Source organism: Cupriavidus agavae (genome assembly GCF_004217045.1).
In the GTDB taxonomy this organism is placed as follows: Bacteria; Pseudomonadota; Gammaproteobacteria; order Burkholderiales; family Burkholderiaceae; genus Cupriavidus; species Cupriavidus agavae.
In genome coordinates, this window is the sequence record NZ_SGXM01000004.1 from 172,280 (window position 1) to 371,559 (window position 199,280).

General features: G+C 66.3%; 174 protein-coding genes, 1 tRNA gene and 2 pseudogenes. 112 read left to right on the forward strand and 65 right to left on the reverse strand.

All coding sequences use genetic code 11. From position 1 onward, the window contains the following. Positions 1 to 88: 88 nt before the first annotated feature. Genes EV147_RS16840 through EV147_RS16850 form a run of 3 tightly spaced genes read left to right on the forward strand, consistent with a single transcriptional unit; the run spans position 89 to position 2,722 of the window. Positions 89 to 622, forward strand: a complete 534-nt coding sequence (locus tag EV147_RS16840; RefSeq protein ID WP_130392360.1) for a thiamine pyrophosphate-binding protein — start codon at positions 89 to 91, stop codon at positions 620 to 622. Between the two features lie 2 nt (positions 623 to 624). After that, positions 625 to 1,227, forward strand: coding sequence for a thiamine pyrophosphate-dependent enzyme (locus EV147_RS16845; protein WP_130392361.1), 603 nt, complete (start codon positions 625 to 627; stop codon positions 1,225 to 1,227). A gap of 28 nt (positions 1,228 to 1,255) precedes the next feature. Then, positions 1,256 to 2,722, forward strand: coding sequence for an aldehyde dehydrogenase (locus tag EV147_RS16850; protein ID WP_130392362.1), 1,467 nt, complete (start codon positions 1,256 to 1,258; stop codon positions 2,720 to 2,722). Between the two features lie 4 nt (positions 2,723 to 2,726). Here the strand turns inward: EV147_RS16850 and EV147_RS16855 are convergent, their stop codons facing one another. Beyond that, positions 2,727 to 3,644, reverse strand: a complete 918-nt coding sequence (locus EV147_RS16855) for a LysR family transcriptional regulator (protein ID WP_130392363.1) — start codon at positions 3,642 to 3,644, stop codon at positions 2,727 to 2,729. A gap of 209 nt (positions 3,645 to 3,853) precedes the next feature. On the opposite strand from EV147_RS16855, the gene EV147_RS16860 reads away from it, so the two are divergent. Together EV147_RS16860 and EV147_RS16865 are read left to right on the forward strand one after the other, a co-directional pair. Continuing rightward, positions 3,854 to 5,032 carry a CaiB/BaiF CoA transferase family protein gene (locus tag EV147_RS16860; protein WP_130392364.1) on the forward strand — a complete coding sequence of 393 codons (1,179 nt, stop codon included), beginning with the start codon at positions 3,854 to 3,856 and terminating at the stop codon, positions 5,030 to 5,032. Further along, complete coding sequence (locus tag EV147_RS16865; protein WP_130392365.1) at positions 5,029 to 5,844, forward strand: HpcH/HpaI aldolase/citrate lyase family protein; 816 nt, start codon at positions 5,029 to 5,031, stop codon at positions 5,842 to 5,844. The genes EV147_RS16860 and EV147_RS16865 overlap by 4 nt, the downstream gene beginning before the upstream one ends. Positions 5,845 to 5,849: 5 nt before the next feature. On the opposite strand, the gene EV147_RS16870 is transcribed toward EV147_RS16865, so the two are convergent. Continuing rightward, positions 5,850 to 6,437 carry a hypothetical protein gene (locus EV147_RS16870; RefSeq protein WP_235844785.1) on the reverse strand — a complete coding sequence of 196 codons (588 nt, stop codon included), beginning with the start codon at positions 6,435 to 6,437 and terminating at the stop codon, positions 5,850 to 5,852. A gap of 208 nt (positions 6,438 to 6,645) precedes the next feature. Between EV147_RS16870 and EV147_RS16875 the strand changes: the two genes are divergently transcribed. Together EV147_RS16875 and EV147_RS16880 are read left to right on the forward strand one after the other, a co-directional pair. After that, a complete protein-coding gene (locus EV147_RS16875; protein ID WP_130392366.1) occupies positions 6,646 to 7,494 on the forward strand; it encodes an FAS1-like dehydratase domain-containing protein in 849 nt (282 codons plus the stop codon). Between the two features lie 28 nt (positions 7,495 to 7,522). Continuing rightward, positions 7,523 to 8,680 (forward strand): acyl-CoA dehydrogenase family protein, encoded by a 1,158-nt coding sequence (locus EV147_RS16880; protein WP_198680283.1) that lies wholly within the window; start codon positions 7,523 to 7,525, stop codon positions 8,678 to 8,680. 24 nt (positions 8,681 to 8,704) lie between these two features. On the opposite strand, the gene EV147_RS16885 is transcribed toward EV147_RS16880, so the two are convergent. Then, a complete protein-coding gene (locus tag EV147_RS16885) occupies positions 8,705 to 9,469 on the reverse strand; it encodes a sulfite exporter TauE/SafE family protein (RefSeq protein ID WP_130392368.1) in 765 nt (254 codons plus the stop codon). 426 nt (positions 9,470 to 9,895) lie between these two features. Between EV147_RS16885 and EV147_RS16890 the strand changes: the two genes are divergently transcribed. The 3 genes from EV147_RS16890 to EV147_RS16900 are packed head-to-tail and all read left to right on the forward strand — an operon-like array spanning position 9,896 to position 15,521. After that, positions 9,896 to 11,179: a TolC family protein gene (locus EV147_RS16890; protein WP_130392536.1), complete on the forward strand. Its 1,284-nt coding sequence runs from the start codon at positions 9,896 to 9,898 to the stop codon at positions 11,177 to 11,179. Continuing rightward, entirely contained in the window at positions 11,163 to 12,380 is a 1,218-nt protein-coding gene (locus EV147_RS16895) for an efflux RND transporter periplasmic adaptor subunit (RefSeq protein ID WP_130392369.1), read from the forward strand. Before EV147_RS16890 ends, EV147_RS16895 begins: the two co-directional genes overlap by 17 nt. Before the next feature lie 18 nt (positions 12,381 to 12,398). Then, entirely contained in the window at positions 12,399 to 15,521 is a 3,123-nt protein-coding gene (locus EV147_RS16900) for an efflux RND transporter permease subunit (RefSeq protein ID WP_130392370.1), read from the forward strand. A gap of 1 nt (position 15,522) precedes the next feature. On the opposite strand, the gene EV147_RS16905 is transcribed toward EV147_RS16900, so the two are convergent. Continuing rightward, positions 15,523 to 15,735, reverse strand: a complete 213-nt coding sequence (locus EV147_RS16905; RefSeq protein ID WP_130392371.1) for a hypothetical protein — start codon at positions 15,733 to 15,735, stop codon at positions 15,523 to 15,525. A 309-nt stretch (positions 15,736 to 16,044) separates the two neighbouring features. Between EV147_RS16905 and EV147_RS16910 the strand changes: the two genes are divergently transcribed. Next, a complete protein-coding gene (locus tag EV147_RS16910; protein ID WP_130392372.1) occupies positions 16,045 to 18,165 on the forward strand; it encodes a TonB-dependent siderophore receptor in 2,121 nt (706 codons plus the stop codon). 66 nt (positions 18,166 to 18,231) lie between these two features. On the opposite strand, the gene EV147_RS16915 is transcribed toward EV147_RS16910, so the two are convergent. Further along, positions 18,232 to 18,585, reverse strand: coding sequence for a DUF883 family protein (locus EV147_RS16915; protein WP_130392373.1), 354 nt, complete (start codon positions 18,583 to 18,585; stop codon positions 18,232 to 18,234). Between the two features lie 357 nt (positions 18,586 to 18,942). On the opposite strand from EV147_RS16915, the gene EV147_RS16920 reads away from it, so the two are divergent. From EV147_RS16920 to EV147_RS16960, 9 genes are all read left to right on the forward strand, one after another. After that, positions 18,943 to 20,229: a DUF3304 domain-containing protein gene (locus tag EV147_RS16920; protein WP_157994698.1), complete on the forward strand. Its 1,287-nt coding sequence runs from the start codon at positions 18,943 to 18,945 to the stop codon at positions 20,227 to 20,229. After that, positions 20,226 to 22,595, forward strand: a complete 2,370-nt coding sequence (locus tag EV147_RS16925; RefSeq protein ID WP_130392375.1) for a type VI secretion system Vgr family protein — start codon at positions 20,226 to 20,228, stop codon at positions 22,593 to 22,595. Before EV147_RS16920 ends, EV147_RS16925 begins: the two co-directional genes overlap by 4 nt. A gap of 1 nt (position 22,596) precedes the next feature. Continuing rightward, positions 22,597 to 23,475 carry a DUF4123 domain-containing protein gene (locus EV147_RS16930; RefSeq protein ID WP_130392376.1) on the forward strand — a complete coding sequence of 293 codons (879 nt, stop codon included), beginning with the start codon at positions 22,597 to 22,599 and terminating at the stop codon, positions 23,473 to 23,475. Positions 23,476 to 23,482: 7 nt separating this feature from the next. Next, positions 23,483 to 26,302, forward strand: a complete 2,820-nt coding sequence (locus EV147_RS16935) for a T6SS effector BTH_I2691 family protein (protein ID WP_130392377.1) — start codon at positions 23,483 to 23,485, stop codon at positions 26,300 to 26,302. Beyond that, entirely contained in the window at positions 26,303 to 27,313 is a 1,011-nt protein-coding gene (locus EV147_RS16940) for a DUF6708 domain-containing protein (protein ID WP_130392378.1), read from the forward strand. A 90-nt stretch (positions 27,314 to 27,403) separates the two neighbouring features. After that, positions 27,404 to 28,411: a DUF6708 domain-containing protein gene (locus EV147_RS26275; RefSeq protein ID WP_130392379.1), complete on the forward strand. Its 1,008-nt coding sequence runs from the start codon at positions 27,404 to 27,406 to the stop codon at positions 28,409 to 28,411. A gap of 25 nt (positions 28,412 to 28,436) precedes the next feature. After that, positions 28,437 to 28,685, forward strand: a complete 249-nt coding sequence (locus tag EV147_RS16950) for a PAAR domain-containing protein (RefSeq protein ID WP_130392380.1) — start codon at positions 28,437 to 28,439, stop codon at positions 28,683 to 28,685. Positions 28,686 to 28,827: 142 nt separating this feature from the next. Beyond that, a complete protein-coding gene (locus EV147_RS16955; protein ID WP_235844787.1) occupies positions 28,828 to 29,931 on the forward strand; it encodes a hypothetical protein in 1,104 nt (367 codons plus the stop codon). After that, positions 29,928 to 33,350 (forward strand): ImcF-related family protein, encoded by a 3,423-nt coding sequence (locus tag EV147_RS16960; protein WP_130392382.1) that lies wholly within the window; start codon positions 29,928 to 29,930, stop codon positions 33,348 to 33,350. Before EV147_RS16955 ends, EV147_RS16960 begins: the two co-directional genes overlap by 4 nt. A gap of 54 nt (positions 33,351 to 33,404) precedes the next feature. On the opposite strand, the gene EV147_RS16965 is transcribed toward EV147_RS16960, so the two are convergent. Together EV147_RS16965 and EV147_RS16970 are read right to left on the reverse strand one after the other, a co-directional pair. Continuing rightward, positions 33,405 to 34,403: a Bug family tripartite tricarboxylate transporter substrate binding protein gene (locus EV147_RS16965; protein ID WP_130392383.1), complete on the reverse strand. Its 999-nt coding sequence runs from the start codon at positions 34,401 to 34,403 to the stop codon at positions 33,405 to 33,407. Positions 34,404 to 34,416: 13 nt separating this feature from the next. After that, entirely contained in the window at positions 34,417 to 35,514 is a 1,098-nt protein-coding gene (locus EV147_RS16970) for a porin (RefSeq protein WP_130392384.1), read from the reverse strand. A 291-nt stretch (positions 35,515 to 35,805) separates the two neighbouring features. Here EV147_RS16970 and EV147_RS16975 point away from each other — a divergent pair, with 291 nt between their 5' ends. The 14 genes from EV147_RS16975 to EV147_RS17040 all read left to right on the forward strand — a co-directional run bounded on the left by EV147_RS16975 (position 35,806) and on the right by EV147_RS17040 (position 49,756). After that, positions 35,806 to 36,696 carry an alpha/beta fold hydrolase gene (locus tag EV147_RS16975; RefSeq protein WP_130392385.1) on the forward strand — a complete coding sequence of 297 codons (891 nt, stop codon included), beginning with the start codon at positions 35,806 to 35,808 and terminating at the stop codon, positions 36,694 to 36,696. Positions 36,697 to 36,918: 222 nt separating this feature from the next. Continuing rightward, positions 36,919 to 37,224, forward strand: coding sequence for a recombinase-like helix-turn-helix domain-containing protein (locus tag EV147_RS16980; protein ID WP_407923248.1), 306 nt, complete (start codon positions 36,919 to 36,921; stop codon positions 37,222 to 37,224). A gap of 30 nt (positions 37,225 to 37,254) precedes the next feature. Further along, positions 37,255 to 38,310, forward strand: coding sequence for an aromatic ring-hydroxylating dioxygenase subunit alpha (locus tag EV147_RS16985; protein WP_130392387.1), 1,056 nt, complete (start codon positions 37,255 to 37,257; stop codon positions 38,308 to 38,310). Beyond that, complete coding sequence (locus tag EV147_RS16990) at positions 38,303 to 39,085, forward strand: SDR family oxidoreductase (protein ID WP_130392388.1); 783 nt, start codon at positions 38,303 to 38,305, stop codon at positions 39,083 to 39,085. Before EV147_RS16985 ends, EV147_RS16990 begins: the two co-directional genes overlap by 8 nt. A gap of 31 nt (positions 39,086 to 39,116) precedes the next feature. Next, on the forward strand, positions 39,117 to 39,653 hold the full coding sequence (locus tag EV147_RS16995; protein ID WP_130392389.1) for a cupin domain-containing protein: 537 nt from the start codon (positions 39,117 to 39,119) through the stop codon (positions 39,651 to 39,653). Between the two features lie 27 nt (positions 39,654 to 39,680). Continuing rightward, positions 39,681 to 40,571 (forward strand): IclR family transcriptional regulator, encoded by an 891-nt coding sequence (locus EV147_RS17000; RefSeq protein ID WP_130392390.1) that lies wholly within the window; start codon positions 39,681 to 39,683, stop codon positions 40,569 to 40,571. Then, positions 40,558 to 41,361 (forward strand): SDR family oxidoreductase, encoded by an 804-nt coding sequence (locus EV147_RS17005; RefSeq protein WP_130392391.1) that lies wholly within the window; start codon positions 40,558 to 40,560, stop codon positions 41,359 to 41,361. Before EV147_RS17000 ends, EV147_RS17005 begins: the two co-directional genes overlap by 14 nt. Continuing rightward, on the forward strand, positions 41,354 to 43,060 hold the full coding sequence (locus tag EV147_RS17010) for a thiamine pyrophosphate-binding protein (protein ID WP_130392392.1): 1,707 nt from the start codon (positions 41,354 to 41,356) through the stop codon (positions 43,058 to 43,060). Before EV147_RS17005 ends, EV147_RS17010 begins: the two co-directional genes overlap by 8 nt. A gap of 12 nt (positions 43,061 to 43,072) precedes the next feature. Then, complete coding sequence (locus EV147_RS17015) at positions 43,073 to 43,879, forward strand: aspartate dehydrogenase (RefSeq protein ID WP_130392393.1); 807 nt, start codon at positions 43,073 to 43,075, stop codon at positions 43,877 to 43,879. Between the two features lie 25 nt (positions 43,880 to 43,904). Further along, positions 43,905 to 45,380, forward strand: coding sequence for an aldehyde dehydrogenase (locus EV147_RS17020; protein WP_130392394.1), 1,476 nt, complete (start codon positions 43,905 to 43,907; stop codon positions 45,378 to 45,380). 25 nt (positions 45,381 to 45,405) lie between these two features. Further along, positions 45,406 to 46,371: a VOC family protein gene (locus EV147_RS17025; protein WP_130392395.1), complete on the forward strand. Its 966-nt coding sequence runs from the start codon at positions 45,406 to 45,408 to the stop codon at positions 46,369 to 46,371. 40 nt (positions 46,372 to 46,411) lie between these two features. Next, positions 46,412 to 47,368, forward strand: coding sequence for a PDR/VanB family oxidoreductase (locus EV147_RS17030; protein WP_130392396.1), 957 nt, complete (start codon positions 46,412 to 46,414; stop codon positions 47,366 to 47,368). A 172-nt stretch (positions 47,369 to 47,540) separates the two neighbouring features. Then, on the forward strand, positions 47,541 to 48,953 hold the full coding sequence (locus EV147_RS17035; protein WP_407923258.1) for an MFS transporter: 1,413 nt from the start codon (positions 47,541 to 47,543) through the stop codon (positions 48,951 to 48,953). Positions 48,954 to 49,210: 257 nt separating this feature from the next. Beyond that, entirely contained in the window at positions 49,211 to 49,756 is a 546-nt protein-coding gene (locus EV147_RS17040) for a hypothetical protein (protein ID WP_130392397.1), read from the forward strand. Positions 49,757 to 49,775: 19 nt separating this feature from the next. Here the strand turns inward: EV147_RS17040 and EV147_RS17045 are convergent, their stop codons facing one another. Further along, positions 49,776 to 50,300, reverse strand: a complete 525-nt coding sequence (locus EV147_RS17045) for a MarR family winged helix-turn-helix transcriptional regulator (protein ID WP_130392398.1) — start codon at positions 50,298 to 50,300, stop codon at positions 49,776 to 49,778. A 322-nt stretch (positions 50,301 to 50,622) separates the two neighbouring features. Between EV147_RS17045 and EV147_RS17050 the strand changes: the two genes are divergently transcribed. The 4 genes from EV147_RS17050 (at position 50,623) to EV147_RS17065 (ending at position 55,257) form a co-directional block, all read left to right on the forward strand. Continuing rightward, positions 50,623 to 51,444, forward strand: coding sequence for an IclR family transcriptional regulator (locus tag EV147_RS17050; RefSeq protein WP_130392399.1), 822 nt, complete (start codon positions 50,623 to 50,625; stop codon positions 51,442 to 51,444). A 141-nt stretch (positions 51,445 to 51,585) separates the two neighbouring features. Beyond that, entirely contained in the window at positions 51,586 to 52,521 is a 936-nt protein-coding gene (locus EV147_RS17055) for a tripartite tricarboxylate transporter substrate binding protein (protein ID WP_130392400.1), read from the forward strand. A gap of 125 nt (positions 52,522 to 52,646) precedes the next feature. Further along, positions 52,647 to 53,087 (forward strand): (2Fe-2S)-binding protein, encoded by a 441-nt coding sequence (locus EV147_RS17060; protein WP_130392401.1) that lies wholly within the window; start codon positions 52,647 to 52,649, stop codon positions 53,085 to 53,087. Then, the gene (locus tag EV147_RS17065; protein ID WP_130392402.1) at positions 53,071 to 55,257 is read left to right on the forward strand and encodes a xanthine dehydrogenase family protein molybdopterin-binding subunit; all 2,187 of its coding nucleotides are present in this window, start codon (positions 53,071 to 53,073) and stop codon (positions 55,255 to 55,257) included. The genes EV147_RS17060 and EV147_RS17065 overlap by 17 nt, the downstream gene beginning before the upstream one ends. Before the next feature lie 70 nt (positions 55,258 to 55,327). Here the strand turns inward: EV147_RS17065 and EV147_RS17070 are convergent, their stop codons facing one another. After that, on the reverse strand, positions 55,328 to 56,068 hold the full coding sequence (locus tag EV147_RS17070; RefSeq protein ID WP_130392403.1) for an SDR family oxidoreductase: 741 nt from the start codon (positions 56,066 to 56,068) through the stop codon (positions 55,328 to 55,330). Between the two features lie 115 nt (positions 56,069 to 56,183). On the opposite strand from EV147_RS17070, the gene EV147_RS17075 reads away from it, so the two are divergent. Next, positions 56,184 to 57,107 (forward strand): LysR family transcriptional regulator, encoded by a 924-nt coding sequence (locus EV147_RS17075; protein WP_130392404.1) that lies wholly within the window; start codon positions 56,184 to 56,186, stop codon positions 57,105 to 57,107. Here EV147_RS17075 and EV147_RS17080 read toward each other — a convergent pair. Then, positions 57,104 to 58,051, reverse strand: a complete 948-nt coding sequence (locus EV147_RS17080) for a LysR substrate-binding domain-containing protein (RefSeq protein WP_130392405.1) — start codon at positions 58,049 to 58,051, stop codon at positions 57,104 to 57,106. The two genes, EV147_RS17075 and EV147_RS17080, sit on opposite strands and share 4 nt — an antisense overlap. A gap of 93 nt (positions 58,052 to 58,144) precedes the next feature. On the opposite strand from EV147_RS17080, the gene EV147_RS17085 reads away from it, so the two are divergent. The 3 genes from EV147_RS17085 to EV147_RS17095 are packed head-to-tail and all read left to right on the forward strand — an operon-like array spanning position 58,145 to position 62,063. Continuing rightward, positions 58,145 to 59,473 carry a D-serine ammonia-lyase gene (locus tag EV147_RS17085; RefSeq protein ID WP_130392406.1) on the forward strand — a complete coding sequence of 443 codons (1,329 nt, stop codon included), beginning with the start codon at positions 58,145 to 58,147 and terminating at the stop codon, positions 59,471 to 59,473. Between the two features lie 46 nt (positions 59,474 to 59,519). Beyond that, positions 59,520 to 60,509, forward strand: a complete 990-nt coding sequence (locus tag EV147_RS17090; protein ID WP_130392407.1) for a Bug family tripartite tricarboxylate transporter substrate binding protein — start codon at positions 59,520 to 59,522, stop codon at positions 60,507 to 60,509. A 27-nt stretch (positions 60,510 to 60,536) separates the two neighbouring features. Continuing rightward, on the forward strand, positions 60,537 to 62,063 hold the full coding sequence (locus EV147_RS17095; RefSeq protein WP_130392408.1) for an amidase: 1,527 nt from the start codon (positions 60,537 to 60,539) through the stop codon (positions 62,061 to 62,063). Positions 62,064 to 62,146: 83 nt separating this feature from the next. Here the strand turns inward: EV147_RS17095 and mdcH are convergent, their stop codons facing one another. The 11 genes from mdcH to EV147_RS17150 form a co-directional block, all read right to left on the reverse strand. Further along, a complete protein-coding gene (gene mdcH / locus EV147_RS17100; protein ID WP_130392409.1) occupies positions 62,147 to 63,070 on the reverse strand; it encodes a malonate decarboxylase subunit epsilon in 924 nt (307 codons plus the stop codon). Beyond that, entirely contained in the window at positions 63,055 to 63,696 is a 642-nt protein-coding gene (locus EV147_RS17105; protein WP_130392410.1) for a malonate decarboxylase holo-ACP synthase, read from the reverse strand. The genes mdcH and EV147_RS17105 overlap by 16 nt, the downstream gene beginning before the upstream one ends. Before the next feature lie 15 nt (positions 63,697 to 63,711). Continuing rightward, the gene (mdcE, locus tag EV147_RS17110; RefSeq protein WP_130392411.1) at positions 63,712 to 64,536 is read right to left on the reverse strand and encodes a biotin-independent malonate decarboxylase subunit gamma; all 825 of its coding nucleotides are present in this window, start codon (positions 64,534 to 64,536) and stop codon (positions 63,712 to 63,714) included. Next, positions 64,533 to 65,402 carry a biotin-independent malonate decarboxylase subunit beta gene (locus EV147_RS17115; protein WP_130392412.1) on the reverse strand — a complete coding sequence of 290 codons (870 nt, stop codon included), beginning with the start codon at positions 65,400 to 65,402 and terminating at the stop codon, positions 64,533 to 64,535. The genes mdcE and EV147_RS17115 overlap by 4 nt, the downstream gene beginning before the upstream one ends. Further along, positions 65,399 to 65,716: a malonate decarboxylase subunit delta gene (locus EV147_RS17120; RefSeq protein WP_130392538.1), complete on the reverse strand. Its 318-nt coding sequence runs from the start codon at positions 65,714 to 65,716 to the stop codon at positions 65,399 to 65,401. The genes EV147_RS17115 and EV147_RS17120 overlap by 4 nt, the downstream gene beginning before the upstream one ends. Continuing rightward, positions 65,716 to 66,597, reverse strand: a complete 882-nt coding sequence (locus EV147_RS17125) for a triphosphoribosyl-dephospho-CoA synthase (protein WP_130392413.1) — start codon at positions 66,595 to 66,597, stop codon at positions 65,716 to 65,718. The genes EV147_RS17120 and EV147_RS17125 overlap by 1 nt, the downstream gene beginning before the upstream one ends. Beyond that, positions 66,597 to 68,255 (reverse strand): malonate decarboxylase subunit alpha, encoded by a 1,659-nt coding sequence (gene mdcA / locus EV147_RS17130; RefSeq protein ID WP_130392414.1) that lies wholly within the window; start codon positions 68,253 to 68,255, stop codon positions 66,597 to 66,599. The genes EV147_RS17125 and mdcA overlap by 1 nt, the downstream gene beginning before the upstream one ends. A 139-nt stretch (positions 68,256 to 68,394) precedes the next feature. Next, a complete protein-coding gene (locus tag EV147_RS17135; protein ID WP_235844788.1) occupies positions 68,395 to 69,306 on the reverse strand; it encodes an oxygenase MpaB family protein in 912 nt (303 codons plus the stop codon). Between the two features lie 62 nt (positions 69,307 to 69,368). Continuing rightward, entirely contained in the window at positions 69,369 to 70,406 is a 1,038-nt protein-coding gene (locus tag EV147_RS17140; RefSeq protein ID WP_130392415.1) for a cytochrome d ubiquinol oxidase subunit II, read from the reverse strand. Next, positions 70,403 to 71,782, reverse strand: coding sequence for a cytochrome ubiquinol oxidase subunit I (locus EV147_RS17145; protein ID WP_130392416.1), 1,380 nt, complete (start codon positions 71,780 to 71,782; stop codon positions 70,403 to 70,405). The genes EV147_RS17140 and EV147_RS17145 overlap by 4 nt, the downstream gene beginning before the upstream one ends. Positions 71,783 to 71,785: 3 nt before the next feature. Continuing rightward, complete coding sequence (locus EV147_RS17150; protein ID WP_130392540.1) at positions 71,786 to 72,463, reverse strand: GbsR/MarR family transcriptional regulator; 678 nt, start codon at positions 72,461 to 72,463, stop codon at positions 71,786 to 71,788. Positions 72,464 to 72,693: 230 nt separating this feature from the next. Here EV147_RS17150 and EV147_RS17155 point away from each other — a divergent pair, with 230 nt between their 5' ends. Together EV147_RS17155 and EV147_RS17160 are read left to right on the forward strand one after the other, a co-directional pair. Next, entirely contained in the window at positions 72,694 to 73,158 is a 465-nt protein-coding gene (locus EV147_RS17155; RefSeq protein WP_130392417.1) for a hypothetical protein, read from the forward strand. Positions 73,159 to 73,261: 103 nt separating this feature from the next. Further along, positions 73,262 to 74,179 carry a LysR family transcriptional regulator gene (locus EV147_RS17160; protein WP_130392418.1) on the forward strand — a complete coding sequence of 306 codons (918 nt, stop codon included), beginning with the start codon at positions 73,262 to 73,264 and terminating at the stop codon, positions 74,177 to 74,179. Positions 74,180 to 74,282: 103 nt separating this feature from the next. Here EV147_RS17160 and EV147_RS17165 read toward each other — a convergent pair whose 3' ends face one another. Further along, positions 74,283 to 75,035 carry an SDR family NAD(P)-dependent oxidoreductase gene (locus EV147_RS17165; RefSeq protein WP_130392419.1) on the reverse strand — a complete coding sequence of 251 codons (753 nt, stop codon included), beginning with the start codon at positions 75,033 to 75,035 and terminating at the stop codon, positions 74,283 to 74,285. A gap of 119 nt (positions 75,036 to 75,154) precedes the next feature. Between EV147_RS17165 and EV147_RS17170 the strand changes: the two genes are divergently transcribed. The 7 genes from EV147_RS17170 (at position 75,155) to EV147_RS17200 (ending at position 79,774) form a co-directional block, all read left to right on the forward strand. After that, the gene (locus EV147_RS17170; RefSeq protein WP_130392541.1) at positions 75,155 to 76,117 is read left to right on the forward strand and encodes a LysR family transcriptional regulator; all 963 of its coding nucleotides are present in this window, start codon (positions 75,155 to 75,157) and stop codon (positions 76,115 to 76,117) included. A gap of 351 nt (positions 76,118 to 76,468) precedes the next feature. After that, positions 76,469 to 77,362, forward strand: a complete 894-nt coding sequence (locus tag EV147_RS17175; protein ID WP_130392420.1) for a sensor histidine kinase — start codon at positions 76,469 to 76,471, stop codon at positions 77,360 to 77,362. Positions 77,363 to 77,369: 7 nt separating this feature from the next. Then, positions 77,370 to 77,993 carry a response regulator transcription factor gene (locus EV147_RS17180; RefSeq protein ID WP_130392421.1) on the forward strand — a complete coding sequence of 208 codons (624 nt, stop codon included), beginning with the start codon at positions 77,370 to 77,372 and terminating at the stop codon, positions 77,991 to 77,993. Positions 77,994 to 78,124: 131 nt separating this feature from the next. Then, complete coding sequence (locus tag EV147_RS17185) at positions 78,125 to 78,475, forward strand: response regulator transcription factor (protein WP_407923249.1); 351 nt, start codon at positions 78,125 to 78,127, stop codon at positions 78,473 to 78,475. A 108-nt stretch (positions 78,476 to 78,583) separates the two neighbouring features. Next, the gene (locus tag EV147_RS17190; protein ID WP_235844789.1) at positions 78,584 to 78,826 is read left to right on the forward strand and encodes an RNA recognition motif domain-containing protein; all 243 of its coding nucleotides are present in this window, start codon (positions 78,584 to 78,586) and stop codon (positions 78,824 to 78,826) included. Between the two features lie 49 nt (positions 78,827 to 78,875). Next, positions 78,876 to 79,355: a glycine zipper domain-containing protein gene (locus EV147_RS17195; protein ID WP_130392424.1), complete on the forward strand. Its 480-nt coding sequence runs from the start codon at positions 78,876 to 78,878 to the stop codon at positions 79,353 to 79,355. 65 nt (positions 79,356 to 79,420) lie between these two features. Then, positions 79,421 to 79,774 carry a hypothetical protein gene (locus tag EV147_RS17200; RefSeq protein WP_130392425.1) on the forward strand — a complete coding sequence of 118 codons (354 nt, stop codon included), beginning with the start codon at positions 79,421 to 79,423 and terminating at the stop codon, positions 79,772 to 79,774. 28 nt (positions 79,775 to 79,802) lie between these two features. Here EV147_RS17200 and ppk2 read toward each other — a convergent pair whose 3' ends face one another. Continuing rightward, positions 79,803 to 80,624 (reverse strand): polyphosphate kinase 2, encoded by an 822-nt coding sequence (gene ppk2, locus EV147_RS17205; protein ID WP_130392426.1) that lies wholly within the window; start codon positions 80,622 to 80,624, stop codon positions 79,803 to 79,805. A 171-nt stretch (positions 80,625 to 80,795) separates the two neighbouring features. Between ppk2 and EV147_RS17210 the strand changes: the two genes are divergently transcribed. Genes EV147_RS17210 through EV147_RS17230 form a run of 5 tightly spaced genes read left to right on the forward strand, consistent with a single transcriptional unit; the run spans position 80,796 to position 85,929 of the window. Beyond that, positions 80,796 to 81,068: a hypothetical protein gene (locus EV147_RS17210; RefSeq protein WP_130392427.1), complete on the forward strand. Its 273-nt coding sequence runs from the start codon at positions 80,796 to 80,798 to the stop codon at positions 81,066 to 81,068. A gap of 38 nt (positions 81,069 to 81,106) precedes the next feature. Beyond that, entirely contained in the window at positions 81,107 to 82,225 is a 1,119-nt protein-coding gene (locus tag EV147_RS17215; protein WP_130392428.1) for an AI-2E family transporter, read from the forward strand. 32 nt (positions 82,226 to 82,257) lie between these two features. Then, a complete protein-coding gene (locus tag EV147_RS17220) occupies positions 82,258 to 83,766 on the forward strand; it encodes an efflux transporter outer membrane subunit (RefSeq protein WP_130392542.1) in 1,509 nt (502 codons plus the stop codon). Beyond that, positions 83,763 to 84,908 carry an HlyD family secretion protein gene (locus EV147_RS17225; protein WP_130392429.1) on the forward strand — a complete coding sequence of 382 codons (1,146 nt, stop codon included), beginning with the start codon at positions 83,763 to 83,765 and terminating at the stop codon, positions 84,906 to 84,908. The genes EV147_RS17220 and EV147_RS17225 overlap by 4 nt, the downstream gene beginning before the upstream one ends. After that, positions 84,898 to 85,929 (forward strand): DUF2955 domain-containing protein, encoded by a 1,032-nt coding sequence (locus EV147_RS17230; protein WP_130392430.1) that lies wholly within the window; start codon positions 84,898 to 84,900, stop codon positions 85,927 to 85,929. Before EV147_RS17225 ends, EV147_RS17230 begins: the two co-directional genes overlap by 11 nt. A 15-nt stretch (positions 85,930 to 85,944) precedes the next feature. Here the strand turns inward: EV147_RS17230 and EV147_RS17235 are convergent, their stop codons facing one another. Next, positions 85,945 to 86,946 carry an AraC family transcriptional regulator gene (locus tag EV147_RS17235; protein WP_198680280.1) on the reverse strand — a complete coding sequence of 334 codons (1,002 nt, stop codon included), beginning with the start codon at positions 86,944 to 86,946 and terminating at the stop codon, positions 85,945 to 85,947. A 190-nt stretch (positions 86,947 to 87,136) separates the two neighbouring features. Between EV147_RS17235 and EV147_RS17240 the strand changes: the two genes are divergently transcribed. Genes EV147_RS17240 through EV147_RS17250 form a run of 3 tightly spaced genes read left to right on the forward strand, consistent with a single transcriptional unit; the run spans position 87,137 to position 90,650 of the window. Then, positions 87,137 to 88,117, forward strand: a complete 981-nt coding sequence (locus EV147_RS17240) for a quinone oxidoreductase family protein (protein WP_130392432.1) — start codon at positions 87,137 to 87,139, stop codon at positions 88,115 to 88,117. Between the two features lie 9 nt (positions 88,118 to 88,126). Further along, positions 88,127 to 88,975, forward strand: a complete 849-nt coding sequence (locus EV147_RS17245) for a TauD/TfdA dioxygenase family protein (RefSeq protein WP_130392433.1) — start codon at positions 88,127 to 88,129, stop codon at positions 88,973 to 88,975. Between the two features lie 22 nt (positions 88,976 to 88,997). Beyond that, entirely contained in the window at positions 88,998 to 90,650 is a 1,653-nt protein-coding gene (locus tag EV147_RS17250; protein ID WP_130392434.1) for a fatty acid--CoA ligase, read from the forward strand. Between the two features lie 69 nt (positions 90,651 to 90,719). Here EV147_RS17250 and EV147_RS17255 read toward each other — a convergent pair whose 3' ends face one another. The 3 genes from EV147_RS17255 to EV147_RS17265 form a co-directional block, all read right to left on the reverse strand. Beyond that, positions 90,720 to 91,697, reverse strand: coding sequence for a tripartite tricarboxylate transporter substrate binding protein (locus EV147_RS17255; RefSeq protein ID WP_130392435.1), 978 nt, complete (start codon positions 91,695 to 91,697; stop codon positions 90,720 to 90,722). A 134-nt stretch (positions 91,698 to 91,831) separates the two neighbouring features. Then, positions 91,832 to 92,038, reverse strand: a complete 207-nt coding sequence (locus tag EV147_RS17260) for a DUF1289 domain-containing protein (RefSeq protein ID WP_130392436.1) — start codon at positions 92,036 to 92,038, stop codon at positions 91,832 to 91,834. A 26-nt stretch (positions 92,039 to 92,064) separates the two neighbouring features. After that, entirely contained in the window at positions 92,065 to 93,123 is a 1,059-nt protein-coding gene (locus EV147_RS17265; RefSeq protein WP_130392437.1) for a BKACE family enzyme, read from the reverse strand. 126 nt (positions 93,124 to 93,249) lie between these two features. Here EV147_RS17265 and EV147_RS17270 point away from each other — a divergent pair, with 126 nt between their 5' ends. Further along, positions 93,250 to 94,254: an AraC family transcriptional regulator gene (locus EV147_RS17270; protein ID WP_130392438.1), complete on the forward strand. Its 1,005-nt coding sequence runs from the start codon at positions 93,250 to 93,252 to the stop codon at positions 94,252 to 94,254. 47 nt (positions 94,255 to 94,301) lie between these two features. Here EV147_RS17270 and EV147_RS17275 read toward each other — a convergent pair whose 3' ends face one another. Together EV147_RS17275 and EV147_RS17280 are read right to left on the reverse strand one after the other, a co-directional pair. Beyond that, positions 94,302 to 95,465 (reverse strand): porin, encoded by a 1,164-nt coding sequence (locus tag EV147_RS17275; protein WP_130392439.1) that lies wholly within the window; start codon positions 95,463 to 95,465, stop codon positions 94,302 to 94,304. Between the two features lie 111 nt (positions 95,466 to 95,576). Continuing rightward, positions 95,577 to 96,173: an RBBP9/YdeN family alpha/beta hydrolase gene (locus tag EV147_RS17280; RefSeq protein ID WP_130392440.1), complete on the reverse strand. Its 597-nt coding sequence runs from the start codon at positions 96,171 to 96,173 to the stop codon at positions 95,577 to 95,579. Positions 96,174 to 96,733: 560 nt separating this feature from the next. Here EV147_RS17280 and EV147_RS17285 point away from each other — a divergent pair. The 6 genes from EV147_RS17285 to EV147_RS17310 all read left to right on the forward strand — a co-directional run bounded on the left by EV147_RS17285 (position 96,734) and on the right by EV147_RS17310 (position 106,112). Further along, positions 96,734 to 97,123 carry an EF-hand domain-containing protein gene (locus EV147_RS17285; RefSeq protein WP_130392441.1) on the forward strand — a complete coding sequence of 130 codons (390 nt, stop codon included), beginning with the start codon at positions 96,734 to 96,736 and terminating at the stop codon, positions 97,121 to 97,123. A 255-nt stretch (positions 97,124 to 97,378) separates the two neighbouring features. After that, positions 97,379 to 98,026 (forward strand): response regulator transcription factor, encoded by a 648-nt coding sequence (locus EV147_RS17290; RefSeq protein WP_130392442.1) that lies wholly within the window; start codon positions 97,379 to 97,381, stop codon positions 98,024 to 98,026. Positions 98,027 to 98,081: 55 nt separating this feature from the next. After that, a complete protein-coding gene (locus tag EV147_RS17295; protein ID WP_130392443.1) occupies positions 98,082 to 98,480 on the forward strand; it encodes a response regulator transcription factor in 399 nt (132 codons plus the stop codon). Positions 98,481 to 98,551: 71 nt separating this feature from the next. After that, positions 98,552 to 103,657, forward strand: a complete 5,106-nt coding sequence (locus EV147_RS17300; RefSeq protein WP_130392444.1) for an AAA family ATPase — start codon at positions 98,552 to 98,554, stop codon at positions 103,655 to 103,657. A gap of 3 nt (positions 103,658 to 103,660) precedes the next feature. Next, positions 103,661 to 105,196, forward strand: coding sequence for an ATP-binding response regulator (locus tag EV147_RS17305; RefSeq protein ID WP_130392445.1), 1,536 nt, complete (start codon positions 103,661 to 103,663; stop codon positions 105,194 to 105,196). A gap of 256 nt (positions 105,197 to 105,452) precedes the next feature. Beyond that, positions 105,453 to 106,112 carry a response regulator transcription factor gene (locus EV147_RS17310; RefSeq protein WP_130392446.1) on the forward strand — a complete coding sequence of 220 codons (660 nt, stop codon included), beginning with the start codon at positions 105,453 to 105,455 and terminating at the stop codon, positions 106,110 to 106,112. Between the two features lie 159 nt (positions 106,113 to 106,271). Here the strand turns inward: EV147_RS17310 and rpoD are convergent, their stop codons facing one another. The 3 genes from rpoD to EV147_RS17325 all read right to left on the reverse strand — a co-directional run bounded on the left by rpoD (position 106,272) and on the right by EV147_RS17325 (position 109,589). After that, the gene (gene rpoD / locus EV147_RS17315; RefSeq protein ID WP_407923251.1) at positions 106,272 to 108,302 is read right to left on the reverse strand and encodes an RNA polymerase sigma factor RpoD; all 2,031 of its coding nucleotides are present in this window, start codon (positions 108,300 to 108,302) and stop codon (positions 106,272 to 106,274) included. Positions 108,303 to 108,607: 305 nt separating this feature from the next. After that, positions 108,608 to 109,072, reverse strand: a complete 465-nt coding sequence (locus EV147_RS17320; protein ID WP_130392448.1) for a MarR family winged helix-turn-helix transcriptional regulator — start codon at positions 109,070 to 109,072, stop codon at positions 108,608 to 108,610. 40 nt (positions 109,073 to 109,112) lie between these two features. Continuing rightward, positions 109,113 to 109,589 carry a DUF6130 family protein gene (locus tag EV147_RS17325; RefSeq protein WP_130392449.1) on the reverse strand — a complete coding sequence of 159 codons (477 nt, stop codon included), beginning with the start codon at positions 109,587 to 109,589 and terminating at the stop codon, positions 109,113 to 109,115. A gap of 217 nt (positions 109,590 to 109,806) precedes the next feature. Between EV147_RS17325 and EV147_RS17330 the strand changes: the two genes are divergently transcribed. Continuing rightward, on the forward strand, positions 109,807 to 110,790 hold the full coding sequence (locus EV147_RS17330) for an alpha/beta fold hydrolase (RefSeq protein ID WP_235844790.1): 984 nt from the start codon (positions 109,807 to 109,809) through the stop codon (positions 110,788 to 110,790). Between the two features lie 81 nt (positions 110,791 to 110,871). After that, positions 110,872 to 111,486, forward strand: a complete 615-nt coding sequence (locus EV147_RS26280; protein WP_235844791.1) for a cupin domain-containing protein — start codon at positions 110,872 to 110,874, stop codon at positions 111,484 to 111,486. A gap of 88 nt (positions 111,487 to 111,574) precedes the next feature. Here EV147_RS26280 and EV147_RS17340 read toward each other — a convergent pair. Together EV147_RS17340 and EV147_RS17345 are read right to left on the reverse strand one after the other, a co-directional pair. Further along, a pseudogene (locus tag EV147_RS17340) lies at positions 111,575 to 111,955 on the reverse strand (YkgB family protein); the annotation flags it as partial. Between the two features lie 34 nt (positions 111,956 to 111,989). Next, positions 111,990 to 112,790 (reverse strand): SDR family NAD(P)-dependent oxidoreductase, encoded by an 801-nt coding sequence (locus tag EV147_RS17345; protein ID WP_130392451.1) that lies wholly within the window; start codon positions 112,788 to 112,790, stop codon positions 111,990 to 111,992. A 72-nt stretch (positions 112,791 to 112,862) separates the two neighbouring features. Here EV147_RS17345 and EV147_RS17350 point away from each other — a divergent pair, with 72 nt between their 5' ends. From EV147_RS17350 to EV147_RS17360, 3 genes are all read left to right on the forward strand, one after another. Next, the gene (locus EV147_RS17350) at positions 112,863 to 113,456 is read left to right on the forward strand and encodes a TetR/AcrR family transcriptional regulator (protein WP_130392452.1); all 594 of its coding nucleotides are present in this window, start codon (positions 112,863 to 112,865) and stop codon (positions 113,454 to 113,456) included. A 139-nt stretch (positions 113,457 to 113,595) separates the two neighbouring features. Beyond that, positions 113,596 to 114,909, forward strand: a complete 1,314-nt coding sequence (locus EV147_RS17355; RefSeq protein WP_130392453.1) for an MFS transporter — start codon at positions 113,596 to 113,598, stop codon at positions 114,907 to 114,909. A 277-nt stretch (positions 114,910 to 115,186) separates the two neighbouring features. Beyond that, positions 115,187 to 116,650 (forward strand): aldehyde dehydrogenase family protein, encoded by a 1,464-nt coding sequence (locus EV147_RS17360; protein ID WP_130392454.1) that lies wholly within the window; start codon positions 115,187 to 115,189, stop codon positions 116,648 to 116,650. 70 nt (positions 116,651 to 116,720) lie between these two features. Here EV147_RS17360 and EV147_RS17365 read toward each other — a convergent pair whose 3' ends face one another. Next, positions 116,721 to 117,743, reverse strand: coding sequence for an amidohydrolase family protein (locus EV147_RS17365; RefSeq protein WP_130392455.1), 1,023 nt, complete (start codon positions 117,741 to 117,743; stop codon positions 116,721 to 116,723). A 113-nt stretch (positions 117,744 to 117,856) separates the two neighbouring features. Between EV147_RS17365 and EV147_RS17370 the strand changes: the two genes are divergently transcribed. From EV147_RS17370 to EV147_RS17400, 7 genes are all read left to right on the forward strand, one after another. Beyond that, entirely contained in the window at positions 117,857 to 119,101 is a 1,245-nt protein-coding gene (locus EV147_RS17370; protein ID WP_130392456.1) for an acyl-CoA dehydrogenase family protein, read from the forward strand. Positions 119,102 to 119,111: 10 nt separating this feature from the next. After that, positions 119,112 to 120,038, forward strand: a complete 927-nt coding sequence (locus tag EV147_RS17375; protein ID WP_130392457.1) for a VOC family protein — start codon at positions 119,112 to 119,114, stop codon at positions 120,036 to 120,038. Then, positions 120,035 to 120,547, forward strand: coding sequence for a flavin reductase family protein (locus EV147_RS17380; protein ID WP_130392458.1), 513 nt, complete (start codon positions 120,035 to 120,037; stop codon positions 120,545 to 120,547). The genes EV147_RS17375 and EV147_RS17380 overlap by 4 nt, the downstream gene beginning before the upstream one ends. 74 nt (positions 120,548 to 120,621) lie before the next feature. Continuing rightward, positions 120,622 to 121,899: an MFS transporter gene (locus tag EV147_RS17385; RefSeq protein WP_235844793.1), complete on the forward strand. Its 1,278-nt coding sequence runs from the start codon at positions 120,622 to 120,624 to the stop codon at positions 121,897 to 121,899. A 46-nt stretch (positions 121,900 to 121,945) separates the two neighbouring features. Next, on the forward strand, positions 121,946 to 122,809 hold the full coding sequence (locus EV147_RS17390) for a fumarylacetoacetate hydrolase family protein (RefSeq protein WP_130392460.1): 864 nt from the start codon (positions 121,946 to 121,948) through the stop codon (positions 122,807 to 122,809). Positions 122,810 to 122,979: 170 nt separating this feature from the next. After that, positions 122,980 to 124,092, forward strand: a complete 1,113-nt coding sequence (locus tag EV147_RS17395; RefSeq protein WP_130392461.1) for an amidohydrolase family protein — start codon at positions 122,980 to 122,982, stop codon at positions 124,090 to 124,092. A gap of 48 nt (positions 124,093 to 124,140) precedes the next feature. Beyond that, positions 124,141 to 125,229 carry a porin gene (locus EV147_RS17400; protein ID WP_130392545.1) on the forward strand — a complete coding sequence of 363 codons (1,089 nt, stop codon included), beginning with the start codon at positions 124,141 to 124,143 and terminating at the stop codon, positions 125,227 to 125,229. A gap of 20 nt (positions 125,230 to 125,249) precedes the next feature. Here EV147_RS17400 and EV147_RS17405 read toward each other — a convergent pair whose 3' ends face one another. From EV147_RS17405 to EV147_RS17415, 3 genes are all read right to left on the reverse strand, one after another. Beyond that, positions 125,250 to 125,879: a MarR family winged helix-turn-helix transcriptional regulator gene (locus EV147_RS17405; protein ID WP_130392462.1), complete on the reverse strand. Its 630-nt coding sequence runs from the start codon at positions 125,877 to 125,879 to the stop codon at positions 125,250 to 125,252. A gap of 92 nt (positions 125,880 to 125,971) precedes the next feature. Continuing rightward, positions 125,972 to 127,141 (reverse strand): porin, encoded by a 1,170-nt coding sequence (locus EV147_RS17410; protein WP_130392463.1) that lies wholly within the window; start codon positions 127,139 to 127,141, stop codon positions 125,972 to 125,974. A gap of 179 nt (positions 127,142 to 127,320) precedes the next feature. Next, on the reverse strand, positions 127,321 to 128,016 hold the full coding sequence (locus tag EV147_RS17415; protein ID WP_130392464.1) for a TetR/AcrR family transcriptional regulator: 696 nt from the start codon (positions 128,014 to 128,016) through the stop codon (positions 127,321 to 127,323). 162 nt (positions 128,017 to 128,178) lie between these two features. On the opposite strand from EV147_RS17415, the gene EV147_RS17420 reads away from it, so the two are divergent. The 7 genes from EV147_RS17420 to EV147_RS17450 all read left to right on the forward strand — a co-directional run bounded on the left by EV147_RS17420 (position 128,179) and on the right by EV147_RS17450 (position 134,738). Continuing rightward, a complete protein-coding gene (locus tag EV147_RS17420) occupies positions 128,179 to 129,411 on the forward strand; it encodes an acyl-CoA dehydrogenase family protein (protein ID WP_130392465.1) in 1,233 nt (410 codons plus the stop codon). Between the two features lie 18 nt (positions 129,412 to 129,429). After that, positions 129,430 to 129,933, forward strand: coding sequence for a flavin reductase family protein (locus tag EV147_RS17425; protein ID WP_235844794.1), 504 nt, complete (start codon positions 129,430 to 129,432; stop codon positions 129,931 to 129,933). A 78-nt stretch (positions 129,934 to 130,011) separates the two neighbouring features. Further along, entirely contained in the window at positions 130,012 to 131,334 is a 1,323-nt protein-coding gene (locus EV147_RS17430) for an MFS transporter (protein ID WP_157994699.1), read from the forward strand. A 26-nt stretch (positions 131,335 to 131,360) separates the two neighbouring features. Continuing rightward, positions 131,361 to 131,969, forward strand: coding sequence for a nuclear transport factor 2 family protein (locus tag EV147_RS17435; RefSeq protein WP_130392468.1), 609 nt, complete (start codon positions 131,361 to 131,363; stop codon positions 131,967 to 131,969). Between the two features lie 30 nt (positions 131,970 to 131,999). Beyond that, positions 132,000 to 132,839, forward strand: coding sequence for a fumarylacetoacetate hydrolase family protein (locus EV147_RS17440; RefSeq protein ID WP_130392469.1), 840 nt, complete (start codon positions 132,000 to 132,002; stop codon positions 132,837 to 132,839). A gap of 14 nt (positions 132,840 to 132,853) precedes the next feature. Next, entirely contained in the window at positions 132,854 to 133,774 is a 921-nt protein-coding gene (locus EV147_RS17445; protein ID WP_130392470.1) for a VOC family protein, read from the forward strand. A gap of 31 nt (positions 133,775 to 133,805) precedes the next feature. Then, on the forward strand, positions 133,806 to 134,738 hold the full coding sequence (locus EV147_RS17450; RefSeq protein WP_130392471.1) for a BKACE family enzyme: 933 nt from the start codon (positions 133,806 to 133,808) through the stop codon (positions 134,736 to 134,738). A 65-nt stretch (positions 134,739 to 134,803) separates the two neighbouring features. Here the strand turns inward: EV147_RS17450 and EV147_RS17455 are convergent, their stop codons facing one another. The 3 genes from EV147_RS17455 to EV147_RS17465 form a co-directional block, all read right to left on the reverse strand. After that, complete coding sequence (locus EV147_RS17455) at positions 134,804 to 135,943, reverse strand: amidohydrolase family protein (RefSeq protein WP_235844795.1); 1,140 nt, start codon at positions 135,941 to 135,943, stop codon at positions 134,804 to 134,806. Positions 135,944 to 136,146: 203 nt separating this feature from the next. Further along, positions 136,147 to 136,911, reverse strand: a complete 765-nt coding sequence (locus EV147_RS17460) for a hypothetical protein (RefSeq protein ID WP_130392472.1) — start codon at positions 136,909 to 136,911, stop codon at positions 136,147 to 136,149. 184 nt (positions 136,912 to 137,095) lie between these two features. Next, positions 137,096 to 138,163 (reverse strand): porin, encoded by a 1,068-nt coding sequence (locus tag EV147_RS17465; RefSeq protein WP_130392473.1) that lies wholly within the window; start codon positions 138,161 to 138,163, stop codon positions 137,096 to 137,098. A gap of 516 nt (positions 138,164 to 138,679) precedes the next feature. Between EV147_RS17465 and EV147_RS26480 the strand changes: the two genes are divergently transcribed. After that, positions 138,680 to 139,594: a LysR family transcriptional regulator gene (locus EV147_RS26480; RefSeq protein ID WP_130392474.1), complete on the forward strand. Its 915-nt coding sequence runs from the start codon at positions 138,680 to 138,682 to the stop codon at positions 139,592 to 139,594. 42 nt (positions 139,595 to 139,636) lie between these two features. On the opposite strand, the pseudogene EV147_RS26290 reads toward EV147_RS26480, so the two are convergent. From EV147_RS26290 to EV147_RS17500, 6 genes and pseudogenes are all read right to left on the reverse strand, one after another. Continuing rightward, a pseudogene (locus tag EV147_RS26290) lies at positions 139,637 to 140,620 on the reverse strand (Bug family tripartite tricarboxylate transporter substrate binding protein); the annotation flags it as partial. Positions 140,621 to 140,647: 27 nt separating this feature from the next. Further along, a complete protein-coding gene (locus tag EV147_RS17480; protein ID WP_130392476.1) occupies positions 140,648 to 141,766 on the reverse strand; it encodes a porin in 1,119 nt (372 codons plus the stop codon). A gap of 52 nt (positions 141,767 to 141,818) precedes the next feature. Further along, positions 141,819 to 143,081 (reverse strand): serine hydrolase domain-containing protein, encoded by a 1,263-nt coding sequence (locus tag EV147_RS17485; protein WP_130392477.1) that lies wholly within the window; start codon positions 143,079 to 143,081, stop codon positions 141,819 to 141,821. 150 nt (positions 143,082 to 143,231) lie between these two features. Then, on the reverse strand, positions 143,232 to 143,876 hold the full coding sequence (gene leuD, locus EV147_RS17490) for a 3-isopropylmalate dehydratase small subunit (RefSeq protein ID WP_130392478.1): 645 nt from the start codon (positions 143,874 to 143,876) through the stop codon (positions 143,232 to 143,234). Beyond that, complete coding sequence (gene leuC / locus EV147_RS17495; protein ID WP_130392479.1) at positions 143,869 to 145,287, reverse strand: 3-isopropylmalate dehydratase large subunit; 1,419 nt, start codon at positions 145,285 to 145,287, stop codon at positions 143,869 to 143,871. The genes leuD and leuC overlap by 8 nt, the downstream gene beginning before the upstream one ends. A 33-nt stretch (positions 145,288 to 145,320) precedes the next feature. Continuing rightward, entirely contained in the window at positions 145,321 to 146,283 is a 963-nt protein-coding gene (locus tag EV147_RS17500; RefSeq protein WP_130392480.1) for a tripartite tricarboxylate transporter substrate binding protein, read from the reverse strand. A 103-nt stretch (positions 146,284 to 146,386) separates the two neighbouring features. Here EV147_RS17500 and EV147_RS17505 point away from each other — a divergent pair, with 103 nt between their 5' ends. Then, positions 146,387 to 147,310 (forward strand): LysR family transcriptional regulator, encoded by a 924-nt coding sequence (locus EV147_RS17505; protein ID WP_130392481.1) that lies wholly within the window; start codon positions 146,387 to 146,389, stop codon positions 147,308 to 147,310. A 4-nt stretch (positions 147,311 to 147,314) separates the two neighbouring features. On the opposite strand, the gene EV147_RS17510 is transcribed toward EV147_RS17505, so the two are convergent. The 6 genes from EV147_RS17510 to EV147_RS17535 form a co-directional block, all read right to left on the reverse strand. Further along, positions 147,315 to 147,893: a hypothetical protein gene (locus tag EV147_RS17510; RefSeq protein WP_235844803.1), complete on the reverse strand. Its 579-nt coding sequence runs from the start codon at positions 147,891 to 147,893 to the stop codon at positions 147,315 to 147,317. 74 nt (positions 147,894 to 147,967) lie between these two features. Then, positions 147,968 to 149,374 (reverse strand): selenium-binding protein SBP56-related protein, encoded by a 1,407-nt coding sequence (locus tag EV147_RS17515; RefSeq protein WP_130392483.1) that lies wholly within the window; start codon positions 149,372 to 149,374, stop codon positions 147,968 to 147,970. Positions 149,375 to 149,477: 103 nt separating this feature from the next. Continuing rightward, the gene (locus EV147_RS17520; RefSeq protein ID WP_130392484.1) at positions 149,478 to 151,640 is read right to left on the reverse strand and encodes a TonB-dependent siderophore receptor; all 2,163 of its coding nucleotides are present in this window, start codon (positions 151,638 to 151,640) and stop codon (positions 149,478 to 149,480) included. A gap of 159 nt (positions 151,641 to 151,799) precedes the next feature. After that, a complete protein-coding gene (locus EV147_RS17525) occupies positions 151,800 to 154,016 on the reverse strand; it encodes a TonB-dependent siderophore receptor (RefSeq protein ID WP_130392485.1) in 2,217 nt (738 codons plus the stop codon). Positions 154,017 to 154,276: 260 nt separating this feature from the next. Continuing rightward, on the reverse strand, positions 154,277 to 155,251 hold the full coding sequence (locus EV147_RS17530) for a FecR domain-containing protein (protein ID WP_130392486.1): 975 nt from the start codon (positions 155,249 to 155,251) through the stop codon (positions 154,277 to 154,279). Beyond that, positions 155,251 to 155,766, reverse strand: a complete 516-nt coding sequence (locus EV147_RS17535; protein ID WP_130392487.1) for a sigma-70 family RNA polymerase sigma factor — start codon at positions 155,764 to 155,766, stop codon at positions 155,251 to 155,253. Before EV147_RS17535 ends, EV147_RS17530 begins: the two co-directional genes overlap by 1 nt. Positions 155,767 to 155,952: 186 nt before the next feature. Here EV147_RS17535 and EV147_RS17540 point away from each other — a divergent pair, with 186 nt between their 5' ends. Beyond that, positions 155,953 to 157,692, forward strand: a complete 1,740-nt coding sequence (locus tag EV147_RS17540; RefSeq protein ID WP_130392488.1) for an ABC transporter ATP-binding protein — start codon at positions 155,953 to 155,955, stop codon at positions 157,690 to 157,692. Here the strand turns inward: EV147_RS17540 and EV147_RS17545 are convergent. The 3 genes from EV147_RS17545 to EV147_RS17555 all read right to left on the reverse strand — a co-directional run bounded on the left by EV147_RS17545 (position 157,675) and on the right by EV147_RS17555 (position 161,606). After that, entirely contained in the window at positions 157,675 to 158,772 is a 1,098-nt protein-coding gene (locus EV147_RS17545; RefSeq protein ID WP_130392489.1) for a mechanosensitive ion channel family protein, read from the reverse strand. The genes EV147_RS17540 and EV147_RS17545 overlap by 18 nt on opposite strands. A gap of 136 nt (positions 158,773 to 158,908) precedes the next feature. Next, positions 158,909 to 160,768 (reverse strand): dihydroxy-acid dehydratase, encoded by a 1,860-nt coding sequence (ilvD, locus tag EV147_RS17550; RefSeq protein ID WP_130392490.1) that lies wholly within the window; start codon positions 160,766 to 160,768, stop codon positions 158,909 to 158,911. 271 nt (positions 160,769 to 161,039) lie between these two features. Then, a complete protein-coding gene (locus EV147_RS17555; RefSeq protein ID WP_130392491.1) occupies positions 161,040 to 161,606 on the reverse strand; it encodes a lipocalin family protein in 567 nt (188 codons plus the stop codon). A 322-nt stretch (positions 161,607 to 161,928) separates the two neighbouring features. On the opposite strand from EV147_RS17555, the gene EV147_RS26295 reads away from it, so the two are divergent. Then, positions 161,929 to 163,695 (forward strand): BON domain-containing protein, encoded by a 1,767-nt coding sequence (locus EV147_RS26295; RefSeq protein WP_235844797.1) that lies wholly within the window; start codon positions 161,929 to 161,931, stop codon positions 163,693 to 163,695. Between the two features lie 217 nt (positions 163,696 to 163,912). Then, positions 163,913 to 164,737, forward strand: a complete 825-nt coding sequence (locus EV147_RS17565) for a class I SAM-dependent methyltransferase (RefSeq protein WP_130392492.1) — start codon at positions 163,913 to 163,915, stop codon at positions 164,735 to 164,737. Here the strand turns inward: EV147_RS17565 and EV147_RS17570 are convergent. Further along, positions 164,724 to 166,073, reverse strand: a complete 1,350-nt coding sequence (locus EV147_RS17570; RefSeq protein ID WP_130392493.1) for a tetratricopeptide repeat protein — start codon at positions 166,071 to 166,073, stop codon at positions 164,724 to 164,726. The genes EV147_RS17565 and EV147_RS17570 overlap by 14 nt on opposite strands. Positions 166,074 to 166,386: 313 nt before the next feature. Between EV147_RS17570 and EV147_RS17575 the strand changes: the two genes are divergently transcribed. The 9 genes from EV147_RS17575 to EV147_RS17615 all read left to right on the forward strand — a co-directional run bounded on the left by EV147_RS17575 (position 166,387) and on the right by EV147_RS17615 (position 174,280). Beyond that, positions 166,387 to 166,755 carry a hypothetical protein gene (locus tag EV147_RS17575; RefSeq protein ID WP_130392494.1) on the forward strand — a complete coding sequence of 123 codons (369 nt, stop codon included), beginning with the start codon at positions 166,387 to 166,389 and terminating at the stop codon, positions 166,753 to 166,755. 148 nt (positions 166,756 to 166,903) lie between these two features. Continuing rightward, positions 166,904 to 167,233, forward strand: coding sequence for a hypothetical protein (locus EV147_RS17580; protein WP_130392495.1), 330 nt, complete (start codon positions 166,904 to 166,906; stop codon positions 167,231 to 167,233). A gap of 325 nt (positions 167,234 to 167,558) precedes the next feature. Further along, positions 167,559 to 170,405, forward strand: coding sequence for a monovalent cation/H+ antiporter subunit A (locus EV147_RS17585; protein WP_130392496.1), 2,847 nt, complete (start codon positions 167,559 to 167,561; stop codon positions 170,403 to 170,405). After that, positions 170,405 to 170,731 carry a Na+/H+ antiporter subunit C gene (locus EV147_RS17590; RefSeq protein ID WP_130392548.1) on the forward strand — a complete coding sequence of 109 codons (327 nt, stop codon included), beginning with the start codon at positions 170,405 to 170,407 and terminating at the stop codon, positions 170,729 to 170,731. The genes EV147_RS17585 and EV147_RS17590 overlap by 1 nt, the downstream gene beginning before the upstream one ends. Next, entirely contained in the window at positions 170,728 to 172,278 is a 1,551-nt protein-coding gene (locus tag EV147_RS17595; protein ID WP_130392497.1) for a monovalent cation/H+ antiporter subunit D, read from the forward strand. Before EV147_RS17590 ends, EV147_RS17595 begins: the two co-directional genes overlap by 4 nt. Positions 172,279 to 172,281: 3 nt before the next feature. Continuing rightward, a complete protein-coding gene (locus EV147_RS17600) occupies positions 172,282 to 172,785 on the forward strand; it encodes a Na+/H+ antiporter subunit E (RefSeq protein ID WP_130392498.1) in 504 nt (167 codons plus the stop codon). Further along, entirely contained in the window at positions 172,770 to 173,045 is a 276-nt protein-coding gene (locus tag EV147_RS17605; RefSeq protein WP_130392499.1) for a K+/H+ antiporter subunit F, read from the forward strand. The genes EV147_RS17600 and EV147_RS17605 overlap by 16 nt, the downstream gene beginning before the upstream one ends. A 9-nt stretch (positions 173,046 to 173,054) precedes the next feature. Beyond that, the gene (locus tag EV147_RS17610) at positions 173,055 to 173,447 is read left to right on the forward strand and encodes a Na+/H+ antiporter subunit G (protein WP_130392500.1); all 393 of its coding nucleotides are present in this window, start codon (positions 173,055 to 173,057) and stop codon (positions 173,445 to 173,447) included. Between the two features lie 158 nt (positions 173,448 to 173,605). Next, a complete protein-coding gene (locus EV147_RS17615; RefSeq protein ID WP_130392501.1) occupies positions 173,606 to 174,280 on the forward strand; it encodes a response regulator transcription factor in 675 nt (224 codons plus the stop codon). On the opposite strand, the gene EV147_RS17620 is transcribed toward EV147_RS17615, so the two are convergent. Continuing rightward, positions 174,277 to 174,642 (reverse strand): response regulator transcription factor, encoded by a 366-nt coding sequence (locus tag EV147_RS17620; protein WP_130392502.1) that lies wholly within the window; start codon positions 174,640 to 174,642, stop codon positions 174,277 to 174,279. The two genes, EV147_RS17615 and EV147_RS17620, sit on opposite strands and share 4 nt — an antisense overlap. Positions 174,643 to 174,966: 324 nt before the next feature. Here EV147_RS17620 and EV147_RS17625 point away from each other — a divergent pair, with 324 nt between their 5' ends. The 3 genes from EV147_RS17625 (at position 174,967) to EV147_RS17635 (ending at position 182,755) form a co-directional block, all read left to right on the forward strand. Further along, positions 174,967 to 176,010 carry a LysR family transcriptional regulator gene (locus EV147_RS17625; RefSeq protein ID WP_130392503.1) on the forward strand — a complete coding sequence of 348 codons (1,044 nt, stop codon included), beginning with the start codon at positions 174,967 to 174,969 and terminating at the stop codon, positions 176,008 to 176,010. A gap of 154 nt (positions 176,011 to 176,164) precedes the next feature. Beyond that, positions 176,165 to 181,672, forward strand: coding sequence for a trifunctional serine/threonine-protein kinase/ATP-binding protein/sensor histidine kinase (locus tag EV147_RS17630; RefSeq protein ID WP_130392504.1), 5,508 nt, complete (start codon positions 176,165 to 176,167; stop codon positions 181,670 to 181,672). 165 nt (positions 181,673 to 181,837) lie between these two features. After that, complete coding sequence (locus EV147_RS17635) at positions 181,838 to 182,755, forward strand: YihY/virulence factor BrkB family protein (RefSeq protein WP_235844798.1); 918 nt, start codon at positions 181,838 to 181,840, stop codon at positions 182,753 to 182,755. Between the two features lie 53 nt (positions 182,756 to 182,808). Here EV147_RS17635 and EV147_RS25975 read toward each other — a convergent pair whose 3' ends face one another. Then, positions 182,809 to 182,955, reverse strand: coding sequence for a hypothetical protein (locus tag EV147_RS25975; protein ID WP_157994700.1), 147 nt, complete (start codon positions 182,953 to 182,955; stop codon positions 182,809 to 182,811). 111 nt (positions 182,956 to 183,066) lie between these two features. Here EV147_RS25975 and EV147_RS25980 point away from each other — a divergent pair, with 111 nt between their 5' ends. Both EV147_RS25980 and EV147_RS17645 read left to right on the forward strand, forming a co-directional pair. Continuing rightward, positions 183,067 to 183,513, forward strand: coding sequence for a host attachment protein (locus EV147_RS25980; protein WP_157994701.1), 447 nt, complete (start codon positions 183,067 to 183,069; stop codon positions 183,511 to 183,513). Between the two features lie 55 nt (positions 183,514 to 183,568). Beyond that, complete coding sequence (locus tag EV147_RS17645; RefSeq protein WP_130392507.1) at positions 183,569 to 184,129, forward strand: M23 family metallopeptidase; 561 nt, start codon at positions 183,569 to 183,571, stop codon at positions 184,127 to 184,129. Here EV147_RS17645 and EV147_RS17650 read toward each other — a convergent pair. The 3 genes from EV147_RS17650 to katG form a co-directional block, all read right to left on the reverse strand. Continuing rightward, positions 184,126 to 185,022 carry a sensor histidine kinase gene (locus EV147_RS17650; RefSeq protein ID WP_198680281.1) on the reverse strand — a complete coding sequence of 299 codons (897 nt, stop codon included), beginning with the start codon at positions 185,020 to 185,022 and terminating at the stop codon, positions 184,126 to 184,128. The genes EV147_RS17645 and EV147_RS17650 overlap by 4 nt on opposite strands. Positions 185,023 to 185,159: 137 nt before the next feature. Then, complete coding sequence (locus tag EV147_RS17655) at positions 185,160 to 186,068, reverse strand: helix-turn-helix domain-containing protein (RefSeq protein ID WP_130392509.1); 909 nt, start codon at positions 186,066 to 186,068, stop codon at positions 185,160 to 185,162. Positions 186,069 to 186,213: 145 nt separating this feature from the next. Further along, positions 186,214 to 188,469: a catalase/peroxidase HPI gene (katG, locus tag EV147_RS17660; RefSeq protein WP_130392510.1), complete on the reverse strand. Its 2,256-nt coding sequence runs from the start codon at positions 188,467 to 188,469 to the stop codon at positions 186,214 to 186,216. A 279-nt stretch (positions 188,470 to 188,748) separates the two neighbouring features. On the opposite strand from katG, the gene EV147_RS17665 reads away from it, so the two are divergent. From EV147_RS17665 to EV147_RS17695, 8 genes are all read left to right on the forward strand, one after another. Beyond that, entirely contained in the window at positions 188,749 to 189,216 is a 468-nt protein-coding gene (locus tag EV147_RS17665; protein WP_130392511.1) for an aminoacyl-tRNA deacylase, read from the forward strand. Between the two features lie 158 nt (positions 189,217 to 189,374). Further along, a complete protein-coding gene (locus EV147_RS17670; protein ID WP_130392512.1) occupies positions 189,375 to 192,515 on the forward strand; it encodes a hybrid sensor histidine kinase/response regulator in 3,141 nt (1,046 codons plus the stop codon). After that, positions 192,497 to 193,405: a CheR family methyltransferase gene (locus tag EV147_RS17675; RefSeq protein WP_130392513.1), complete on the forward strand. Its 909-nt coding sequence runs from the start codon at positions 192,497 to 192,499 to the stop codon at positions 193,403 to 193,405. Before EV147_RS17670 ends, EV147_RS17675 begins: the two co-directional genes overlap by 19 nt. A gap of 10 nt (positions 193,406 to 193,415) precedes the next feature. Further along, positions 193,416 to 194,039, forward strand: a complete 624-nt coding sequence (locus EV147_RS17680) for a chemotaxis protein CheB (RefSeq protein WP_407923253.1) — start codon at positions 193,416 to 193,418, stop codon at positions 194,037 to 194,039. Between the two features lie 8 nt (positions 194,040 to 194,047). Then, positions 194,048 to 195,184, forward strand: coding sequence for a hybrid sensor histidine kinase/response regulator (locus EV147_RS17685; RefSeq protein WP_130392550.1), 1,137 nt, complete (start codon positions 194,048 to 194,050; stop codon positions 195,182 to 195,184). A gap of 90 nt (positions 195,185 to 195,274) precedes the next feature. Beyond that, positions 195,275 to 195,412, forward strand: a complete 138-nt coding sequence (locus EV147_RS25985) for a hypothetical protein (protein WP_157994702.1) — start codon at positions 195,275 to 195,277, stop codon at positions 195,410 to 195,412. Positions 195,413 to 195,579: 167 nt separating this feature from the next. Next, on the forward strand, positions 195,580 to 197,277 hold the full coding sequence (gene aspT, locus EV147_RS17690) for an aspartate-alanine antiporter (protein ID WP_130392514.1): 1,698 nt from the start codon (positions 195,580 to 195,582) through the stop codon (positions 197,275 to 197,277). A gap of 25 nt (positions 197,278 to 197,302) precedes the next feature. Next, complete coding sequence (locus EV147_RS17695) at positions 197,303 to 198,067, forward strand: bestrophin-like domain (RefSeq protein WP_130392515.1); 765 nt, start codon at positions 197,303 to 197,305, stop codon at positions 198,065 to 198,067. Positions 198,068 to 198,084: 17 nt separating this feature from the next. On the opposite strand, the gene EV147_RS17700 is transcribed toward EV147_RS17695, so the two are convergent. From EV147_RS17700 to EV147_RS17710, 3 genes are all read right to left on the reverse strand, one after another. Beyond that, entirely contained in the window at positions 198,085 to 198,417 is a 333-nt protein-coding gene (locus EV147_RS17700; RefSeq protein ID WP_130392516.1) for a DUF2322 family protein, read from the reverse strand. A 75-nt stretch (positions 198,418 to 198,492) separates the two neighbouring features. Then, positions 198,493 to 198,569 (reverse strand) — tRNA-Val (locus tag EV147_RS17705). A gap of 204 nt (positions 198,570 to 198,773) precedes the next feature. Continuing rightward, positions 198,774 to 199,280 (reverse strand): isochorismatase family protein (locus EV147_RS17710; protein WP_130392517.1); only part of this gene is annotated, 507 nt, incomplete at its 5' end.

Here is a 199,280-nt window from a genome sequence, read left to right on the forward strand (position 1 = left end):
CTGGAATCAATTAATTGTATTTCATGTATTCAATCATTCAAAACTATGATGGCATGGTCGTTCCCCAGTCCCCAACCCACTGCCCACTATGACCCGTCCCCTGACTGAGCCGCCCTCATGGCATGAGGCCATCTTCCAGACGCTCAAGGAAAACCATGTGCAACAGATTGCGTACGTGCCCGATGCCGGCCATTCGCATGTCATCCAGCGCGCCAAGGCCGACCCGGACATCCGGGACATCGTGCTGACCACGGAGGAGGAGGGCGTCGCGGTTGTCAGCGGCGCATGGCTGGGAGGCCAGCGTGCCGTGCTGCTGATGCAGAGCAGCGGCGTGGGCAACTGCGTGAACATGTTCTCGCTGCTCGATAGCTGCCGCTTCCCGTTCTTCACGCTCGTGACGATGCGCGGCGAGTATGCCGAATTCAATCCCTGGCAGAACCCGATGGGTCTGGCCACCGAGAAAGCTCTCGAACTGATGGGCATCACGGTCTATCGCGTCAACTCGCCCGAGGAGGCCGCGGAAATCGTCGATGCCGGCCTGGCGTCGGCGTTCGATGCCGGAAACCGCGTGGCAATCCTTCTCTCACAGAGCCTGATCGGCCGCAAAAAATGGATGCGATGAACATGACTGCTTCCTTCTCCTCTCCCGCGCAAGGTATCGATCGACGCCAGTTCGTGGCGGCGTTGCTGAAGGCTTTTCCAGATGCGCTGGTCGTCTCGGGGCTGGGATCGCCCTCCTACGATGTCTTCGCCGCCGGCGACCGGCCCGGCAACTTCTACCTGTGGGGCGCGATGGGCGGTTCGACGTCGCTGGCGCTGGGTCTGGCCGTGGCGCAGCCAGACAGGACCGTGATAGCCATCACGGGCGATGGCGAGCAACTCATGGGTATCGGCAGCCTGGCCACCGCAGCGGCACAGCATCCGAATAACCTGTCGGTGGTCATTCTGGACAATGGGCACTTCGGCGAGACAGGCATGCAGCAAAGCCATACCAGCCTCGGGACGAACCTGGCGCAGGTGGCCAGGGCGGTGGGCGTGCCGACGACGCTTGAGATCTCGGATATTTGCGAACTCGATGCGCTGGTCCGCGAGATCGGGAAGGCGGACGGCATGATCGTCGCCCAGGTCCGGATTTCGACCGAGGAGCCCCAGCGCGCCCTGCCGTCGCGGGATGGCGTCTACGTCAAGAACCGTTTCCGCGAGCACCTTGGGTTTGCCCCGTTCTGAGCGTCGTCCACACAGGGAGCACAGTGCCATGAAGCAGTACCCCATGTTCATTGACGGCGCATTCGGCAATGCGGCGGACGGCCGCTGGTTCGAGACCTGCAACCCGTACACCGCGCAGCCCTGGGCCGAAGTCGCGCGCGGCGGCAGCGCCGATGTGGAGCGGGCCGTGCAGGCGGCGGACCGCGCCTTCCGGTCCGGACCGTGGGCGGAGATGACGGCGACCCAGCGGGGGGCCTTGCTGCGCAAGCTGGGAGACCTGGTCGCGCAGAATGCGGACCGGCTGGCCGAGTTCGAGGTACGTGACAACGGCAAGCTGCTGGCGGAGATGAGCGCGCAGCTGAAGTACCTGCCGCAGTGGTTCTACTACTTCGGCGGCCTTGCCGACAAGGTCGAAGGCGCGGTCATTCCGCTCGACAAGAAAGGCTATTTCAACTACACGCGCAAGGAGCCCCTCGGTGTGGTCGCGGCCATCACGCCGTGGAACTCGCCGCTGATGCTGCTGGCGTGGAAGATCGCGCCGGCGCTGGCGGCGGGCTGCACCGTGGTCGTCAAGCCTTCTGAGTTCACATCGGTCTCGGCGCTGGAACTTGCCGTGCTGTTCCAGGATGCGGGCTTTCCGCCAGGCGTTTTCAATGTGGTGACGGGGTTTGGTGCCGAGGTCGGCTCCCCGCTCGTGACCCACCCACTGGTCAGGAAGGTATCCTTTACCGGATCGGACGCCACCGGCCGGGTGATCAACCAGCAGTGCGCGGCGCAGTTCAAGCATGTGAGCCTGGAGTTGGGCGGAAAGTCGCCCAATATCGTCTTCAGCGACGCCAATCTCGACGATGCCGTCAACGGCGCCGTCTCCGGCATCTTTGCCGCCAGCGGCCAGACCTGCATCGCGGGGTCCAGGCTGCTGCTGCAGGATGACATCCACGACCAGTTCGTGGAGAGACTGCTGGCACTGGCCAAAACGGCGCGGCTGGGAAATCCGATGGAGTCGACCACCCAGGTCGGGCCGATCACGACCGCTGCCCAGTACGAGAAGGTGCTCTCGTACATCGGGATCGCCAAGGCCGAGGGCGCGACCCTGCTGTTGGGCGGCAAGCCGGCCAGCCTTGGGGGCTGGTTCGTGGAACCGACCATCTTTGCCGATGTCGGGCCGGGCATGCGGATTGCCCGGGAGGAAGTCTTTGGGCCGGTCTTGTCGATCCTGAAGTTCAAGGACGAGGACGATGCCGTGGCGCTGGCCAACGACAGCTGCTATGGGCTGGGCGCAGGGGTCTGGACGAGCGATATCGGCCGCGCCTTCCGGATGTCGGAGCGCATTCAGGCCGGCACCGTCTGGGTCAACACGTATCGGGCCGTGAGTGTCATGTCGCCGTTCGGAGGCTACAAGGATTCGGGCCTCGGCAGGGAGAACGGTATCGCTGCCATCGATGCGTATCTGCAGACCAAGAGCGTCTGGGTCAATACCGGGGCGCCGACCGGCAACCCCTTTACGATGCGCTAAGGCGTCACGGCGCCATCTGCGCGCCGCCGGCTGACTCGGCGGCCTCGATCAGCGTGTCGATGAGGGCCTTGGCGCAACTGGGCAGGCCGTCCAGTTCGCGCACGATCACGGCGCGCTCGCGGACTGCCCAGGCCTCGGGCAATTCGACGATGGCGAGTTGCATGGTCCGCTGGTGGCGCAGGGCCGCCGAGAGCGGCAGCACGCCCACCCCGACGCCGGCTTCGATCATGCGGCAGGCCGCCTCGAAGCTTCTTACCTGGATGCGGATCTGGAGCCGGCTGCGCTGGTCGCGCACGAGGTCAGTCAGGAAGGCGTGCAGTGTGCTGCCTTCGTGCAGGCTGACGTGCTCGAATTCGAGCGTGTCCTCGAAGCAGATGCCTTCCTTCTTCGTCAGCGGATGGCCGACCGGCGTGACCAGCACGAGCTTGTCAGTGCTGAAGTGGATCAGTTCCAGCCCTTCCGCCGTCATCGGGCCGGAAATGATGCCCAGGTCCGCGCTGCCGTCCAGTACGCCCCGCACGATGTCCTTGGTCAGCCGCTCCTGAAGATCGACCGTCACCGCATGGCGTTGGGCCATGAAGCGGGCCAGCACCTCAGGCATGAACTCGGTGACTGCCGTGGTGTTGGCGAAGATGCGGATGTGGCCGACGGAATCCTTCGAGAACTCCTCGAACTCGCTGCGCACGTGCTCGAACTGGCGTTCGATGACGCGGGCATGGCGTAGCAGGCGCTCCCCGGCCGGTGTCAGCGACAGGCCCTTGCTCTCCCGATAGAACAACCGCGTCCCGAGCTGGTCTTCCAGCGCCTTGAGCCGCGCGCTGGCCGCGGCGGGCGACAGAAATGCTTTTTTCGCCCCGCGGGACAGGTTTTCCTCCTCGGCAATCCGCGAGAAGAGCCGTAGATCGGCAAAATCGAAGTGCATGGGTTCTCCTTCGGCCACACTGTACCAAGCCCGAACAGGTGATGCCAGACGAAGCCGGACGCAGGCCGGACCGCATTCGCCGCAGGCGAAGGGCCGCTTCGAAAAAGCGAGATTTACGCCGCGGGCCATCGCTGCCATCCTGCCCTGTATCGGACCACTGGTGACTGCGCGGGCAGCGCCAGGCGTCATCTCTACTGAAAAAGGCTGCTATGCGACCCCTTGATGGCATTACCGTTGTATCTCTGGAACATGCGATTGCCGCGCCGTTCTGCACGCGCCAGCTGGCGGATCTGGGCGCGCGTGTCATCAAGGTCGAGCGGCCGAAGGTCGGGGATTTCGCGCGGGGCTATGACGAGCGCGTGGAGGGTATTTCCTCCCATTTCTCGTGGACCAACCGGTCGAAGGAGAGCCTTGCGCTCGATCTGAAGCACCGCGAGGCGCCCGCCATCCTGCAGAAGATCCTCGACGAGGCCGATGTCCTGGTGCAGAACCTGGCACCCGGTGCCGCCGACCGGCTGGGTTTGTCCTACGAGACCCTGTCGCAACGCTATCCGGGCATCATCGTCTGCGATATCTCCGGCTACGGCAACGACGGCCCCTACCGCGACAAGAAAGCCTATGACCTGCTGATCCAGGCGGAATCTGGCTTCATCTCGATCACCGGCACGCCGGACAGCCCGTCCAAGGCAGGCTGCTCGATTGCGGACATTGCCGCCGGCATGTATGCGTACACGAGCATCCTGGCTGCCCTGCTGCAGCGCGGCAAGACCGGCAAGGGTTCGCACATCGACGTGTCGATGCTGGAAAGCATGACCGAGTGGATGGGGTATCCGCTCTACTACGCCTTCGATGGCGCCACGCCGCCGCCGCGTGCGGGCGCCTCGCACGCGACGATTTTTCCGTACGGACCGTTCACGGCCGGCGATGGCAAGACCGTGATCCTGGGCCTGCAGAACGAGCGCGAGTGGGAAGCCTTCTGCCGCCTGGTGCTTGAACAGCCGGGTCTCGCTGCCGATGAGCGCTTCGTGACGAACTCGCTGCGCAGCAAGAACCGCGCGGCGCTGACGCAGCTGATCGTGGAAACGTTCGCGCCCCTGACCGTCGATCAGGTCATTGCCCGGCTGGAAACCGCGCAGATCGCGAACGCGCGGCTCAACGAGATGAAGGACGTCTGGGCGCATCCCCAGTTGCAGGCGCGAGACCGCTGGACGTCGGTGGATTCACCGGTCGGCAAGATCCCGGCGCTGCTGCCGCCTGGGCTGTCGAATGCGTTCGAGCCTCGGATGGACGCTATTCCGGCCCTGGGCCAGCACAGCGAAAGCATCCTGCGTGGCCTGGGCTATGCCGAGGAAGACATCGCCAGGCTGCGGGCGGAGGGCGCCGTATGAGCGGCCCGGCAACAGCGCGCTCGTACCTCTTCGTACCCGGAAACCGGCCCGAGCGCTTTCAGAAGGCCCATCAGTCAGGCGCGGACCGGGTGATTCTCGACCTGGAGGATGCCGTGGCGGAAGCCGACAAGGACGCGGCGCGCCAAAAGGTCGGCGAGTATCTGCAGGCGGGCGGCACCGGGATCGTCCGCATCAATGCCACCGAGGGGCGCTGGCTTGCGGACGTGCTGGCCTGCAACCAGCCGGGCCTGCAGGGCGTGATCCTGCCCAAGTCGGAAAGTGCCGCGGCGGTGGCGCGCGTGGTCGAACAGTTGCCTGCCACGGTCAGGGTGCTGCCGCTCATCGAGACCGCACGCGGCATGAAGCAGTTGGACGAGATTGCGATGGCGCCCGGTGTCGAGCGCCTGGTCTTCGGGACCGTCGATTTCAGGACCGAACTTGGCATCGAGGGCGACGACGAGGAACTGCTGTATTTCCGGTCGATGCTCGTGCTGGCATCGAAGGCGGCCCGCATTGCGGCACCGGTCGATGGCGTGACGGTGGCGATCCAGGATGCGGACGAGCTTCAGCGCGCGTCCGTGCGGGCGCGCCGGCTGGGCTTCGGCGCGAAGCTGTGCATTCATCCTTCGCAAGTCGAGGGCGTGAACCAGGCATTCCGTCCGTCCGCCCAGCAACTCGCCTGGGCGGAGAAGGTGGTCGGCATGGCCAGGACTTCGCCGGGGGCATTCCAGCTGGATGGCGAGATGGTGGACGCCCCGGTGATCGCACGCGCCGTCGACCTGCTCCGGCAAGCTGGCCGCCCGGCCGGCTGAAACCCCTACAACGCTGCCTCCCGCAGGCGGGCGACGGTATCGAGCGAGACGCCGAACCAGTCATGGAACGGCGCTTCAAGGTCCTTGTCGTCGGCCCATCCCACGCGCTTCTTCAGGTCGGCCACGGACACATCGAGCAGGAAGGCGTCGAACAGCGCCCGCATGAGCCGCTGCGTCCGGCACAGTTGCGTGAAGGCCACGCCCTGCGCGAACAGCGCGGTGCGCACCCTGCCCGGCGTGGTCTGCAGCATTTGCGCGACGAGGTGCGCATTCCAGGATTCCTGGGGATTCTGGAAGATCGTGCCCGAAATCACCGCGCGCAACTGCTGGAGGCCGGTGTCCATGCCGGCTGAGGCGGCGGCCTCGTCACCGAGCGAGAGAACGCAGCCGGCGGGGCGGAACAGGCCGCCCGCCAGGAGCAGATCCACCTGCTCGAATGCGGGAACGTGAATCCGCTGGCCGCCCTGCAAGACACGGGTGAAGCCCCGGCGCGTCAGCGTCAGCTCGCCGGCGGCCGCCGTGACCGTCATCGGAAAGGCGGGTACCAGGCGCTGGAGCGAAACGGTGGTACGGCATCGGATATGAACTTGCATGGGCCCGGGGTCGTGCGCGTTGACATGACGACATGCTGGCTGTTCGCCGGTATCGCGTAAATCCGCGAATTCCGAATGCTGCGTTCGGATTCCGGCCCGATTCGGGCCGCCTTCCGCCGGGCCGAACGGCATGTTCAGAACTTTCGAATTTTCCTGGTGGCCGGTCACGGGCATAGTGGAGTCCGAGCAGTTCTACCTGAGGAAAGCCATGGACGTTGAGCATTTGAAGCAGTGGGTGGGCAGGACGACCGAGTTCCAGGACGAGATCACGGCATTTCCGGTCGCCGCGCTGTCCGCGACACTCGACTACGAGGGCCCCGTGGCGCGCCGTGGCGAGGCGATCTCGCCGCTCTGGCACTGGCTGTACTTCCTCCCGCTGTATCGCCGTTCGGAAACGGGCGCCGACGGCCACGCGAGCCGTGGTGGCTTCCTGCCGCCGGTGCCGCTGCCGCGCCGCATGTGGGCGGGCGGACGCCTGACATTCCATCAGCCGCTGCGCGTCGGCAATCTGGCGACCAAGGTCTCGACCATCCTCGATGTCAACGCCAAGTCCGGGCGCAGCGGATCGCTGGCCTTCGTCACGGTCGGGCACAAGTACTACGGCCCTGCCGGGCTCGCCATTACCGAAGAGCACGACATCGTCTACCGTGAGGCGGCATTGCCGGGCGCGCCGGCGGCCGAGCCGGTGGCGGCGCCCACCGGCGAAGACTGGGTGCAGATCGTGGAGACAGATCCGGTCCTGCTGTTCCGCTTCTCGGCACTGACCTTCAACGGTCACCGCATCCACTACGACAAGCCGTATGTCAGCGATGTCGAGCACTATCCGGACCTGATCGTTCACGGACCGCTGCAGGCCATGCTGCTGCTGGAACTGGTGCGCCTGAACCTTCCCGAGGCCACGGTCGCGGCGTTCTCGTTCCGCGGCGTTCGCCCGACCTTCGTGCCGCAACGTATTGCCGTCTGCGGCAAGCGCTCGGCGGACGGCAAGACCATCGAGCTCTGGATCCGACATGAAGACGGGGCGCTGGCGATGAGCGCCACCGCCGAGCTGGCTTGAATTTTTGAAGAATCTGGAGACAACTGTGCTGAACACCGTCGATGAATACCAGGAAATCCGCGAAGCCGTCCGTGACCTCTGCGGCCAATTCCCGGCCGAATACTTTCGCAAGATCGATGAAGCGCGGGGCTACCCCGAGGAGTTCGTCAACGCCCTGACGCAGGCCGGCTGGCTCGCCGCCCTGATCCCCGAGGAATATGGCGGCTCGGGCCTTGGCCTGACGCAGGCATCCGTGATCATGGAGGAAATCAACCGCGCGGGCGGCAATTCCGGCGCCTGCCATGGGCAGATGTACAACATGGGCACGCTGCTGCGCCACGGCTCGGCCGAGCAGAAACAGTTGCACCTGCCCAAGATCGCCAGCGGCGAGCTGCGCCTGCAGTCGATGGCCGTGACCGAACCGACGACCGGCACGGATACCACCAAGATCAAGACCACGGCAGTGCGCAAGGGTGACAAGTACGTGGTGAACGGCCAGAAGGTGTGGATCTCGCGCGTCCAGCACTCGGACCTGATGATCCTGCTGGCACGCACCACGCCGCTGGACCAGGTGAAGAAGAAGTCTGAAGGCATGTCGATCTTCGTGGTCGACCTGCGCGAGGCGATCGGCAACGGCATGACCGTGCAGCCGATCCTCAACATGGTCAACCACGAAACCAACGAGCTGTTCTTCGACAACCTGGAGATTCCCGTCGAGAACCTGATCGGCGAGGAAGGCAAGGGTTTCAAGTACATCCTCGACGGACTCAACGCGGAACGGACGTTGATTGCCGCCGAATGCATCGGCGACGGCTACTGGTTCATCGACAAGGTAACCAAGTACGTCAACGAGCGAGTGGTGTTTGGCAAGCCCATCGGCCAGAACCAGGGCGTCCAGTTCCCGATCGCGCGGGCCTACGTGAACGTGGAGGCGGCCAGCCTGATGCGCTTCAAGGCCGCGCGGCTGTTCGACGCGCACCAGAATTGCGGCGCCGAGGCGAACATGGCCAAGCTGCTGGCCGCCGATGCGTCGTGGGAAGCGGCCAACGCATGCCTGCAGTACCACGGCGGCTTCGGCTTCGCTGCCGAATACGACGTCGAACGCAAGTTCCGCGAGACCCGCCTGTACCAGGTCGCGCCGATTTCGACGAACCTGATCCTGTCGTATGTCGGCGAACACATCCTCGGGATGCCGCGCTCATTCTGATCGTGCATGTGACGATGTGATGGGTCACCCCCGTACCAGCATCACCGCCGCCGTAGCGATCAGGCATACCGCGAACGCGGCGCGCAGCCGGCGTTCCGGCATGCGGTGGGCGAGGGCGACGCCCCAGGAGATCGTCAGCATGCCGCCCAGTGAGAGGGGGATGCCGCTGTACCAGTCCACGTGCCCGGCTTGGGCGTAGGTGAACAGGGCGACCACCGCGCCCGGCGTCACCAGTGCCAGTGCCAGCCCCTGCGCGGCGGCCTGCCGCATGCCGAACAGGCCGACAAGTGCGGGAGCGGCCACCACGCCGCCTCCCACGCTGAAGAAACCCGAAAATGCGCCGCCCACCACGCCGACGGCGGGAATCCAGGCGCTGGAGACGCGGGCCTGCTGCTGAGTGGTGGCGCGGCCCGGAAGCAGGCGCCAGAGAAAGTAGAGCGCCATGCCGATCATGAAGATCGCAAAGATGCGACGCAGCAGTACGGCGTCCATCGACGTGGCGAGCCTGGCGGAGAGGTAGGTGGCAAGTACCGCCGACAACCCAAGTATCAACGCGGTCTTCAGTTCGATGTTGGCGCGCTTGCGGTATTGCCAGAAGCCGATCAGCACGTTGGGGGCGATCATGACCAGCGATGTGCCCTGTGCCAGTTGCTGGTCCATGCCGTAGAGCAGACCCAGCGCGGGAATGGCGATCAGTCCGCCACCGATGCCGAACAGCCCGCCCACGCCGCCAAGCAGGCCTCCAAGTCCGAAAATGAGCAACATGGAGAGCAGCGAATGGTCAGGCATGGGGAATCGGGGCGGAGGGGCTGGACAGCAAGCCTGCGATGATACGCCGAGATCGCGCGGAGATTCGGGAGTTGATGGATAGGCTCTCGGTCGCGCGTGGCGCCAATCGGTGTTTTCCCTGACCGGCGGGTTCGCAGAAAATACGTCCGCTTGCGGGCAAATGAAAGCCGTTTGTAATCACGTTACGTTGAAATGCGCGTGGGAGATCGTGCTCAACCGCCTTCGGGGGGACGTGGCCGCCCCGGGCAGACCAGAATCATAAAAAGTGTCACGCCCGGTGCACCGTTAGGCCGGCACGGTCGTTTACTGCAGACCGCTAGTCGACATCGAGCCTGACTGATCGTGCATTTTTCTGCTGTTTATCGTGGTGCCGTGGCGACGTTGCTCGCCCTGGCGGCCAGTGCTGGCCATGCCGCCAGCGAGCCTATGCCGCCGGACGGGCCTTGCGTGCCGCCGCCCGCGAAGGCCGCCTTGACCCTCGCGCAGGCCCGGCTCGATGCGCTGCGCTGCAACCGTGACATCATTGCCGCCCGGCGCAGCGAGGAAGCCAGCCAGGCCGATATCCAGATTGCCTCGCAACGCCCCAACCCGGTGCTGAGCCTGGGCGTGGCCAACATCAATCCGCACCTCGGCGTTGGCGCTGGTAACTGGCGCAGCAAGACGGTCGATTCGACCGTGCGGGTCGACCAGGTCATCGAGACGGCCAACAAGGGCAACCTGCGCACCGACGCGGCGCGCAAGGCCAGTGCCGCGGCCGGCGAGCAGACGCAGGCCATCGTCGCCCAGCAGCTTGGCGCGGTGGATCAGGCGTGGTACGAGGCCGTGGTCAGCCAGACGCGGGTGGAAGTGTTGACCGAAATGGTTGGCCTCTACGGGCGGACGCAGCAGGCCAATGAGACCCGGCTGAAGTCCGGTGACGTGTCGCGTGCCGATGTGACCAAGCTCCAGCTGGAAACGCTGCGCGCGCAGAGCGACCTGCGCAATGCCATGGCCGACCAGGCCAGCGACAAGGCCGCGCTGGCCGCTGCCATGGGCGTGCCCGGCACGCTGATGGACAACCGCCTCGTGGCGGACTGGCCGGCGCCGGATGCTCCGATTCCACCTTTCGATCCCGAACTGCTCCAGCGCCGTCCCGACGTGACCGCCGCCGAGGCGCGGCTGGCCGCTGCAGCTTCGCAGCGCGACCTGGCCCGCGCTGGCCGGGTGCCTGACGTGACGGTGGGCGCCCAATACGAGCACTATCCGATCTCCGAAGCCAATACCACGGGCAGCGGCAACAGCTATGGCGTGTTCGTGTCGATCCCGCTGTTCGTGCGGCACAGCTACGGCGGCGAGGCCCGCCGGGCGGAAGTGGATTACTACGCGGCGCTCGACGACCGCAACCGCGTGTTGCTGGAGGCGCAGAACGACATTGGCCGGCTGCGCGCGCAGCTGGACTCCGCGCGGGCTTCGCTGCAGCAGATGCGCGAATCCGTGCTGCCGGCCGCCGAAAGCGTGGCCAACAGTGCCGAGTTTGCCTATTCGAAGGGCGCCAGCGGCGTGCTCGACCTGCTCGACGCACGGCGCGCGCTGCGCCAGACCCGCGTGGACGCGCTCGAGGCGCAAGGCAACTATGCCAAGGCGCTCTCGGCGTATCTGACCGCGCTGCAGGCCACCACTTCCGATCTCAACAAGCTTCCCCAGGTTCGTACCGATGCGTCGCGTCCTTGATATGTGTGTTTCCAGCGAATTTCGTCCGACGCATGCCGCCGCGCTGCGCAAGGCCGCGGTCGTGGCGCTGTGCGCGCTGGCCCTGGCCGCCTGCGGCAAGAAGGAAGTTGCCGACAATGACGACGATCCGAAGATCTCGGGCCAGACCATCGCCTATCCCGCCAGCGTGAAGACGCTGCCCGGCATCGTCGGCCAGCCCGTGCAAAGTGGCGGCGACCGCATGCTCAACATGCCGGGCCGGCTGGTCTGGAACGAGGACCGCACGGTGCGCATGGCGTCGCCGTTTGCGGGCCGGGTAATGGAGATCCTGGTCCAGCCGGGCGCGTCGGTGAAAGCCGGGCAGCCGCTGGCCATGCTGACGTCGCCCGATTACGGGCTGGCGCAGGCCGACGCCCGCAAGGCCGCCGCCGACAGCGCCGTGGCCGCCAAGTCACTGGCGCGCCAGCGCGAGCTGTATGACGCCGGCATCATTGCGCAGAAGGATTTCGAGCAGGCGCAGGCCGACAGCGCCCGCGCCGCGGCCGATACGCAGCGCACGCAGGCTGCGCTGCGCATGTACGGCGCCGGCGGCGGCGATGCGGTGAACCAGCGCTTCGCGCTGCGCAGCCCGATTGACGGCCTCGTGGTGGAGCGCAATATCAATCCGGGCATGGAAGTGCGCCCGGACCAGCAGCCCAATGCGCCGCTGTTCCTGATCACCGATCCCACCACGCTGTGGGCGCAGCTCGACGCCGCCGAGGCCGATCTCGGCCTGTTCAAGCCCGGCATCGACGTGGAACTCCACAGCGCCGCCTATCCCGGCGAAGCGTTCAAGGGCACCGTGGTGAAGATCGCCGACTATGTCGATCCCGCCTCGCGCAGCGTCAAGGTGCGCCTGTCGGTGCCGAACGCCGACCGCCGCCTGAAGGCCGAGATGTATGTCACGGCAAAGGTCCAGGCTGCGTCGTTCCAGGGAATCTCGGTGCCGTCCAAGGCCGTTTTCCTTGCCGACAACAAGAATTACGTGTTCGTGCGCACCTCGGCTGCGCCGATCGTGTTCGAGCGCCGCGAGGTCAGGCTCGGCGTGACGTTGCCCGGCACCACCGAGGTGGTGTCGGGCCTGTCCGCCGGCGATGTGGTGATCACCGACGGCAACCTGTACCTGCAGGACATCCTGCGCGATGCCACCGCCGTGAACGCCGCCCGCGCGTCCGCCAAGTAACGCGGGGACGACAACCACATGATTTCCCGCATCGTTCACTTTGCGCTGCACCAGAAGCTGTTCGTCTGGCTCGGCCTGATCATCTTCGTCGCCGGCGGCCTGGCCGCCTTCAAGAACCTGCCCATCGAGGCCTTCCCCGATGTCTCGGACATCCAGGTCAACGTGATTACGTTGTACCCGGGCCGCGCCGCCGAGGAGGTGGAGCGCCAGGTCACGATTCCGATCGAAACCGCGCTGGCCGGCACGCCGAACTCGGTGCGGGTGTTCTCGCACACCCAGTTCGGCCTGTCGTTCATGATGGTGACCTTCAACGACAAGGCCACCGACGTGACCGCGCGCCAGCAGATCATCGAGCGCCTGCGCGCCGTGGACCTGCCCGATGGCGTGCAGCCAGAGCTGGCGCCGCTGTCCACCGCCATCGGCGAGATCTTCCGTTTCCGGCTGGCCGGCAAAGGCTATACGCCGCAGGAGCTGCGTACGCTGCAGGACTGGGTGGTCGAGAAAAACCTGCGCCAGGTGCCCGGCGTGGCCGATGTGGTGACCATTGGCGGATCGATCCGCCAGTACGAGGTGAACCCGAATCTGGGCCGCATGCGCGATGCCCGGATCTCGCTGTCGCAACTGTTCACGGCGCTGCAGCGCGGCAACTCGAACGCCGGCGGCGGGGCGGTGGCGCACGGCCGCCAGCAGTACCTGCTGCGCTCGCTGGGCAGCTTCCGTTCATCGGCGGATATTGCCAACGTGGTGGTGGCCGAGAACAACGGCACGCCGATCCTGGTGAAGGACATCGCCGAGGTGCGGGTAGGCGCCGCGCCGCCGCAGGGGCTGATGGGGCAGGACGACGAGGACAACATCGTCTCGGGCATCGTGGTGATGCGCAAGGGCGAAAACCCGTCGGTGGTACTTGAGGCGCTCAAGCAGAAGATCGAGCTGCTCGACACGCAGATCCTGCCCAAGGGCGTGAAGATCGTGCCGTACTACGACCGCTCGACGCTGATCGACAAGACACTGCATACGGTCTTCGGCAATCTTGTGGAAGGCGCGCTGCTGGTGATGGCCGTGCTGTACCTGTTCCTGGCGAACGTGCGCGCGGCGGCCATCGTGGCGCTGGTGATCCCGCTGTCGCTGCTGTCCACCTTCATCGGGCTGACCTGGGTGGGGATTCCGGCCAACCTGCTGTCGCTGGGCGCGATGGACTTCGGCATCATCGTGGACGGCGCGGTGATCGTGGTCGAGAACATCTTCAAGCGGCTCGGCGAACTCAAGGAGCAGCAGATCAAGGACAGCCGCGCGCGGCTCGACGCGATCCTGCAGGCCACCACCGAGGTGGGCCGCCCCACCGTGTTCTCGATGGTGATCATCATCGCGGCGCACATCCCGATCTTCACGCTGCAACGCCATGAGGGGAAGATCTTTGCGCCGATGGCCTATACCGTGACCGGGGCGCTGATCGGCTCGCTGATCCTCTCGCTGACCGTGGTGCCGCTGCTGTGCCACCTGCTGCTGAAGAAGAACATCGCGCACGAAGACAACTTCGTGGTGCGCCATTGCAAGCGGCTCTACGCGCCAATGCTGGACTGGGCGCTCGACAACAAGAAGAAGGTGGTCGGCATCGCGCTGGGCCTGCTGGTGGCGACGGTGGGCGTGGGCAAGTTCCTGGGCAGCGAATTCCTGCCCGAACTCGACGAAGGTTCGATGTGGGTGAGCTTCGACCTGCCGGCATCGGTCTCGCTGAGCGAGGCCCGCGAGCAGGCGCGCATGTTGCGCACCGTGATCCGCAAGACGCCGGAGGTCAACACCACGATCTCGAAGGTTGGCCGTCCGGACGACGGTACCGACCCGAAGCTGATCAATACCGTGGAAATCCTGGTGGATCTGAAGGGCGAGAAGCAGTGGCGCAGCGGCTTCGACAAGCGCCGCATCATCGAGGAAATCAACAGGAACCTGCGCCAGTTGCCGGGCATCGAGCCAAACTTCTCGCAGCCGGTGCGCGACAACATCCTCGAAAGCATCTCGCAGATCAAGGGCCAGATCGTGATCAAGGTGCAGAGCGACAGCCTGGAGCACAACAAGGCAGTGGCCGACAAGATCCTGGCCAACGTGCAGTCGGTCAGGGGCGTGATGCGCGCCTTCATCGACCGCGATGGCGAGCTGCCGCAGTACGTGCTGGAATTCGACCGTGCGCAGGCGGCCCGCTACGGCATCAACGTGGCCGATGTGCAGGACCTGATGGAAAGCGCGCTGGCCGGCAAGGCAGCGACCGAGCTGTGGGAGGGCGAGAAGCACTTCAGCGTGGTGGTGCGCCTGAAACCGAGCGAACGCGAACTGCCGAACCTGCCGAACATCTTCATGCAGACGGCCGAGGGCGCACAGGTGCCGCTGTCGCAACTCGTGACGTTCCGCGCCGCGTCGGGCGCGATGAACATCAGCCGCGAGAACGGCCAGCGCACCACGTCTATCGGCATCTTCATCCACGACCGCGACATGGGTAGCGTGGTCAAGGACATGCAGGCGCTGGTCAAGAAGAACGTGAACGCCGAGGACGTCAAGATCAGCTGGTCCGGCGAGTTCGAGAACCAGGAACGCGCGATGTCGCGGCTGGCGATCGTGGTACCGCTGTCGGTACTGGTGATTTTCCTGCTGCTGTTCAACGCGTTCCAGTCGTTCAAGAGTGCGGCGCTGATCATCTCGAACATCCCGTTCGCGCTGATCGGCGGTGTGTTCGCGCTGTTCCTGACGGGCATTCCGCTGTCGGTATCGGCCGCGATCGGCTTTATCGCGCTGTTCGGACAGGCCGTGCTGAACGGGGTGGTGATGGTGACGTACTTCAACCAGTTGCGCGACGAAGGACTGTCGGTGCGCGAGGCTGTGGTGACCGGCTCGATGGACCGCCTGCGTACCGTGTTGATGACGGCCATGCTCGCCATGCTGGGCCTGTTCCCGATGGCCGTGTCCCGTGCCATCGGCTCCGAGACGCAACGTCCGCTGGCCATCGTCATCATCGGCGGCCTGATCACGGCCACGCTGCTGACGCTGATCGTGCTGCCAACGCTCTACGAATGGATGGTGGGCCGCAACTGGCCCGACGAGGAAGCCCAGCCCGAGAACGACAACCGCCTGACAGATTCGATGGCGGGGTAAATCAGCGCACGGGCGCCGGAAGGCGCAGGCCGCCCGGCGCGATGACCTGGGCGGCCAGCGTGCAGACCGCCAGCGTGCCAGTCAGCAGGCCAAGGGCCGAAGACGTCTGGGCGTGCGTCGAGAACCCCGCCGCGAAGGCGTAGGCGGCCATCTTCCATTGATGGGCTTTCTGCTCGTGACGCTCGTGGCGGTGTTGGCGATGGGCGCGGATCATGACGGGGGGCTCGGCGGGTTCAGCAGGTTTGAAGGTTCGGTTGTCGAAACTGGGCGCTGCTTCCCGCACTCCTGCCGGTGCTGCGCCGTCCATGTGCTGAACTATACCGAGCGGCCCCGGCTGCAGAGCGGCCTATCGGTGTCATAGTTATTCAAATTTATTAAACGCATGGCGGATGCGGTCGCTAGTGCGGCTTTGTATCGCCAATGAGACAAACAGACAGTGGTGGCTGCAAACAGTAATAATTCTCAATTACTATGCGGCCCTTTCTTCTCTCAACTGCGGGTTTTCCCGCATGCCGCTGCCGCAATGTTTCCCCGCCGCCGTCCCCTCGCCATCGCCGCCCAATCACTGTTCGTCTCCGCCTTCGCGCTTCCGTCCCTGCCGGCCTTGGGCGCCGAGGAACCCGCCGTGACGTCGCTGCCCTCCGTAACGGTCAGCGCGGCCGCCGACCAGTACGTCGACGTGGGCTTTGCCACGCGCCGTCCCGCCGGCGTCAGCAAGTCGGGCGAGGCGGTGGCGGACACACCGCAGTCGATCACCGTGATCACGCGCGATCTGATGGACGGCCAGCAGGCGCAGAGCCTGGGCGACGCCCTGCAGAATTCGGCGGGCGTGGTCACCAACGTGTATGGCCGGCGCGGCTGGGACGATTTCATCATCCGCGGCCAGCGTGCGTCGGAATCGCTGTTTGCCGATGGGCTGCTGGTGGACACCAACAACCGTGTGTCGCAGGAACTGTTCGGCGTGGAGCGCGTGGAAGTGTTCAAGGGTCCGGCCTCGGTACTGTTCGGCGCCGTGCAGCCAGGTGGCCTCGTCAACATGGTCACCAAGCGGCCGCGTCCCGAACTGTTCGGCGAACTGGGCCTGACGGTAGGCAACTACGGATTCCGGCAGGTCACGGCAGACGTCGGTACGCCGCTGAAGCCCGGCAGCAAGGCCGCCTTCCGGCTGACCGCGCTGGCCATGGACAGCGACGATCCCACCGACTACGTCTGGTACCGCAACCGCTACGTGGCGCCGTCCTTGACGCTTGATCTGGGCGAGCGCACCGATTTCACGATCCTGGCCAGCCACAATGACCGCCACTATGTGCGCCAGCAGGGCTTGCCCGTGAACGGCACGGTGGTGCCGAACATCAACGGCGTGGTGCCCAATTCGCGCTTCATCGGCGAGCCCGGCGCCACTCCGTATGACGGCGAGCAGAACCGCATCGGGTATGCGCTGACGCATCGGTTCGATTCGGGCTGGACGGTCAACCAGAACCTGCGCTACCAGACGTCGTCGCTGACCGGCATGTTCGTCACGGCCGGCGCCATGGCGCGCAACAGCCAGTTGCTGGCGCGCGGGGTGACGGACCAGAGCTTCAAGGGCGACTCGTTCGGCGTGGATACCAACGTGCAGAAGACGTTCGCATTCACCGGCCATCAGCACAGCCTGACCTTCGGCGTGGATTACCGGCATACCAAGGAAGACCGGCTGCAGAAGACGTGCCGCGTGGGCGCGCTCAACGTCTACAACCCGGTCTACGGCGCAGCCATCACCTGCCCGGCCGGCTTCAACACCGACTCCACCGATTCGCTGAATGCGCTTGGTCTCTACGTGCGCGACCAGGTGCGCGTGGCCGACCGCTGGACGCTGACCGGCGGGCTGCGCTATGAGACCGCGCGCTCGGCGTCGCGCAACCATCTCAATGCGTCGCGCGTCGATACCGACGACAATGCCGTGACCGGCAGCGCGGCGGTCATGTACGACCTCACGCACTGGGCGCGTCCGTACGTGAGCTTCGCCACGTCGTTCCTGCCGAACGCCGGCACCGATGTGGCCGGCAACCCGTTCAAGCCGGAGAAGGGCCGTCAGTACGAGATTGGCGTGAAGTTCGATACCCCGGGCAAGGCAGGTCTCGTGACGCTGGCCGCGTTCGACCTGACGCGCCGGAACGTACTCAGCAGCGATCCGGTCAACATCGGATTCAACGTGGCCGTGGGCGAGCAGCGCAGCCGCGGGTTCGAATTCGAGCTGATGCAGGACTTTGGCAATGGCTTCAGCGTAACCGGCGCCTATGCCTATATCGCAAGCGAAGTGACCGAGGACACTACCACCTCGTACGTCGGTCAGCCGCTCAACAACGTGCCACGCCACAGCTTCTCGATGTGGGGTCAGTACCGTTTCCGGGGAGCGCTGGCGGGATGGTATGTCGGCGCCGGGGTGCGTGGCGAGAGCGCCAAGCGTGGCTATAGCTACGGCTACACCGTGCCCGGCTACACGGTTGCCGATTTCGGCTTCGGTTACACGGCCACCCATTGGCGCGCCGCGTTCAATCTCAAGAACGTGTTCGACAAGCAATACTACGCCAGCGGCCTGAACAACAACGTGCTGCCCGTGGGCAACCCGCGTGTGGCAATGTTCAATGTCGTGCTGAACTACTGAGCGACGCCACCAAGGCCCCGCGCCTGTCGGTCCGGCAGGCGCGGGGTCTTGCACTACGTCTGGCGCTCAGTCGTAATGGCTGCGGCCCGGACGGCACAGCAACGCGCCGAGCAGGAAGCCGATGCCGAGCGCCATGCCTACCGCGCGCACCGGTTGCTCGTGTACGTATTCGGTCACGCACTCCTGGCCCCGCGCGTAGCTATCGGTCACGGAATGCTTGATCGACGCCAGCTTGTCCGAGCCTTGCGACGCCTTCGAGAGGAACGTCTGCTTGGCGGATTCGATGGCGTCGCCGGTCAGCGTCGGCAGCTTGGCAAGCAGGTCGTCGAGGTCCTGGGCAAGCTGGCGTGAATCGGCCCGGAGGCGCTGCTGTGCGCCGGCCGGGTTGATGTCGTTGGGATCATACGGATCATTGGGCATGAGACCTCCGGTTCTGAAACGGGTTGGCAACTTCCTGCCCTGCGCACGAACCGTACCAGCGACGCCCGCACGCCTCGACGTGGCTTCCTGCCCCGAACGCTTTCCACAGGCCGCACAAAGTTACCAACGCTTGTAACTTTCACTCCGTCTCGGATAGGCCTTCCTCGTGGCGTTTGCTGCGCTTCTGGAGCGGCCTACAACGCCTGCCCACGCGTGTACACCGGAGAAAATTGATTTCCCGGCTTTTCTGATCACGGGTGGGGAAGCCTCCAAATGGGACGTTCTCGGCAATCCGGAATCGGCGTAAGGTGCTGCCCCGCAGGTAGTCCAGTGACGCCGACAACGGAGCAGCAGCCGATGACCAAGCCCAACACCCATGTCGCCGTGGCAGGAGCACTCGTTCTGGCAACGATGCTGCTGGCCGGCTGCGAGGGGTCCTCCTCCAGCGCCGCCGATGGCGGACTGCGCCTCGCAGGTTATAACTACACGCCAAACCGGCTCAGCCGATTCGTGATCACCGACGACAACGGCAATCAGTTGGCAGCCGACGCCGACCTGCCAGCCGGCGCCGGCGCTGGCCGTCTGGGCTGCTGCCTTCCCTTGCAGGGCACGACGTTCACCGTGCAGTGGGAGGTGCACGACACTGACGAAGCCATGCGCCCGGTGGACGCCGATGCACCGGTCAGGACGATCCAGAAAACGGTCAGCGTCGAGGTGCCGCCGTCCACTAGCAGACGCCCCGGTCAACCTCGTGTCCTCGGCCTGCACTTCCATCCTGACGACCGCGTCGAGGCGGAGTTCCGGTCGGATTCGAGCGGAATGCGGCTCCACCATGCCGTCGGCGCCTGGGTGCGCAAGATCGAGGCCGTGCGGCAGTTTCGTCCCGATTTCTTCGAGGAACTGGCTGAGGCTACGCTGCCGGCCGACCATGGGGCCGCCTATGCGCTGCCCGACCTCATCGATGGATACCGCGAGGTCGTGCCACGCGAAGAGATGCCCGCCAGCCATGTGAAGAAGCACGCTTTCGTGCGCTGGCTCGCCGTTCGCTACCAGGAGCCGGACTTTCGCAGGACGGTGACGGAGCCAGCCGACGAGGCCATGCGCCTGCATCTGGAGCGTACGCAGGAAATACGGCTCGCACAGGAAGCATTCGATGCCGAACGCCGGCGTGTTCCCGCCGATCATCAGGCGCTCGGCCAGGCATCGGCCCGGCTGCGCGCCGCACGCGAGGCGCAGGACATGGCCCTGGCGTACACCGCCACCGAGGTAACGCGGTCCTCGGCCCTCGCTCAAGGCCGCGCGGGCGAGGATGACGACGAGCAGATGAGCCGCCGCGCAATTCTGGTCGGGCTGAAGGGAGCGATCCACCGCCTCCGCCAGTTGGAAAGCGAAGTCCTGGCGAGTGGCGAAGGACAGCAGTTGGATTCCGAAAGTATCGCGCTCGTCCAGGCGTGGCACGACGGCGTGGAAGGCAGGAATCCGCTGCCGGAGCCCGTCATGGCCCTTTTCGACCTGCTGGTGCGGGACGCCATGCTGGCCGTCTCGCTGGACAGCCTGGGACTGGTAGCGCCGCGCCTGCAGGCGAGGATCGGCGCCATCGCGTCGCCATTGGCCTCGGACCATACGGGGAGCGAGGGGCGATGACCGATAGCATGATTGCGCGCAGAACCATGGCCGACCGGCTCCCGAGGGCCGTGACGGGCAGGCAGGCGTATCACCTGGAGGTGGTGGGAGCGGGCCATGCTGCCGAAACTTCGGTGGTGTCGTTCGAGGCGGAGGAGCGGTTGGGCGAGCCTTATCGCGTCAAGGTGAAACTCACGTGCCCCGGCGAACTGGAACGGCACGATTATCTGAGGCACGACGCCACGTTCAGGATCGATCCCGGCGATGGTTCGGAGCCACGCGAGTTCTCGGGCTTCATCTTTCGCTTCTCCAAGACCGGGCATACGCACGACTTCTGCGCTTACGAACTGGAACTGCGGCCGAAGGTGGCGCTGCTGGCGCTGACCAAGGCCAGCCGCATCTATCAGAACCAGACGGCACCGCAAATCATCAAGGCCATCCTGCGTCGCCATAACCTCGAACCGCATCAGTTCGCCTTCAAGACGCGTCGGGAATATCCGGAGCACAAGTTCCGCCTTCAGTACCAGATGTCCGACTGGGACTATATCCGGCTGCTGATGGAACAAGAGGGGCTGTACAGCTATTTTCTTCCTGGGCAGTACGGCACGGTGTTCGGCGACGTATTCGTCATCGCCGACGACATCGATCACTACCTCTACAAGCCAGAGTTGCGCGTTCCCTACCGTGAGACCGCTGGGCTGGAAGCCGGGATCGAGACGGTGTTCGAGATCCAGACGCACGTGCACACCGTGCCCGAGTCGTTCCTCGTCGCAGATTACAACCCCGGGCATGCCTACGAACGCCTCAAGGCCGAGGCCAACGTCGCGCGCAAGGAAAAAGGCAACTACGGGCAACCCTACGTCTATGGCACCCATCATCTCGATACGGCGGGCGCCCGGTGGGAGGCGGGGTTGCGTCACGAGGCGGCCATGGCGGGGCAGATCGTCTACGAGGGGCAGACCAACATCCTGGGCCTGCGGCCTGCGCGCATTCTTCGGTCCGACATCGAACTGCCTGATGCGCCGGACGGGCAGGTCGTCACCGAGGTCATCCACACCGGCGCACGCGATCAGGCTTATCGCAACACTTACAAGGCGATTCCTTCGGGACGGCGTTATCGACTGCCTATCGACGAGGCCAAGTGGCCGCGCATGTCTGGAACACTGAGCGGGCGCGTGACCTCTCCGGGCGGCTACAAGTATGCCTACCTGACGCCTCAAGGCCACTACGTAGTCAGGCTGGACCTGGATTTCGACGAGTGGCAGAAGGGCACGGAAAGTGTGCCGTTGCGGCTGGCGAAACCGTTCGCCGGCGCGCGGCAGACCGGCTTTCATTTTCCATTGCTCGACGGGACCGAGGTAGCGGTTGCGTTCCGCGATGGTGATCCCAACAAGCCCTATATCGCGCACGCGCAGCACCACAGCCAGCACGAAGACCTGATTGTCGGCCGCGACGGCTGGATGTCCCGCAACGTCATCCGCACGCAGTCGAACAACAAGTTGCGGTTCGAGGATTGGGAGGGCCGGGAAGGGATCAAGCTGTCCACGGAGCACAGCGGCAAGACCCAACTCAACATGGGCTACCTGGTCGACCATCGGGTGAAGCAGCGGGGCGAGGGCTTCGAACTGCGGACGTCGGGGTGGGGCGCTATCCGCGCAGGCCGGGGATTGCTTGTCGCCACGGACGACCGCGAGAAGGCCAGGGGCATGCAGCTCGACATGCAAGAAGCCATGGCGCAGCTTGGTGCCGCCCAGACCCGGATGGAGCAACTCGCCAATGCCGCCAGTGCGGCGAAGGCAGACGCTGCCGATGCCAAGGCGATGAACAGGGTTCTCCAGGATCAGATCAAGGATCTCCAGCAAGCGGTCATGGTGCTGAGCGCCAATGCGTCGATTGCCTTGGCCACGCCGGAGTCCATCCAGCACTGCGCTGGTGGAAACCTGACGCTGAGCGCAGGCGACAGCGCCGACGTGGGTGTACTGCGCAAGTTCACCGTCGCAGCAGGCGAGGCTATCAGCCTCTTCGCGCAGCGACTGGGGATCAAGCTGTTCGCCAACCAGGGCAAGGTCGACATCCAGGCGCAGAACGATGCAATGAACCTTGCTGCGCTCAAGGACCTCACCATCACCAGCACCGACGGCAAGCTGGTTCTCAGTGCAAAAGACGAGGTGTGGATCGGCGCCGGGGGCTCATACATCAAGATCAACGGCAGCCGAATCGAGAATGCCACGTCAGGCGATATCCTGGAAAGGTGCGCGTCGTGGGACAAGGCATCGCCCGGATCGCAGCGTGTCACAGCGTCACTGGCCAGTCCTGCGGCAGGCTGCGCGATCCGTGGTGAACAGGCCAACGACGCGAACGCCGCGTTGATGCGCGCGGGAGTGTGACATGACGATGCATCTCCCGCCAGATACGCCAGACATCTTTGATATCCCGGCCTTTCCAGCAGTCCGCTTCGCGGTGATCAACGCAGCCCAGGTCTCCCCCAAATACTGGAGCGATCTTCCTTCCCAGCGGATTGTTCCGGAGGCTTTCCGCGATCAATCAGAATTGTTTCCCATCCTCGTGGATCTCGACGAATTGGACGAGACGCAGCGCGCCACCGTGCTGCATCGGGAAGCGGTCTGTGCCGAGACGTCTGACAAGCCCTATCAGATGGCTTTGCTCGATGCCCCCGGTACATCCACATCGGTCGTCACACATCTGTCGCGGCGCATGGTGGTCCGACAGGAGAAGGGCCAGGATGACATCCTGCGGATCCATGACCCACTCGTGTTTCGCCACCTCCGATGGCTGCTCTCCACTGACCAGCTGGATAGTTTGCTCGGACCGATTGACACCTGGCATTGGAGGGAGCCCGGCGGCATCTGGCATTCGCATTCCCGAGATGCGGATCAACCCAGCATTCGCCCTTTGCGGTTGACGCCGGTTCAGTGGTCCTCCTTGCTGCGCATGGCAGACCTGCAACTGGCGATACGCACGTTGGCGCGAGTGGACGCCAACCACGCCTATCGCATCGAGACGGCCCGGCAGCTCGATCGGTTGCTGGCCGACGCCCAGTCCATCAAGGGCCTGGACGATCGGCAGGACCATATCGTCCTTGCGCTACAGGCCCTGCGATTCGGCCGTTCGATCCATCAGCATCCGGCGCTGGTGCAGCGTCTGGCCATGGCCTGCGGTGGAACGACGACCTATGTCTCGGCCTGTGCGGACCTGGATGACACCCATCTGCAGGCATTCGCCTCCGATCTCGAACCAGCGCAATAGAACCATCATGACCAAAGCAAGCATCGACGAATCCTCATGTCCATTCTGTGACAAGAAAGGCCTGCCGATCCTACCCGTGCGCTATGCCATTGCCCGAACCGATCGGGGCAATGCACCGGGCCTGCCGCCGGGCTTCGGCGAGGGCGTAGCTGCCATCACGCTGCCGGACACTGCCCGCTACACGCTACGCCTGCTGCGCAGCGGCTTCCTGTACACCTTCGATGAACGTCGCAAGGAGTGGCGATCCTATGTCGTCAACGATCAGGGCTATCTATACGAGTTTGACGCGTATGCGAAGGCGCCACCTCTCGTGGGCGACAAGACCTTCAGTGAGGCTTGCAGGATCAAGGCAGACCCGTACAAGGCGCGCTGTTTCACCGTGAAGGATGCCGCCACGGCGACCAAGGTCTGGATGGGATTCAGTGACGTGGCCTGGACCCCCGACGTACTCGAGGAATACACGGCGGCCATCCTCGGCAGATCGACCAGGAGCGATGCAGACGAACGCAGGAAGTCCTTGCAATGCATGGATGTAGCAGCGTGGAGAGGTGGCAAGGGCGTGCCGCACATGGCGACGTTTGACGAGCTCAAGCACGTGGCGGAATTCGTGGCGGACGGCGCCGCGCTGCAGCGGGACACGCACGAGTACATCAAGCATTTCTTGCCGCCGCCGTACACGGATCCGGACGACTTGCGCAGAACGGATGAAACGAGCAGCAAGGCTGCCGATTTGTTGTCGCCTATGGTCCAGGATCTATTGTCGTCCGGCGTCGACAAGGCGCGCACCGAAGGACGGATCGACTGTGCAGCGTGGAAGTTCTCGGTGCAACCCCTCTGGCTGACTTCGAAAGAGACGCCATCGCTGATTGCCTGGGGTAAAGAGCAAGCCGGGCAACTCCGGCCCGCGATGTTTGGCGTGCTCGATCCGGCGGGGCTGGCCGCTGACCTCAATGGACTGGCCATCCAGCGTGGTATCGAGTTTACCGATTCCCGTGATCGGCGCTGGAAGTTCGAAACCGCCAAGCTGATCGGCGCTCTCAAGCAGGCCATCGGCAACGGCGCAGTCGAAGCAAGGAAAACTTCTGCAGGGTTTCTCTATCGGAGCTTGATGGAGCCATCTTTCGACAATCCCGGCGCCGCTTTCATGCCGACTTCGATGCGCAAGCGCCAGGAAGAGCTTGCTGCAGAACTGGAGCGAGACGCGCTACGCCGCATCGACAGCCGCGCCGGCCAGATTGCCGAGGAAGCATGGGCCAGCGACTACGAAACCCGCCTCAAGGCAGATAAGGCATCAGGTTTGCAGTGGAAAAGCTATCAAACGGTCTACCAGTTGGACCTGGAAGTCTTCTCCAACAACATCCTGATGCCCCTTGATCGAGCATTCGTGGACTGGCTTGGCCATCCATCCCTGGCTCGCGTCTTCAAGTTTCACTACGACACGAAGGATCTGCGTAGCGGTGAGTCCTATCTCGAGCTTGTCCATTCGCTGATCGCAGAGGCTGGAGGCCGTCAGAAGGCTGCCGCGTGGCTTTTCGAGCAGATCGAGCGCGATCCCACTGAATCCGACGCCTGGCTGGTTCGTTCGTTCGTCATGAACCAGGAACCTCTCACCCTGGCGTGGAAACAGAACGCCATCGACAGCGCGGCCCAGTCCGCAGCGTCGTGGGCTGTGGCCGCCGAGAAGTTCCATGAACAGTTGAGGAATTACCTCACATCGGGAAGAACGGCGGGTGCCGACGACAGCTACTTTGGCAAGCTCGACAGTCTGCTCTATCAGGTGGCAGGGCCCATGGTTCAAAGGCTGAGTGCTGAAATCGACAAAGGGCTGGCAGCGTCACTGCCCACCCGGATGCGAATGAGCTTGCTGGTCTCCGTCGCGAAGGCTCGCAATCCCGACCTCATGGTGGTGGATCTACGCAGCGAAATGACGCGCCAACAGCGCATCAGGATGGTGTCGGCGTTGCTTGCGTCGATCGGCGGCGGCAACGAGAACCGATACCGCAGCGGCGTGCGTGCCGTGCTCGACTTGGCAGCCGAATCGCAGGGCGTTCGTCGTCCCATTCATGCGGTGCTGTTGATCGACAAGGCAATGGCTGAGGAGTTGCTGACGGGACAGAAAGGCAGCGCGTTGAAGGTCGGAATTTCCCAAGTGGTCACACACAGCCAGTTCGACGCCGCGGTGCAAGCTGGTATCGGCAAGGTGTTCGATCTGGAGGTAAAGGCCGGGGTCGTGCAGATGATTCTGTCGGCCGTCACGCTACGTCTGGCGTACGGCGAGATGAGCCAGGCCAGTGCTGACGAGAAAAACCATAAGGTCGCGAACTTTGCCGGCGGGGTGGTCGCGCTGGTTGGGTTGATGAGTGCGGTCGTGGGTAAAGCACTGGAACAGACAGCTTGGGGGGCGAGTCCGTTGTCGAGGCCCTTTTCTTTCCTTGGAGTTGACTTTCGAAGCCGATCCGGTTGGTTCGTTGGAATTGGAAGATTGCTTGGGGCGTTAGGCGGCGCTATTGGCGGGGCGTTGGTTGTTCGTGAAGGGGCGGAATGGTTTTCTGGAAACCATCGCGTAATAGGCGGCACGCTAATTGTCGCCGGTGTCGTATCCGTGGCGATTTCAATTCTTGCCATCGCATCCGCAGCTGGTGGGCCTATCGGAATTACCGTCGGCTTAGTCATCTGCGTCGTCATGATCGTGGTGGCGTGGCTGACTCCAAACAAGATCCAAGCGTGGCTGGAGCAATCCCTGTACTTCGGAAAAGGACCCAGAAAGTTCTTTGACGGTCCCTTTTCGCAGATGAGCGCGCTCAATGAACTTTCCATAGGAGCTTAGATGTACAAGGGATGGACCATACCGTTCAAGATCAACCGCTTGCTGACACAAGAGGAACGCGACCAGGCACTACCGCGAGACGGTGCGCCGGTTGCGCGTCCGGAGCAACGGACTGCATTGATCGCCATGAACTCGACCTATCTTGACTGGATCGATCGTCGTTTTGTTTATCGAGGAACGATGCTTACTTTCGTTTCGACGTTAGCGATTCTGTTCATAGTCCCGTTTTCCATATATGCAAATATCACGGTCTATCAAATTAGAAATGAGGAGGAATACTGGTGGCTATTATTATTGATGGGGCTGCCGGTGTACATCATATATGGGTTGCTCGTAAAACTCACTTTGCGCGGTGAGTACTTTTCCTACACCTATTGGCCAATTCGGTTTAACCGCAAAACCCGGACGGTTCACGTCTTTCGCCACAATGGTTCCGGAGGCACGCTCTCAGTGCCGTGGGACGAGATTTACTTTCACATCGGCGTAGGCGGTAAGCAGTGTCCGAAGGCCACGTATATTTGCGGACATGTTCTCGATGGCGACATCGTCAAGGATACCTTCGCACTTGGTCATGACACGCCCAAGGATGAAAAACGCGTGCTGCTCGAAATGTGGGAATTCATACGTTGTTACATGGAGGAAGGTCCAGAAGCTGCTGGCCCGCATCCGCTCGATCGCTACATCAGTTTGTCCGTTACGCCATCGCTGTACAACTGCCACATCATGATGCACACGTACTACGTTGGTGGCTTCCCATTGATCGCGCGGATTCTTGCCTATCCTTTCGTCCTGCTCTATACGGCCACACGTTGGCTCGTATTGCATACGTGTCGTAGGCCGGTGTTCCCGCCGGATGTCGAAGCGGCATGCCAAGTTGAGTCGGACGATCCCAATGTCTGGCCTGTCCCTCGCCGCTGCGCGGAGTTTGCCGATTCCGTTCCGGGCCTGTGGGAGCACGCCATGGACAAGGAGCGGGCGCGCAGAAGAGAGCAACGGCCGTTTGGCAAGTAGGGGCTATCGAATCGTTTGTTTCGGCGCGACATATCGATCGACCGTAGCGATGGCATGAGTGCGCTCGAAGAACTTGGCAAAGGAGCTTAGATGTACAAGGGATGGACCATACCGTTCAAGATCAACCGCTCGCTGACACAAGAGGAACGCGACCAGGCACTACCGCGAGACGGTGCGCCGGTTGCGCGTCCGCAGCAACGGGCTGCATTGATCGCCATGAACTCTACCTATCTCGACTGGATCGACCGCCGCTTTGTTTATCGAGGAACGATGAACACATTCCTTGCGACATTGACGGTTTTGATGATGATTCCCGCTCTTATAGTATTGAACTGGATGGGTTATTCGATCCGGGATGATGAGGAATATTGGTGGACCGTGTTCTTGATGATTGTACCGATATACATAATATTTTGGTGCATTGTTAAGCTTACTCTGCGCGGCGAGTATTTCTCTTACACCTACTGGCCAGTTCGGTTTAACCGCAAGACCCGGATGATTCACGTCTTTCGCCACAATGGAGCCGGAGGCACGCTCTCAGTGTCGTGGGATCAGGTGTACTTTCACATCGGTGTGGGCGGCAAGCAATTTCCGAAGGCCACGTATATTTGCGGACATGTTCTCGATGGCGACATCGTCAAGGACACATTTGCGCTCGGCCATGATGTGGATGACAAGCGCGCGCTGCTCGAAATGTGGGAGTTCCTTCGCTGCTACATGAATGACGGCCCTGAGGCCGCCGGCCCCCATCCACTCGATCGCTATGTAGAGTTGTCAGTGATGCCGTCGCTGTGCAACTGTTACATCATGCTGCACATCTACTATTTAGGCAGCCTTCCATTGATCGGGAAGATCCTCGCCTATCCGTTCGTCCTGCTCTACACGGCGACCCGCTGGCTTGTCTGGAAAACCTGTCGTGAGCCGGTCTTTCCACCAGAAGTCGAAGCAACGTGCCAGGTCGAGCGGGATGATCCAAACGTCTGGCCTGTTCCCCACCGCTGTTTCGATTTTGCCAACTCGGTTCCCGGCTTGTACGAGTACGTCGTGAAGAAGCATCAGCGGGCACGCAAGGCAGAGCAGCAGCCACTCGGCCACTAACGACTTTCGACGAGGAAACACCAAGATGGATTTCATCCGCCTCGGAGACACGACGACCGGCGATGGCGTTGTCATCAGTGCATCGGAAGCAATGATGTACGACGGGCGCAAGCTAGCGCGCAAAGGCGACCGGGTTACCTGTATGAAGCATCCGCGGGTCAACCCCAATGTCATCATTGAAGGCGACGCATCCATGAAGGATGAAGGCATACCGCTCGCTCGGCACCTGTACCGCGTCACGTGCGGTTGCCAGGTCATTTCCAGTCTTTGCTGAAGGGGCTGCGATGCCGGTCGTACTGCCACCGACTCCGCAGGTAACTCTGCCCAGGTCACCCAATCGGTATGTGTGGACGGCCGTGTTCATTGCCGTGGTCGCTGTCGGCTCCGCGCACGCACTGTGGACCTGGCCTGCGGACATGCAGAGCCGTACCGCATGGTTCTGGGTACGAGTCCTCGTGTTCCCGACGCTAGCGGGGATGGGGCTGTTCGGTCTCCGCCTGATGTACTTCGAGCAGGAGACCGAGCGGCTGAAGGCCGAACAGGCCCAATGGCAGAAAGATCATGCCGAGGCTGTCCGCTTTGCCCAGGAGCCGCTCGCAGTGGTCGACTTCGCCTATCTCTGTGCGTTCGGCGCATACGATGCTTCTGCGCGCATTACAGGCGGCAACAAGCTACTTCAGTCGCAGATGCCGGTGACGGAGGGTGTTGCCGTTCGCCATACGGCACTGCCGACGCTGGAAGGTCCGCTGCGTGCCGATCGCTTTGCCGCTGGGTTCGTCGATCTGCTGGACCGGCTCGACGGTACGATACATACGCTTTCGCACAGCATTCCCCTGGAAGTCTACTTGCAGCTACCGGAGGACATCGACCAGAACGAATTGCTGGAGAGATGGCAGGCTTGCTGGACCAGGTTTGGTTATCGTCCCGTGCCGACCATTCTGCTCTCGCCGGAGCAGAACGTAATGGAAACGGACACATGGCTCGATGCCCACGGCGGCCCGGCGCTTGAAAAATTCGCGCTGTTTGTTTCCATTCAATTGCATGTAACACCGCCGCAAAACAGTACGGAAGCCGCCGTCGCGGTGCTGCTGGGCTGGACGCCGCTGGCGCAACGCAAGGGGGTGTCCATCCGTGCGCTATGGCACCGTCCGGCTGCAGCGCAGGAGCACATATTGCGTGACGCGATGTCGACAGCGCTGCAATGGGGCGATGCAGAAGCGAAAAAGGTGGCCGACATCTGGCAAGCGGGGCTTTCCTCAGCGGAGAAGAGCGCCGTGCTCAAGGCGTCATCGGATCTGGAACTTGCCGCATCCAAGTCTGACGGCTTGTCTGGTGTCCACGATATCGACCTGTCTTTGGGCAACGCTGGCTGCGCCACCGCATGGCTGGCGGCTGTTCTTGCGGTCGAGCGGGCCGCGCAGACCCGCATCCCTCAACTTGTGGTCACTCGGCAGCAAGGGTTACAACTCGCCGTCGTGCAACCCTTACCGGCTCCTCACGCAGTCGAGCATCGACCATGAAGCTTTCAGGTTATTGGATCATCATCAGCACGGCCACGCTGGCTGCTGCAATCGTGGCATGGTTCCAGGGTGAAGCCGTTCACGCCTCTCCTGAGGTGCGCGTCCTGATAGTCACACTGGTGGGGGTCGTGCTGCTTGCATTGCGCGCCCCCCTGTCAAGCTGCTGGCGTTGGATGGCGCGGAACGCCCGTCACAAGGATACGGGGCGCCCGAGGCGGGATGCGTTGGCCCGTGTCGGGGAGGCAAGACAATCGGATATCGCAAACCAGGCGTGGCAGAAGGGCCTGACAGAGGCGTTGAAGGATGGATTTGGCTGGCGTTACCGCCAATCCTGGCTGCTTCTCATCGGGGACAACGCCACTATTCAGCGCCTGCTCCCGGACGTTGTCGAACACGGCTGGTTGCAAACAGACAACGCCGTACTGTTGTGGAATGGCGCTGGCGAGTCTGGCCAACCCGACCCCACCTGGCTCAACCGCCTCTACAAACTTCGCCGCCGCCGTCCCATCGATGCCGTCGTGCTCGTCACCGACAGCGACAAGGACTTGCCCACGCAGCTCCGGGGTCGCGATTCCCATGGCATCCGTCTCGCGCGGATTGCCGAGTCGTTGCGATGGGCCGCGCCGACCTTTGCATTGGAAGTAGGATCGAACCATGCGTCATCCACCTTCGATGAGCCATTGATCTATTGCGAAGTGCCGCGCGGGAACGATGCGTATGCCAGCGAAGCCGCGTTGCTGAACCTGCGCGATCAACTCATGCGCCGCAGCCTTGCGCAACTCCCGCAGACGCCGCGGGAGCGGTACCTGGGCGAGCTGTCGCGGCGGCTGGACAGCCGAGGCAAGGTGCTGGCGGAGTGGTTCGCAGGGCTGGCCAAGGCAGCACGTATGCAGTTGTCGCCAAGAGGCGTGGCATTCGTGCCGGCGTTTACGGTCAGTGGTCATCAGGGGAGCCAATCGCCGGTGTGGCAACGCCTTGCCGATAGCGCACGACGTCAGCCCGGTCGTCGAACGATTTGGCATCCGCTGACGATCGGTGCGTGGTCGCTTCTGGTGGTTATCGGCCTCTGGACGACCGGCATGGTGGTCTCCGGCCTGCGCAATCATGTTGACCTGCGGACGGCACAGGATGCCGTGAGGGCCATCCAAACCGCGCCAAACGGGGCGGTGCGTCTCAAGGCGCTGGACACGCTGCAGCAGCAGATCCTGCGTTACGAGTATCGCCTGCAGAACCGCGCGCCATTGTTCACGCGATTTGGCTTGAATAGCGATGCAGAAATACTGGCTGCGTTGTGGATGCCCTATATCACGGCCAGTCGCGACATCGTGGTACGGCCTGTGGTGCAGGAACTGGAAGCCGCACTGGTCGATTTGTCGCAGTTGCAGACTACCGGAATGAACGATGAGGCCAGCAAATGGGCGCTGAAGGGGCACAGCACACTCAAGGCTTACCTGATGCTGGCGTATCCCGAGCGTGTCGAGGCAGATTTCCTCGCGCAGCGGATGGCGGAGCACTGGTCCACGGAGGCCAGGATTCCGCCCGGACAGAAGCAGGATATGGCCGAGCGCTTTGGCACGTTCTATGCGGAACATCTGAAAGCAAACACTAACTGGCGCATCAATGTGCGCGAAGAACTCGCGAGTGGCGCACGTCAAACGCTGCTGGCCGTGATCGGCGCGCGCAATGCGGTGGATACGATCTACCAGCAGGTTCTCGATGAAGCGGGAAGCAAGTACCCGGACCAGACGCTGGCGTCGCTGACACCGGGTGCGGACCCGCGCGGGCTGATCCGCTCTACCGGCGTCGTGCCAGGTAGCTTTACGCGGCAGGCGTACGAAGGCTATGTGGAAGGCGCCATCGAGAAGGCGGCAAAGCGCCAGGATGTGGCGAATGACTGGGTGCTATCCGATGGGAACCTGCAACAGGGCGAGCATTCGCGCGAATCGGCCGAGGAATTCCGTGAGGTGCTGACGGGGCGGTACTTCGCCGACTACGCCGAGCACTGGCAGCGATTCATGAACGGATTGCAGTGGCAGACAGTGCGAACGCTCCCCGAGGTCGTCGATCAACTCAAGTTGATGGCGGATGCGCGGCAGTCACCTGTCCTGGTGTTGATGAAGTCGTTTGCGTATCACGGTGGCGCCGGTGCACGCAAGGATTCGCTCGGAGAGGCGCTCGTGGCCAGGACCCAGGGCGTCTTCGGGGCAAGGAACGCTGCGCCCGAAGCGGTGCGGCCCGACCCGGCGGGACCACTGGCGGCATCGTTCGGGCCGGTGATGCGTCTTACGGGGCAGTCCGGCCAGCAGGGCGGCGGTAGCGGCGATCTGAGTTTGCAACGCTATCTGGACCGCGTTACCACCTTGCGCTTGCGGCTGCAGCAACTCACGCAGAGCACGGATGCCAATATGCAGGCCCGGCAGATGGCGCAGTCGCTGTTCCAGGGGAGAGGTTCCGATCTGGCCAACACGCACGCCTATGCGGAACTCGCGGCAGCGAGCGTTGGCGCCGAATGGGCTGGCATGGGCGAGACGCTGTTCGTGCGCCCGATCGCCCAGGCGGAGCAATCGGTCTTGCAACCGGCGCAGGCCAGCTTGAACGAGGCATGGCGCCGATCCATCGCGCTGCCATGGAACCGTGCTTTTGCGAGCCGCTATCCGTTTGCGAACACGGCCAATGATGCATCGCTCCCGGAACTGGCCCGCTACATTCGTCCACAGAGCGGGCTGATCAATGCGTTTCTGATAGCCGAACTGGCCGGCGTGCTGACGCTGCAGGGCGATCAGTGGGTGCCCCTCGGCAGTGGCAAGCAGGGGCTGCCATTCGACCCGGCTTTCCTGAAGTTCATTAATAAGCTGCAGCGCGTTGGCGCACACATGCTGGTGCAGGGCGATCCACAGTATCGATTCGAGCTCAAGCCGGTGCCCACGCCCGGTCTGACCCACACGCTACTGACGGTAGACAACCAGAAGCTGCACTACTTCAACCAGCGTGAGACGTGGCAAACCATGACCTGGCCGGCGAGTAACCTGCAGGAACCGCGTACATCGCTGCAATGGCGCACGCATACGGCGGGGACGAACAAGACGCACGAGACCGAAGGGGTGTGGGCGTGGGTGCGCATGCTTGAATACGCCCGCGTGAAACCCATCGACAGTGCTATCGTCCAGTTGACGTTCCAGGCGATGCCGGACGGGGCTAACGCAGGATCGGGCAATGATGTCAGTGCATCGGCGGAAGAAGAAAACGATCCGGGCAGTTTGCTGCCTCGCACCGCTAAGCTGCCCGGCCCTTCAAGCATGGTGTATCCCATCCGCTATCAAATGCGCTCTGCCGTTGGACGCGGTCCGCTGGAGGCACTGGAATTGCGCAACCTGAAGATGCCGGAACGGATTTTCGCATCCAAGCCCGCAGCATCATAAAAAAAGCCCGGCACATCATGCCGGGCTGCAGTACTACCAAACTTCAGGTCCGATTCAGTCGGCCTGGATGCCAAACTCCTTCACCAGCTTTGCATAGCGCGCGTAATCCGCAGCGATCAGCTTCTGCAGCACTGCGGGTTCGCCCCCGACCGGCGTGACGGCGATGGTTGCCATGCGCGCCACCACGTCCGGTTGCTTCAGGATCTCGTTCACATGTCCGTTGAGCAGGCGGACGATTTCCGGCGGCAGGTTCTTCGGGCCCAGCAGCGCCTGCCACGCGCTGATCTCCACATCCTTGTAGCCAAGTTCGGCCAGCGTCGGCACGTTGGGCGCGAACGGGGAGCGCTTGGTATCGGCCACGGCCAGCGGCAGCAGGCTGCCGTTGCCGACGTACTGGGCCACCGCGCCGTAGGTGACGTAGGTCATCGGCACCTGTCCGCCAAGTACATCGACGATGGCCGGCGCCGTGCCCCGGTAGGGCACCTGCGACAGCTTCACGTTGGCGGACTTGTTGAACAGTTCGCCCATGATGTGCATCGGCGAGCCATTGCCTGGCGTGGCGTACGTTTCCACCTTGCCGGCCTTGGCGCGTGCCACGAGGTCGCTCATCTTCGTGATGCCGCTGTTCTTGTTCACCACCACGAACAGCGACTGGGTGCCGAGTTCGGCAATCGGGGTCAGGTCGTTGAGCACGTCATAGTTGGCGCCCGTGCCGGCCTTGAGCACGAGCGGGGCGATCGACACGGTGTTCGGCGCCAGCAGCAGCGTGTAGCCGTCGGCGGCGGCGCGGGCAACGTAAGCGCTCCCGATCGTGCCGGCGGCTCCGGTGCGGTTCTCCACGACGACCGACTGCTTGAGGCGGGTGGAGAGCTTTTCGGCCAGCAGGCGGGCCAGGACGTCGGTGTCGCCGCCGGCCGGGTAGGCCACGACGATGGTGATCGGCTTGTTCGGATAGCCGTTCTGCGCCATGGCCGGCGCGGTGGCGAGCAGGGCGGCGGTGCCGACGGCCGCCCCGATGGCGGCCAGGACGATGCGGCGGAGAGTGGATGTCATGTTGCCCTCTTGCTTAGAAAACGTGCTTGACGCCAACCATCGCGCCGAACTGCTGGCCGCCCGGCTTCGTATTGGCGCCGGCCTGCGCGCCGCTGACCGAGAGCGTCAGGTTGCCGTCGTTGTTGATGTAGCCGGCCGTCGCGTACACGGCGGTGCGCTTGCTGAAGTTGTACATGCCACGCACGGCGTACAGCATCGATTTGTTGTCGCTGTTCTGGTAGTTCAGGTAGTAGACCTGGCCGGACAGCGTAAAGGCCGGCGTCAGGTCGTGCGCCACACCAATGTAGTAAAGCTCCGAAAGCGGCGTGGCGCTGGCCTGGTTCTCGCGGCGGATCACGCCGGCGCCGATCTTGGTCCGGTCGAGCAGGACATAGCCCGAGAGCGACGCGCGATCGTCGCGCAGGCTGCTGCTGGTCAGGCCACCGAATGCGCCGGGGCCCCCGCGCTGCGAATCGTAGGCGGCGTAGACGCCCCACGTTTTCGTATCCCAGCCGACCATGGCCGACCACTCGCGGCACTGGCTCTTGTCGGCCGGATTCTCGCCGGCGCAGTTGGTGCCAGCCGGGCTCGGGCCGGCGTTGGCCACGTCGCGGCCGAAGCTGTAGGTGGCGCCGACCTGCAGGCCGCCGAAGCTGCCCTTGTACGCAACGGAGTTGTCAGCCCGTGTATTGGGGATGTAGCTGTCGAGCGAGCCGGAGCCGAATGCGTTCGGACCGAGGATGTCCGGGTCGAGCACGGCCCAGAACAGCATCGTGTACTGGCGGCCGAACGACAACTGGCCGTACTTGCTGGACTGCAGGCCGACCAGTGCCTGGCGTCCGAACAGCCGGCCGCCCTGGTTGGCCGTACCCGAATCTGGCGCGAAACCGCCTTCGAGCACGAAGATGCTCTTCAGGCCGTTGCCAAGATCTTCGGATCCACGCATGCCCCAGCGCGAAGGCACGGTGCCGGTCAGGGTATTCATCCGCACCACGCTGTTGCCGGCGGCGCCTACGTTGTTGACGAACTCGACGCCGGTGTCCACCACGCCATACATGGTGACGGACGACTGGGCGGTTGCCAGCACGGGCGCGGCGGCGAGCAGGGCTGCCGCATACGTTGCGATCTTCATCTACCGTTTCCTTCTCTAGTCTTGTGGGCTCGTGGGACGCTTCCGCGCGGCAACGGTATGGGGGCCGCCACGTCTGTCGTGTTTCATTAGTAAAACAATGAACTACATAGGAAACGTTCGGACGAAATATAGGCATGCAAGGTGCGCGACGTAGATCAGTGCGAACCCTAGTGAGCAGCGGCAATGACGGTAGTGCGTGGCATCCGCGGCCTCCCTGTTTACCCTGATGCCAAGCGGCTATCGCCCGGGCCTATAGTCGAGAGGTTTTATTTGCGGACTACGATTTCATATATGGAACAGAATGTGCCCAACGCGCCAGGCGGTCCGGCCCCCGGACGGCCAGCCGACTTGTTGTCCGCGCTCGATACCCATTTCGCCGAGCGCGAAGTGGTTGTCGGTGACGGCGTGCGGGTGGCCTGCCGGGTGGGTGGGACACGCGGCCCCGTCATCGTTCTGCTGCACGGCATCAGCTCCGGCGCGGCGTCCTGGCTGCCTTGTGCAAGCCTGCTTGCTGCCAGCGCACGCGTCATTGCCTGGGATGCGCCCGGTTATGGACGTTCGACTCCGTTGCCGATGGCCGTACCGACGGCACACGACTACGCCGAACGCCTGGAACAGTTGCTGGACGCGTTACGCGTAAAGCCCGACCTGATCGTCGGCCACTCGTTGGGGGCGTTGATGGCCTCGGCCTATGCCGCGCACGCGAGCGAGGCAATGCAGCCGGACCGGTTCCTGCTGCTCAGTCCGGCACTGGGCTACGGCGCGGCGGGCAAAGAAGAGAAATCCCGGGAAGTGGCGCGGCAACGGATCGAAGCGCTGGAAACCCTGGGCGTCGACGGCCTGGCCCAGCGCGGCCCGGCCCGGCTGTTGAGTCCGGCAGCGACTGCCGACGCGCGGGCATGGGTCAGTTGGAATATGGCCCGCCTCAATGCGGACGGGTATCGCCAGGCCGTCGCCTTGCTGTGTGGCGATGACATCGGCCGCTATCTGCAGGAGCGCACGAAACCGGTAGAGATCGGCTGTGGCGCCGAAGACATCGTGACCACGCCGGCAGCTTCCGCGGGCCTCGCGCAACGCTTCAACCTGCCGTTCCACGCCATCCCCTCGGCAGGCCACGCCTGCTACATCGAACAGCCACACGCCGTTGCGCAGGTGGTGCGCGGCGCACTGCTGCCCGCCTGACCCCATCTATGCGCCTCATGCTGGCCGGCAATCGGCCAGCGGTGCGCGCTTCAGGGGTTAACCCCAGTCTATTTTTGAACCGTCGTTGTCTATAGTCGTACCTGTGTTCAATATTTAAACTCGTGTTTCATAGGTAAAACGCACGCAGCGCGGACCGACTGGAAATGCGATAGCCGATTGAGCCAGCCGTCCCACACAAAGCAAGCCATGGAGCAAAGCGCAATGGAAAGCCTCGCGTACAACCCGAACCTGGTGCCCTGGGAGCGTCCCGCACCCAACAACGTGGCCGGCAAGGGTCATATCGAGAAGCCGGGCCATGTGCCCAACATCGTCTGGCAGACGCGCGCCGCCGCACCCACCGCCTACGAGAACGCGCTCGGTGATGCGCTTGAAGCCGCCTTCGAGGGTGGCGCGAAATCCCCGGAAGACATCGTGCGTGCGTTCAACCGCGCGAACTTCCTCGGCGCCGATGGCCAGCCGTGGACCGAGGCGGGCTTCCTCGCCGAAATGCGCCGCCTCGGCGCCTGAGCTTCGGCCTTCCACACAGCGAGACAAGACATGGAATCGAACAAGCAAGCACGCGCCGAAGCGCGCCTGAACAGCGGCCTGCGCAACTACTGGTATCCGGTGGTGGCGTCGTGGCAGGTCAACGCGGCGCCGATCGGCATCACGCGGCTGAGCCAGAACATCGTGGTGTGGCGTGACAGCGCCGGCAAGGTGAACGCGCTGGAAGACCGCTGCCCGCACCGTGGCGCGCGCCTGTCGATGGGCTGGAACCTCGGTGACCGCGTGGCCTGCTGGTACCACGGCGTGGAAGTGGGCTGCGACGGCCAGGTCAAGAGCGTGCCGGCCGTGGACAACTGCCCGCTGGAAGGCCGCACCTGCGTGCGCAGCTACCCGGTGCAGGAACTGGCCGGCGCCATCTTCCTGTGGTTCGGCGACCGCGCGCCCACCGACGCCGATGCGCTGCAACTGCCCGAGGAGCTGGTCAGCGAAGAACACAGCCACTTCCTGTGCGTGGCGCAGTGGGACTGCAACTACCGCTATGCGATCGACAATGTCATGGACCCGATGCACGGTGCCTACCTGCACGCGGTGTCCCATTCGATGGCCAGCGGCGAGAAATCGGCCGTGATGCAGGTGGTGGAAACCGAACACGGACTGATCTTCGAGAAGACCGGCCAGCGTGGCGTGAACTTCGATTGGGTGGAGTTCGGCGAGACCGGCACGATGTGGCTGCGCCTGTCGATTCCCTACCGCGACAAGGCCGGCCCCGGTGGCCCGTTCGGCATCGTCGGCATCGCCACCCCGATCGACGAGGAGCACTGCATGGTGTACTTCTGGCGTACCCGCCATGTGCAGGGCTGGGAGCGCGACGTGTGGCGTTTCCTCTATCGCAACCGCCTCGAAGGGCTGCACTGGGACGTGCTCGAACAGGACCGCGTCGTGCTCGAATCGATGGCCCCGCAGGCGCGCGACCACGAAATGCTGTACGCCCACGACGCCGGTATCACGCGTGTGCGTCGCCTGCTGAAGCGTCGCGCCGACGCCGAAGTGGCCGACCAGCCGGTGGCGATGCTGCAACCGGTGTCGGGAGCCGCGACCCATGCCTGATTTCGTGTCCGACAAGCCAACCGCCGGCCTGCTGGCGGGCCGCCGCGTGCTCGTCACGGGCGCCGCACGCGGGCTGGGCCTGGCCTTCGCCACTGCGATTGCCGAAGCCGGCGGGCGCGTGGCGATGGCCGACATCCTGGCCGAGCGTGTCAACGAATCGGCCGCCGCGCTCCAGGCGCGCGGACTCGACGTGGTGCCGTTCCAGCTCGACCTGAACGACCCGGCCTCCGTACAGGCCTGCGCCGCCGCCGCGATCGAAGCGCTCGGTGGCCTCGACGGCCTCGTCAACAACGGCGCAGTCACCGATTCCGGCGGCCGTGACCTGACCGCGCTCGACGTGCCCACCTGGGACCGCGTGATGAACGTGAACGTGCGCGGCACGTGGCTGATGACGGCGGCCTGCACGCCGGCACTGCGCGCCAGCGGCCGCGGCGCGGTGATCAACCTCGCGTCGGACACCCCGCTCTGGGGCGCGCCGAACCTGCTCGCGTACGTGGCCAGCAAGGGGGCGATCATCGCCATGACCCGCTCGCTGGCGCGCGAACTTGGCGACGCCAGCGTCACGGTCAATGCCGTGGCGCCGGGACTGACCCTGGTGGAAGCCACCGAATACGTGCCGCAGCACCGGCACGACCTCTACCGCAACCAGCGCGCCATTCCGCGCGAACAGGTACCCGATGACGTCTGCGGCGCCGTGCTGTTCGCGCTGTCCGACCTCGCCCGTTTCGTGACCGGCCAGACGCTGGCGGTCAACGGCGGCTTTGTCATGCACTGAACCCTTCGATCCGACATACCGAGGAAAGCAAATGAGCGATCTGTCGCAACAGCAAAACATCAAGCGCAGCTGGGAGCAACCGGAAGGCGCCTCGTTCGACCAGTGGATGGAATCGCGCGTCGCGCGCTTCGCCACGCGCCGCTACGACTGGGACGCGCTGAAGTTCCAGGCCGACTATGACCCCAAGTATCGCCGCGCACAGATGCGCTATCTGGGCACGGGCGGCACCGGCGTGGCCGCAGACACCAATACCGTGCCGTCGGAGCACTTCACGTTCTCCACGATGATCATCCCCGCCGGGCATGAAGGCCCGTCGCACCTGCACACCGATGTGGAAGAGGTCTTCTTCATCCTGCGCGGCAAGATCAAGCTGATCCTGGAGAAGGACGGCGAGCGCTTCGAAACCATCCTCACCGACCGCGACCTCGTGTCAGTGCCGCCGGGCGTGTACCGCGAGGAGATCAACATCGGCGACGAAGACGCGCTGATGTGCGTGATGCTGGGCGCCAAGAAGCCGATCACGCCGACGTATCCGCCTGAGCACCCGCTGACCAAGGTCAAGCGCTGATCCGCGACGTCACGAGAGAAGCCCGCCATGAGCGCCAATCCCTCCGCCGTCGCCGTTGCCGTCGCCTCCGACAGCCTGGACCGCTACATCGTCCCGGGTCTGGAGCGTGGCCTGCGCCTGCTGGCCGAGTTCAGCGCGCGTGACCGCGTACTGTCGGCAGCGGACCTGTCGCGCCGGCTCGACGTGCCGCGTTCCACGGTGTTCCGCCTGCTGGCCACTTTGGAATCCACCGGTTATGTCGAGCGTGCCGACGGTGGGCGCGAGTACCGGCTCGGGCTGGCCGTGCTGCGGCTGGGCTTCGATTACCTGGCGTCGCTGGAACTGACGGAACTCGGCGCGCCGCTGCTGAACCGGTTGCGCGACGACATCGAGTATCCGTGCAACCTCGTCGTGCGCGATGGCCGCTCGGTGGTGTACGTGGCCAAGGCCGCGGCCTCGCGCCCGTTCGCCAGCAACGTCAACGTGGGCGCGCGGCTGCCGGCGCACGCCACGGTGCTGGGGCACGTGCTGCTGGAGGACCTGGGCCTCGAACAGCTGCGCGCGCTGTATCCGGAGCCGCAGCTGCAGGTGTATTCGGACAACACGCCGCGCACCGTGGACGCGCTGTTCGAACTCGTGCAGCAGGTACAGCAACGCGGCTATGTGCTGCAGGAAGGTTTCTTCGAGGCCAGCATCTCGACGATTGCCGCGCCGGTGCGTGACCGCACAGGCAAGGTGGTGGCCGCGCTGGGCGCAACGGTGCCGGCGTCGCGGCTGCCGGCAGAGGAACTGGACCACATGACGCAGAAGGTCAGGGAGACGGCGGGCGAACTGTCGCGCCTGCTGGGTTACCGGGCGCACCGCCATGCCAGGGCGGCGCAAGCCCGGGTCATATCGATGGTCCGAGATGAAAGGGAAGGGGACGATGTCCATGATTGAACTCGACGGCAAGGTAGCCGTCGTCACCGGCGGCTCGTCCGGCATCGGGCTGGCCACGGTGGAACTGCTGCTGGAGGCAGGCGCGGCCGTTGCCATGTGTGGCCGCGACGAAGTGCGCCTGCGCGGCGCAGAGACTGCCCTGCGCGAGCGCTTCGCCGGTTGCCGCCTGTATGCCGCGCCGTGCGACGTGCTGAAGCCCGAACAAGTCAACGCATTCGCCGCAGACGTGGCACGCGAACTCGGGCGCGTGGACATGCTCGTCAACAACGCCGGCCAGGGCCGCGTCTCGACGTTTGCCACTACCGAGGACGACGCTTGGCTCGAAGAGCTGCAACTCAAGTTCTTCTCGGTGATCCACCCCACGCGGGCATTCCTGCCGCAACTCGAACAATCGCCGCAGGGCGCCGTGGTCTGTGTGAACTCGCTGCTCGCCACGCAGCCCGAGCCGCATATGGTGGCCACTTCGGCGGCACGCGCCGGGGTGCATAACCTCGTGCGCTCGCTGGCCACCGAATTCGCGCCCAGGGGCGTGCGCGTGAACGGCATCCTGATCGGCCTGGTGGAATCGGGCCAGTGGCGCCGGCGCTTCGACGCGCGCCCGCCGGAAGACCAGCATCTGGACTGGGCCGCCTGGACGGCGCGCCTGGCCCGGCAGAAACATATTCAACTGGGCCGTCTCGGCCTGCCGCAGGAAGCCGCCCGCGCCATCCTGTTCCTTGCCTCGCCGTTGTCTTCGTACACCACGGGCAGCCATATCGATATTTCCGGAGGACTCTCCCGTCATGCGTAACGAGCAACAACAAGTCACCGTGGGCTGCGCCATTGCAGCCTTCCTGGAGCAGTGCGGCGTCAAGGCCGCCTTCGGCGTGATCTCGATCCACAACATGCCGATCCTCGATGCGATGGGCGAGCGCGGCAAGATCCGCTTCGTGCCGGCGCGCGGCGAAGCGGGCGGCACCAACATGGCCGATGCGTACGCTCGCACCACGGGCAGCCTTGGTGTGTGCCTGACCAGCACCGGTACCGCCGCCGGCAACGCGGCCGGCGCCATGGTAGAGGCGCTGACCGCTGGCACGCCGATGCTCCATATCACGGGCCAGATCGAAACGCCGTACCTGGACCAGAGCCTTGCCTACATCCACGAAGCGCCGGACCAGCTCACGATGCTGAAGGCCGTGTCGAAGGCGGCGTTCCGCATCCGCAGCGCCGACACCGCGATCTCCACGATCAAGTTGGCCGTGCAGACCGCACTGACCGCACCGACCGGCCCCGTCAGCGTGGAGATCCCGATCGACATCCAGGCCGCGCTGATTCCGATGCCGAGCGACCTGAAGCCGCTGCCGGTACCGGTGCACCAGCCGTCGCCCCATGCGCTCGACGCACTGGCCGAGCGACTCGCCAAGGCAAAGCGTCCGATGCTTTGGCTCGGCGGCGGTGCGCGCCACGCCACCAAGCAGGTCAAGCGCCTGATGGACATGGGCTTTGGCGTGGTCACTTCCACGCAGGGGCGCGGCATCGTGGCCGAGGACGACCCGCGCTCGCTGGGCGCCTACAACCTGCACAAGCCGGTGGAAACGTTCTACCAGACGTGCGACGCGATGGTCGTGGTCGGCTCGCGCCTGCGTGGCAACGAAACGCTGAAGTACGAACTGAAGCTGCCGCGTCCGCTGCTGCGTATCGATGCGGACCCGGCATCGGAAGGCCGCTGCTACCAGAGCGACTACTTCGTCAGCGGCGACGCGGCGTTGGCGCTCGACGGACTGGCCGATCGACTCGAAGGCCGCCTGCAGATCGACGCCGGGTTTGCCGATGACCTGCGCCGCGCGCATGACGTAGCCGTGGGCGCGCTGGTCGATGGCCTGGGCCCGTACAGCGCACTGGTGCAAGCGCTGCAGGAGGCCGTGGGCCGCAACTTCAACTGGGTGCGCGATGTCACGGTATCGAACAGCACCTGGGGCAACCGCCATCTGCAGATTTTCGATTCCCGCGCGGGCGTCCATGCGCTGGGTGGCGGCATCGGCCAGGGGCTGGCGATGGGCATCGGCGCGGCGGTTGGCGCGGCGGCCACGGCCTCGGGCAAGAAGACCTTCACGCTGGCCGGCGACGGCGGCTTCATCCTGAACCTTGGCGAACTGGCCACGGCGGTGCAGGAGCGCGCCGACATGGTCATCGTGCTGATGAACGACAAGGGCTACGGCGTGATCAAGAACATCCAGGACGCCCAGTACGGCGGCCGCCGCCACTACGTGGACCTGCACACGCCCGACTATGCGCAGCTGTGCCAGTCGCTGGCGCTGCGCCACCGCCGCGTGAGCAGCCTGGCCGACGTGGGTGCCGCGCTGGAAGAGGCCACCGTGGAGCCGGGTCCGTTCCTGCTGGAGATCGACATGCTGTCGATCGGCAGCTTCAAGACCGTGTTTGCCGGCCCGCCGGTGAACAAGCAGGCCCAGATGGCCAACACCGCCGCCGCTGCCACGGCCGCGGCCTGAGGAGAAACGTCCATGCTGCATGTGTCGATGGTGGGTTGCGGGGCGATTGGCCGCGGCGTGCTGGAACTGCTGAAGGCCGACCGCGATGTCGTGTTCGATGTGGTGATCGTGCCGGAAGGCACGATGGACGAGGCACGCGGCGCGTTGTCCGCGCTGGCGCCCAACGCACGCGTGGCGACCCGGCTCGCCGACGGCGACGCCCGCCCGGACCTGCTCGTCGAATGTGCGGGGCATCGTGCGCTCGAAGAGCACATCGTGCCGGCGCTCGAACGCGGCATCCCCTGCATGGTGGTTTCCGTGGGCGCGCTGTCGGAGCCCGGCATGGCCGAGCGGCTGGAAGCGGCGGCCCGGCGCGGCAACACGCAGGTGCAGCTGCTGTCCGGTGCCATTGGTGCCATCGACGCATTGGCCGCTGCACGTGTGGGTGGCCTGGACGAAGTGATCTACACGGGCCGCAAGCCGGCACGCGCGTGGCAGGGCACGCCGGCCGCTGACCTGTTCGATCTGGACGGGCTGACCGAGCCGACCGTGATCTTCGAAGGCACGGCACGCGACGCGGCCCGCCTGTATCCGAAGAACGCGAACGTGGCGGCCACGGTATCGCTGGCCGGACTGGGCCTGGACCGCACGTCGGTCAGGCTGCTGGCCGACCCGCATGCCGTCGAGAACGTGCATCACGTGGAAGCGCGCGGAGCGTTCGGCGGCTTCGAGCTGACGATGCGCGGGAAGCCGCTGGCGGCCAACCCGAAGACGTCCGCGCTCACAGTATTCAGCGTGGTACGTGCCCTCGGCAACCGCGCCCACGCGGTGTCGATCTGAAAACGAGACTTACCGAGTATTCCCCATGACGACGCAACAAGTGCTTCCGATCTGCATCGCCGGTGAATGGCGCCTGGGCACGGGAGACCGCTACGCCACGCGCTACCCCGCAACGGGCGAAGTGGTGGCCGAACTCAACGCCGCCAGCCTGGCCGACGTGGAAGAGGCCATCGAGGGGGCATGGCGCGCGTTCCGCCACAGCGGCTGGGCACAGCGCAAGCCGCACGAACGTGCCGCCGTGCTGTACCGCGTGGCCGAACTGATCCGCGCGAAGTCCGAGGCGCTGGCGCAGCGCCAGCGCCTGGACAACGGCAAACCGATCAGCGAAACCCGTGCGCTCGTGGCCAGCGCCGCCAGCACGTTCCAGTTCTTCGGCGCCGCGCTCGAAACGCTCGAGGAGCAGATCACGCCGCAGCGCGGCGACTGCCTGACGATGAGCGTCTACGAACCCATGGGCGTGGTGGCTGCCATCACGCCGTGGAACTCCCCAATCGCAAGCGAGGCGCAGAAGATGGCGCCCGCGCTGGCCGCCGGCAATGCGGTCATCGTCAAGCCGGCCGAGGTCACGCCACTGATGGCACTGGAACTGGCGCTGATCTGCGAGGAAGCCGGTGTGCCGAAGGGGCTGGTCAGCGTGCTGCCCGGCAAGGGATCGGTCATCGGCGATGCCATCACCAAGCATCCGCTGGTGCGCCGCGTGTCGTTCACGGGCGGCACCACCACGGGCAAGCACATCGCCCACATCGCCGCCGACAAGATGATGCCGGTGTCGCTGGAGCTGGGCGGCAAATCGCCCACGATGGTGTTCGAAGACGCCGATCTCGATCACGCTGTGAACGGGGTGCTGTACGGCATCTTCAGTTCGTCGGGCGAGTCGTGTATCGCAGGGTCGCGCCTGTTCGTGGCCCGTTCGCAGTACGAGGCGTTCATCGATCGCCTGGCAGCCGGTGCGGCAAGGCTGCGCGTGGGCGATCCGACGGACGAGCGCACCCAGATGGGGCCGCTGATCACCGACCGGCACCGCGACAGCATCGAATCGTATGTGGCGGCCGGCGTGGCCGAGGGCGGCCAGTTGCGCACCGGTGGCATGCGCCCCGATGTGGCCGGGCTGCCCGATGGCTACTTCTATCGCCCGACCATCATCGAAGGGCTCGATAACAATGCGCGCATCTGCCAGGAAGAGATCTTCGGGCCGGTGCTGGTGGCGATGCCGTTCGACGACGAGGACGACCTGATCGAACAGGCCAACGACAGCGTGTACGCGCTGGCCGCCGGCATCTGGACGCGCGACTACAAGCGCGCCTGGCGCGTGGCACGGTCCGTGCAAGCCGGTAACGTGTGGATCAACACGTACAAGCAGTTCTCGATCTCGACCCCGTTTGGCGGCTGGCGGGACAGCGGCCTGGGCCGCGAGAAGGGGCGGCTGGGCATCCTGCAGTACATGGAACAGAAGAGCGTGTACTGGGGCCTGAACGAACAACCGTTGCCGTGGGCTGGCTGAGCCGGCGGCACGACGGAGACTGGAAATGAAGGTATTGGGAATCGACGAGATCGTATATGGCGCGGATGATTTCGATGCATGCCGCGGCTTCTTCAGCGACTGGGGCCTGGCCGTCAAACGCGATGACGCGCAGGGGCTCGACTTCGAGACGCTGAACGGCTGCCGTGTGCTGGTGCGCAAGACGGGCGACGCATCACTGCCGCCCGCCATCGAGGACGGTCCGACGCTGCGTGAAGTGGTGTGGGGCGTGGACAACGAGGCGTCGCTGCGCGAGCTGCGCGAGGCCATTGCCGGCGAGGCCACGTTTGTCTCGCTGGAAGGCGGCGCGCGCATCGGCTGCACCGATCCGAACGGTCTGGCGGTGCGCTTCCAGGTCTCGCGCAAGCATGACGTCCAGGTCGATTGTGCACTGATGAACACGTGGAACGACAAGCCGCGCATGAACCAGCGCAGCCCCATCTACGAGCGCGCCGTACCGATCGAAGTGGGCCACGTGGTGTTCTTCGTCAAGGACGTCAAGGCCACCGAGCAGTTCTACGTGGACAAATTCGGCTTCTGCCCGTCAGACCGCTACCCCGACCGCGGTGCGTTCCTGCGCTGCGCGCAGGAGGGCGGCCACCATGACCTGTTCCTGCTGCAACTGCCGCAGCCCAGGAGCGGCCTGAACCATGTGGCCTTCACGGTGCGCGACATCCACGAGGTGTTCGGCGGCGGCATGCATATGTCCCGCACGGGCTGGGACACGCAGCTCGGCCCCGGCCGGCATCCGATTTCCTCGGCCTACTTCTGGTATTTCAAGAATCCGGCCGGCGGCCTGATCGAGTACTACGCCGACGAGGACCAGCTCGATGCGCACTGGGAGCCGCGCGCCTTCGAACCGGGCCCGACCATGTTCGCCGAATGGGCGATCGAAGGCGGCCTGGACGGCAACACGCGCCGGCAGAAGAACGCCGGCGGCCCGGAAGGCAAGTTCCTGACCGAGAAGCGCTGAAGCGTCGGCGCCTTGCAGTTGTAGAAAGAAGGACCTAGTGATGAGTGCCAGCCAATCCTTGACCCTGCGCGTGCAGGCCATGCGTTTCGAAGCGCGCGGCGTGGTCAGCGTCGAACTGCGCGACCCCGGAGGCGCCCAGCTTCCTGAGTTTGCGCCGGGCGCGCATATCGACCTGCATCTGGCCAATGGCCTGGTGCGCAGCTATTCGCTGTGTGGTGCACCCGAACAGCGCGACCGCTATACCGTGGGCGTGCTGCAGGACCGCAACAGCCGGGGCGGATCGCGCTACGTGCACGAGCAGTTGCGCGTGGGTGCCACGCTGACCGTGGCCGTGCCGCGCAACCACTTCGCCCTGGACGAGGACGCCGCGCATACGGTGCTGGTGGCCGGTGGTATCGGCGTGACGCCGATCGTCTGCATGGCGCGCCGCCTGGCGGAGCGTGGCAAGTCGTTCACGTTGCTGTACTGCGCACGTTCGCGTGCAGAAGCCGCCTTCACCGGGCAACTGTCAGCGTATGGCGATGCCGTGCGCTTTCACTTCGACGACGAGGCCGGCGTGCCGCCGGACCTTGCGACAATGCTGGCGGGGCAGGATCCCGGTACGCACTTCTACTGCTGCGGGCCCGGTCCGATGCTGAACGCCTTCGAGGCCGCGTGCGCGTCGCACGGCTATCCGCACGTCCATATCGAGCGCTTTGCGGCCGATCCGGCCACCGAGGCGGTGCAAGAGGGCGAGTACAGCGTCATGCTGCAGCGTAGCGGCAAGCAGGTCAGCGTGCCGTCCGGCAAATCCCTGCTCGACGCGTTGCTGGAGTCGGGCGTGGCCGTGGAGTACAGCTGCCGCGAAGGTGTGTGCGGCTCTTGTGAAACCGCCGTGCTCGAAGGCTGCCCCGACCATCGCGACAGCGTGCTCAGCAGCAGCGAGCGTGCCTCGAACCAGACCATGATGGTGTGCGTATCGGGCTGCAAGGGCCAGCGGCTGGTGCTCGACCTCTGATTTTCGCGCCGCGGCCCGCTTGCCCGCGGCACTTCGAAGACTGCCCCCGCTCATTCGAGCCGCCTCAGCGGCCGCGCGCCGGGCACCTGCCCCTCACGATTCGGGAATTCATACCTTGTTGATCGAAAGAGACGACGCCGCGATATCAGCGGCAGGCGCGCACGCGTCCGCAGTGGCCGCCCCCGGCACTGCACCCCATACCGCAGGCGCCCGACCGGGCACGCACCAACCGGGCCAGGTCACGCGCGGCCAGATCGTGGCGCGCATCGAGCGCATGCCCGGCAACATGATGCACGTACGCGCCCGGCTGCTGATCGGCCTGGCCACGTTCTTCGACGGCTTCGACGTGATTGCCATCGCTGCCACGCTGCCGCTGCTGATCGGGCACTGGTCGCTCACGCCGGGACAGATCGGGTTGCTGATCGCCGCGCCGTCGGTCGGGCAACTGGTGGGTGCGCTGTTGTTTCCGGCACTGGCGGAGCGCTTCGGACGGTTGCGTTCGATCGGCTGGAGTGCCGGCATCATCGGGCTGATGAGCGTGTTCTGCGGCTTCGCGCCATCGTTCGAGATCTTCCTGCTGCTGCGTATCGTGCAAGGGTTGGGGCTGGGCGGGGAGTTGCCGGTGGCCGCCACCTACATCAACGAAGTCACGCGCGCGCACGGCCGCGGGCGCTTCGTGCTGCTGTACGAGGTGGTGTTTCCGATCGGCCTCATGGTGTCGAACGGTCTTGGTGCGGTGCTGGTGCCGCGTTACGGGTGGGAAGTCATGTATTTCCTGGGCGGTGTGCCGCTCGTGCTGTTCTTCGTGCTGCGCAGGCTGATCCCCGAATCGCCGCGCTGGCTCGCCGAGAAGGGCCGCCTGGCCGAGGCCGACAGCGCGCTGCGCCAGTTCGAGGCGCGCGCCAGGGCGCCGCTGCCGCCGGTGGGCGACACGTCGCGCTTCGACGCGATGACGGCGCGCCATCCGCGCCGCCGCGTCCGTGACCTCGTCAGCCGCGCCTACCTGGGCCGCACCCTGGCGGTGTGGATGTTGTGGGCGACCTGCGGCTTCATTCAGTACGGTCTGTCGACCTGGCTGCCCACGGTCTACAAGACGGTCTACCATGCGCCGCTGCAACTGGCGCTCAATCTGGCGGCCGGTGCGTCGGTCCTTGGCGTGGTGGGGTCGCTCGTCTGCGCGATGATCGTGGATCGCGTGGGCCGCAAGCCCGTGATCAACGTGTCTTTCCTGTTGTGCGCGCTGTCGCTGGTGCTGGCTGGCGTCTTCCACGCCTCGTCGGTCTACGTGGTGGCTACGTTCTGCTCGCTCGCCATGGGCTTCCTGGCCTGCGGCTTCATCACCGCCTACGTCTATACCCCCGAGCTGTATCCGACCAGCATCCGCGCGATGGGCTGCGGCCTGGGCGGCGCCTGGCTCAAGATCGCGGCGATCTTCGCGCCGGGCCTGATTGGTGCCACCATCGGCACCGGCAATCTGAGCGTGGCGTTCTATGGATTGGCCGTGGTGCCGCTGCTGGCTGCGGCGACAGTCTTCTGGCTCGGTATCGAAACCAAGGGCCAGGTGCTGGAGGAACTCGAGGTCTGAGCCTGCGAGTTGGTTGTTGTTGCTGCGCCCCGCCCCGACTTTCCCGTGGCGGGGCTTTTTTCGTCTGGGCCTCGGCGTTTGAGACGAATCTCAAAATGCCCGGAATGAGACAACTACGATTTTCTTTCCTGAACAGATGCCCTAAGGTTGCCTGACGGTCACGGTTGCCAAGGAGGCAGGCGGACCGCAACAACGTACGCGAAGTACGTCACGTACGTCACGTACGTCAGAAAAAGCAACGTCACAGGGGTCGGGTCATGGCAATCAGCGTCACGGGCGAGGCATTCGCCGATGCGGACGGGAAGCAGTCTTCAGGGAAAGGAGTTCTCGGGATGAGGCGTCAGGGTGGAAGCGAAAGCAGTGGAAAGAAAGCCGATATGGGGTGGGCAACCGTCCTCGGCATGGTCGGGGGCGGGACGGCGTTCATCCTGTCGGTGTTCGTGTTTTTCAATGGACATGTGAACGAGAAGCAGCAGCCGCTCGATCAGGGCATCAGGAAACTGGACGCCAGGATGGACCGCAGCCAGCAAGCCATCACGCAACTGGGACAGGATCTGGCGCAAACGGGCGCCAAGCTGGGAGTCCTGGACTATCGCGTCGGAATATTGGAGACGCGGCTCGACAAGATGGATGCGCGTCTTGACACCATCGATACGCGACTTGATCAGGTCGACGTGCGCCTGGGCAAAGTCGAATCACGGCTGGAAACCGTTGATATCCGGCTGGCCGGCATGGACACCAAGCTTGCCGATATCAGCGAGACGATGGGCAAGGTTCTCGACGCTGTCTCCAGGCGCAGATAGCCCGCTGCAGCGGGAAACGTTACTCCTTCCCGGCTCCGGTGCAGATGCCATGCAGCTTGCGCAGTCCGGTGTAGAGGCCGTGGCGTTCCTCGGGGGTCAGGAGCCGGATCACCGACGCCTGCCCGCGTCGTGCCAGCGGGATGACCTGGGCGTGAAGCGCGGCACCCTGTTCACTGATCTTGCAGGCCAGCCGCCTGCGCGGGCTGCTGCCTTCGGATTCGAGAATCACCAGCCCGCGGTCTTCCAGCAGTCGCAGGGTCCGGCTGACCAGCGCCTTGTCCGAGGTCGACTGCTTGACCAGTTCGGCAAACGACAGCGCTTCACCGTGGGCGGCGAGCAGCGCGAGGATGCGCCATTCGGGCACGGTCAGGTCGAACTGTGTCGCATATGGCTCGGTGACGCTGTTGCGCAGGGCCGTGACCAGCTGGCTCAGCATGGTCGTCAGGAAGTCGTTGACTGTCAGCCCGGTGCCGGCCTCGTCAAGGCTGGACCAGGGATCGTCCTGCGGGATCTCGATGGGGGCGACGCGGGAGGTGCTGGACATGGGGCGTTGGCAGAAAAGTTGAGAAACGGGCCGCTGCGGCCGGCTGCGATTGTCTCACATCGATTGTTGTTCGCAACTTTGTGCCGCGTCGCCGCGCGCCGAGGCGCGCTCCGCCTGTCAATCAGGGTTTGACTTGAGTTGAGTCGTCAACAACTATTGCCTACATTGAGTTTGTTCCTGATGTGAATCTTGGTTTTACATATGAAACACATCTGCTAGTGTTCGGAATGCGGCAATGCGCCTCGCGTGCATGGCGCGACGGGGAGCATGTTATATCGATCCGTAGCCGTCATCGGCAAACCGAACCTGAGGCAGAGAGACCATGAGCAATGACACTCCCGCAGAGGAGACGCAGGACAAGTACATCGTGCCCGGCCTGGAGCGGGGGCTCCGGTTACTTGGCGAGTTCAGCAGCAAGGACCGCACGCTGTCGGCGGCGGAACTGGCGCGGCGGCTGAAGGTGCCGCGCTCCACGGTGTTCCGGCTGCTGGCCACGCTGGAAATGATGGGATTCGTCGAGCGCACCGATGGTGGCCGGGAGTTTCGTCTTGGCATGGCCGTGTTGCGGCTGGGGTTCGACTACCTGGCATCGCTGGAACTGACCGAACTGGGGCGGCCGTTGCTGGACCGCCTGCGCGACGAGATCCACTATCCGTGCAACCTCGTGGTGCGGGATGGCAGGTCGATCGTCTACGTGGCGAAGTCCGTGGCGGCGCGGCCATTCAGCAGCACGGTCAACGTCGGTACGCGCCTGCCGGCGCATGCCACGGTGCTGGGGCGGGTCTTGCTGGAGGACCTCACGCTGGGCGAGTTGCACGCGCTGTATCCCGAGCCCCAGCTCGAGGTGTTCTCGGACAGCACGCCGCGCACGGTGGAGGAGTTGTACGAGATGGTGCAGCGGGACCGCGAGCGCGGCTACGTGCTGCACGAGGGCTTCTTCGAAGCCAGCATCTCGACAATTGCGGCGCCCGTCCGCGACCGTACCGCGCGCGTGGTGGCGGCGCTGGGCGCGACGATTCCGGCAGCTCGGATCGAGACGGCACTGCTCGAACCGATGGTGGACAAGGTGCGCGGCGCGGCGGCGGAGTTGTCGCGACTGCTGGATTACCGGCCAGGCCTGGGCGGCAGGGTGGCTGGCGCATGACATAGCCGCACCCACAACAGGCAGCAAGACAAGCAGGAAGAGACCATGCATCACGGCAGCCCCCTCGCGCATCGGCGAACCGCACCATCCCTGGCACGGAGGATTCCGGCCTTCCTGGCCTTCGCCGGAGCGGTCTTCTTCATGGCCGGTGCTGGCGCCGGGGCGGCACAGGCTGCATGCGCGACGGTACGGATCGTCGTGCCATTTCCGGCGGGCGGACCGGCTGACCAGTTGGCCCGGACGCTTTCCCAAGGGCTCCAGCCGGGCAAGGACGTGCCGATCGTGGTCGACAACAAGCCAGGCGCCAACGGCAACATCGGTATCGACGCGGTGCGGCGTGCCGCCGCCGACGGCTGCACCTGGCTCGTGGTGCCGGCGGGCAACCTGACGATCAACCCGACGCTGTTTCCGGCGCTGTCGTATCAGGTGGCGCGCGACTTCCGCCCGGTGTCGCTGCTCGCCAGTTCGCCGAACGTCCTGGCCGTGCATCCCTCTGTCAAGGCCCGCACGGTGCCTGAGCTCGTGGCGCTGGCGCGTGAGGCCGACCGCAACAAGGCGCCGCTCGGGTACGCCAGCCCCGGCGTCGGCAGCGGGCTGCATCTGGCGGGCGAACTGTTCCGCCACAAGGCCGGCGTCAACATGCTCCACGTGCCATACAAGGGCACGACGCAGGCCATGACCGATGTCGCCGGCGGGCAGGTGCCCATACTGTTCGGCACGTGGCCGACCCTCGCGCCGTTCATCCAGTCCGGTGCACTGCGCGCCATCGCGGTCACGCAGTCCCGCCGCTCGCCCGCGGCCCCCGATGTACCGTCGATGGCCGAGCAGGGGATGGAGGGTATCGACGTCAGCTCGTGGTACGCGCTGCTCGTGCCGGCCGCCACACCGCAGCCGCTGGCCGACGCGCTGTCCACCGACGTCCGCGCGCTGTTCGGCACGTCAGCCGTGCGCGCCGATCTGCAGCGCCAGGGGCTGGAACCCGTGGCCAGTACGCCCGACGCACTGGCGGCACGCATCCGCGACGACACCGCCGCCTGGGCCACGCTGATCCGCACGTACCGCATCACGGCGGAATAGCGCCCGCGCCGCCCGGCGCTCCCTCTTCGAACCTCTTTCTCCGAGCTGTATCTGGCCGCACCCCGCGCCGTGCAGGGTGGCGGGCGGCCGTCTGTTTCCTGCACACCTGCACATGCGAGGCAACCATGGATTTTGTGTTGAACGGAAAGACGACGCGCTTCGACGGCGACGGCGATACGCCGCTGCTATGGGTGATCCGCGATGACGCCGGACTGACCGGTACCAAATATGGCTGCGGCATCGGTGCCTGTGGCGCATGCACCGTGCACGTGGATGGCAATGCGCAGCGTGCGTGCGTGACACCGGTCTCGACCGTCGCGGGGCGAGCCGTGACGACGATCGAGGGCCTCTCGGTCGACCGGTCGCACAAGGTCCAACAGGCATGGATTGCCAGCGATGTGCCGCAGTGCGGCTACTGCCAGTCGGGCATGGTGATGGCCGTCAGCGCTTTGCTCCGGCAGAACCCGCACCCCACCGACAAGGACATCGACGCCGCAGTCAGCAACCTGTGCCGCTGCGCCACCTATCACCGTATCCGGGAGGCCGTCCATGCCGCAGCAAAGTGAAACGCCGACCAGCCTCGCACGACGCGGCTTCCTGAAGAGCGGTGCTGCGCTGGCCGGCGCGCTGTGCGTCCCGCTGCCGGCCCTGGCCAACGGTCGTACCGTCGACAGCGGTGCGCATGGCACGCATGAGATCACCGACTGGATCTGGATCGAGCCGGACGGCGCGATCACGCTGGGTTTGTCGCAGTGCGAATGCGGGCAAGGCGTCTACACTGGCATGCCACAGATCCTGGCCGACGAACTCGACGCCGACTGGCAGCGCGTGGCCATCGTGTTCGTCACCGGCCGGGACGCCTACCGGACGGGTGCCGCCTACGAGGAGCCGCAGCAGTTCGTCGGCGCATCGATGTCGGCGACGCTGTTCTACCAGCGCCTGCGCATCGCCGGCGCCCAGGCCCGCGAGGTGCTGACGATGGCGGCGGCCAGGCGGCTGCAGGTGCGTCCCGGCCAGTGCTACAGCGAAAAGGGCCGTGTGGTCCATGGCGCCACTGGCCGGTCGTTCGGCTATGGCGAACTGGCCGCGGAGGCGGCGCAACTGCCGCTCAACCCGTCGCCGCGCCTCAAGAGCGAGGCCGAGCACAGGCTGATCGGGCAGGACCTGCGGCGCAAGGACACGCCGCCCAAGGTCGATGGCTCGGCAGAATTCGGTATCGATGTGCGTGTGCCGGGCATGCTGTACGGGGCGCTGAAAATGCCGCCGACGATCACCGGCAAGGTCATCGGGCTGCGCAACGCCGATGCCGTGAAGGCCATGCCGGGCGTGCAGGCCGTGGTGCAGGCGCCCGATGCGGCCATCGTGGTGGCCACCAGCTACTGGCTGGCGAAGAAGGGCGCCGACGCGCTGGAACTGGAAGTCGATCCGGGGGCGGCGCGCGACCTGGACAGCGATGCCATCCTGGCGGCGCGGGCGGCCGCGCTGGGCGCGCCGGAGGCGGTGGTGGCGACCCGGCTCGGGGAGCCCGATGCGGTGCTGGCCCGAGGCGGCCGGCGGGTGGAGGCGGACTACCACACGCCGTACATCGTTCACGCGACGATGGAGTCAGTCAACGCGACGGTGCATGTGCGCGACGACGCCATCGAGGTCTGGGGCCCGATCCAGGGACAGGATTTCGTGCGCAACGCGCTGGGCAAGCTGTACCAGCGCAAGCCCGAGACGGTCATCGTGCACACCACGTTCCTCGGCGGCAGCTTCGGGCGCAAGTTCCTGCCGGATTTCGTGGTGCACGCGGCGCGGGCGTCGGCGGCGGTGGGCAAGCCGGTCAAGGTGATCCGCTCGCGCGAGGACGACATCCGCCACGGTTACTACCGGCCCGGCGTGTCGGGCCGCTTCCGCGCGGTGCTTGACGAGAAAGGCATGCCGAAGGCGATGCATGCGCGGCTGACCGGCCAGTCGCTCTACGGCGTCATCAAGGCAGAGCGCATGGCGAAGCAGGGTGGCTGGGACGAGACGATGCTGGAGGCGCTCTACGATTGCGTCTACCGTGTGCCGAACCTCAAGGTCGACATGATCGACGTCAAGCAGCCGATTCCGGTCAGTTTCATGCGCAGCGTGGGGTCCACGTCGAGCGTGTTCATGCTGGAGAGCTTCGTCAACGAGATGGCCGACGCAGCGGGGATCGACCCCTATCGCTATCGGCGCGCGCTGCTGGCGCACAACCCGCTGGCGGTGCGCACGCTCGATGCCGCTGCCCGGGCTGCCAACTGGGACCGCAAGCCCGCCCCGGGGGTGACGCGCGGATTCACGTTCAACCTGTACACCGGGCGGGGCGAGGCGTTCCAGACCTATGTGGCGATGGCGCTGGAACTGCAGCGCGCCGGCAAGGGCTTCCGGGTCAGGCGCGTGGTCTGCGCCGTGGAATGCGGGCGCGCGATCAATCCGAACCTGATCCGCGCCAATATCGAAGGCGGCATCGGCTTCGCGCTGACCAACACGCTGAAGAGCGAAATCTCGTTCCAGGGCGGCGTGGTCCAGCAGAGCAATTTCCACGACTACCCGCTGCTGCAACTGGCGGAAATGCCGCGGATCGAGACCGTGATCGTGGCCAGCGACCGGCCGCCGCAGGGCTGCGGCGAGGTGTCGCTCGGCCCCACGGCGCCGGCAGTGGCACATGCGCTGTACCAGGCGACGAAGCGGCGAAGCAGGTCGATGCCGATGAAGCTGGAGGGGTAGCGTCAGGCGGGAACGACCGTAGCTTTGCTGCCCTCTCCCACATTGCGAGAGAGGGCAGCAAGTACAGGCCTCAAGCGGCAAAGCCCCCATCGATATTCAGGCTGGCCCCGGTGACGAAGCCCGCGTCCGGACCGGCCAGGTAAGCCACCATGCCGGCGATTTCCTCGGGGCGGCCATGGCGCTGCAGCGCCATCAGGCCGTGCAGCGACTTGGCGAACTCCGAATCCTCGGGGTTCATGTCGGTGTTGATCGGGCCCGGCTGGACGTTGTTCACGGTGATGCCCTTCGGTCCCAGGTCGCGGGCCATGCCCTGGACCAGGCCCTTCAGCGCGGACTTGCTCATGGCGTAGGCGGCGCCGCCGGCGAACGGCATGCGGTCGGCGTTGGTGCTGCCGATATTGATGATCCGGCCGCCTTCGCCCATGTGGGCCAGCGCGGCCTTGGAGGCCACGAAGATGGCGCGCACGTTGACCGCGAAGGTCTTGTCGAAGTCTTCGAGCGCGAATTCGTCCACAGCGCCCAGGAACAGCACGCCGGCGTTGTTGACGAGTATGTCGATCTTGCCGAAATGGGTGGCGGCGTCGTTGATGGCGCGGGTGACGGCCGAGGCGTCGGCGGCGTCGGCCTGGTAGGCCCTGGCGCGGCCGCCTTCGGCCTCGATCGCCGCGACCAGTTCCTGCGCGCCGGCGCCGGAGCTCTGGTAGGTGAAGGCGACGGCGGCGCCGTCACGGGCCAGCCGGCGCACGATGGCGGCGCCAATGCCGCGGGAGCCGCCGGTGACGAAAGCGATCTTGTTCGAGAGCGTGGTCATGATGTTTTTCCTTTGGTTCGGAAGGGTTGGTGAACCCAGTATGGTTGGCCCGATCTCCTACCGCTAGTCTCGAATCGGAATTAACTTTTTCAACCGTTGGTATAAGCTTCGCGGCATGGAAGCGCTCAACCTGCTCGAATCGTTCATCCAGACCGCCGAAACCGGCAGTTTCTCGGCCGCCGCCCGCCGGCTGGGCCTGACGCCGGCCGCGATCAGCAAGAACGTGGGGAGACTCGAAACGCACTTGGGAGTGCGCCTGTTTCAGCGCAGCACCCGGCGGCTCACGCTGACGCTGGGCGGCGAACAGTTCCTGCGGCAGGTCAGCGAGCCTTACGCCGCCCTGCAGGCTGCCTTTGCCAGCGTCGCGCAGGACGAAGGGCGGCCTGCCGGGGTACTCAAGGTCAGCATGGCGGTGGCATTCGGGCGGGAGTATCTGGTGCCGTTGCTCGGAGAGTTCCTGGCGCGTTATCCAGCCATCGTGCCTGACTGGCGCTTCGAGAACCGGACGGTCGACCTGATCGCCGACGGCATCGACGTGGCCATCGGCGGCGGCATCGAACTGACCGAAGGCGTGGTGGCGCGCGAACTGGCGCGGGTGCACGTGGTGGCCACCGCGTCGCCGGCCTACCTGAAAGGCAGGGCGCTGCCCCGGCATCCGTCGGAACTGGCGTCATTCGACGGCATTGCGCGGCGCTCGTCGTCGAGCGGCCGGGTTCGCACCTGGACGCTGCGCAACCAGATCGGCGAGCAGGCGCTGGCCGAACCGCGCATGCGGGCCATCTTCGACGATCCCGAGGCCATGGCGCACGCCGCCATGCAGGGCCTGGGCGTGGCGTTGCTGCCGATGCCGCACGCTGCGCCGTGGCTGCAGCGCGGGGCGCTGGTGCGGTTGCTGCCGGGCTGGTGCGCCGACAACGGGCCGATTGCGCTCTACTATCCGAACCGCAGGCAGCTGCCACCGCGGACGCGCGTGTTCATCGAGTTCATCGTCGAGGCGTTCCAGCGGCCGGAGCTGCTGCTGCGCTTCGACGGCCGCTAACGCGCGGCGAGCAGGCGGCGGCGCGCCGCGTCGAATGCCGCCCCTTCATGCGCCAGCCAGGCTTCCACCTCGGCCACCGGCTCGGTCTGGCCGTGCGCGCAGACGAAGTGGTACGACGCCCGGCTCGGCGCATGGATGCCCCACAAGTCCACCAGCCGGCCAGACTCGATATCCTCGAGCACCAGCGCGGTGCGTCCCATGGCCACGCCCTGTCCGGCCAGCGCGGCGTTGATCGCCAGTTGCGAGAGGTTGAAGCGCTGCCCCTCGGATTCGTCCGGCAGCGTCACGCCCGCGTGCGCGAGCCAGCATTGCCATTCCTCGAATTCGCTGGCGCCATCCCACGGGCTCACGTCGTGCAGCAGCATGCCGGCCCGCAAGCCGTCCGGCGACGCCAGCTCGGGATGCGCGGCGAGGTACGCCGGGCTGGCCACCGGTACCAGCCACTCTTCCAGGAACACGCGGGCCTTGAGGTCCGGATACCCGCCGGGGTCGAAGCGTACGGCGGCCTCGATGCCGTCGCGCATCATCCGCGAGCGGTCCAGCGCGTGGAACTCGCCGTAGACGCGCAGCCCGATTTCCGGATGTTGCCGGAAGAAATTGCCGAGCCGCGGCGTCAGCCAGACCATGGCGAACGAGGGGGAGCACGAGAGCGCGATTGGATGCTTGTCACGCTTGCGCAGCTGCGTCAGCGTGCTTTCGATGGCCTGGAACGATTCGCGCAGCACAAAGCGTAGCCGCTCGCCCTCCGGCGTGAGCACCAGCGCACGCGGCGTACGCAGGAACAGCGGGCGGTCCAGCCATTGTTCGAGCTGCTTCACCTGCTGGCTGACCGCGCCCTGCGTCACGCAGAGTTCGGCGGCGGCCTGGGTGAAGTTGCAATGCCGCGCCGCCGCCTCAAAACAGCGCAGCCAGCCCAATAATGATGCGGAGAGCGTGTTAGCCATTAGTCAAACTAATAGATGGATCAGTACAAATGGTTTGTCACATCGGCGGCGAGAGACAAGAATGAATCCATCCCACCTCCGTGTTGCAAGGTCATGACGATCGATACATCCAAGCTACCGCCTGAACTCCTCGCCGATATGCAGGCCGCGATGCCCGTTTTCTGGGGCAATCCCCAATGGACAGATGCCGCAGAAGTACAAACGGTGGTAGAAGGCCGTGGCATTAGTCTAGCTGATGTGCGTGAGGCGCAGGGCCGTTTCGAACGGTTCGCGCCCCTGCTGGCGCGCCTGTTTCCGGAATTGCAGGGCAGTGCCGGGCGGATTGAGTCAGCGCTGCTGGTGGCGCCCGGCATGCAGCGGGCCATCGGGCTGTCGCGGGAGCAGGGCGCGCTGTGGATCAAGGCCGATCACAGCCTGCCGGTGGCCGGCTCGATCAAGGCGCGGGGCGGCATCCACGAGGTACTCGAGTTCACCGAGTCGCTGGCGCTCGACAATGGGCTGGTGACGCGCGATTCGGACTATTCGGTGCTGGCCGGGGCGCCGGCACGGGCGCTGTTCGGCCGCTACCAGGTGGCCGTGGGCTCTACCGGCAACCTGGGGTTGAGCATCGGCGTGATGGCGTCGGCGCTCGGCTTCCGCGCGGCGGTGCATATGTCGTCGGACGCCAAGGAATGGAAAAAGGCGCGGCTGCGGGCGCGTGGCGTGGAAGTGGTGGAGCACACGGGCGACTACGCCGCAGCCGTTGCCGCCGGCCGCCGCGAGGCCGATGCCGACCCCCACTGCTACTTTGTCGATGACGAACGCTCGATGTCGCTGATGCTGGGCTACAGCGCGGCCGCGCTGCATCTGCGCGACCAGATCGAGGCGGCCGGGCTGCGTGTGGACGCCGCCCATCCCCTGTTCGTCTACCTGCCGTGCGGCGTGGGCGGCGCGCCGGCCGGCATCGCCTTCGGCCTGCGCCAGCTGTACGGGCCGCACGTCTATCCCTTCTTCGCCGAGCCAACGCAGTCGCCGTGCTTCCTGGTGGAAATGCTGGCGCCGGGCGCGTCGGTGTACGACATCGGCCTGACCAACCGCACCGAGGCTGATGGGCTGGCCGTGCCGCAGGCATCGGAACTCGCCGCGCAAGCCATGCGCCCGCTGCTGGGCGGCGTCTTCACGGTGGCCGACGACACACTGTTCGCGGACCTGCACCGTGTGCGAGAGAGCGAGGACCTGCGCATCGAGCCGTCGGCGGCGGCCGGATTCAGCGGTCCGCGCATGCTGACCGGCACTGCGGCCGGGCGCGCCTGGCTCAGGCAGAACAACCTGGAGGCGCGCATGCCGGACGCGACGCATCTGGTCTGGACGACGGGCGGCCTGTTCGTGCCCGCCGAGGAGTACGCGCGCTTTGCCGAACGCGGCGCAGCGCTGGCCGGCTGATCACACGTCACCGAATTTTTAGATTGCATCGTTGCGGAGTCACATCATGAACCGTTCGCCCCTGATCCTTTCCACGCTCGCCCATACCGTGCTGGCATGCAGCCTCGCCACCGGCGCCACGGCGGCCCTGGCCGATACGTTTCCGTCCAAGCCGATCCAGCTGGTGATCCCGTTCCCGCCGGGCGGCGCCACCGACGTGATCGGCCGCCTGATCGGCAAGAAGCTCGGCGACAAGCTGGGCCAGAGCGTGGTCGTCGACAACCGGCCCGGCGCTGGCACCATCGTCGGCGCCAGCGTGGTGTCGAAAGCCGCGCCCGATGGCTATACGCTGCTGGCCAGCTCGGGCACCACGTTCACGGTGAACCCGGCCATCCACGCCAAGCTGCCGTACGACCCCGTGAAGAGCTTCGAGCCGATCGGGTTTGCGGGCCGCACCGGCCTGATCCTGCTGGCCAACAAGGATGTGCCGGTCAGCAACCTCAAGCAGCTCGTGGCCGCCGCCAAGGCGCAGCCCGGCAAGTACTCGTATGGATCGTTCGGCACCGGCACCACGGCCCAGTTTGCCGGCGAGATGCTGTTCAACCTGGCCGGCGTGAAGCTGCTGCATGTGCCGTACAAAGGCAGTTCGCCGGCCATGACCGACCTGATCGGCGGCCAGATCCCGTTCAGCGTGGATACCGTGGCCGCGGCCATTCCGCAGGTGAAGTCGGGCAAGGTCAAGGCGATTGCCGTGACCACCGCCAAGCGCTCGGCGCTGCTGCCCGACGTGCCGACGGCCGCGGAAGCGGGCTTCCCCGGCATCGATGCCGATACCTGGCTGGCGCTGGTGGCGCCGCGCGGCCTGCCGGCCGATGTGAAGCAGAAGCTGGAGAAGGCGCTGAGCGAAGTGATGGCGGATCCGGACACGCGCAAGCAACTGCAGAACGCCGGCTTCGAACCGGTGGAAGGCAACGGCGCGGCGGTCTCGGCGCTGATCAACAAGGAACTGCCGCTGATGCGTGCCACGGCGCAGCGTGCGAATATCACGGCTGAGTGATTCACGCCCCGCAAGGAGACAGGCAGTATGCAGGACACAAACACACTGGTCGCCCGCCCGGCCACCGAGTTGCGCCGCATGATCGGCAGCAAGGAAATCTCGCCGGTGGAGCTGCTCGATGCGTGCATCGCGCAGATCGAGCGGGTGAACCCGTTTCTCAACGCGGTGACCGCCACCTGCTTCGACCGTGCCCGCGACGAGGCGCGCGCGGCCGAGCGCGCGGTGCTCGAAGGCAAGCCGCTGGGCCTGCTGCACGGGCTGCCGCTTGGCGTGAAGGACCTGGAGGCCACGGCTGGGCTGCTGACCACCTATGGCTCGCCGCTGTACCGCGACAACGTACCGGCCGAGGACAACGTGCTGGTGGCGCGGCTGCGTGCGGCGGGCGCCATCGTGGCTGGCAAGACCAATATCCCCGAGATGGGCGCGGGCGCCAATTCGCGCAATGACGTGTGGGGCGCCACGGGCAATCCGTTCAATCCCAACCTCAATGCCGGCGGCTCGTCGGGCGGGTCGGCGGCGGCGCTGGCGGCCGATCTGCTGCCGGTGTGCACGGGATCCGATACGGGTGGCTCGCTGCGCATCCCGGCGGCCAAGTGCGGCGTGGTCGGCTTCCGGCCGTCGCCGGGCGTGGTGCCAAGTTCGCGCAAGCTGCTCGGCTGGACGCCGATCTCGGTGGTCGGGCCGATGGGCCGCACGGTGGCCGATGCCTGCCTGCAACTGGCCGCGTCGGCGGGCGTGTCGGCGGGCGATCCGCTGACGTATCCACTGGACCCGATGTCGTTCCTGACGCCGATGCCGGTGGATCTCGGCAGCCTGCGCGTGGCCTATACCGAGGACTTCGGCTGCTGCGACGTGGACGAAGGCATCCGCCGCACGTTCCGCGAGAAGATTGCCGCCATGCGGCACCTGTTCCGCAGCTGCGATGCCATCGACGTGGATCTGGGCGAGGCGCATCGCTGCTTCGACGTGCTGCGCGCGGAGAGCTTCGTCGCCGGCATGCGCGACGCCTACGAACGCGACCCGGGCAGCCTTGGCCCGAACACGCGTGCCAATTTCGAGATGGGCGCGAAGATGTCGCTGCTCGACAGCGCCTGGGCGCAGGCCGAGCAGACCCGCGTGCTGCAACGCTTCCAGCGGCTGTACAGGGACTATGACGTGATCCTGTCGCCGACCACGCCGGTGTCGCCGTTCCCCTGGACCTCGCTCTATGCGGAGTCCATCAACGGCGTGAAGCAGGAGAACTACTACCGCTGGCTGTCGTTGACCTACGTGGTCACGCTGACCACGCATCCGGCGCTGTCGTTGCCGTGCGGACTCGACCACGCCGGCATGCCGTTCGGCCTGCAGATCGTGGGCGGGTTCCGCGCGGATCACCAGACGCTGGGCGTTTCTCACGCGATGGAACAGGCCTTCGCGGCCATCCCGACGCTGCGCCGTCCGCTACCCGACCTGGCCGCGCTCAAGCCGGCCGAGCCGTCGCTGACCTCGATCGTCACGGCCCCGCCGGTGCTGGATGCGAAAGTGAAGCAAGGCAAGGAAGCGTCGGCGGTCTGACTGCCGGCTTCTTCCCGTGGTTGTGCTCCCCTCTCCCATGAAATGAGAGAGGGGAGCAAGACCTGTGGCAGGCCTGGGCGTCGTCAAGCTTCCCCAGCCCGCCCCACCAGCACGCGCACACTATCCATCCGGCTTTCCGCCAGCGCCACGGCCTGCGGAAACAGCGGCTGGCACAGCCGCGTCAGCACGTTGCCGGGTGGCATCTCCACGGTCAGGTCCATGCCTACTGCTCGGGCCAGCAGCATCGTCTCGTGCCAGCGCACGGGCAGCGCCATGTTCTGCGCAAGGTCTTCGGCAAGGCGCGCAGGGTCGCGCAGCTCGCGTGCGGCGCTGGCGCTGAAGTAGCGCAGCCGGGGCCTGCTGAATGCCACTTTCTGGACGGCCGCATGCAACGTCGCGGCGGCTTCGTCGAGCAGCGCGCAATGCGAGGGCACGGCGATCGCCACGCGCTGCGCGGTGCGGGCGCCGGCGGCGAGCGCCAGTCCGGCGGTGCGCGCCAGGGCCGCGTCCGCGCCGGCGATGACCAGCTGGCTGTCGGCGTTGTAGTTGGCGATGTAGACCGGGGTCTCGTTGCTGTGCACCTCGGCAACCAGCGGTGCGAGCTGTCCGGCGTCGAGACCGAGGATGGCGGTCATGCCGAAGCCGTGCGGGTATGCCTCGGCCATCAGCGCGCCGCGCAACGCCACCAGCCGTACCGCGTCGGCGAACGGCAGCGCCCCGGCCATCACCGCTGCCGGATATGCGCCAATCGACAGCCCTGCCACGCCGTGCGCGGGCGGCCCTTCTTCGAGCAACGCCCGGGCACTGGCGACGCCGGCCACCAGCAGGCAAAGCTGGACCGAGACCGTCGACGCCAGGTGTTCCGCATCGTCGTGGCGCAGCACATCGGTACCGAGCACGTCGCTGGCCTCGGCCAGGGTCGCCGCCACGGCACGGTGGTCCGGCAGGGCATGGAGCATGCCGGGACGCTGCGCGCCCTGGCCGGGAAAGGTCAGCAGTGCGGGCATGAAGCGAGCCAGGGGTCATCGCAGAGCACGGGGCCGGCGTCGGTCTTCACCAGCACGCGGCCGCCGGTGCGCAGCCGCTCGCGCAGCGCGAAAGCGCCCAGCGGCGTGGCGATCTGGATATCGAGCCGGACTTCATGCGCGGCCAGCAAGGCTTCCAGCGCGGCAAGATCGCGCCCGGGCAAGGGCGCGGGCGCGTGGATGACCAGGTCGATGTCGCTGCCGGAATGCAACACATCGATGCCCGACGCCAGCGCGAAGCCCACCGCCCCGGTAATGCCCCAGCCGTAGCCGAGCAGGCCGAGCCGCGCCGCCACATGGTCGAGTGCGCGCAGCGCGGGCAGCACGTCGCGCCGTGGGTGCAGCCGCCAGAACCCGGCGCGCGCGATCTCTTCGGGCGAGACCACGCTCGCGCACTGGTCGGGGTGGAGCCACGCCGCATGCCGCTGTGCCCGCTCGCGGCCACGGATGCCCACCGGGATGCGACCCGTGGCGTCGCGGTCGCGCCGGACCACCAGCGGCGCCTGCGCGAGCCAGCCGGCATCGGCCCAGTCGGGCAGTGCGCCGGCCGCAAGGAATGCGGCCGGGTCGCGCAGCCAGACCAGATCGTGCGGTCGCAGCGGGGTCATGGCGGGTTCAGCCGGTCAGTCCTGCCACTGCGCGCGCAGCAGTTCACGTGCCCGGCGCGTGGCGCTGCGGTTCGCGCCGTCAAAGCGGCTGCGCAGGTCGCGGTGCGGATCGACGTCGATGTCAGCCAGCGCCTCCTGCAGATGACGCACGAGCGTGGCGCGGTCCTCCTCGGTGGGCGCGGCGGCGTCCTGCACGGCGACCGTGCGCCACAGCAGCCCCAGCGACGTGTAGTTGCCGAGGTCATAGGCCATCGGCGGCACCGTGGCGGCGAAGGCTTCCAGATCCTCGACGCTGCGCAGCGTGATGCGCGCGGCGGCGTCCTTGCCCATCGCGTGCACCTGCACGCCGGCGTCGTCGAGCGCCACGATGCGGTTGGCCTGGTAGCCATGGGCGAGGAACGCGCCCGACATGGCCTTGCCGACCAGCAGCGCCACCACGGGATGCCCCTGCAGGCGCGCCGTGGCATAGGCGGCGGCCGCGCCGGCCAGCGCCTGATGGATGCCGAAGGCTTCCTCGCGGCGGCCGTAGGCCTGGCTCGGCGTATCGACAATGGCGACGATGGCGCGCTTGTGCGGCGCGTCGCGGTCGGCGTCGATCACCTCGTGGACCGCACGCGCCAGCGCCCAGCCTTCGAGCAGGCCAACTTCGCCCTGGCGGGCGCGCGGCAGCGGGCTGGCCGCATCGGGTACCACGGCGATCAGGCGCGCCGCGCGGCCTGACCATTCGATGTCCGCGATCTGGACTGACGGCGGGTAGCCCGCCACGCGCGGCACCTTGCCGGCCAGCGCGGTCAGCCAGGCGTCGCCACGGCTCACGGATTGCTCGGTGCTGGCGGTCATTTGCGTTCTCCCAGATAGCGGCGGACCATGGCGGGGTCCGGCTGGTGTGCGGCATCGCCGGCCACGTAGGCGGCGATGCACTGCTGATAGTGCACGTACTGCTCGCTGCGCGGGCCATCGGCGGCGGGGGTGGGGGTGGGGGGCTGGGCAACGAGGTCGGCCACGACGTTGCGGACTTCCGCCGTGTCGTCGTCGACGAAGCGGTCCGCCAGCCCGGTGGCAAAGCGCTGCTCGCCGCCGGTCAGGCCCCAGATGAAGGGGCGGTCGCGCGAATCGTATTCGCCGATGCCGGCCTCCTGCTCGATCACGGCCGGGCCGTTCAGGCCGAGGCGCGCCTCGCGCGTGACCACCAGGGCCGAGCACAGCGCCGCCGCGATCGACATGCCGCCGAAACAGCCCACCTGCCCGGCAATCACGCCGATCACGGGCTGGTAGCGCCGCAGGTCGACGATGCCGGCGTGGATCTCGGCAATCGAGGCCAGTCCGAGGTTGGCTTCCTGCAGCCGCACGCCGCCGGTCTCGAACAGGATCACCGCGCGCGTGGGCACACCGTTGCGGTTGTCGTCGGCGGCCAGTTCCAGCGCGCCGGAGATCTTGGCGCCGCCAACCTCCCCGAGGCTGCCGCCCTGGAAGGCACCTTCGATGGCCATGACCACGGCGGGTTGGCCGTCGATGCGGCCCTTGGCCACCACCACGCCGTCATCGCCCTGCGGGACGACGCCCTGGCGGGCCAGCCACGGCGACGTCAGTCCATCGAATGGCCCGGCCAGTTCGCGGAACGTGCCGGGATCGAGCAGGGCCTGCGCCCGGGCGCGTGCGGTGAGTTCGACAAAGCTCTCGCGCGAGAGCAGGGTGGCGCGATTCATGTCGGCTCCTTGCCGCCGGCCTGCGCCAGCGCTTCGAACGCTTCGGCCAGGCGCATGCCGACCACGCCGGGCGTGGCGCCGAAGTCGTGGATACGGATGTTCATCGCGGCGCGCGGCTCGGCGCTGAAGACGCGCGTGAGCTGGGCGTCCCAGACGCGGCCGTAGCCGTTCACGGACGTGGTCACGTCGATTGACGTCTTGCCCGTGGCGCCCGGCTCGATGATGACTTCGAGATCGCCGGAGCCCACCACGCCCACGAGCACGCGGCGCGCGGCAGGCGCTCCGGCGGCAAATTCGAAACGGTGCTGTTCCATCATTGGTCTCCCACGGCATGCAGCCGGTCGAGGAAAAGGGTGGCGGCCAGCAGGTCTGCCGCGCCGCCGGGCGAAGCGCGCTGCGCGAGCATCGCGGCTTCCAGTTCGTGAAGACGCCGCCGGCCGGCCAGCGTGCCAATGCCGCCAGCGTCGAGCACGGCCTCCGCGCCTGCCTGCACATCGTGGAGTCCCGCACGGCCGGCGCGCGCCAGCACGCAGGTATCGTCGAGCCGCGCCATGATGGCGAGCAGCGCGTTGACCTGCGCGGTGGGTTCGGCGTCGCCGCGCGCGCGGCACTCGCGCAGCGCTGGCAGGCCGACGGCGGTCACGTGCGGAAAGCCGGCCTCGGCCTGCTCGCGGGCGCCGCCCACGCCGTAGACGGCGCGCGTCAGTTCGCCCTTGTTGCCGGTGTGCACAGGGCGATGGCGGTCTGGCAGCCGCGCAATCACGGCGGCCATCTGCGCGATGGCGCTCGCGCTGCGGGTCTTGCCGAGCCAGCCCGCGGCGCCGGCCAGCAGGCCAAGCGCCCAGATTGCGCCGCGGTGGGTGTTGATGCCGCCGGTGGCCTGCAGCATCGCCGTCTCGGCCTCGCGCCCCAGCGCGCCGAGCCGTTCGCGCAGCGCCACGTCCAGGCGGGTGGCGCGCTGGCCGGCCTGCGCCATGGCGACGAAGCTGCCGCGCAGGCTGTGCGCGGAATCGAGCATCGTGCGCAGCGTCATGTCGCCATGGGCGCCGCTGCCGCGCGCATCGACCAGCCCCGGCTTGGGCGCCAGCATGGCTTCGTCGACCAGTACGGCCACGGCCAGGTCGCCGATCCGGGCGGCCAGGCTGGTATCGCCGGCGCCGTCCGTGCGCAGCGGGAGGGAGGCAACGGCAGTCATTACCAGCTCCTGAACCGTGCCGGCGGGTTGTAGAGGCCGCCAGACCACTCCACGATGTCGGCCATGCTCTTGGCCGCCAGCAGCGAGCGCGTGGCCTGCGAGCGCTGCACGCCCAGATCCTCGGGCAGTGCGATCAGGCCGTCGCTGCGCATCTGGCGCGTGGTGGCCGGGTCGTGCTTCATGCCGATCGGCGTGACGCCCGCCACGGCGGCGATCATGCGGCGGCGCTCTTCGAGCGAGCGCGCCTTGTAGAGATAGGCGATGCCTTCCTCGGTCAGCACGTGGGTCACGTCGTCGCCGTAGATCATCACGGGCGCCAGCGGCATGCCGCTGTCCTTCGCCACCTGCACGGCATCCATCGATTCGACGAAGGTCGGCTTGCCGCCGGCCTGGAACGTTTCCACCATCTGCACCACGAGCTTGCGCCCGCGCGCCAGCGGATCGTCGGTCTCGATCAGGTCGAGCCAGGCCGGCGTGGCGTGGCGGCGGCCGCCCGGGTTGTGGCCCATGTTCGGCGCGCCGCCGAAGCCGGAGAGCCGCCCGCGCGTGACGGTGGAGGAGTGCCCGTCGCCGTCGATCTGCAGCGTGGAGCCGATGAACAGGTCTACCGCATACTGCCCGGCCAACTGGCAGAACGCGCGGTTGGAGCGCATGCTGCCGTCGGAGCCGGTGAAGAACACATCGGGCCGCGCCGCCACATAGTCTTCCATGCCCAGTTCGCTGCCGAAGCTGTGCACGCTTTCGACCCAGCCCGATTCGATGGCGGGGATCAGCGTGGGGTGGGGGTTCAGCGTCCAGTACTTGCAGATCTTGCCCTTGAGGCCCAGTTGCTCGCCGTAGGTAGGCAGGATCAGCTCGATGGCGGCGGTGTTGAAGCCAATGCCATGGTTCAGGGACTGGACATTGTGGCGCTCGTAGATGCCGCGGATCGCCATCATCGCCATCAGTACGTGCACCGGCTTGATCAGGCGCGGATCGCGCGTGAACAGCGGCTCGCAGAAGAACGGCTTGTCGGACTGCACCACGTAGTCGATCCAGGAGCCGGGAATGTCCACGCGCGGCAGGTCGGCGGGGTCGTCGACGATCTCGTTGACCTGGGCGATCACGATGCCGTCGCGGAAGGCGGCGGCCTCCACCAGCGCGGGGGAATCCTCGGTACTCGGGCCGGTGTAGAGATTGCCCTGGCGGTCGGCCTTGTAGCCGGCGGTCAGCACGATATGCGGCGTCAGGTCGACATAAAGCCGGGAGTACAACTCGATATAGGTGTGGATGGCACCCACTTCGAGCAGCCCATCCTCCAGGAACTGCGAGATCCGCACGCTCTGGGCGCCCGCATACGCAAAATCGAGCTTGCGGGCGATGCGGCGTTCGAAGAGGTCCAGATGCTCCACCCGGCTCACGCTCGGGATGATCATGTGGAGGTCGTGCAGGCGGGCGGGATCGGCTTCGGCCAGGGCGCGCGAGAGGAAATCGGCCTGTTTCTGGTTGTTGCCCTCCAGCACCACGCGGTCGCCGGGCGCCACGATGGTTTCCAGGAAGGCCACGATGTCGTCGGTGGGCACGACCTTGCCCGTGGCGATCTTTTCGCCGAGGGCCTGGCGGCGGCGCTTCTCGGCGCGGCGCGTGTCCCACTGTCGTTCCGGTATCGGGTTCAGCATGACGTCTCCGGTGTGCTGCGATGGTTACCGGAACGATAGGCGACGCGGGGCCGGTCGAACAATCAAGCTGCGAGCCGGACCGTTACGCTGGGAGTAAAGAAAGGGAGGTAAGCGCCGCTCGGGGCACCGGGCTGACCGGTCAGCCGCCCGCTCCGGCCGCTACCCGGCGCCGGGCGCGTGCCGCCAGCCCGGGTCCGAGCGCCCAGCGCAGCGTGGGGGCCAGCCCGCGCATGCCGGCCAGCGCCATCGCGCGGCGCAGCGACGGACGGTGCAGCCCGAGCATCTGGCGCGCCCACGGCGGCAGCAGGGCCACGCCGGCGTCGGCCATGGTCCGCACGGCGGGCACCAGCAGCGGATTGGCCACCGGCATCGCCATGACCAGCCGCACCACCTCGCGCGTCCGTTCGCTGTTGACGAGGTACGGGCGCTGGGCGTCGAGATAGGTCTCGATGGCTGCGCGGGTGCGCGGCACGTCCGGGGCCCCGAGCAGCGCGGCCACCTCGGCTTCCTCGTCGAAATAGCGGTCCTGGTCGGCCGCCGGGAGCGGTCCCACGTAGCGCAGGTAGCCGGCCAGGAAGCTCGATACCTCGGCCACATGCACCCAGGTCAGCAGGGCGGGGTTGTCGGCGGCATAGGGCTGGCCATCGGGTGCCTGCCCCTTGATGGCGGCGTGGATACGCCGTACGCGCTCGATCAGCTGCATGGCGTCAGCGCGGCTGCCGTAGGTGGTGCCGGCGATGAACTGGGCGGTGCGGCCGAGCCGGCCCTGCATGTCGGTGCGGAACGACGAATGATCCCAGACGCCGGCCAGCGCCAGCGGATGCAGCGCCTGCAGCAGCAGCGCGCTGACGCCGCCCGCCAGCATCGCGGGGAAATCGGCGTGCACGCGCCAGCAGACCGCATCGGGGCCGAACAGGCCGGGGTCTCCGGGCGGATTGTCGTAATCGATGCTCAGGCCGGAGTTGCTGCGGGTCAGCGCGCGAACCTGCGCGCCGGCCTGGGCGCGCAGACGGGTGAGCAGCGGACCGGTTGGGGTGGGAGAGGTGGACACGAGATGCGGGTCGGCGTCGGGTATCGTCGAGGATACACCCGTCGCCGGCTTTGCTCTTCTCCTCAGTCGTAACGCAGGTCCGTCGCCTTGCCCCAGAACACCCGATACGCGTAGGCCGTATAACCCAGGATGGTCGGCAGCACCACCGCCGCGCCAATCAGGATCACGCCGAGAGATTCGGGTGCGCTGGCGGCCTGCCAGATGTCGATGCGGTCCACCACCAGGTATGGGAACAGGCTGTAGGCCAGGCCGTTGAACGCCATCAGGAAGATCACGGCGGTGCCGGCGAACGGCACCCAGCACCAGCGGTCGTTGCCGCGTGCGTGGAAGTCGCGCAGCTTGCGCAGGAAGCGCTCGATGACCAGGAACAGCGCCATCGTCAGCAGCGGGATCGGCGCCAGCAGGATGATGTTGGGCAGGCTGAACCACTTTTCGAAGATCCGCTCGCTGACCATCGGCGTGACGATCGAGATGGCCGCCACGCCCGCCGCCGTGATCCAGAGGCTGCGGCGCGCCCAGTAGATGGCCCGCAGTTGCAGCGCCCCGGTGGTTTTCATGATCAGCCACGTGGCGCCCAGCTGGCAGTAGCCGGCCACCAGGCACAAGCCCACGGCCACCGCGAACAGCAGATTGGGCAGGTCGTAGCGGAAGCCGGTGATGTAGAGGCCCAGCATCAGCCCCTGCGAGAAGCTGGCCAGCAGCGAGCCGGCGTAGAACGCGAAGTTCCACCACGGCTTGTGCGGATCGCGCGCCTTGACACGGAAATCGAACGCCACGCCGCGGATGATCAGCCCGGCCAGCATCAGCGCGACAGGCAGGTAGAGCTGCGTCAGGATCACGCCGTGCGCCAGCGGGAAGGCCGTCAGCAGCAGCCCCACGCCGAGCACGAGCCAGGTTTCGTTGGCGTCCCAGAACGGCCCGATCGACGCGATCATGGTGTCCTTGTCGGCATCGTCGGCGCGGCGCAGCAGTACGCCAACGCCCAGGTCGTAGCCGTCGAGGATCACGTAGATCAGCATCGACAGGCCCATCAGCGCCAGGAACACCAGCGGCATCCAGCCGGCCGGCTGGCTCAGGTCATGCATGGTGGCCGGGTTCATTGCGCGCTCCTGGGTTGGCCGGGAAGGACGGGTTGCGGCGTTTCGATGGCGGGTTCCGGCGTGCCGCCGGCTTTACCGGCCTTGCGGGCGAGATGGAACACCACCGAGATATAGGCGACGATCAGCAGCAGGTAGAGCGTCAGGTACATCGCCAGCGTGCTGCCGATCATCGTGGCAGGCACCTTGGAGGCAGCCTGTGCCGTGGTCAGCACGCCGTAGACGAGGTAGGGCTGGCGGCCGATCTCGGTCACGTACCAGCCGGCCACCAGCGCGATCCAGCCCGAGAACGTCATTGCCACCAGCGCGCGCGCCAGCCACTTCGACGGCGCACCTTGCCGGCGCAACTGCCAGGCGCCGAGCCACGACACCGCCAGCATCAGCAGGCCCACGCCGACCATGATGCGGAACGCGAAGAACAGCGGCGCCACCGGGGGATGGCGGTCCGGGAAGGCGTCGATGCCGAGGATCTCGCCGTCCACCTTGTGCGTCAGGTAGATCGACGCCAGCTTCGGGATGGCGATCTCGAAGTCGTTCGACTGCGTACGGGCATTGGGCAGCCCGAACAGCACGGCCGGCGCGCCTTTCTCGGTTTTCCAGATGCCTTCCATGGCGGCGATCTTGGCCGGCTGGTGGTGGAGCGTGTTCAGGCCGTGCAGGTCGCCGGCCACGATCTGCAGCGGGATCAGGATCGCGGCCAGCGTCACGCCGGTACGCAGTGCGTGCATGACATCCGGGCTGCGGTCGTTGCGCAGCCAGCGCCAGGCGGAAACGCCGGCGACCAGAAAGGCGACCGTCAGGCCCGATGCCAGCAGCATGTGCACCAGCCGGTAAGGGAACGAGGGGTTGAAGATCACGGCGAGCCAGCTCGTGACGTGGGCGCGGCCATCGATCATCTCGAAGCCGGCAGGCGTCTGCATCCAGGAGTTCAGCGCCAGGATCCAGAACGCGGACAGCGTGGTGCCGCCCGCCACCAGCAGCGTGGCAATGGTGTGCATGCGGTTGCTGACGCGGCGCATGCCGAACAGCATGATTCCAAGGAAGGTGGCTTCGAGGAAGAAAGCGGTCAGTACCTCATAGGCCAGCAGCGGGCCGGCCACGTTGCCCACCGTTTCCATGTAGCCAGGCCAGTTGGTGCCGAACTGGAAGCTCATGGTGATGCCGCTGACCACGCCCAGCGCGAACGTCAGCGCGAAGATCTTGACCCAGACGCGGTAGGCATTCATCCAGCTTTCGTCGCCGGTCTTGCCGTAGCGCAGCTTGAAGAACAGCAGGACCCAGGCCAGCGAGATGCTGATGGTCGGGAACAGGATGTGGAATGTGATATTCGCGGCGAACTGGATGCGCGCCAGTATCACCGGATCGACACTTGCAAACACGGACTACTCCTTGCGGGATCGGGCAGGTTTTGCGGGGGTTTTGCTGGTGGCCGGGGTGGCCGGGGTGGCTTTGGCGGCTTTTCCCGTCTTCGCGGGCTTTTGGGCCTTCTCCGTCTTCTCGGTCCGGGACCCCATGCCGATGGCCGATGTCAGCCGGTCCTTGACGTCCAGCAGCTTGGTGACGCGCGAGCCCAGCCGCATCAGCTTTTCGAGCGTGGCCACGTCGAGCTTCTGCATGTCGCCGAACCATGTGGTCACCAGCAGGATCAGGCCGTACATCTCCTTCATGCGGGCCTGTGCGTGGCGGTCCTCGTCGGAAAGCGGGGTTTCCAGCTGCACTTCGCGCAGCATCGACAGCGTGGGATCGATCTCGCGCCGCCGCCGTTCCTCGGCCAGCGTCCGGAAAATCGCCCAGACGTCGTCTGGCGCAGAGAAGTACTCGCGGCGGTCGCCGGGCTGGTGCGACAGCCGGACGAGGTTCCAGGACTCCAGTTCCTTGAGGCCGATACTGACGTTCGAGCGCGAGAAACCCAGCGCTTCGGCTATTTCGTCGGCATTGAGGGGGCGCGCCGCGGTAAAGAGCAGGGCGTAAATCTGACCGACCGTTCGGTTGATCCCCCAGCGGCTGCCCATCTCACCGAAGTGGAGGACAAAGCGCTGGATCAGGGGCGAGAGTTGCATTGTCTGTTTTTGAATTTTCAGGAATTTCTGAAAGTTTAAAACAAAACTGAGGCAGGTGTGTGAGGAATGGATGGGGTGTGGCGTTGTGTCGCTGGACGGGGACGACGTAGCGACGGTCAAAAAGTCAACGTTTCATTTCTGAAACGATGACTTTCCGATGCTTGTATTTCTAACGGGCAATGGCGCCGCTATGCTTCCGGCGCATACAACCATGAATGAGGCTTCCCGGCATGAGCCAGATCAGCAGCGTCACGCAGAACCATCTCGCCTCAAGGTACTTCCCTGTGCCTTCGCAAGCTGAACAGGTCACCCCGCAGGACTCGGAGGTGGCTGTCGCAGTCGCTGGAGAAGAACAGGACGTTGGGGACACTGCCCGGCCCGCCGAAGCCAAGGGGCCGGTGGCTGCCACAGGCAACGAGAAGAAGTCGCAGCAATCGGAGTCCGCCAAATCGATCAAGGCCCAGATCGAGCAGATGCAGAAGCAGCTCGCCGAACTGCGCGAGCATCTGCAGTCCGTGCAGTCGGAACAGCGCAATGAGCGTGAAAAGGCTGCCATGGTGGCCGCGATGGAAACCCAGATGGCCATGCTGCAATCCTCGATCATGGTGGCGACGATGAAGCTCGCGGAAGCCATGGCGAACGAAGGCACCGAGCTTCTGGACAGCACAGGCGGCTACCTGCCGCCCGCCAGGTAGGGCAAAACGCAGCAGGCATGAAATCACCTGGCGATGCGTGGCGCCTTGCGCGCGTCATGCGTGGTTGCATCGCGCCGCGGCGTCGTGAAGGTGCGCAAGCAGAATGAGCAAGTTACCCGATTTTGAAGGTTTGGCGATGTTTGCCAAAGTCGCAGAGGAGGGCTCGTTTGCCGCGGCGGCCAGAGTCATGGACGTGTCGGTGCCGACAGTGTCCCGGGCGATAAGCAGGCTGGAAGACCGCCTCGGCGGCAGGCTTCTGAACCGGACGTCACGCCAGCTATCGCTTACCGAGTTCGGACATCAGATGGCCGCCAAGGCTGCGGAAATATGTCGGCAGGCGGAAGCGGTAGAGCTCGAAGCCCTGGAACTGTCCGAGAATCCGCGCGGACGCGTGCGCATTGCAATCCCGATGTCCTTTGGGCTTCGATGGGTGGTGCCCATCCTCCCCAGGTTGATGGACAAGTATCCGGAGTTATCTCTGGATCTGCATCTGTCCGACGCAACGGTGGATATCGTGGCGGAGGGTTTCGATGCCGCGTTGCGCATCGCCTCGCTGCCAGACTCATCGCTGGTAGCCCGCAAGATCTGCTCGGTGACGCAGTACCTCGTGGCGTCGCCGGCATATCTTGAAACGCATGGACGTCCGGCGCACCCCCGCGAACTGGCAGCTCGCAAATGCCTCAGTTATGCGTATCGGGCACGTAGCCAGGTCTGGCAGTTCACGCACGACAGTGGATACCATGAGGAGGTGGTGCCCTCCGGCCCGCTTCGCGTGACAAATTCCGAAGCGATGGTTCCCATTCTGCTGGAAGGCATCGCCATTGCGGAGTTGCCCGAGTTCATCGCGGGAGAGTACCTGGCGAATGGCCGCCTGGAACGGATTCTTCCGGAGTGGAACATGACCCGGGGCGGCCTGTATTTTGTCACCCCATCTGCGCGAAGCAAGCCGGCAAAGATTCGGGCGGTGTCAGACTTCTTTGCAGAGAACCTGTCCGAGCCGTCGTGGCGATGGCCACAGTAGGACGCAGTCGAGGGCAGGGCCGCCGGGATGGACGACTGGGAAACACTCTCCCGGCGAGCCTTGCAGACTTTCCTGGCTTTGCTTCTTTGTTTGCCGGCTTGCGTCAGACTTGCGCCTGGCCGCCGTCCACGAACAGTTCGGCCCCGTTCACGAAGCTCGCGTCGTCCGACGCCAGGAAGAGGGCGGCACCGGCGATTTCCGAGGGTTCTCCCACGCGACCCATCGGGATGCGCGATGCCAGGTAGTCCAGCAGACCCTGTTGTTGCGCAGCATCCGGACCGGCCAGTTCCACGAGGCCGGGCGTGCGGGTGGCGCCGGGGCTGATCGTGTTGACGCGGATGCCGCGATCCTTCAGGTCCAGAATCCAGCTACGTGCGAAAGCCCGGATGGCAGCCTTCGATGCGGAATAGACGCTGAAGGCGGCCGTACCTTCGATCGTGGTGGTCGATCCCGTCAGGATCACCGATGCACCTTTGGACAGCAGCGGCAGCGCCTTCTGCACGGTGAACAGCGTGCCCTTGACGTTGCGGTCGAAGGTGTCGTGGTAGTGCGCCTCGGTGATATCGCCCAGCGGCACCATCGTGCCGCCGCCCGCATTGGCGAACAGTACGTCGAGGCGTCCTTTCTCTGCGCGGATTTGCTTATACAGCGCATCCAGTTCCTCAGGCTTCGACGAGTCCACGCGGACACCGGTGGCGTTGCCGATCGCGGCGACGGCAGCATCGAGTTCCGCCTGGCGGCGGCCGGTGACATACACATGTGCGCCCTCGGCAGCAAAGCGCTTGGCCGTGGCCAGGCCGATGCCGCTAGTGCCGCCGGTAACGAGTGCAATCTTGTTTGCGAGCTTGCCGTTCATGGTGTTTCTCCTTGTTAGGTGTCGGAGGTTTCTGAAAGGGTGATGCGATGTGAGAAGAATATCGACGCCCGCGTCATTTCGAAATAGAATTGATCGAAAACCATCGTTGCAAAAATGAAATGACGAAGTTTCCGGATTTCGAAGGGTTGGCCATGTTCGCCAAGGTGGCGGAGGAAGGGTCGTTCGCCGCAGCGGCACGCGCCATGGGGGTATCGGTGGCGACGGTGTCGCGCGGCGTTGCCAGACTGGAGGAGCGACTGGGCGGGCGCCTGCTCAATCGGACATCCCGGCACCTGGCCCTGACGGAGTTCGGCGCCACGATTGCGGAGCAGGCGGGTGACATCTACCGCCAGGCAGAAGCTGCCGAGAACGTGGCGCGCGAATTGTCGGTCAAGCCTCGCGGGCTGATCCGGCTGGCGGTACCGATGTCGTTCGGCGTGCGATGGGTGGCGCCGCTGCTGCCGGCATTCTTCGAGGCTTACCCCGAAGTCTCGATCGACCTGCACCTATCCGATGCCACGGTCGACATCGTGGCGCAAGGCTTCGATGCCGCGCTGCGCATTGCCGCGTTACCGGATTCTTCGCTGATCGCCAGGCAGTTGTGTCCGGTTTCGCAGATCGTCGTGGCGGCGCCCGCCTATCTGGATCGGGCTGGCCGCCCGATGCATCCACGCGATCTCGCAGACCGGCCATGCTTCTCCTACGCATACCGGGCGCGCAGCGACGTGTGGCGCTTTGTCAACGACGCAGGGGAGGAACATCCGGTAACGCCGGTCGGCCCGTTGCGCGTGACCAACTCGGAGGCCTTGCTGCCCATGCTGCTGGCGGGGCAGGGAATCGCCGAACTGCCGGAGTTCATGGCCGGGGAATACCTGGCCGATGGCCGGCTCGAAAAGCTCATGGACGGCTGGCATCTCACGCGCGGCGGCCTGTACTTCGTGACGCCCTCGGCCCGCGCCAGACCGGCAAGGATCACCGCGCTGGCGGACTACTTTGCCGAGCATCTGTCGTCGCCAACCTGGGCGGGCGGCCGCGAAGCATCCCCCCTTATTAAGCGGGTGGCGAAAACCTCGGCCCGTTAAATACCTTTTTTTCTCTTTCAAAACCTCTTCATACGGGATGGAAAGTAAAGATTGCAATCGGCAAGGTGCCGACCTAACGTGATATGGCACAAACAAACAAGTCAGAAAAAGCAACAGGAACCGGTCGTCTTCGACGATCGCAGGTAGCCGTGGGGTAGGTCAACACAGGGACGTTTCACCGATCTGGCAGCGCCAGGGTCTTGCCTCGCCGTACGCCGGTGATAGTCCCGCCATCCATGCCCCCTGCGGCTACCGTACATACAGGGAGGTGATCATGGATCAACGGCTGCTCATTGTGTTGCCCGCCCTGAGCATGGCGCCCGTGCCGGCGCTGCCTGAGCGGAACCGGCCATGAAATGGATGCCACTGCTGCTGGCGGGCGCGTCCGTGACCCTGGCGTTCGCGGCGCTGCCACGCGCGGCGAACAGGCGCCGGCCGGCAGAGCGCCTGCGCATGGTGGAAAGCAGCCCGCTTTGCGACGCCGCCCGCCGGCCGGGCATGGTCGAGCTGGCCGGGTCACTCGCGCATGAACTGAACCAGCCGCTGACGGCGATCACCAGCAATGCGCAGGCCGCGCGCGAGTACCTGGTTTCGGGTGCGGCGGCGCAGGACGAAATCCGCGAGATTCTCGATGACATCGTCGCCGACGCCTCGCGCGCCAGCGACATCGTGCAGGGCGTGCGCGCGCTGATTCGCGGCGAGGCGCCCCGGCTGGTGCCGTTCTCGATCGGCGACGTAGTCGACCGCGCGCTGGAACTGGTGCGCGACCGGGCGCGTGCAGGCGGGGTGACCTTGCTGGGCGCAACGGACCCTGCGCTGCCGCGTGCGGTGGCCGACCCGATGGAAATCCAGCTTGTGCTGCTGAACCTGCTTGTCAACGCGCTGGACGCCGTACAGGGCCTCCGCCCCGACGCCGCGCGGCAAGTCACCGTCTCGGCCGCCGCACGCGACGGCCTGCTGCTGCTGGCCGTGCGCGACAACGGTTGCGGCGTCAGCGAGGGGGACCTCGACAAGATTTTCCGCCCCTTCTATTCGTCGAAACCCCGCGGCATGGGGCTTGGCCTGTCGTTCAGCCGCGCGTTGATGGAGCGAAACGGCGGACGCGTGCGCGCCATCCGCAACCGCGACGTCGGCATGACCTTCGAATGTCTGCTGCGCACCGAGGCGGCCGACACGGTCACCGCACACGATGCCCTGGCCGCGACAATGGTGTCGCGGCTGCGCGCGGCCACTTCCAGGAGATAGCACCGCCATGCTTGCGACCGGGACCACCATCCACATCGTCGATGACGACGACAGCGTGCGGCGCGCGTTAGGCCGGGTGCTGGCGGCCCGGGGCTACGTCACCACGGGCTTCGCCTCGGCCGGTCAGTTCCTGGAACAGGCGGATCTGGATAGCACGCCGGGCTGCGTGCTGCTGGATTTGCAACTGCCCGACATCAGTGGCATCGACCTGCAGCAGGCGCTGGGCGGCCGGATCCCGGTCATCATCCTGACTGGCCATGCCGACGTGGCCAGCGCGGTGGTGACGATGCAGGCCGGCGCCATCGACTTTCTGCAGAAGCCCGTGTCCGACGTACAACTGCTGGCGTCTGTGGCGCGCGGTTGCGAATGCGCGGCACGCCAGTTCACGCAGGCGCGGGAGCTACGCGAGTTGCGCAAGAAGGTAGACCGCCTGACGCCGCGCGAGCGCGAAGTGCTGGCGTGGATTGTCACAGGCTTTCGCAACAAGCAGGTGGCCAACCGTCTTGGCACGGTCGAAAAGACCATCAAGGTGCATCGTGCCCATGTGATGCAAAAGCTGGAGGTGGATTCGCTGCCCGCGCTGGTGCGCATCGCCGACCGTATCGGCATGGTGGCGGACACGTCTGCCTGAGCGCATTGAATCGCCCTGCGCCGCGGCTGGACCATGGGCCAATATCGCGCATCGCGCGAGTCTCGTAGCCTACGCAGATACCTGTCCATCATCGGCTGCGTTGCTCGAACATGGGTTGCACTGGAAAATTCGTGGCGGTTGTCGACGACGATGCGTCCGTGGCGCGGTCCACGGCACGGCTACTACACGCAGCCGGCATCGCGGCGGAGACGTTTGCCAGCGGCGACGCATTTCTGGCCCGGATGCAAGCGGCGGCGGCGTACTGCCCCGCCTGCGTGATCCTGGACGTCTGCATGCCAGGAACCAGTGGGCTTGAAGTTCAGCGGCGACTGGCCGGTCTGCGTCTGCCGCTGATCTTCATCACCGCTCACGAGTGGCCTGAAGCGCGCGACCGAGCGCTGGCGGGCGGCGCCGTCGGCTACCTGCGCAAGCCGTTCGACGCCCGTCAGTTGATCGGGATGGTTCGCCGCGTGATGCAGTAGGCCCATGCCTTTGGTCCTTGGTCCAATTGCCAGCGGTCTGCGGTGGACGCACACTTATCGGACGCGGTCCGCAGGCCAACCACGAGGGACTGGCAAATGGCGATACTGATGCTTTCAAACCTCCATCCCGACACGAACGAGGAGCAGGTGCGCGAGTTTCTCGAACGCTACGGCTTTCCGCCTTTCGATACCATCGAGCGGCACGAGGGCGACGGAACGCGTCCGGGCATGACACTGACGTACAGCACGGTTGACATCGTGGCCCTGGAGCACTTCCTGCCGCGCATCCACGGTGTGTTCTGGCACGACCATAAACTCAACGCGCTGCTGCTGCGGGAGCGCTTCAGCTAGTCGCGCGCGCAGTGCGGCGAGGGACGACGATGGCGAGAAGGAGCGAACCATGTCGAGATCCAGGTTTTCCGTGGTGCTGCTGTGCGCGGGGCTGGGCGCTGCGTGGAGTCTGCCGGCGCAATCGCAGAAGCCCATTGCCTATCCGGCCAAGGGCCAGAGCCAGGCCCAGCAGCAGCAGGACGATGGCGCTTGCTACGCGTGGGCCAAGTCCAACACGGGCATCGACCCGGCTGCAGTGGCTGCGGCGCCGCCAACCCAGCAGGGCGGCCCGGCAGTCGGGGGTGGCGAGCGCGCAGGTGGCGCCGCGCGCGGGGCGCTGGGCGGCGCGGTGATCGGTGGCATTGCCGGCGACGCGGGCAAGGGCGCAGCGGCCGGCGCGGCGGTCGGCACCATGGCGGGCGGCCATCGCGCGCGCCAGAACCAACGCAACGCGCAGGCCAACGCCCAGCAACAGCAATCCGGCGCCATGAGCACCTACTACCGCGCTTACTCGGCGTGCATGCAGGGGCGCGGCTATACGATCCAGTGAACCGCGCCGGCTTTAGCATGGAGACAGTCTTGCTACCGATTCTGCGACATCGGGCGCTTGCCCTGATGGTTCTGCTTGCCGCGGCTTGGCCGGCACGGGCCTACTATGACCACTTCCTGAGCGGAACCATCATCGGCACGCTTGACAAGGACCAGACCGCCGAGCTGACCACGGCGTTCGGCAAGACGCTGTCCGAAACCGACGACGGGAAGAGTGTCCCGTTCCACCTCGCGCCGAACGCCAAGGGCAAGCCCACCGACGGCACATTCACACCGCTGACCACCCGCGCCGAAAGCGGCCAGCGCTGCCGGAAGGTGCGCAGCGAACTGCGCCAGCCGGGCCGCCAGCCGGAGCGCTGGACGGGCTGGTACTGCCAGCAGCCGGGCGGCGAGTGGAAGAAAACGCTGCTCAAGGACTAGCGGCCGGCGTCGGCCGCCGGCGCAGCCGCTAGAAGCGATCGGGAACGTAGCGGTAGGGGTAGTCGGGTGCCCGATAGCCGCCGGCCTTCTGCCGCGCGGGCAGCTTGATCCTCTTGCGGGGGATGGGCTCGTAGGGCACCGTGTCCAAAAGGTGGCTGATGATATTGAGCCGGGCGCGGCGCTTGTTGTCCGAGCGCACCACGTGCCATGGCGCAAAATCGGTATCGGACGCCTCGAACATCGCGTCGCGGGCGCGCGAGTAGTCGTGCCAGCGGCTGTACGATTTGAGGTCCATGTCGGTCAGCTTCCAGGTCTTCCGGCCATCCTTGATGCGCTGCTCCAGCCGGCGCGTCTGTTCTTCCGGGCTGACTTCCAGCCAGTACTTCAGCAGCCGGACGTTGGAGCCGACCATGGCGCGCTCGACCAGCGGCACAGCGCGCAGGAAGGCGTCCACCTGGTGCTCATCGGCAAATCCCATCACCCGCTCCACGCCGGCGCGGTTGTACCAGCTGCGGTCGAAGATCACCACCTCCCCCGCGGCCGGAAAATGCGGCAGGTAACGCTGCATGTACATCTGGCTCTTCTCGCGCTCGGTGGGCGCCGGGAGCGCCACCACGCGGAACACCCGCGGGCTGACGCGCTCGGTAAGCGCCTTGATGGCCCCGCCCTTGCCCGCGCCATCGCGTCCCTCGAAGACGATGCAGATCTTGGCGCCGGTGGCCTTCACCCAGTCCTGGAGGTGCACCAGTTCCACGTGCAAGTCAGCCAGCGCCGCCTCGTACTCCTTGCGTCCAAGGGCGTTCTTGCCGTTGTGGACAGTGTCAGCGGCTCCCTGCTTCGGTCTTGTCATGGCAGATCTCTCGTGTGCGGAATCTGGAATCTCCGAATCCGTACCAATCTGGACACTGCGCCGCGCTTTGGCAATGGACCTTGGTCCAATGCTTGGCCCAAGGGCCAATTGTCATGCTCGGGCGATTGTCGGAGGCTTCCGCCTAGCGCCTGACTTTCCGAGGTGGCCAACATGCGCAAGTGCGGATTCCTGTTGATGGTGGGAGCAATGTGGCTGGCCGTGATCGGTATCTTCTGGAGCGAGCCGAGCGGGCAGATGCCCGACAAGCTGAACCTGTTCCGGTTCGCGCTGCATGGGCTGGAGGTGCAGCTGTTCAGGACCGCCGCCGATCCGCCGCGCTACCTCGTGAACGTGCTGGCCCGGGAGTGGCTGCTGGGCTGCCTGTTGCTGTTTGCCGCCGGGGCAGCGCTGGTGATGGTCGCGCGCCGCCGCCAGCGGGCGTGAAGCCCGGCCGCGTGCCGGGCGGACAAGGGAGTCGCACGATGCTGCAAGCGCCGTATGCCACCGCGACCATGTCGCGCACGCTGATTGACTCGCTGATCCGGTTCGGCCTCGTGGCGCTGCTGGCCACGTTCTGCTTCCAGATCTTCCGGCCGTTCATGAATCTGCTGGTCTGGTCCGTGATCCTTGCCATCACGCTCTATCCGCTGCAGGTACGGCTGCGCGGACGGATCTTTGCCGGCGAAGGCCGCACTGCCACGCTGATCATCGTGCTGGTGATCGCCATCGTGCTCGTGCCAACCTACCTGCTGGGCATGGCGCTGATCGAGTCGATCGAGCAGGCGATGGCGATCGCCCGGCACGGCGAACTACGCATTCCGCCGCCGCCCGAAGCACTGGCCGGATGGCCGCTGGCGGGCCGCCGGCTCCACGACGCCTGGACGATGGCCGCAACCGATACGGCCGGTCTCCTGGAAAAGCTCGGCCCGCAGATCAGGGCAGCCAGCCTGACGGTGCTGGGCGCGATTGGCGGCGTGGGCGTGGGGCTGCTGATGTTCGTGGGCGCGCTGATCATCTCCGGTGTCATCATGGCCTATGGCGAAGAGGGCACCCGCAGCGCTGTGCGCATCGCGTCGCGCATCACGGGACCGGAACGGGGGCCGCGCCTTGCGGCGCTCTGCACGGCCACGATCCGGGCGGTCGCACAGGGGGTGGTGGGCATCGCGTTCATCCAGATGCTGCTGATCGGCGTGGCGTTCGTGCTCAAGGGCGTGCCCGGCGCAGGGCTGCTGGCGCTGGCAGTCCTGTTGCTGGGCATCATGCAGCTGCCGGCCACGCTGATCACGATTCCCGTGATCCTGCTGGTGTTCGCGTCCGAAGGCGCCAGCGCCACCAATATCATCTTCGCCATTTACGTGTTCATCGCCGGGCTGGCAGACAACGTGCTCAAGCCGTTGTTGCTGGGGCGGGGCGTGGACGTGCCGATGCCGGTGATCCTGGTCGGTGCGCTGGGCGGCATGGTCACGGGCGGCGTGATCGGGCTGTTCATCGGGCCCATCGTGCTGGCGGTGGGCTACCGGCTGTTCTGGCAATGGGTGGATGAACCGCCTCCGCGCATCGAAGCGGAGCCCCGGAGTAACGCCGACATCACCGCAGGCTAGCCGTGGCCGCGCGCGCAGGCGTCTGGCTGGCGATGACCACCCTGCTGGGTGCATGCGCCCACGTGGGACCAGACTTCCAGCCCCAGCGCGAGGCGTGGACCGTCGGCTGGCGCAGCGACGCCATCGACCAGGCCAGCATCCAGCAGGCCGAGCCAGACCTGCGGCAGTGGTGGCAGGTGTTCGGCGACCCGGTGCTCGAAGCACTGATGGCCGAGGCTGATGCCGGTAACGCCGACGTCAAGGTGGCCGGGCTGCGCGTGATGGAGGCGCGCGCGCAACTGGGCATGGCGCTGGCGGGCCGCTATCCGCAGACGCAGCAGGCCAGCGCGGGCGCACTGTACGTGAACAGCAGGCAATCGGGGCCTACCGCCCAGACCAGCCGCCTCTGGGAGTACAGCGCGGGCGTGGACATCGGCTGGGAACTCGATTTCTGGGGCCGCTTTGCGCGGGCCATCGAGTCGGCGGACGCCGCGTACTTTGCCGCCCAGGCCAATCGCGAGGCGATGCTGGTGCTGCTGCGTGCTCAACTGGCCAACACGTACTATGCGCTGCGTACGGCCGAGGCGCGGCTGCGCATCGCGCGGGACAACGCGCGGCTCCAGCGGCGCAGCTTCGAGATCACCGAGCGGCTGTTCAGGGGCGGCGAGAGCGACGAACTCGATTTCCAGCAGGCCCGCACGCAGTACCTGGGCACGCTGGGCAGCATGCCGGAGTTCGAGAACCAGATCGCGCAGGCCCGCAATGCGCTCGGCGTGCTGCTGGGCCGGCCGCCGGGGCCGCTGCCGGAACTGGCCGATGCGGCTGCGCGCGAGGGCGTGCTGCCATTGATCGACCGCGCGGTGCTGCAGGACGTGCCGGCCAGACTGCTGCTGCGCCGGCCCGACATCCGCGTTGCCGAATGGCGCGTGGCTGCGCAGTCGGCCCAGATCGGCGTGGCGCGGGCGGACCTGTACCCGGCAGTGTCGCTGGTCGGCAGCATCGGCTGGTCGGCCACGTCGCTGCCGGGCATGCAGAATGGGCTTCTGCTCGTGGGTGGACCCAGCGTGCGCTGGAATATTTTCGATTACGGCCGCATCGTCAACAACGTGCGCGTGCAGGATGCGAGGCTGCAGCAGCTGATCGTCGACTACCAGGCCGCGGTGCGGCAAGCCGCGCGCGAGGCGGACGACGCGGCCAGCGGGTTGATCCGGGCGCTCCAGCGCGAGCGGATACTGGGCGAGGCGGCGGTAGCGGCCGAGCGCTCGCTGTCGCTGGCCGACACGGTATTCCGCGAGGGTTACTCGGACTTCCAGCGCGTGCTTGACGCGCAGCGCGCGTTGTTCGCGCAGCAGGACGGCTACCTCGTCAATCGCGGCAATGCGGTCAACTACCTGATTGCGCTGTACCGGGCACTGGGCGGCGGCTGGGACACGTCGGTTCCACTGGTCGATGCGGGCACGCGTGCCCGGATGCGCGAGCGCACCGACTGGGGCGCCTTGTTGGACGAGGTGCCGCGTCCCGGTCCCGCTTTGCCGTCCCCGCGCGCGAACGCCCGGCCATGAACGATCGCACCGATCCCGCAACCGCCCCGACGCAGGGTCACCCGGCCCAGGCCGCACCGCCTCCGCCGCCGCGCGATCCGTCGCGCAAGGCCATTCGCTCGATTGTCGCGCTGATCGTGCTGAGCCTGGCGTGGTACCTGATGGCTGACCGGCTCACGCCCTACACCCAGCAGGCGCGCGTGCAGGCATTCGTGATTCCGGTGGCGTCCGAGGTATCGGGCCGTGTCACGCGCGTGTATGTGCGCAACAACCAGAACGTGGCTGCCGGTACGGTGCTGTTCGACGTCGATCCGCAGCACTACCACATCGCGCTGGACCGCGCGCGTGCAGATCTGGAATCGACGCGGCGCGAGATCGGCGCTAGCACGGCGGGCATCGAATCGGCGCAGGCCTCGCTGCGTGCAGCGCAGGCCAACGAGCTGAAGGCGCGGCAGGACAGCGATCGACTGGAGCGGCTATATGGCGAGGACCCTGGCACGGTATCCGTGCGGCGGCTGGAGGTGGCGCGCGCCACGCACGCGCAGGCCGTGAGCCAGGTGGCGGCAGCCCGTGCCGAGGTGCAGCGGGCGCGCGAGCAGCAAGGTGGTGGCGACGACGCCAACGCCAGGTTGCGCAGCGCCGCCGCCGCCGTGGACAAGGCCGAGCTCGACATGGCCAACGCGCAGGTCCGGGCGCGCACGGGCGGACTCGTCACCGACCTGCGCACCGAGGCGGGCCTTTATGCGGCCGCCGGCAGCCCGGTCATGACGTTGATCGCGATCCACGACGTCTGGATCAGCGCCGACATGACCGAGAACAACCTTGGGCATCTGGCACCCGGCACGCCGGTCGGCATCGTGCTGGACGCGCTGCCCGGCCGGGTGCTGACGGGCAAGGTGCGCAGCATCGGCTACGGCATCAGCGCCGGCCCGGCCGCGCCGCCGGGTAGTCTGCCGACCGTTCAGAACAGCCGGGACTGGCTGCGGCCCGCGCAGCGCTTTCCGGTCATCGTCGACATCGATCCGGACCAGCTCGATACACTGCGCGGCATCCGCGTGGGCGGGCAGGCCGAAGTGATGGCCTTTCCGCGCGAGGGTAGCCCGCTGAACCTGCTGGGCCGTGCGTTCCTGCGCGTGATGAGCTGGATGTCCTATGTCTACTGACGCGACCGCCCCGCCGGCGCGGCGCGCCGCCAATGCGCGCCGCGCGCTGCGGCTTGCGCTGGGCACGGCGGGCTGCCTGGCCGTCAGCTTCGGCCTGCAGTGGCCGGTGCCGGTCATGGCTCCGGTACTGGCGGTGTTCGTCTTTGGCGCGCTGGACCGGCCGCTGCCTTTCAAGGTGGGTCTGGGGCTGGCGCTGATGGTGATGCTTGCCACGGGTAGCGGGTTGATGCTGGTGCCGTTCCTGCGCCACGCACCGGCAGCCGGCGTGCTGATGGCGGGGCTGTGCCTGTTCCTGGCTTTCCGCCATGGTCTGCGCGGTGGCAATGCGCTGGTCTCGACGTTCGTCGCGGCCGGGGTCACGCTGATCGCGGCGGCCGGCACGGCCAGTGGCGCGTTGGCGCTGACCGTGATCGGCGCGCTGACACAGGGGCTGGCCGCCGCAGTGCTGGCGCTGGGCGCCTGCCATGTGCTGGTGCCCGAGCACGGCGCGCCAGTTCCGCGCCCGCCGCCGCAAGCCGTGCCGGACGCTGACCGTATCGCCTGGCGCGCCACGCTGGTGGTAATGCCGCCGTTCCTGCTGGCGCTGTCGGACCCGGCCGCCTACCTGCCAATCATCATGAAAGCCGTCAGCCTGGGCCGGCAGAGTTGCACGACGGCGCGCGGAGCGGCGCTGGAACTGGTGGGGTCCACGTTGATGGGAGGGCTGCTAGCCATCGCGTGCTGGCTGGCGCTGGGCCTCTTCGTCCATCTCTGGATCTTCTTCCTCTGGATGGCGCTGTTCGCGCTGCTGGTGGCGCGACGGTTGTTCGGCGTGGCGCGCACCGCGCTGTCGCCGGGATTCTGGCTCAACAGCCTTGTGACGATGATCATCCTGCTCGGCCAGTCCGTGGCCGACAGCGCGGCAGGAAAAGACGTCTACCAGGCGTTCATGGTGCGCATGGGCCTGTTCGTGGCCTTGTCGTTCTACGCGTGGCTGATGCTGGCGCTGCTGGACCGCCCGCGCGCGGTGGCGGCCGCATGAACGGCGGGAGCGGCGTCAGGGCGCTCGGCCATGGCGCCGGCGCCACGTGATCGGTGCTTCGCCGAATTGCGCCGAGAACCAGCGCGAGAACGACGCCGCTGAACCATAGCCGAGCAGCCCGGACACCCGGAGCAGCGAATAATCGGGGTTGGCGACGTAGCGCAGCGCCAGGTCGCGCCGCACCGTATTGACGATGTCGGTGAACGACTCGCCCGAGGCGTCGAGCTGGCGCTGCATCGTGCGCAGGCTCAGCCCCAGGCCCTGCGCCACGGCCTCGGCGGTGGCGCGCCCCATCGGCAGCATCAGGCAGACGGCATTGCGGACTTCGCGCCCGATCGACGCATCGTTGATCCGTGGCAGCGTCTCGACCACGCGCTGGGCGTGACGTGCCATGGCGGGGTTGCCGGTTGGATTGGGGGCCGAGAGGTCTTCCGCCGCGCAGACGATGCCGTTGAATTCGCTGCCGAACGCAAGCGGGCAGCCGAACAGCCGGCGATGGACCTGCGTGTTCGGCGGCGCCGGGTGCGTGAAGTGCACGCCGACAGGATGCCACTGGGGCCCCAGCAGCGCGCGGCAAAGCCGGAACACCACACCGATGGCCAGTTCCGTGGCCTGTCGCGACGGCGTATCGAGCACCAGTTCCTGGCGGATCACGGCCGCCCGGCCCGTCGTTTCGAGCAGGATCGCCACCGATTCGTTGACGAGGTGGCGGTAGCGGATGATCGTCTCCAGCGCATCGCGCAGCGTGGCCTGCTGGCTGATCAGCAGGCTCATCACGCCGAAATCGGACAGTTGGCGCGATTCCGCCATGCGCAGGCCGAGGGTCGGGCACCCGGCGGCCCGGGCGGCACTTTCCAGCAATGCGGCGCAGGCTTCGGCCGGGATGCGCTGCTCCGGGTCGGCCAGCAGCGCCTGGGTCAGCCCGGCGCCGCGCAGCAGCGGAAGCGGATTGATGCCGAGATCGCGCGCAACGTCGAAGAAGTTGGTCAGCGCGGCCGCGCGCACCAGGGTTTTCACGGGTGTCTCCAGATCGTGCGTACGCCGCAGGCGTCGCCTCTGTGCATCATTTGCCGCGATGATAGTGGGCGGTGGCATGAAATGCAAAGTGGTTGGGCCGCCGTGCAAAGCAGCCGGGGCCGTGCGCTTCTAGATTGTCGGCATGGGCGGCGCAGTTCGCGCCGCCAGCCGAAAACTGGAGACGATTCCCATGGCGAAGGTAGTGCGCATGTATGAAACCGGCGGACCCGAGGTGCTTCGCTACGAAGACGCCGAAGTGGGCGAGCCGGGTCCCGGCCAGGTTCGGATCCGCCACGTGGCGGTTGGCCTTAACTATGCGGACACGTACTTCCGCAACGGCACTTATCCCGTGCCGCTGCCGTCCGGCATGGGGGTCGAGGCGTCGGGCGTGGTGCAGGCCATCGGCCCCGGCGTGGCCAACGTGGCCGTCGGCGACCGCGTGACCTACACCGGCTTTCTCAACACGCTGGGCGCCTACAGTGCCGAGCGCCTGGTGCCGGCCGCGCCGCTGATCCGGCTGCCCGAGAGCATCGGCTTCGAGACCGCCGCGGCCATGACCATGCGCGGGCTGACCTCGGCCTACCTGATGCGCCGCATCCACGCGTTCCGCAAGGGCGACACCATCCTGCTGCACGCGGCAGCCGGCGGCGTCGGGCTGATCGTCTCGCAGTGGGCACGGCTGTTGGGGTTGAACGTGATCGGGACCGTTTCCACCGAGGAAAAAGGCGAGGTCGCGCGCGCCCATGGCTGCCAGCACATCATCAACTACAGCCACGAGGACGTGGCGGCCCGGGTGCGCGAGATCACTGGCGGCGTGGGGGCCAATGTGGTGTTCGACAGCGTCGGCAAGAGTACCTTCATGGCGTCGCTGGACTCGCTCAGGCGCCGCGGGCTGCTGGTGTGCGTGGGCACGGCGTCGGGCCCGGTGCCGCCGTTCGACCCGGTGCTGCTGGCAATGAAGGGCTCGGTCTACGTGACCCGTCCGGCGCTGGCCGACTACATCGCCGACCCGGCCGAGAAGGCCGAACTGGCCGGCGAGCTGTTCGACCATGTCGGCGCTGGCCGCATCCGCATCGAGGTCAACCAGCGCTACGCGCTGGAGGACGCGGCGCAGGCCCACCGGGACCTGGAGTCGCGCAAGACCACGGGTTCGTCGATCTTCGTCATCTGAGGAGCCGCCATGCAAGTCAGACAACTGAGCTGTGCCCTGGGCGCCGAACTGGAAGGCGTGGACCTGGCCGAGGCGGTCCGCAGCGACGACCTGTTCGGCGAGATCCGCGCGCTGCTGCTGAAACACCGCGTGCTGTTCCTGCGCAACCAGCGTTTCAGCCGCGCCGAGCATGTGGCCTTTGCACGCCGCTTCGGCGAACTGGAGGATCACCCGGTGGCCGGCAGCGACCCCGAGCATCCTGGCCTGGTGCGCATCTACAAGTCGCCCGACCAGCCGAACGACCGCTATGAGAACTGCTGGCACGCCGACACAACATGGCGCGAGGCCCCGCAGTTCGGCGCGGTGCTGCGCTGCGTGGAATGCCCGCCCGTGGGCGGCGACACGATGTGGGCCAACATGGCGCTGGCCTACGAACGGCTGCCCGACACCGTGAAAGCCCAGATCGCCGACCTGCGCGCGCGCCACAGCATCGAGGCCAGCTTTGGCGCCGCCATGCCGACCGAGAAGCGGCTGGCGCTGAAGTGCCAGTATCCCGACGCCGAGCACCCGGTGGTGCGCACCCATCCCGGCACCGGCGAGAAGGTGCTCTATGTCAACGGCTTCACCACGCATTTCACCAACTACCACACGCCTGGGCGTGTGCGGTTCGGCCAGGACGCGAATCCCGGCGCGGCCGACCTGCTGCGCTACCTGGTGTCGCAGGCGTACATCCCCGAGTTCCAGGTGCGCTGGCGCTGGTCGCCCGACAGCGTGGCGATCTGGGACAACACGGCCACCCAGCACTACGCGGTGATGGATTACGCACCGTGCCACCGCAAGATGGAGCGCGCCGGCATCGTCGGTAGCGTGCCTTACTGAAGTTCTTCGAGGAAACACAGGCATGAGAGACCCGAATCTCGTCGTGACAACCCCTTCGGCATACGCCTACCCGCTGCTGGTCAAGCAACTGCTGACCAACGCGATGAGCCTGTATGGCGACCAGCAGATCAGCTACCGGGGCGAGATGCGCCATACGTACCGCGATTTCCACGCGCGTCTGGGCCGGCTGGCCGGTGCGCTGGCGGCGCTGGGCGTACGTCATGGCAGCACCGTGGCGGTGATGGACTGGGACAGCCATCGCTACCTGGAGAGCTACTTTGGCGTGCCGATGATGGGCGCCACGCTGTTCACGGTGAACGTGCGGCTGTCGCCGCAGCAGATCCTCTACACGCTCAACGACGCCGGCGCCGACGTGGTGCTCGTGCATCCGGACTTCCTGCCCGTACTGGCGCAGATCCACGCCGGGCTGGTGCGCCCGCCGCGCCTGGTGCTGATGGCCGACGGCCAGGACGTGCCGCCGGGTCCGCTGGCGTTCGACGGCGAGTACGAGGCCATGCTGGCCGCCGCGCCGGACGGTTACGACTTCCCCGACTTCGACGAGCGGACCAAGGCCGCCACGTTCTACACCACGGGCACTACGGGCGACCCCAAAGGCGTCTGCTACAGCCACCGGGACATCGTGCTCCACACGCTGACGGCGGCCACCAGCCTGTGCGCGCCGCGCGAGGGCCAGCGCATGCACCGGGAAGACGTGTACATGCCGATCACGCCGATGTTCCACGTCATGGCGTGGGGCATGCCGTACGTGGCGATCATGCTCGGCCTGCGCATGGTGCTGCCGGGCCGCTACGTCCCGGCCGCGCTGCTGGCGCTGCGCGAAGCTGAGAAGGTGACGTTCTCGCACTGCGTGCCGACCATCCTGCAGATGCTGCTGCAGGCCGCCGGCGAGGGGCAGCACGACCTCCGCGGCTGGAAGATGATCATCGGCGGCTCGGCGCTGCCGCCGGTGCTGTGCGAGGCGGCGCTGGCGCGCGGCATCGATATCTTTGCCGGCTACGGCATGTCCGAGACTGGCCCGATCGTCGCGCTGGCCCAGCTGCCGCCAGGCTACGTGGCGCGCAGCCGCGAGGAGGAGATCTCGCTGCGCTGCGCCACCGGCCGGCCTGTGCCGCTGGCCAGCTTCCTCGTCGTTGGCCCCGACATGCGCGAGGTGCCGCACGACGGCAAGGCGCAGGGCGAGATCGTGCTGCGCGCGCCGTACCTGACCCAGTCCTACTTCGGCAAGCCTTCGGCGTCGGAGGACCTGTGGGCCGACGGCTACCTGCACACCCAGGATGTGGCGGTGAGGAGCCCGGACGGCTTCGTGCGGATCGTCGACCGGCTCAAGGACGTGATCAAGACCGGCGGAGAATGGGTATCGTCGATCGAAATTGAGAATCTCGTGACGCAGGTGCCGGGCGTGCAGGAATGCGCGGTGATTGGCGTGCCCGACGCGCGCTGGGGCGAGCGGCCGATGGCCTACGTGGTGCGGCATGCCGGCGTGGAGGTTGACGCGCAGCAGATCCGCGCGGCGCTCCTGGAGCATGTGGTGACGCAGCAGCTCAGCAAGTTCGCGGTGCCCGATTCGGACCGGATCGCCTTTGTCGCGGCGATTCCCAGAACCAGCGTCGGCAAGATCGACAAGAAGCTGCTTCGGGAACGCCAGGCAGGCTGAGGGAAGAAGAAAAGGAGACCCGCATGCCGCCCGGCCAGCCCGGGCGGCTTTTTCCTTGGCGCGGGCCGGTTACGGCTTGATATGGAACGTCCTGACGATGCCGGCGTTGCGGTCGAACTCGGCGTGCAGCGACTGGTTCAGGTCTTGCAGCGACTGGGCCGGCATCGGCTCGTAGCCCAGCGCGTCCAGCCGCTGGCGTACCTTGGGATTGGCTGCCGCCTTGTAGACCGCGCCCTGGATCCGTTGCGCCACGTCGGGCGGCACCTGCGCCGACGCGATCACGCCCACCCAGTTGCTGAAGTCGAGGTCGGGGTAGCCCTGCTCGGCGAACGTCGGCACCTGCGGCAGCAGGGGCGAGCGAGTCTTCGACGCCACCGCGTACGGCCGGAGCTTGCCCGCGCGGATCATCGGCAGCGAGGTGACCATGCCGTCGTACATCAGCGGAATCTGGCCGCCCATGACCTGCGCCAGCGCCGGTCCCGAGCCGGGGAACGGGACGTGCTGCAGGTCCATCCCGGCCTCCTGGTTGAGGATTGCCCCGGCGTAATGCGACGCCGTGCCGGCGCTGTACGACGCGAAGCTGAGCTTGCCGGGATTGGCCCTGGCGTACGCGATCAGGCTCTTGAGGTCCTTGGGCGGCAGGTTCGGCGCGCCGACCAGCACCACGCGAGAGCGGCCCACCGCGGCGAGCGGCCGGATATCCTTCATCGTGTCGTACGGGGTCTTCTGGATCTGCGGGACTTCAGTCAGCACGTTGGTGGCCGTGACCATCACGGTAAGGCCGTCGGCCGGCGCGGCCAGCAACGTGTTGATGGCGATGGCGCCACCGCCGCCGGGCTTGTTGTCGACGACTACGGGCTGGCCCAGGTCGGCAGACAGCTGCTCGGCCAGCAGGCGCGCCATGACGTCCATGGTGCCGCCGGCCGGAGCGGGCACCAGCACGCGCACCGGTTTGGCGGTCCATGCCATCGCGGCAGGCATCGCCAATGTCAGCAGCGCTGCCAGCGTGGCGCGCCGCAGCAGGAATCGGGCAGGGTGATTGGGCATCTTTGCCTCCAATATAGGTCTTCCGAGGGAAAAGTCCGGACCTGCCCGCGTGCGGCGGCAGAGGGAATTGTCGTGGCGCGGAATCGGCAAGTCCGGGGAAAGCGGTGGCGTGGGGCGCCGCCGCAACGCGGCGGTCAGTGCGTGCCGGGCCGGCCCGCGACGCACCCGCGCCGGCCCGGCAGTGCGGCCAGCACAAAGGCGCGCTGGGCGTCGGTCATGCCGTCCCAGAGGCCGATTTCCGTCGACGTGCGGCCGCATCCCTGGCAATACCTGCGCGCTGCGTCCATGCGGCAGAGGTTGATGCAGGGATTGGCCGGGCGGGGCTGGACAGGCGGGGTCATGGCGGTGGTTCGTCCAGCGGCCGGCGTCAGGCGGCGCGGCGCAGCGGCAGGTTCTTCTGGCCAGCCTGGCGGTTCGGCAGCATCCCGTGCGCGGACAGGGTCTCGTCCACGCTGTCGTACCACGTGCCGATACGGTAGATCCTGCGCGCGTCCTTGCCCGTGGCGATCTCGCGGCCAAGTTCGTGCGCCACGCGCACGCATTGCCGGATCTGCTGCACCGACGACATGCGCCGGCCGTGTTGGTTGATGATCGTGTCCTCGATGCCGCAGCGCGGATGCAGTCCCATCGCCATGGCCATCATGTTGAATGGCAGCACGTTCTTGAGCAACGACTCGGCTGTCAGCGTGCAGCCGTCCGGCGCGCGATGGATGAAGTTGAAGAAGTTGAACGGGTTGGGGCCGTCGAAGCCCCCGCCGATGCCGATCCACGTCAGGTTCAGCGGGCCCATGTAGGCGCCGGCGCGCACCATCCGCTCCAGCGTTTCGAGCGCGTGGATGCCGGTGAGCTGAAAATGCGGCTGGATGCCGGCGGCCGACAGGCGGCGCAGGTGTTCCTCCACCCAGCCTGGGCCGGCGGGCACGGTCATCTCGCGGTACGCCTCGATGAAGGCCGGGTTGGATAGCGACGTCCCCGCCAGGTACTCGGGGTACAGCAGCTCCATGATGTTCATCTGCGTGGTGTTGATGGCCACGGTCACCTGGTCTGGCGCCGGCGTCAGCTCGGCCAGCATGTGGCGCGTGTCGTCGGACAGCCACACGGCCGCCTGGCCTTCGTCCTCGGGGGCGAACGAGATCGAGCCGCCCACCTGGATGATCATGTCGGGCACGGCCTCGCGCACGCCGGCGATCAGCTCGTTGAACCTGGACAGGCGCTTGGACCCCTTGCCGTCCGGTTCGCGCACGTGCAGGTGCAGCACCGTGGCGCCGGCCTCGTAGCAGTCCACGGCCTTTTGCACCTGCTCCGCCATCGTGACGGGGATGTCCTCCGGAAAATCCTCGGGCATCCACTCGGGGCCGTACGGCGCCACGGTGATGACCACCTTGTCCATGTTCTCGGGGTGCAGGGAATCGTCGAGGAATTGCATGTCGTCTCCTTTTTCAATGGGGTTCGTGGGGTTCGTACCCAGTGCTCGAGTATCGGCCATCGCAGGTTGGCGATTTGACGTTCGGGGACGCTCGATTTACATTTGGGGACAGTCAGGGAAAACACGATGTCCTACTTTCTGCGCAGTGCCAGCCTTACCAACTACGTGGATGTGGCGCGGGCCGTGGGGCTCGATCCGCATCACATGCTGCGTGCGGCCCGCATCAGCCGCAACGCACTGCTGGACCCCGATACACGCATCCCGGCCGCCCACGTGGGCCGGCTGCTCGAGGCTTCGGCCAGCGCGGCGCACGTAGACGACTTCGGGCTGCGCATGGCAGAGCTGCGGCAGTTCTCCAACCTCGGCCCACTGGCATTCGTGGTGCGCGAGGAGCCCACGCTGCGGCGCGCACTGGAATCGATGGTGCGCCACATGAGCCTGCAGAACGAGGCGCTGGCGATGCGGGTGGAAGAGGCCGGCGACCTGGTCATGATCCGGCTGCAACTGCTTGGCGACATGCCGGGTCGGCTGCGCCAGGCCACCGAGCTGGCGGCAGGGGTGATGTATCGCATGCTCACGCTGTTCCTGGGCACGTCGTGGCGGCCGCGCAGCATCTGCTTCACGCACGCGCCGCCGGAAAGTCAGTCGGCCTGCCTTCGCGTGTTCGGCATGCCCGCGCTCTACAACCAGGATTTCGACGGCATCGTTTGTGTGGCGCGCGACCTCGAGGCGCCGCTGCCGTCGTACGACCCGGTGATGGCGCAGCAGGTCAAGCGGTACCTCGGCACGTTGCTCGCGCAGTCGAACACGAACATGGCCGACAAGGTGCGCAAGCTCGTACATGCGCTGCTGCCTACTGGCATGTGTTCGGTGGATCGCGTGGCGCAGCAGTTGGGCGTGGACCGCCGCACCGTGCACCGCTGGCTGGAGCAGGAGGGCACGACGTATTCGGCCATCGTCAACGAGACGCGTGCGGGGCTGGCCGCGCGCTACATCGAGAACCGGGCGCGGCCTTTGTCGGAAGTGGCGACGCTGCTGGGGTTCTCGTCGTTGAGCGCGTTCTCGCGGTGGTTCGGCGTACAGTTTGGTTGCAGCGTGTCGAAATGGCGCGCCGGGCACGCCGCCGGCTGATGGACACAGCCCCGGCACCGCCCGGCCGAGGCTGGTTCGCTGCGCGGTCAGAATTTGTGGCGGATGCCGAGTGCCACGCCGAGCATGTTGCTCTGACCGTTGGCGAGCGCGTAGCTGTTGCCGAGCGACAGGCTGTTGGCGTAGACAGTACCGAGCGATTCGAGCATCAGTCCGGCATTTTTCGCATAGGCCGTGGACAGGTAGACGTCCGTGCGCTTGGAGAACGTGTAGTTCGCCACGAACGCCACCTGCCACGGATTCGGTGCGTTGGTGCCGAACAGGTTCTTCATGTCGTCGTAGTGGTAGGCCAGCGTCAGGCCAACGGCCGGCGTGACCTGGTAGTTGGCGCCGATCCAGTAGTAGTCGTCGCGCTGGATCACCACGCCGGCCGCGTTCCTGTTCTGTCCCCAGCGGTAGCCGCCCATGAGCTTGGCGACGTTGCTGAACGTGTAGCTGGCGCCAACCGCGGCCTTGCGCATCGTGCCGCTGCTGTTGCCGATCGTCGGGTTCCACTGGTCGTAGCCGACGGTCAGGCCCAGCGGGCCGCTGGCGTAGGCCACGGCGGCACCGTAGGCGGTGTCGCGGCGGAAGGCGCCGGGCACCTCGCCGTTTCCGCCAATGGGCGTGGGGATGCCCACTGATGCCGGCAGCGCCAGGCCGGTGCCGAACGACCAGTGCGCGAGCGCGGTCACGGGACCAAACTGGCCCGTGTACTTGATCGTATTGTTTTCGCGGAAGTTGGCGCCAGACTGGAGCACCACGGGCTCGTACTGGGTGGCATAGGCGGTCGGCGAGAAATTGGCGAGTGCCTCGAACATCGACGTGTACTGGCGGCCCAGGCTCAGTTGCCCGATGCCGGCCCGGCTAACCCCGATGAACGCCTGGCGTCCGAACAGTCTCCCGCTCTGCTGCAGCGTGCCAGTGTCGAGGCTGAAACCGCTTTCCAGCACGAACACGCTCTTGACGCCGCCGCCCAGATCCTCGGTGCCGCGCAGGCCCCAGCGCGAACCGGCGAGGCCGCCCGAATCCATGCGGTACACCTTGTTGGCCGGACCGGGATTGAATCCGTTGGCCGCCGTCGGGATGTTGCCGATATGGTTCGCATATTCGACGTTGATGTCCGCTACGCCATACAGCGTGACGGCGGACTGCGCGAAAGCGGTGCCCGTGCCGGCAAGCGATGCCGCAATGACCATGCCCTTGAGCTTCATGGAACTGTCTCCTCTCTTCTATTGTCGTGTTGCGGTTGCGTCGTGGTGCTTCCCGTCGGAATGGGTACAGCGGTAAGGGGTGCGGTGCGGCCGGAGCCCGCCGGACGCCGCTCAATGGCGGCGCTGCAGCCGTGCGAGCAGGTTCGTCGCGCCGGGCCACGGGCCGAAGCCCGCCGCCGGGTTCAGGTGCCCGACCTTGCCCAGGTCGACCAGCTCGCTGCCCCAGTCGCGCGCCATCCCGGCGGCGCGTTCGTAGCTGGCCAGGGGGTCGTTCCGGCTGGCGGCCAGGATCGTCGGGAATGGCAGCGGCTCGCGCGGGATCGGCAGCCATCCACCGGATTCCAGCGACACGCGGTCCGGATAGCCGGCCGGCAACGGGGTCTCGAGGTCCGCCGGCGTCGCCAGCAACGCGCCGATCACCTTGTCTTGCGGCATTCCGGGATACCGCTGTCGCGCCCAATGCACGGCGATCATCACACCGGCGCTGTGGCAGACCAGCAGGACTGGCCCGTCGATGGCGAGCAAGGCTTTGTCGAGGGCGACTAGGCGCGCGGCACAACTGAGCTTGTCGTGGTCGAGCGGGGGCACGGTGGCCACTTTCTGGCGCGCCGCGAGAAGGTCGGCGTGGAGCAACGTCTGCCAGTGCCGGACGACGTGATCGCGCAGTCCCGGCACGATCAGCACGGTGGCGTTGGGGGATGGAAACATCGTGTATGCCCGTGGTAGCTGGATGAGTGGGCACGCCAACGTTGCCGGCAGCCCGTCGACACGAAGTATTTGGTCAACGGGACAACGAGGTTTCACTTTCGGGGACAACTACTTTGCTTGAGGGGACAGTGCGGGAAAACCCCGCCCGTCCGGGCGGTCAGGGATTTTCGTGGCTGGAGACCGGCAACGTTCAAGGCACTACGAGGTCTGGCTCGTCATGCACCAGGACCTGCGACACACCGCTCGCGTCAGGGCAATGACCTGTCTGACATCAGGCTTCCAGATGAAAGTATCTGCCTCTGAAAAAAATCGAGCCGGAAGCGAACTCCGGAATACATCTCACTGAACCCGAAGTGGACTGAAAATAGTCTTATTATGTTAATTTAAACTGCCACATTTCCCATGAAAACCGCCATGTTTTCGTAATTATCTAGACTCGGATAGCTGGCAGATCGAATAGGCTTATTAAAAGACGTCTATTCTCCGGAATCTGTCATCTGTAAATTCCTAGAATATTGTTACCGGTATTTTTCGGCTTAACTTTCATTCAGGGTGCTCTGATGAACCAACTTAGATTCGGAATCGATGCCATCTTCAATGCTCAAGCATGGTCGTCATCTCGGCAGGCGCAAGCTGCTCAAACGGCCAGCGCAAATGCCACCGCAGTGGGTCACTTCAAGGAACGTGGCCTCAACCTGAAAGTTGTGGACATGGTGGATGGGTTCAAGGCTGACAAGCTCAAGGCGACGGACCGCAATGGCGATGACGTCATATCCCTCAGCGAACTGGGTAAGCAGTTGGCTGGAGCGTCCGAGGAAGAGTTGTCGCGAATCCACGAGGCCTTGGACCTCGACAAGAACGGAGAAGTGTCCGGTGCAGAGTTCAAATACAGCATGCCCGTCGATGAATACTTCGACATGATTGCAAAGTCTGCCCAGGCGGAAAATTGATGACCAGGTAAGACCACCATTGGCGGTTCCGCCTTGGTGTGCGCATGTGCAGGCATTGGTCTCAGCCTGACGCCTCGGCGCTTTGTGGCGGTCGGCAGAACGCCGGGAGAGGACCCGATGTGGGTGTGGCTCATAAGTAACTCCACATCTCTTCCCGGTCTTGGAATAGCGCATTGCGTTTTGACGAGCGGGGGCCCAAGGGCTCAATGCTAAAATCGCTGCCAACTGCTGCCCTGAATCGAACTTAGGCCTCACGTGGAAACTGCAACGATCCCGCTCGACTTCACGAACGCTGACCAGGTCGTGTTCGTCGTCGAGGATGACGAGTCGGTCCGCCAGTCGCTCGTCACCTTGTTCCGTTCTGTGCGCCTGCGTGCGCAGGCTTATGCGACGGCAACGGAATTTCTCGACAGTGCATGCCCGGCGGGGCCAAGCTGTCTGGTTCTTGATGTGCGTCTTCCAGGTATTAGCGGATTAGATCTTCAGGCCGAGATGGTTGCGCGAGACCTGCGACTTCCGATCGTTTTTATCAGCGGTCATGGAACCGTGCCCATGACCGTGAAAGCCATGAAAGCTGGGGCGATCGAATTTCTGGTCAAACCGCTCGATGAGGAAGCGCTGCTCAAAGCTGTGCGCCAGGGCCTCTGGGACGATTGGAACGCCCGCAAGACCCGCGATGAGCTGGAAGATTGTCTGGCGTCTTATCATCGGTTGACCGAGCGAGAGCGCGCGCTTTTTCAGCACATTGCATCAGGGCGGCTGATCAAGGAAAGTGCCGCTGAATTCGGTATCAGTGAGGTAACGGTCAAAGCGTACAGGCGAAGGCTCCTGGAGAAGATGGGCGTACCCACCATTGTCGAGCTGGCCCGCGTCGCTGAGCGCCTGAATCTACCTAAAGTTTGAGCCATATACAAAAGTGTAGTGGCGGGACGTGCAGGGGGCACGCTACCCTTGCGAGATGGGCAGAATCCTCATTTCTCGTGTCAACACACCACAAGTAACCTTGGTTTCGGTCATCGATGACGATGAGTCGGTCAGAAGCTCATTGGTGTTGTTGCTGCGCTCTCAAGGGTTCGACAGCCGCGGTTATGCGTCGGGCGAGGCGTTTCTCGAGGCTACCGACGCCATGGAAAGCCGGTGTCTAGTGGTCGACGTTGGGCTGAAAGGCATGAGTGGCATCGAACTGCAAGCCCGTTTGCGAAGTCTGAAGTCGACGGTACCCATCATCTTTATCTCAGCCCATCGGGACGATGAGACGATCCGGCGGGCGCACGCAGGAGGTGGGCGGGACTTCTTGGTCAAGCCTTTCTCCGAGGCGACACTGCTGGCCAGTATCGACCGTCTTCTGAACCCATAGTCACTGAATGCAACATTGCACGCCTTGCCGCCCCATGTTTTTAGCCGATCATCGATGTGGGGAGAGCGGCGATGAGCAGTGATGTCTCACTTGCACCTTCCCGTGTTTCCGAATTCGCCGACGAGAGTCGCGCTGCGCGAGCGTTGCTGCGAGGGTGCGACAAACGGTTCTCCGGCGCAACCCAGCTTGTGGAGTTGTGTCGCGATGAGGAAAAGATTCTCTATCGCGCGATCGAAGGGGATTTGCGCTGTTTGATAACGATTGCAGTGCGGCCCGCTGCATTGGTTCTGGAACGCTTTGCGCACGAGTATTCCATGCGCGACGCCTTGGATAACAGCTGGGCGATCGTTCCTGGCGGTTGGTATGAGAGCGGCCTGGGTGTCTTGCTTCAAACATCTGATCCGGGTGGTGTTCTTCTTAGCGAGTTCCGCACCCGGCCGATCGAGCGTCTTCCCCAGATCGTGGACATCGTGGCGCATGCGATTTCGGTCGCCCGGGCGCTAGGCTCTGCGCATGATGCAGGTATTGTCCACGGCGACCTGAAGCCCGAGAACATTCTGTTGACGCCGGCGGGTGGCGCACGGCTGCTTGGATTCGGTATCTCGCAGTTGGTGTCTGATGGCGGGGCAACGCCGGAGGGTGAGGGGCCGATTCGCGGCTCCTTGGCGTATCTGGCTCCGGAACGGGCGAAACGAACGCGTGCGGGCATCGACGCGCGCGCCGATCTCTATTCGTTCGGCATCGTGTTGTACGAACTGCTTACAGGTCGTCTGCCGTTCTACGCCGCAGACGTGGCGGGTTGGGTTCACTGTCATCTTGCCAGGCGGCCGATACCTCCGGGCGAGCTGCGTCCCCAGATTCCGCGAGCGCTCTCCAGACTTGTTGTGAAGCTGCTGGCGAAAGAACCGGCGGACAGATATCAGGATGCCGACAGTGTCGCTCGAGCCCTTGAGAGCGCCCTGGACCACGACGAGTCTGCGGAGGATCACGACTCGCCAGCGAGCGAAAGCGCGCGCCAGGTACCGCAGTTTTCCCAGCATCTCTATGGCCGGGAAAGCGAGTTGCGCAGCCTGCGGCTCACGCACGAGCGCGTCGCGCAGCACGGAGGCTCGGCATTCGTTCTCATCGGCGGCCTATCGGGTAGCGGAAAGTCATTTCTCGTGAGACAGTTCGAGAGGGCGCTTCTTGGTTGCGGCGCGCTCTTTGTTTCTGGAAAGTACGACCAATACCTGCGTGACATTCCCTATCAGACTTTGTCGCAATGTTTTGACAGGCTGATCCAGGACATCATTTCATCTGAGCCGGACACGCAAGCGCGATGGAGGGAATCGCTTGTTGCAGCCTTGGGAGACAACAGTGAGCTGATGGTGAAGCTGGTGCCATCGCTTGCGACCCTGATTGGCGATCCCGCCCAGACGACGTCAATCGGACCTCAGGAAGACCAGATTCGCTTCCGCGCCACATTGAAGCGCTTTCTTCAGGTCTTTGCCACCGCAGATCATCCGCTGACGTTGTTTCTTGACGATATCCAGTGGCTCGATGATGCAACGTTCGGGTTCCTCAGAGAGCTTTCGGAAGCCGAAGATGTTTCGCATCTCTTGGTCATTGCTGCCTATCGCGAGGAAGAAGCCACGTCCTCCGCGGCGCTCGCGTCTACGCTCGCATCGTTGAGAGCTTCCCCGACGGAGGTTGTAGAAATCAAGCTGACGTCGCTATCGGACCGCTCTTTGATGTCGATGGTAGCCGACGGGCTTGGTCGTTCCGAGTCGGATGTGATGCCGCTCGTGGAGCTCGTGCGCCAAAAGACCGCTGGCTTGCCGTTCCTGGCAGTACAGTTGCTTGGCTCGCTGATCGAGCGTGAGTTGATTCTCTTCAACAGCACCGAGCAACGATGGGAATGGGAGCTCAAACGCATCACGCAAACACTGTGCGATGACGATGCGGTGGACTATCTGATCGAGAAAATTAAATCGTTATCGCCCCAGTCCCGCGAGGACCTGTTCTATCTCGCATGCCTGGGCAATCGATCGACCTTGCAGACTGTCGCTTCCGTTCTGGAATTGCGCGCGGATGCTGTACAGGCTCGATTGACGGAGGCTGCCTCGGCAGGTCTGATCCTTCTTCAGGACGGCATCTGCTCGTTTGCGCATGATCGCGTACAGGAGTCCGTATACGGAGGTGGAGGGCTTGGAGCACGGGCAAGCGCGCATCTTGCGACTGCGCGTCGCTTGCTCGCCCATGCGGGACAATCCAGCCTGCATGAGGCTGCATATGAAATTGCCACGCAGTTCCTGAAGGCTTTGCCGCTGCATCCGCCAGAGGCAGAAATGTTTGCTGCGGCACGAGTATTCGAAGTCGCCGGAGAGAGAGCGAAAGCCGCGAGCGCTTATGACGCCGCGCTGATGTTCTTCGATGCCGGAGAGAAGCTGGTCGCCAGTGAGAAAGCCGTTGTTGGCGACTTGCGCAAGCTTGGCTTCGGGCTGCGACGCAATCTGGCTGAATGCAGGTTTCTCACAGGAAAACTGGAGGCGGCAGAGACCGATCTCCTTGCGTTGCAAGGTTGCGCGCAGACCATTGAGGAGGCCGCGGACGTTGCTTGGCTTCTCATTACCCTCTACACGGCGCGCGACAGTAGCGATCTTGCGATCAGGACGTGTCTGGAATTCCTGGAGGTTGCCGGGGCGCCGCTACGACGTGATGCGACGCTGGAGCAGATTGAGACAGAGTATCGGAACCTGCAATGCCTGATCGGGCCGTCAAGCATTGAAGGGCTTCTGGCGCTTGAGCCCATGAACGACTCGCGGCAGATCGCGATTTTGAACGTTCTGACAGCGGCATTGCCACCCGCGTTCTTCAGCGATGAAAGGCTCGTGTGCCAGATACTCTGTCGGATGGCGATGATCAGCGTCCGGTTCGGCAACAGCGATGCATCGCCGCTTGGATACGCATACTTGGGAATGGTGGCCGGCCCGGTGTTCAATGACTATGCGGCAGCCTACCGCTTCGGAAGACTTGGACTGAATCTGGTTGAGAAGAAGCCGGAACTGGCAAGGTATAAGGCGCGCGTCTATATGACGTTCGCCTATCATGTGGCGCCCTGGACGAAACCGCTCGAGGATCATCGCGGCCTACTCAAGCAAGCGTTCGAGGCGGCGGTCCTTGCCGGAGACCTCACCTACGCCGGATTCTCCTCCTGCACCTTCATCTCCGCGATGATAGCGAGCGGTGAGCCTCTGATTGACATCGAGCGCGAGGCGGCGGTCAAACTCGCCCACGTGAGGAACGCCAAGTTTGGCCTGATCGTTGACATCATCACTGCGCAACGGCAGATGGTACAGGCGCTAAGAGGGGAGACGCTGTCGCTTGGCAACTTTAGCACGCAGGATTTCTCCGAATCTGCCTTCGAGCATCATCTTGCTTCGAACAGAAGTTTGGATATCGCAGCCTGCTGGTACTGGATTCGACGACTGCAGTTGCATGTCTATGCGGGGGATTATCGTCAGGCACTTGTCGCAGCGGCACGCGCGGAGCCGTTGCTGTGGACGACGGCCGGCCATCTCGAACTTGCGGAGTATCACTTCTTCGCGGGCATCGCGCATGCCGGTGGTCTCAATATGGGGATGGATCACGGCGATCCGGAGGCCTTGTCGCGCCATGTCATTCAGTTCTCAAAGTGGGGACAGAACGCTCCAGCTAATTTTTCCGCGCGTGACGCTTTGCTGCGCGCGGAAGTGGCGAGAGTCGAAGGTCAGACTTTCAATGCCATCAAGCAGTTTGATCGGGCCATGGCTTTGGCGGCTGAACATTCGCGCCTGCATGATGAAGCCCTGGCCTACGAGCGAGCTGCCGATTTCTATCTTTCTTCCGATACGCCGACGATGGGCGCGCTGCTTGTAACCGAGGCTGCCCGACGCTACGAGCGCTGGGGAGCACGTGGAAAGGTCGCCGCCCTCGCGGTAGCTTTCCCTACCGTCGTAGCTGAGGTCGGGTCACGCCGCGTAGAGACGTCGGCGGTTGTATCCACGTCGGCGCAAGCGCTGGACGTGGACGCTGTTATCCAGAGTCTGCAGGCGGTGAGCGAAGAGACGTCGTTCGCCAAAGTTGTCCAGACGCTGATGACAATCGCCCTGGAGCATGCGAACGCCGAGAGCGGGGCCTTGATACTTCCTACGGAGCGAGGATTGCGGTGTCGAGCCTATGCGTTTGCTTCCCCGGATAACATCACGGTGGAGCCGCGCGATGAGGATGTCGTGGTGTCTGGACTGCCGGTCTCAGTATTGCAAGCGGCAATTCTCGGGCAGCGGACCATCGCGATTCCGGACGCACGTGACGCTCACGAGTTTGGTAAGGATCCTCGTTTTTCGACGGGAGAAGTTCGCTCTGTCCTCTGTCTGCCCTTGTTGCGCCAAGCCGAGGTGATCGGTGCTCTCTATCTGGAGAGTACGGTGGTAGCAGGAGCGTTCACTCCCATAAAAACGCTGATGCTGCGTCTGTTAGCCTCTACTGCGGCCATCGCGATAGAGAACGCGAGTCTCGATGAGAAGACCCTGCTTCTGAAGGAGATCCACCATCGCGTGAAGAACAACCTGCAGCTGATTAGCAGTCTGCTGAGCTTGCAGGAATCGGCAATTGACGATCCGGCCGTCTCCAGACTGTTTGCGCAAAGCAAGGACAGGGTTCGATCAATGGCGCTGGTGCATGAGAATCTCTATCGCGCCGGAAACTTCGTGCGCGTGGCGATGGCAGAACATCTGCGTACCCTATGCGCCCGATTGCTACGGGCATACCGGCCGGCGGGGCAGTCGGTGGATATCGAGGTGTTCGTCGATGACGTCGAACTGGATATCAACAGCGCAATCTCGTGTGGGCTGATTGTCAATGAGCTGGTTTCCAATGCGCTCAAGCATGGGTTTCATGGAAGCGCGGCCGGACGTATCGTAGTGCGTCTGTCAACGGACGGGGCACAAGAATTCGTCCTGATCGTCTCCGACAACGGGTCTGGCCTACCCACAGCCGTGCGATCTTGCGCGAAGCCTTCGTCGGCCGATGACACTGGCGGCATCGGGATGCACCTGGTAGCTGATCTGGCGCATCAGCTCGGCGGGTCGATAAGCGTGTCGAACGACTCCGGCACGAGCGTGGAACTACGCTTTCCGCGCTCGGAGAACAACAGATAACCTATGCGTGAATACTCAATTCTGGTCGTCGAGGATGACCGCATCGTGGCTCGCGATATCGCGCAGCAGTTGACAAAAGAGGGCTACCAAGTCATCGGTATGGTGTCGACCGGCGAGGAGGCGCTCGACGTTTGCGAGCAAACCGTGCCCGATCTGGTCTTGATGGATCTGCGCCTGGCCGGAAAGCTCGACGGTATCGAGGTCGCCACCAGGTTGCGTAATGGCAAGATCCCGGTCGTCTTCCTGACCGCATACGCTGACCGGGAAACCGTGCGGCGTGCCACGCTTGCCGAGCCCTTTGGCTATCTCATCAAACCATTCGAGGACGCGCAACTGCGCAGCGTGGTCCAGATGGCACTCTACAAGCATGCGGCAGAGGAACGCCTGAGGGAAAGCGAGAGCTGTCTGGCGGCCACGCTATCGAGCATTGGGGACGCCGTTATTGCGACGGACCGGGAGGGTCGCGTCGTCTTCATGAACCCCGCCGCTGAAGCGATGACCGGCTGGCAAAGCCTTGGGGCGAGAGGGAAGTCGGTGGCCGAAGTATTCGGCGAGTTTCGCTCGGAGATGGGAGCGGTGCAGCGCCTTGTTGACGACGCGGTGGAGTCTGCTACCGTTGGCGATCAGGGCACTGAGACATCACTGACGCAGAGAGTATTCGGCCGAGCCGAGCTTGTCCGTAAGGACGGGCGCGAATACACCCTCGACTATCGGGCGTCGCCCATCCTGTCAGACAAGCGGACGTCTTCCGGGGCCGTGCTCGTTTTCCGCGATATCACGTCAAACCTTGCTGTCGAGTCCGCACTCCGAAGCGCACAGGAAGAGTTGGAGCGGGTATCGCGCGTGATGACGATGGGCGAATTGACCGCTTCCATTGCGCATGAGATCACTCAACCCCTTACGGGGGTGATCAACTATGCCAGCGCAGGATTGAACTTCCTGCGTCGCGACCCACCGGACCTCGCTGAAGTCAGGGACATTCTGGTGAGTATCGTGAAAGACGGCCGACGGGCGGCGGATGTTGTCGACAGCCTGCGTGCCCTTGCGCGGAAGTCTCGCCCAAATGTCTCCACATTTGACTTGAACGATATGGTCCGGGATGTGATCGGGCTCACGAAGAGAGACGTCGAGCGCAGCGGCACTCGCCTGGTCATCGCGCTTACGCCGCAACCATGCCCGGTCGCGGCGGATCTGATCCAGATGCGCCAAGTGTTGCTAAACCTCGTGAGAAACGCCGTGGAGGCCATGACCGAAACGGAGCGGGAAGTACGCCTGCTGCGTGTGACATCGAGCCGGACGGCAGGCGGCCGGATCCAGGTGACGGTCGAGGACAACGGCCCGGGTCTGACCGGCGAACCCGCGCGCATCTTCGAGCCCTTCTATACGACCAAAGAGGGTGGGATGGGGATGGGCCTATCCATTTGCCGCAGCATCGTTGACGCCCATGACGGACATTTGACGGGCACCACATCCCCGAGCGGCGGCGCGGCCTTCAGTTTCGAGCTGCCCATGGCCAGGGGGAGTGACGGCACGGCCTGATTGGCTTCTGTCCCATCGCACGGACACGTCGCGGAAGGTCCAGATACTTTTGTATATGCCTGCCGACTGGACGGACAGTTTTTCCGTTGCACCTTGTTGCGTACTATCAACCTTGGAGACAGGGGGGGCGCCGAAGGTCGGTTTGCGTGATTGTTGCGATGTTTGCCGGATGCAGCGTCGTGACATCAGTCAGGCACCCATTTGATAGTCGTTCCGGCCGTGAGCTATGTGGGCCGGAGTCAAACGGGGAGCCAGCATGCAAGCAGGCTATGCAGGATCGCAGAAGCCACCGACGTCTTCGGTGCTCGTGGTGGATGACGATGGATCGGTGCGCTCTTCCGTATGCTTGCTCCTTCGCTCTCTTGGCTACGACGCAAAAGGATTCTCTGAGCCCGGGCCGCTTTTTGCGGAAACCATGCCCGAGCATCCGTGCTGCATCATTCTCGATGTTCGTATCCGCGAGCACAGTGGGCTGGACGTTCAGACCCGGCTGCGGGATGCAGGCGTAGAGATTCCCGTGGTTTTTCTCTCTGGCTACGGTGATATCGCCATGACGGCATCAGTGATGAAACGCGGCGCCGTCACCTTCCTTGTCAAACCGTATCGAGCACAAGACCTGATCGATGCGGTCAATGAGGCGATCCAGCGAGACGTTGAGCGCAGAACTGCTTTGAGCCGGGGACATGACCTGCGCACGCGGTACGAGAGCCTCACCGGGCGTGAGAAAGAAACGATGCTCCATCTGGCGAAGGGGCTGACGAACAATGAGGTTGCAGCGCTTCTCGGCATCAGCGGCGCGACAGTCAAGATTTACCGCGCGGAAGCCACGCGCAAGATGGGGGCACGGTCTTTCGCCGGATTGGTGCGCATGGCTGAAGCATTGGGCATGGTCACCTGTGAGGCCTTGTCTGCGTAGGCGTGTTGCAGAAGAACGGCAAGCTCGCTTGGGAGCATCCATGACCTGGGTCTCGGCAAAGCTTGGCGCGGATAGAGGCCAGTCAGTGCAAGATTGAAAGGAACGAAGCAGCGGCTTCGCTCCTTTCCGTTGGCCGGGGAGGGGTGCGCGCCCGCCAGTTCAGCGCTCGAGGAACAGCTTCAGCTTGTCGGCACGCACAGGATTGCGGAGCTTGCGCATTGCCTTCGCTTCGATCTGGCGGATGCGCTCCCGCGTGACGTCAAACTGTTGCCCGACTTCCTCCAATGTCTGTTCGGAAGCGGTGTCAATGCCAAATCGCATACGCAGCACTTTGGCCTCGCGCGGGGAAAGTTCATTCAGCGCACTCTCGATCTGCGCTCGCAGGCTCGCCTGCATCGCCGCGTCTGCAGGCGAACTCGCACCGGCGTCCTCGATCATGTCACCGAGCGTTGCGTCTGCATCATCGCCAACAGGCGTTTCCAGCGAAATTGGTTGCTTCGCAATCTTGAGCATATCCCTGACTTTCTGCTCGGAGATGCCCATCCGCTCGGCGAGGACCGCCGGCTCTGCTTCCTGCCCGGTCTGCTGCAGGATTTCTCGCGAAATGCGATTCATCTTGTTGATGGTCTCGATCATGTGCACCGGCACACGGATCGTGCGGGCTTGATCGGCCAAGGCCCGGGTCACGGCTTGCCGGACCCACCAGGTGGCATAGGTAGAGAACTTCCAGCCGCGGCGATACTCGAACTTGTCCACCGCTTTCATGAGGCCGATGTTGCCTTCCTGAATCAGGTCCAGGAACTGCATGCCGCGGTTGACATATTTCTTCGCAATGGAGATGACCAGGCGCAGATTGGCTTCGGTCATTTCCGACTTTGCGCGACGCATTTTCGCCTCAGCGGCCGTCATCCGACGATTGACTTCTTTGAGTCGCTGCAGGGGTAGCGCCACCTGCGCCTCAATGTCAACAAGCTTTTGTTGCAGTGCCTGGATAGCTGGCAGGTGCCGCTCAAGCGCAGGACCGAACTGTTTCGACGTATTGGCCGACTGGGTGGTCCAAGTCAGGTCCGTTTCTCGGCCGGGGAAAGAAGCGATGAAGAGTTCGCGCGGCATGTCGCAACGCTCGACCGCAATCTCCAGGATGCTGCGCTCGATGGTTCGCACGGCGGCTACTTGCTCGTGCACCGTGGCACACAATCGATCAATCGTCTTTGCTGTGAAACGGATGGGGGCGAGTTCGGCCTGGATAGCCGCTGACAGCTGAGCATCGGCCGCGGAAGCGACTGAAGAAGCGGCGGAGGAGGCGGCTTCCTTACCGGCAGCCCCGGACATCTGATCAAAGAGTGCGCGGACGCGCGCGAAGATCTCCAGGCTGTCGGTAGTCAGCTTCTGAAGCCGTGCTGCATTTTCCTTCTCCGAAGTGTCTTCTTCGGTGGTCGCGTCTTCGTCATCGCCGTCGGCGTCCTGGTCGATCTCCGCGCTCTCGTCGGCGTCCGCGGCGTCTTCCTGCGCGACTGCGTCCGGCAGAGGGTCCCCCTCGGCCGTGACTTCGGCGATGCCATCGATCAGTTCGTCAACGGTCAACTCGCCGGCGCTTATGCGGTCGACTTCAGAAAGTATTGCTGCGATGACGGACGGGCACTCGGCAATCGCCTGGATCATCTCCATGAGGCCCGCTTCGATGCGCTTGGCGATCTCGATTTCTCCGCTGCGTGTCAGCAGGGTGCTCGCTCCCATCTCCCGCATGTACAGTCGGACCGGATCTGTCGTGCGACCGAACTCGGAATCCACGGTCGACAGGGCGGCTTCGACCTCTTCGGCCGCCTCATCATCAGAGGTCGTCGGCGTCGCGCCGTTCAGTAGGAGGGTCTCTGCGTCCGGCGCTTGCTCGTACACCGAGACGCCCATATCGCTAAACGTGCTGACGATGGTTTCCATCGCGGCGGTTTGCGCGAAATTGTCGTCGAGATGGTCATTGATGTCAGCGTGCGTCAGATACCCGCGCTCACGGCCCAGCGCAATCAGGGCCCGCATCTGACGCTGCCGCTCTTCGTCCAGACGCGCCTTGGCCGTCCGATCCAGCGTGCCTTGCTCGGCGTCGGGCTTTGCGCTCGCCGGACGGCGCCCGGCCTTGGGAGTGGATGTGGCTTTCATGCGCCGCTCCGATTCATCACGAACCTGATTTGCCAATATAGTTCTCCTGGAGGACAGCGTGACGACGGCTCGTCGCAAAGGGGGGCGCAGCGCTAACCGGCGAGCGGTATGGCGGATGTGGCGCGGAGAGCCCAGTGTCTGGCCGTCCGGGGACGCTCAGTAATCGAATTCTGGGGAACCGCGCATGATACTGGAGCGCGTTGTGCGGTGCAATATCTCGGACACCCGCCGCAAGTCCTAGCGCGTCATTGCGTGGATTCGGCGGGGGATCTGGAGGTGAAATCTTCGCGCCTCGAGCTTCGCGCGCCGCTCTTCGAATCCGTAGGCAACCCGGACGAGGACTATCCACATCGCTTCGGAAGCCTCTTCGCAATCCCCATGATGGCCGCGACGCCTTCATCCCCGATTGCCGCTGTAGCCATCGCCTGTGCTTCCGCCCAAGCCGGCCCGGCGTCCTTCAGCACGGATTTCCCTGCGCAGGTCACTGAAAGTGGACGCGAGCGACCATCCGCAGCGTCCGCCACGTCCTCCGCAATCCAGCCTTCCGTCAGCAAAGGTTGTAGGTTGCGTGTCAGCGTAGATCGATCGTGGTGATTGCGCCGTCCGAGATCGGCACGGCTGATCGGACCCAGTTCATGGACGAGCACCAGCAGCGTGAACTGCGTGGCGTTAATGCCGAATGGGCGCAATGCCTGATCGTAGGCGGCGGTCAGCACACGCGAGATCTGCCGGGCGCGCGTCATCACGCAGTGCTGGAAGATATCGGCGCCTGTGGGGCCAGAATGGGAACGCTTTCTTGAAGTCATGTCATGCGTGACGCAGCGAAGTAGCGCCAGCGTACCGCACTTAGTGCCGATGTGCTGGCGGTGCCGCGGTGGCGTTCGGCGACCGTGTGTCGGGGACGGTCACGGAAACCGTTTCCGTTGCCAGAATCTTGTGTGTAGGGTCGGCCAGTTCCAGACGCACCCGGTGCGGTCCCGGCGGCAACCCCACCACGATGATCGGATCCTCGCTGGTGTGCGCCCACGTTGCCGGGCCATCGTCAACGGTCACATGCAGATGGCCGACGCGGGGCGAAACCTGCGCGGCCGCCTTGCCAAACACCGGGATCACACGAAAATTCTCAGTCCGGAACTGTACGATCACGACACCCCTGGCGAGAGGTTCCGGCAACGCTGGATAGCCCACGATCCGTGGCGCCGACTCATCAGCCAAGGGCAAGACAGCTGGTGGACGAAACGCGTCGACAGCAGTTTGCGCGATGGCACCGATCGGCGCAGCCGCGAGAACAATGACAGCAAGTAGGGGAGCGAGGGCTCTCATGTCTGACTCCAGGATATGGATACTCCAACGGGCGCCGATGATGCCTTGAAGCAATAGTAGACGTGCTGGATTTTTGTACAGGCATGTATCCGCCTGACTCCTGCACACATAACGATACGTTTTTATCGGCCCACTCTCACAGGACAGATACATCGCCTGGCTCTAATGCTGCATATGCAACATTCAGCGCAGCTTTGCTGGCACGAGGAGGAAGGAGATGGGTACGAAATCAACTATGCGTCGGTCAGCCTGCATGGTGGCGACGGTTGCCAGTGTGTCGGCCGCGCTGTTGGGCAACGCGTCGAGCGCCATCGCAACGTCACACGACGTTGCCGAGGTCGCATTCGAAGTCAGCAAAGTGGATGTCGGTGCAGGGATGTGGTTGCGACACATGGTGATCCGGCCGTCATCGCCCAAGGGCGCCGTGCTTTTCCTGCACGGCTTTCCCGAAACCATGTTTGCCTGGAGAGAGATTGCCACGACGCTCGGCCGAGAGTTCGAAGTTCATGCTTTCGACTGGCCCGGATTCGGCGAATCCTCGCGTCCACCTGTGGAGCGTTTCGCCTATGCGCCTCGCGACTACGCCACGATCCTCACACGCTACATCGACAAGACAGGTATCGGCGGTAGCCGCCTGGTGATCTATGCGACCGATATTGGCGCCTTGCCAGCGCTGCTGGCTGCCGTCGACCGACCGGATATCGCCCGCATGATCGTGGTCGGGGATTTCGCACCGTTCGACCGGCCGCAGTACATGCAGGAGCGCCTGCAGGCGCTAAAGGATCCAGCGTCGGCCGAAACTGTTCGAAAGACTTTCAATGCCTCTCGCGACGAGATACTGAAGAACGCATTCACGCGAGGATTACCGGAAGGGCAACGCTATGCGCTTGATGCCCGGTACCAGGCCGACATGGCACACGGCTGGCAGAACGGACACCTTTCGTCCGCCGATGCGTTTGCGCACTACTACGCGCACTTCACGCGGGACCAGCATGCCCTGGAAGCGCAACTGCCGAAGCTGAAAACGCCGGTGCGTCTGGTCTGGGGCGAACAGGACATCTATATCAACAAGGAGATGGGCGTCGAATTCTCGCACCGGACCGCCGCGCCTCTTCGACTGTTGCCTGCTACCGGCCATTACCCCCATCTCCAACGTCCAGACGAGACAGTGGACGAGGTCCGCGCGGCCTTCCTCCCTTGAAACGAACTCGCGTGGACCGTGTCGCCACCACGGTCCGTCGCATTCCACAAGTGGCGAACACTCCTGACATCCCTGATATTCATGACGCAAGCTATCGACACTGTGATCTACACCGGCAGGACCCGCACGACGGGAGGTCGGAACGGCCATTCCCGCGATGCCGCCCTTGCACGCGCCCTGGCGGCACGTGCGCATTTGATCTGCCCCTACTCGAAAGCCTTGCGCGGCAACCTCAATGTGGACATCCACGTCGTCTGGCGCGCCGTGCCTCATCGCATATCCCATCCTCTGGAGATCACCATGAACAAGATCATTTCAATCGCAACGCTCGCGCTGACTGGCGCGATGGCGTTGTCGACCGCCCAGGCGCAGGTACCTGGCATCCATCGCACGGATCTGGTCAAGCATGAGTTGAGCACGCCGCATCTCGAAGGGGTGCAGGTCCGTGTGGACTTTGAACCGGGCGCATTTGCGCCGAAGCACGTCCATCCGGGCGAAGAAATCGCCTACGTGCTGGAGGGGACGCTGGAGTACCAGCTTGGCGATAGCCCGCCCGTGACGCTCAAGGCCGGCCAGGCGCTCTTCATTCCCGCTGGCGTGGCGCATTCCGCTCGCAACGTGGGGAGTGGTAAGTCATCGGAGTTGGCGACGTACGTCGTGAAGAAGGGCGTACCGTTGGCTACGCCCTCCAGGTAAGGCGCCGCGCCGCTACGCCGACGCACGTCGCAACGCGGCGGGCGTCGGCAATGTTCTGCACGTCAACGCCCTTGCGCATCAGTGAGCGTTACGCGCGAGCTTTCCAGTGCGCGAGAGAGGATTGCAGCAGCACGACGGACGCCGCCAGCAACACCAGATCCTTCAACAGGAACTGGCCGATCGGCGCGGAGATGGCCGGGAATCCGCCGGCAGTCGGCTCGGCAACACCCGGCGTCGTGAAGAAGAACGTCAGAGTGATAGCGTAGGTGGCGCAGGACATCACGGCACCCAATACGGAAACACCACGGTGGAAAGCGCCAACGGTCAGCGCGGCGGCTGTCGCCAGTTCCAGCGTACCGATGACGGCGCTGGCTCCCCGCACACCAAAGGCAGTGTGTAACCAACTCATGAGGGGGCTGTGCTCGATGAATGGTGCGATACCCTGCGCTTCGTAGAGGGTGAATTTCAAGAATGGGCCAGGCCGATAGCCGTGCCGGCGCCCGTCAGAACACGGCCCGGACGGTGCCACCATCGACGCGAATGGTGGCACCGCTGATATAGGCCGCGTAGGGGCTCGCCAGATACGCCACCGCCGCCGCGATTTCATCTGGCCGGCCAAGGCGTCCGACGTCGTTGGGCACCATATCGCGTACGCAGCCCTGCTCGATGTCCTCCCAGGATTCGCCCCAACCATGTGCCGGAGCGATTTTTTCCAGCAGTTCCTTGACGGAGGGCACCAGGACGGCGCCGGGTGCCACGATATTCGATGTGACGCCTGAGTTCTTGAGATCCCGGGCCAACGAGACAGCCAGATTGTGCCGCGCCGCGAGCGAGGCGTTGTAATCGGGCTGCATGGAAATCGGCTGGCCGGCGAGCCCCCCGCCAATCTGGATGACGCGACCCCAGCGGGCTTCACGCATGGAAGGCACCAGCCGCTGAATCATCCGCACGGCGGATAGAACATTGACGTCAAAGGTTTCCATCCATCTCTCGGTGGAAGCGGTGTTCCAATCGAGATGGTGGTAGTAGCCAGCATTGTTGACGAGGATATCGATCGCGCCGCTCCTGCACGCCTCTGCGACCACGGCGTCAGCCCCCGCATCTGTCGCCAAGTCTCCCAGAGCCATTTCGGCTTTTCCACCCTCCGCGGTGATCGCTGCCACGACGGCTGCGGCGCGCTCGTGGCTACGGCCGTTGATGACTACGGTCGCGCCCTCCGCAGCCAGGAACTTCGCGATGGCTTCGCCGAGCCCTGCGGTGGACCCTGTCACCAGGGCGCGCTTTCCAGTCAATTGCAGATTCATGTTGCTTCTCCTGGAGCAATATTTCTACCAGTGTATACTTTTGGTATCGAAAAATCTACGGGTGTTTGATTTATGAAGCCATTGGGCAGGAAGGGCGCCGCTACTCGCCAGGCAATCCTCGTGTCGGCGCGCCAGGCGTTCACCGAGCGAGGCTATGACGTTGGGGTGCGCGAGATCGCGGAGAACGCAGGGGTGACCGCCATGCTCGTCAATCGATACTTCGGGTCGAAAGAGGAGTTGTTCGAGGAGGTTGTCGAACTGGTGCTGTCCGCTCCGGGCATCCTGACCGAGGAGTCGATGCGCGGTGCCCCCGATCTTTCAGACTTTTGCCGCCGGGCGGCCACGGCCTTGGTAGCGAAGACGGCGCCCGAGCAGACGCCGCTGGACGGATTTCTCATCATGCTGCGCTCGGCGAACCATCCGCCGGCCGCGAAGATCTTGCGGAAGGCATTCGAAGCACACTTCGCGGCACCGCTGGCGAGCCTGCTGCCGGGCGCCGATCCGAACCAGCGCGCCGCCATGTTTCTGTCGGTCATTGCCGGCTTTCAAGTCATGCGGCAGATCGTCGAACTGGACGGCCTGACTGACGCCGACCCATCTGGTCTGGCCGCGCAGCTGGAAGCGATGTTCGGAGTATTGATCGTGGATGGGGCTCGGATGCCCTGAACGTCATTCATTCGGCGCCGAAGGCGTGCGCTACCGCTGGTAAGCAGGTGGCCGGATCAGTCCGGGGGGAGGGCCCGCCCGCCCCCGTTTCGTTCCAGCACTCGACGTCATTCCGGTAAGGCCCGGGGCAAGCTCAGGTATGCTCCGCGCTGCGTTCGAAATTGCTGAGAGGAAGGTTGTGTCGCGGAATACGTGGGCGGTGGCGCTGGGTCCACTTTTGGGGTTGTTCATTGTTAGTCTGGGAAGTGGCTTCATGTCCTCCCTGACGTCTCTCAGGCTCGACGCGGCGGGTGTTTCGGCCACGATGATCGGGGCCATCTCGTCCGCCTACTTCGTCGGGCTCACGCTCGGCGCGGTCACGAGCGATCGGCTGATTTCCCGCATCGGCCATATCCGGTCGTACAGCAGCTTCGCGTCGCTGGTTTCCATCACCTACCTGCTGCAGGGGCTGATTCCCGACCCGTGGGTCTGGCTGCTGCTTCGGCTCGTCAACGGCTGGGCGATGGTGGGCATCTACCTGGTCGTGGAAAGCTGGTTGCTGCTGGCCGGCGACACCAAATCCCGGGGCCGGCTGCTGGCGATCTACATGATCGCGCTCTATGGTTCGATCATGCTGGCCCAGATGAGCCTCGGCGCCATTGGCACCGCTGTCGACAGCGTGCCGTTCATGGCGGCCGGTGTGCTGGGCGCGATGGCCGTATTGCCGATGGCGATCCTGCCCCGGACCGCGCCGGAAGTTGGCCATGCCGAACCGTTGATGCCGCAGGACCTTTTCCGCGTGACGCCAGCCGGCGCGATCGGCAGCCTGGGTTCCGGCATCGGCATTGCGGCGGTCTACACACTGCTGCCCATCTACCTGCAGCGCGAAGGACTGAGCGTCAGCGAGGTGGGCGACATGATGGCCTGTGCGATCTGCGGGGCGATGGCACTGCAATATCCCGTGGGCCGCTGGTCGGACCGGCAGGACCGGCAGACCGTGCTGCTGGCGCTGAGCGCGGGTTGTGCCGTGGTGTCGCTGCTGGTGCTTGTGCTGCCGAGCTATCCGCCCGTGCTGAGCGTGCTGATGTTCCTGATCGGCGGCGGCATCTTCGCCATCTATCCGGTGGCCGTGAGCCATTCGGCAGACCGTGCGGAGCCGCGCGAACTGGTACGCGTCATCCAGGGCATGCTGCTGATCAACTCGGTGGGCGCGGCGGCCAGTCCGCTGTTGATTTCGCCCCTGATGAACCGCTCGGGGCCGGGTGGGCTGTTCTGGGCGTTCCTCGTGCTGCATGCGGCGCTGGCGGCTTATTTCCTGTTGCGCCGCCGCGCGCATCCGGCGCCGGTATCGGCGGCGCCTTTCGCGGCCACCGCGCAGATGACGCCGGTGGGCGCGGAGATCCGGGTGACCGAGGAACTGGCGCAGGCCGCCGTCGTCCCGACTCCCCAGACGGCCGAAGCCGGGCAACTGTAGTGGCCGGACTCGTACATACCGACCAGCGAACGCGCTGAGCGTTGCCGTGGGCTGAGAGAAAGAAAGGGGCGGCTTCCGGGCCGCCCCTTTTTTCGTACCCTCCCCCCGGAGAAAAGCCAGCGGTATTGCGGAAAGTCATGGGTTGTAAAAGCAACCTGTGTGTGCTTCAATTGGCGGCGAATCATTAGTTGGTTTAACAACTAGTAGGATCGGCCTGGGGCACGGCGCCGCTGCGCGCCAGGTCGTCTTTCACGATCTACCGACAGGGGACAACTCCATGAGAGAGAAGGCGGAGGCAATGCACTGGATCCGTGGCGAATGGCTTGCCGAAGGACAGTGCAGGGAGAGTATCGACCCGGCGACGGGCCAGGTAATTGGCTATTACCACGATGCGCCGGTTGCCACGATGCAACTGGCGATCGATGCGGCGGCGGAAGCGTTCGCCGGCAGTCCATGGAAGGACGACGCCTACCTGCGGGCAACGGCGCTGGGCCGCCTTGCCGACGCATTCGCGAGCCGGCAGCACGAGGTCGTGGACACACTGTGCGCCGAGAACGGCAAGATCCGCCCCGAGGCGACGTTCGAGGCATCGTTGATTCCGCGTGCGCTGCGGTTCGTGTCCGGGCTGGCGATGCACAACTTCGGTCGCGTGGTGGAAAGCCGCCCCGGCCAGCAGGCCATGAGCATCCGGGAAGCGGTGGGCGTGGCCGGTCTCATCATCCCCTGGAACTCGCCGGCCTATCTGTGTATCCGCGCCCTGGCACCGGCCTTGGCCGCAGGCTGCACGGCGGTGGTCAAGATGCCGCATCAGGCCGCGCAGACCGCCGCGCTGCTTGCCGGCATCATCGCCAGCGTGCCGGAGCTACCGCGCGGCGTGGTCAATATCGTGACCGAGTCCGGCGCGGACGGCGCCCGCCTGCTCGTGGATTCGCCACTGGTGCCGGCGGTCAGCTTCACAGGCAGCACCGCGACCGGCCGGGCAATTGCCCGCGCGGCGGCGGACCGCCTCAAGCGCGTGGGCCTCGAACTGGGTGGCAAGACCCCCCATCTGATCTTCGACGATGCCGATCTGGCCGCGGTACTGCCTGTGCTGGAGAAATCGTGCACGGTGTTCGCCGGGCAATTCTGCATGACAGGCAGCCGCGTCCTGGTGCAGCGGGGTATCGCCGATGCCGTGCGTAGTGGTCTGGCGCAGCGGTTGCAGGCCGTGCGCGTGGGCCCGGCGCGGGAGACGTCGAGCCAGATGGGTCCGCTGATCGACAAGGCGGCCGTGGCGCGCGTGGACAAGGTGGTGGAAGCGTCGATCGCGGCGGGCGCCAGGGTGCTGGTGCGGGGCGGACCGGCGCTCGACGATCCGGCGCTGGCCGGTGGCGCGTTCTATCGGCCCACGCTGCTGGAGATTGCCGACCAGCGCCTGCCGATCGCACGCGAGGAAACGTTCGGCCCGGTTCAGACGCTGCAGGTCTTCGATACCGAAGCCGACGCCATTGCGCTGGCCAACGACAGCGACTACGGCCTGAGCGCCTGCGTGTGGAGCCGCGATGCCGACCGGCCGATCCGCGTGGCGCGGCGGCTGCAGGCCGGGCTCATCTCGATCAACAGCTGGGCCAACCTCGCCGTGGAAATGGAAGAGGGCGGCTTCAAGTCGAGCGGACTGGGGCGGCTGGGTGGGCTGGCATCGGTGGAGGACTTCCTGGAGTACAAGCAGATCACGCAGGACTTCTTCCCCCATCACCATTGAGCCGTGCGATGTGAGACGCGCGGTGCCGGCCGGCTGTATCGCGGGCCGGCCGGCACCGGGGCCTGCCGAGTCAGATGCGGCCCAGCCACGTTGCGGCGTTCTTCCAGCGCAGCCGTTCGGTCACGTCCCCAGGCAGGCCGAGCGATGCAATGCGCGCGGCGGGGTCGGCGTCCATGATGGCGAAGGGATAGTCGGTCCCGATCATGACGCGGTCGTCGCCAACCAGCTCCACGAGCGCGCGGATGGCCTGCGGGCTGTAGAGCAGGTCGTCGTAATAGAGCGCGCGGGCCGCTTCCACGGGCGCCAGCGCGATGGCGTCGCGCAGTGCGCCCTGTTTCTCCCACGCAAACTGCATCCGGGGCACCAGCGCCTGGATCGAGCCGCCTCCATGGCTCAGTGCAATCCGCAGGTTCGGAAAGCGCGCAAGCAGCCCGCCCGTCATCAGTGATGCCGCGGCCAGCCCGATCTCGCCCGGGAATGCCACCACTTGTTCCAGCGCGGACGGCCCGAGCAGCCGCTCCATGCCGGCCGGCCGCAGCGGGTGGACGAAGATCGCCGCGTCGAGCGCCTGCGCTGCCTCGAAGAAGGGCCAGAAGCGCGCGTCGCCAATCGGCACGCCCATCACGTTGCTGCCCACCTCCACCCCCGCCAGTCCCAGCGTGCCCACCGCATGGGCCAGTTCCGCAATGGCGCGATCCACATCCTGCAGCGGTGCCGCACCGAGCGCACTGAACCGGGTGGGAGCGCTCGCCACCATGCCTGCCAGCGTCTCGTTCAGATAGCGCGACAGCACCGCGGCATCGTCTCCTTCCATCCAATAGGACAGCAGTTCCGGCATTGGCGAAAGCACCTGGTGGCCGACGTCGGTGGCGTCCATGTCGGCCAGCCGGGCGCCGGTATCCCAGGAGTGATGCGGCACCGTGCGATAGATCTGCTCCGAGATGACCACGTGCCGATGGCAGGGCTGCGCGGCGCGCATCGAGGGCCAGGGCACGTTGGCGCGGCGGCCCAGGTAGCGCGGGAATTCGGCTGGTATGACGTGCGTGTGGACATCGAGGCATCCGCAGCCGGAGTGCAGGAAGGGGGCGTTCATTCGGGTATCTCCTGATAGGGAAGTGCGCGCAAAACGGTTGCAAAAGCAACTGTCATCGGCTTTAATTCGAGCACGGTTAGGTTGCTTTTGCAACAATTTAGGAGAGTCGTTCGATGGCCACACCCCAAGCTGTACTGGATCGCCCCACTGCACCCGCCCCGGCAGCGCCTGCCGACACGGCCGTGCAGGCCAAACTGATGGAGGCCGTCGCCCGGCTCCGCCCGATCATTGCGCAGCGCGCCCGCCAGACGGAGCTCGATCGCCGCGTCTCGGCCGACATCACGGAGCAACTGATTGCCGCGGGCCTGTACCGCGTGGTGCAGCCGAAGCGGTTCGGCGGACATGAACTGGGGCTCGAAGTCCTGCGCCGCCTGGCGTTCGAGCTGGGGCAGGGCTGTACCTCCACCGGCTGGTGCTATGGCCTGAGCGCGGCGGCTTCGTGGGTGCTCGGCATGTTTCCGGGCGAGGCGCAGCACGATGTGTGGGGCGCGTCGCCCGACGCGCTGCTTGCCTCCTGCATCGCGCCCACGGGCAAGGCCGAACCGGTGGACGGCGGCTACCGCCTGCAAGGCCGCTGGAGCTTCGGCAGCAATTGCGACAACGCCCAGTGGATGTCGCTTGGTGCGATGGTGCCGCAGGAGGAAGGCAAGCCGCCGCGCCCGCTGTTTCTGCTGGTGCCCAAAGGCGAGTACGAGATCGTCGATACGTGGCACACGGTAGGCCTGGCCGGCACGGGCAGCAAGGACATCGCCATCAGCGAGCCGGTGTTCGTACCGGCACACCGCACCGTGGCCTTTGCAGACGTGCTCGAACAGGAGGGCCCCGGCGCCGAACTGCACACGTCGCCGATCTATCGCCTGCCCTTCCTCAGCGGCTTCCCGCCGTTGCTGGCCAACCCCGCCGTGGCGGCCTTGCGCGGGGCGCTGGACGAGTTTGTCGAGAGCGTGGCCGCGCGCGCCACGCGAGGTGCCTTCGCGGGCGGCGGGCAATCGATTGCCCAGTTCGGCCACGTGCAGTCCGCCGTGGCGCGGGGCGAGGCCGCGGTGGATGCCGCCCAGCTGATCTTGCAGCGCGACCTGCAACTGGCCACGGACCTGGTAGCCGCCGGCACCCGGCTCAGCGCCGCCCAGCGCATCACGGTGCGACGCGGGCACGCCTACGCCGTGCAGCTCTGTGTGGAGGCGATCAACGAACTCTATGACGTGGTCGGCGGCACCGGCATCCAGCTCGACAACGGCGTGCAGCGCGCGTGGCGCGACATCAACGCGGTGGCCCACCATATCAGTGTCAACTGGCACGCCGTATCAAGCATGTACGGCCAGATGCGGCTGGGTCTGCCGCCGCGCGGGCAGTATTGAGGAGCGAGCGATGATCCGACATCAGAAACTGGGTCGCGTCGAACTCAACGTGACCGACCTGCAGCGTTCGCGCCGCTTCTACGAGGAAGTGGTGGGCCTGCAGTACGTGGATACCGGCGGCGAGGGCGAGGTGCGCCTGCGCTGCGACCACGACCACCACAGCCTTGTGCTGTTCCCCGGTGATGCGGCCGGGCTGCGCTGCGCCGGCTTTATGCTCGAAGACGCCGCGCAGTTTGCGCCGCTGCTCGCGCGGCTGGCTGCGGCAGGACTGCCGGTCGAGGAAGTGCCGCCCGCCACGTGCGCCGCACGGGCGCAGGCGCGCGCCATCCGCTTCTTCGAGCCGTGGGTGGGTGCCATGCTGGAGTTCTATATTCCGGCGCCCGACTCTGCACGGCCTTTCGCGCCAACCGTGACACGCATCCAGCGTCTGGGCCACGTGGTGTTCAACACCCCCGACGCCGCACGCGCGGTCGCCTTCTGGCGGGATGTGTTGAATTTCCGCGAATCGGATTCGGTTGGCGACTTCATCACCTTCATGCGCTGCTGGCCGAACCCCTATCACCACGGCATCGGCATCGCCAGGTTCGATCGGCGGTGCCTGCACCACGTCAACTACATGGTTACCGAGATCGACGACATCGGCCGCGCGCTGGTGCGGCTGAAGACGGCGGGCTCGGACGTGGTGTTCGGCCCGGGCCGACACCCGGCGTCGGACAGCGTCTTCCTGTACTTCCTCGATCCGGACGGTCTGACCATGGAGTACAGCTTCGGCATGGAGGCATTCCCGGAGACGTTCCCGCGCGCGCCGCGCCGGATCGAGCCGTCGCCACTGTCACTCGACTACTGGGGATCGACCCGCGACCCGCGCTGCTTTACCGGCGCGGGGGTCAACACGGTCCCTGTCACCGCGGCCAGCGCGGAGGAAATCCAATCATGAGCGCCGATGTCATGACCCAGCCTATCGACAGCCGTGACCTGCGCAACGCGCTGGGACGCTTTGCCACCGGCGTCTGCATCGTCACCACCTGTACCGCCGAAGGCCAGCGTGCGGCGCTGACCATCAACTCGTTCTGCTCGGTGTCGCTGGACCCGCCGCTGGTGGCCTGGTATCTCAGCGACCGCGCGCCCAGCCTGCAGGCGTTCTCGGAGTCGGAGTTCTTCGCCGTGCACGTGCTGACCGCGGAGCAGCAGCACCTGGCGTCGCACTTCGCCCGCCCATCGCCTGACAAGTTCGCCATCGTCGATGACGTACGCCCCGGTCTGGGCGATGTGCCATTGCTCGACGACGCGCTGGCCTGCTTCGAGTGCCGCACCTCCGCCGTGGTGCCTTTCGGGGATCACGTGATGGTGCTCGGGCAGGTGGAGCGGTTTGGCTACGAGGCCAAGACGCCGCTGCTCTTCCACGCCGGGAAATTCCTGGAGCAGGCGCCCGCGCTGCAGCCGTAGTACCGGACGAGATGCGCGCCGCCGTTGCGGGCCGGCGCGCCAGTCCGACCATAAGAAATCATCTGGAGACAAATGTGCACGCCCCCACTCGTCCCAACCGGCTGCTGCGCGGCCCCTGGTGGATCGTCATCGGCTCGGTGCTCGGGCTGATCGTCGGCAATGTGACGGTGCTGCAGTTCTCGGCATCGGTGCTCATGAAGCCGATCATGGCCGAGTTCGGCTGGAACCGCAGTGTCCTTTCGGCGGCGGTCATGCTGGGCTCGATCTTCGCTGCCATTGCCACGCCGGTTGCCGGCAAGCTGATCGATGCGCGCGGCATCAAGCCGGTCACGCTCGCCGCCATCACGCTGTTTGCGCTGGCCGTCGCGGCCATGTCGCTGGCGCCGGCAGCGCCGGCTGCATTCCTGGCGATGTTTGCGCTGATGGGCCTGTTCAGTGCCGGCCAGGCGCCACTGCCCTATGCCAAGGCGATTGCCGCGGCGTTCGATCGCCAGCGTGGCCTGGCCATGGGTATCGCCATGACCGGCGTCGGCCTTGGGGCGGCCCTGGTGCCTCGGCTGACGCAGGCTTACCTGGACAACTTCGGCTGGCGCGGCGCGTTCGTGGCGGTAGGCGTGACCGTGTTCTGCATCGCGTTTCCCGCCGTGGCATTGCTGGTTCGTGACGTGTCGGCCGATACCGGAAGCGTGGCGGCACGCGTGCGGCCGCTGCCGGGCCTGGAGGCACGCGAGGCGCTGCGCCACAAGGACTTCTGGGTCATGGCCGTGGTGTTCCTGTGCATCCCGATCGTCGCCAACGGCACCATCGTGCATCTGGTGCCGCTGCTGACCGATCGTGGCATTCCGTCGAGCCAGGCCGTCACGGTGTTCTCCGGTATCGGCGCGTCGCTGATCGCGGGCCGCCTGCTGTGCGGCTACCTGCTGGACCGCTTCTTTGGCCCCCATGTCGCCATTGCCTTCGTGCTGCTGCCCGCACTGGGCGTGCTGACCTTGCTCGGCAGCAGCGACGTCACCCTGACGACGGTGGGCGCGGTGCTGGTCGGTATCGGCATGGGGGCGGAGGTCGACCTCATCGCCTATCTGCAGAGCCGCTATTTCGGCCTGCGTGCGTTCGGCCAGATCTACGGCTACCTGTTCGCGGCCTTCACGGTCGGCACCGGGCTGGGCCCGTTCGTGATGGGTGCCACCTATGACCTGGCGGGCTCCTATCGTCCGGCGCTGATCGGGTTTGTCGCGGTGCTGGCCTGCGCGGCGCTGATGCTGCTGCGCCTGCCGCGCCAGTATCCGTTCCCCGTAAGACATCCCCGGGAGCCTGCGGCGCAGGAAGGCACGTCCGGCGCCACGGCGGCCTGACGCCGCACCCGATCACTTTTTTTCCATCTTCAATACCTGTCCCACCATGAAGCTCGTTACCTATCTCCACAACGGCAGCACCTCCATCGGCAAGGTCGAGGGCGACCTCGTGATCGACCTGCCCCGCAATGATCCCGCGCTGCCCGAGACCATGCAGGAACTGCTCGAAGCGGGGCCCGAGGCCCTTGATCGCGCCCGCGCGGTGCGCGGCGGCTTTACCGCGCCGCTGCCGGCGGTGAAACTGCTGGCGCCCGTGCCGACGCCGTCGAAGTACCTGGCCATCGGCATGAACTACCGCAAGCACGTGGCCGAGGCCGCCAAGGTTGGCGTGCACACGCCACCTACCCAGGTGTGGTTCAACAAGCAGGTGTCGTGCATCAACGACCCGTTCGGCGATGTGCACATGCCGGTGGTCTCGACGCAGCTCGACTACGAAGTGGAGTTGTGCGCGGTGATCGGCCGCCGCTGCCGCCACGTCAGCCGCGAAGATGCGCCGTCCGTCATCGCCGGATACATGGTCTGCAACGACGTCTCGGTGCGCGACTGGCAGCTTGCCTCCCAGACCATGACGATCGGCAAGTCGTTCGATACGTGCGGCCCGATCGGCCCGTGGATCGTCACCCCCGACGAACTCGGCGATCCGCATGCGCTTCGTCTGCGCCTGTGGGTCAACGGCGAATTGCGGCAGGACGACGTGACCGGCGCCATGATCCATGACATCTACGACCAGGTGGTGCACCTCTCGAAGGCGTTCACGCTGGAACCGGGCGACCTGCTGGCAACCGGCACACCCTCGGGCGTAGGCGTGGCGATGGACCCGCCGTCCTACCTGAAGGTGGGCGATGTCATGCGCGCGGAGATCGATGGCATCGGGCACATCGAGAATCGCGTGGTGGCCGAACCCGCCTGACGGGGCGCCGTACGCCCCGTCGCGCAGTACCGAAGCATCCAGCACCGCCGCCGGGCAACCGGCCAGCCATGCCCGCCACCGCGCGGGCAGGGTGCCGTGTCGCCCGGAAAACGGTGCACCCGCTGTCCAACCCTTATCTGATGACGCCAATGCAAAACAGGAAAGAAGACGTGGATCACCCTTCGGGCGCACGCCCGGCCAGTCCCATGCGCCGCAAGATCGGTGCGATGCTGGGGGGCCTGCTGGCCAGCCAGGCTGTGCCGGCGCGCGCCCAGGCGCAAGCGCAGCCGCAAGCCCAGGACACTGCGGCGGGCGTGCAGCGCATCGATGTCCATCACCACATCCTTCCGCCGGTCTTCCGCCAGACCATGGGCGAACAGGCCATCGGCGCCCCGGCGCCGAACCGCGTGGCGCCCCAGTGGAAAGTGGCCGATTCGCTCGGTGTCATGGACCGGCACGGCATCACCACGGCGGTGGTCTCGGCCCCGCCGCTGTGGATGCCGGACATGGCGCGCACGCGCCATCTCACGCGCGCCTGCAACGAGTTCGCGGCACAGATGGTCAGCGACCACCCGTCCCGCTTCGGCACGTTCAGCGCGCTGCCGCTGCCCGATGTCCGCGCGGCAATGACCGAAATGACCCACGCCTTCGACGTGCTGAAGGCCGACGGTATCGGGATGATGACCAACTATGGTGACAAGTACCTGGGCCATGCCGATTTCGCCCCGGTCTTCGCGGAACTGAACCGCCGCAAGGCCGTGGTCTATGTCCACCCCACCTCCTGCCAATGCCACCGCGGCCTGCTGCCGGAGCAGCCCGACTCATTGATCGAGTTCCCGCACGACACCACGCGCGCCGTGGCCAGCCTGATGTTCTCGGGCGTCTTCAGCCGCTGCCCGGACATCCGCTTCATCTTCTCGCATGCCGGCGGGACGGTGCCCTACCTGGCCACCCGGATGGCGATCCTGGGTTCGCTCGACAAGACCCTCGCGAAGCAGGTGCCGGAGGGCGTGATGCCGCTGCTCAAGCGCCTGTACTACGACACCGCGATTGCCGCGAACCCCATCACGATGGCGTCGCTGCTGAAGCTGGTCACCCCCGCCAATGTCGTGCTGGGCACGGATTTCCCGTTCGTCCCGGAACAGGGCACGCAGGCCACGTTCGCCGGATTGCGCGACGTTGGTTTCAGCGCCGAAGAACTGCGCGCGGTCGAGGGCGGCAACGCGGCGCGGCTGTTGACCCGGGTGGCGAGCCAGGGAGCGCGCCTGGGCGTGGCGAGCTAGGCCCGCGAGAGTCCGCATCAGAACAAATAAAAGGAGGAGACCATGGCAATCAAACTGAGCCATCTTGCGCTGGGCTGCGCGGCAGCCCTGCCCGCGCTGGCGGGCGCGCAATCCGTGACGCTCTATGGTGTGGTGGACACCGGCGTCGAGTTCATCAATCATGCCGGCCCGACGCAGGGCACCGTGGCCCGCATGCCGAATCTTTCGGCTTCCGTGCCGTCGCGCTGGGGCCTGCGCGGCGTGGAAGACCTGGGCGGCGGCCTGAAATCGCAGTTCGTGCTCGAATCGGGATTTGCCCCGGATTCCGGCGCGGCCAACTTCGGCAACCGCCTGTTTGGCAGACAGGCATGGGTCGGGCTGTCGGGTCCGTGGGGGCAGGTGGCGTTCGGACGCCAGTACACGATGATGTTCTGGGCCACGCTCGACGCCGACATCCTGGGGCCGAACACGTTTGGTTCCGGTTCGCTCGACCCCACCATTCCGAACTCGCGCGCGGACAATGCCATCTCGTACAAGGGAAAGTTCGGTGGCCTGACCGTGGGCGCCACCTACAGCTTCGGGCGCGATGCGGCGGTAGCCACGCCTGGTCCGTCGAGTACCAACTGCGCCGGGGAGAATCCCGCGGACAAGAGGGCCTGCCGCGAGTGGTCGGCGCTGCTGATGTACGAGACGCCGCATTTTGGCGTGGCCGCTGCCTATGATTCGTGGCGCGGCGGCCCGGGCGCCTTTGCCGGGCTGACCAGCAGCGGCCGCAAGGACGACAGGCTGTCGCTCAGCGCCTACACGCTGTTCGACCGTGTGAAGGCAGGGGTGGGATGGCTGCGGCATGACAACGACGGCAACCCAGCGCCGCGCAGCGACCTGTTCTGGCTTGGTGCCTCGTATGACCTGACGCCGGCCTTTAACGTCGCGGGCCAGGTCTATCACCAGCGTTATCACGACAGTCCCAACAAGGCATGGCTGTACGCTTTGCGCGGCACGTACAGCTTCTCGAAGCGGACGTCGGTCTATGCCACGGCCGGGTTCATCGACAACGGCGGCCAACTGGCGCAGTCGGTGAGCAGCAACCCTGGCGCGGCGGCGTCGCCGGGTGGCACGCAGTTGGGGGCGATGCTGGGCGTCAGGCACATTTTCTGATCGCCACGCGCAGCACGCGCCTAGGCGTCCGGGTCTTCCTGCGCGGCCTTGCGGCGGACCCGGCGCGCCACGGTGAGCTTGCGGTTGACGCCGGTGGCGTCCTGGCAATCGTCGACGAGGTTGGTGAAGATCGCGCGCAGTGTCTTCAGCGTGGCTGCCAGTTCCGCTGGTGAAACGCCGGACATCGACGCGCGTTCGATATCCCAGGCCCGGGGCGCGAGCTCGGCCACGATGGCGGCGCCTGCTGGCGTCAGCGACAGGTGGATATTGCGCTTGTCCGACGCCGAGACATCGCGGCGCAGGAACCCCCTTTCCTCCAACGCCACCACCGCCCGGGACAAGTACGAAATCTCCGCGCCGGTATGGCTGGCGAGATCGGACAGCGTCTGGTGGTCTTCATGGCGCAGCGCGGCCAGTACCCGCCACGCCTGCAGGTTGATGCCATGGGGCTTCAGATCGTCGCTGAACCGCGCGGCAATGATGCTTGCGGCACGGTTCAGCAGATAACCGACGGAATGATCGAGGTCGTGGTCGGGACGCTCGCTCGGCAGCGGCTGCACGGCGCTGCCCGCCGGCGCTGGCTTGCGCGGCTTTGCACCGGCGCCGGCGACCGGGGTGGTGGGGCGCGGCGAAGGGGAGGACTTCGGCATCGGAAGGTGTCGCTTCGAACTGGTCAAGCCGAAATGATAGCTTAAGCAACAGCTTCGCAGGCCGTGGCCGCCCCGTTCCCCTATGTCGAGGGTCAAAAGAGGTGCCGGATCCCGACCGTGGCTCCGAACATCGAGTTCTTGCCATTGCCGAGCACGAGACTGTTGCCAAGCGCGAGCGTGTTGGCGTAGGTGGTCAGGCCCGAGTCCAGCATCAGGCCGGCGTTCCGCGAGTAAGCGGTCGACAGGTAGAGTTCGGTTCGCTTCGACAGGTTGTAGCTCGCCAGCAGCAGGACCTGCCACGGGTTCGGCAGGTTCTGATTGCCGAACACGCTGCGCAGATTGTCGTACGTGTACTCCAGCGTGACCGAGAACGCAGGCGTGAACTGGTAGTTCGCGCCGAGCCAGTAGTAGTCGTCGCGCTGGATGTCCGCGCCGGCCGGACCCTTGCTCTGGCCCCAGCGGTAGCCTCCCATCACGCTCGCCGCACCGGCCGTATAGCTGGCGCCCACGGCGAACTTGCGGAATGTGCCGCTGCTGGTGCCGATGGTGGGGTTGACCTGGTCGTACGCCGCCACCAGACCGTATGTGCTGCCGTTGTACGCCACCGCCACGCCATAGGCGCTGTCGCGCCTGGCGCTGCCCGGCATCTCGCCGTTTCCGCCCAGCGCCAGTCCCGTGTTGCCCACCTGCGGCAGCACCGTGCCGTTGCCGAACGAGTAGTGCCCAAGCGCGGTCACGGCGCCAAACTTTCCGGTGTACTTGGCCACGTTGTCTTCCCGGAAGGCCGCGCCCGACTGCAGTACGGCGGGCTCGTAGCCGCCGTACCGGGTGGGCGAGAAGTTGCCGAGCGCCTCGAACATCGAGGTGTACTGGCGCCCGAACGTCAGTTGGCCGACACCGGCTTTTGTCACGCCGACGAACGCCTGGCGTCCGAACAGGCGGCCACCCTGCTGCGGCGTGCCGGAGTCGAGGTTGAAGCCGCTCTCCAGCGCGAACACGGCACCGAGTCCGCCGCCGAGATCCTCCGTGCCGCGCAGCCCCCAGCGCGATCCGGCACGTGATCCGGACGTGAGCCTCGTCACGCTATGCGCGGGGCCGGGGTTGAATCCATTGGCTGCCGTGGGCACGTTGCCCAGGTTGTTCACGTATTCGATCCCCATGTCGGCCACGCCGTACAGGATCACGTTCGATTGGGCCGCAGCGGCGCCGGCCCCGCAAAGGGACAGCGTGGCCAGCGTGGCACGCGCGATGGTGTGTCTCATGTCGTCTCCTCGTCTCTGTTTTACTCATCGATGCCTGCCCTGCGTCATGGCGCATGGCTGGCATCAGCGGTGAGTGCATTCTTATGAGACGGGAGTCGGGGAACAAGCTAGGGATTGCGCAGCGTTGGGCGTACACAAACGTCACCGTGACGTTCCGTCACCGGTGGCGCGGCAGCGTTTCAGGTGCCTGCCCGCCACGTCTGCCGCACGCTTTGCGGGAGCGCGTCGACCAGTTCGCGTGACGTTTCCGTGGCCTTGATGGCCCGGCGCTTCTCCACGGCCAGGCCGCGCAGCGTGATGCGGATCGTGCTGTCGATGTACTGCGCGGGGTCTTTCGTCCGCTTGAGCAGGATCGTGCGGATGCCTTCCACCGTTGCGCCCATCACCGAATCGACGGCGGCCTGCAGGTTGTCGAACTCCATGAGGCCCTCGTGCGCGCCGTGGCGCAGGTCCTTCATCACGTAGGTCAGCAGCACCGATTCCTGCGCCACCAGTTCCGCGCGCAGCACGAATGCCGCCCAGCGATGGTCGGTCAGCGCGCGCGTCAGGAACAGCCGCAGCCCGGTGCTCACGCGGTTCACGGGGTCCGATACCACGTCGTAGATCGGCAGCATGTCCTGCGTCATCTGATCGGTCACCTCGCGGCCCACGGCGATCAACGCCTCGTCCAGCGACGTGAAGTGCTTGTAGAACGTGCCCCGCGAGATCTCCGCTTCACGTGCCACGTCCTCGATCGACGTCGAGATCTTCGCGGGGTCCGAGTACAGATCCATGATCGCGCGCAGGATGCGCGTGCGCATGGCTTCTCGCTTCTTGCGCGCGGCGACGGAGCGATGGTCCTCGCGTTCGGTAGGGATGAAGGTGAGCGGGGGCACTGGGTTGACCTCGGATTTGGACCGTGGACGGCGCTTCGCTTCGGCTTGCAGTGACGAATGTTCATGCCGAAGCGGCCGAAAACCCTATCTTGCCTGATCTCGCTGCGTTTATACAATAACGAAAACGTCATTCTTAGCAACGACCAGACAAAGGAGACCCTGATGACGCTGGCCGCCGTAACCGATATCCGATCCACCCGCGTATCCGACGATATCTCGATCCGTGCCGATCTGCTGCGCCGCGCCGCCGCCATGGTGCCCGCGCTGCGGGCGCGCGCCGCCGAGGTCGATGCGCTGGCGCGCCTGCCGGATGCCACTGTCGCCGAACTCGACGACGCCGGCATCTTCGACATGATGGTGCCGAAGGACGCTGGCGGCCTGCAGGTCTCGCTGCGCACCTACATGGAAGTCGTCAGCGAGATCGGCCGCGGCGATGGCTCTGCCGCATGGGCGTGTGCACTGATCAATGTCTGCAACTGGATGGCTGCGGCCTGCCTGCCCGATGCGGCACGCGCGGAGGTGTTCGGCTCGGGCGCCAAGGTCCGCAGTGCGGGGGTGCTCTCGCCGCGCAAGGCCGTGGTGAAACGCGTGGCGGGCGGCTACCTCGTGGAAGAGGGCATGTGGGGGTTCAACAGCGGCGTGTACCACGCACAGTGGGATCTGCTCGGCATTCCGCTGGTGGACGAGGCCGGGAACGTCATCGACCAGGGCATGGCGCTGATTCCGACGTCGGATCTCCAGTTCCTGAACGACTGGGACACCATCGCCCTGCGTGGCAGCGGCAGCACGTCCGTGGTCGTGAAAGACAAGTTCGTGCCTGATTCGCGCATCGTGCGCCTGTCGTCGATCCTGGCCGGCGATTACGTGGCGCGCTTCAACGACGACGAGGCGCTGTACCGCATGGCGTTCATGCCCGTGGCGGCCATCATCCTGACGTTCCCGGCGCTCGGCATCGCGCGTGCCGCGCAGGAGATGTTCCTCGACAAGCTGCCGGGACGCGGCATCCAGTACACGTGGTACGAGAAGCAGTCCGAAGCCACCGTCACGCACCTGCAGGCCGGCGAGGCGTCGGCCATGATCGATGCGGCCCGGCTGGTGGTGGAGCGGTGTGTCGACGAGATCGATGCCCATGCGGCAGCCGGCACGATCCCTGATGCGCTGACGCGGGCGCGCATCCGCCGGGATACGGGCTACGCCAGCAAGATGATGTGGGACGCGGTCGACATCCTGGCCAGCGCTTCAGGCGGATCGCTGGCGGGCACGCGCAACCCGTTCAACCGTGTCTGGCGCGACGCGCGGGTGGCGAACCTGCACGGCATCGTCTGCACGGCGACCAACCTCGAACTGTATGGCCGCATGCTGTGCGGCCAGGCGCCGAACACGCCGCTGGTCTGAGGGCAGGAGGAACTGGGCATGAGCATCGATCTTGACGATTCCACGCGGTTCCGCCGCGTGATGGGCAAGTTTGCCACCGGCGTCACCGTGGTCAGCTGGATGCGCGACGGCGCACCGGCCGGCATGACGGCCAACGCTTTCATGTCGGTATCGCTGGAACCCCGGCTGGTGCTGGTGTCCGCGCGCAATGCGTCGCGCTTCTGCGCATCCGTGGCCCGAGGGGACACCTTCGGCATCAACTTCCTCGGCGAACACCAGGAGGCGCTGAGCATGCATTTCGGCGGCAAGGCCATGGAAGGATTGGGCGAGATGGCGCTGCACGGTTCGGGTACGCCGTTCCTGCCGGAAAGCCTCGCGCACCTGATCGTGCGCGTGGCGGACATCCATCCGGCCGGCGATCACCAGCTCTACGTGGCCGAAGTCCTCGCACTTGAGGCGTGCGATCACCACGACAGCAGCCCGCTGCTGTACTACGGCGGACGCTACGGTCGGCTGGCCAGCCCCCAGGCCCGCCACGCGTAGTCACAAGCCCGGCAGCCGCCGGGCCTTCCCATGCGGGCGCCATCGCGGCAAGACGGTGGCGGAAACGAGGAGACAACCATGATTCACAGAAAGGAGGCACGCACGCTCGGCCTGGCCGCGCTCGGTGCGATGCTGGAGTACTACGACTTCGTGATCTTCCTGTTCGTCGCGGCGGCGATCAGCGAAGCATTCTTCCCGCCCGGCGTGTCGCCGTGGGTCAGCCAGATGCAGACCCTGGGCATCTTCGCGGTCGGTTATCTGGTGAGGCCCATCGCCGGCATCGTGCTGGCCCACTTCGCCGACATGTTCGGGCGCAAGCGGATGTTCATCTTCCTGATGATCCTGATGGCGGTGCCCACGTTCCTGATTGGCGTACTGCCGACCTACGAGCAGGCGGGCGTGCTGGCGCCGCTGGCGCTGCTGGTGCTGCGCGCGCTGCAGGGATGCGCAGTGGGCGGCGAGTTTCCGGGCGCGGCAGTCTTCGTGTCGGAGCATGCCGCGCCATCGCGCCTCGGTACCGCCAGCGGCACGATGCACGGCATCGTGCTGGCCGGGCTGCTGCTCGGGACCGGCGCGGCCGCTGCGTCGGCGTACATAGCCAGCGCCACCGGCATCCCGTCGCTGGCGTGGCGTCTGCCATTCATCGTGGGCGGGCTGTTCGGCCTGACTGCGTCGTACCTGCGCCGGCAACTGGAGGAATCGCCCCTGTACGCGGGCATCCAGCAATCGCGCCAGCTGGCACAGGCCACGCCGATCCGCATCGTGCTGACGAAGCACGCCGATGCCTGCCTGTTTGGCCTGGCACTCGGTTTCACCATGGCCGTCGGCACGGTGATCTTCTTCCAGTACATGCCGACGCTGCTCGCCACGCAATACGGTGTCCCGCGCCAGGCGGCGCTGCAAGCGAATATGTGGGGGTCGTTCGCGCTCTGCCTGTCGATGCCGTTCTGGGGGCGCCTCAGCGACACGCTGGGATGGTCCCGCTCGCTCGCCATCGGTGCGGTGGCCATGCTGGTGGCGTCTGTCGGCTTCTTCCAATGGCTCCCGGCGGTACTTGCCGGGCATGGCTCGCTGGCGCTGCTGTTCGCGTTGCCCGGTGTGGCGCTCGGCGCCGTGGTGGCACTGGTGCCGGGGCTTGTGTCGGCGCTCTTTCCGACGCAGGTGCGCCAGAGCGGCTACGCAGTGCCGTACAACGTGGGTGCTGCGCTGTTTGGCGGCCTGACGCCGCTGGCACTGGCCTGGATGGTGCGCGCCCATGGGCCGGAATCGGCAATGTATCCGCTGCTTGCCACGGCGCTGGTCACGGCGGTACTGGCCGTCAGGGTGCGCCGCATGCGCCTGTACCTCGGCGTTGCCGAACCCACGATGCCGGCGGTGGCGGCGACCACCAAAGCCGGCTGATTACCTGACTCGCGAGGGGAGACATCATGCAAGACAGGATGCTGGCCGTGCTCGACAAGGCCGAGATCACCGAAGTCGTCCAGACCGAACGCGCTGCGCGGGACCAGGCGCAGTGGACACGGATGCTGGAGACGTATCACGCCGACGCGTTGGTTGACGTGTCGTGGTTCCACGGCAGCGGGGCGGAGTTCGTGGCGGCCTCGCAGCGGATGTACGACGCGGGCCGGCACTCGGCACACCTCATGGGGCCGACGCTGGTGAGGCTGCGTGGCGACCGTGCACTGGCCCACACGCCCTGCGCGGTCACTGCGCGAATGCACCTCGATGGCGTGGAGGTGGAGGTCACCACTCACGCGCGGCTGCACGAGCGAGTCGAACGGCGCAGCGGTGTCTGGCGCATTGCGCGGATGGGCATCGTCTATCTGCGCGACGGGCTGGTCGTGGTCAACCCGTCGGAGCGCGTCGTGCTCGACGCCGCGCAACTTGCCGCCTACCGGCCCTCCTATCGCTTTCTTTCGTACCTGCTGGCACACGCCGGCCAGCGACCCCGCCCTGACCTGCCCGGCGCCGACCGGCCGGAGACCGTCCAGCCGCTGGTCGACAGCGACGACGCCTGGCTCGCTGGCGCAGGCTGATTCCCGACATTTCACCAGAGACAGATTCCCATGCGATACCTCCGCTTCATTCTCGATGGCAAGAAACAGACCGGCGTGCGCGTCGGCGACAAGATCCGCGTGCTGGGCGCCACGCCCCTCGAAGCACTGCTCGCCAGCGGGCAGGATCTCGAAACCTTTGCCGATGACGTGCCCGGCGGCGCGCTGGTCACCGATGACGACGTTACGTTCCTGCCCGTCCTGGAGCATCCGCCCAAGCTGCTCTGCGTGGGCCTGAACTACGCCGACCACACGCGCGAGAGCAAGCTTGAACAGCCGAAATACCCGACCATGTTCCCGCGCTACGACACCAGCCTGGCCGGGCACGGGCAGCCCATCGTCCGCCCGCGCGTCTCGGACTCGCTGGATTTCGAGGGGGAGTTCGCCGTGGTGCTGAAATCGGGCGGCCGCCATATCCGCAAGGAGGATGCGCTGCGCCATGTGGCCGGCTATGCGCTGTTCAACGACGGGTCGGTGCGCGAGTACCAGTTCCTCGCTCCGCAGTGGACCATGGGCAAGAACTTCGACAACACGGGTGCCTTCGGTCCCGAGCTTGTCACGGCCAGCGAGGTGCCGTCCGGGGCGAAGGGGCTGACGCTGGAGACTCGCCTGAATGGCGAGGTGGTGCAGTCGGCCAGCACCGACACGCTGATCTTCGATGTCGCCACGCTGATCTCCACGTTGAGCGAGGCGCTGACGCTCGAAGCGGGTGACGTGATCGTGACCGGCACGCCGAGCGGCGTGGGCTGGGCGCGCGAGCCGAAGCTGGTGATGCGGCCCGGCGATGTCTGCGAAGTCAGCCTGACCGGCTTTGCCACGCTGCGTAACCCCATCGCCGACGAAGCGGCCTGAACCGGAGCGTATCGATGAGCGATAACCAACACGCCGCCGTGCATTCGATCGGGCACTACGCGCTGATCGTGCCTGGTCTGGAAGAGGCCCGCCAGTTCCACACGTCGTTTGGCCTGTCCGTGATCGACCACGGCGATCGGCTGGACGCGACCACGCCGGATGATCAGGTGTGGGCCAGGTTCTTCCCGGGCGAGCGGCGCGAACTGGCCTACCTGAGCTTCCATTGCTTCGAGGCCGACTACGAGGGGCTGCGAGGCCAGATCGAAGCCGCCGGCGGGCGGCCTGCGGACAACGCCCCCCACGCCTCGGGCATTGGCATCTGGTTCCACGATCCCGATGGCAACCTGATCCAGGTGCGGGTTGGCCCGAAGACCAGCCCATTCGCCAAGCCCGCCATCGAGAGCGTCCACGTGGGCTCCGATGCACGCGGGGCGTTGTTCCGTCATCAGGTGCCCGCCGTGCGCCCGCGCCGGCTGTCACACGTGGCGCTGTTCACGCCAGATCTGCCGCGCGCCCTCGCGTTCTACAACCGTGCGCTTGGCTTGCGCCTGTCGGACCGCTCCGGCGATCTGGTCGCCTTCACGCATGCGCCCCATGGCAGCGACCACCATCTGGTCGCTTTCGCGTCGAGCCCTGCGAAGGGCTGGCATCACGCGTCGTGGGACGTGGCGAGCGTCGACCAGGTAGGGCAGGGTGCCGCGCAGATGGCGGCGGCCGGATATGTGGAGGGTTGGGGCACCGGGCGCCACGTGCTTGGCTCCAACTTCTTCCACTACGTGCGTGACCCCTGGGGCTCGTTCTGCGAGTACTCCGCCGACATGGACTACATCTCGGCCGGCACGACGTGGCCTGCCGGTGATCATGCGCCAGAGGACTCGATGCACCAGTGGGGGCCGGCGGTGCCGCCGTGGTTCGGCCTCAACACCGAAGCCTGAACCCCTTTCCCGCATTCTCCGGAAACATTCCATGCAGATCTCCAACAAGGTCATCATTACCTGCGCCATCACGGGCTCGATCCATACGCCCTCGATGTCGCCCTACCTGCCGGTGACGCCCGCGCAGATTGCAGACTCGGCCGTGGGGGCCGCCGATGCCGGCGCCGCCATCGTCCATCTGCACGCACGCGACCCGAAGACCGGCATCCCGAGCCAGGATCCGGTGCTGTTCGGTGAATTCCTCGGCGCGATCCGCGACAAGTCCGACGTGGTGCTCAATCTCACCACCGGCGGCGCGCCCACCATGTCCATCGAGGAGCGGCTGGCGCCGGTGGCGCGCTTCAAGCCAGAGGTGGCGTCGCTGAACATGGGATCGATGAATTTCGGCCTCTATGAAATGCTCGGGCGCTACACGGAGTTCCGGCACGACTGGGAGCGGCCGTATCTGGAGGCCAGCGACGACCGCATCTTCCGTAACACGTTCCGCGATATCGCGCACATCCTCGAAGCCTGCAACGCCAACCAGACCCGTTTCGAGATCGAGTGCTACGACATCGGCCACCTCTACACGGCGGCGCACTTCCTTGACCGTGGCCTGCTCAAGGCGCCGCTGTTCATTCAGTCGGTGTTCGGTATCCGGGGCGGCATTGGTGCGCACCCTGAGGATATCGCCCACATGAAGCGCACCGCGGACCGGCTGTTCGGCAAGCACTACGTATGGTCGGTGCTCGGCGCCGGGGCGCAGCAGACGCGCGTGGTGACGCAGGGGCTGCTGATGGGCGGCAACGTGCGCGTGGGCCTGGAAGACAACCTGTGGCTGTCGCGCGGCAAGCTGGCCACCAGCAACGCGGAACAGGTTGCCGGTATCCGCAGGAGCATCGAGCAGCTTGGCTACTCGGTGGCGACGCCGGATGAGGCGCGTGCGATGCTGGGCCTCAAGGGCAAGGACAACGTGGATTTCTGAGCGGCTGACCGGCCTGATGGAGAAAGGACGCCCCCGGGGGCGTCCTTTTCAGCTTCTGCGCAACGTCAGGTTCGGGCGAGGCGAGGGAACAGCGCGAGCGCGTTATCGCGCATGAATGCGTCGCGCAGGTTCGGCGGGATCTGCGGCGAGCGGTCGAGCACGGCGGCCAGGTCGGCCGCGACCGGGGCTGGCGTGAACGGATAGTCGCTGCCATAGAGCACGCGCGCCGGGTCAGCCACCTGCAGCAGCGCGCTCAGCGCCACGGGTTCGGGCACGCCGGCCAGGTCGTAGTAGAGCTTGCGGATGGCGGCATCGACGCTGGTGCGGTTGCGGCCAAGCTTCAGCATCGCGCTGATCGCACCCACACGCGCGGTCAGCACCGGCACGGCAGCGCCGGCGTGCGGCACGATGATCCTTACATCGGGATACTTGTCCAGCGTGCCGCTCAGGATCAGATTGAAGACTGCCCGCGTGGTATCGAAGATGAACTCGATCATCGGGTAAGGGTAGCCGAGCGGGGGGAGTGCCGCGGCCTCCTGCCCCTGGCAGCACGCGCAGTAAGGGTCGGTCGGGTGGATGAAGACGGTGGCCTTGCGCCGGTTCAGCTCCGCGAAAACGGGATCGAGCCGGGCATCGCCCAGGTAGATGCCGTGATAGTTCGACTCCATGACCACGCCATCGGCATGGAGCGTGTCGAAGGCATGGGCCAGTTCGGCCAGCGAGCCGGGGACATCGGGCAGTGGCAGCACGGCGAACAGCCCGAACCGGCCCGGATGCGCGCGCATCGCCTTGGCCCCTTCCTCGTTGCATTCGCGGGCCAGGCGCCGTGCGGCGGCGTCGTCTCCGAAGTGCAGGCCGGGTGCGGAGATCGATAGCATCGCCGTGGCAATGCCGAGACTGTCCATCATGCCCACGTGCGAGGCAGCGCTCCATTGGGGAATGGCCGGCATGCCAGAGGGCTTGCCATGGCCGGCCGCTTCGAGCGCGGCCCGGTACCCGGGGGGAATGTAGTGGGCGTGGACGTCGATGCGGCCCTTCGTGCCGGACGTTGTGACAGTGCTTCCGGCTGCGCTGGCGGGTGACGCGATGGCGCCAAGCCCGCCGATCGCGGAGGCGGTGAGGCCCACGACTCCGGCCAGCGCCTGGCGCCGGCCTGTCCCGATAGCGGAAAGGCGCTCTGCCTCCCGTGCAATTCCTTGCGGCATCTTCGATGGTCTCCGTTCTCGTTCCTGGAATGCGTAGCCTCCCGATTCTATGGGGTGCCAGGAGCGTGACCAAGATAGGGAATGCGCCGCGTTCAGCGTAGACAGATGTGCAGCGGAGACCGGAGGAAACAGGTTCGTCGTGCCGGGACAACGGTGGACCGAGGACGTGGCATCGGCGTGCGCCGCCCCCGATCCGTCAGGCGTTACTGCGTCGAGACAGCCGTGGCCGGTGCACTGCCACCCGCCAGCGGCGCGGCCGTCGGGGAAGCCTTCTCCATGAAGAACGATCCACGCAGCCTGCCCACGGCGCCGCGTGTGCTCTCGTCGACGGCCTTCATCAGGTTGTCGTACTCGGGAGCCTGATCCCATTCTCCGAGGGCGGCGGTCTGGACCTCCACGCGGTCATACCATTCCAGCTTGTTGGTCGACAGGTTCACGAGCTGTCCGGTCAGGGCGATGTAGCCCATCGGCGCACCCAGCGGCATGAAGCCGTAATAGCTGCGCACGGTGCCGAGCGAGCGCGGGGTGATCAGCAGGAGCTTGTCGGCCTTGTATTGCTTCGCCAGCGGCCGGTAGTCGCGCAGCGCGATCCCCTCGCCCGAGCCTTCGGTAAACTTCGGCATGGTTTCCGTGTCCAGCGCGGCGTCGATCATCACCACCTTGATCTGCCGCGATTCCAGGCCGGAGCGGAACGATTGCGGCAGGCCGGAGACCTGGCTGAAATCCTGCGTCTGAAGCCGGTCCACAATCGCCTTGGCATTGGCGCGATTGATCACGATGTCCAGCAGTCCCTGGCTGCCGAGCATTACCTGGCCCGGTTCGGGCATCTTCTCGATCGCAACGACCACGGTGCTTTCCTTCTGTTCGAAGATGGCACTGGTGGCGGGAATCGGCTTCTGCACAACTGCGCAACCCGACAAGATGCTGGCGGCCAACAGCAGCCCGGCCAGATAGTGACGACCCATCATGAATTCTCCTTTGTTATGTGGATAGACTCGCATCCCATAACGGCGTGACAGAGGAAAGCTGCACCCGCCAGAAGGGGGGTGCGGGTCACTTTTGGGTGGCTGGCAGGAGAAAAAAAGCCTCGGCGGGCGCCGAGGCTCAAGGACTCACTTGAGTTATCAAGGGAGTGTCGATCTGTTCTCGGACTCAGAAGGTGTGGCGGAGGCCGACCACCACGCCGGTCTGGTCCTTGCCGGGCACCACATGGGTGGGGCTGTTGCCGGGCATGTTGAAGCCGTTCAGGCCCAGTTCCGAATCGCCACGGTTGAGCGCGTAGCCCACGTTCATGTAGATGTCGGTTCGCTTCGAGAACGCGTAGGCGGCCGACGCGACGAACATGATGGGGTCCGCGCCCGAGTTGCGCGTATCGGTGTAGTACGCGGCGCCGGTGAGCGTGATGGCAGGGCTCATGGCATAGCGCAGGCCGGCCCAGAACAGGTTGGAGCCCGTGCCGGGCAGCGTGCCGACATCGCCGTTGAACCAGCGGTAGCCTGCAAACGCGCGGGTGGGACCAAAAGCGTAGCTGGCGCCGATCAGGGCGCGGCGGTCCGTCAGATCGCGGGTGGCAACGCTGTTGCCCTGGAACTCGTCGTACGCGGCGCCGACCACCAGCGGGCCGGCGCGGTACATCAGCGCGACGCCGTAGTTGCGGTCCACCTTGTAGTCGCCGGGCAGTTCGCCCGAGCTGGTGCGGGCCGTGCTGTACAGCACGGTGGCCGACAGGCCGCCGAAGTCTCCGCGGTACTTGATGGCGTTGTCGGCGCGGCCGGCCATGACGTAGTCGCTCATGAACAGCGAGTAGCGTGGCGCGTAGCCCATCGGGTCCAGTTCCAGCCCCGTTTCATGCAGCGGCGTGTTCTGGCGGCCCAGCGTCAGCGTGCCGTATTTGCTGGCCAGCCCGACGAACGCGCCGCGATCGAACATGCGGCTGCTGTTGAGTTGCGCACCGCGGTCCAGTGCGAGGCCGCCTTCGAGTTCGAAGATGGCACGCAGGCCGCCGCCCAGATCCTCGGTGCCGCGCAGGCCCCAGCGCGACGTGGACATGCTGCCCGAAGTCACCTTGACCTGGCTGGCGCCGCCTGACGCGGACGGGACGTTGCTGAGATATTCGAGCCCGACGTCCGCTATGCCATACAGCGTGACGCTCGATTGTGCGTAGCTGGCAGCGGTCAGCATGCCCAGGGTGGCCGCGACGATGCCGTGACGAAGTTTCATGACCTACTCCTCTAGTAGAGCGATTCCTTTCGCTTGTGGAAACGGGCGGAGTATAGGAAGGCCGGGCCGCTGCGTGAACTGCAGAAACATGACGCGAATGACGTCGTTGCGTTGCGATGTGTTGCAGGCGTCTGGACGGGAAAATGATTGCGAAGAATCTGTGTGCAACGAGGCGCTACAGCCGCTTGCAAGTTAGGGGCAGATCGTTAATTTTCGGAGACAGAGTCCTGTGATCAGGGAGGATCGTGGCGATATTGCAGTGTGTTGCAATCGCTGGCTGACCTGCCTGTCTCTGATGTCGAGGATGCTCGATGACAGCCGGACCGGATCATCGCGCAACCGACCCTTGACCCTCATCAATCGGATGCCGGTCCGCAGAACTGCGAACACGCGACCCGCGGCATCGATGCTGCGCGGGTACGCCGGGCCGCCGCGGCCGGTGACCCGGGTGCTTGACGCCCCGGCAACCAGGCACGCATTATCGAAGGCGTCATCCTGATAACAGTGCGGAATACCATGCGTCTCGAGGACCTGAACTATTTTGTGGCGGTGGCGCAGGCCGGGCAGGTGGCCCGTGCAGCGGAGGAGGTGGGCCAGAGCCAGCCTGCCCTGACCAAGGGCATCCAGCGGCTGGAGCACGAACTCGGCATCCAGTTGTTCGCACGGTCCTCGCGTGGCATGGACCTGACTACCTCGGGCGAAGTGTTCCTCGAACGCATCCTCGCCGTGCGCAGCGCCCTGCATGATGCGATACAGGAGGCGCACGACCTGCATCTCGGCAAGCTGGGCGTGGTACGGGTGGGTGTGCCGTCGTCGCTCGTGGGCTCGGTCTTCTCCGATGCGTTCGCGGAACTGATCCGGCAGCGCCCGGCGGCGCGCGTGCAGGTGACCATCGGGCTCAATGATCCGCTGGTGGACGGGCTGCGCCGCGGCGAGCTGGATCTCTGCATCGCCACGCTGGCGCGCAAGCCCGAGCCCGATATCGAGCAGACGCTGTTGTTCGACAACGATCTCGTCGCGGTGGCACGCGAGCAGCATCCGCTCCACGGCAAGCGGAATCTACGGCTCGCGGACCTGGCGGCCTACCCGTGGCTGCTGCCGAATGCCAGCGTGATCGGCCGGAAGATCGTGGACGCGTGCTTCACGGAGGCCGGGCTGGCGCCGCCCAACGTGGCCCTGGAGACCAATTCCTCGGCGGAAGGGCTGATGGCCGTGATCCGCAAGACCGATCTGCTGACGGTGGTGGGCAGCCGCACACTGTCGCAGGCCACGCGGGGCCTGCGGAGCCTGGACGTGCCGAACCTGCGCTGGCCGCGCAGCGTGGGCATCCTGCGGCGCAAGGGCAGCTATCACTCGCCGCTGGCGGCCCGCCTCGTGGAAATACTCGTGAAACGTTCCACGGTACTGCGCACGTCCACGGGAAAGGGCTGAGGCGCTGCCAGCGCGCCAATCGCCGTACACGCCCACGCGCCGCACCAGCGCGCCCCACGCCTCGGCTTCGGCCTGCATCTGGCGCTGCAGCTCTTCGGGCGACATCGGCCTCCAGCTTGACCATACCTCGGCCCGCTTGCGGCGCCATTGGTCGGTATCGCTGGTCTTGTCCATGGTGTGGTTCAGCGTGCGGATGATGTCCGGCGGCGTGCCGCGCCGCGCCAGCAGTCCGGTCCAGCCGGTGCGCTCGTAGCCGTTGAAGCCCTGTTCCCGGAACGTGGGCACGTCGGGGAGATGTGCGGAGCGCTCGTCGCCGGTGACCGCGAGAATCCTGACCTGCTGCTTGGCCAGCAACGGACGCAGGTTGACGATATCGAGCATCATGAACGAGATCTGACCGCGCAGGATGTCCAGCAGGCCCGCGCCGGCGCCCTTGTAGGGGATGTGCGTGGCTTCGAAGCCGAAGTCGTTGGTCAGCTGGAACCCGTACAGGTGCGGCACCGTGCCATTGCCGAGCGAGGCATAGTTCAGCGCGCCTTTCTGGCGTTTGGCCCAGGCCGTCCACTCACGCAGGGTGCGGCTGGGGTTCGAGGCGGGAATGGCGAGGCCGATCGGCGCGGCGCCGGTCATGGCGACCGGCGTGAAATCCTCCATCGGCCGGTACGGCAGCCTGCGGAAGTAGCTCTGCGTGATCGTGAAGTTGGCGCTGGCGAGCAGGAAGTCGTAGCCCTCGGGCGGCGCCAGCAACACCGATTGCGCGGCGATCTGCCCTGCGGCGCCCGCCTTGTTGTCGACGATCATCGGCACGTTGCCGAGCGACGGCGCCAGCGATTTCTGGTACTCGCGCAGTTGCAGGTCGACCGGATCCCCGGCGCTCGACGCCGTGACGAAGCGGATCGGCCGGCTCGGCCATCTGTCGGCCAGCACCGGGCCCGCGAAGGCCATTGCCAGGCCGCCACCGGCCTGCATCAGGAAGCGGCGCCGGCCCGGTATTGCGCGGCTTGTCGTGAAACTGTTACCCACCATGCGTCTCCATAAGTCTCGGGTTGCTGCTCAGAATCGGTGGCGGATGCCCGCCGCCACGGCCAGCATGCTGTCGTGGCCCCGCCCCAGGTAGTACCCGTTGGCGAAGCTTACCGCCGATGTGTCGAAATTGATCCCCGCGTGCCGTACGTAGGCGGCGGTCAGGTAGAGGTCGGTGCGCTTGGACAGGTTGTAGTCTGCAATCACGCTGACCTGCCACGGGTTGTCGACATTGGTCCGGTTCAGTGCCTTGACGTCGTCGTAGTAGTAGGCAAGCGTCAGTTCCAGCGCCGGCGTGGCACTGTAGTTCACACCCGCCCAGTAGTAGTGGTCTCGCACAAGCGTGCTGCCGTTGGCAGCGCGGTTCAGGCCCCAGCGCGCGCCGCCCATCAGCTTGGCGCGGCCGATCTGGTAGCTTGCGGCCACGCCCGCCTTGCGGAAATCGCCGGTGTCGCCGGCAGCGTTGAGCGTGGGGTTGAAGCGGTCGAACGCCGCGGCCAGGCCGAGGTTTCCGGAGAAGTAGTTGAGGCCCAGGCCGAGGCCGGTGTCGCGGCGCGACTGGCCCGGTACTTCGCCCGCACCGGTCACGCCGTTGCCGAACGACCAGTTGGCGGTGGCGGTCAGGCCGCCAAACTTGCCCGTGTACTTGATCGTGTTGTCCGAGCGGAAGTCGAGGCCCAGCAGGACCGCGATCGGCTCGTACTGGGTGGAGTAGCGGCTGGGCGAGAAGTTCGAGAACGAGTCGAACGCGGCCGTGTACTGGCGCCCGAAGGTCAGCCGCCCTGCGCGCTGGTCGCTCAACCCGACGAATGCCTGACGCCCGAACAGCCGGCCGCCTTGCGTCGATGCGCCGCTGTCGAGGTCGAAGCCGCTTTCCAGCACGAACACCGCACTGCGTCCGCCGCCCAGGTCCTCGGTGCCGCGCATCCCCCAGCGCGACCCGGCAAGGCCGCCCGACGTGAGCCCGACCCGCGATCTGCCCGCGCCCGGGAAACCCGGCTGGTTCGGCAGCGTGGGCGACAGGTGGTTCACGTATTCGATGTTCGCGTCTGCCACGCCGTAGAGCGTCACCGTGGCGTGCGCGGTGCCCGACAGGCAGGCCAACGCCACCAGCGGCAGCCAGCGGGTGTTTCCAGTCCTCCGTTGCATCCTCTCTCCTCCGTTCTCGTCTTTGTTATGGATGTCCTGGCCGGCTTGCGGTCTACGGGGCGGCGCAGCCTCCCACTGCCCGATAGACGGCCATGCCAGCCGCCACCAGCGCCGCGGAGGTTTCCAGCACGCGGGCCGGGTCGTCGCGGCGCTTGATGTCATCGGCGCTCGTGGGGCGGGCGGCATCGTCGGGACTCGACGAGAATTTCACGACCACCAGCGCCTTGGCCGGATTGATGTGGATGCGCTGCCCGAAGCGGCCGCTGGCTTCCACGCTGCCATCGCCGTCATGGCACTGGAACCAGTAGTTGCGGTAGCCGTATCCCTCGCGCCCGGCCACGAGGTTGCCGCGCGCAAAGCGCGCCTGGTTGTCGGCGGATTCGAACAGGATGCGGGCCGCGATGGGCGGGATCTGCCCTGCGGGGTCGCCCTGCATGGCGCGGCGCACCGCTTCGGCAAAGCGCGCGGCGTCGCGCAGCGTGGAGTTCAGGCCGCCGCTGGCCATCTCGGTACCCAGCCGGTCCACGCTGGCGTAGGCATCGTCATCGGCCAGCCGGGACCAGATCCGGTCCGTGACGAGTTGCGACCAGCGCTGGCCCGTGATGCGGCGCAGCGCCCAGGCCACGGCTTCGGCGGAGCCGTTCTGGTAATACCAGGCAGGGGCGTCCGTGGCGCTGCCAGTGGCGTGCGCCACCTTCAGGAAGTCATAGATGTTGTCGGGCGCATCGTCCTTGCGCGGCACGATGCCGACGGCGGCGAACAGCCCCAGATCGGGTGGCAGTGCCGGCGGGTATCCCACGGCCACCTCCATGTCGAGGTTGGCCCGGACGGTAGCCTCGCCGAACGGATTGCCGGCCAGTTCCGGTACGTACTCGCGCAGCGGTGCCCGCGGATCGAGCTTGCCTTCGCCAACGAGCATCGCGGCGAGCAGGCCGGTGACCGATTTGGTCATCGACGCCCAGATGTGGGGCTGACGCGGTGCGAATCCACCGAAGTAGCGTTCACAGACCACCCGGCCCCGGTGCAGGACGAGAAAGCCATCGGTATGCGTGGCGCGCAGGTAGGCGCCAAGGGTCAGCGGCTGGCCAGCCACCGTGAGCGCGATCTCGTCCAGCCCGGCGCCTTCGCTGCCGCCCAGCGGCATGGGCTGGTCCGCATGGCGGATGCCGGTGGTCGGCGCCAGTTCGCGCGTGTGGCTCAGTGCCCAGCGCATGAACGGCGGACGCAGGCCGGTGCCGCGCGCCACCTGCTTGTCGGGTGGCGGCGGAAAGCCTTGCATGATGCCGTCGTTGACCTCGGGGGCCGGTACTGTCATGAACGCTCCACTATCTGTCGGTTGGCTGCCAGGGGGCAGCGCATGGACAGATAGTGGAGTAGCCGGCCGGGTTCTGATATTCCGGAATGGAATTCAGCAATAACAATGCGGAAAGGTGACTAAGGCGTGCCGGCTCCCGTCATCGGTGGCTCAGGTCGACCCGAGCCGGTCCCGTGTGCGCCGTGCCACGTCTTTGGTCCACGGATACGCCTGCCAGTACTGCGCGGCAAAGCGCTCGATATCGGCGCGCTGGCGCAGCGAGAGGCCGATCATGTCGAGACCTTCGAGAAACATGCCGCGATGCCGGGCGGACAATTCGAACGGGAAGGTGCCGACCGGCGTGGTCACCTGCATTGCCTCGACATCGATGGTGATGGCGTTGCTGCTGTCGGCATCGACGGCGTCCATCAGCCGCGCCACCACCTCGCGCGGCAGCATGACCAGCAGCAGCCGGTTGTTCATCGCGTTCGAGTAGAAGATCTCGCCGAAGCTCGGTGCGATCACGGCGCCGATGCCGAACTGCTGGAGCCCCCAAACCGCATGTTCGCGGCTCGAACCGCAACCGAAGTTGGCGCCGCCCACCAGCACGCGCGTGCCGGCATACTCAGGGCGGTTCAGCACGAAGTCCGGGCGCGGATGGCCCTGCGCGTCGAAGCGTTGATCGTAGAGAATGCCCTTGTCGAGCCCGGCCTTGTCGATGCCGCGCAGGAACTGCTTGGGGATGATCTGGTCGGTGTCGAGGTTCTCGAAGCGGATCGCGGCGCCCTTGCCGGTGAGTCGTGCGTGGTCAGACATGATTGGGTTCCAGTTTCCGGACGTCGGTGATCTTGCCGGTGACGGCCGCCGCAGCGGCCATGGCCGGGCTCATCAGGTGCGTGATGGCGCCGCGTCCCTGCCGGCCCTCGAAGTTCCGGTTGGTGGTGGAGGCGCACCGCACGCCATCGGCGAGCACGTCGTCGTTCATCGCCAGGCACATCGAGCAGCCTGGCTGGCGCCATTCGAAGCCGGCCGAGACGAGCAGGTCAGCCAGGCCCTCGCGCTCGGCCTGTGCCTTCACGGCGCCCGAGCCGGGCACCACCATGGCGCGCACGCCTTCGGCTACCTTGCGGCCCCGCACGACGTCAGCCACGGCCCGCAGGTCCTCGATGCGCCCGTTTGTGCAGGAGCCGATGAACACGTGCTGGATCGCCGTGCCTTCGAGCGCAGCGCCCGGCGCAAGGTGTGTGTACGACAGCGCGCGCTCCGTTGCGCGCTGTCCGGCATCGTCCATCTGGTCTTCGGGGAAGGGAATATGGCCCGACACCGGCAGCACCTGGTCGGGGCTGGTGCCCCAGGTGACGTAGGGCTCGACGTCGCTGGCGTCGAAGGCGAATTCCAGATCGAAGCTCGCGTCGGCGTCGCTGCGCAGCGTTTCCCAGTACGCCTGCGCGGCGGGGCGCTGGGCGTCGTCGATATCCGGCGCGCGGCGCAGCACGTAGTCCACCGACACCGCATCGGGCGCGATCAGGGCGCCGCGTGCCGCCGCCTCCACGGTCATGTTGCAGAGTGTGAAGCGGGCTTCGACGCTGAGATCGCTGATCGCGCTGCCGCAGTATTCCACCACATAGCCCCGCGCGCCCTGTGCGCCGATCCTGCCGATGATCCGGAGGATCAGGTCCTTGGCCGTGGTGCCTGCCGGCAGCGTGCCGTCCACGCGGATGCGCATGGTCTTCGCCATGCGGTAGACCAGTGTCTGCGTGGCGAGCACATGTTCCACCTCGGAAGTGCCGATGCCGAAGCCTAGCGCACCGAGCGCGCCGTACGTGGTGGTGTGGCTGTCGCCGCAGATCACGACCATGCCCGGACGGATCATGCCGTGCTCGGGCGCGATCACGTGCTCGATGCCCTGCAGTGTGTCGTTGGTGTCGAACAGCGGAATGCCGTGCCGTTCGCAGTTGGCGCGCAGGTTGGTGGCCTGCAGCGCCGACGCGGTGTCCGCGATGACTCGGATCTTCGTCGGGTGGGTCGGGATGATGTGGCTGACCACCGAGACGTTCTGTCCGGGAACCAGCACCTCGCGTCCCTGCTCGTGCAGTCCGGCAAACGCTTGCGGGCTGGTGTACTCGTTCATCAGGTGCAGGTCGCAGTAGAGCAGGACGTTGTCGTCATCGAGCCGCGACACCGTGTGCGAATCGACGAGTTTCTGATAGAGGGTGCGGGGAGGCATGTTGCTACCTGGTGGCGATGAATGGGGGCGAAATTACTCTGCGGTGATGCCGCGTTGCTTGATCAGGGCGGCCCAGACCGGCATTTCCTTCTCCAGCCGCTGGCGTGCCGCTTCGGGTGTCGAGGGCGTCGGCTCGAAGCCCTCCCTGACCATCCGTTCCTTGAAAGGTTGTGAAGCCAGCGTGGTGTTGAGCGCACCGTTGAGCCGGTCGATCACTGCCTTGGGCGTGCCGGCCGGGGCAAACACCATGAACCACGTTTCAAACTGATAGCCGGGCAGGCCCGCCTCGGCCGCAGTGGGCACGTTCGGCAGCGACGGCGAGCGTTTGGCGCCGGTCACGGCCAGCGCGGTCAGCTTGCCGCCCTGCACATGCTGCTGCGCGGCCGATACCACGGGGAAGCTCATGTCGACCTGCCCGGCGATGGTGTCGACCAGTGCCGGGCCGCCGCCACGATAGGGTACATGCACGATCGAGACATTGGCGACCGACTTGAACAGTTCGGCCGACATGTGGAACGTGCTGCCATTGCCCGCCGAGCCGTAGGTCAGCTTGTCCGGCTTGGCCTTGGCCAGCGCCACGAGTTCCGGCAGGGTCTTCGCGGGCACCTTGTTGTTGATCACGAGCACGTGCTGCGAACTGGCCACCATGCCGATCGGCGCCAGATCCTTGAGCGTGTCGTAGGGCATGCGCGGGAACAGGCCGGGGTTGATGGCCAGCGATACGGTCTGCAGGCCGATCGTGTAGCCGTCGGCAGGCGACTTGGCCACCGCATCGACCCCGATGTTGCCGCCCGCACCAGCCCGGTTTTCCACCACGATGGTGCCGCCGAGGCTCTTCGACCATGCGTCCGCAACCAGCCGTGCCGCAATATCGGCGCTGCCGCCCGGCGCGTAGGGCACGATCAGGCGTACCGGACGCTGGGGATACGACTGTGCCGAAGCGCTGCCGACAGCAGCGGCGCAAGCCAGGAAGGCGAGTGTGCGAACGAGTTTCATGGGGGTCTCCGTCAGGTAGGAATCGTTATGCGAGGCATCCTAGCATTTGCCTGGGGAAACATAATTTAGGCACAATCACTTCTTTATTGCCTTGGTTTCAGCAATGGACAGCTTCTCGGACGTCGGATTTTTCATGTGCATCAATCGCCACGGCAGCCTCGCGTCGGCGGCGCAGGAGCTTGGCGTCACGCCTTCGGCGGTCAGCAAGCGATTGCAGGCACTGGAGGGAAGGCTGGGGGTGCGGCTGCTGCACCGGACCACGCGCCGCATCAGCCTGACGCCCGAAGGCGAGAGCTATCTGGTGGAGGGCGGGCGCATCCTGGCCGAGCTCGAATCGCTGGAGCGCACCGTGGCCGGCAGCAGCACCACGCCGCACGGGCTGCTCAAGATCGGCGCCACGCTGGGTTTCGGGCGCCGTCATATCGCGCCGGCGCTGGTGGATTTCGCGCGGCAGTATCCGAAGATCGAGATCCAGCTCTATCTCAGCGAGCGGCCGATGAACCTGACCGAACTGGGCCTCGATGCGGTGGTGCACTTCGGCGAGCCGCCCGATGTGCGGCTGACGGCGCGGCTGCTGGCCAACAACGCGCGCATCCTGTGCGCGGCGCCGTCCTATATCGCCCGGGCCGGGTTGCCGGCCAGTCCGCGCGATCTGGCGCGCTTCAACTGCATCTTCATCCGCGAGGCCGATGAAACGTTTGGCACCTGGCATCTGCGCAACGGCACCCAGCAGGAGAGCGTCAAGGTGCGCGGCACGATGAGCACCAATGACGGCCAGTCGGCACTGGCCTGGGCGCTGGAGGGGCAGGGGCTGATCGTACGGTCCGAGTGGGACGTCACCGGGCATCTGCGCAGTGGCGCGCTGTCGCGGGTGCTGCCGCAGTGGCAATTGGCGCCGGCCGACATCCACCTGGTCTACAGCGCGCGCAGCCATCGGTCGGACAAGGTGCGCGTGCTGGTGGATTTCCTGCTCGAACGCTTTGCCGCCCATCGCGCGGGCAAAGGCGGTGGCGGAGGGCAGTGGTAGCGGCCTACGCCAGCATCGCCAGTGATACCAGTCCCACCACGATCAGGCTGCCCGCCCAGATGGCATCGAGGTTGAACCAGCTGCGCCGCACGCATTGCAGCCCCACGTGCCGGTATGTCAGCCATGCCATCACGCCTCCGGCTGCCACCATCGCCACGGTATGGACCAGCGCCACCGCCAGCGCCATCGCCAGGTTGCGCGTGGACAGCGCGGCCACGGCCTGGTGGCCGGCATCGGTGTCGGGGCCGCACAGGCCGAGGTAGATCGGAATCAGCATCAGCCCGGCGCCGTGGGCGATGGCAATGGCGAACGACCACAGCGCGAACTGCGTCGGGCGGATGCGTGCCAGCGCCCGCGCATGGCGGCGGCGCAGCAGCAGCCAGATGCCGAAACCGATGGGCAGCAGGCTGGCCACGATCTGCATGGGCCGCTGCCACGCCAGCAGCGAGGCGAGCAGGCCGAATGGCAGCGTGATCGCCAGCACCGCCAGCGCGTGGCCGGCGCCGAGGTAGCCCAGCGCGCTGGCCACGGCGCCGTCACGGCGCGCCAGCAGCCCATGGGACACGGCCAGTGGCCATCCCATCGCCGGGTTCAGGCCGTGATAGAGGCCGCTCACGATGACCGCAGCCCACAACGCAAGCAGATGACCGGCCTCGCTCAAGTGCGGATGGACGGGTAGCAGAACGAATCGGTCGAGCAGTCGCCGCCTTCGAGCCGGATCTGGTGCGCGCGATAGCCGTCCGGAAACTCCACCCAGAAATCCTCCTGCAGCGAAAGCCCGCCATCGTCGGCCGCATTGGCCATGACCTGCGCGGCCGGCACCCCATGCGGGTAGAACTGGTCGTCCCAGGTGGAGTAGAGCGAGTTGGTCCAGTAGACGCGCTTGCCGTCGCGGCTGATCTCCACCATCTGCGGGCCGCCCGCGAACGCCTTGCCGTTCGGGTGCGGCGTGCGGCGCACGATGCCGCCCAGGTGCACCGAGCCCACCAGCAGCGGGCTGTGCGGGTCCGACACATCGTATTGGCGCATCTCGCCGGTGCCCCAGCACGAGACGTAGAGAAAGCGGTCGTCCAGGGACAGGTCGATATCTGTCACCAGTGGCGGCACCGCGCCGAAACCCTGCAGCAGCGGAGGCAGCAGGTCCTTGTCGGCAGGCTCCGGTGCGATCGTGACGGTCTTCTCGGCGAAGAACTGGCCGTCCTCGCGCCACCAGGTCCAGATCGACCCTTCGAGATTGGTGGTGTCCACCACCACGCCAACAAAGCCGTACTCGCGGATCGGGTCGTGGGCGGGCCTGACTTCCAGCGCCATCTGATGCTGCGCGCCGAGATCGATGGTCTGCACGTTGCGGCGCCCGCGCAGGTCCCAGAAATGCAGGCGGTGGCCATAGCGGTTGCCCAGCAGTTCCTCGGGCACCAGCCCGTTCTCGAACTGCGGCGGCAGCGCCCACTCGCTCGACACCATGTAGTCGCGTGGCAGGTTCCACCAGAAATCGTAGTGCTTGTCCTGCGGGCCCCGGTCGATCTCCCAGCGCCCCAGCACGTCGAAGGTCTGGCAGTCCATGATGAAGATGCCGGGCTCGCCCTCGGTGCCATCGGGGCCCCCGCCGCCCAGGCAGCTCACGTACACGCCCTCGGGCCCGCAGTGGATCGTGTGCGGACGCGAGTAGCCGGTCTTGCGGAACACCTCGTCCGGCTCGATCACCTTGTGCAGCGTTGCCTGCGTGGGGTGCGGCTTCGTATCGACGATATACAGCCGCGACGAGCGCATGCCCGGAATGATCAGGTAGCGGCGCTCCAGCATGGCATGGCCCGTGAGCGGCGACAGCGCGGACGAACAGGCGTTCCAGCCGAAATGGTGCAGCTCGTCGCCCTTGTGCGTCATCGGTACCGTATGCACGACCTTGCCGTACTGCGGCGAGCCCGGCTTGACGTCGATGACGGCCAGCGCATCGGGCTGCGCCCCGTCGGGGCTCAGCAGCAGCGTGTAGGCGTGTTCCTCGGGCGGCGCACGCATCGCCAGTTCGGGCGAGGCGTGGAACGTCGGGTCGGGTCGCAGACTCATGATGAGGTCTCCTCGCTACTTGTGGCGGCGTCAAACACCGTCCCAGAGTAGGCGTTGATCCACTCATGGTCAAAGGCTGGCCGACCCTCCCCGCCGCGCTGGTTCAGAAGTCGATCTGCGCGCCCAGCTTGAACACGCGTGGCGCGCCCTGCGTCAGGTACGACGCGCTCGTCAGCCAGTACGCCTTGTTCGTGAGGTTGTCCACGTTGAATCGCACCGTGGTCCGCTTGCCCGCCACGCGCGTGGTGTAGCGCACGCCGGCGTCGAACAGCGTGTACGAGGGCAGCGACACCGTGTTGGCCGGATCGATCGGGCGGGCGCCGTAGTACTGCATGCCCGCCGACAACGTGAAGCCGGTGTCCCAGAGCCGGTATTCGGTGTAGATCGATGCCTGCTGCCTGGGCGTGCCGTCCACGCGCTTGCCGGCGATGGCCTCCGAGGCGGTCTCGTTCTTCGCGTTCAGGAACAGCACGCTGGCGCTGACCATCCACAGCGGGGTCACACGCATGTTGCCCCCCAGTTCCAGCCCGTCGTAGCGCGCCTCGCCGTCCTGCGTGAACTCGTTGCTGCTGGTCGTGTAGGTCAGGCCGCGCTTGATGCGGAACAGCGCGGCGTTGGCCGACCAGCGCTCGCGCTGGGCCTTGACGCCCAGCTCCATCTGCTTGCTCTTGATGGGCCCGAATACCTCGCGGGCATTGGCGGCAGTCAGCGGTGCCGTGGAGCCCTGTTCGAGCGATTCGACATAGCTGCCGTATGTGGAGAGCCACGGCAGCGGCTTGAAGATCAGCGCGGCCGTGGGCGTGGTGGCGCTCTTGTCGTAGTCGTTGACCGTGTCCTTGATGTTGTTGCGGCGCACGCCGACCACCACGTCCCAATGTTCGCCCAGGTGCAGCGTGTCGGAGATGAAGAGTGCGCGCTGGGCGGTGTAGCTGCCCAGCGTATCGGCCGGCTCGGCGCTCAGGCCCGGGTTGTCGAAGCTGCCGGGATTGGCCAGGTTGCCGCTGCCGAGCACGGCGTAGTTGGAAACGCCCGAGTAGTAGGAGCGGATGCGCCCGTATTGCAGGCCGAAGGTCAGGTCGTGGGTGATGAAGCCCGTCTTCACCTTGCCGGTGACCATGCCGATCACGTCATCGGTCTTGAACCGGTCGGTGCCGCCGTACTGCTCTTCGGTGTAGTTGCCGGCGGCGTTGGCGTAGATCGAGCCGTTCAGGTAGATCCGGTCCAGGATCGAGCCGCGGTACTGCACGCGCGCGTTCCAGTTCTCGGCGAAGCCCCAGTCCAGCGACGTGCCATAGACCTTCGAACGGGTCTCGTAGCTCGTGAACGGCGAGTAGATGCGCTTGCTGCCGCGGATGGCGGCGGGCGGCTCGGCCGCGGTGAAATCGCCCGGTTCGCCGCTGGCATTCGGAAACAGGCCCCAGCCCGAGGAGCCCTTGACCACGCGGTCCATGGCCAGGCCGTCCACGCTCCACACCAGGTTCGGCAGGATGCGCCAGTCGAGTGCCAGCGACGCCGAGCCGCGCTTGACGTGCCCGCCGTCCTTCACATAGCTGTCGCCTTCCTCGCCAACGATCGTGGTGCGGTAGCCGAAACGGTCGTCGGGGCCGAAGCGTCCGCCCAGGTCACCGCCCAGCAGGAAGGTGCCGCCATTCGTGACCGAGCTGAAGACGCTGCGTACCGGCACGTTGGTGGGACGCTTGCTGATGAAGTTGACGATGCCGCCCGGTTGCGCGAAACCGTAGAGAAAGCCGCCCGCCCCCTTGAGCAGCTGCACCTGTTCGAAGTGTTCCAGTGGCAGGTCGCCGCTCCAGCCGAAGATGTTCAGGCCGTCGATCTTGCGGCCGTTCAGCAGGTCCAGCGTGATCCCGCGCACCGCGATCTGCGACGACAGGCCGGCAATATTGTTGCTGGTGACCGAGACCGAGGCATCGTTCTTCAGGGCCTGCACCAGCGAGGCGGCCTGCTGGTTGTCCATCAGGTCGCGCGTGACCACATCCACGCTGTAGGGGGTGTCCAGCAGCGATTTGTTGCCGAAGGCGCCCAGGCTGGCGTTGTCGGCGCGGTAGTCGTCATGGGCATCGGCGCTGCTGGTGACGGTCACGGTAGGCAGCGTGGCAACGTCGCCGGCAGCCTGCGGCTGGGGCTGCTGGGCGTGCGCGGTGCCGGCGGAGAGCGCCAGCGAGAACAGGGCGCCGTGCAGCGCCGTGTCGAGGCGATGGCGGCGGAATGGAGCCGCAGCGGCTGCGGAATGCAAGGTGGTTTCCATCTTGTTATCGAGTAATGGTTGAAATCCCTGGTGGAAGCGGCCGGCGTGCCGCAGGTGCCCCGGATCGGCTGACGCGGGCGCCGTGGAAGCCGGTTTCTGGATGGCTTCAGCAGGTATGACGGACGAGTGGCCGAAATCCGCCGGATTTTTTGCGGAGAGTCAGAAGTCGAGCTGGGCGCTCAGCCTGAAGGTGCGGGGAGCACCCTGCGTGAGGTAGGACGCGCTGGTCAGCCAGTAGGCCTTGCCGGCAAGGTTGTCGATGTTGAGGCGGACGGTGGTGCGGGTTCCGGCCCGGCGCGTCTCGTAGCGGATGCCGGCGTCGAACAGCGTGTAGCCGGCCACGTGTGCGGTGTTCGCCGCATCGATGGGCCGCGCGCCGTAGTACTGGATGCCGCCGGTCAACGTGAAGCCGGTATCGGCCAGCCGGTACTCGCCATAGAGCTTGGCCTGCTGGCGCGGCGTGCCGTCCACGCGCTGGCCCGTCAGTCCGGGGGTGGTGGCCACGTTCCGCGCATCGAGGAACATCACGCTGCCGATGACCTGCCACCGTGGCGTCAGCCAGCCCCGGCCCTGCAACTCGATGCCGTCGTAGCGCGCCTCGCCGTCCTGCGTGAAGACGTTGTCAGCGTCCGTATAGGTCAGCCCGCGCCGGATACGGAACACGGCGGCGCTGGCTGACCAGCGGGCGCGTTCGGCCTTGATGCCGGCCTCGACCTGCCGCGTCCGGAGCGGGGCGAACACCTGCTGGGCATTGGCCGCGCTCAGCGGCGCCGTGGCGCCCTGTTCCAGCGCCTCGACGTAGCTGGTGTAGAACGACAGCCAGGGCGCGGGTTTCAGCACCACGGCGGCGGTCGGGGTGGCCGCGCCCCTGTCGTACCCATTGACGGTGTCCTCCAGGCCGTTGTGCCGCACGCCGAGCACCACATCCAGGTGATCGCCGACATGGAGCGTGTCCGAGGCAAAGACGGCGCGCTGGATGGTGTCGCTGCCGAGCGCGTCGGCCGGCGGCGCGGAGAGGCCCGGATTGGCGAAATGCCCCGGGCTGGCCAGGTTGCCGCTGCCCAGCACCACCGCGTCCGACCCGCTCGCATAGAACGTGCGGATGCGGCCGTAGGACACCCCGAACGTCAGGTCATGGAGGATGCCGCCGGTCCGCGCCTTGCCTGTCACCAATGCCTGCACATCGCTGGTCTCGAAGCGGTCCGTCCCGGCGTACTGGACTTCGGTGTAGTCGCCGGCGGCATTGGCGAAGATCGATCCGTTCAGGTAGACGCGCGTCATGGACGATCCGCGATAGCGCAGGCTGGCGCGCCAGTCATCGGTCAGCGCCCATTCCACGCCTGTGCCATAAAGCGTTGCACGGGTTTCGTAGCGCGTGAATGGCGAGAAAATGCGGCGGCTGCCCGGGATCGGTGCCGGCGGCTGGGCAACGACGACATCGGTATCGCTGCCCGAGGCGTTTGGGAAGATGCCCCAAGTGGAGGAGCCGGTCACGCGCCGGTTGACCGCGAGCACATCGGCCTGCCACACGAGCTGCGGCAGGACGCGCCAGTCGAGCGCCAGCGAGCCGGACGCCCGCTTGATACGGCCACCGTCCCTGACATAGGTGTCGCCCTGCTCGCCAACCACCGTGGTGCGATAGCCGAAGCGGTCGTCAGGCCCGAAGCGCCCGCCCAGGTCGCCGGCCAGCAGGAAGGTGCCGCTATCGGTGACCGAGGCGTACCCGCTGCGCAGCGGTGCATCGGTGGGCCGCTTGCCGATGAAGTTGACGATCCCGCCGGGCTGTGCAAAGCCGTAGAGAAAGCCGCCCGCCCCCTTGAGCAACTGGATCTGCTCGAAGTGCTCCAGCGGCAGGTCGCCGCTCCACCCGAAGATGTTGAGCCCGTCCACCTTGCGCCCGCTCAGCAAGTCCAGGCCCACGCCGCGCACGGCGATCTGCGACGACAGGCCACCGATATTGTTGCTGATCGGCGTAACCGAGGCGTCGTTCCTGAGCGCGTCGACGAGCGATTCCGCCTGCTGGTTGTCCATCAGGCCGCGCGTCACGACCTCGATGCTGTAAGGCGTGTCGAGCGGCGCCCGATTGCCAAGCACGCCAAGGCTGACCGCGCCGCCGCGATAGTTGTCCCTTTCGTCGCTGACCGGGTGCTGGCCACGGGCCGTGACCGTGACCTCGGCGAGGGTCGGGACCGTTGCGGTATCGGAGGGCAGGACGGCGGTGATCTCGCGCCGCCGCAGCCAGTACCCGCCTTCGCCATGCGCCACGGCCTCGACGGGCTGGCCGTCGAGCAGCGCTTGCAGCGCCTGCGCAACCGTATAGGTGCCTTGCAGGCCCTTGCTGTACAGGCCGGCGGTCAGCGCCGGGTCCACGGCCACCGGAACGCCCGAGACGCTGCCGAAGCGTGCCAGGCTTTCGTCGAGCGGGCCGGCCTCGATCGCGTACTGGCGCGCCCCCGGGCAGGGTCTGCGTCCAGCCCGTGCCGGATGCGGCCATGCCCGCCGGCAGCGCCGCCGCCAGCACGCAGGCGTGCAGGACGATGGCGAAGCGTGAAGGGCCAGGGCGACGGGACACGATACGGCGGCGAGGGCGGCGGGGGAGCGTCGGCAGGGGAGCGAGGGAGCGAGGGGCGCGCCGGCTAGCGGGGCAGGATCGTGATCCAGTACGGGGTGACGGCCCTGACCCTGACCGGCAGCGCCTTCGCCAGCAGCGTCAGGGCCGCATCGGTATCGTCCAGCGGAAAGGCGCCGGAAACGGCGAGTCCGTCCAGCGCCGGGTCGCAGCGCAGGATGCCACGCCGGTAGCGGCCGAGTTCGGCCACGAAGCGGGGCAGCGGCATGCGGCGTACCACGAGCATGCCGTCGAGCCACGCCCGGAGGCCGGGATCGAGCGGCGCAGGCGCGCTCACCGACGACCGGCTGAAGCTTGCCTGCTGGCCGGCTTCGACGCGGGCTGCCGGCCCGCCGGCGGCGGGTTCGATCCGCACGGCGCCCTCGGCCACGCCTACCGCAATCGCGTCGTACGCCGCGATATCGCGCACCACGAAACGCGTGCCGATCGGCGAGACCGTCCCGAAGCGCGTGGCGATCACGAGCGGCCGGCCGAGAGCGTCGGCCCCGGAGCGCACGTCTATCTCACCCGCGCGCAACCGGACCTGCCGGTGCTGTGCGTCGAAGGCAATGTCGATGGCCGATGCTGTGTTGAGCGTGACGACCGTACCGTCCGGCAGCGTGACCGTGCGCCGCTCGCCGGCCCTGGTGGCATGGTCCGCCGCCAGCCGGTCATAGGTGCCGGTGCGCACCATCATCCATCCGCCACTGCCGGACAAGGCGATGGCGCCGACGCTGGCCAGCGCCTTGAGCGCCCGGCGCCGCGACCGCACCGCGGCCTCGCCGCGCAGGGTATGCCGCACGACGCCCGGCGGCACCCCGGCCAGTCCGTCGCGCAGATGGCCGGCGGTCTCGGCGATCATCTGCCAGGCCAGTTCATGCGCCGGATCGGCGCCGCGCCAGCGGGCGCAGGCCACTTCATCGGCCGGTGTCGCTTCGCCCGACTCGAAGGTGGTCAACCAGAGTGCGGCCTGTTCGAGGGCCTTGTCGCTCGGGGCGGCCATCAGCGGTTAAGCACGAGGCAGCACTGCACATATGCCTTGGCCATGGCCTTCTGGACCATGTTGACGGTAATTCCCATCTCCTCGGCGATGTCCCGGTAGGGCAGGCCATCGACCTGGGAGAGCAGGAAGATATCGCGCACGCGGGCTGGCAGACGGTCCAGCGCGTGGCTGATGGCGGTCAGGGCTTCGAGCACGAGGGCGCGGGTCTCAGGGGAGGGCACGGCTGGCTCGGGCAGGCCCGCGATGGCGTCCAGATAGGCGCGTTCCAGAGCCTGCCGGCGAAAGAAATCGGCGGCCAGCCGCGTGGAGACAGTGGTGAGGTAGGCGCGCGGCTCGCGCAGCGACGCGGCATCGCCGGCGTGCAACAGCCGGGCAAACGTATCGTGGGCCAGGTCCGCGGCGCTCTCGATATTGCCAAGCTTGCGTGATAGCAACTTCAGCAGCCAGCCGTGGTGACTGCGGTAGATGCTGGTAAATGCCTGCCCGCTGCCCCCAGCAGGTTCCGTCAGTGCCATGGCGCCGATCCCGTCCCGGCGCGGTGCGCCCAGCGTAATTGAGAACGATTTGCATTCTATTGGCTATGCTGTCCGTCCACAAGGGCGCAGCTGTCGTGGCCGCACGACGGTTTCTTTGCCCGCTGCCGCCACACCCGGCAAACTGCGCCAGTCGACCGCCGCCGATGGCAAAGGAGTGATGACCGCATGACGACGACCGATTCCACCCCCACACCGGCCACCGGGCTGGGCAGCGCGGCGCGCGAGCTGTACCGCGCGCTGTGGCGGCATGCCAGTGGCGTACGGACGCATCTGCTCGGCGCGGCCGGCCTGCTTTCAGCCGCCCAACTGCTGCGGCTGACCATGCCGTGGCTGGCAGCGCAGGCCATCAACGGGCTGCAGCAGGGGCAGATGGACGTGGCCGGGCGCTGGATCCTGGCGCTCGTCGGCATCTACCTGCTGTCCTGGCTGCTGCACGGCCCGGGACGGATTCTGGAACGCAACGTGGGCGTGCGCGTGCGCGAGCGGCTGGCGGACCAGCTTTATGCGCGCATTGCCGCCGCGCCGCTGGCGTGGCGCGATGGCCGCCATTCGGGCGAACTGCAGCACCGGGTGGTGCAATCGAGCCGGGCGCTGTCGGACTTTGCACAGAACCAGTTCGGCTACCTGCAGAGCGCGTTCAACTTCGTCGGCCCGATCGTCGCGCTGGCGCTGCTGTCGCGTACCAGCGGCGTGATCGCCGTCACAGGCTACGTCGTGGTGGCGCTGATCATCCTGCGCTTCGACCGCACGCTGATGCAGCTGGCGCGCGCCGAGAACGATGCCGAGCGCCGCTATGCGGCCGCGCTGCTCGATTTCGTGGGCAATGCCGGCACCGTGGTGGGGCTGCGGCTGCAGGCCGCGTCGCGCCGGCTGCTCGGCCATCGCATGGATGCCGTGATGGCGCCGCTGCGCCGCGCGGTGGTGGTCAACGAGGGCAAATGGTTTGCGGTGGATCTGCTTGGCATGGGGCTGACGTGGATCCTGGTGGTGGTCTACGTGTTGCAGACGCGCCAGCCCGGGCAGGTGGTGCTGCTCGGCACGATCTTCATGATCTACCAGTACGCGCAGCAGGCCGCCACGGTAGTTGGCGCGATGGCGGCGAACTTCCAGAGCTTTGCGCGCATGCATACCGATTTCGGCAGCGCCGAGCCGATCTGGGCCGCGCCCGGCGAGCCCGACGCCGCCACGCCTGCCATCGTGGCCGATGCGCCGTGGCAGGCGCTGGATCTGCGCGGCGCCACGCTGCGCTATGCCGATGACGCCAGGGGCGGCCTGCACGCCATCGACCTGACGCTGCGCCGGGGCGCGCGCATCGCGCTGATCGGTCCGAGCGGGGGCGGCAAGAGCACGCTGCTGCGTCTGCTGGCCGGGCTGTACCGGCCGCAGCAGGGCGAACTGCGGTGCGACGGGGCGCCGGTGGACTGGGCGGTCCTGCGCACGCTGGGCACGCTGATTCCGCAGGAGGCCGAAGTCTTCGAGGCCAGCGTCGAGGAGAACCTGACCTTCGGCGAGCCGGCCGATGGCGCCGCGCTGCGCTCGGCAGTCCATACCGGGGTCTTCGACGAGGTGCTGGAAAGAATGCCCGACGGACTGGCGAGCCCGCTGAACGAGCGCGGCAGCAATCTCTCGGGCGGCCAGCGGCAGCGGCTGGCGTTGTCGCGCGGCGCGTTGGCGGCGCGGGGCAGTTCGCTGCTGCTGCTCGACGAACCCACCAGCGCGCTCGACCCGCATGCCGAGGGCCGCGTGTTCGACCGCATGTTCGCGGCGTTTCCCTCGGCCTGCATCGTGGCCTCGGTGCACCGGCCCAGCCTGCTGTCCCGCTTCGACACCATCGTCGTGGTCGAGGCGGGTCGCGTCATCGACGCCGGCCCGCGCGACGCGGTGCTGTCACGACACGTCGGCTAGATCGGCGCGGGCGTGTGCCCGGCGCGGAGCGGCCTCGGCCGGTTCGCCCTCGAAGCGCAGGCGCGGCAGATGCTGCGGGTATTCGCGCTGCATGAACGCGATCAGGCCCTCGCGCACCACGCAGCGCAGGTCCCAGGCCAGGCCCGAGGACGCAGCGGTGCACAGCACGCGCAGCTGCATCGTGCGTTCGGTGGCGTCGGTCACCACGAGGTTGAAGAAGCGGCGGTCCCACTCGGGCGCGGCGTGGACGATGCGCTCCAGTTCCTTGCGCAGCGGCGCCAGCGGCATGCCATAGTCGACGTAGAAGAATACCGAGCCGGTCAGCTGGGCGCTGCTGCGCGTCCAGTTCTGGAACGGCTTCTCGATGAAGTACTGGAGCGGGATGATCATGCGGCGCTCGTCCCAGATCCGCAGCACCACGTAGCTGCCGCCGATCTCCTCCACGCGCCCCCATTCGCCCTCGACGATCAGCACGTCATCGAGCCGGATCGGCTGGGTCAACGCCAACTGCAGCCCGGCGATCAGGTTGCTGAACACGGGCTTGGCGGCGAAGCCGGCAATCAGGCCGACCACCCCGGCCGACGCCAGCAGGCTGGCCCCCACCTGGCGCGCACCGGGGAACGTCATCAGCAGCAGCGCGGTGCCCATCACCACGGCCAGCGTCATGGCGATGCGCGAGAGCACGCGGGTTTGCGTATGGATGCGGCGCGCATGGATGTTGTCGGCCACGTCCACGGGGTGGCGGTCCAGCACGCCCTGCGCAAAGCCCGCGATGATGCGCACCACCAGCCATGTGGTGCCGACGATCATCAGCAGGCCGTTTACGTGCCGGACACTGTCGATCCAGCGCAGGTCGTCGGGCGCGGCCTGCCAGACGGTCTGCAGCGCCAGCAGCGGCAAGACGAACTTGGCCGGTGCGCGCGATTTGACCACGATGGCGTTCAATACCAGTGTGGAGCGGGTGACGCGCAACAACAGCAGGCCACCGATACGATGCACCACCAGCGCCGCGATGACGGCGATGACGGCGGCGGTCCAGGTGTTGAACCAGGGGTGGGAAAGGATGACTGCAGCGTTCATCGGACTTGCTTCCTGTTCTAAGGGTGGCAATCCTTAGCGACAGGCGGATGACGCGGAAGTTCAGGGGGATGCGGAGTCCAATGCCGCCGGCTTTCTCCCCTCTCCCGCATTGCGGGAGAGGGGAGAAAACCAGGAATCAGTCGTCCAGCAGCGACAGATCGCGCACGGCGCCCTTGTCGGCAGACATCACCAGCTTGGCGTAGGCCTTGAGTGCGCCCGAGACCTTGCGCGGACGCGGCTTGGCCGGCTTCCAGCCACGCGCGTTCTGTTCCTCGCGGCGGCGTGCCAGTTCCTCGTCTGACACCAGCACATTGATCGTGCGGTTCGGGATGTCGATGCGGATGCGGTCGCCGTCGCGCACCAGGCCGATGGCGCCACCGGCGGCCGCTTCGGGCGAGCAGTGGCCGATCGACAGGCCCGAGGTGCCACCCGAGAAGCGGCCATCGGTCAGCAGTGCGCAAGCCTTGCCCAGACCCTTCGACTTGATGTAGCTGGTCGGGTAGAGCATTTCCTGCATGCCGGGGCCGCCCTTCGGGCCCTCGTAGCGCACGATCACGATGTCGCCGGCCTTGACCTTGTCGTTCAGGATGTTCTCGACGGCCTCGTCCTGCGATTCGGTGACGTGGGCCGAACCCTCGAACACGTGGATGCTCTCGTCCACGCCGGCGGTCTTCACCACGCAGCCGTCGAGCGCGATGTTGCCGAACAGCACGGCCAGGCCGCCTTCCTTCGAGAACGCATGTTCGTAGGAGCGGATGCACCCTTCTGCACGGTCCAGGTCCAGGCTCGGCCAGCGCGTGTCCTGGCTGAAGGCGACCTGCGTCGGGATACCGGCCGGGCCAGCCATGTAGAACTTGCGTACCGCTTCATCCTTGGTGCGCACGATGTCCCACTGGTCCAGTGCGTCGCCGAGGGTAGCCGAATGCACGGTCGGGGCATCGGTATGCAGCTTGCCCGCGCGGTCGAGCTCACCGAGGATGGCCATGATGCCGCCCGCGCGATGCACGTCCTCGATGTGGTACTTGTTCGTATTCGGCGCCACCTTGCAGAGCTGCGGCACCACGCGCGACAGGCGGTCGATGTCGGACATCGTGAACTCGATGCCGGCCTCCATCGCGATGGCCAGCAGGTGCAGGATCGTGTTGGTGGAGCCGCCCATGGCGATGTCCAGCGTCATGGCGTTCTCGAACGCCTTGAAGCCCACCGAGCGGGGCAGCACGCGCTCGTCTTCCTGCTCGTAGTACATGCGGGCCAGGTCGACGATGCGGCGGCCGGCGCGCTTGAACAGCTGCTCGCGGTCGGCGTGCGTGGCCACCACGGTGCCGTTGCCCGGCAGCGAGAGACCCAGCGCCTCGGTCAGGCAGTTCATCGAGTTGGCGGTGAACATGCCCGAGCACGAACCGCAGGTGGGGCAGGCGGAGCGTTCCACCTCGGCCACCTCGGCGTCGGAGTAGTTCGAATCGGCGGCGATCACCATGGCGTCCACCAGGTCGAGCTTCTTGAACTCGATCTGCTTGGTGACCGGGTTGGCCAGGCGCGTCTTGCCCGCTTCCATCGGGCCGCCCGAGACGAAGATCACGGGGATGTTCAGGCGCATCGCGGCCATCAGCATGCCCGGGGTGATCTTGTCGCAGTTCGAGATGCAGACCATTGCGTCGGCGCAGTGGGCATTGACCATGTACTCGACCGAATCCGCGATGATGTCGCGGCTCGGCAGCGAGTACAGCATGCCGTCATGGCCCATGGCGATGCCGTCGTCCACGGCGATCGTGTTGAATTCCTTGGCCACGCCGCCGGCGGCCTCGATCTCGCGCGCCACCAACTGGCCCAGGTCCTTCAGGTGGACGTGGCCGGGCACGAACTGGGTGAACGAATTGACCACCGCGATGATCGGCTTGTTGAAGTCGTCGTCTTTCATGCCGGTGGCGCGCCACAGCGAGCGGGCCCCCGCCATGTTGCGGCCGGCGGTGGAGGTTTTGGAACGGTATGCGGGCATTTTGTGGGTGCTGAAGAAGTGTCGCGTGAAACGGCGCGTGAAATCAGGCGGGCCAGCGGGATTGGGGCCCTTCGCTCGCCCGTGCTGGCAACCTCTTGAGTCGCGCCCGGGGCAAAGCCGGGGATTATCCCATACCGTCCCGCCCCGTGCGCGCCGCAGTCAGTCGTGGGTCGCGCGGGTTTCCAGGAATTGCACCAGCAGCGAATGTGACGCATGAGCCATCCGAAGCCGGAGACCCCGGCCATCGCCGAGCAAGGCGGGGCCCGGGCTGTCACTGCGCGGTCTTGCGCAGCATGGCCGTGTCATAACCCAGCGCGCGGGCCCGCTCCATCAGCATCAGGCCCACCGATTCGTCGGGACGGGCTTCGCGCGTGAGGATCCACAGGTAGCGTCCCGAAGGCTCGCCGACGATGGACCAGCTGTAGTCGTCGGCGTGGTCGAGCACCCAGTAGTCGCCCACGTAGAACGGGCCGAAGAACGAGACCTTGAGCTTGGCGTTGCCGCTGTCGGGCACTACCTTGGCGCGCCCTTCGGAGACGCGCGCGCCGCCGCCTTTCTCGCCGCCATTGCCGCATGTGTTGCGCACCGAGACCAGGCCGTCTTCGCGCAGGCCGTACTCGGCGGTGACAGCCTCGCAGCCGCGCTCGAACCTGTTCTCGTAGCGCGCATATTCGTACCACTTGCCGAGATAGCGCTGCAGGTCGACGGTCTTGGCGGGCTGCGGCACGGCGTGGTTACCACGCTTGCCAGCCGCGAAGCCGCCACAGGCCTGGACGAGCAACGCGCAGCCAACCAGCACGGCGCTTGCGGCGGTGAAGTGCAGGACGGATCGTTTCAAGGGGCTCTCCTGTCTTTGACTGACAGGCGGATTATGCGGAACCTGACCGCGTGATCAATGCTGCGGGCGACGAATCAGACAAACGCCGACAGGGGCGCGTTGAGGCGCCAACGCTTCTCCGGGCGCATGCGCAGCTTTTATACGGCAGTGAAAGATTGGCGGGCCGTGCCGGGGGCCGGGCGCAGGTTCAGGTGCCTCCCGCTACGCATGCCGCAGCGGTATGGAACTTGCGTCAAGAACGATTCGCAATGCGCGGCATGGGCTGGTTACAGGCCGCCCGTACCGTGCAGTCATTCCCTTGACGCACTTACCGGAGACGCACATGGCTCAGGACAACAACGGACGCAATGGTTCGGACGACCGCTACACGGACGACCAGCGCGGCAGTGCACAACGTGGCGACCGACAATCCGGCAGCGGATCCTGGCAGCGCCAGCAGCAAGCCGACAGCGGCGCCTGGATGTCGCAACGGCAGCAGGGCGGCAGCCAGGACTGGCAGGGCGGCGCGCAGCGGCAGCAAGGTGGCGGCAGTGACTGGCAGCGCGATCTCTCGTCGTCCTCGTCGTCGAGCCACTATGGCAACGAAGACAGCAGCCGGGGCGGCAACCAGCGTGGCGGCTATGGCCGCGAGACCGACCGAGAGTGGGGCCGCGACCGGGACTTTGGCGGCAACTCCCAACGCATGGAAGATGAACGCTATACCGGCATGCGTGCGAACCAGGGTGCCGGCCAGGGCTACCAGGGCCCGCAGCGCACGCAGGACGATGACGCCTATCGTTCTTCGCAAGGCTACGGTGGCGGCCGTGAACAGAGCCGCAGCCAGGGCGGGCAGTGGGGCCAGGGTGGCTACGGCCAGGGTGGGCAGGGCGGAGGCTACGGGCGCGAGGATTACCAGCGCGACCTGCAACGCTCGCAGGGCGCCCGCCGCAGCGATGAGCGCTATGGACGTGGCGAGCAGGGCTACGGGCGCCGCGACCAGGGCTATGGCGAAGGCCGCTATGGCGAGTATGGCGAGGGGCGCTCGGGGCGCGGTGGCGACGAACGCTTCGGCCAGCAGCGTTTCGGGCAGCAGCGCGGCGGTGAACGCGAGCGCTGGGGCGACTGGCATCAGGAAGACAGCAGCAATATGGGCCACCAGCCGGGACGCCAGCAGCAATGGCGCCGGGGCAGCGAGCAGCAGGGCATGCAGTCGTGGGACGAAAACCGCGATCGAGGCGGCCAGCGCGGCCAGGGCCAGCAGCGTTGGGGCGGTTCGGGCGGCGCAAGCAGCCAGACCTCGCTTGAACGCAGCTATGGCGGCTATGGTGGCATGGGTGGCCGTCAAGGCGGTGCTGGCGACGCCGAGCGGCGCGGCTACGAACAGTTCACCGGGGCAAACGAGCGCAGCGGCATGACGCGCGGCCAGGGTAGCCAGGGGGGGCGCTGGGGCCAGGGCGGCCAGGGCGGTGAAGGCGGCCAGGGCTATGAGAGCTTCGGCGGCGAATCGCAGCAGCGCCGGCAACGCGTGGGTCCGAAGGGCTACACGCGCTCCGACGACCGCATCCGCGAGGATCTTTGCGAGCGCCTGACGCACTCGGGCCGCCTCGATGTGCGCGATGTGGAAGTCAGTGTTTCCGAAGGCGTGGTGACGCTGAATGGCGCCGTGCAGGATCGGCAGCAGAAGTATCGTATCGAGGACATCGCCGACGAGATCTTCGGCGTCAAGGAGGTGCAGAACCGCATCCGTGTCTCGCGTCAGGAGGGCGGCCAGCAAGGCGGCGGCTCGAACTGGGCCAGCCAGTCGTCGCAGCCCGGCCTGACCGGCCAGTTGGGGCAGGCCGGCCAGACCGCGAGCCAGAACACCGCGAGCCAGAACACCGCGGGCCAGGGCACGGCGGCCGGCACGACGGGCGGCAGCTCGGGCAGCGGTGCGAGCAACAAGACGGCCCAGCAGCAGGGGCAGGTCAGCGGCATGAGCACGAGCGGCAGCGCCACGGGCTCGTCGGCCAGCAGCTACGGCGGTGGCCTGGAGGCCGGCCGCAGCGGCACCCCTCCGGCGGGCACCGACCCGCACGGTGGCACCACCACACCGGGCAAGTCGTCCACCTGATGATGGCCTAGCCGTCACATTGCAGTGACCACCCCGCCGCGCAACGCAGTTGCCGGCGGGGTTTCTGCGTTCCGAGCCCGGTCCACCCGGGCGAGGGGTCAACTATCGATTGATTGCCCGAGGGCCATGGTCTACAAAACCAGAACCCCGGGGGCCACGGCCGGGCCGCTGCCCTTGCAGTGTGCCCGCCGCCATCGATCGAAAGGGGAGACAGCAGATGAACGCGACAAATCCGAACAAGGCGCTGTGGGAGAAGGGCGATTTCACACGGCTGGCGGCCACCATGCGCGAGAGTGGCGACAAGGTGGTGGAGAGCCTGGGCGTCAAGCCGGGCATGAAGGTGCTTGACCTTGGCTGTGGCGACGGCACCACGGCGTTGCCCGCGGCGAAACGCGGTGCCGAGGTGCTGGGCGTGGACATCGCCAGCAACCTCGTGGCGGCCGGCAAGCGGCGGGCGGAGGAGGCCGGGCTCGCCAACCTGCGGTTCCAGGAGGGCGACGCCTGCGCGCTGACCGACCTGCCGGACCAGACCTTCGACCTCGCGCTGAGCATGTTCGGTGCGATGTTCGCGCCCAAGCCCGACGACGTGGCGCGCGAACTGGTGCGCGTGGTCAAGCCGGGCGGGCGCATCGTCATGGGCAACTGGATTCCAAACGATCCCACGCTCGTGGCGCAAGTGCTCAAGACCAGCATGAGCTATTCGCCACCGCCGCCGGAGGGCTTCATCAGCCCGATGCTGTGGGGCAGCGAGGCCGCCGTGACCGAGCGCTTCGGCAAGGCCGGCGTGCCGCCCGAGAACATCTCGTTTTCCAGGGAAACCTACGAGTTCCAGTTCCCGGGCTCTCCATCCGAGCTGCTGGCCGTGTTCCGCAACTATTACGGGCCGACCATGAACGCCTTTGCGGCCGCCGAGGCCAATGGGCGGGCCGACGACCTGCAGCGCGAGCTGGAGGCGCTGTTCACGGCGCAGAACAAGGGCGGCAGGGACGGCACGACGTCGATCCCCGCCACGTTCCTGCGCGTGACCGTCAAGCGGCCCTGAGTTCGCTGCGGGTACCGCACGCGGCGGCGCGCCGCACCAGCAGTTCAAGGCTGGGGCTCATGGGCTTGAGCGCGGCGCGCTCGGCGGCCAGTGCCTGCGACAGGTTGCCCCGGCCTGCCCGCAGCGCTGCCTCGATCAGCGTGAGGGCGAGCACGTCGCGCTGCGCATGGCTGCCGCCGAAGCGGTGCGCGATGAGCCGCACCGGCAGCAGCCGTTCGATGGTGAGGTCGTAGTCGCCGTGCGCGAAGGCAATCAGTGCGTCGGCCACGGGTAGCCCCACGTCGCGCGCCATGGCGGCGTTCGTCCCGCTGCCTTGTGCCGCGGCCATCAGTCCGGCGCGCAGTTCGGACGCCGCCTCGGGGCGGCCCGCGCCCAGGCTGGCCAGGATCGCGTGCACGTCATTGAACGCGTAGTAGCCATGGGCGCCCCGTCCGAGCCAGTCGTCGGCCACCGGCTGCCAGCGATCGCCCACGTCGACGCCGCGCAGGTGCAGCCGCCACAGCATTGCCGACGCATCCACGAGATCGAGTGCGATGGCGGGGGCGGGCCGCGCCACGTGCCGGTCGTAGAGGTCGAGCACGGCGGCCGTATCGCCCGCTTCGAGCCGGAACAGCGCCAGATGCCACCAGTTGTGCACGGCCAGCATGTTGTCGTCGGCCCAGTCTGCCTGCCGGCCTTCGAGCCAGGCCGCGCCATCGTCGATGCGCCCCTCCATTTCCATCACATGCGCCACGGCGTGTACCGCCCAGGGGTCGCGCGGGTTCAGGGCGAGTGCGCGGCGGCCGGCATCCTCGGCCCGCGCATAGAGCTGGGTCTCCTCGAAGCCGAATGCCTGCATGCCGAGCAGGTAGCTGTAGCCGGGCATCTGTGCGTCCCAGTGCGGCAGCACCTGGCCGATGCGATCGCGCAGCATCGATGACTGCCCCAGCAGAAAATCGCAGAGGTGGGCCACCTGGATGGCGAGCAGGTCGCGCGGGTAATCGACCACGATCTCGCCGTATTGCTGCAGCGCGCGGTAAAAGCGTCCGTCCAGCCATGCCCGTGCCGCGGCGATATGGCGGCGCTCGCGGTCGTTGGCATGGGCCAGCAGGGCCTCGCCGGCTTCCACGCTCTGGCGCAGCAGCGGGGCCGCCGTGCCGTCGCCCGCCGTCACCATCAGGCCGGCGCGCAGCGCGTGGCCCATCACGAATGCCGGATCGGCTTCCAGCGTGGCGTCGATGGCCGTCAGCGGGTCGCCGTAGTAGCCGTTGAGCAGGTGCAGCGCCGCGTCGAAGCGCTCGACCGAACGTGCGTGCTGGGTGGAAACGGTCAGGCCTCGGCCATCGGTAAGTGCCATGGTGTGCTCCGGTTTGCGCCCGCACGGGCTGCGCGGGGAAGGACGACAGCGTAGCCATCCCTGCGCGCGGCGTATCGGGACACCGGTCCCGGTTGGCGCGGACGGCTGACCACGGGCCGGGACAATCGGGGGAATCGCGACAATCGGGACGACCGGCGGCAACCGGGGACGATCCGCGCGCGTAAATATCAGCAGTGGCGGGCACGCCGCAAGGCTCGTAAATGACGGTTGCAAAATGGCACAGAATGTCAGAGGCCTCGACGCTACAGTGGGCGTTCCCAATGCCTGTAGGCGTTTTAACGGAGGAATCTGAATGAAGCAACATCTGGCGAAATCCCTGTTGATGGCTGGTGCGCTGGTCGCGTCGTATCCGCTGCTGGCGCAGCAGTTTCCCGCCCAGCAGGCCCAGCCGATGCCCGCCCCGCAGTCCTACCAGCCGGCCCCGCTGGCGCCGCCGCCGCCGGTAGCTGCCCCGGTCCAGCAGCAGCCCAACCCTTACGCCCAGGGCTCGATGCAGGGCGTGCAGACTGGCGTGCCGCCGGCGCCCGGTGCCGTTGCCCCCAACACGGCCTATGCCCCGCCGCCACCGCCGGCCGCGGTCGATCCGGCCAGCATGTCGCTGCCGCCCGATGCGCTCGGCACCCGCCTGGGGCAGCGCAATCCGTTCCTCGACGGCGCCTGACGCCTTCGGCAAGGCTTGCGTCCGGCGCGCAGCCGGATTTGCAGGTCTTGCCGTGAAAAAATTACCGCGTGCGCGGCAACTGACTACAGTTAGTGGTGTCCGTGCGCCGGGGTGGCACGGGCACGGTCATTGCCTGTGAAGGTCCACCATGCAAGAGCTCGCTTTCCGCACGCTGCTGTACCGCTATTTCTTCTTCGACTGGCTGTTCAAGGACGCCAGCCGGGGCGACGTCATGGCGCGCGCCGCCGCCTGGCGCTTCAACCAGGCGCGCGCCCACTGGCTGCTGACCTATATGCGCCGCTGGCTCTGGTGCGGCGTGGCGCTCTATGGCATGGGCTGCGCCGTGGAGGTGCTGATGCGCGAACCGGGCCTGTCCGTGATCTTCTACCTGCCCGGAGCACTCAGCGTCCCGGTGAACATGGTGATCGGCGTGATGTGGGTAGGGCTCAAGGCGTTTCCCGGGCCGGTGCGGATGTAGGTTTTTCTGTATGCAGGCGAATCATGCCGGCCCCGGAGGCCGGCATTTTTTCGTCCGGGCGACGGGTGCGTCAGAGAAAACCGACTGGCCGGGACGGCGGTCGTGGGGCAGAATGGGGACGATGTGCTCCCGGCGTCTGTTTCTTCCCTGTTCTGCGTCCCTCTCCCGCGCGTGGGATACGGGGCCGGGGAAGAGGGCCGGTGGCCCATCCCCCACAGGTCACAATCTGAACCGCTCACCCTCTCCCCCGCCCCCCTTCCGATAGCGGGAGAGGGGATTCGACAGGAGACCCGATGACGCTACAGCCAGCGCCGGAGCCCCGCCGATGCTGATGATCGCGCTAGTGGCGCTGCCCTTTGCCGGCGCGTTGATCGTTCAACTCTGCAAGCGCGCGGGCGCGACGGCCGCGTTCGCCATCGCCGCCGTCACTGCGCTGGCCGGACTCGGCGTGCTGGCGACGGCGTGGCCCGGCATCGAGGGCGGCACCGTCTTCGCGTGGCGCCGCGAGTGGCTCGCCTCGATCGGCCTGAACCTGAGCCTGCGCCTCGACGGCCTGTCCTTCACCTTCGCGCTGCTGATCGACGGGATTGGCCTGCTGGTGACGGTCTACGCCCGCTACTACCTGCCCCGAGTGGCGTCCACGGTACGTTTCTTCACGCTGCTGCTGCTGTTCATGGGCGCAATGCTGGGCGTGGTGCTGTCGGGCAACCTGCTGCTGATGCTGGTGTTCTGGGAGATGACCAGCATCGTGTCGTTCCTGCTGATCGGGTTCTGGTCCTACCGCTCCGAAGCGCGCAAGGGTGCCCGCATGGCACTGACGGTCACCGGCGCGGGCGGGCTGGCGCTGTTGGCGGGTGTACTGCTGCTGGGCCGGATCTGCGGCAGCCTGGAACTGTCGGACGTACTGGCACAGGGCGGCATGGTGCAGCGCCATCCGCTGTATCCGGCGATGCTGGTGCTGGTGCTGCTTGGAGCCTTCACCAAGTCGGCGCAGTTTCCGTTCTTCTTCTGGCTGCCGCACGCAATGTCGGCGCCGACCCCGGTCTCGGCCTATCTGCACTCTGCCACGATGGTAAAGGCAGGCGTCTTCCTGCTGGCGCGGCTGTATCCGGTGCTCGACGGCACGCCATGGTGGTTCTATATCGTCAGCCTGGCGGGCCTGATCACGCTGGTGGGCGGCGCGGCGATGGCGCTGCTGCAGCGCGACCTGAAGGGGCTGCTGGCCTACTCCACGATCAGCCACCTGGGGCTGATCACGTTGCTGTTCGGGCTCGACACCCAACTGAGCACGGTGGCCGCGTTGTTCCACATCATCAATCACGCGGTGTTCAAGGCGTCGCTGTTCATGGCTGCCGGCATCATCGATCACGAAACCGGCACGCGTGACCTGACGCGGCTGCGCGGCCTGTGGCGCTACATGCCCCATACCGGCGCGCTGGCCATCGTCGCCTCGCTGTCGATGGCCGGCGTGCCGCTGCTCAATGGCTTCCTGAGCAAGGAAATGTTCTTCGGCGAGACGCTGGCGCAGGACCTGTTCGGCTATTTCAACTGGGTCGTGCCGGCTGCCGCCACGCTGGCGGGCGCGCTCAGCGTGGCCTATTCGCTGCGCTTCATCTACGGCGTATTCTTCGATGGCAAGCCCGACGACCTGCCCAACTATCCGCCGCACGAGCCACCCCGGTTGATGAAGTTTCCGGTCGAAATTTTGGTCGTGATCTGCCTGGTGGTGGGCCTGGTGCCGAATATCACGGTCGGCGCGCTGCTGCAGATCACGGCGGCGGCCACGCTGAACGGGCCGCCGCCCGAATACAGCCTGAGCCCGTGGCACGGCGTGAACCTGCCGCTAGTGATGAGCCTGGTTTCGCTGGTGGCGGGTACCGCGCTGTTCTATTTCCGGCGCGAGGCGTTCCATCGCCACCACGAGACGCTGGCGCTGCTCAACGCGCGGGACCGCTTCGAGGACCTGATGCGGGCGCTGGGCTGGGTGGCCGCGCGGCTGACCGCCGCGCTCGAAAACGGCTCGCTGCAGCGCTATGTGGCGCTGCTCGTGGCGGCCATGGTGCTGCTGCCGGCCTGGTATCTGCTGGGCGCGGGCACCCTGCCTTTCCCGGCCGCCATCGGTGCGCTGCGTGGGCCGCTGCCGCCCGCGCCGCTGGACCCAGCCACTGGCGCGGGTCTCGCCATCCTCGCGCTGGGCGCGGTCGTGGTGGTGGGCTGGCGGCGCCAGCGGGTGGCGGCGCTGTCGATGCTGAGCCTGTGCGGCCTGATGATGGTGCTGCTGTTCGGCCGGTTTTCCGCACCCGATCTCGCGTTGACGCAGGTAACGGTCGAGGTGGTGACGATCCTGCTGATGGTGCTGGCTCTCTACTTTCTGCCGGGTGACAACGGCCAGTCGCCGGGGCGGACCACGCCCGCGCGCTGGATGCGCGACGGCGCACTGGCGCTGGCCGGCGGTGCGTTCACGAGTGCCGCCGCCTACGCGGTCATGACGCGGGCATACGATTCGATCGGCGAGTACTTCGTGCGCAACAGCGTCAGCGGGGGCGGCGGAACCAATATCGTCAACGTGATCCTCGTGGATTTCCGCGGCTTCGATACCTTCGGCGAGATCTGTGTGCTGCTGGTGGCCGGGCTCGGCGTGCAGGCCATGCTCAAGGGCTTGCGGCTCACCGCGCCGCAGTTCGATATCAACGGGTCGCCGTGGGCCGGGCAGAGCCATCCGCTGCTGCTGGCCATCCTGGCGCGGCTGATGCTGCCGCTGACGCTGCTGGTGGCGGTGTTCATGCTGCTGCGCGGCCATAACCTGCCCGGGGGCGGGTTCGTGGCCGCGCTGGTCACCAGTATCGCGCTGCTGATGCAGTACGTGGCCAGCGGCGTGTTGTGGACCGAGTCGCGCATCATGGTCAACTATCGCGTGATGGCGGGCGCCGGCATCCTGCTGGCCGGGCTGACGGGCCTCGGCAGCTGGTTCTTCGGCTATCCGTTCCTGACGACCGCGTTCGGGCATTTCCACCTGCCCGTGATCGGCGAGTTCGAACTGGCCACCGCGATGCTGTTCGATCTCGGCGTCTACTTCACGGTGGTGGGCACCACGCTGTTGATCGTGTCGCATCTCGGTGTGCGCGACAAACGCATCCTCGCCAGCACGCATGACCACAACGGAGGCCGATGATGGAAGCCGCGTTCGCCGTGACGATCGGGGTGTTGACCGCCAGCGGGCTGTTCCTGCTGCTGCGCGCGCGCACGTTCACCGTGGTGCTCGGGCTCACACTGATGTCATATGCCGTCACGCTGTTCCTGCTCTCGATGGGGCGCCTGGCCACGGCCCGCCCGCCCGTGATCATGGACGGTGCCCGCTACGCCGACCCCGTGCCGCAGGCACTGGTGCTGACCGCCATCGTGATCAGCTTTGCGATGACCGCGTTCGCCATCGTGCTGTCGCTGCGCTCGCTCGGGCTGTCAGGCACGGACCACGTTGACGGCGTGGAGCGCCCATGAACCAGGCCCTGCTGCTGCCGCTGCTGGTGCCGATGTTCGCGGGCGCGTTGCTTGCGATGATGCCGGCGCGCCGCCAGACCTGGCAGCGTGGCGTATCGGTGGCGGCCTCGCTGGCCCTGCTGCCGGTGGCGGTCTGGCTGCTGTGCGTGGCCGACAGCGGCGCGATTCCCGTCGTGGCAATGGGCAACTGGCCCGCGCCGTTCGGCATCGTCCTGCAACTGGACCGCCTGGGCGCGCTGATGCTGGTGTTGACGGCAGTCCTCGCGGTGGCCGCCTCGGTCCATGCCAGTTGCGGCGATGCGCGGCTCGGGCGGCATTTCGACGCGCTGTTCCAGTTCCAGCTGATGGGGCTCAACGGCGCCTTCCTGGCGGGCGACCTGTTCAACCTGTTTGTGTTCTTCGAGATCCTGCTGATTGCCTCGTACTCGCTGCTGGTTCACGGCGGGGGCGCGCGGCGCATCGGGCCGGGGCTGCACTACGTGCTGATCAACCTGGTCGGTTCGAGCTTCTTCCTGATCGCCATCGGCATTCTGTACGGGCTGACCGGGACACTGAACATGGTAGACATGGGCGTGCGGCTGCAGGCGCTCGACGCCTCGTCGCAGCCGCTGGCGGTGGCAGGCGGCACGATGCTGCTGCTGGTGTTCCTGCTCAAGGCCGCTGCCTTTCCCCTCTATTTCTGGCTGCCGCGCGCCTACGCCGGGGCCACGCCGTCGGTGGCCGCGCTGTTCGCGGTCATGACCAAGGTCGGCGTCTACGCGGTGCTGCGCACGCAGGCGCTGGTCTTCGGGCTCGATACCGGGCCGCTGGCTGGCTTCATGCACGGCTGGCTCTGGTGGCTGGCGCTGACCACGATGGCGGTAGGCGCCATCGGCGCGCTGGCCGCGCGCGAGGTGCGCGTGCTGACCGGGTATCTGGTGCTGACTTCGGTCGGAATGCTGCTGGCGGGCACGAGCCTGCAGACCTATGACGCGTGGGCCGCCGTGCTGTACTACCTGCCGAGCACCACGCTCTGCACGGCCGCGTTGTTCCTGCTGGCCGGCGCGCTCGATACGCGCCAGGAGCCAGCCGATCCCGCGTTGGAGCGTCCCGCCGGAAAGGCCGGCGGCCGTGCGGTCAAGCGGCCCGGCATGCGCATGGAGGGCGCGCTGTTTCTCGTGGCCATCGTCACGGCCATCGGGCTGCCGCCGATGTCGGGCTTCATCGGCAAGACCATGCTGCTGCGCGCCACGCTCGGGCCCGGCGCGCCGGCCGCGTGGCCGGTCATCCTCGGCGCCAGCCTGCTGTTGCTGGTGGCGGCCAGCCGGACCGGCAGCCGGCAGGTCTGGAGCGCACCCTACGTGCGCCATGGGGTGCGCTCGCCGGGACGCCGGGTCGTGCTGCGGCGCTGGAAGCTGGCTTGCGCGATGTTCCTGCTCGCCGGCAATCTCGCACTGGTGCTGTTTGCCGGGCAGGTGGAGCGCTATGTCGATGCCACGGCGGGCCAGCTCACCGACACCCCGGCCTACCGGCAGGCCGTGCTCGGCACGCCAGCGCAGGGGGACTGAGCGATGCTCAAACGGCTGTTTCCCCATCCCTGGCTCAGCGTGGTGCTGCTGCTGATCTGGCTGTTGCTGGTCAACGAAGCCTCGGCGGGCCATCTCCTGCTCGGCGCGTTGCTGGGGTGGGTTATCGCGCTGCTGGTGGGCCGGCGGCTCTGGCTGCGCCCGATGGCGTTGCGGCGGCCCGACCTGATGCTGCGGCTGGCGGGACGCGTGCTGTACGACATCGTCCACGCCAACGTGGAGGTGGCTGCGCTGGTGCTGGGGCCGATGCGGCGCATGCAGCCGGCGTTCATCCAGGTGCCGCTCGACCTCGACCACGAAATGGCGCTTACGGCGCTGATCAGCATCGTCTCGCTGAGCCCCGGCACGCTGTGCGCCGAGCTGAGCGACGACCGGCGCGTGCTGCTGATCCACGTTCTGAACCTGCGCGACGAGGCGCGGCTGGTCGATACGATCAAGTCGCGCTACGAGGCGCCGCTCAAGGAGATCTTCGTATGCTTGCCGTCGTGATTCCAATTGCCCTGGCGCTCCAGGGGCTGGCTTTCCTCCTGACCGTGGCGCGTCTGCTGCGCGGCCCAAGCCTGCCGGACCGCATCATCGCGCTCGATACGCTGAGCATCAACGCCATCGCGCTGCTGGTGCTGTACGGCATGGTCATCGATTCCACACTGTTCTTCGAGATCGCGCTGCTGATCGCGGTAACCGGCTTCATCGGCACGGTGGCGTTGACCAAGTACCTGCAGCGTGGCGACATCATCGAGCTGCGCTAGGAGACCGGCATGCATCCCATGGTCGAACTCGTGATCTGCGTGCTGCTGCTGATCGGCAGCGGCTTCATGCTGATCGGCGCCATCGGTCTGGCCCGGCTGCCCGATTTCTATATGCGGCTGCATGGGCCGACCAAGTCGACCACGCTCGGCGTGGGCGGCGTGGTGCTGGCGTCCGTGGTGTACTTCAGCGTGCGCGGCGGCGGCCTGAGCCTGCACGAGATGCTGGTGACGGCCTTCCTGTTCCTCACCGCGCCCATCAGCGCCCACATGCTGGCCAAGGCAGCGATCCAGCACCGCCTGCCCGTGATCGAACGCACACGCGGCCGGGCCTGGACGCCGGGCCGCAGCGTGGCCGAGGCGGACCGTGACGATACGGAGTGCCCCGGCCCGGACCATCCCTGATCTCCTGATATGGCGTGTGTATCACTTCGCCAAGCCGGCGGCAACCGCGCCATTGTCGCTTTTCCGGAAACCCGGTGATTGCCGGATGGCGCCTGTCACGCATCTCCTAGAATGACTACGATGCCGAATGGGAAGCCATGTGGGCTGAGGAGGGTGAGATGACTGCGTGGTCGAGTCCGGCGCTGAATCCGGGTGCGCGCGAAGGCAAGGAGCGGATGGCGTACGTCGTGGACGACGACGAATCGGTCAGGCTCGCGCTGGATGGGCTGCTGCGCTCGATCGGGCTGCGCGTGGTGACGTTCGAGTCCGCCCAGGAATTCATGGCGTACGACAAGCCCGAGGTGCCCAGCTGCCTGATCCTTGACGTACGGCTGCGCGGCGAAAGCGGGCTGGCGTTCCAGGAGCAGGTGGCCCGCAGCGGCCTGCACATGCCGATCGTGTTCATGACCGGCCACGGCGACATCGCCATGACGGTCAAGGCGATGAAGGCTGGTGCCGTCGACTTCCTCCCCAAGCCCTTCCGCGACCAGGACATGCTTGACGCGGTCTCGAATGCACTGGCCCGCGACGGCGAGCGCCTGGCGGCGGAACAGTCGAGCGCCGGGCTGCGTGCCGCCTACGAATCGCTGACGCCGCGCGAGCGCGAGGTCATGGCATTCGTCGTGACGGGCCTGATGAACAAGCAGATTGCCGGCGAGATGAACTTGAGCGAAGTGACCGTCAAGATCCACCGGGGGCAGGCCATGCGCAAGATGGGCGCCCGTTCGGTGGCGGACCTCGTGCGGAAGTCCGAACTGCTCGGGCTCGATGCCCGGCAGCACAAGCCGAACTAGCCCAGCGCCACGTCGAGCCAGTGCGCCATGTCATCGGCGTCCACCGGCTTGTGCAGCACCGCCAGCGCGCCGTTGGTCAGCGCGCGTGCCTTCAGTTCATCGGACGGAAAGGCGGTGATGAAGAACGTTGGCAGCCGGTAGCCCAGCGCCAGCATCCGCTCGTGCATCGCCACGCCGGTCATGCCCGGCATCATGAAATCCGAGATCACGCAGGCGAAGTCGGCAAGCTCCCCGAACGCCAGGAAGGCTTCGGCGGATTCGAACTGCCGGGTCTGCCGCCCGAGCGAGCGCACGAGGCTGGCCGTGGCCATGCGGATGGACTCGTCGTCGTCGACAATCGCAACTAGCTGGGCGGAATTCAAGAGGCGGACCTCGACAAACGCGTGGGGAACCGCGCATGGCACGCCATGCATGCGGGTGACGGTTTTCAGCGTAAGGCCCGCGGCGGCGGCCGGGAATCATACCTATGTATTAGCGGTGCCCATACCTTCGTCGCCCATGGGCCGCGGCGCCGCGCTTCCCCCGAACGGAGGCCGCGCCAGTGCAAGGCATACGGGAGTATTAATGTCCGATGCGAATGTAGAGGGTCACGTTACCCGCGTGCAGAATCGTATTTGCCAGGCGTCACGACTACGCTTGATGCAATGCCGGTGCGTTTGTCACCGGTGCCATGCGGGGAGCCTGCAATGAACCATCCGGATATCACACCGCGCGGCCTGTGCAACGTCCAGGCCGGCCGCGCCGATGCGCTGTCGAACTGCTTCGCCACCAGCTATGCGGGCATCATCGCGTTCATGGCGGTGGCGACCGAGGGGAGTTTTGCCAGGGCCGGCGAACGGCTCGGCATCGGCCGCTCGGCGGTCTCGCGCAGCGTGCAGAAGCTTGAGGAGCAACTCAGCACCCGGCTGTTCCTGCGTACCACGCGCACCACGAGCCTGACGCGCGAAGGCGAGCGCTTCTTCGAGAACTGCAACCTCGGGGTGACCCATATCGTCGGGGCGATGAACGACATGCTCGACCTGCGGCAAGGGCCGCCGCGCGGCATGCTGCGCGTCAGTGCGCCGATGGGCTTCGGGCGCAAGGTGGTGGCGCCGCTGCTGCTGAAGTTCTCGGAGATCTATCCGGACATTGCCGTGGAACTGCTGCTCGATGACCGGCCGGCCGATTTCGTTGGCGACCAGATCGACGTGGCCTTCCGTGACGGCTATATCGAGGATTCCAGCATCATCGCCCGGCAGCTGTTCCCGATGCAGATGGTGCTGTGCGCGTCGCGGGACTATGCCGAACGGCGCGGCCTGCCGGAATCGATCGACGATCTGGCCGCGCACGACTGCATCAACCGCCGCTTCTCGGGCGGCCGCGTGGCCGAGTGGGAGTTCCGCGTCGAAGGCCAGGCGCGCAAGCACGTACCGCTGGCCCGGCTGACCTACAACGACGCCGACCTCGTGCTCGACGCGGTGCGTGAGGGCAGGGGCATCGCGCAGCTTCCCGCGCACCAGGTGGCGGAGGACATCGCGCGTGGCACGCTGGTGCCGGTACTGGGCCACTACGCGCCGGGAGACCGGGGCCACTACATCTGTTACCTGTGCCGCCAGCACCTGCCCTCGCGTATCCGCGTGTTCATCGACTTCATGACCGAGCAGATGCGCGCGGTGGGCGCCAGTGCCGCCGAGACCTGCGGCACGACCCGTCGCGCCGCACCGCGGGAGCCGGAGCGGATTGCGGCCTGAAGCTGCGCGCAACCCCGCAAAAAAGGAGGCGGGCAGACATTCCTGACAACGGGCGGTTGCGGTATGCTGGCGCGGTTCCCGCGTCGGCAACGCCAGGCTGATCCTGTCGCGCTTGCGACGTGTGGCAAGTGATTTCAGACAGGTGCCGGCGTCCATGGCTGACAGCGTACAAATCTTGTGGGACGACGGCGAGCGCGTGTTCAGCCGTGGACCCTATCCGGTGGCTGACGGCCTGCGCGACGTGCTGATCGCGCGGCCAGCCGCCGAGCATCCGTTGCCCGCCACGCTCGACCGCCTTCACCACGAGCATGGTTTGCGGAATGCGCTCGACGGCGCGTGGGCGGTGCTGCCGCGCGAGATCGTGCGAGAGAGCGGACGGCCGCTGCTGCTGTTCGACGACGCCGGCGGCGAGCCGCTGGCGCGGCTGCTCGACGGACCCATGGCGCCCGGGCAGTTCCTGCCGCTGGCGATCGGCATCGCCACCGCGCTGGCCGGGCTGCACAAGCGCGGACTGGTGCACAAGGACCTCAAGCCGGCCCACATCATGGTGCACTGCATCGACGGCAACGTGCGGCTTACCGGCTTCGGGCTGGCATCGCTGCTGCGCCGCGAACGCCAGGCGCCCGAGCCGCCGGAAACCATTGCCGGCACGCTGGCGTACATGGCGCCCGAACAGACCGGGCGCATGAACCGGTCGACCGATTCGCGCAGCGACCTCTATGCACTGGGGGTCACGTTCTACCAGATGCTGACCGGCGTGTTGCCGTTTTCGGCCAGCGATGCGATGGAATGGGTGCACTGCCATATCGCGCGCCAGCCGGTGCCGGTGCACGGGCGGGTGCCCACCGTTCCGCAGGCGGTCTCGCGCCTGGTGCAGAAGCTGCTGGCCAAGACTGCGGAAGACCGCTACCAGACCGCTGCCGGCGTGCTGCACGACCTGCAGCGCTGTCTGGTCCATTGGCAGCGGCAGGGGCACGTGGAGGAGTTCGCACTGGCCACGCGCGACACGCCCGACCGCCTGCTGGTCCCGGAGAAGCTCTACGGGCGCGAACAGGAAGTTGCCACGATGCTGGCGGCGTTCGCGCGCATGGTGGATACCGGCGTGCCGGAGGTGGTGCTGGTATCGGGTTACTCGGGCATCGGCAAGTCGGCCGTGGTCAGCGAACTGCACAAGGCGCTGGTGCCGCCACGCGGCCTGTTCGCATCGGGCAAGTTCGACCAGTACAAGCGCGACATTCCGTATTCGACGCTGGTGCAGGCGTTCCAGGGGCTGGTGCGCACACTGCTGGGCAAGCCCGAGGCCGAGCTGGCGGTGTGGCGCGATGCGCTGCATCAGGCGCTCGACCCCAACGCGCGTCTCATGACAGACCTGATTCCGGAGCTGAAGCTGATCCTTGGCGACCCGCCGCCGGTAGCCGGACTGGAACCGCAGCAGGCGCAGCGCCGGTTCCTGCGGGTGTTCCAGCAGTTCATCGGTGTGTTTGCGCGTGCCGAGCATCCGCTGGCGCTGTTCCTGGACGACCTGCAGTGGCTCGACGCCGCGACGCTGGACCTGATCGAGGATCTGTTGACGCACTCGGAGCTGAAGTACCTGATGCTGATCGGCGCCTACCGCGACAACGAGGTGGATGCCGCGCACCCGCTGACGACCAAGCTGTGGGCGATCCGGGCAGCGGGCGTGCGGATCGACGACATCAAGCTGGCGCCGCTGGCCGGGGCACACATCGGGCAACTGGTGGCGGAGTCGCTGCATGCGGAGCCGGCGCGCGTGGCGCCGCTGGCGAAACTCGTGCAGGAGAAGACCGGCGGCAACCCGTTCTTCGTGATCCAGTTCCTGCACGCGCTGGTGGACGAGTCCCTGCTGACGTTCGACCATGACGCCCGCGCGTGGCACTGGGAGCCCGAGCGCATCCATGCCAAGGGCTACACCGACAACGTGGTGGACCTGATGGTGGGCAAGCTCGGGCGCCTGCCCGGCCAGACGCAGCACGCGCTCCAGCAGATGGCCTGCCTCGGCAACGTGGCCGGCTTCGACACGCTGGCGACCGTGCTGGCCGTTGCGGAGGCCGAAGTGCACGCGGCGCTGTGGGAGGCCGTGCGGCAGGAGCTGGTCGAGCGTCAGGATGACTGCTACGCCTTTGCCCACGACCGCGTCCACGAGGCGGCGTACTCGCAGATTCCGCTCGCATCGCGCGGCGAGATGCACCTGCGCATCGGGCGCCTGCTGGCGGCGCGGACGCCGGCCGGGCAGCGCGAGGCGGCGATCTTCGAGATCGTCGGGCAGCTCAATCGCGGGGCGGCGCTGATTGGCGAACGTGCCGAACAGTTGGAACTGGCCGGCTTCAACCTGCTGGCTGCGCGGCGCGCCAAGGCGTCGACCGCCTACGCCTCGGCGCTGAACTACCTCGTGACCGGGGCCGGACTGCTCGAAGCCGCCGGCGGTGGCGGGCACGAACTGACGTTCGCGTTCGAGATCGATCGCGCCGAGTGCGAATTCCTGACGGGACAGCTGCAGGCGGCCGACGCCCGGCTGGATCGGCTGCGGGGCTTGGCGGCCACCATGGTCGAACGGTCGCGCGTGACGTGCCTGCAGATGGATGTCTGCCTGGTGCTCGACCAGAGTGCGCGCGCCGTGGCCGTCTGCACCGAGTATCTCGGGCATGTGGGCATCGTGTGGACGCCGCATCCCAGCGACGCCGAGGTGCGCGAGGAGTATGACCGCATCTGGACCGGGCTGGCCGGGCGCAGCATCGAATCGCTGATCGACCTGCCGCTGATGGACGACCCGGCCGCGCTGGGCACCGTGGAGGCGCTCTGCAAGCTGTTTGCGCCGGCACTCCAGACGGATGCCAACCTCGCCTGCCTGCTGATCTGCAAGGCCGTCAATTTCAGCATGGCACGCGGCAACGCCGATGCCTCGTGCATGCTTTACGCCAACGTGTGCCGCGTGGCGGGACGCCGCTTTGGCGACTACCAGACCGGCTATCGATTCGGACGCCTTGGCTGCGAACTGGTGGAGCGCCGTGGCCTGAAGCGCTTCGAGGCCCGCACGTTCCTGTGCTTCTCGATCTTCATCGCGCGCTGGGTCGATCCGGTCAGCCAGTGCCGCGCGCTGCTGGATCGCGCGTTCATCGCGGCGAACCGGTCCGGCGACCTTGCCTATGCCGCCTATACCCGCAACAGTCTGGTGTCCGATCTGCTGTTCGTGGGCGCCCCATTGCCCGAAGTGCTCGAGGAGACCGAGCAGGGGCTGGCCTATGCCGGGAAAGTCGGATTCGGGCTGGTAACCACGTTCATGCGCACGCAGCAGGCCCTGGTACGAATGCTGCGCGGCGCCACGCCGGTGTTCGGCCGCCTCGACGACGAGCGCTTCAGCGAAGCGGGCGCCGAGGCGCAGATGGCGGCCAATCCCGGCCTGGCGCTGGCGTTCTGCTGGTACTGGGTGCGCAAGCTGCAGGCGCGCTATCTGGCTGGCGATATCGACGGGGCGCTGGCAGCGGCAGCGCAGGCCGAGCCGCTGCTCTGGACCTCGACGTCGTTCTTCGAGGAAGCCGAGTACCACTTCTACGCCGCCCTGGCACTGGCGGCAGCGGGCGGCGACGGCCCCGGCGTGGATATTCTGCCCGCCCGGCGCGAGGCGCTGGAGGCCCATCGCCGGCAACTGCAGATCTGGGCCGACAATCATGCGGCCGGTTTTGCGGACCGCGCGACGCTCGTCGCCGCCGAAATGGCGCGCGTGGGTGGCCGCGTGGTGGAAGCCGAGCACCTGTACGAGCGCGCCATCTCGCTGGCGCAGGACAGCGGCTTTGTCCATGTGGAAGCCCTGGGCAACGAGCTGGCCGCGCGGTTCCACGCGGCACGCGGGCTCGGCAGGATCGCCCGGATGTACCTGCAGGACGCGCGCTATGGCTACCTGCGCTGGGGTGCGGAGGGGAAGGTGCGGCAGCTTGAAGGCGGCCATCCTTACCTGCGGGCCGAGGATGTGGCGCTGGCTGCCACCAACACGATCGCCGCGCCGGTGGAGCACCTGGACCTTGCCACCGTGCTGAAGGTCTCGCAGGCGGCGTCGGCCGATATCGTGCTGGAGCGGCTGATCGACCGGGTCATGCGCACGGCGCTGGAGCAGGCCGGCGCCACGCGCGGGCTGCTGATCCTGTGCCGGGGCGGCGAGCAGCGGCTGGCGGCGGAGGCCACGATCGTCGGTGATGCCACGATGCTGCAGATGCGCGATGCGTCTCCGGACGCCACCCTGCTGTCCGGAACCGTGCTCAACCATGTGCTGCGCAGCCGCGAGAGCGTGGTGCTCGACGATGCGGGCACCGATCCGCTGTTCGCGCCGGACCCGTATATCCGCCGGGAGCGCGTGCGGTCGGTGCTGTGCCTGCCGCTGATGAACCAGGCCGCGCTGACCGGGGCGCTCTACCTGGAGAACAATCTCGCCGCCGGGGCGTTCAGCCCGAAACGGATCGCCGTGCTCAAGCTCGTGGCATCGCAGGCGGCCATCTCGCTCGAAAACGCCCGGCTGTACGGCGATGTGGCCGAGCGCGAGGCCAAGATCCGGCGGCTCGTGGACGCCAACATCATCGGCATCGTGGTCTGGAATGCCGAGGGCGACATCATGGAAGCCAACGATGCGTTCCTGCGCATGGTGGGCTACGCGCATGAGGACCTGGTGTCGGGCCGCGTGCGCTGGCGCGACATGACGCCGCCCGAACTGCGCGACGAGAGCGAGCAGGCGCTGGCGGAGGCGTGCCGCACGGGACGCGCGCCGCCTTACGAGAAGGCCTATATCCGGCAGGACGGCAGCCGCGTGCCGGTGATCGTCGGGCTGGCCAACTTCGAGGCCAGCCGCAAGGAAGGGGTGGCGTTCGTGCTCGATCTCAGCGAACGCAAGCACGCCGAGGAACTGGTGCGCGAGAGCGAGCGGCGCCACCGCGAGATGCAGACCGAACTGGCGCATGCCAACCGTGTGGCCACCATGGGGCAACTGGCGGCGTCGATCGCGCATGAGGTCAACCAGCCCATTGCGGCCACGGTGACCAACGCGCAGGCGGCGCTACGCTGGCTGAACATGGAGCCGCCCGATATCGGGGAAGCCGGCGCGGCGCTGGGCCGCATCGTCAAGGACGCCAACCGTGCGGGCGACGTGCTGGGACGCATCCGGCAGATGATCCGCAAGGCGCCGCCGCGCAAGGAGGCGGTCGATATCAACGGCGCGGTGCGCGAAGTGATCGAGTTGACCGCTGCCGCGGCGGCCAAGGGCGGCGCCACGGTCCATGCGCGGCTCGCCGAGGGGCTGCCAAGCGTTCATGGCGACCGCGTGGCGCTGCAACAGGTGCTGATGAACCTGATGGTGAATGCGGTGGAGGCGATGGGCGTCACAGCTGGCGGCCAGCGCAACCTGTGTGTCAGCACGGCGGAGCGCGAAGGCGGCGTGCACGTGGCCGTCAGCGACACCGGGCCGGGCTTCGGCCCGGATGGAGCGTCCCGCATCTTCGCCCCGTTCTACACGACCAAGTCCACCGGGCTTGGCATGGGGCTGTCGATCTGCCGGTCCATCGTCGAGGCCCATGGCGGCGAACTTTGGGCCGAGGACAACATGCCGCGCGGGGCGGTGATCCAGTTCACGGTGCCTGCCGCCGCGAAGGCGCCCCCGCGCTGACCGCGCTGCGGGTGGCGGGCACGGCGTTTGCAAGAAGAGCGGCACTTGCAGCGACGGAGCCAAGCCATGGAGCGAGTCCCGCCACGACCGGCGCCTCAGCAGGCGCCACAGCCGACCACACAGCCGACGCCACAACAAGCGCAGCGATCCGCGCCACAGCCGGCCTTGCGCCGCACGCCGAAGAACCTCGTGATCCTGCTGAAGGACACGGTATCGGCGTGGATCGACGACTACGCGCCGAGCATGGGCGCTGCGCTGGCCTACTACACAGTCTTTTCAGTGGCGCCGCTGCTGCTGATCGTGATCTCGATCGCCGGGCTCGCGTTTGGTGACGAGGCGGCGCGCGGCGCCGTGGTGGATCAGATCGGCGGCCTGGTGGGCGAGGATGGCGCCAAGGCGATTGAAAGCATGCTCGTGTCGTTGAGCGAGCCAGCGGCCGGATCGCTGACGGCGATCCTGAGCCTGTTGACGCTGCTGGTGGGGGCCACGACCGTGTTCGCCGAACTGCAGTCGGCGCTGGACCGCATCTGGCGCGTGCCCGAGCGCCGCAAGCCGTCGGGGCTGTGGGAGCTGCTGCGTGCCCGCGTGCTGTCGTTCGGCATGATTCTCGGCATCGGTTTCCTGCTGATCGTCTCGCTGGTCGCCAGCGCGGCGCTGGCGGCGATCGGCCGGTACTGGACGCCGTCAGGCGGCGAGGGCGAGCTGTTGGGCCACCTGCTCGACATGGTGCTGAGCTTCGGCATGGTGACCGTCGTCTTTGCGATGATCTACAAGATCATGCCGCACGCGGATGTGCGCTGGCCCGACGTCTGGCTCGGTGCGCTGGTCACCGCCGTGCTGTTTACCGTTGGCAAGCTGCTGATCGGACTCTATATCGGCAAGACCGGCGTGGCGACCGGATACGGGGCGGCGGGATCGCTCGTGGTGGTGCTGGTATGGGTCTACTACTCGGCGCAGATTTTCCTGCTTGGGGCGGAGTTCACGTGGCTCTATGCCAACCGCTTTGGTTCGCTGCGCGCCCGCAATATCGCGCACGAGCGCCCGGCACCGATCATCCGCGACGGGGCGCCGGAAGCGCGGTAAATCTTTCCCACCGTGGCAGAAAGCACTCACGGCCCGGCCCTCGGCGGGCCGGCTCAGACCCCGTGCTGCGCCACGTGCAACAGCCCGTAGACGACGCCGACGGCGCAGACCACGGCGAGCAGGCTCAGGTAGAACCCGCCGCGCGCGGGCGGCATGTCCTTGCGATACAGGCGCTCGGATTTCTGGATATGGGGTTTCATGGCCGGATTCCTCGGGTAAAGCCTGCTTCGCGCACGCAACATCCGTGCCAGACGCATGGGCATGGTCGGTGCTTGCCGAATCTTCCATCACCACCCGAAGGAGAACCCGACATGAAGACGATGTGGATAGTCGTGGCCGACGAAGCCATTGCGCGGATCGTGGAACTGGACCGTCGCGAGAAGGTGCTCAAGCCCGTGGAGGAGATCGCCGATCCGGACGCGCATGCGTCGGAGGCGGAACTGCGCCGCGACGCGCAGGGCCGCCGCAACCCGGGTGGGGCGGCCAGCGGCCCCGGCACGGTCACCTCATCGGCCAGCGAGGATCCGAGCCTCCAGCACGCCGAGGTGTTTGCGAAGAAGGTTGCGGACTGGCTGCGTCAGGCGCACGGCCAGCAGCGCTTCGAGGAACTGACGGTATTTGCGGCGCCGCGCTTCCTGGGCCTGCTGCGCAAGGCGTTCGACAAGAATCTGACCGCAGCCGTGGTGCGCGACGAACCCAAGGATTACGTGCACTTCACCAACGATGCGATCTACGGGGTGCTGTTCCCGGCGGCCTGACCGGCTAAACCGGCCTTTCCCGGAATTTCTCCGGCGGGCGGGCGTCCAACGACGCATGACCTATCCGCCCGCCACCGACCCCGTCCGCCCCTCGCCACTGCGCTGGCTGCTGCCGGCTGTTGTGGTGGTCACGGCCTGGCTGGCCTGGCCGTGGGTCCAGCCGCTGGTCGAGCGCGCGATCTACGCGGGACGGCTTGCCGCGATGCCGGTGCCCGAAGTGCTGCCGGTCCCCGTGCAGGGCGTGGCGAAGAGGGCGTTGCGCGATACCTGGGGCGTGGCGCGCGGCGGCGGGCGCAGGCACGAGGGGATCGACATCTTCGCCACGCGCGGGCGGCCCGTGCTGTCGGCGACCGAGGGCATCGTCACGCGCACCGGCACCAACCGGCTGGGCGGCAACGTGGTCTGGGTCATGGGGCCGGGGCGGCAGATGCACTACTACGCCCACCTCGACCGCCATGGCGACGTGAAGCCGGGTGACCGCGTGGCGCCCGGCGCCGTGCTCGGCTACGTGGGCGATACCGGCAATGCTCGCGGCACGCCGCCGCATCTCCACTACGGGGTCTACACCGGCTCCGGCGCGATCAATCCATTTCCGCTGCTGACGGCCGATCGCTAGCCGCGATCCTTGCCCACGGGCAGCAGGATCGTCATGGTCGTGCGGCCCGGCTCGCTGGCCGCATGGATGGTGCCGCCGTGGGACTCCACGACCAGCCGGCAGATCGCCAACCCGACACCCATTCCCTCGGTCTTGGTGCTGAAGAACGGCGCGAAGATGCGTTCCAGATCCTCCGGCGCGATGCCCTTGCCGTTGTCCGTGACGTCGATGGCCACGTGGCCGGCGCCGTGACGGCGCGCCCACAGCCGCACCAGTGCCGTGCCGGGCTGGCAGGTGCGGGCGGCGTCCACGGCGTTGACCAGCAGGTTCAGCACCACCTGCTGGATCTGTACGCGGTCGCCGCGCAACGCGGGCAGGTCAGGTTCGATCTCGACCGTGGAGAGCACGGCGGCGTCCTGCAGGCCGGCTTCGACCAGCGGCAGAACGTCGGCAATGGCGGCGTCCAGCGCGAACGGCTGGCAGGAGGCGGGCTCGCGCCGCATCAGGGCGCGCAGGCTGCTGATGACGCGCTCGGCACGTTCGGATTCACCCTGGATACGGCGGATGCCTTCGTCGATCTCGACGGTATCGGGCACGTCGCGCCGCATCCAGCGCTGGATGGCGTAGGTTTCCACCTGGATGGCGGTCAGTGGCTGGCGGATTTCGTGCGCGATCGAGGCGGCGAGCGTGCCAAGCGTGGCCACGCGCGACAGGTGGACGAGGTGCGATTCCCACTGCCGCATGGCCTTGCGGGCCTCGGCGCTGTCGGCGCCGTCGCGCTGGCGCGCGGACTCGCCGGCCAGGATGCGCTGCTCGAACGCCTGGGCCATCTCGCGCACCAGCCTGACCGCCTCCGGGACGGGAGGCGAATCGTCATGGCGCGTGGCGGGGCGCCGGAAGTCGGCAGCGGTCATGCGGCATTTCCTTGATCCAGTGTTCAGGCACGACTGTACGGGTTGCCGCTGAGCGCAGATAGAACTGCTGTGCCGCTTTTGTACAAAAGTGTGCCGCGACGCAGCAAACCGCTGGCGAGCCGTGAGGCCGAGTGACGTCAGTGACGCTTCTGGCGGCGCCATTCGCCGGGGTTGATGCCCACGACCTTGCCGAAGGTGCGCGTGAAATGGCTCTGGTCGGCAAAGCCGCAGAGCTGGGCGATCTCTCCGAGCGGCAGGCTTGTGTGAGTGAGGTAATGCCGGGCGCGCTCGATCCGCTGCAGCACCATCCAGCGGTGCGGCGGCATGCCGGTACTGGCGCGGAACGCCTTGGCGAAGTGTGCGCGCGAGAGGTTGCAGGCCTCGGCCAGCGTTTCCAGCAGGATCTCGCCGTCGAGATGGGCCATGATCAGCGCCTTGGCGCGTTCCTCCTGCCAGGGCGCCAGCCCGGCCTGCACGCGCCGTGACGGCACCTGCACCCCGGCGTAGCGCTGCACCAGATGAGCGCGCAGGGCCAGCGCCATGTGGTCCACGAACAGCGCCGACGCCTGCTCCGGCTGCGCCAGCGCCGGCAGCAGCGCCTGGCTCAGGTGATGGACCACGGGGTCGGACACGGCCAGGTGGGGCGGGCAGTGCAGATGCTGCACGGCGCGAATGCCGAGGTCTTTGGCGGTCTCGGTCAGCGCGGCCTGCGGGATGTAGAACTGCATGCAGTCGTACTGGCCGATCAGGTTGGCCGACCAGTTGCGCTCCAGGTCGTAGATCGCCAGCCAGCCGGCGCCGTACGGCACATGTGGCGCGGGCCGGCCGCCGAGCCAGAGCTGCTGTTCGCCGAATGGCCGCAATTGCAGGATGACCAGATAGGCGGGTTCCCGTTCATAGGGGTCCGTCATGCCCGAATGGCGCCGGGTGCTGTGCACCCGCGTGATGCCGACCGGCGAATACGGCAGCGCGTGGCTGACGATCGTCTGCGTGATCTCCGCGTGCATGTGCGCGGAATATTGCCAGGTCGAATCGGTGTCGGGCATGGTGGTTCGGGGCCCGACGCGAGGAAAGGACAGGGGGCGTGGCAGTCGGGCGCTTGCGCCCGGCATTTAAGCACAGGTCGGCCGGTACCGCCATGGCGGGGCGCCGCGCGGCGCCCCGCCCGGGCCTGCGCGTCAGGCGCGCAGGTCAGGTGCGCAGGTCAAAGCGGTCCAGATCCATGACCTTGGCCCACGCCGCCACGAAGTCCTCGTAGAACTTCGCTTCGCCGTCCTGGCTGGCGTACACCTCGCTCAGCGCCCGCAGCTGGGCGTGCGAGCCGAACACCAGATCGACCCGCGAACCGGTCCATTTGACCTTGCCGGTCTTGCGGTCGCGGCCCTCGAACACGTCGCGCGAGACCGGCTTCCACTCCACGCCCATGTCGAGCAGGTTCCTGAAGAAGTCGTTGCTCAGCGTCTCGGGACGATCGGTCAGCACCCCGTGGGCGTCCTTGCCCGCATGCACCTTGAGCGCGCGCAGCCCGCCGATCAGCACCGTCATTTCGGGCGCCGTCAGCGTCAGCAACTGGGCCTTGTCGATCAGCATGTGCTCGGCTGGTACCCGTACGCGCGGATTGATGTAGTTGCGGAACGCGTCGGCCACCGGTTCGAGGGCGCCCATGGACTGCACGTCGGTCTTTTCCTGCGAGGCATCCATGCGTCCTGGCGAGAACGGCACGCTGACCTTCTTGCCCGCCTTTTCGGCAGCCTGTTCGATGGCCGCATTGCCGGCCAGCACGATCAGGTCCGCCAGCGAGACCTTGCGGCCGCCGGACTGCCCGCCGTTGAACTCGCTCTGGATGCCACCCAGCACCTCGAGCACCTTGCCCAGTTCATCGGGGTCGTTGGCCGCCCAGTCCTTCTGCGGGGCCAGCCGGATGCGGGCGCCGTTGGCGCCGCCGCGCTTGTCGGAGCCGCGGAACGTCGAGGCCGAGGCCCAGGCCGTCTTGACCAGTTGCGAGACGGGCAGGCCGGACGCCAGGATCTTCTGCTTAAGCGCGGCCACATCCTGGTCGTTGACCAGCGGATGGTCCACGGCCGGAATCGGGTCTTGCCAGAGCAGTTCTTCCTGCGGGACTTCCGGGCCGAGGTAGCGGCTGCGCGGGCCCATGTCGCGGTGGGTCAGCTTGAACCAGGCGCGGGCAAAGGCATCGGCGAACTGGTCGGGGTTGGCCGCGAAGCGCCGCGAGATCTTTTCGTAGACCGGGTCGAAGCGCAGCGACAGATCCGTGGTCAGCATCGTCGGCTTGAGCTTCTTCGAGGGGTCATAGGCGTGCGGCACCGTCTCGGGCGCGTCCTTGGCCACCCACTGGTTGGCGCCGCCGGGGCTCTTGGTCAGCTCGTATTCGTGGCCGAACAGGTTGTCCCAGAAGCCGCTGCCCCATTTCGTGGGCGTATTGCTCCACGTCACCTCCAGGCCGCTGGTGATCGTGTCGGGGCCCTTGCCGGTGCCGAACGTGCTGTGCCAGCCAAAACCCTGCAGTTCCAGGTCGGCCGCCTCGGGTTCGTTCCCCACGTGGTCGGGGGTGCCGGCACCGTGCGTCTTGCCGAAGGTGTGGCCCCCCGCGATCAGCGCCACGGTTTCCTCGTCGTCCATGGCCATGCGGCCGAACGTGTCGCGGATGTCGTAGGCGGCCGCCAGCGGATCGGGATTGCCGTCCGGGCCTTCCGGATTCACATAGATCAGGCCCATCTGCACCGCGCCGAGCGGATTCTCCAGATTGCGGCCCGGGTCCGTCCGGCTTACTTCCTGCCCGTGCATGTCCTTGTCGGCCACCAGCACGGCCTGGTCGTCGTCCTTGCCGGCCGCGCCCTTGCCGTAGCGCACGTCGCCGCCGAGCCAGGTCTTCTCGTTACCCCAGTAGACGTCGCGGTCGGGTTCCCAGGTATCCTCGCGCCCGCCGGCAAAGCCGAAGGTCTTGAAGCCCATCGATTCGAGCGCCACGTTGCCGGTCAGGATCATCAGGTCGGCCCACGAGATCTTCTGGCCGTACTTCTGCTTGATCGGCCACAGCAGCCGGCGCGCCTTGTCCAGGCTCACGTTGTCGGGCCAGCTGTTGAGCGGGGCAAAGCGTTGCTGGCCGCGCGCGCCGCCTCCGCGCCCGTCGCCGATGCGGTAGGTGCCGGCGCTGTGCCAGGCCATGCGGATGAACAGGCCGCCATAGTGGCCGAAGTCGGCCGGCCACCAGTCCTGCGAATCGGTCATCAGCGCGGTCAGGTCTTTCTTGACCGCGGCGAGGTCGAGGCTCTTGAAGGCCTCGGCGTAGTTGAAATCCTTGTCCAGTGGATTGGACTTGTCGGAATGCTGGCTCAGCAGATCGAGCCGCAACTGCCTGGGCCACCAGTCCTCGTTGGTCGTGCCGCCGCCGGCGGCATGGTTGAACGGGCACTTTTCATTGGACATGCTGTCTCCTTTGGGGGGTACGTACCTCTGGTTCTAGTCGCCTGAATTCCCGTAAAGCCGCGGCCGCCTCCGCGCCGGGCAGGGTGCCGCACGAAGACTATAGGCGAGCCGCCCCGTCAACCAAATGTGAGCTTTGTAATCGCCGCGATAGGGCGCCGCTATGGCACTTGCGTCGCGTGAGCGGGGCGCGGGTTTGTCCCACCATTGCGGGGCGGGCGTTGTCCTATAGTTTCGTTACTCGATATGACAGCGGCGGTTCAGCGCGCGGAGGGTGCGAACATGGCAATGGCTGGCAAGCTGGCAAGGTGCCTGGGCAGGAACGAGAGCCGGTACGACATCGTGCGGCGCCCTGACGGCATGACCGCAACCGCATCGGCCCCGCCGGTGCCGCGCGACCGACTGGCCCGCGCGGTGCTGCTGGAAGACCGGCGCGGCTATCTGGTCGCGGTGATTCCCGCCTCGCACCGGCTGAAACTGGCCGAACTGCGCGCCCAGACCGGCCGCGAGTTGACCCTGGCGCATGGCGATGGCGTACGCGAAGTGTTCCGGGACTGCCGCGCCGACGCGCTGCCGGCCGTGGGCATGGCCTACGGCACGCAGACCTGGCTCGATGACAGCCTGCTCGGGCATCCGGACGTCTATTTCGAAGCTGGCGACCACGAGGCGCTGGTCCACATGCATGTGGACGAGTTTGCCGTGCTGATGGCGGACGCGCCCCGTGGCCATTTCGCCCACCGCGTGATGTAGCCGCCCCGCGCCGCCACGTTTTTTTTCGCTGCGGCGCAGCAAATGTCGGCGTGACACCGACAGTCACGTCAGCCCGCGCAGGGTAGGATTAGGCGCATTTGTGTGCCGACCGGATTCCAGCCGGTCGGCTGCCCCTGTCCCCATCTGGCCCTGTCGGCATGCAACCGTCCTCCCTGCACCGCTTTCTGTTCGGTTCGATCCTCGTTCCGGTGGCCGTGGCCGTCGTGTTCGGCATCGACGTGCTCACCCCGCTAGGCATAGCCGCCTGGATTCTCTACCTCGTACCGGTCTGCCTGACGCTCTACGGCGAGAATCCGCGCCTGCCGCTGATCATCGCGGCCGTGATCACGGTACTGGTCGGCGTGGGTTATTACCTGTCGCCCGGCAGCACGGTCAATGTGATGTTCACGCTGATCAACCGGGCGCTTGGCGTGGCCATGGCCTGGTTCCTCGCCGTGGTGGTCTATCGCTACCTCGTCGCGCAAGCGGAGATGCAGCGCGTGGTCTGGCTGCAGGACGCCCAGGTGCGCGTGCACCAGGCGGTGCGCGCCGCCCAGTCGACCGGCAATGTCGGCGATACGCTGATCAAGGCACTGGCCCAGACACTCGATGCGCACGTGGGCGTGGTCTTCCAGGCCGAAGGCGACCAGTTGCGCCGCGTGGCGTCGTGGGCGCTGGCCAATGCCGACAGCGTGCCGGCCACGCTCGCGCCGGGCGAGACGCTGGCCGGGCAGGCCATGGCCGAGAACCGCGTGATGGCGCTGGGCGGACTGCCGGCCGACTACCTGCAGATTTCGTCCGCGCTGGGCCGCACCGCACCCAACGAGATCGTGGCCGCGCCACTGACCGCCGAGGGCGAGGTGGTGGGCGTGGTGGAACTGGGTTTCGTGTCGATGCGCCGGGATACCGCCGAGGTGGTGGAACTGCTCGAACGGATTGGCGAGCCCGTCGGCATGCTGCTGCGCGCGGCAGCCTATCGCGGCCGGCTGGAGACGCTGCTGGGCCAGACCCAGCGCCAGAGCGAGGAACTGCAGGTTCAGCAGGAGGAACTGCGCGTCTCGAACGAGGAACTGGAGGAGCGCGGCCGGGCGCTCATGGATTCGCAGGCGCGGCTCGAAGCCCAGCAGGCCGAGCTGGAACAGACCAATGTCCAACTTGAGGAACACTCGCAGCGCCTGGAGGCCCAGAAGCGCGAGATGCTGTCGTTCCAGGCCGAACTGGCCGCCAACGCGCGCGCGCTGGAGCGTTCGAACCAGTACAAGAGCGAGTTCCTGGCCAACATGTCGCACGAGCTGCGTACACCGCTGAACAGCGCGCTGATCCTGGCCAAGCTGTTGCAGGAGAACAAGGAAGGCACGCTGAGCAGCGAGCAGGTGCGCTACGCGGCCACGATCCACGCGGCCAACACCGACCTGCTGAACCTGATCAACGACATCCTCGACCTGTCCAAGATCGAAGCGGGCCACCTGGTGATCGAGCCCGAGCCCGTGGAACTGAAGATGTTCGTGCGCTCGCTCGAAAACATGTTCGGGCCGATCGGCGAGCACAAGGGCGTGCCGTTCCGCATCGACTTCGCGCCCGGCTTGCCCGACGCCGTGGTAACCGATAGCCAGCGCCTGCAGCAGGTGCTCAAGAACCTGCTGTCGAACGCATTCAAGTTCACCGAGGCCGGCAGCGTCACGCTGGGGCTGTCCGCGCAGGGCGAGGACGCGGTGCGCTTCGAGGTGCGCGACACCGGCATCGGCATCCCGAAAGACAAGCAGCAGGTCATTTTCGAGGCCTTCCAGCAGGCCGACGGCACCACGAGCCGCCGCTTCGGCGGCACCGGGCTGGGCCTGTCGATCTCGCGCGAACTGGCGCGGCTGCTGGGTGGCGCGATCACCGTGGTCAGCGAGCCGGGGCAGGGCAGCGTGTTCTCGCTGACCGTGCCGCGCACGCTGATGGCCGATGCCGCCACGCAGGCCGGTCTGCTGACGCAGGCGCCGGCGCCGGCCCCGGTTCAGCCGGCCCCCGCGCCGCGCGCCGTGCCGCCGGCCCCGGCCCCCGCCACCGAGCCGCTGGAACGCGTGCAGCCGGGCTACCCGGCACCGATTCCCGATGACCGCGACCACCGCACGCGCGGCAACCGGCTGATCCTCGTGGTCGAGGACGACACCGATTTCGCGGGCATCCTCTACGACCTTGCGCACGAACTCGATTTCGACTGCGTGCATGCCACGACGTCGGCACAGGGGCTCGAACTGGCACGCCAGCACCAGCCGTGCGGCATCCTGCTGGACGTGGCCCTGCCGGACCAGTCCGGCCTGACGCTGCTCGATTGGCTCAAGCGCGATCCGGCCACGCGCCACATCCCCACGCATCTGGTATCGGTCAGCGACCATGCCGAGGCCGCGCTGCACCTGGGCGCCATCGGCTACACGTTCAAGCCGAGCGAGCGCGACAAGCTGGCCGCGGTGATCCGGGGGCTGGAAGCGCGCATGTCGGCGGGCAAGCGCCGCGTGCTGGTGATCGAGGATGATCCGTCGCTGCGCGAGAGCATCCGCGCGCTGCTGAAATCGCTCGACGCCGAGATCGTGACCACCGACAGCGTGGCCGGCGCCAGGGCGGCGCTGGACGGCTCGCCGTTCGACTGCGTGGTGATGGACATGGTGCTGCCGGACGGCTCGGGCCATGACCTGCTGGGTCACATGGCCGAGGCCGATTCGGGCGCCATGCCGCCGGTGATCATCTACACGGGCCGCCAGCTCAGCGCCGAGGACGAGCAGCGCCTGCGCCGCTATTCGAAGTCGATCATCATCAAGGGCGCCCGCTCGCCGGACCGCCTGCTCGACGAGGTGACGCTGTTCCTGCACAGCGTGGAGTCGTCGCTGCCGCCCGAGCACCAGCGCATGCTGCGCGCCGCGCGCAGCCGCGACGACGCGTTCGACGGCCGCAAACTGCTGCTGGTGGAGGATGATGCACGCAACATCTTCGCGCTGTCGAAGGTGATCGAACCGCTCGGCGCCACCGTGGAGATCGCCCGCAGCGGCCGCGAGGCGCTGGACCTGCTCAACAAGGTCGACAACGTGGACCTGGTGCTGATGGACATCATGATGCCGGAAATGGACGGCATCACGGCCATGCGCCACATCCGCCAGGACCCGCGCTACGCCCGCCTGCCGATCATCGCGCTGACGGCCAAGGCCATGCAGTCCGACCGCGAGGCCTGCCTGCAGGCCGGCGCCAACGACTACATCGCCAAGCCGATCGATGTGGACAAACTGCTTTCGCTGTGCCGCGTATGGCTACACGCAAACTGAGGCCACGCACCGCCGGGCCGGCGGCGCTCTCGCTGGCTGTCCCCGAGGCCGAGGCCCCGGACGAGACGGCGTTGCCTGATGCCAATTTCGAGATCGAGCTGGAACTGCTGCTGGAGGCGATCTTCCGCAAGTACCAGCACGACTTCCGCCACTATTCGCGCGCATCGCTGCGGCGGCGGCTGCAGCAGGCGCTGCGCGACCTGCACCTTGGCACGCTGTCCCAGTTGCAGGACCGCATGCTGCGCGACGCCGGGCTGTTCGGCCGCCTGTTGCAGTACCTGACGGTGCAGGTCAGCGAGATGTTCCGCGACCCCGCCTACTTCCGCGCGATCCGCGAGCACGTGGTGCCGGTGCTGCAGACCTATCCGTCGGTCAACGTCTGGGTGGCAGGCTGCAGCAGCGGCGAGGAGCTGTGGTCGCTGGCCATCCTGTTCGAGGAAGAGGGCCTGGCCGAACGCACGGTCTTCTATGCCACCGACATCAACCCCGAGGCGCTGGCGATTGCGCGGGCCGGCGTCTACGACGCGGGCCGGCTGCGCGCGTTCGGCGAAAACTATCTGGCGGCGGGCGGCCGGCGCTCGTTGTCCGACTATTACCATGCGGCGTACGGCAAGGCCAAGTTCCGCGCCCAGCTGATCCGCCAGTCGGTGTTTGCCGACCACAGCCTGGCGACCGACAGCGTGTTCCAGGAGGCCCACCTGATCTCGTGCCGCAACGTGCTGATCTATTTCGACCGGCCGCTGCAGGACCGTGCGATCGGCCTGTTCGGCGATGCGCTGGCGCGGCGCGGCTTTCTGGGGCTGGGCAGCAAGGAAAGCCTGCACTTCAGCGCGCATGTCGGCGCATTCGAACCGGTAGCCGCGCAAGAGCGCCTCTACCGCAAGCTGTGAGGAGCGATCTGTGACAACGGCCTCCGACTCCAACCCCCCGTCCACGGCGGGGCGCCCGTGCGCCGCCGTGGTGATGGGCGGTTCGGCGGGCGGCATCGAGGCGCTCACCGCGCTGCTGCCGATGTTGCCGGCGCGGCTGACCGTGCCGGTGGTGATCGTCATGCACCAGCACCCGTCGATGCCGAGCCTGCTGCCTGAACTCTTCACGGCGCGCTGCGCGCTGCCGGTCAGCGAAGCCGATGACAAGATGCCGGTCCTGCCCGGGCACCTGTACCTGGCGCCGCCCGACTATCACCTGCTGGTGGAGGCCGACGACGACGCGCCGGGCCAGATGCGGCTGGCGTTGTCGGTCGAGCCGCCGGTGCGGTTCTCGCGGCCCTCGATCGACGTGCTGTTCGAATCGGCGGCTTTCGCCTGGCGCGAGCGGGTGCTCGGCATCCTGCTCTCGGGTGCCAACGACGACGGCGCGCGCGGGCTGGCCGCCATACGCGCGGCCGGCGGCCAGGCCTGGGTGCAGGCGCCGGCCACGGCCAAGGTCGACACCATGCCGCAGGAAGCCATCGCGCGTGGCGCGGCCGAACGAATTCTGAACCTGGAAGAGATTGGCCTCGGTCTGGCCAGCATTACCGAATGACCCCTACCATGCCCCCTCCCGTCAAGATCCTCGCCGTCGACGATATCGCCGCCAACCTCACGGCCCTCGATGCGCTGCTGGCGAAGCCCGGCGTGGAGATCGTCCATGCCAACTCCGGGGCCCAGGCGCTGGAGGTGCTGCTCGACCACGATTTCGCGCTGGCCATCCTCGACGTGCACATGCCCGAGATGGACGGCTTCGAACTGGCCGAGCTGATGCGCGGCAGCAAGCGGACCAGCCATATCCCGATCCTGTTCCTGACCGCCGCCGGGGAGGACAGCCAGCGCGCGTTCCGTGGCTACGCCACGGGCGCCGTGGACTTTCTGTTCAAGCCGATCGATGCGCGCGTGCTGTCGGCCAAGGTGGACGTGTTCGTGCAACTGGCGCAGCAGAAGCTCCAGCTGGCCGAACAGCTCGAAGCCGCCCAGCAACTGCTGAAAACCAACGAGATGCTGATGGCCGTGCTTGCGCACGACCTGCGCACGCCGTTGTCGGCGATCATCGCCTCGGCGTCGTTCCTGGGCCGCTTCGGCGGCGAGGAGAAGATCCGGCCGGCCACCGACCGCATTGCGCGCAGCGGCCAGCGCATGGCGCGCATGGTGGACCAGTTGCTGCACGTGGCGCGCCTGCACGGCGGCCGGGTGGAACTGCTGCCGCAGCCCGAAGACCTGCGCGCGATCGGCGCGGCCATCGTCGATGAATACGAGGCCTCGCGCGGCCAGCAGTGTCTGTCGCTGGACACCTCGGGCGACACCCGCGTGCACGTGGACGGCGGGCTGATCGCCCAGGTGCTGCAGAACCTGGTGGGCAATGCGATGCAGCACGGCGATGCGTCGATGCCGGTGACGGTGCGCATCGACGGCACGGCGCGCGAGCGGGTGGTGATTACCGTCACCAACGGCGGCGTGATCGAGCCGGCGATGCTGCCCCATATCTTCGATGCGTTCCGCTCGGGGGCGAGCCGCACCACGCTCGGCAGCGGCGGCTCGGACGGGCTCGGGCTGGGGCTCTATATCACGCGCGAACTCGTGGTGCTGCATGGCGGAACGGTGGAGGCGTCGTCGTCCGCTGAATCGGGCACCACCACCTTCACGGTCACGCTGCCGCGCGAGTGCTGCTCGGCGCAGCGGGCGATCCGGATCTGACCGGGTCGGCGGCGGCCTTGTCCGCATGGCACGTATCCTGCACTCCTTCCCGGCACCGGGCGCCGTTGCCCATCGCTTCGAGGAGAAACCATGCAACAGGACGACGTGCAAGACCGTGAACAGAAGATGCAGCGCCTGCGCGGGAACCGGCGCTATACCTGGACCCATCCGATCTTCCTGGTCGCCATCGCGCTGATCGTCGTGGGATACGCCGCCACGTTCTGGTAGGTGGCCGGCGTGTAAGGTTTGCACGCTGGTGCTGAAGATTTCTGACTCCGATATGAAATTTTCTTTGGCGCAGGCGCGGGGCAGGGCGATTCGGGCACGATAGCTGGTCAGTTTGCCGCACATGCGTCCTGAAACCGGTCCATCGCCCGCCTGCCCGCCTGCCCGCCATGCAATGCTCTGTCGGATTCTTCAATGATGTGCCCATGGCCGTGCTGTTCGTCACGGTCGGGCTTGGCTACCTGATCGGCATGCTGCGTGCGGGGCCGATCCGGCTCGGCGGGGTTTGCGGCACGTTGATCGTGGCGCTGTTGCTGGGCCAGACCGGCTGCCAGATGCATGGCGAGCTCAAGGAGGTCTCGTTCGCGCTGTTCATCTTCGCGATGGGCTACGCGGGCGGGCCGCAGTTCTTCGCCAACCTGAACCGCTCCAGCCTGCGCTACATGGCGCTGCCGCTGATCGAGGCAGTGGTGGTGCTGACGGTCGTGCTGGCCGCCGTGCCGTTGCTCGGGCTCGACGCGGGCACCGCCGCCGGGCTGGCGGCCGGGGCGGCCACGGAATCGGCGGTGGTCGGCACCGCGGCCGAAGCGCTGCGGCACCTGGGGCTGGACACGGCCGAGGTGGAGCGCATGGAGGCCAATATCGCCACGGCCTACACGCTGACCTATCTGGTCGGGCTGATCAGCATCGTCTTCTTCACGAGCCAGATCGCGCCGGCGCTGCTGCGCATCAACCTGCGCACCGCGTCGAAGGAGATGGCCGCCCGGCTCGAAGCCGCCTCGGACGACGACGTGGCCACGCAGCCGGCGCTGCCGCGCCTGGTGGGCCGCGCCTACCGCGTGGAGCAGGCAGCCGGCATGACCGCCAGCGCGCTGGAGAACCGCATCGGCGGGCGCACGCTGCTGATCAGCGTGTTCCGTGGCGGGACGCCCATCGATCCCAAGGCCGGGCAGGAGCTCGAAACCGGTGACGTGGCGGCGGTGATCGGCGTGCGGGACAAGCTGCTCAAGGCCGGCGACCTGATCGGCCCCGAGGTGTTGCTGCCGCCGGGCCATGCCGATGCGCTGCAACTGGCCGAACTGCAGGTCATCGTACGCAAGCCGGCCGTGAACGGCCGCACGCTCGGCGAGCTGGCGCGCGAGGCGACGCAGCGGCACATCCGCACGGCGTGGGTCCAGCAGATCGTGCGCTCGGGGCTGAGCCTGCCGATCACGCCCGCCACGCGGCTGCAGCATGGCGACCGCGTGACGCTGGTCGGGGCGGACCCGGCGCTGACAGCGGCGGGGCAGGAACTTGGTACCGAAGTGCGCACGACCGACGTGACCGACCTCGTGTTCCTGTGCGCGGGCATCCTGCTCGGGCTGGTGGTGGGCAGCCTGACGCTGAACGTGGGCGGCATTCCGCTGACGCTGGGCAGCGGTGGCGGGGCGCTGCTGAGCGGGCTGGTTTTCGGGTGGATTCATTTCAAGCGGCCCAGCATCGGCGACATGCCGCCGGCCGCCGTTCAGTTGCTCAAGGACCTTGGGCTGGCGGTGTTCGTGGCATGCGTGGGGCTGTCAGCCGGCCCGGCGGCGATTTCGCTGATCAGGGAGCACGGCATGGTGCTGCCGCTGATCGGGCTGGCCGTATCGCTGGGACCGGCCTGCCTGTCGCTGTGGATCGGCCACAAGGTGCTCAAGATCGAGGGGCCGCTGCTGGTGGGGGCGATTGCCGGCCAGCACGTCAGCACGCCAGCCATCAGCGCGATCATGGCGGCCAGCCAGAGTTCGGTGCCGCTGCTCGGCTACACGGTCACGTACGCCATAGCGAATGTCATGCTGCCGGTGCTCGGGCCGATCATCATCGCGCTGGCCCACAGCATGCGGTGACACCCATCGGACGGAGACCCTTGCCATGCACCCGCTGATCGCCCATCCGGCCATCCTGTTCGTCGTGCTGCTCGCACTGATGGGGATTGCCACCGCAATCGGCGCGCTGGTCATGCGCCGCCTCCATCCGCTGCCGGCCGACAACCGCGATGATTTCAACCTGGTGCAGGGCGCCACGCTGACGCTGCTGGCGCTGCTGATCGGGTTCACGCTGTCGATGGCGGTCGGCCGCTACGACCAGCGCAAGAACCTTGAGGAAGAGGAGGCCAATGCGATCGGCACGGAGTACCTGCGCGCCGATCTGGTCGAGGGGCCGGAGGCGGCGAGGATCAAGACATTGCTGGTGCAATACCTCGACCAGCGCATCATCTACTACCGCACGCGCGACAGCGACGCGCTGCAGGAGATCGCCGCCGCGACGGCGCGCATCGAGGATGCCATGTGGGCGACGGTGCGCGGCGTGGCGCGCGACAAGCCCAATCCGATCACCGCGCTCGTGGTGGCGGGCATGAACGACGTGATCAATTCGCAGGGCTACACCGAGGCGGCGTGGCTCAACCGGATTCCGCTGGCCGCCTGGTGCCTGATGATCGCGATCGCGTTCTTCAGCAACCTGATGCAGGGGTATGGCATGCGCGGGCCGCGCGTCAAGCTGACCCTGTTGTTCGTGCTGCCGCTGACCGTGTCGCTGTCACTGGCACTGATCTCGGATATCGACAGCCCGCGCGGCGGGCTGATCCGCGTGGCGCCCCAGAACCTTTACAACCTGGAGGCGGCCCTGAAGCGCTGAGGCCGGGGCGGAGGAGATCAGCCCTTGGCGACGATCTCGATCCGCAGCGCGTCAGCGCCGCCGGCAATGGCCAGCAGGCGGTCGACGTTGGGATGGGCGCCGGGACGATTGCGGGCATCGATGGTGTGCTCGGCGAAGACGGCCAGGCCGTGCTCGGCGGCGCGGGCATCGAGCGAGCCGAAGGCCCGCTGCAGGTAGGCGTACACGGCCAGCGAACCCTGCTTGCCCGGCGCGTTCTCGATGCTGGCGGCCACGGCGCCGGCGTTGTCCACGAGGTCGATGCGGGCGATGCCGTCGATGGCGGGCAGTTGGGCGAGGTTGTCCTTGAAGACGTTGCCGGGCTGGATCATGGAAGCACTCCGTATTGCGGAAAGACAAACAAAAACGGACGGCCCGAATGGACCGTCCGTTTTTGCCTGATGCGTTGGTAGGCTCGATTGGACTCGAACCAACGACCCCCACCATGTCAAGGTGGTGCTCTAACCAGCTGAGCTACGAGCCTGAAGAAGGCGCGAATTCTATCGGCACCCCGGCCGTAGCGCAAGCTTTTTTTGTCGTCAGGCTGCCAGGGTCTGGACGACGAGGGCCGCGGCAGCCGCGCTGGACATGCTGACCGCCAGCCAGCAGCCGAGCAGCCAGGCGCCGGGCTTTACATATCGATGGGCTTTCATGGTGTGCGCTCCGGGCTGGTTGGCGGTGTCCGCGATCAGTACTCGATCACCGGCGCATGGACCGGCGCGATCGATTCGTGCGGGGTCTGCGTGCGCTGGGCGGCCTTGTGGACCATCGTGTAGGCGTAGTCGATGCCCATGCCGTAGGCGCCCGAGTGTTCCTTGGCCAGGCCGGTCACGGCGTCGTACGTTTCCTTGTTCTTCCAGTCGCGCTGCCATTCGAGCAGCACCTGCTGCCACGTCACCGGCACCACGCCGGCCTGGATCATGCGCTGCATGGCGTAGTCGTGCGCTTCCTTGGTGGTGCCGCCCGAGGCGTCGGCCACCATGTAGATCTCGTAGTCGCCTTCGAGCATGGCCGAAAGCGCGAAGGTGGTGTTGCAGACTTCGGTCCAGAGTCCCGCCACGACGATCTTCTTGCGGCCGTTGGCGGCCAGCGCGTCGCGTACCTTCTGGTCGTCCCAGGAGTTCATCGAGGTGCGCTCCAGCGTTTGCTTGCCGGGGAACACGTCGAGCAGTTCGGGGTAGGTGTAGCCGGAGAA

Excerpts from the sequence above, each read along its gene's own strand:
- EV147_RS16840 (WP_130392360.1), top strand. The coding sequence starts at position 89 with ATGACCCGTCCCCTGACTGAGCCGCCCTCATGGCATGAGGCCATCTTC.
- EV147_RS16845 (WP_130392361.1), top strand. The coding sequence starts at position 625 with ATGACTGCTTCCTTCTCCTCTCCCGCGCAAGGTATCGATCGACGCCAG.
- EV147_RS16850 (WP_130392362.1), top strand. The coding sequence starts at position 1,256 with ATGAAGCAGTACCCCATGTTCATTGACGGCGCATTCGGCAATGCGGCG.
- EV147_RS16855 (WP_130392363.1), bottom strand. The coding sequence starts at position 3,644 with ATGCACTTCGATTTTGCCGATCTACGGCTCTTCTCGCGGATTGCCGAG.
- EV147_RS16860 (WP_130392364.1), top strand. The coding sequence starts at position 3,854 with ATGCGACCCCTTGATGGCATTACCGTTGTATCTCTGGAACATGCGATT.
- EV147_RS16865 (WP_130392365.1), top strand. The coding sequence starts at position 5,029 with ATGAGCGGCCCGGCAACAGCGCGCTCGTACCTCTTCGTACCCGGAAAC.
- EV147_RS16870 (WP_235844785.1), bottom strand. The coding sequence starts at position 6,437 with ATGCAAGTTCATATCCGATGCCGTACCACCGTTTCGCTCCAGCGCCTG.
- EV147_RS16875 (WP_130392366.1), top strand. The coding sequence starts at position 6,646 with ATGGACGTTGAGCATTTGAAGCAGTGGGTGGGCAGGACGACCGAGTTC.
- EV147_RS16885 (WP_130392368.1), bottom strand. The coding sequence starts at position 9,469 with ATGCCTGACCATTCGCTGCTCTCCATGTTGCTCATTTTCGGACTTGGA.
- EV147_RS16890 (WP_130392536.1), top strand. The coding sequence starts at position 9,896 with ATGCCGCCGGACGGGCCTTGCGTGCCGCCGCCCGCGAAGGCCGCCTTG.
- EV147_RS16895 (WP_130392369.1), top strand. The coding sequence starts at position 11,163 with ATGCGTCGCGTCCTTGATATGTGTGTTTCCAGCGAATTTCGTCCGACG.
- EV147_RS16900 (WP_130392370.1), top strand. The coding sequence starts at position 12,399 with ATGATTTCCCGCATCGTTCACTTTGCGCTGCACCAGAAGCTGTTCGTC.
- EV147_RS16905 (WP_130392371.1), bottom strand. The coding sequence starts at position 15,735 with ATGATCCGCGCCCATCGCCAACACCGCCACGAGCGTCACGAGCAGAAA.
- EV147_RS16910 (WP_130392372.1), top strand. The coding sequence starts at position 16,045 with ATGTTTCCCCGCCGCCGTCCCCTCGCCATCGCCGCCCAATCACTGTTC.
- EV147_RS16915 (WP_130392373.1), bottom strand. The coding sequence starts at position 18,585 with ATGCCCAATGATCCGTATGATCCCAACGACATCAACCCGGCCGGCGCA.
- EV147_RS16920 (WP_157994698.1), top strand. The coding sequence starts at position 18,943 with ATGACCAAGCCCAACACCCATGTCGCCGTGGCAGGAGCACTCGTTCTG.
- EV147_RS16925 (WP_130392375.1), top strand. The coding sequence starts at position 20,226 with ATGACCGATAGCATGATTGCGCGCAGAACCATGGCCGACCGGCTCCCG.
- EV147_RS16930 (WP_130392376.1), top strand. The coding sequence starts at position 22,597 with ATGACGATGCATCTCCCGCCAGATACGCCAGACATCTTTGATATCCCG.
- EV147_RS16935 (WP_130392377.1), top strand. The coding sequence starts at position 23,483 with ATGACCAAAGCAAGCATCGACGAATCCTCATGTCCATTCTGTGACAAG.
- EV147_RS16940 (WP_130392378.1), top strand. The coding sequence starts at position 26,303 with ATGTACAAGGGATGGACCATACCGTTCAAGATCAACCGCTTGCTGACA.
- EV147_RS26275 (WP_130392379.1), top strand. The coding sequence starts at position 27,404 with ATGTACAAGGGATGGACCATACCGTTCAAGATCAACCGCTCGCTGACA.
- EV147_RS16950 (WP_130392380.1), top strand. The coding sequence starts at position 28,437 with ATGGATTTCATCCGCCTCGGAGACACGACGACCGGCGATGGCGTTGTC.
- EV147_RS16955 (WP_235844787.1), top strand. The coding sequence starts at position 28,828 with ATGCAGAGCCGTACCGCATGGTTCTGGGTACGAGTCCTCGTGTTCCCG.
- EV147_RS16960 (WP_130392382.1), top strand. The coding sequence starts at position 29,928 with ATGAAGCTTTCAGGTTATTGGATCATCATCAGCACGGCCACGCTGGCT.
- EV147_RS16965 (WP_130392383.1), bottom strand. The coding sequence starts at position 34,403 with ATGACATCCACTCTCCGCCGCATCGTCCTGGCCGCCATCGGGGCGGCC.
- EV147_RS16970 (WP_130392384.1), bottom strand. The coding sequence starts at position 35,514 with ATGAAGATCGCAACGTATGCGGCAGCCCTGCTCGCCGCCGCGCCCGTG.
- EV147_RS16975 (WP_130392385.1), top strand. The coding sequence starts at position 35,806 with ATGGAACAGAATGTGCCCAACGCGCCAGGCGGTCCGGCCCCCGGACGG.
- EV147_RS16980 (WP_407923248.1), top strand. The coding sequence starts at position 36,919 with ATGGAAAGCCTCGCGTACAACCCGAACCTGGTGCCCTGGGAGCGTCCC.
- EV147_RS16985 (WP_130392387.1), top strand. The coding sequence starts at position 37,255 with ATGGAATCGAACAAGCAAGCACGCGCCGAAGCGCGCCTGAACAGCGGC.
- EV147_RS16990 (WP_130392388.1), top strand. The coding sequence starts at position 38,303 with ATGCCTGATTTCGTGTCCGACAAGCCAACCGCCGGCCTGCTGGCGGGC.
- EV147_RS16995 (WP_130392389.1), top strand. The coding sequence starts at position 39,117 with ATGAGCGATCTGTCGCAACAGCAAAACATCAAGCGCAGCTGGGAGCAA.
- EV147_RS17000 (WP_130392390.1), top strand. The coding sequence starts at position 39,681 with ATGAGCGCCAATCCCTCCGCCGTCGCCGTTGCCGTCGCCTCCGACAGC.
- EV147_RS17005 (WP_130392391.1), top strand. The coding sequence starts at position 40,558 with ATGTCCATGATTGAACTCGACGGCAAGGTAGCCGTCGTCACCGGCGGC.
- EV147_RS17010 (WP_130392392.1), top strand. The coding sequence starts at position 41,354 with ATGCGTAACGAGCAACAACAAGTCACCGTGGGCTGCGCCATTGCAGCC.
- EV147_RS17015 (WP_130392393.1), top strand. The coding sequence starts at position 43,073 with ATGCTGCATGTGTCGATGGTGGGTTGCGGGGCGATTGGCCGCGGCGTG.
- EV147_RS17020 (WP_130392394.1), top strand. The coding sequence starts at position 43,905 with ATGACGACGCAACAAGTGCTTCCGATCTGCATCGCCGGTGAATGGCGC.
- EV147_RS17025 (WP_130392395.1), top strand. The coding sequence starts at position 45,406 with ATGAAGGTATTGGGAATCGACGAGATCGTATATGGCGCGGATGATTTC.
- EV147_RS17030 (WP_130392396.1), top strand. The coding sequence starts at position 46,412 with ATGAGTGCCAGCCAATCCTTGACCCTGCGCGTGCAGGCCATGCGTTTC.
- EV147_RS17040 (WP_130392397.1), top strand. The coding sequence starts at position 49,211 with ATGGCAATCAGCGTCACGGGCGAGGCATTCGCCGATGCGGACGGGAAG.
- EV147_RS17045 (WP_130392398.1), bottom strand. The coding sequence starts at position 50,300 with ATGTCCAGCACCTCCCGCGTCGCCCCCATCGAGATCCCGCAGGACGAT.
- EV147_RS17050 (WP_130392399.1), top strand. The coding sequence starts at position 50,623 with ATGAGCAATGACACTCCCGCAGAGGAGACGCAGGACAAGTACATCGTG.
- EV147_RS17055 (WP_130392400.1), top strand. The coding sequence starts at position 51,586 with ATGGCCGGTGCTGGCGCCGGGGCGGCACAGGCTGCATGCGCGACGGTA.
- EV147_RS17060 (WP_130392401.1), top strand. The coding sequence starts at position 52,647 with ATGGATTTTGTGTTGAACGGAAAGACGACGCGCTTCGACGGCGACGGC.
- EV147_RS17065 (WP_130392402.1), top strand. The coding sequence starts at position 53,071 with ATGCCGCAGCAAAGTGAAACGCCGACCAGCCTCGCACGACGCGGCTTC.
- EV147_RS17070 (WP_130392403.1), bottom strand. The coding sequence starts at position 56,068 with ATGACCACGCTCTCGAACAAGATCGCTTTCGTCACCGGCGGCTCCCGC.
- EV147_RS17075 (WP_130392404.1), top strand. The coding sequence starts at position 56,184 with ATGGAAGCGCTCAACCTGCTCGAATCGTTCATCCAGACCGCCGAAACC.
- EV147_RS17080 (WP_130392405.1), bottom strand. The coding sequence starts at position 58,051 with ATGGCTAACACGCTCTCCGCATCATTATTGGGCTGGCTGCGCTGTTTT.
- EV147_RS17085 (WP_130392406.1), top strand. The coding sequence starts at position 58,145 with ATGACGATCGATACATCCAAGCTACCGCCTGAACTCCTCGCCGATATG.
- EV147_RS17090 (WP_130392407.1), top strand. The coding sequence starts at position 59,520 with ATGAACCGTTCGCCCCTGATCCTTTCCACGCTCGCCCATACCGTGCTG.
- EV147_RS17095 (WP_130392408.1), top strand. The coding sequence starts at position 60,537 with ATGCAGGACACAAACACACTGGTCGCCCGCCCGGCCACCGAGTTGCGC.
- mdcH (WP_130392409.1), bottom strand. The coding sequence starts at position 63,070 with ATGCCCGCACTGCTGACCTTTCCCGGCCAGGGCGCGCAGCGTCCCGGC.
- EV147_RS17105 (WP_130392410.1), bottom strand. The coding sequence starts at position 63,696 with ATGACCCCGCTGCGACCGCACGATCTGGTCTGGCTGCGCGACCCGGCC.
- mdcE (WP_130392411.1), bottom strand. The coding sequence starts at position 64,536 with ATGACCGCCAGCACCGAGCAATCCGTGAGCCGTGGCGACGCCTGGCTG.
- EV147_RS17115 (WP_130392412.1), bottom strand. The coding sequence starts at position 65,402 with ATGAATCGCGCCACCCTGCTCTCGCGCGAGAGCTTTGTCGAACTCACC.
- EV147_RS17120 (WP_130392538.1), bottom strand. The coding sequence starts at position 65,716 with ATGGAACAGCACCGTTTCGAATTTGCCGCCGGAGCGCCTGCCGCGCGC.
- EV147_RS17125 (WP_130392413.1), bottom strand. The coding sequence starts at position 66,597 with ATGACTGCCGTTGCCTCCCTCCCGCTGCGCACGGACGGCGCCGGCGAT.
- mdcA (WP_130392414.1), bottom strand. The coding sequence starts at position 68,255 with ATGCTGAACCCGATACCGGAACGACAGTGGGACACGCGCCGCGCCGAG.
- EV147_RS17140 (WP_130392415.1), bottom strand. The coding sequence starts at position 70,406 with ATGAACCCGGCCACCATGCATGACCTGAGCCAGCCGGCCGGCTGGATG.
- EV147_RS17150 (WP_130392540.1), bottom strand. The coding sequence starts at position 72,463 with ATGCAACTCTCGCCCCTGATCCAGCGCTTTGTCCTCCACTTCGGTGAG.
- EV147_RS17155 (WP_130392417.1), top strand. The coding sequence starts at position 72,694 with ATGAGCCAGATCAGCAGCGTCACGCAGAACCATCTCGCCTCAAGGTAC.
- EV147_RS17160 (WP_130392418.1), top strand. The coding sequence starts at position 73,262 with ATGAGCAAGTTACCCGATTTTGAAGGTTTGGCGATGTTTGCCAAAGTC.
- EV147_RS17165 (WP_130392419.1), bottom strand. The coding sequence starts at position 75,035 with ATGAACGGCAAGCTCGCAAACAAGATTGCACTCGTTACCGGCGGCACT.
- EV147_RS17170 (WP_130392541.1), top strand. The coding sequence starts at position 75,155 with ATGACGAAGTTTCCGGATTTCGAAGGGTTGGCCATGTTCGCCAAGGTG.
- EV147_RS17175 (WP_130392420.1), top strand. The coding sequence starts at position 76,469 with ATGAAATGGATGCCACTGCTGCTGGCGGGCGCGTCCGTGACCCTGGCG.
- EV147_RS17180 (WP_130392421.1), top strand. The coding sequence starts at position 77,370 with ATGCTTGCGACCGGGACCACCATCCACATCGTCGATGACGACGACAGC.
- EV147_RS17190 (WP_235844789.1), top strand. The coding sequence starts at position 78,584 with ATGCTTTCAAACCTCCATCCCGACACGAACGAGGAGCAGGTGCGCGAG.
- EV147_RS17195 (WP_130392424.1), top strand. The coding sequence starts at position 78,876 with ATGTCGAGATCCAGGTTTTCCGTGGTGCTGCTGTGCGCGGGGCTGGGC.
- EV147_RS17200 (WP_130392425.1), top strand. The coding sequence starts at position 79,421 with ATGGTTCTGCTTGCCGCGGCTTGGCCGGCACGGGCCTACTATGACCAC.
- ppk2 (WP_130392426.1), bottom strand. The coding sequence starts at position 80,624 with ATGACAAGACCGAAGCAGGGAGCCGCTGACACTGTCCACAACGGCAAG.
- EV147_RS17210 (WP_130392427.1), top strand. The coding sequence starts at position 80,796 with ATGCGCAAGTGCGGATTCCTGTTGATGGTGGGAGCAATGTGGCTGGCC.
- EV147_RS17215 (WP_130392428.1), top strand. The coding sequence starts at position 81,107 with ATGCTGCAAGCGCCGTATGCCACCGCGACCATGTCGCGCACGCTGATT.
- EV147_RS17220 (WP_130392542.1), top strand. The coding sequence starts at position 82,258 with ATGACCACCCTGCTGGGTGCATGCGCCCACGTGGGACCAGACTTCCAG.
- EV147_RS17225 (WP_130392429.1), top strand. The coding sequence starts at position 83,763 with ATGAACGATCGCACCGATCCCGCAACCGCCCCGACGCAGGGTCACCCG.
- EV147_RS17230 (WP_130392430.1), top strand. The coding sequence starts at position 84,898 with ATGTCTACTGACGCGACCGCCCCGCCGGCGCGGCGCGCCGCCAATGCG.
- EV147_RS17240 (WP_130392432.1), top strand. The coding sequence starts at position 87,137 with ATGGCGAAGGTAGTGCGCATGTATGAAACCGGCGGACCCGAGGTGCTT.
- EV147_RS17245 (WP_130392433.1), top strand. The coding sequence starts at position 88,127 with ATGCAAGTCAGACAACTGAGCTGTGCCCTGGGCGCCGAACTGGAAGGC.
- EV147_RS17250 (WP_130392434.1), top strand. The coding sequence starts at position 88,998 with ATGAGAGACCCGAATCTCGTCGTGACAACCCCTTCGGCATACGCCTAC.
- EV147_RS17255 (WP_130392435.1), bottom strand. The coding sequence starts at position 91,697 with ATGCCCAATCACCCTGCCCGATTCCTGCTGCGGCGCGCCACGCTGGCA.
- EV147_RS17260 (WP_130392436.1), bottom strand. The coding sequence starts at position 92,038 with ATGACCCCGCCTGTCCAGCCCCGCCCGGCCAATCCCTGCATCAACCTC.
- EV147_RS17265 (WP_130392437.1), bottom strand. The coding sequence starts at position 93,123 with ATGCAATTCCTCGACGATTCCCTGCACCCCGAGAACATGGACAAGGTG.
- EV147_RS17270 (WP_130392438.1), top strand. The coding sequence starts at position 93,250 with ATGTCCTACTTTCTGCGCAGTGCCAGCCTTACCAACTACGTGGATGTG.
- EV147_RS17275 (WP_130392439.1), bottom strand. The coding sequence starts at position 95,465 with ATGAAGCTCAAGGGCATGGTCATTGCGGCATCGCTTGCCGGCACGGGC.
- EV147_RS17280 (WP_130392440.1), bottom strand. The coding sequence starts at position 96,173 with ATGTTTCCATCCCCCAACGCCACCGTGCTGATCGTGCCGGGACTGCGC.
- EV147_RS17285 (WP_130392441.1), top strand. The coding sequence starts at position 96,734 with ATGAACCAACTTAGATTCGGAATCGATGCCATCTTCAATGCTCAAGCA.
- EV147_RS17295 (WP_130392443.1), top strand. The coding sequence starts at position 98,082 with ATGGGCAGAATCCTCATTTCTCGTGTCAACACACCACAAGTAACCTTG.
- EV147_RS17300 (WP_130392444.1), top strand. The coding sequence starts at position 98,552 with ATGAGCAGTGATGTCTCACTTGCACCTTCCCGTGTTTCCGAATTCGCC.
- EV147_RS17305 (WP_130392445.1), top strand. The coding sequence starts at position 103,661 with ATGCGTGAATACTCAATTCTGGTCGTCGAGGATGACCGCATCGTGGCT.
- EV147_RS17310 (WP_130392446.1), top strand. The coding sequence starts at position 105,453 with ATGCAAGCAGGCTATGCAGGATCGCAGAAGCCACCGACGTCTTCGGTG.
- EV147_RS17320 (WP_130392448.1), bottom strand. The coding sequence starts at position 109,072 with ATGACTTCAAGAAAGCGTTCCCATTCTGGCCCCACAGGCGCCGATATC.
- EV147_RS17325 (WP_130392449.1), bottom strand. The coding sequence starts at position 109,589 with ATGAGAGCCCTCGCTCCCCTACTTGCTGTCATTGTTCTCGCGGCTGCG.
- EV147_RS17330 (WP_235844790.1), top strand. The coding sequence starts at position 109,807 with ATGGGTACGAAATCAACTATGCGTCGGTCAGCCTGCATGGTGGCGACG.
- EV147_RS26280 (WP_235844791.1), top strand. The coding sequence starts at position 110,872 with ATGACGCAAGCTATCGACACTGTGATCTACACCGGCAGGACCCGCACG.
- EV147_RS17345 (WP_130392451.1), bottom strand. The coding sequence starts at position 112,790 with ATGAATCTGCAATTGACTGGAAAGCGCGCCCTGGTGACAGGGTCCACC.
- EV147_RS17350 (WP_130392452.1), top strand. The coding sequence starts at position 112,863 with ATGAAGCCATTGGGCAGGAAGGGCGCCGCTACTCGCCAGGCAATCCTC.
- EV147_RS17355 (WP_130392453.1), top strand. The coding sequence starts at position 113,596 with ATGCTCCGCGCTGCGTTCGAAATTGCTGAGAGGAAGGTTGTGTCGCGG.
- EV147_RS17360 (WP_130392454.1), top strand. The coding sequence starts at position 115,187 with ATGAGAGAGAAGGCGGAGGCAATGCACTGGATCCGTGGCGAATGGCTT.
- EV147_RS17365 (WP_130392455.1), bottom strand. The coding sequence starts at position 117,743 with ATGAACGCCCCCTTCCTGCACTCCGGCTGCGGATGCCTCGATGTCCAC.
- EV147_RS17370 (WP_130392456.1), top strand. The coding sequence starts at position 117,857 with ATGGCCACACCCCAAGCTGTACTGGATCGCCCCACTGCACCCGCCCCG.
- EV147_RS17375 (WP_130392457.1), top strand. The coding sequence starts at position 119,112 with ATGATCCGACATCAGAAACTGGGTCGCGTCGAACTCAACGTGACCGAC.
- EV147_RS17380 (WP_130392458.1), top strand. The coding sequence starts at position 120,035 with ATGAGCGCCGATGTCATGACCCAGCCTATCGACAGCCGTGACCTGCGC.
- EV147_RS17390 (WP_130392460.1), top strand. The coding sequence starts at position 121,946 with ATGAAGCTCGTTACCTATCTCCACAACGGCAGCACCTCCATCGGCAAG.
- EV147_RS17405 (WP_130392462.1), bottom strand. The coding sequence starts at position 125,879 with ATGCCGAAGTCCTCCCCTTCGCCGCGCCCCACCACCCCGGTCGCCGGC.
- EV147_RS17410 (WP_130392463.1), bottom strand. The coding sequence starts at position 127,141 with ATGAGACACACCATCGCGCGTGCCACGCTGGCCACGCTGTCCCTTTGC.
- EV147_RS17420 (WP_130392465.1), top strand. The coding sequence starts at position 128,179 with ATGACGCTGGCCGCCGTAACCGATATCCGATCCACCCGCGTATCCGAC.
- EV147_RS17425 (WP_235844794.1), top strand. The coding sequence starts at position 129,430 with ATGAGCATCGATCTTGACGATTCCACGCGGTTCCGCCGCGTGATGGGC.
- EV147_RS17430 (WP_157994699.1), top strand. The coding sequence starts at position 130,012 with ATGATTCACAGAAAGGAGGCACGCACGCTCGGCCTGGCCGCGCTCGGT.
- EV147_RS17435 (WP_130392468.1), top strand. The coding sequence starts at position 131,361 with ATGCAAGACAGGATGCTGGCCGTGCTCGACAAGGCCGAGATCACCGAA.
- EV147_RS17440 (WP_130392469.1), top strand. The coding sequence starts at position 132,000 with ATGCGATACCTCCGCTTCATTCTCGATGGCAAGAAACAGACCGGCGTG.
- EV147_RS17445 (WP_130392470.1), top strand. The coding sequence starts at position 132,854 with ATGAGCGATAACCAACACGCCGCCGTGCATTCGATCGGGCACTACGCG.
- EV147_RS17450 (WP_130392471.1), top strand. The coding sequence starts at position 133,806 with ATGCAGATCTCCAACAAGGTCATCATTACCTGCGCCATCACGGGCTCG.
- EV147_RS17455 (WP_235844795.1), bottom strand. The coding sequence starts at position 135,943 with ATGCCGCAAGGAATTGCACGGGAGGCAGAGCGCCTTTCCGCTATCGGG.
- EV147_RS17460 (WP_130392472.1), bottom strand. The coding sequence starts at position 136,911 with ATGATGGGTCGTCACTATCTGGCCGGGCTGCTGTTGGCCGCCAGCATC.
- EV147_RS17465 (WP_130392473.1), bottom strand. The coding sequence starts at position 138,163 with ATGAAACTTCGTCACGGCATCGTCGCGGCCACCCTGGGCATGCTGACC.
- EV147_RS26480 (WP_130392474.1), top strand. The coding sequence starts at position 138,680 with ATGCGTCTCGAGGACCTGAACTATTTTGTGGCGGTGGCGCAGGCCGGG.
- EV147_RS17480 (WP_130392476.1), bottom strand. The coding sequence starts at position 141,766 with ATGCAACGGAGGACTGGAAACACCCGCTGGCTGCCGCTGGTGGCGTTG.
- EV147_RS17485 (WP_130392477.1), bottom strand. The coding sequence starts at position 143,081 with ATGACAGTACCGGCCCCCGAGGTCAACGACGGCATCATGCAAGGCTTT.
- leuD (WP_130392478.1), bottom strand. The coding sequence starts at position 143,876 with ATGTCTGACCACGCACGACTCACCGGCAAGGGCGCCGCGATCCGCTTC.
- leuC (WP_130392479.1), bottom strand. The coding sequence starts at position 145,287 with ATGCCTCCCCGCACCCTCTATCAGAAACTCGTCGATTCGCACACGGTG.
- EV147_RS17500 (WP_130392480.1), bottom strand. The coding sequence starts at position 146,283 with ATGAAACTCGTTCGCACACTCGCCTTCCTGGCTTGCGCCGCTGCTGTC.
- EV147_RS17505 (WP_130392481.1), top strand. The coding sequence starts at position 146,387 with ATGGACAGCTTCTCGGACGTCGGATTTTTCATGTGCATCAATCGCCAC.
- EV147_RS17510 (WP_235844803.1), bottom strand. The coding sequence starts at position 147,893 with ATGGGATGGCCACTGGCCGTGTCCCATGGGCTGCTGGCGCGCCGTGAC.
- EV147_RS17515 (WP_130392483.1), bottom strand. The coding sequence starts at position 149,374 with ATGAGTCTGCGACCCGACCCGACGTTCCACGCCTCGCCCGAACTGGCG.
- EV147_RS17520 (WP_130392484.1), bottom strand. The coding sequence starts at position 151,640 with ATGGAAACCACCTTGCATTCCGCAGCCGCTGCGGCTCCATTCCGCCGC.
- EV147_RS17530 (WP_130392486.1), bottom strand. The coding sequence starts at position 155,251 with ATGGCCGCCCCGAGCGACAAGGCCCTCGAACAGGCCGCACTCTGGTTG.
- EV147_RS17535 (WP_130392487.1), bottom strand. The coding sequence starts at position 155,766 with ATGGCACTGACGGAACCTGCTGGGGGCAGCGGGCAGGCATTTACCAGC.
- EV147_RS17540 (WP_130392488.1), top strand. The coding sequence starts at position 155,953 with ATGACGACGACCGATTCCACCCCCACACCGGCCACCGGGCTGGGCAGC.
- EV147_RS17545 (WP_130392489.1), bottom strand. The coding sequence starts at position 158,772 with ATGAACGCTGCAGTCATCCTTTCCCACCCCTGGTTCAACACCTGGACC.
- ilvD (WP_130392490.1), bottom strand. The coding sequence starts at position 160,768 with ATGCCCGCATACCGTTCCAAAACCTCCACCGCCGGCCGCAACATGGCG.
- EV147_RS26295 (WP_235844797.1), top strand. The coding sequence starts at position 161,929 with ATGGCTCAGGACAACAACGGACGCAATGGTTCGGACGACCGCTACACG.
- EV147_RS17565 (WP_130392492.1), top strand. The coding sequence starts at position 163,913 with ATGAACGCGACAAATCCGAACAAGGCGCTGTGGGAGAAGGGCGATTTC.
- EV147_RS17570 (WP_130392493.1), bottom strand. The coding sequence starts at position 166,073 with ATGGCACTTACCGATGGCCGAGGCCTGACCGTTTCCACCCAGCACGCA.
- EV147_RS17575 (WP_130392494.1), top strand. The coding sequence starts at position 166,387 with ATGAAGCAACATCTGGCGAAATCCCTGTTGATGGCTGGTGCGCTGGTC.
- EV147_RS17580 (WP_130392495.1), top strand. The coding sequence starts at position 166,904 with ATGCAAGAGCTCGCTTTCCGCACGCTGCTGTACCGCTATTTCTTCTTC.
- EV147_RS17585 (WP_130392496.1), top strand. The coding sequence starts at position 167,559 with ATGCTGATGATCGCGCTAGTGGCGCTGCCCTTTGCCGGCGCGTTGATC.
- EV147_RS17590 (WP_130392548.1), top strand. The coding sequence starts at position 170,405 with ATGGAAGCCGCGTTCGCCGTGACGATCGGGGTGTTGACCGCCAGCGGG.
- EV147_RS17595 (WP_130392497.1), top strand. The coding sequence starts at position 170,728 with ATGAACCAGGCCCTGCTGCTGCCGCTGCTGGTGCCGATGTTCGCGGGC.
- EV147_RS17600 (WP_130392498.1), top strand. The coding sequence starts at position 172,282 with ATGCTCAAACGGCTGTTTCCCCATCCCTGGCTCAGCGTGGTGCTGCTG.
- EV147_RS17605 (WP_130392499.1), top strand. The coding sequence starts at position 172,770 with ATGCTTGCCGTCGTGATTCCAATTGCCCTGGCGCTCCAGGGGCTGGCT.
- EV147_RS17610 (WP_130392500.1), top strand. The coding sequence starts at position 173,055 with ATGCATCCCATGGTCGAACTCGTGATCTGCGTGCTGCTGCTGATCGGC.
- EV147_RS17615 (WP_130392501.1), top strand. The coding sequence starts at position 173,606 with ATGACTGCGTGGTCGAGTCCGGCGCTGAATCCGGGTGCGCGCGAAGGC.
- EV147_RS17625 (WP_130392503.1), top strand. The coding sequence starts at position 174,967 with ATGAACCATCCGGATATCACACCGCGCGGCCTGTGCAACGTCCAGGCC.
- EV147_RS17630 (WP_130392504.1), top strand. The coding sequence starts at position 176,165 with ATGGCTGACAGCGTACAAATCTTGTGGGACGACGGCGAGCGCGTGTTC.
- EV147_RS25975 (WP_157994700.1), bottom strand. The coding sequence starts at position 182,955 with ATGAAACCCCATATCCAGAAATCCGAGCGCCTGTATCGCAAGGACATG.
- EV147_RS25980 (WP_157994701.1), top strand. The coding sequence starts at position 183,067 with ATGAAGACGATGTGGATAGTCGTGGCCGACGAAGCCATTGCGCGGATC.
- EV147_RS17645 (WP_130392507.1), top strand. The coding sequence starts at position 183,569 with ATGACCTATCCGCCCGCCACCGACCCCGTCCGCCCCTCGCCACTGCGC.
- EV147_RS17650 (WP_198680281.1), bottom strand. The coding sequence starts at position 185,022 with ATGACCGCTGCCGACTTCCGGCGCCCCGCCACGCGCCATGACGATTCG.
- EV147_RS17655 (WP_130392509.1), bottom strand. The coding sequence starts at position 186,068 with ATGCCCGACACCGATTCGACCTGGCAATATTCCGCGCACATGCACGCG.
- katG (WP_130392510.1), bottom strand. The coding sequence starts at position 188,469 with ATGTCCAATGAAAAGTGCCCGTTCAACCATGCCGCCGGCGGCGGCACG.
- EV147_RS17665 (WP_130392511.1), top strand. The coding sequence starts at position 188,749 with ATGGCAATGGCTGGCAAGCTGGCAAGGTGCCTGGGCAGGAACGAGAGC.
- EV147_RS17670 (WP_130392512.1), top strand. The coding sequence starts at position 189,375 with ATGCAACCGTCCTCCCTGCACCGCTTTCTGTTCGGTTCGATCCTCGTT.
- EV147_RS17675 (WP_130392513.1), top strand. The coding sequence starts at position 192,497 with ATGGCTACACGCAAACTGAGGCCACGCACCGCCGGGCCGGCGGCGCTC.
- EV147_RS17685 (WP_130392550.1), top strand. The coding sequence starts at position 194,048 with ATGCCCCCTCCCGTCAAGATCCTCGCCGTCGACGATATCGCCGCCAAC.
- EV147_RS25985 (WP_157994702.1), top strand. The coding sequence starts at position 195,275 with ATGCAACAGGACGACGTGCAAGACCGTGAACAGAAGATGCAGCGCCTG.
- aspT (WP_130392514.1), top strand. The coding sequence starts at position 195,580 with ATGCAATGCTCTGTCGGATTCTTCAATGATGTGCCCATGGCCGTGCTG.
- EV147_RS17695 (WP_130392515.1), top strand. The coding sequence starts at position 197,303 with ATGCACCCGCTGATCGCCCATCCGGCCATCCTGTTCGTCGTGCTGCTC.
- EV147_RS17700 (WP_130392516.1), bottom strand. The coding sequence starts at position 198,417 with ATGATCCAGCCCGGCAACGTCTTCAAGGACAACCTCGCCCAACTGCCC.